The 194,960-nt window shown below is 37.5% G+C and carries 175 protein-coding genes, 2 tRNA genes and 1 pseudogene; 86 read left to right on the top strand and 92 right to left on the bottom strand.

Features of this window, described 5'->3' with window-relative positions:
- From AC3WV0_RS10920 to AC3WV0_RS10850, 15 genes are all read right to left on the bottom strand, one after another.
- Window positions 1-190: DNA-binding domain-containing protein (locus AC3WV0_RS10920; protein ID WP_488846109.1), on the bottom strand; the 190-nt coding region annotated here is incomplete at its 3' end.
- Window positions 191-321: 131 nt separating this feature from the next.
- Window positions 322-2,658, bottom strand: coding sequence for a beta strand repeat-containing protein (locus tag AC3WV0_RS10915; protein WP_488846108.1), 2,337 nt, complete (start codon window positions 2,656-2,658; stop codon window positions 322-324).
- Window positions 2,659-3,243: 585 nt separating this feature from the next.
- A complete protein-coding gene (locus tag AC3WV0_RS10910; protein WP_488846107.1) occupies window positions 3,244-3,798 on the bottom strand; it encodes a hypothetical protein in 555 nt (184 codons plus the stop codon).
- A gap of 378 nt (window positions 3,799-4,176) precedes the next feature.
- Window positions 4,177-6,432 carry a T9SS type B sorting domain-containing protein gene (locus AC3WV0_RS10905; RefSeq protein WP_488846106.1) on the bottom strand — a complete coding sequence of 752 codons (2,256 nt, stop codon included), beginning with the start codon at window positions 6,430-6,432 and terminating at the stop codon, window positions 4,177-4,179.
- A gap of 129 nt (window positions 6,433-6,561) precedes the next feature.
- Window positions 6,562-8,814: a T9SS type B sorting domain-containing protein gene (locus AC3WV0_RS10900; RefSeq protein WP_488846105.1), complete on the bottom strand. Its 2,253-nt coding sequence runs from the start codon at window positions 8,812-8,814 to the stop codon at window positions 6,562-6,564.
- A gap of 162 nt (window positions 8,815-8,976) precedes the next feature.
- A complete protein-coding gene (rnhA, locus tag AC3WV0_RS10895; protein WP_488846104.1) occupies window positions 8,977-9,453 on the bottom strand; it encodes a ribonuclease HI in 477 nt (158 codons plus the stop codon).
- Between the two features lie 70 nt (window positions 9,454-9,523).
- The gene (gene dnaB / locus AC3WV0_RS10890) at window positions 9,524-11,116 is read right to left on the bottom strand and encodes a replicative DNA helicase (RefSeq protein ID WP_089999967.1); all 1,593 of its coding nucleotides are present in this window, start codon (window positions 11,114-11,116) and stop codon (window positions 9,524-9,526) included.
- A 167-nt stretch (window positions 11,117-11,283) separates the two neighbouring features.
- On the bottom strand, window positions 11,284-13,629 hold the full coding sequence (locus tag AC3WV0_RS10885; protein WP_488846103.1) for a T9SS type B sorting domain-containing protein: 2,346 nt from the start codon (window positions 13,627-13,629) through the stop codon (window positions 11,284-11,286).
- A 75-nt stretch (window positions 13,630-13,704) separates the two neighbouring features.
- On the bottom strand, window positions 13,705-15,801 hold the full coding sequence (locus AC3WV0_RS10880; protein WP_488846102.1) for a T9SS type B sorting domain-containing protein: 2,097 nt from the start codon (window positions 15,799-15,801) through the stop codon (window positions 13,705-13,707).
- Between the two features lie 28 nt (window positions 15,802-15,829).
- Window positions 15,830-16,438 (bottom strand): hypothetical protein, encoded by a 609-nt coding sequence (locus AC3WV0_RS10875; protein WP_488846101.1) that lies wholly within the window; start codon window positions 16,436-16,438, stop codon window positions 15,830-15,832.
- An 89-nt stretch (window positions 16,439-16,527) separates the two neighbouring features.
- A complete protein-coding gene (locus tag AC3WV0_RS10870) occupies window positions 16,528-17,763 on the bottom strand; it encodes an MFS transporter (protein WP_488846100.1) in 1,236 nt (411 codons plus the stop codon).
- Between the two features lie 93 nt (window positions 17,764-17,856).
- The gene (locus AC3WV0_RS10865; RefSeq protein ID WP_488846099.1) at window positions 17,857-18,219 is read right to left on the bottom strand and encodes a hypothetical protein; all 363 of its coding nucleotides are present in this window, start codon (window positions 18,217-18,219) and stop codon (window positions 17,857-17,859) included.
- A gap of 69 nt (window positions 18,220-18,288) precedes the next feature.
- Window positions 18,289-19,788 (bottom strand): GH3 auxin-responsive promoter family protein, encoded by a 1,500-nt coding sequence (locus AC3WV0_RS10860; RefSeq protein ID WP_488846098.1) that lies wholly within the window; start codon window positions 19,786-19,788, stop codon window positions 18,289-18,291.
- Window positions 19,789-19,979: 191 nt separating this feature from the next.
- Window positions 19,980-20,180: a hypothetical protein gene (locus AC3WV0_RS10855; protein WP_488846097.1), complete on the bottom strand. Its 201-nt coding sequence runs from the start codon at window positions 20,178-20,180 to the stop codon at window positions 19,980-19,982.
- Between the two features lie 183 nt (window positions 20,181-20,363).
- Window positions 20,364-20,756: a hypothetical protein gene (locus AC3WV0_RS10850; protein WP_488846096.1), complete on the bottom strand. Its 393-nt coding sequence runs from the start codon at window positions 20,754-20,756 to the stop codon at window positions 20,364-20,366.
- A gap of 241 nt (window positions 20,757-20,997) precedes the next feature.
- Here AC3WV0_RS10850 and mfd point away from each other — a divergent pair, with 241 nt between their 5' ends.
- From mfd to pth, 7 genes are all read left to right on the top strand, one after another.
- On the top strand, window positions 20,998-24,360 hold the full coding sequence (mfd, locus tag AC3WV0_RS10845; RefSeq protein ID WP_488846095.1) for a transcription-repair coupling factor: 3,363 nt from the start codon (window positions 20,998-21,000) through the stop codon (window positions 24,358-24,360).
- Window positions 24,361-24,475: 115 nt separating this feature from the next.
- The gene (locus AC3WV0_RS10840; protein ID WP_488846094.1) at window positions 24,476-25,291 is read left to right on the top strand and encodes a hypothetical protein; all 816 of its coding nucleotides are present in this window, start codon (window positions 24,476-24,478) and stop codon (window positions 25,289-25,291) included.
- Window positions 25,292-25,310: 19 nt separating this feature from the next.
- Window positions 25,311-26,126, top strand: a complete 816-nt coding sequence (locus AC3WV0_RS10835) for a hypothetical protein (RefSeq protein ID WP_488846093.1) — start codon at window positions 25,311-25,313, stop codon at window positions 26,124-26,126.
- A gap of 3 nt (window positions 26,127-26,129) precedes the next feature.
- Window positions 26,130-26,900 carry a hypothetical protein gene (locus AC3WV0_RS10830; RefSeq protein WP_488846092.1) on the top strand — a complete coding sequence of 257 codons (771 nt, stop codon included), beginning with the start codon at window positions 26,130-26,132 and terminating at the stop codon, window positions 26,898-26,900.
- 76 nt (window positions 26,901-26,976) lie between these two features.
- A complete protein-coding gene (locus tag AC3WV0_RS10825) occupies window positions 26,977-27,831 on the top strand; it encodes a hypothetical protein (RefSeq protein ID WP_488846091.1) in 855 nt (284 codons plus the stop codon).
- A gap of 102 nt (window positions 27,832-27,933) precedes the next feature.
- A complete protein-coding gene (locus AC3WV0_RS10820) occupies window positions 27,934-28,866 on the top strand; it encodes a hypothetical protein (protein ID WP_488846090.1) in 933 nt (310 codons plus the stop codon).
- An 87-nt stretch (window positions 28,867-28,953) separates the two neighbouring features.
- Window positions 28,954-29,517 carry an aminoacyl-tRNA hydrolase gene (gene pth / locus AC3WV0_RS10815; RefSeq protein ID WP_488846089.1) on the top strand — a complete coding sequence of 188 codons (564 nt, stop codon included), beginning with the start codon at window positions 28,954-28,956 and terminating at the stop codon, window positions 29,515-29,517.
- Window positions 29,518-29,549: 32 nt separating this feature from the next.
- Here the strand turns inward: pth and AC3WV0_RS10810 are convergent, their stop codons facing one another.
- A complete protein-coding gene (locus tag AC3WV0_RS10810; RefSeq protein WP_488846088.1) occupies window positions 29,550-29,987 on the bottom strand; it encodes a hypothetical protein in 438 nt (145 codons plus the stop codon).
- Between the two features lie 359 nt (window positions 29,988-30,346).
- Here AC3WV0_RS10810 and AC3WV0_RS10805 point away from each other — a divergent pair, with 359 nt between their 5' ends.
- From AC3WV0_RS10805 to AC3WV0_RS10760, 10 genes are all read left to right on the top strand, one after another.
- A complete protein-coding gene (locus AC3WV0_RS10805; protein ID WP_488846087.1) occupies window positions 30,347-30,982 on the top strand; it encodes a hypothetical protein in 636 nt (211 codons plus the stop codon).
- A 328-nt stretch (window positions 30,983-31,310) separates the two neighbouring features.
- A complete protein-coding gene (locus AC3WV0_RS10800) occupies window positions 31,311-32,561 on the top strand; it encodes a hypothetical protein (protein WP_488846086.1) in 1,251 nt (416 codons plus the stop codon).
- 25 nt (window positions 32,562-32,586) lie between these two features.
- The gene (locus AC3WV0_RS10795) at window positions 32,587-33,321 is read left to right on the top strand and encodes a DNA-binding domain-containing protein (protein WP_488846085.1); all 735 of its coding nucleotides are present in this window, start codon (window positions 32,587-32,589) and stop codon (window positions 33,319-33,321) included.
- 928 nt (window positions 33,322-34,249) lie between these two features.
- On the top strand, window positions 34,250-34,876 hold the full coding sequence (locus AC3WV0_RS10790) for an NAD(P)H-dependent oxidoreductase (protein WP_488846084.1): 627 nt from the start codon (window positions 34,250-34,252) through the stop codon (window positions 34,874-34,876).
- Window positions 34,877-34,906: 30 nt separating this feature from the next.
- Complete coding sequence (nadB, locus tag AC3WV0_RS10785; RefSeq protein ID WP_488846083.1) at window positions 34,907-36,478, top strand: L-aspartate oxidase; 1,572 nt, start codon at window positions 34,907-34,909, stop codon at window positions 36,476-36,478.
- Window positions 36,479-36,490: 12 nt separating this feature from the next.
- Entirely contained in the window at window positions 36,491-37,351 is an 861-nt protein-coding gene (gene nadC / locus AC3WV0_RS10780) for a carboxylating nicotinate-nucleotide diphosphorylase (protein WP_488846082.1), read from the top strand.
- Between the two features lie 210 nt (window positions 37,352-37,561).
- Entirely contained in the window at window positions 37,562-40,321 is a 2,760-nt protein-coding gene (locus AC3WV0_RS10775) for a TonB-dependent receptor (protein ID WP_488846081.1), read from the top strand.
- Window positions 40,322-40,419: 98 nt separating this feature from the next.
- On the top strand, window positions 40,420-40,857 hold the full coding sequence (locus tag AC3WV0_RS10770; protein WP_488846080.1) for a hypothetical protein: 438 nt from the start codon (window positions 40,420-40,422) through the stop codon (window positions 40,855-40,857).
- A gap of 33 nt (window positions 40,858-40,890) precedes the next feature.
- On the top strand, window positions 40,891-41,883 hold the full coding sequence (locus AC3WV0_RS10765) for an aspartate-semialdehyde dehydrogenase (RefSeq protein ID WP_488846079.1): 993 nt from the start codon (window positions 40,891-40,893) through the stop codon (window positions 41,881-41,883).
- A 54-nt stretch (window positions 41,884-41,937) separates the two neighbouring features.
- A complete protein-coding gene (locus AC3WV0_RS10760) occupies window positions 41,938-42,939 on the top strand; it encodes a cation diffusion facilitator family transporter (protein WP_488846078.1) in 1,002 nt (333 codons plus the stop codon).
- Window positions 42,940-42,967: 28 nt separating this feature from the next.
- Here AC3WV0_RS10760 and AC3WV0_RS10755 read toward each other — a convergent pair whose 3' ends face one another.
- The 3 genes from AC3WV0_RS10755 to xrtF all read right to left on the bottom strand — a co-directional run bounded on the left by AC3WV0_RS10755 (window position 42,968) and on the right by xrtF (window position 44,490).
- Complete coding sequence (locus AC3WV0_RS10755) at window positions 42,968-43,330, bottom strand: hypothetical protein (protein ID WP_488846077.1); 363 nt, start codon at window positions 43,328-43,330, stop codon at window positions 42,968-42,970.
- Window positions 43,331-43,535: 205 nt separating this feature from the next.
- Entirely contained in the window at window positions 43,536-43,973 is a 438-nt protein-coding gene (locus tag AC3WV0_RS10750; RefSeq protein ID WP_488846076.1) for an exosortase F system-associated membrane protein, read from the bottom strand.
- Complete coding sequence (gene xrtF / locus AC3WV0_RS10745; protein ID WP_488846075.1) at window positions 43,960-44,490, bottom strand: exosortase family protein XrtF; 531 nt, start codon at window positions 44,488-44,490, stop codon at window positions 43,960-43,962. The genes AC3WV0_RS10750 and xrtF overlap by 14 nt, the downstream gene beginning before the upstream one ends.
- Window positions 44,491-44,538: 48 nt before the next feature.
- On the opposite strand from xrtF, the gene AC3WV0_RS10740 reads away from it, so the two are divergent.
- The 6 genes from AC3WV0_RS10740 to AC3WV0_RS10715 all read left to right on the top strand — a co-directional run bounded on the left by AC3WV0_RS10740 (window position 44,539) and on the right by AC3WV0_RS10715 (window position 48,594).
- Window positions 44,539-45,558 carry an aminoglycoside phosphotransferase family protein gene (locus AC3WV0_RS10740; protein ID WP_488846074.1) on the top strand — a complete coding sequence of 340 codons (1,020 nt, stop codon included), beginning with the start codon at window positions 44,539-44,541 and terminating at the stop codon, window positions 45,556-45,558.
- A 35-nt stretch (window positions 45,559-45,593) separates the two neighbouring features.
- Window positions 45,594-45,998, top strand: a complete 405-nt coding sequence (locus AC3WV0_RS10735) for a GxxExxY protein (protein ID WP_312901472.1) — start codon at window positions 45,594-45,596, stop codon at window positions 45,996-45,998.
- Window positions 45,999-46,078: 80 nt separating this feature from the next.
- Complete coding sequence (locus tag AC3WV0_RS10730; RefSeq protein WP_488846073.1) at window positions 46,079-46,498, top strand: RapZ C-terminal domain-containing protein; 420 nt, start codon at window positions 46,079-46,081, stop codon at window positions 46,496-46,498.
- A 94-nt stretch (window positions 46,499-46,592) separates the two neighbouring features.
- Complete coding sequence (locus AC3WV0_RS10725; RefSeq protein ID WP_488846072.1) at window positions 46,593-47,306, top strand: nucleotidyltransferase family protein; 714 nt, start codon at window positions 46,593-46,595, stop codon at window positions 47,304-47,306.
- A 6-nt stretch (window positions 47,307-47,312) separates the two neighbouring features.
- The gene (locus tag AC3WV0_RS10720; protein WP_488846071.1) at window positions 47,313-48,065 is read left to right on the top strand and encodes an LOG family protein; all 753 of its coding nucleotides are present in this window, start codon (window positions 47,313-47,315) and stop codon (window positions 48,063-48,065) included.
- Between the two features lie 58 nt (window positions 48,066-48,123).
- Window positions 48,124-48,594 carry a DUF6702 family protein gene (locus AC3WV0_RS10715; RefSeq protein ID WP_488846070.1) on the top strand — a complete coding sequence of 157 codons (471 nt, stop codon included), beginning with the start codon at window positions 48,124-48,126 and terminating at the stop codon, window positions 48,592-48,594.
- Window positions 48,595-48,705: 111 nt separating this feature from the next.
- Here AC3WV0_RS10715 and AC3WV0_RS10710 read toward each other — a convergent pair whose 3' ends face one another.
- Together AC3WV0_RS10710 and AC3WV0_RS10705 are read right to left on the bottom strand one after the other, a co-directional pair.
- Window positions 48,706-50,124 carry a M949_1556 family lipoprotein gene (locus AC3WV0_RS10710; protein ID WP_488846069.1) on the bottom strand — a complete coding sequence of 473 codons (1,419 nt, stop codon included), beginning with the start codon at window positions 50,122-50,124 and terminating at the stop codon, window positions 48,706-48,708.
- A 25-nt stretch (window positions 50,125-50,149) separates the two neighbouring features.
- Window positions 50,150-53,035, bottom strand: coding sequence for a carboxypeptidase regulatory-like domain-containing protein (locus tag AC3WV0_RS10705; RefSeq protein ID WP_488846068.1), 2,886 nt, complete (start codon window positions 53,033-53,035; stop codon window positions 50,150-50,152).
- Window positions 53,036-53,281: 246 nt separating this feature from the next.
- Between AC3WV0_RS10705 and AC3WV0_RS10700 the strand changes: the two genes are divergently transcribed.
- Window positions 53,282-54,472: an endonuclease/exonuclease/phosphatase family protein gene (locus AC3WV0_RS10700; protein ID WP_488846067.1), complete on the top strand. Its 1,191-nt coding sequence runs from the start codon at window positions 53,282-53,284 to the stop codon at window positions 54,470-54,472.
- 45 nt (window positions 54,473-54,517) lie between these two features.
- Entirely contained in the window at window positions 54,518-54,940 is a 423-nt protein-coding gene (locus tag AC3WV0_RS10695) for a DUF6146 family protein (protein ID WP_488846066.1), read from the top strand.
- 52 nt (window positions 54,941-54,992) lie between these two features.
- Here the strand turns inward: AC3WV0_RS10695 and AC3WV0_RS10690 are convergent, their stop codons facing one another.
- Together AC3WV0_RS10690 and rho are read right to left on the bottom strand one after the other, a co-directional pair.
- Window positions 54,993-55,589, bottom strand: coding sequence for a superoxide dismutase (locus tag AC3WV0_RS10690; protein ID WP_488846065.1), 597 nt, complete (start codon window positions 55,587-55,589; stop codon window positions 54,993-54,995).
- Window positions 55,590-55,813: 224 nt separating this feature from the next.
- Entirely contained in the window at window positions 55,814-57,625 is a 1,812-nt protein-coding gene (gene rho, locus AC3WV0_RS10685) for a transcription termination factor Rho (protein ID WP_488846064.1), read from the bottom strand.
- 145 nt (window positions 57,626-57,770) lie between these two features.
- Between rho and AC3WV0_RS10680 the strand changes: the two genes are divergently transcribed.
- The 3 genes from AC3WV0_RS10680 (at window position 57,771) to AC3WV0_RS10670 (ending at window position 61,222) form a co-directional block, all read left to right on the top strand.
- Window positions 57,771-58,160, top strand: a complete 390-nt coding sequence (locus AC3WV0_RS10680) for a DUF4293 family protein (protein WP_488846063.1) — start codon at window positions 57,771-57,773, stop codon at window positions 58,158-58,160.
- A gap of 141 nt (window positions 58,161-58,301) precedes the next feature.
- Window positions 58,302-59,222, top strand: a complete 921-nt coding sequence (locus tag AC3WV0_RS10675; RefSeq protein WP_488846062.1) for a M28 family peptidase — start codon at window positions 58,302-58,304, stop codon at window positions 59,220-59,222.
- A 161-nt stretch (window positions 59,223-59,383) separates the two neighbouring features.
- The gene (locus AC3WV0_RS10670; protein WP_488846061.1) at window positions 59,384-61,222 is read left to right on the top strand and encodes an ABC transporter ATP-binding protein; all 1,839 of its coding nucleotides are present in this window, start codon (window positions 59,384-59,386) and stop codon (window positions 61,220-61,222) included.
- Window positions 61,223-61,298: 76 nt separating this feature from the next.
- On the opposite strand, the gene AC3WV0_RS10665 is transcribed toward AC3WV0_RS10670, so the two are convergent.
- From AC3WV0_RS10665 to rsfS, 7 genes are all read right to left on the bottom strand, one after another.
- On the bottom strand, window positions 61,299-62,033 hold the full coding sequence (locus AC3WV0_RS10665) for a GLPGLI family protein (protein WP_488846060.1): 735 nt from the start codon (window positions 62,031-62,033) through the stop codon (window positions 61,299-61,301).
- A 452-nt stretch (window positions 62,034-62,485) separates the two neighbouring features.
- Window positions 62,486-63,814, bottom strand: a complete 1,329-nt coding sequence (locus AC3WV0_RS10660; RefSeq protein ID WP_488846059.1) for a peptide-N-glycosidase F-related protein — start codon at window positions 63,812-63,814, stop codon at window positions 62,486-62,488.
- A 184-nt stretch (window positions 63,815-63,998) separates the two neighbouring features.
- Complete coding sequence (locus AC3WV0_RS10655; protein WP_090000004.1) at window positions 63,999-64,652, bottom strand: phosphatidylserine decarboxylase family protein; 654 nt, start codon at window positions 64,650-64,652, stop codon at window positions 63,999-64,001.
- Window positions 64,653-64,656: 4 nt separating this feature from the next.
- Window positions 64,657-65,529, bottom strand: coding sequence for a phosphatidate cytidylyltransferase (locus AC3WV0_RS10650; protein WP_488846058.1), 873 nt, complete (start codon window positions 65,527-65,529; stop codon window positions 64,657-64,659).
- Window positions 65,530-65,554: 25 nt separating this feature from the next.
- Entirely contained in the window at window positions 65,555-66,136 is a 582-nt protein-coding gene (locus AC3WV0_RS10645; RefSeq protein WP_177175271.1) for an LUD domain-containing protein, read from the bottom strand.
- 137 nt (window positions 66,137-66,273) lie between these two features.
- The gene (gene ftsH, locus AC3WV0_RS10640; RefSeq protein ID WP_488846057.1) at window positions 66,274-68,286 is read right to left on the bottom strand and encodes an ATP-dependent zinc metalloprotease FtsH; all 2,013 of its coding nucleotides are present in this window, start codon (window positions 68,284-68,286) and stop codon (window positions 66,274-66,276) included.
- A gap of 15 nt (window positions 68,287-68,301) precedes the next feature.
- Window positions 68,302-68,670 carry a ribosome silencing factor gene (rsfS, locus tag AC3WV0_RS10635; protein ID WP_488846056.1) on the bottom strand — a complete coding sequence of 123 codons (369 nt, stop codon included), beginning with the start codon at window positions 68,668-68,670 and terminating at the stop codon, window positions 68,302-68,304.
- 86 nt (window positions 68,671-68,756) lie between these two features.
- On the opposite strand from rsfS, the gene AC3WV0_RS10630 reads away from it, so the two are divergent.
- Complete coding sequence (locus tag AC3WV0_RS10630; RefSeq protein ID WP_488846055.1) at window positions 68,757-69,473, top strand: biotin--[acetyl-CoA-carboxylase] ligase; 717 nt, start codon at window positions 68,757-68,759, stop codon at window positions 69,471-69,473.
- Here AC3WV0_RS10630 and AC3WV0_RS10625 read toward each other — a convergent pair.
- From AC3WV0_RS10625 to AC3WV0_RS10610, 4 genes are all read right to left on the bottom strand, one after another.
- Window positions 69,467-70,576 carry an LptF/LptG family permease gene (locus tag AC3WV0_RS10625; protein WP_488846113.1) on the bottom strand — a complete coding sequence of 370 codons (1,110 nt, stop codon included), beginning with the start codon at window positions 70,574-70,576 and terminating at the stop codon, window positions 69,467-69,469. The two genes, AC3WV0_RS10630 and AC3WV0_RS10625, sit on opposite strands and share 7 nt — an antisense overlap.
- Window positions 70,577-70,716: 140 nt before the next feature.
- Entirely contained in the window at window positions 70,717-71,850 is a 1,134-nt protein-coding gene (gene tgt / locus AC3WV0_RS10620; protein ID WP_488846054.1) for a tRNA guanosine(34) transglycosylase Tgt, read from the bottom strand.
- Between the two features lie 6 nt (window positions 71,851-71,856).
- Window positions 71,857-72,234, bottom strand: a complete 378-nt coding sequence (locus AC3WV0_RS10615) for a DUF4296 domain-containing protein (RefSeq protein WP_488846053.1) — start codon at window positions 72,232-72,234, stop codon at window positions 71,857-71,859.
- Window positions 72,231-72,947, bottom strand: coding sequence for a polyprenol monophosphomannose synthase (locus AC3WV0_RS10610; RefSeq protein ID WP_488846052.1), 717 nt, complete (start codon window positions 72,945-72,947; stop codon window positions 72,231-72,233). Before AC3WV0_RS10610 ends, AC3WV0_RS10615 begins: the two co-directional genes overlap by 4 nt.
- Window positions 72,948-73,023: 76 nt before the next feature.
- Between AC3WV0_RS10610 and AC3WV0_RS10605 the strand changes: the two genes are divergently transcribed.
- From AC3WV0_RS10605 to AC3WV0_RS10590, 4 genes are all read left to right on the top strand, one after another.
- Window positions 73,024-73,692, top strand: a complete 669-nt coding sequence (locus AC3WV0_RS10605; protein WP_488846051.1) for a DUF4271 domain-containing protein — start codon at window positions 73,024-73,026, stop codon at window positions 73,690-73,692.
- Window positions 73,693-73,704: 12 nt separating this feature from the next.
- Window positions 73,705-74,445 carry a uroporphyrinogen-III synthase gene (locus AC3WV0_RS10600; RefSeq protein WP_090000012.1) on the top strand — a complete coding sequence of 247 codons (741 nt, stop codon included), beginning with the start codon at window positions 73,705-73,707 and terminating at the stop codon, window positions 74,443-74,445.
- 88 nt (window positions 74,446-74,533) lie between these two features.
- Window positions 74,534-76,576 (top strand): S9 family peptidase, encoded by a 2,043-nt coding sequence (locus AC3WV0_RS10595; protein WP_488846050.1) that lies wholly within the window; start codon window positions 74,534-74,536, stop codon window positions 76,574-76,576.
- A gap of 59 nt (window positions 76,577-76,635) precedes the next feature.
- The gene (locus AC3WV0_RS10590) at window positions 76,636-76,977 is read left to right on the top strand and encodes a hypothetical protein (RefSeq protein ID WP_488846049.1); all 342 of its coding nucleotides are present in this window, start codon (window positions 76,636-76,638) and stop codon (window positions 76,975-76,977) included.
- A gap of 154 nt (window positions 76,978-77,131) precedes the next feature.
- On the opposite strand, the gene AC3WV0_RS10585 is transcribed toward AC3WV0_RS10590, so the two are convergent.
- Window positions 77,132-77,617 carry an SRPBCC family protein gene (locus AC3WV0_RS10585; protein WP_488846048.1) on the bottom strand — a complete coding sequence of 162 codons (486 nt, stop codon included), beginning with the start codon at window positions 77,615-77,617 and terminating at the stop codon, window positions 77,132-77,134.
- Window positions 77,618-77,810: 193 nt separating this feature from the next.
- Here AC3WV0_RS10585 and AC3WV0_RS10580 point away from each other — a divergent pair, with 193 nt between their 5' ends.
- From AC3WV0_RS10580 to fabF, 11 genes are all read left to right on the top strand, one after another.
- Entirely contained in the window at window positions 77,811-79,358 is a 1,548-nt protein-coding gene (locus AC3WV0_RS10580; protein ID WP_488846047.1) for a sensor histidine kinase, read from the top strand.
- Window positions 79,359-79,449: 91 nt separating this feature from the next.
- Entirely contained in the window at window positions 79,450-80,136 is a 687-nt protein-coding gene (locus AC3WV0_RS10575; protein ID WP_027380477.1) for a response regulator transcription factor, read from the top strand.
- A gap of 69 nt (window positions 80,137-80,205) precedes the next feature.
- Window positions 80,206-80,844, top strand: a complete 639-nt coding sequence (locus tag AC3WV0_RS10570) for a hypothetical protein (protein WP_488846046.1) — start codon at window positions 80,206-80,208, stop codon at window positions 80,842-80,844.
- 99 nt (window positions 80,845-80,943) lie between these two features.
- The gene (locus AC3WV0_RS10565) at window positions 80,944-81,231 is read left to right on the top strand and encodes a hypothetical protein (protein WP_488846045.1); all 288 of its coding nucleotides are present in this window, start codon (window positions 80,944-80,946) and stop codon (window positions 81,229-81,231) included.
- Between the two features lie 111 nt (window positions 81,232-81,342).
- Window positions 81,343-84,015 carry a TonB-dependent receptor domain-containing protein gene (locus AC3WV0_RS10560; RefSeq protein WP_488846044.1) on the top strand — a complete coding sequence of 891 codons (2,673 nt, stop codon included), beginning with the start codon at window positions 81,343-81,345 and terminating at the stop codon, window positions 84,013-84,015.
- Window positions 84,016-84,151: 136 nt separating this feature from the next.
- Window positions 84,152-84,649, top strand: coding sequence for a hypothetical protein (locus tag AC3WV0_RS10555; RefSeq protein WP_488846043.1), 498 nt, complete (start codon window positions 84,152-84,154; stop codon window positions 84,647-84,649).
- Window positions 84,582-85,067: a helix-turn-helix domain-containing protein gene (locus AC3WV0_RS10550; protein WP_488846042.1), complete on the top strand. Its 486-nt coding sequence runs from the start codon at window positions 84,582-84,584 to the stop codon at window positions 85,065-85,067. Before AC3WV0_RS10555 ends, AC3WV0_RS10550 begins: the two co-directional genes overlap by 68 nt.
- 42 nt (window positions 85,068-85,109) lie before the next feature.
- Window positions 85,110-85,529, top strand: coding sequence for an OsmC family protein (locus tag AC3WV0_RS10545; RefSeq protein WP_488846041.1), 420 nt, complete (start codon window positions 85,110-85,112; stop codon window positions 85,527-85,529).
- A gap of 200 nt (window positions 85,530-85,729) precedes the next feature.
- Complete coding sequence (locus AC3WV0_RS10540) at window positions 85,730-86,335, top strand: TetR/AcrR family transcriptional regulator (RefSeq protein WP_488846040.1); 606 nt, start codon at window positions 85,730-85,732, stop codon at window positions 86,333-86,335.
- A 10-nt stretch (window positions 86,336-86,345) separates the two neighbouring features.
- Window positions 86,346-87,614 carry an acetyl-CoA C-acetyltransferase gene (locus AC3WV0_RS10535; RefSeq protein WP_488846039.1) on the top strand — a complete coding sequence of 423 codons (1,269 nt, stop codon included), beginning with the start codon at window positions 86,346-86,348 and terminating at the stop codon, window positions 87,612-87,614.
- A 113-nt stretch (window positions 87,615-87,727) separates the two neighbouring features.
- Window positions 87,728-88,969, top strand: a complete 1,242-nt coding sequence (fabF, locus tag AC3WV0_RS10530; protein ID WP_488846038.1) for a beta-ketoacyl-ACP synthase II — start codon at window positions 87,728-87,730, stop codon at window positions 88,967-88,969.
- Between the two features lie 225 nt (window positions 88,970-89,194).
- Here fabF and AC3WV0_RS10525 read toward each other — a convergent pair whose 3' ends face one another.
- The 3 genes from AC3WV0_RS10525 to msrB form a co-directional block, all read right to left on the bottom strand.
- Entirely contained in the window at window positions 89,195-89,569 is a 375-nt protein-coding gene (locus AC3WV0_RS10525) for a cupin domain-containing protein (RefSeq protein WP_488846037.1), read from the bottom strand.
- Entirely contained in the window at window positions 89,570-90,334 is a 765-nt protein-coding gene (locus tag AC3WV0_RS10520; RefSeq protein WP_488846036.1) for a murein L,D-transpeptidase catalytic domain family protein, read from the bottom strand.
- 131 nt (window positions 90,335-90,465) lie between these two features.
- Window positions 90,466-90,906, bottom strand: coding sequence for a peptide-methionine (R)-S-oxide reductase MsrB (msrB, locus tag AC3WV0_RS10515; RefSeq protein WP_488846035.1), 441 nt, complete (start codon window positions 90,904-90,906; stop codon window positions 90,466-90,468).
- A gap of 79 nt (window positions 90,907-90,985) precedes the next feature.
- On the opposite strand from msrB, the gene AC3WV0_RS10510 reads away from it, so the two are divergent.
- Complete coding sequence (locus AC3WV0_RS10510) at window positions 90,986-92,230, top strand: DUF445 domain-containing protein (protein ID WP_488846034.1); 1,245 nt, start codon at window positions 90,986-90,988, stop codon at window positions 92,228-92,230.
- Window positions 92,231-92,285: 55 nt separating this feature from the next.
- On the opposite strand, the gene AC3WV0_RS10505 is transcribed toward AC3WV0_RS10510, so the two are convergent.
- From AC3WV0_RS10505 to AC3WV0_RS10495, 3 genes are all read right to left on the bottom strand, one after another.
- Window positions 92,286-93,323 carry a quinone-dependent dihydroorotate dehydrogenase gene (locus tag AC3WV0_RS10505; protein WP_488846033.1) on the bottom strand — a complete coding sequence of 346 codons (1,038 nt, stop codon included), beginning with the start codon at window positions 93,321-93,323 and terminating at the stop codon, window positions 92,286-92,288.
- A 240-nt stretch (window positions 93,324-93,563) separates the two neighbouring features.
- Window positions 93,564-94,259, bottom strand: a complete 696-nt coding sequence (locus AC3WV0_RS10500) for a pseudouridine synthase (protein ID WP_488846032.1) — start codon at window positions 94,257-94,259, stop codon at window positions 93,564-93,566.
- A gap of 24 nt (window positions 94,260-94,283) precedes the next feature.
- Entirely contained in the window at window positions 94,284-95,339 is a 1,056-nt protein-coding gene (locus AC3WV0_RS10495; RefSeq protein WP_488846031.1) for an alpha/beta hydrolase, read from the bottom strand.
- A 155-nt stretch (window positions 95,340-95,494) separates the two neighbouring features.
- Between AC3WV0_RS10495 and AC3WV0_RS10490 the strand changes: the two genes are divergently transcribed.
- The 3 genes from AC3WV0_RS10490 (at window position 95,495) to AC3WV0_RS10480 (ending at window position 99,087) form a co-directional block, all read left to right on the top strand.
- A complete protein-coding gene (locus AC3WV0_RS10490; protein ID WP_488846030.1) occupies window positions 95,495-96,007 on the top strand; it encodes a hypothetical protein in 513 nt (170 codons plus the stop codon).
- Window positions 96,008-96,292: 285 nt separating this feature from the next.
- A complete protein-coding gene (locus AC3WV0_RS10485; RefSeq protein WP_488846029.1) occupies window positions 96,293-97,834 on the top strand; it encodes a glycine--tRNA ligase in 1,542 nt (513 codons plus the stop codon).
- Window positions 97,835-97,935: 101 nt separating this feature from the next.
- The gene (locus tag AC3WV0_RS10480) at window positions 97,936-99,087 is read left to right on the top strand and encodes a serine hydrolase domain-containing protein (protein ID WP_488846028.1); all 1,152 of its coding nucleotides are present in this window, start codon (window positions 97,936-97,938) and stop codon (window positions 99,085-99,087) included.
- Here the strand turns inward: AC3WV0_RS10480 and AC3WV0_RS10475 are convergent.
- A complete protein-coding gene (locus AC3WV0_RS10475; RefSeq protein ID WP_488846027.1) occupies window positions 99,074-100,345 on the bottom strand; it encodes a Y-family DNA polymerase in 1,272 nt (423 codons plus the stop codon). The genes AC3WV0_RS10480 and AC3WV0_RS10475 overlap by 14 nt on opposite strands.
- A gap of 182 nt (window positions 100,346-100,527) precedes the next feature.
- Between AC3WV0_RS10475 and AC3WV0_RS10470 the strand changes: the two genes are divergently transcribed.
- From AC3WV0_RS10470 to AC3WV0_RS10430, 9 genes are all read left to right on the top strand, one after another.
- Window positions 100,528-101,028 carry a M15 family metallopeptidase gene (locus tag AC3WV0_RS10470; RefSeq protein ID WP_312900520.1) on the top strand — a complete coding sequence of 167 codons (501 nt, stop codon included), beginning with the start codon at window positions 100,528-100,530 and terminating at the stop codon, window positions 101,026-101,028.
- Window positions 101,029-101,215: 187 nt separating this feature from the next.
- Window positions 101,216-102,253, top strand: a complete 1,038-nt coding sequence (locus AC3WV0_RS10465) for a patatin-like phospholipase family protein (protein WP_488846026.1) — start codon at window positions 101,216-101,218, stop codon at window positions 102,251-102,253.
- Window positions 102,254-102,598: 345 nt separating this feature from the next.
- Window positions 102,599-103,192 carry a DUF2589 domain-containing protein gene (locus AC3WV0_RS10460; protein ID WP_488846025.1) on the top strand — a complete coding sequence of 198 codons (594 nt, stop codon included), beginning with the start codon at window positions 102,599-102,601 and terminating at the stop codon, window positions 103,190-103,192.
- Window positions 103,193-103,257: 65 nt separating this feature from the next.
- Window positions 103,258-103,941 (top strand): hypothetical protein, encoded by a 684-nt coding sequence (locus AC3WV0_RS10455; RefSeq protein WP_488846024.1) that lies wholly within the window; start codon window positions 103,258-103,260, stop codon window positions 103,939-103,941.
- Complete coding sequence (locus AC3WV0_RS10450) at window positions 103,941-104,495, top strand: hypothetical protein (protein ID WP_488846023.1); 555 nt, start codon at window positions 103,941-103,943, stop codon at window positions 104,493-104,495. The genes AC3WV0_RS10455 and AC3WV0_RS10450 overlap by 1 nt, the downstream gene beginning before the upstream one ends.
- A 154-nt stretch (window positions 104,496-104,649) precedes the next feature.
- Window positions 104,650-104,817 (top strand): hypothetical protein, encoded by a 168-nt coding sequence (locus AC3WV0_RS10445; RefSeq protein WP_488846022.1) that lies wholly within the window; start codon window positions 104,650-104,652, stop codon window positions 104,815-104,817.
- 131 nt (window positions 104,818-104,948) lie between these two features.
- On the top strand, window positions 104,949-105,869 hold the full coding sequence (locus AC3WV0_RS10440; protein WP_488846021.1) for a helix-turn-helix transcriptional regulator: 921 nt from the start codon (window positions 104,949-104,951) through the stop codon (window positions 105,867-105,869).
- Window positions 105,870-106,118: 249 nt separating this feature from the next.
- A complete protein-coding gene (locus AC3WV0_RS10435) occupies window positions 106,119-106,544 on the top strand; it encodes an energy transducer TonB (protein WP_488846020.1) in 426 nt (141 codons plus the stop codon).
- A gap of 47 nt (window positions 106,545-106,591) precedes the next feature.
- Window positions 106,592-107,023: a nucleoside deaminase gene (locus AC3WV0_RS10430; protein WP_312900525.1), complete on the top strand. Its 432-nt coding sequence runs from the start codon at window positions 106,592-106,594 to the stop codon at window positions 107,021-107,023.
- Window positions 107,024-107,115: 92 nt separating this feature from the next.
- Here the strand turns inward: AC3WV0_RS10430 and AC3WV0_RS10425 are convergent, their stop codons facing one another.
- The 4 genes from AC3WV0_RS10425 to AC3WV0_RS10410 all read right to left on the bottom strand — a co-directional run bounded on the left by AC3WV0_RS10425 (window position 107,116) and on the right by AC3WV0_RS10410 (window position 112,283).
- Window positions 107,116-107,874, bottom strand: a complete 759-nt coding sequence (locus tag AC3WV0_RS10425) for a type III pantothenate kinase (RefSeq protein ID WP_488846019.1) — start codon at window positions 107,872-107,874, stop codon at window positions 107,116-107,118.
- Window positions 107,875-108,002: 128 nt separating this feature from the next.
- Window positions 108,003-109,844, bottom strand: coding sequence for a M1 family metallopeptidase (locus AC3WV0_RS10420; RefSeq protein ID WP_488846018.1), 1,842 nt, complete (start codon window positions 109,842-109,844; stop codon window positions 108,003-108,005).
- Between the two features lie 164 nt (window positions 109,845-110,008).
- Window positions 110,009-110,473 (bottom strand): DUF1572 domain-containing protein, encoded by a 465-nt coding sequence (locus AC3WV0_RS10415; RefSeq protein ID WP_488846017.1) that lies wholly within the window; start codon window positions 110,471-110,473, stop codon window positions 110,009-110,011.
- Window positions 110,474-110,594: 121 nt separating this feature from the next.
- Window positions 110,595-112,283: a DUF6909 family protein gene (locus AC3WV0_RS10410; RefSeq protein ID WP_488846016.1), complete on the bottom strand. Its 1,689-nt coding sequence runs from the start codon at window positions 112,281-112,283 to the stop codon at window positions 110,595-110,597.
- A 278-nt stretch (window positions 112,284-112,561) separates the two neighbouring features.
- Between AC3WV0_RS10410 and AC3WV0_RS10405 the strand changes: the two genes are divergently transcribed.
- Window positions 112,562-114,757 (top strand): glutamine synthetase III family protein, encoded by a 2,196-nt coding sequence (locus AC3WV0_RS10405; RefSeq protein WP_488846015.1) that lies wholly within the window; start codon window positions 112,562-112,564, stop codon window positions 114,755-114,757.
- A gap of 410 nt (window positions 114,758-115,167) precedes the next feature.
- Entirely contained in the window at window positions 115,168-115,884 is a 717-nt protein-coding gene (locus AC3WV0_RS10400; protein WP_488846014.1) for a C40 family peptidase, read from the top strand.
- A 1,599-nt stretch (window positions 115,885-117,483) separates the two neighbouring features.
- Here AC3WV0_RS10400 and AC3WV0_RS10395 read toward each other — a convergent pair.
- The 9 genes from AC3WV0_RS10395 to AC3WV0_RS10355 all read right to left on the bottom strand — a co-directional run bounded on the left by AC3WV0_RS10395 (window position 117,484) and on the right by AC3WV0_RS10355 (window position 128,555).
- On the bottom strand, window positions 117,484-118,221 hold the full coding sequence (locus tag AC3WV0_RS10395) for a DNA-binding domain-containing protein (RefSeq protein ID WP_488846013.1): 738 nt from the start codon (window positions 118,219-118,221) through the stop codon (window positions 117,484-117,486).
- 41 nt (window positions 118,222-118,262) lie between these two features.
- On the bottom strand, window positions 118,263-120,440 hold the full coding sequence (locus AC3WV0_RS10390; RefSeq protein WP_488846012.1) for a beta strand repeat-containing protein: 2,178 nt from the start codon (window positions 120,438-120,440) through the stop codon (window positions 118,263-118,265).
- Between the two features lie 835 nt (window positions 120,441-121,275).
- Window positions 121,276-121,809 (bottom strand): hypothetical protein, encoded by a 534-nt coding sequence (locus AC3WV0_RS10385; RefSeq protein WP_488846011.1) that lies wholly within the window; start codon window positions 121,807-121,809, stop codon window positions 121,276-121,278.
- A gap of 390 nt (window positions 121,810-122,199) precedes the next feature.
- On the bottom strand, window positions 122,200-122,775 hold the full coding sequence (locus AC3WV0_RS10380) for a pentapeptide repeat-containing protein (protein WP_488846010.1): 576 nt from the start codon (window positions 122,773-122,775) through the stop codon (window positions 122,200-122,202).
- Between the two features lie 110 nt (window positions 122,776-122,885).
- Window positions 122,886-124,115 carry a rod shape-determining protein RodA gene (rodA, locus tag AC3WV0_RS10375; protein ID WP_488846009.1) on the bottom strand — a complete coding sequence of 410 codons (1,230 nt, stop codon included), beginning with the start codon at window positions 124,113-124,115 and terminating at the stop codon, window positions 122,886-122,888.
- Entirely contained in the window at window positions 124,112-126,151 is a 2,040-nt protein-coding gene (locus AC3WV0_RS10370) for a peptidoglycan D,D-transpeptidase FtsI family protein (RefSeq protein WP_488846008.1), read from the bottom strand. Before AC3WV0_RS10370 ends, rodA begins: the two co-directional genes overlap by 4 nt.
- Window positions 126,148-126,654 carry a rod shape-determining protein MreD gene (locus tag AC3WV0_RS10365; RefSeq protein WP_090000063.1) on the bottom strand — a complete coding sequence of 169 codons (507 nt, stop codon included), beginning with the start codon at window positions 126,652-126,654 and terminating at the stop codon, window positions 126,148-126,150. The genes AC3WV0_RS10370 and AC3WV0_RS10365 overlap by 4 nt, the downstream gene beginning before the upstream one ends.
- Window positions 126,647-127,501 carry a rod shape-determining protein MreC gene (mreC, locus tag AC3WV0_RS10360; protein WP_488846007.1) on the bottom strand — a complete coding sequence of 285 codons (855 nt, stop codon included), beginning with the start codon at window positions 127,499-127,501 and terminating at the stop codon, window positions 126,647-126,649. Before mreC ends, AC3WV0_RS10365 begins: the two co-directional genes overlap by 8 nt.
- A gap of 28 nt (window positions 127,502-127,529) precedes the next feature.
- A complete protein-coding gene (locus AC3WV0_RS10355) occupies window positions 127,530-128,555 on the bottom strand; it encodes a rod shape-determining protein (RefSeq protein ID WP_027381028.1) in 1,026 nt (341 codons plus the stop codon).
- Window positions 128,556-128,924: 369 nt separating this feature from the next.
- Between AC3WV0_RS10355 and hemA the strand changes: the two genes are divergently transcribed.
- From hemA to AC3WV0_RS10330, 5 genes are all read left to right on the top strand, one after another.
- Window positions 128,925-130,199 carry a glutamyl-tRNA reductase gene (gene hemA / locus AC3WV0_RS10350; RefSeq protein WP_090000065.1) on the top strand — a complete coding sequence of 425 codons (1,275 nt, stop codon included), beginning with the start codon at window positions 128,925-128,927 and terminating at the stop codon, window positions 130,197-130,199.
- Window positions 130,186-131,094, top strand: a complete 909-nt coding sequence (hemC, locus tag AC3WV0_RS10345) for a hydroxymethylbilane synthase (RefSeq protein WP_488846006.1) — start codon at window positions 130,186-130,188, stop codon at window positions 131,092-131,094. The genes hemA and hemC overlap by 14 nt, the downstream gene beginning before the upstream one ends.
- 36 nt (window positions 131,095-131,130) lie before the next feature.
- Entirely contained in the window at window positions 131,131-131,814 is a 684-nt protein-coding gene (locus AC3WV0_RS10340; protein ID WP_488846005.1) for a uroporphyrinogen-III synthase, read from the top strand.
- Window positions 131,815-131,852: 38 nt separating this feature from the next.
- Complete coding sequence (hemE, locus tag AC3WV0_RS10335; protein ID WP_488846004.1) at window positions 131,853-132,884, top strand: uroporphyrinogen decarboxylase; 1,032 nt, start codon at window positions 131,853-131,855, stop codon at window positions 132,882-132,884.
- A gap of 400 nt (window positions 132,885-133,284) precedes the next feature.
- Entirely contained in the window at window positions 133,285-133,491 is a 207-nt protein-coding gene (locus AC3WV0_RS10330) for a hypothetical protein (protein WP_488846003.1), read from the top strand.
- A 113-nt stretch (window positions 133,492-133,604) separates the two neighbouring features.
- Here the strand turns inward: AC3WV0_RS10330 and AC3WV0_RS10325 are convergent, their stop codons facing one another.
- From AC3WV0_RS10325 to AC3WV0_RS10290, 8 genes are all read right to left on the bottom strand, one after another.
- Window positions 133,605-134,348 carry an ABC transporter ATP-binding protein gene (locus AC3WV0_RS10325; RefSeq protein ID WP_090000070.1) on the bottom strand — a complete coding sequence of 248 codons (744 nt, stop codon included), beginning with the start codon at window positions 134,346-134,348 and terminating at the stop codon, window positions 133,605-133,607.
- Window position 134,349: 1 nt separating this feature from the next.
- Window positions 134,350-135,816, bottom strand: a complete 1,467-nt coding sequence (locus AC3WV0_RS10320) for a DUF5687 family protein (RefSeq protein ID WP_488846002.1) — start codon at window positions 135,814-135,816, stop codon at window positions 134,350-134,352.
- Between the two features lie 239 nt (window positions 135,817-136,055).
- Window positions 136,056-137,705: a DNA repair protein RecN gene (locus tag AC3WV0_RS10315; protein WP_488846001.1), complete on the bottom strand. Its 1,650-nt coding sequence runs from the start codon at window positions 137,703-137,705 to the stop codon at window positions 136,056-136,058.
- Between the two features lie 64 nt (window positions 137,706-137,769).
- The gene (gene porD, locus AC3WV0_RS10310; RefSeq protein ID WP_488846000.1) at window positions 137,770-138,678 is read right to left on the bottom strand and encodes a type IX secretion system protein PorD; all 909 of its coding nucleotides are present in this window, start codon (window positions 138,676-138,678) and stop codon (window positions 137,770-137,772) included.
- A 36-nt stretch (window positions 138,679-138,714) separates the two neighbouring features.
- Window positions 138,715-139,917: a bifunctional phosphopantothenoylcysteine decarboxylase/phosphopantothenate--cysteine ligase CoaBC gene (gene coaBC, locus AC3WV0_RS10305; protein WP_488845999.1), complete on the bottom strand. Its 1,203-nt coding sequence runs from the start codon at window positions 139,915-139,917 to the stop codon at window positions 138,715-138,717.
- 120 nt (window positions 139,918-140,037) lie between these two features.
- Window positions 140,038-140,361, bottom strand: coding sequence for a DNA-directed RNA polymerase subunit omega (locus AC3WV0_RS10300; RefSeq protein ID WP_029298198.1), 324 nt, complete (start codon window positions 140,359-140,361; stop codon window positions 140,038-140,040).
- Window positions 140,362-140,402: 41 nt separating this feature from the next.
- Window positions 140,403-141,398 carry an outer membrane protein assembly factor BamD gene (locus AC3WV0_RS10295; RefSeq protein ID WP_488845998.1) on the bottom strand — a complete coding sequence of 332 codons (996 nt, stop codon included), beginning with the start codon at window positions 141,396-141,398 and terminating at the stop codon, window positions 140,403-140,405.
- A 103-nt stretch (window positions 141,399-141,501) separates the two neighbouring features.
- Window positions 141,502-142,131: a TetR/AcrR family transcriptional regulator gene (locus AC3WV0_RS10290; RefSeq protein ID WP_248389542.1), complete on the bottom strand. Its 630-nt coding sequence runs from the start codon at window positions 142,129-142,131 to the stop codon at window positions 141,502-141,504.
- Window positions 142,132-142,228: 97 nt separating this feature from the next.
- Here AC3WV0_RS10290 and AC3WV0_RS10285 point away from each other — a divergent pair, with 97 nt between their 5' ends.
- Genes AC3WV0_RS10285 through rnpA form a run of 3 tightly spaced genes read left to right on the top strand, consistent with a single transcriptional unit; the run spans window position 142,229 to window position 143,972 of the window.
- Window positions 142,229-142,855 (top strand): TatD family hydrolase, encoded by a 627-nt coding sequence (locus AC3WV0_RS10285; protein WP_488845997.1) that lies wholly within the window; start codon window positions 142,229-142,231, stop codon window positions 142,853-142,855.
- The gene (locus tag AC3WV0_RS10280; RefSeq protein WP_488845996.1) at window positions 142,848-143,573 is read left to right on the top strand and encodes a tRNA threonylcarbamoyladenosine dehydratase; all 726 of its coding nucleotides are present in this window, start codon (window positions 142,848-142,850) and stop codon (window positions 143,571-143,573) included. Before AC3WV0_RS10285 ends, AC3WV0_RS10280 begins: the two co-directional genes overlap by 8 nt.
- A gap of 24 nt (window positions 143,574-143,597) precedes the next feature.
- Entirely contained in the window at window positions 143,598-143,972 is a 375-nt protein-coding gene (rnpA, locus tag AC3WV0_RS10275; RefSeq protein ID WP_488845995.1) for a ribonuclease P protein component, read from the top strand.
- 64 nt (window positions 143,973-144,036) lie between these two features.
- Here rnpA and AC3WV0_RS10270 read toward each other — a convergent pair whose 3' ends face one another.
- From AC3WV0_RS10270 to AC3WV0_RS10215, 12 genes are all read right to left on the bottom strand, one after another.
- The gene (locus AC3WV0_RS10270; RefSeq protein ID WP_488845994.1) at window positions 144,037-144,228 is read right to left on the bottom strand and encodes a hypothetical protein; all 192 of its coding nucleotides are present in this window, start codon (window positions 144,226-144,228) and stop codon (window positions 144,037-144,039) included.
- Between the two features lie 5 nt (window positions 144,229-144,233).
- Entirely contained in the window at window positions 144,234-146,318 is a 2,085-nt protein-coding gene (locus tag AC3WV0_RS10265; RefSeq protein ID WP_488845993.1) for a DUF8458 domain-containing protein, read from the bottom strand.
- A gap of 1 nt (window position 146,319) precedes the next feature.
- Window positions 146,320-146,865, bottom strand: a complete 546-nt coding sequence (locus AC3WV0_RS10260) for an LptE family protein (RefSeq protein ID WP_488845992.1) — start codon at window positions 146,863-146,865, stop codon at window positions 146,320-146,322.
- Window positions 146,855-147,547, bottom strand: coding sequence for a DUF2189 domain-containing protein (locus AC3WV0_RS10255; RefSeq protein WP_488845991.1), 693 nt, complete (start codon window positions 147,545-147,547; stop codon window positions 146,855-146,857). Before AC3WV0_RS10255 ends, AC3WV0_RS10260 begins: the two co-directional genes overlap by 11 nt.
- 12 nt (window positions 147,548-147,559) lie before the next feature.
- Window positions 147,560-148,855: a sigma-54 interaction domain-containing protein gene (locus AC3WV0_RS10250; RefSeq protein WP_488845990.1), complete on the bottom strand. Its 1,296-nt coding sequence runs from the start codon at window positions 148,853-148,855 to the stop codon at window positions 147,560-147,562.
- Between the two features lie 83 nt (window positions 148,856-148,938).
- A complete protein-coding gene (locus AC3WV0_RS10245; RefSeq protein WP_488845989.1) occupies window positions 148,939-149,367 on the bottom strand; it encodes a hypothetical protein in 429 nt (142 codons plus the stop codon).
- Window positions 149,351-150,361 carry a PDDEXK nuclease domain-containing protein gene (locus tag AC3WV0_RS10240; protein ID WP_488845988.1) on the bottom strand — a complete coding sequence of 337 codons (1,011 nt, stop codon included), beginning with the start codon at window positions 150,359-150,361 and terminating at the stop codon, window positions 149,351-149,353. Before AC3WV0_RS10240 ends, AC3WV0_RS10245 begins: the two co-directional genes overlap by 17 nt.
- A gap of 3 nt (window positions 150,362-150,364) precedes the next feature.
- The gene (gene miaB / locus AC3WV0_RS10235; RefSeq protein WP_488846112.1) at window positions 150,365-151,804 is read right to left on the bottom strand and encodes a tRNA (N6-isopentenyl adenosine(37)-C2)-methylthiotransferase MiaB; all 1,440 of its coding nucleotides are present in this window, start codon (window positions 151,802-151,804) and stop codon (window positions 150,365-150,367) included.
- Window positions 151,805-152,035: 231 nt separating this feature from the next.
- Entirely contained in the window at window positions 152,036-153,769 is a 1,734-nt protein-coding gene (locus AC3WV0_RS10230; RefSeq protein WP_488845987.1) for a thiamine pyrophosphate-dependent enzyme, read from the bottom strand.
- A gap of 171 nt (window positions 153,770-153,940) precedes the next feature.
- Window positions 153,941-155,140: a diaminopimelate decarboxylase gene (gene lysA, locus AC3WV0_RS10225; RefSeq protein WP_488845986.1), complete on the bottom strand. Its 1,200-nt coding sequence runs from the start codon at window positions 155,138-155,140 to the stop codon at window positions 153,941-153,943.
- 342 nt (window positions 155,141-155,482) lie between these two features.
- On the bottom strand, window positions 155,483-156,706 hold the full coding sequence (locus AC3WV0_RS10220; RefSeq protein ID WP_488845985.1) for a 3'-5' exonuclease: 1,224 nt from the start codon (window positions 156,704-156,706) through the stop codon (window positions 155,483-155,485).
- 196 nt (window positions 156,707-156,902) lie between these two features.
- Window positions 156,903-158,429: a helicase HerA-like domain-containing protein gene (locus AC3WV0_RS10215; RefSeq protein ID WP_488845984.1), complete on the bottom strand. Its 1,527-nt coding sequence runs from the start codon at window positions 158,427-158,429 to the stop codon at window positions 156,903-156,905.
- 269 nt (window positions 158,430-158,698) lie between these two features.
- Between AC3WV0_RS10215 and AC3WV0_RS10210 the strand changes: the two genes are divergently transcribed.
- Both AC3WV0_RS10210 and AC3WV0_RS10205 read left to right on the top strand, forming a co-directional pair.
- Window positions 158,699-160,108: an MBL fold metallo-hydrolase gene (locus AC3WV0_RS10210; protein WP_488845983.1), complete on the top strand. Its 1,410-nt coding sequence runs from the start codon at window positions 158,699-158,701 to the stop codon at window positions 160,106-160,108.
- Window positions 160,109-160,117: 9 nt separating this feature from the next.
- On the top strand, window positions 160,118-160,417 hold the full coding sequence (locus AC3WV0_RS10205; RefSeq protein WP_488845982.1) for a thioredoxin family protein: 300 nt from the start codon (window positions 160,118-160,120) through the stop codon (window positions 160,415-160,417).
- A 253-nt stretch (window positions 160,418-160,670) separates the two neighbouring features.
- On the opposite strand, the gene AC3WV0_RS10200 is transcribed toward AC3WV0_RS10205, so the two are convergent.
- Complete coding sequence (locus AC3WV0_RS10200; RefSeq protein WP_488846111.1) at window positions 160,671-161,423, bottom strand: nitrilase-related carbon-nitrogen hydrolase; 753 nt, start codon at window positions 161,421-161,423, stop codon at window positions 160,671-160,673.
- Window positions 161,424-161,525: 102 nt separating this feature from the next.
- Here AC3WV0_RS10200 and AC3WV0_RS10195 point away from each other — a divergent pair, with 102 nt between their 5' ends.
- The 3 genes from AC3WV0_RS10195 to AC3WV0_RS10185 all read left to right on the top strand — a co-directional run bounded on the left by AC3WV0_RS10195 (window position 161,526) and on the right by AC3WV0_RS10185 (window position 163,571).
- Entirely contained in the window at window positions 161,526-161,966 is a 441-nt protein-coding gene (locus AC3WV0_RS10195; RefSeq protein WP_488845981.1) for a DUF6646 family protein, read from the top strand.
- 104 nt (window positions 161,967-162,070) lie between these two features.
- Entirely contained in the window at window positions 162,071-163,420 is a 1,350-nt protein-coding gene (rseP, locus tag AC3WV0_RS10190; RefSeq protein WP_488845980.1) for an RIP metalloprotease RseP, read from the top strand.
- A 77-nt stretch (window positions 163,421-163,497) separates the two neighbouring features.
- Window positions 163,498-163,571: transfer RNA gene (locus tag AC3WV0_RS10185), tRNA-Asn, on the top strand.
- 31 nt (window positions 163,572-163,602) lie between these two features.
- Here the strand turns inward: AC3WV0_RS10185 and AC3WV0_RS10180 are convergent.
- Complete coding sequence (locus AC3WV0_RS10180; protein ID WP_488845979.1) at window positions 163,603-164,073, bottom strand: hypothetical protein; 471 nt, start codon at window positions 164,071-164,073, stop codon at window positions 163,603-163,605.
- Between the two features lie 202 nt (window positions 164,074-164,275).
- On the opposite strand from AC3WV0_RS10180, the gene AC3WV0_RS10175 reads away from it, so the two are divergent.
- Together AC3WV0_RS10175 and AC3WV0_RS10170 are read left to right on the top strand one after the other, a co-directional pair.
- Window positions 164,276-164,349, top strand: a tRNA-Asn gene (locus AC3WV0_RS10175).
- Window positions 164,350-165,781: 1,432 nt separating this feature from the next.
- Window positions 165,782-168,310 carry a DUF5686 family protein gene (locus tag AC3WV0_RS10170; protein ID WP_488845978.1) on the top strand — a complete coding sequence of 843 codons (2,529 nt, stop codon included), beginning with the start codon at window positions 165,782-165,784 and terminating at the stop codon, window positions 168,308-168,310.
- Window positions 168,311-168,349: 39 nt separating this feature from the next.
- On the opposite strand, the gene AC3WV0_RS10165 is transcribed toward AC3WV0_RS10170, so the two are convergent.
- The 3 genes and pseudogenes from AC3WV0_RS10165 to rplU all read right to left on the bottom strand — a co-directional run.
- Window positions 168,350-168,535: a bacteriocin-like protein gene (locus tag AC3WV0_RS10165; protein WP_488845977.1), complete on the bottom strand. Its 186-nt coding sequence runs from the start codon at window positions 168,533-168,535 to the stop codon at window positions 168,350-168,352.
- A gap of 127 nt (window positions 168,536-168,662) precedes the next feature.
- Window positions 168,663-168,920 carry a 50S ribosomal protein L27 gene (gene rpmA / locus AC3WV0_RS10160; RefSeq protein WP_089857756.1) on the bottom strand — a complete coding sequence of 86 codons (258 nt, stop codon included), beginning with the start codon at window positions 168,918-168,920 and terminating at the stop codon, window positions 168,663-168,665.
- 55 nt (window positions 168,921-168,975) lie between these two features.
- A pseudogene (rplU, locus tag AC3WV0_RS10155) lies at window positions 168,976-169,338 on the bottom strand (50S ribosomal protein L21); the annotation flags it as partial.
- Between the two features lie 181 nt (window positions 169,339-169,519).
- Between rplU and AC3WV0_RS10150 the strand changes: the two are divergent.
- On the top strand, window positions 169,520-170,407 hold the full coding sequence (locus tag AC3WV0_RS10150) for a metalloprotease (protein WP_488845976.1): 888 nt from the start codon (window positions 169,520-169,522) through the stop codon (window positions 170,405-170,407).
- Between the two features lie 108 nt (window positions 170,408-170,515).
- Window positions 170,516-171,607: an acyltransferase family protein gene (locus tag AC3WV0_RS10145; RefSeq protein ID WP_488845975.1), complete on the top strand. Its 1,092-nt coding sequence runs from the start codon at window positions 170,516-170,518 to the stop codon at window positions 171,605-171,607.
- Between the two features lie 19 nt (window positions 171,608-171,626).
- Here AC3WV0_RS10145 and AC3WV0_RS10140 read toward each other — a convergent pair whose 3' ends face one another.
- Window positions 171,627-171,860 carry a hypothetical protein gene (locus AC3WV0_RS10140; protein ID WP_488845974.1) on the bottom strand — a complete coding sequence of 78 codons (234 nt, stop codon included), beginning with the start codon at window positions 171,858-171,860 and terminating at the stop codon, window positions 171,627-171,629.
- A 157-nt stretch (window positions 171,861-172,017) separates the two neighbouring features.
- Here AC3WV0_RS10140 and AC3WV0_RS10135 point away from each other — a divergent pair, with 157 nt between their 5' ends.
- The 3 genes from AC3WV0_RS10135 (at window position 172,018) to tnaA (ending at window position 174,689) form a co-directional block, all read left to right on the top strand.
- The gene (locus tag AC3WV0_RS10135) at window positions 172,018-172,599 is read left to right on the top strand and encodes a MiaE family protein (RefSeq protein WP_488845973.1); all 582 of its coding nucleotides are present in this window, start codon (window positions 172,018-172,020) and stop codon (window positions 172,597-172,599) included.
- Between the two features lie 14 nt (window positions 172,600-172,613).
- Entirely contained in the window at window positions 172,614-173,231 is a 618-nt protein-coding gene (locus tag AC3WV0_RS10130; protein ID WP_488845972.1) for a DUF502 domain-containing protein, read from the top strand.
- Window positions 173,232-173,315: 84 nt separating this feature from the next.
- Complete coding sequence (gene tnaA, locus AC3WV0_RS10125; protein ID WP_488845971.1) at window positions 173,316-174,689, top strand: tryptophanase TnaA; 1,374 nt, start codon at window positions 173,316-173,318, stop codon at window positions 174,687-174,689.
- A gap of 66 nt (window positions 174,690-174,755) precedes the next feature.
- Here tnaA and AC3WV0_RS10120 read toward each other — a convergent pair whose 3' ends face one another.
- The gene (locus AC3WV0_RS10120) at window positions 174,756-175,976 is read right to left on the bottom strand and encodes a PQQ-dependent sugar dehydrogenase (protein WP_488845970.1); all 1,221 of its coding nucleotides are present in this window, start codon (window positions 175,974-175,976) and stop codon (window positions 174,756-174,758) included.
- 109 nt (window positions 175,977-176,085) lie between these two features.
- Between AC3WV0_RS10120 and AC3WV0_RS10115 the strand changes: the two genes are divergently transcribed.
- The 3 genes from AC3WV0_RS10115 (at window position 176,086) to uvrB (ending at window position 180,007) form a co-directional block, all read left to right on the top strand.
- Entirely contained in the window at window positions 176,086-176,460 is a 375-nt protein-coding gene (locus AC3WV0_RS10115; RefSeq protein ID WP_090000103.1) for a BlaI/MecI/CopY family transcriptional regulator, read from the top strand.
- Complete coding sequence (locus AC3WV0_RS10110; protein ID WP_488845969.1) at window positions 176,457-177,875, top strand: M56 family metallopeptidase; 1,419 nt, start codon at window positions 176,457-176,459, stop codon at window positions 177,873-177,875. The genes AC3WV0_RS10115 and AC3WV0_RS10110 overlap by 4 nt, the downstream gene beginning before the upstream one ends.
- Window positions 177,876-178,015: 140 nt before the next feature.
- Window positions 178,016-180,007: an excinuclease ABC subunit UvrB gene (gene uvrB / locus AC3WV0_RS10105; protein WP_488845968.1), complete on the top strand. Its 1,992-nt coding sequence runs from the start codon at window positions 178,016-178,018 to the stop codon at window positions 180,005-180,007.
- A 35-nt stretch (window positions 180,008-180,042) separates the two neighbouring features.
- Here uvrB and AC3WV0_RS10100 read toward each other — a convergent pair whose 3' ends face one another.
- The 4 genes from AC3WV0_RS10100 to AC3WV0_RS10085 all read right to left on the bottom strand — a co-directional run bounded on the left by AC3WV0_RS10100 (window position 180,043) and on the right by AC3WV0_RS10085 (window position 182,927).
- Entirely contained in the window at window positions 180,043-180,297 is a 255-nt protein-coding gene (locus tag AC3WV0_RS10100) for a DUF3820 family protein (RefSeq protein WP_488846110.1), read from the bottom strand.
- A 13-nt stretch (window positions 180,298-180,310) separates the two neighbouring features.
- A complete protein-coding gene (locus tag AC3WV0_RS10095; protein WP_488845967.1) occupies window positions 180,311-181,396 on the bottom strand; it encodes an AI-2E family transporter in 1,086 nt (361 codons plus the stop codon).
- Window positions 181,396-182,127: a beta-carotene 15,15'-monooxygenase gene (locus tag AC3WV0_RS10090; RefSeq protein ID WP_488845966.1), complete on the bottom strand. Its 732-nt coding sequence runs from the start codon at window positions 182,125-182,127 to the stop codon at window positions 181,396-181,398. The genes AC3WV0_RS10095 and AC3WV0_RS10090 overlap by 1 nt, the downstream gene beginning before the upstream one ends.
- A 77-nt stretch (window positions 182,128-182,204) precedes the next feature.
- Window positions 182,205-182,927, bottom strand: a complete 723-nt coding sequence (locus AC3WV0_RS10085) for a hypothetical protein (RefSeq protein ID WP_488845965.1) — start codon at window positions 182,925-182,927, stop codon at window positions 182,205-182,207.
- Window positions 182,928-182,973: 46 nt separating this feature from the next.
- Here AC3WV0_RS10085 and AC3WV0_RS10080 point away from each other — a divergent pair, with 46 nt between their 5' ends.
- Window positions 182,974-183,951, top strand: coding sequence for an aminodeoxychorismate synthase component I (locus AC3WV0_RS10080; RefSeq protein WP_488845964.1), 978 nt, complete (start codon window positions 182,974-182,976; stop codon window positions 183,949-183,951).
- A complete protein-coding gene (locus AC3WV0_RS10075; protein WP_312900591.1) occupies window positions 183,935-184,561 on the top strand; it encodes an aminotransferase class IV in 627 nt (208 codons plus the stop codon). Before AC3WV0_RS10080 ends, AC3WV0_RS10075 begins: the two co-directional genes overlap by 17 nt.
- On the opposite strand, the gene menD is transcribed toward AC3WV0_RS10075, so the two are convergent.
- Window positions 184,558-186,234, bottom strand: a complete 1,677-nt coding sequence (menD, locus tag AC3WV0_RS10070; RefSeq protein WP_488845963.1) for a 2-succinyl-5-enolpyruvyl-6-hydroxy-3-cyclohexene-1-carboxylic-acid synthase — start codon at window positions 186,232-186,234, stop codon at window positions 184,558-184,560. The genes AC3WV0_RS10075 and menD overlap by 4 nt on opposite strands.
- A gap of 86 nt (window positions 186,235-186,320) precedes the next feature.
- On the opposite strand from menD, the gene AC3WV0_RS10065 reads away from it, so the two are divergent.
- Window positions 186,321-187,271, top strand: coding sequence for an isopenicillin N synthase family dioxygenase (locus AC3WV0_RS10065; protein WP_488845962.1), 951 nt, complete (start codon window positions 186,321-186,323; stop codon window positions 187,269-187,271).
- Between the two features lie 34 nt (window positions 187,272-187,305).
- Here the strand turns inward: AC3WV0_RS10065 and AC3WV0_RS10060 are convergent, their stop codons facing one another.
- Entirely contained in the window at window positions 187,306-188,202 is an 897-nt protein-coding gene (locus AC3WV0_RS10060) for a hypothetical protein (protein ID WP_488845961.1), read from the bottom strand.
- 107 nt (window positions 188,203-188,309) lie between these two features.
- Here AC3WV0_RS10060 and AC3WV0_RS10055 point away from each other — a divergent pair, with 107 nt between their 5' ends.
- Window positions 188,310-188,471, top strand: a complete 162-nt coding sequence (locus AC3WV0_RS10055) for a bacteriocin-like protein (RefSeq protein ID WP_177175275.1) — start codon at window positions 188,310-188,312, stop codon at window positions 188,469-188,471.
- Between the two features lie 256 nt (window positions 188,472-188,727).
- On the opposite strand, the gene AC3WV0_RS10050 is transcribed toward AC3WV0_RS10055, so the two are convergent.
- From AC3WV0_RS10050 to AC3WV0_RS10035, 4 genes are all read right to left on the bottom strand, one after another.
- Window positions 188,728-190,248: a GH3 auxin-responsive promoter family protein gene (locus AC3WV0_RS10050; RefSeq protein ID WP_488845960.1), complete on the bottom strand. Its 1,521-nt coding sequence runs from the start codon at window positions 190,246-190,248 to the stop codon at window positions 188,728-188,730.
- Window positions 190,249-190,539: 291 nt separating this feature from the next.
- A complete protein-coding gene (locus AC3WV0_RS10045) occupies window positions 190,540-190,950 on the bottom strand; it encodes a BrxA/BrxB family bacilliredoxin (RefSeq protein WP_090000116.1) in 411 nt (136 codons plus the stop codon).
- Between the two features lie 1,332 nt (window positions 190,951-192,282).
- Window positions 192,283-193,017 carry a DNA-binding domain-containing protein gene (locus AC3WV0_RS10040; RefSeq protein WP_488845959.1) on the bottom strand — a complete coding sequence of 245 codons (735 nt, stop codon included), beginning with the start codon at window positions 193,015-193,017 and terminating at the stop codon, window positions 192,283-192,285.
- A 99-nt stretch (window positions 193,018-193,116) separates the two neighbouring features.
- A partial coding sequence (locus tag AC3WV0_RS10035) for a tail fiber protein (protein WP_488845958.1) occupies window positions 193,117-194,960 on the bottom strand: 1,844 nt, incomplete at its 5' end.

The following is a 194,960-nucleotide window of genomic DNA, read 5'->3' as shown; positions in this document are numbered from 1 at the left end:
AAAGCTCGGTCGCATGCTCCATTGCCGAAGCAGAAACATCTGCGCCACCACGACTGGCAGCGGCTTCACAAATCTGTTTTACAGAAAGGGAACGTTCGCTTGCCGTACGGGCAATGAAATCATTGGGGTTGTCTTTGGTTAAAGTGTTATCGTAGAGATACGCTTTGATTTTGTGTAGGATGTTTGCCATCGTTTTTAAATTATTTGATTATTAAATTTGTTATTATAAACCCCAACAGGTCGAAACCCTGTTAGGGTTAGGATTAATTAATGTAGTTGTTGTCGGATTGCTGACGCGAGCGTCAGTGCGGTAATTGTTAATTATTCAAATCTAAATATGCTAATCTTAGTTAGTCCTCCATATGCAATATTTGGGGCAAAGCCGAAATCTGCTGAGATAGTATCACCTACATTACAATCTTCAATAGCAAAAACAACTGCAGATGCTCCAGAAGATTTAGTTGCATCTATAGCAGCTACAACACCATTATTTTTCCATATTCTAAGAAACCAAGCTGCTCCAGAATTAAAATTAGTTCCGTTCACACTAGCATTAAGAAAGATTTGATGAATTCCAGCTTTTTGTACAGTATATGTTATACTTCCAGGGGAGAAAGCATTTTCTGGATCGTAAGTTTCCGAATCCCACGGTATCTTGTTCGCTAATCCTGCTGTCCCTGTAAAATCGCTTGATCTTTTCGCTGATAAAATTAATTTCGGAGTGACTGGTGTTGTTATATTTGTAGTAACTAATTTTTCCCATACGGTACCTGTAAAGTAATAATATCCTGAAGAAGAAACATTAACAGTTTGTCCTGATGGAGCAGGATCAGCCGTAGTGACATATATTAATGCGCCTGTTTGAGATGCTGTATAGGTTTTTGCGCGCAATTGCTGACCGGTTATTCTAGGTGCCATAACTCCATCCAACTTAGATGTACTAGTAGGATCACCGCTAACATCCAAAGTTATGGCTGGAACATTTGTTCCAATTCCCACTCTATTATTTACTGCATCTACATTTAACGTACTACCGTCCACCGTAAAATGGCTAGTTCCATTAGTTGCAGTAGAAGTAAAAGCTAAATTATTCGTGCCCAGGTCTACTGAAGTATTGCCTCCGGATAATGCTCCGCTTCCTTTGTAGATGCCTCCAACTCCTGTATTTAAATCTGCATTGGCAACAGTTCCGTCAGCGATTTTAGCAGAAGTTACGGCGTTTGCTGCTATAGTGGTGGTATTGCTGTTGGCAGAGGCTGTTACATCTCCTGATAGAGCAGTTCTCTCAAAACTGGTTCCGTTTAGGTTAATAGTGGCAGAACCGGTATAAGTTGTATTGGTATCAATATCTGCAGCGGGCTCCCAGGCACTTGTGGTGGTATTGTATTTCAATACCTGACCGTTGGTAGGCGCTGTGGAAGAAACTGCCTTGTTCTGTATTTTAGCCACCGTCGGCAACGCTGCTGTTCCTGTTAAATCTCCTGACAGTTGTATAATCCCTTTTGTCATTGTCGTAGCATCATTCGCTGAAAAAGAAGTGCCTGTCAGGGTGAGTCCGGTTCCGGCAGTATAGGTAGTATTGGTATCCGTAGGTGTCACCCATGTTCCGTCTCCTCTTAAGAAAGTTGTCGCAGTAGCTCCTGCAGGGAGCTTGGCAACGGTTACCGCATTATTGGCAAGGTGTGTAGTGGTAACTTTGCCTGTGCCTATAGAAGTTATTCCTGCATTGGAAATGGCGACATCTCCTGTCGGACTTACGGCTGTAGCCACATTTGAAGCATTTCCCACCAGGATGTTTCCGTTGTTCAGGGTAGTACTTATTCCATTGGCAGTAGGGGCCCAGGCTGTTCCGTTCCAACCCAGTACCTGTCCTGATGTGGCGGACATCTGGTTAAGCTTTGAAGCTGTTACCGCACCATCTGCTATTTTAGCAGAAGTTACTGCATTGCTTGCAATGGTAGGGGCAGCAACAGGTCCTGCCAAATCTCCTGCCAGTTGTATAATCCCTTTTGTCGTTGCCGTAGCATCATTTGCTGAGAAGGAAGTTCCTGTCAGGGTGAGTCCGGTTCCGGCGGTATAGGTAGTATTTGTGTCAGTTGGTGTCACCCAGGTTCCATCTCCTCTTAAGAAAGTTGTAGCGGTAGCTCCTGCAGGAAGTTTGGCAACGGTTACCGCATTATTGGCAATTTTCGATGTTGTTACGGCGTTAGCTGCTATGGTGGTGGCTCCGGTATTGGAAATGGCGACATCTCCTGTCGGACTTACGGCTGTAGCCACGTTAGAGGCACTTCCTACATAGATGTTTCCGCTGGCAAGTGAAGTGCTAACCGTATTTCCTGTAGAGATTTTCTGCCAATTCGTTCCATCGAAATAATAATAGCCTGCAGTGGTAATATTGGCTGTTGGCCCGGTAGGGTTAGTGTCGGCTGAAGAGGCATAAACAATAAGTCCTTTCTGTGCTGATCCGTAGACTCCTGCTGCTGTGGCGGTATGGATATCACTACCTGCTAATTGCGGAATGATTAATCCTTCCGGTTTGGTTCCGCTTGTTTTGGCGGTAATGTCGAGGGTTGCTTTTGGGGAAGTATTATTAATCCCCACCTGAGCGAATGCGGTCATGCTGAACAGCACGGCGGCGGTTGTAAATAAATGTTTCATTGTTTTGTATTTATATTGTTGTTCTATTTTTAATTGTGAACACGAAGTACACTAAGGTTTCTTATCTATGATATGCTTTTAAGTTTCACAAAGGCGTTCTACTTAAAAGAGTCCGCTAAGCTGATTCTTTAAGACTAATGAACTGGGCTTCGACAGGCTTAGCCTGACATTGTCTATCACATTGTTTTGAACACAAAGTGCACTAAGGTTTCTTATCTATGATATGCTTTTTGAGTTTCACAAAGGCGTTCTACTTAAAAGAGTCCGCTGAGTCTATCGTCACTTCGAGTAGATTTTGAAAAAATCGTATCGAGAAGTTTATGAGTTGGAGAATCAATTTCATTCTCGATACATTTTTTCTTCACTTTGTTACGAAAAAACACTCGAATTGACGAAACACAAATGGTACTGATAGTTGAACACTAATTCCACAATTGTTGTGTGAAAATGTTTGCTTAGATCCCTACGGGATGACAAACGGAGCGGGAAGTGTCCTGTGCATTAGAGTTCCTGTGTTATTTTGTAAATCATTCGTGTGTAGATATTTGTGCTCATTTGTGCTTAAATCATTCGTGTCATTTGTGTTTAATAAAAAAGTAAGTATGGAGGAGGACGGCTGAAGTGATTGGTGGTAATTTTTAAGAGGTTGAAATGGTTAATAACATGATATAGAAGTTTCTTTTCGGAGACAATTACTTGTGGTAAAGCCCAAAAGTCAGAGCCGGTCATTTTATGATGTTGTTTTACCGGAGAAGGATTTATTAAAACAGCTGTTGATAAAGGGTTACCTGAGTTTGCAATATACTGGGAACTCTTCGGAACTGTGAAGCAAGGCTGGCTTGATGGATTGATATGATTACTGATGGATGATTTTAATTTAAAGAAAGCTTTACGTTGACTTGTATTAACCTGTTTTACAATCTTATTTTTTTCCAACGGAGATATTGCAGATGAGATGTCAACCGGTGATTCAACATAGAGATAAGAATCTTCGGAGATAAAAAGTATTGAGTCGGAATAAGAAAAAGGAGTCTGGGAACTGATGAAAACAACAATGAAAAATACCTGCAAACACAGCATCCTTACGCTAAAACGCAGGAAATGAGGGAGCTGGGAAAGGGTCATCATTTGTTGTTTCATTGTGTATAAAAAGGTAGTCAGACTTAGACTACTTATAGTAGCAATGATTTAAGAATCAATGCGGTTTTCTTTTTTTAAGGTGAAAATGGGGGCGCTTTATTTCCTTTCAAAACGGCCGATTTTTGAGGATGATTGGAGCCTTGAATGAATTAACCAATTAAAAAACAACAGATTATTATTTGGAAGTAATGATAATTTGTTTACATTTGTCACAGAAAAAGTAGTCTAAGTCTGACTACTTTTTTATAAGTTTTCTTTGGGGCTTGCCTAAATCTCAACATCAGTTATTATCTCAACATTCACTAAGACTGTATCCTTTTAAGCATAAAAAAAGCGACTGTGTTGATACAGCCGCTCTTTAAAGATATAAATTAATTTTTAATCTCTGTTTTTCACCAATACCCATCCTGAGTATTTTACAGGGGTATTCTTTTTGTCATTTTCATTCCAGGAAATGGAGTACCAGTAGCTTCCTGTAGAAACTTTTCTTCCTGCCATGGTTCCGTCCCATCTGTAACGGTTTGTTTTATCGGCTTTGTGAATCATTGCTCCATAACGGTCAAACACATTGAAAACAAGATTTTGTTTTCCGGCAAGCGCCGAATAATCTACCGCATCATTTATTCCATCGCCGTTCGGAGTGATCACGTTAATAATATTTGGTACTACAATACTGATATCGATAGGGTTACAGTCATAGGCATCTTTTACGAAAATCTGACTGTCACCTCTTGGCATATTCTTAAATTCATTAGACTCCTGCCAGTTGATCCCGTCGGTAGAATATTGGTATGGAGCTGTTCCGCCATTTACATATACAGTAACCGTTGTATTTGAAATATCAACACTGGTTATCACAGGCTGCTCTGAAGCATACACTTTTACGGTCTGGGTAACTACACAGTCTCCTGTTTTTAATTTTACCCAATATAAACCTACTCCAGCCGTTATTGTTCTGGAAGTTGCGCCGGTGCTCCATTCGTACGCAGTAAATCCGGGGCCTGCATCAAGAATTGTAGTGTCTTCCATACAGATGATCTTGTCATCCAGTGTGGTGGAGAAAACCTGAGGGATAACAACGAGATTCACTTTAGCAATCGCATAACATCCGTTTGCGTTGGTGACTTTTATATAAATGACTCCGTTTGGAGAGATGTAAGAATTAAAGGTTAAAATTTCGTTGACTCCGTTTTGGGCATCTGCTAAAGAAGGGTAATATTTTTTGGTCGTGCCACTTTGTGTGGTAACAGGCGCAGTGGTAAGATTAAACAGTCCTGTTGAAGGATTGCTTTCAATAGCACAAGCTCTTAAAGTCGCTTCCTGAACTTCTACCACTGGAAATAAAGCCAGTGTGATCTGAGCAACATCCGTACATCCCTGTGGGGTGGTCACCTGAGCGTAAATGGTAGCTGCGGGTGAAAGATAAGCCGAAGGATTGGTAATAGGATTGATATGATTATTGAGATCATACATCGTATTGTAGAATATGGAAGTACTTCCGGGAACTGATGACAATGCGGCTGAAGTAAGATCAAATACAGCACCTCCCGCATTATTGTTGTTACATCCCGTCAGCGTTACATCATTTGCCGCAAATGGGCTGGGCGTTAGAACGATCTTTCCGTCACCATTGTCGCATAAAGTGGAAGAAGGGTCTTTCACAACAACGGTAATTGTGGTTGTTCCTGTAGCATACTGATAATTGGAAGGGTTGGAGATTGGTGTTCCTCCGGGCCCAAAATAAGAAAAAGTATAGTTTGCAGGATTGGTTACAAATTGGTTCTGAAAAGAAGTTAAATCCACTGTTCCGTTACCTGTTGCAGGATTTACGCAGACAAAAGGATTAATGGTATTCGTTAAGATCGGAACCTTATCGATATAGATTTTTGCATTTTTAATGGAATGCCTTGCGCTTGCCCCTCCGGTAGCCGCAGAAAAACCAAAATATCCGGTCGTCATTCCTATTGCCCCTCCGGAAGGTGCAAAAGACTGATCTACGATCTGTACGCCGTCTATTTTTATTTTAATAAGCCAGCTGGTGGGATTAGCCGGGTCTGTTTCCCCATTTACTTCCACGTGCTTGTAAGTGGCTCCTACAAATGGCTGGGTAGGATTGAGATCCTGGGAATGAAATGTGCTTCCCGCTGTATTATTGTATTCGATATTATTGTTCAGCCCGTTATTCGTTCCGTATAAGACATGAATTTTACTCATCTGTCCTTCCGTTGAATTGTTGAAAATATCAAACCCGACCATCAGTCCGCTGGCATTAGCCGGAATTCCCAGTCCTCCACCCGATACGAAGCCTGTTGGCGGATTGGCAAGATACCAGAAAGTGAAGCCGTCACCTCTTCCATATTGCGCTGTTCCGTTTCCGTCGATTCTGAAATCAAATTCCACTTTCCATTTGTCACAGTATTTTAAGTTGATAGGATCCTGAAGTTTTATGGCACCATATTGATTCCCCACATCCTGGGTGAGCTGTATGAAATCTGTATTTACAGCCGCACTGGAAACGAGATCCCACCCCGTAGTAACAACAGGGTTTCCGGCAAGCTGATAGGTTTGCGCAGAAAGCCTGCAGGAGAAAAAGAAGAGAATCAGGAAAAGATAATAAAAACCTTTGTTTTTCATGAAGTGGTTAGTTGTTTAATTAATAAGTTTAACTTGGTCATTTATGTTTTTAGTTGATATCTATATCATATTCTGATAAGGTTTAAAAAAAGATCACGCCGGTGTACGGGTGATCTTTTTTAAAGTCAATTATTCTCTGTTTTTTACCAATACCCATCCATTGTAGGTTGTCTGTGTATTGTTTTTATCGTTTTCGTTCCAGGTGATGGTATACCAGTAGGTTCCGGTGATTACTTTTTTGCCTCCGGTGGTTCCGTCCCATTTGTAGTTTCTCAGTTTATCCGCTTCATATAGTTTGTTTCCGTATCTGTCGTAGATCGTGAAGACAAGATTTTTCTTATATGCCAATGCGGAATAATCAATCACATCATTTACATTATCCCCATTTGGAGTAATGGCATTAATAAGATTAGGAACGGTGATCTGTACATGAATTGGCGTACAGTCGTAAGCATCTTTTACATAAACGACTGCTTCGCCCCTCGCAAGGCCTTTGAATACATTGGAATCCTGCCAGTTCACTCCGTCAAGAGAATACTGATACGGAGCTTTTCCTCCTTTTACATTTACTGTAATCGTATTATTGGTAATGTCGATATTGGCAATAACAGGCTGAGGAGCAGGATTTACTCTTACCATCTGCATGGTAGTACATCTTCCTGACTTCAGTTGAACCCAATACAAACCAGGGGTTACATACTGAATAGTCTGGGTGTTTTCTCCCGTACTCCACAGGTAAGTATCAAATCCGGCACCTGCATCAAGAGTTGTCTTGTCATCAATACAGATGGTTTTGTCCATCAGTACGGAAGAATAGATTGGAGGTAAAACTTTAAGTATTATTTTAACGATAATATAACATCCTGCAAGATTGGTAATTCTTACATAAACCGTTGATGATGTCGAAATATAATTGTTGGCTGGTACAATTTCGTTGGTTCCGGCAAGTGCGTCAGCCTCAGTTTTGTAATACTTTTTAGTAACGCCAGACGCTGAAGTTACATTGACCTGTGTCAGGTCAAAAGAAGCGGTTGTAGGAGCACTTGCTATAAAGCATGATTCTATCGTCGCATCATTCGACACAATTGGTGGAAAGAATGCCAGGGTGATCGGTGCAGAACCCACACACCCCAACGGGGTAGTCACTTTTACATATACAACTCCCGGAGCAGATACATAATTTGCAAAATTTGTGATTTCATTGACACCATTATTCAGGTTTTCCAGCGTTTTATAATATTTCTTTGTTGATCCGGCGGGTTCATTAACGTTAGCCTGGCTCAGATTGAAGGTTGCCGTTCCTGCGTTATTATTGTTACATGCCGTAAGCGTGGCGGGAGTGGCCGTAAATGGTGATAAATTGAGCTGTATTTTACCATCCGGGTTGTCACAGAGTAATCCTGAATTATCTTTAATCAGTACCGATACCGTGGTATTGGCGCTGAACTGGAAATTATTAGGATTTGAAATCGGTGTTCCTGATACACTGTATGAAAACGTGTAGTTCGCAGGATTGGTTACAAACTGGCTTTGATAATTCGTTAAGTTTACTGTTCCCTGTCCGGTAGAAGGATTTGGGCAAAAAGTATCTGTTATGGTAGCCTGATTAATCGCAACTTTATCAATATAAACCTTTACATTTTTAATAGAATGTCTTGATCGGTTTCCTCCGGTGGAAGCAGAAAATCCGAAATAACCTACCGTCATTGCCGCTGCTGTTCCCGATGGTGCAAAAGACTGGTTACAGATCAGGTTTCCATCTATGGTAATTTTTACAATCCAGTTGACCGGGGCAGCAGGATCTACCTGCGCAGTTACCTCGACATGCTTATACGTTGTTCCCTGGAAAGGAAGCGTGGTATTCATATCCGGTGAATGGAAAGAACTTCCGGCAACATTGAAAAATTCGACATTGTTGTTATCCGTTGTATTGGCAACCTGCCCATAAGCTACGTGAACTCTACTCATTACAGCGGTCGTTGTATTGTTATACGTATCAAATCCTACAATGAATCCCACGGCATTCTGCGATACCCCAAGGCCGGAGCCGAGTACACTGGCCACCGGCGGATTGGCAAGATACCAGAAAGCGATACCGTCTCCGTTTGCGGTCTGGTTAGAATCCATTCTGAAATCGAATTCCACTCTCCATTTATCGCAATATTTAAGGTTGATGGGATCATTCAGACGTATAGATCCGGATTGATTATTGGTATCCGGGGTCAGCTGTACAAAATCTGTATTCACAACGGTGGGTGCAACCATCGTCCAGCCTGTGGTATTTACAGGGGTTCCTGTAAGTTGGTAGGTTTGGGCGAAAAAATGTTGCGGAAAGCACAGCAGTAAATTCAGAAATAAAAGAAGGTAGATTTTTTTACTCATTTATTAGACACTTAAATTAGACGTGTCAAAGATATTAAATCCTAATCAATAAATATATATTTAATATTAATTTTACTGAAATTGATAGTGATTTTGTAATAAATGATAAGTTAAAACATGAAATACTGAAAAGTTATCAGCAATGTTTAGTTTGAATATAAATTAAAATAAAGAATTATTCTCCTGGTTTTCAAAATAGAAATCGATCTCCAAATTAGCTGAAGCTGCGGCAGTTACGGCGAGTTTATCGCAAAGTTCGTTTTCGAAATGGCCTGCATGTCCTTTGATCCAGTGCATCTTTGGTCTGTGCAAATTATACAGTACCACAAATCTTTGCCAAAGGTCAGGGTTTTTCACATTTTTCCAGCCTCTTTTGATCCATCCTGCCAGCCAGTTCTGATTAATGGCATCTGCAACATATTTGCTGTCGGTGTATATATGAATATCATTTTCCGGAGATTTCAGCTTTTCCAGAGCAGTAATTACTGCAAGAAGCTCCATCCGGTTGTTGGTTGTTTTCCTGAAACCTTTCGAAAATGTTTTCTGGTAATTTTTTTCGGGTACCCGCATGAGAATTCCATATCCGCCTTTTCCGGGATTTCCGCTGCATGCTCCGTCGGTGTATATTTCTATTCTCATTAAGGTTGAGGTTAAGATTAAGGCTAAGGCTAAGGTTTAGATTAATATCCTAAATCTTAGTCTTTATTTTTTAAAATGGAAAATCGTCGTCGTCATCAAAATCATTCATCGAAGATCCTGATACCTGGGAATTATTTGGCAGGTCAAATGCTGCGCCCGGCTGAATGGTTGTTTTGATTTTATCAAAGCCACTTGGTTCTCCGGATCCGAAATTTGAAGGATATCCGCCTCCCATTCCTCCGTCAAAAGCTGCTTCGATATCGCCGAATTTGGCAAAATGTTTTAAGAATGATAGTCTTACGTCAGCCGTTGCCCCGTTTCTGTGCTTGGCAATGATAAGCTCGGCCTGGTTTTCGGTTGAGGTTTCCTGGCCTTCTTCGTCATTATCCCAAACGGTAATTTTATAGTATTCCGGACGGAAGATGAATGATACGATATCCGCATCCTGCTCAATCGCTCCGGATTCCCTAAGATCGGAAAGCTGAGGCCTTTTTCCCGGACGGGTTTCCACACTACGCGAAAGCTGGGAAAGGGCAATCACAGGAACATTAAGTTCTTTTGCAATGGCTTTCAGGGAACGTGAGATCATGGAAATCTCCTGTTCACGGTTTCCGGTTCCTTTTCCACCGCCACCGGCGGTCATCAGCTGAAGGTAGTCGACCATGATAAGTCTCACTCCGTGTTGCATTACCAGTCGTCTGCACTTTGCACGGAAGTCGAATATGGAAAGGGAAGGTGTTTCATCAATATATAAAGGGGCGTTTTCCAGTTCTGAAACGTTGGAGAATAGTCTTTGCCATTCTTCATCGTCCAGGGTTCCTTTTCTTAATTTTTCAGAGGAAATTCTTGTTTCAGAGGCGATCATCCTTGTGATCAACTGTACGGAAGCCATCTCAAGAGAGAACAGTGCCATGGGAATTTTGTGTCCTACCGCAATATTTCTTGCCATTGAAAGAAGAAATGCTGTTTTTCCCATCGCCGGACGTGCCGCAATAATGATAAGGTCGGAATTCTGCCATCCACCGGTTTCTTTATCCACATCACGGAATCCTGAAGGAACTCCGGAAAGACCTTCTTTATCTTTGAGTGATTTAATGGTATCGATCGCTTGTTTCACTAATGAGTTAGCGGTATCAAATCCTTTTTTAATTGTTCCGTTGGTAATCTCGAAGAATGACTGTTCGGCTTTATCTAAAAGTTCAAAAACATCGGTAGCTTCTTTATAGGCTGCATCGATAACATTTGCCGAAACATTAATTAAGCTTCTTAAGATATATTTTTCCAGAATAACACGAACGTGATATTCGATATGTGCCGATGAACTTACTCCCATCGTAAGATCAATAATATAGCTGTCTCCTCCTGCCAGATTCAATTTACCATCCTTCTTTAGATCCTGAATAATGGTCATTAAATCCACAGGCTGATTGCCTTCGTAAAGCTTTAAAATGGTAGAAAAAATTACCTGATGTCTCGGATCATAAAAAACTTCCGGTGTCAGTAAGTCAATAGAATGGTCAAGACCTTTTTTGTCGATCAAAAAAGTTCCGATAACCAGTCTTTCGAAATCCAGTGCATTTGGTGGCATTTTACCATCTGCAATAGAGAGTTCTTTTGCAAAGTTTCCGTTCGTCAATGAAGATAGTGTTTCTTTCTGCGCCATAGTTCTGCAAAGATAGTTTTTTTGATAAGCAATTAAAAAATAGTATTCAACAATTTATAAACACAGTGGTATGTCAATATACTAATGATGCAGTTTTGTGTTGATGTGAATAAAAAAAATCACCCCTGATAAGAGGTGATTTAAGTATTTGAAAATTAAATTAATAATTAATCTATATTTTTTACCAATACCCAGCCGCTGTATTTGGTTTCGGTATTGTTTTTATCGTTTTCAGTCCATGTGATCGTATACCAATAAGTTCCGGTCATGATTTTCTTTCCGTTGGAAGTACCGTCCCATGTATAATTTCTGATTTTGTCTGCACGGTACATCATGTTTCCATATCTGTCGTACACTGTGAATACCACATTTTTCTTGTAAGACAACGCAGAATAATCGATATAATCGTTTTTGTTGTCTCCGTTCGGCGTAATGGCATTAATAAGGTTAGGAACCGTTACCTGAACGCTGATCGGATTACAGTCATAAGAGTCCTTTACGTATATTTTGTTCTCTCCTCTCGGAAGTCCTGTAAATACGTTTGAATCCTGCCAGTTGATTCCGTCAAGTGAGTATTGGTAAGGTCCTTTACCTCCATTAACGGTTATTGTAAATGAATCATTATTGATGTCAATATTGGTAATTACCGGCTGCACTGAAGCATTTACTTTTACCTGCTGTAATGTCCAGCATTTTCCGGTTTTTAGTTTCACCCAATAAGCACCTGCTCCAACATTGGAAATAGACTGAGTCGTCGCTCCTGTGCTCCATTCGTAGGCATCAAAGCCTGGTCCTGCGTCTAAAGTTGTCTTATCTTCTATACAGATAATTTTATCTTTAAGAACGCTGGACTGTACCGGAGGTAACACTTTCAGGTTGATTTTTGCAATCGCAAAACAGTTTGTACTATTAGTTACTTTAACATAAGCAACACCGGTTACTGAAATATAGGTATTTGCGGTTAATATTTCATTTGTTCCTGCCAGTGCATCTGCTTCAGTCTTATAGTAGTTCTTGGTAACTCCTGTCTGAGATGTTACGTTGGCTGTGGTCAAATCAAATGAAGCAGCAGTAACATTGTTGTCGATATAACATTCTTCCATGGATGCGTCATTAACAACCACTACAGGATTAAACTGCAGGGTAATCTGATTGTACCCCGTACAGCCCTGTGGATTTCTTACTCTTACGTATACGGATTTCGGCGCTACAGAAGTGTAAGCAGAAGGGTTCGTAATCTCGTTTGTTCCTGCATTCATATCTGCAAGGGTAGGGAAGTATTTTTTAGTAACATTCGTTGATATTGGATAAACATTTGCTGCTGTCAAATCAAAAAGTCCCGTTCCTGCATTGTTGTTATTACAAGCTTTAATAGTAATTGGAACGACAGGAAGTGCAGGTAAAAACTGTAATGTAATTTCCGAAGTTCCTACACATCCTTCTGAAGTAGTAACCTTTACAAATACTGTCTTCGGTGCGGCAGATGAATATGATGAAGGGTTCATAATTTCATTTGTTCCCGCATTCAGATCAGCCATAGTAGGATAATACTTCTTTGTAATATTGGTTCCGGTGAATACGTTTGCGGAATTTAAATCAAAATAACCAATTCCCGTATTGTCATAATTACAAGAAGAAATCGTCGCATTCTGTACAACAATATTACCCGATCTGAATTTAAACCTTCCGACCTGGAAGCAGCCATTCAGCGCATTATTCGGATTGGTAGGATCCGTATATTTCAATCGGTAATAATAGATGCTCGTACCATCTACCATTATAGGAGTTGTGATAGGTGCTGTTCCTGTAATCGCATCATTACTTGTTAAATGGTATGTTACCGTAAAGTTTGGATTGTTATTGATGATTCCTGTAGATAATATACTGAAATCAAACATGGTAGGCAAAGAACACTTTAAAATTTCATTCGGGTTAGCCGGGTTTGCAGCCGGTGTTCCTGGAGTAATGAACGGATTCGGTGTTAAAGCAGGATCATTGAACACTGAAGTTAAAGAAGCCGTTCCACCCCATGTCAATGCAAATCCATAAGGATTGCTGGGAATAAAGTTATCAATAAGCAAATAATAGGTTTGTCCCGCAATGACATCTAATGGAGTTTCCCACTGAGCCCCTGTTATTGTTGAGCTCAGTCCCGTAGGTCCGCTGGTTCCGGAAAAGTTACATTTAATTGCATTGCCAAAGTCCCATGTGGTACAGTCAATATCTGGTCCGTAAACAGCAAAGTCATAATCGTAATGCGTAACACCGGGAACAGTATTTGGAGTAATTGTAAATTCGATAGTTCCTGTCGTTGCCGCTGTAAATTTATACCATACGGAAAAATGTTCATTGTCTAGACAGCTGGCGGAAGTGGCTTCCTGAATGATACCCGAGGTGGCGGGATTGTAAGAAATATCTGAGTTTCCGCAAACCGGAATTGCCGAAATACAATCCGACTGCGAAAAGATCATTTGTGAGAAAAATAAAACAGTCAGTAGTAGTAGTTTCTTCATTAGAAATGATTTATTATTTATTGTTATGTGAAAAAAACCGCCTGAGAAAGCGGTTTTATTTCACTAGTAATTAATTTAATCTCTGTTTTTTACCATTACCCATCCTGAGAATTTGAATGGCGTATTTTTTTTGTCATTTTCGTTCCAAGTAACAGAGTACCAATATGTACCCGTGGGTACTTTTTTACCACCTGTAGTTCCGTCCCATTTGTATCCGCTGAACTTATCTGCCTGCCCAACTTTTACACCATATCTGTCGTAGATACTCAGTACTAAGTTTTGCTTGCCTGCCAAAGCGGAATAGTCGATCACATCATTTACACCGTCTCCATTAGGAGTAATGACATTTATCAAATTAGGAACAACTACAGTTATTACAATAGGATCACAGTCATACCCGTCTTTTACATATACGGTATTATCACCTCTCGGTACATTTTTGAATTCATTTGAATCCTGCCAGTTGATCCCATCAAGAGAATATTTGTAAGGAGCAGCTCCTCCAATTACATTTACCGTAATCGTATTATTTGTAATGTCAACATTTGAAATAACAGGCTGCTCGGAAGGATAAACTTTTACGGTTTGTCTGGTAATACAATTTCCTGTCTTTAGTTCTACCCAATAGGTACCTACTGTAACATTGTTAATGGATTGTGTTGTAGCACCGGTGCTCCATTTATATCCATTAAATCCTGGGCCTGCATCCAATGTGGTGGTGTCTTCCATACATATTATTTTATCTTCCAGCACATTTGAATATACAGGAGGAAGGACAACCAGATTTACTTTAGCAACAGTATAACATTGGTTTGAATTGATCACTTTTACATATACGACGCCGGTAGGGGCAATATACGTCTGGAAGTTTGAAATTATATTGGTACCATTTACTGCATCAGTAACTGAAGGATAGTATTCTTTCGTTATACCCGTCATACTTGTCACTGGTGCTGTCGTAAGATTAAACATTGCTGTAGAAGGATTTCCTTCAATGAAACATGATCTTAGTGTAGCATCATTAACCGTTACAATCGGATGGAAATTCAGTGTAATCTGAACAATTTTCGTACATCCGTATGAATTGGTTGCTTTTACAAATGCATATCCTGCAGCAGATGTGTAAGCATATGGCTCCATAATTTGATTAGTCCCATTATTAGCATCATTTAATGAAGGATAATATTGTAACGTAAGACCTGTTGTATTACCAATAGCAGCCGAAGTCAGATCGTATAGTGCTGTCCCGGAATTGTTGTTGCTACAGGATGTTAACGTTGCGGGATTAAGCGGGAAAGATCGGTCAGTAAATTTGATCGTTCCGTATTCTCTACATTGGTTCAGGAAGCTTGTAGGGCTTACAGGGTCTACATAAGCAATGGCATAAGTATAGGTTGTCGCTGTATTAACAGCAGTCGGCGTTGTGATTGCATTGATATCATCAAAAGCATCTGTTCCGCTCTTATAATATTTCACGATAAAGTTGGGGTTACCATTTAATATCTGAGAACTCAATGTGGAGAAGTCAAAAGTGACAGGATTACCGCAGATGTCAATCTTACCATCATGATTAGGACCGGGCTCTAAAAAAGGAAAAGGCTGATGTATCTGCGCTGAACCGTTGTCAAATGGAGTAAGCAGCGTTGCAGTACCCCCAAAAGTCAATGAAAACGGAGCAACTGTCGGTGAGAAGTTATTTAAAAGTAAATGGTATACTTGTCCCGGAAGTACATCAATATATTTTACAAAACCGTCACCACCTACATCTTCAGAGGTTTCTGTTGATGTCATATTTAAACCTGTAAGTACACCTGAAACAGTATTCGCATAAGAACATCTTAATGGTGGAACATTTAGGTTTGCACAATTGTGGTTAGGGCCATATAGAGCAAAATCATAATCAGTTGTTGTAGATGCAGGTGTAATAACAAAAGTTAGCGTTCCGGCAGTTTGTACACTAAAAGTCAGCCAGATAGAATTGCTTTCTCCATACAGGCAGGATCCTGTTGAATGTTCAGACTCATCATATATACCGGTCCCTCCTGGTGTAAGCGAGATATTGGCATTACTACATATCGGAAGAGCGTAAATACAATCCTGCGGACCGGCAGGCGCCTGTCCGAAGACTGTGCCCGCAACAAAAAGTAAAAAAAGAAGTAAATAATTTTTCATTTGATTAGTTTAAAATTAAAAATCCTTATTACTTATTTCCGGGAATTAGCTGTACACCCCAGTTTACTGAAGTTTTACCCGCTGATTTCTGAAATGTATTCAATGCCTTTTCGTAAAACAGTTTTGCATTTACCTGATCATTTGACCTTTCTGCAAGTTTGGCTTTTAAAATTGCTAGTCTAGGATTGTCTGGCTCAGTTGCTTCCGCTTTTGTAATCGCCTGATGAATAATTTCCAAATCTTTCTTTTCGTCGTGAGTATTTTTTACCTGAAGCTTTTGGAGACTAATAAGTCCCAGCAATAAATTTACTTCATTACTATCTTGCTGAGTATGTGCTCCGTCAGCATATTTTTTTGCTAAACTGTTTAGCCCAGAAACATCCAGGGAAGGTTTTTTTTTGAGTTGCAGCTCCGCTTTCATATAGACAGCCACTGCCGCATAATAATATGCTTCCCATTTTTCTGTCGGTTTTGTAGAGGTAAACTTGGAAAATTTCTGAAAAGCGTTTTCATAATCACTTTCTGTCTTAGCAGAGTTTACCTGCGAAACAGTTTGTTTGAAGTCTTTTTCACTGAAGGTTTGCGCTTGTAAGCAAAAGCCTACTACACAAAAACAAATAAGTAGAGTTTTTTTCATGTAAGGGATTTTTATATTACAAATATAAAAAATTATTGATTTTAAACTAAAGTTTTTGAAATTAATTTAATAAATTAGTATTTATGCTCTTAATATTTCATTTTTCTCAATTTTGGATTTGTCGTTCCTACTAGCAGTGCTACAAGCACAGTCATAGTTCCTCCGAACACTACAGAGCGCACTACACCGAGTAATTTTGCCGATAATCCGCTCTCAAATTGTCCCATTTCGTTACTCGACATAATGAATATAGAGTTCACACTCAATACTCTGCCTCTGATATTATCGGGGGTTTTCAACTGAACGATTGTTCCTCTGATAACTACCGAAATCCCATCCAGCATTCCACTCATCATTAAAAACATGAAAGAGAGCCAATACAAACGGGATAATCCGAAGCCAATAATACAAAGACCAAATCCTGTAACTACTGCCAATAAAATTTTACCCTGATTTTTCCTAAGCGGAATAATCGACAGAATGGTAATAATACACATTGATCCTATATCTGAAGCTGCATTCAGAAGCCCGAAACCTTCTGCTCCCACTTTGAGGATATCGGTGGCGTACACCGGAATCATCGCAACAGCACCTCCGAAAAGAACCGCAAACATATCAAGACAAAGAGCTCCCAGGATTTCTTTTGTCTTAAAGATGTAAGAAATTCCTTCCCGCATACTATCTATAACGTTAATATTCTCTTTTTTGTATTCGGAATGCTGTTTATTTAATTGAAAAAAGAATAAAGATGCTAAAAAGATTAATAAAATAATTACAACCAATGTCCATTTTACCCCGAAATATCCTATCAGAAATCCGCCCGTCGCATGACCGCAAACTGAAGAAATGAGAAATGTAGCCTGGTTTAAAGTGACTGCATTAGGGAGGTTTTCTTTTTTTACAATTTTAGGAATCATGGAAGGTACGATCGGGCCGATAAATGCTCTGGCGATTCCTGTGAAAAAAATCACACCATAGATAAAATAAGTGATCTGATGTCCCGTAAAATGCATTTCAACATTAAAGAAGGCAGGAATCAGTAATAATCCTATTAAAAATATATAAGTATAATTGCAAATCAACAGTAATCTTTTCTTTTCATTCATGTCGATCACGTGACCTGCATACAGTGCACAACTCACCGCCGGAATCACTTCCGAAAGTCCTATTAAACCAATTGAAAAGGGATCTTTTGTAAGCTGATACACCCACCATCCTAATAAAGTAGCAAGCATTCTGAAAGCAAGAACTATAAAAAATCTTCCCGTAAGAAGGTTTCTGAACTCGACATTTTGTAGTGTCTGTAACGGGGTAAACGAAATCATCTCACAAAAATAGCCTCAAATATTAATTCAAGGCTATACATATGCTGTTTTTTTAAATGAAATATTGTATGACAATCAAAAGATAAAATCTATTTAGTCAGCTCTCGATGCGCTGATAACCAAAGCAGCAACTCCCGCAGCTCCGATTACTGTGGCTCCAATTACTGTTTTAGCTTTTCTGCTGTCTCTCACGGCAGCTACATTAGATTTAGGAATAGTGACAACTGTACTGTCTTTTTTGCCGGCAGTTCCGATGATATTATCTCCTTCTACATTACGGAATAATATTTTTTGATTTTTGGAACCATCTCTCATCATTACAGTATATGTTCTTCCTGCTTCAAGATTAGAATAATCATTTTTCGCAGTATCCATACTGTATTTTGTGGTTGCACAGGATGAAATTACAAATAACGACGTCAATAAAGATGATTTTAAAAGTACAGATGCTTTCATTATTATTTTTTAGTTTTCCAAATTTATAATTTTTTTCGAATATACGTTTCCGGAATTGAAAAAAAGTGCTTAAAGTTTGTAATTTTCCAATAATTCTGCAATTTTTCTGTCATTGGCGAGTCTTGGGGTTTTATTTTGTCCACCAAGTTTTCCCTGTGATTTTGCATATTCATGAAAGGCATTTTTCTTCAAATTAGTGATATGGAGTTTTTGCAGAATATTTCCTGAAATCAGGTCGTCATAATACGTATTACGGTTTCTCAGCTGTAGGTCGAGTTCGTTTTTAAACAAATCTAAATCTTCAGGTTCTTTCTTAAATTCTATAAACCACTCGTGGTAAGGAAGTCCTTCTTTAGGATTTACATTTGGGGCGAGATGAAACTCCGTGATCTGGGCCGGATATTTTTCCAGGGTTGCTTTTATGGCTTCTTCCACTTCATATGCAATCACGTGTTCTCCAAAAGCAGAAGTGTAATGTTTGGTTCTTCCACTTACTAAAATTCTGTGCGGATTTTTATCAATAAATCTTACAACATCACCGATGGAATATGCCCAAAGTCCTGAATTGGTTGTTAAAATCAAAGCATAATCTTTATTAAGCTCAATATCTTTTAAGGTTAATCTTCTTGCATCAGGCTTGCCATATTCTTCCAGCGGAACAAATTCATAGAATATTCCATGATCGGTTAAAAGTAATAATCCTTCTTTGGTATAATCATCCTGAAAAGCAAAAAAACCTTCAGAAGCAGGGAATGTCTGTACAATATCTACTTTTCCTCCGAGAAGTTCTTCCATTTTATCGCGGTAAGGCTCATAATTTACACCACCGGTCACGATCAGCTGAAGATTCGGGAATATCTGTTTGATTTTTTTATGATGTTTTTCAACAAGCTTTTCAAAATACATAATCAGCCATGGCGGAATTCCGGAAATAAGAGTCATGTTTTCTTTTTCCGTTTCTTCTACGATTTTATCGACTTTAGCTTCCCAGTCTTCCATTACGTTGGTTTCCCAACTTGGCAGCCTGTTTTTCTGCAGGTATTTTGGAATATGATGAGCGACAATTCCTGAGAGACGGCCTGTTTTTATTCCGAAAACTTCTTCAAGTTCGGGACTTCCCTGTAAGAAAATCATTTTACCATTTACAAAATCAGCATTGTTATTTTTAGCAATGTAATGAAAAAGAGCACTTTGAGCACCCTTTACCTGAAAAGGCATTCCTTCTTTTGATATAGGAATATATTTAGAGCCGGAGGTTGTTCCTGAAGTTTTTGCAAAATATTCGGGGACGTCTGTCCAGAGAATATTGGCCTGTCCTTTTTTTACTCTTTCAATATAAGGTTTGAGATCTTCATAATCTGAAATCTGTACTTTCTCCTGAAAATCAGCTATAGATTTAATATTTTCAAAATCATGCTCTCTCCCAAAAAGTGTTTTTTTTGCGGTCTCCGTAAGAGAAAGTAGCAATTTCTCCTGATTTTCCTCAGCATTTTTTTTGAATTCTTCAGCATCGCGTACATGTTTTTTTGCCCAGAGCAATGCGATATTTTTCTTTAGGAAGTTTAACATTCTTCAAATTTATAAATAACTGAAGAAATTTTAATATCTAAATAAGTAATAATCCAATAAAAAAAACCGATGAATGAGTAGTCATCGGTTCTTCGAAATTTGATTATGAAAATAACAACTATTGTTGAGTCTACTTGTTCTGTTTGTACCTTTTATCCGGTGTGCCGTCTTTTTTGAGTTTTTTGTTTTCCTTATATCTTTTTGTCAGGCGTTCCGTCTTTCTTCATTTTCGCAGACGAAGGCGCTGTTTCGGCTTTGGTGGCCGTTGTAGTTTTTACCGTTTTTGTTCCTTTTACCGTTTGCTGGGATGCAGATTTAACCGGCATGGTCGTTTGAGCTGTTGCAAAGCCAAGTCCCAAAATGATTGACAATGCAGATAATAAATTTTTCATAGTAAATTGTTTTTTTGCTGTTTGTTGAATCAAAGTTAGTCAAAATTCTAACCTGAAAACTCAATTTCAGAAACTTAACTAAAGTTTATCACAGCTTAAAAAAACATTAAACATCATAATAACAAAAAACCTGCTTTCCTTGTTGAAGAAAAGCAGGCCCTAACATAATGTATGAAAAGTTGGTTATCGCGTACAGTTAGCAGTCCACGATTTTCCATCCTTTAGATATAATATTTTTAGTTCATTATTGTCAATTCTGATGTATGACGTAGCGGTAGATCCTACCATTACCAAAGTGTTATCACCCTGCTGATTGAATTCGACTCCGTTAAGATCAGGAATTCCGTTAGAAAATGCGAAGTTATATTTTGTTCCGCTTGCGATTTTTGTTACAAATACACTTCCATTATCTGAATTGATGTTGGTGTCTCCGTCAGTATATCCTACAGTTCCTTTGTAAGTTCCGGCGAAAAAGTCGTTGTTTGCCGGATCGTCATCATCGCTGCATGAGGTAATTGCCGTGACTGCAAAAAACATGAGCATGAATAGTCCTAAAATTCTAATTGCTTTTTTCATAATAATATTTCTTTAATTTTTGGTAGTGTAGATTTTTCAAACAATGTGCCATTTGAAAAAGTGAATTATATTTTAACTTTTTATTTTGGATTTTAATAAAAATTAAGAATTACGGGCTTTTTTTTAAATATCATTATATATGGTAATGTCGTTTAAAAGATTAATAAGTCTTATCTTTGTATAGATCAAACGGTTTCGGAAACTCCCGAAATCGCTTTTGTCGTTTATACAGAATTTATATATGCAGTTAAAAACCATCAGCGAAAAATTTCTGCCGGAGTTACTTCAGAAAGAATTCGGAAAAGAAATTTTCAATCAACTGGAAAAAAATCAACATATATCCGTAAAGGGAAGTGCCGGATCAGCTATTTCGATCTTTGTGGCAGAGCTTTTCCTTAGCCGAAACAAACATGTGCTTTATATCATTGACGATAAAGAAGATGCATTATATGCCAATACAGAAATGGAAGATCTTCTCGGAAAGGACAAAGTGCTGTATTTTCCCGCAACTCATATGGAACCCTACCAGGTAGAAAAAACGCAGAATGCAAACCTTGTCCTGAGAACCGAAGCTATTAATAAAATTACCTCCGGAAAATCTCCCAAAGTAATTGTTGCCTATGCAGGCGCTTTATCAGAGAAAGTTCTGAAAAAAGAAGACTTCAAAGCCATTTCGCATCATATCAAAGTTGGAGATCAGCTAGATTTTGATTTTGTGGATGAATTGCTGAACCACTATAATTTTCAGCAGACGGATTTCGTTTCGGAACCTGGTGAATTCTCTGTAAGAGGAGGAATTGTAGATGTTTTTTCTTTTTCCAATGAAAAGCCCTACCGTATCACTTTCTTTGGAAACGAAATAGAAAGCATTAAAACTTTTGATATTGAAACCCAGCTTTCCGTAGATAAGGTGAAAGAATTTCAGCTGGTTTCCAATATGAATTTTACGGTGACCGGAAGCCGTGTCTCATTACTTCAGCTTTTGCCTAAAGAAAGTATCGTAGTTTCTAAAAACGGAATTATCGGTATGCAGAAGCTGAAAACCTTTTACGAAAAAGCGTTGGAAAAATATGAAACGTTAAGCAAAGATATCGCTCACAGAACACCCCAGGAGCTTTTCATTTCTGATCAGGAATTTTTATTTGATTATAAAAAGTTTAATACTGTGGATTTCGGAAGTGTTTCTATTGATGGACTTATCGAATTGGAAGAAATAAAAATAGACCAGATTCCTCAACCGTCCTTTCATAAGAATTTCGAATTATTGATTGAAGATCTTGAAGAAAAACAAAACGACGGCTTCGATACCTGGATTTCTTTTTCCGGGGAAAAGCAGAAAGAAAGACTGGAATCTATTTTTGAAGAGCTGGAACATGAGCTTCCTTTTAAAAGTTTTAAATCAGAGATTCATGAGGGATTTGTAGATCATGATCATAAAATCCTTGTATACACCGATCACCAGATCTTCGACCGTTATCAGCGGTATAAATCCAAAAATACATTTGCCAAATCAGAACAGCTTACCCTGAAAGATTTGATGTCTCTCAAAATAGGTGATTACATTGCTCATATCGATCACGGCATCGGAAAATTTATGGGATTGGTAAAAGTTAATAATGATGGGAAAATTCAGGAATGTTTTAAGCTTACCTATAAAAATGGCGACCTGTTGTATGTAAGTATTCATTCGCTTCACAAAATCTCGAAATACAATGGTCCTGAAGGTCGCGAAGTGGTTTTAAGCAAACTCGGATCCCCAACCTGGAAATCTTTAAAGCAAAAAACAAAGGCAAAAGTAAAGCAGATTGCTTTTGACCTCATTAAACTTTACGCCCAGAGAAAAACAGCCAAAGGATTTGCCTATAGCCCGGATTCTTACCTACAGAATGAGCTGGAAGCAAGCTTTCTCTATGAAGATACTCCGGATCAGGAAAAGGCAACCATAGATGTAAAAAAAGATATGGAAGCAGATACCGTAATGGACAGGCTGGTTTGCGGGGATGTAGGTTTCGGTAAAACTGAAGTTGCTATTCGTGCCGCATTCAAAGCAGCGACAGACGGTAAGCAGGTGGCTGTGCTTGTTCCTACAACGATTCTGGCTTTCCAGCATTACAGAAGCTTTAAAGAAAGACTGAAAGATTTTCCGGTAAATGTAGCGTACATCAACCGTTTCAGAACGGCAAAACAAAAATCTGAGACCATGGAAGCGCTTAAAAACGGGAAAGTAGATATTGTGATCGGAACACATCAGCTGGCAGGTTCAAGCGTCAAGTTTAAGGATTTAGGATTGCTGATCATAGATGAAGAGCACAAATTCGGTGTTTCCGTAAAAGATAAATTAAAAACGCTTAAAAGTAATGTCGATACCTTGACTCTTACGGCAACTCCGATTCCGCGAACACTGCAGTTTTCTTTAATGGCGGCGAGGGATTTATCCGTTATTAAAACACCACCTCCGAACAGACAGCCTGTCGATACACAGTTGGTTGGATTTAATGAAGAAATTATTCGTGATGCAGTTTCGTATGAGCTTCAGCGTGACGGACAGGTATATTTTATAAACAACAGAATTGAGAATCTCAAGGAAATTGCAGGTCTGATTCAGCGATTGGTTCCAGACGCGAAAGTTATTACAGGCCACGGACAAATGGAAGGAAAAGAGCTTGAAAAAAATGTCCTGGATTTTATGGAGGGAAAATATGATGTACTTGTTTCCACGACCATTGTAGAAAGTGGGGTGGATGTTCCGAATGCCAATACTATTTTTATTAATGATGCGCAACGTTTCGGGATGGCAGATCTCCATCAGATGAGAGGAAGAGTTGGGCGTAGCAACAGAAAAGCATTTTGTTACCTCATTACACCACCTTACGACATGATGACTTCTGATGCCAGAAAACGACTGGAGGCCATCGAACAGTTTTCTGATTTAGGGAGTGGTTTCCAGATTGCCATGAAGGATCTGGAGATTCGTGGAGCGGGAGATTTGCTGGGTGCCGAACAGAGCGGATTTATTAATGAAATGGGATTTGAAACCTATCAGAAATTAATGCAGGAAGCCCTTGAAGAGCTCAAAGACGATCAGGAATTTGAGAATCTTTTTGAAAATGAAGAAGAGAGAAACAAGCTCTTTAAAACAACAAAAGACATCAATATTGATACAGATCTTGAGCTGATGCTGCCGGATTTCTACATCTCTAACACGGAAGAAAGATTATTGTTATACCAAAAACTCGCCGAAATAGACAATGAAAAAGATTTGGAGAAATTTGAATCTGAATTGATAGACCGTTTCGGGAAACTTCCTGAAGAAGCGGTAAATTTATTAAAAAGTGTAAGTCTGAAATGGCTTGCTGCAGAGATCGGCTTTGAGAAAATAGTGATGAAAAACGGTGTATTCTTAGGATATTTTCCGGGGAATCCTCAGGATAAATTCTATCAGACCAATAAGTTCAGGCATATTATAAATTATCTTACTCAAAATCCTGCCCAGGCTCAGCTGAAAGAAAAAACAGGCAAGGATGGAAATCAGCTGATGATGAGAAAAGATAGAGTGAATAATGTTGATGAGGTAAATTCTCTTTTAAAATCAATGCTTAAATAACTTAAGGGAAAAATAATTCTAATTTTTTGATTTCTTTATCTGATATAATCTTTTATTTCAGGCAAAAATTGTGTTTTTTATATTGTGATTTTTTTTACATTTGCAATCACTTATTATGGAAAAAAATATTTATAGTTTATTTACAATAGGCTTTTTTTTAATAAAAATAAGCGCACAGGTTGGTATAAAAACAACTTCTCCGAATGCCACTTTAGATATAAACGGAGCGACAACACTAAGAAAAGAACTTAGAGTGGGCGGTACTTCTACACAAGTTGGAAATCCCGGACTAAACGGGCAGGTGTTGGTTTCGCAGGGAGAAGGCTTGCCACCTGTATGGAAATCTTTGAATGTACCCTTGGTGGAAGCAGGACAATACAAACTCATCAATACATATTTGTCATCTGATCGTAATGGAATAACAAGTCTCTCGGCGGGGATTGCAGCGGATAATGTCTACAAGAGCAATGTCGGAGATGATATCACTGATCTTACTAAAGGAAAATGGGTGAAAATAAATGCTTTTGAAACTAACTTTGATGTTAAAAATGGGAATAACAGAATTACTTACCAGTTTCAGACAGGTGTGGAGATGAAAGCGCCATCTGCCACGACTTCTCAGAGCGTTACTTTTACCTGTGGAGTTTTCAGAAACGGAAAACTTGTAGCTGTTCGTCCGGACAAAATATTGTCAAATAACAATAATCTAAAGAACGGGATGCAGGATTATATTTTTACGCTTAATTACACCGAGCAGAATGTGCCGGTAGGGAATCATAAAGTAGAGGTTGCCTGCCGTAAAATCAACTCAACAGATATCAATACAGCATTTACAATAGGACGTAATATAGCAAACACCAATACAAACTCCAACGCATTTACTTTAGAATCTGAATTTAAAATGGATATCATTGAATTCATTACCTATTAACTGATAAATCTAGTGCCGAATGAAAAAATTAATTTTAATTATAGCAATCATGTCAGGTTTTCTGATCCCTGCACAAATAGGAATAAAGACAGAATCACCCAAAGCTATTCTTGATGTAAATGGTGATATGAACCTCAGAGGAAAATTATCCGTATTAAACGTTACCAATAATACAATCCTGGAGGCAACCAATGACCAGATACTTGTTTCCCAGGGTGAGGGATATCCTCCTATCTGGAAAAGCCTGCGAATTCCTGACTATGAAAAAAATAAATTTTTTCTTATATATAACAACTCATTTTCAGATAGAAACGGGGTGAAGTTTGCTTTTTCTGAAGAATCTAGTAACGGATCTACGATATCTACTTCACTTATACAAAATACAAATATCAGTACTTTGAATTTATTTAAAAAAATCTCGTCATTGTCACAAACATTTGAAGTCTATAGCGAGCAGAGTAAGACATATTTTCAATTTGAGACGGTAGTTCATGCAGATTTTCTTGGTAATCAAAGTACTACTGACCAATCAATAGATTATGGCTGCGGAATTTTTGTCGACGATAAACTGGCAAATATGAGACTTGGAAATATAAAAGCCAGTTCAGCAAATTATCCTTTTCTTACACATAACCAGATCGGAATGATAGGGAATCTTTCTAAGGGTAATCATTCTATAAGCGTAGCATGCGCAAGGCTAAAATCTTACAATACGGAGGCCACATTAGGAATCGGTATTAATGTCGCTTCAAATATAGACAGCTTTATTACGCAATCATCTCTCAGAATAGATGTTTATGAGGTTCCACAGGTATTTAATACAATTATAAATTAAATTATGCAAAAAATATTCATTATACTCTTATTTGTATTTTCTGCTTACGCTAATGCTCAGGTCGGAATTAAAATTGCAAATCCTGTAGGTGCCTTGGATATTAACGGCGATCTTAATGTCAGAAGTTCGCTGAGAACAGGAGGTACAAATACGATAATGGGAAATGCCGGTGTAGCCGGAACAATTTTTCATAACAATGCTGATCTTCCTGTAAATGACTGGAAAGAAATAAAAATTGCCGATGGACAAGGAAGTATGTCTATGTTTTTTATTAATACAAGATCAGATCAAAATGGAGCGGTGTTCGAGGGCGCAAGTGGATCTACAAATCCATATGCTGAAAACTTAACACTCGATACAAATGTGTGGACTGTATTAGAAGGCACCCAAGACACATTTTCAGTGAGCAATAATATGAATAAAATAGTGTTTACCTTTCAGACTGTTGCACAGAAAACGGGAAATGGTAGCGCTTCGATCAGCTTTGCATGCGGAATTTTTGTTGATGATAAATTAGATAATGATAAATTTAAATTAAAAGCTGTAAGAACGGATGTTGTACTGGGTACAGACGGATCTTATAAAATCTTTAATCTTAATGCAACACTCATTAATATTCCGCCAAACAATAATTATTCGGTAAAGGCAGCTTGTACTAAAAGGAATTTAAACTCGGGAAAATTAGGAATAGGAATTCCTGTTAATGATGATTTTCTTAATAAAACGATGGCTCAATCTATCCTTACTACCTCCGTACTACAGTCTTATCAATGATTACCGGTTACATTAAAAATTTAATTTCCTGATCAAAGAAAATCAATATATTTGAGACGTTTAAAATTAATAACTTATGATCAGAAAATTTCTTTTTTCATCTCTTGCTGTTTTGGCGCTAAGTTTTACCATTTCCTGCGACAATACAACGGAGGATCCGCCAAATCAGAATAATGGCAATTCCGGAGGAGGAACCACCATTACAGGACCAAGAATCTTAAGCAAGATCACAAGCGGAAATGTAGCGATGGAAGAATATATTACCAATGCCGGAATTCTTTCTCAGGCATACATCAGAGATGTGGGAAGTACCAATACCATTACGGCTACTGTAACGTATTCCGCCGATAAAATTACAAAAATCAAGTATCAGGATAATGTTAATCCGCACGTTATAGATAATGTCTACAACCTTTCTTACACTGCTGGCAAATTATCAGGATTCACCATGGATCAAACGATAATGACGATCACCAATCACAGTGATTTCACAGTTTATTACGATGCAAACGGCCGGTTATACAGAATTGTTGAAAAGAAAAAAATGGGCAACAGCACGGATTATACACACTATGTTGAAAGCAAATTTACATTCTCAGCGGGTAATGTAGCAAGACTGGATTATACCACAATGCTGATGGACGGAGCCAATCCTGATCCTTCAACTTCAATCCTTATGTCCTATGCATACGACAATTATGACTCTAAAATAAATCCATACAATACGCTGCCGAAAGAGTATTTTATGGTTACAGGTACCCTCTTCCCGATTAATTCTAATTCGATCTCCTTTAATAATGTAGGGAAAATCACTCTGCAGAATCCGTCTGGTCCGCCGATAAGTGTACCGAAAGGATACCTGTATGATTCTCAAAATTATCCGGTTTCGGATCAGGGGCAGGTGGTTAAATATATATACAAAGCGTTATAAGTATAATTTATGTTTAATAGTTTTGCCTGAAAATGAATTAAAATATGATTTTTATTCAAAAAAAAATTATATTTGTGGAAAAATAAATAATCCCACTTTGGAATGAGACGACTTTTTTATTTTCTTTTGCTTTTAGTGAGTGTTTCTGCAGTTCATTCGTGCAAAGACCTATTAGATGAAGACGGAAATCCACTGCTTGACATCAATGAAAACAGCGGACTAAACGGCCCACGTGCACTTTACAGAGAAATTACAGACTCTGATACACTGGCAACCTATTACTATAATGGCCTGCAAATGGCAAAAGTGACTAGTAGAAAAGCTTCTGTTACAGATGTGCAGTACAGTGGTAATAAAATCAGCAGAGTTACCTTCAAAGGTTTTCTGGATTCCAATAACGATGAGATACTGGATGTGGACAGTACTTCATACGAGCAGCAATTCACATACGGTGCTACAGGCAGGTTAGAATCAATCTCTGAAAACCGCTCGGTATATAATAGAACTCCGGGTACTCCACCTACAACTCCACCGGGACCATGGATGCTCCTTCGAAAGTCTAAAACACTTTACAAATTAACGTATAGCTCCACAACAGCGAAGCTTGCCAAGATTGTAATGGAAACCGGAGATGAAGCGCCCGGAGTACAGTTTGCGTATACCAATTTTTCTGAAACCACTTATGAATACGCAGGCGACAATGTATCGAAAGTTGTAAGAGGCTATGGGCCGATGTCGGGAGGTACACACGGAACTGTAAATACAAAGTATCAGTATGAGTTTTCAAACTATGATGCTCAGATCAATCCGTATACATTACTGCCAATAGAATACAAGATTTCCAGACTTCTGTCAACTGAACAAAATGATTTGGATAGCTGGATATTATCGCCGAATAGTCCTACAAGAAAGTCATTCACTGATCTCATGGAACCGGTGCCGTCACCAATCGTAAGCTCTACAAATTACAATTACGATGCTCAGGGTTACATGAAAAAAGGATTTAAGTCAAATTATATTTACAAGCCTTTGTAAAGAATAATCTTTAAAATAATATCAAACTCAATCTAAGCACAGATTGAGTTTTTTATTTTAATACCTTAATTTTGCAAAAAATTTCTCATGAAATATTTAATAGTTGGCCTGGGAAACAAAGGCTCCGAATACGAAAATACACGTCATAATATAGGATTTAAAGTAGCAGATAAAATTGCCGAAACGTTAGAAGCTCCATTCCAAACTACCAATTTTGGCTGGATGGCCGACGGGAAATACAAAGGAAGAAGAGTTTTGATACTTAAGCCGGATACTTATATGAACCTTTCAGGAAATGCTGTAAGATACTGGATGCAGAAAGAAAATATCCCGCTGGAAAATGTTCTGATCGTTACAGATGACCTTGCCCTCCCTTTCGGAACGCTGAGGATGAAGGCTAAAGGATCTGATGCCGGCCACAACGGGCTGAAAAATATCAATGAGGTTCTTCAGACGCAGAATTATGCACGTCTTCGGTTCGGAATTTCAGCAGATTTTTCTGAAGGCAGACAGGTAGATTATGTGCTCGGAACATGGAATGAGGAGGAAAATGCCGCACTGCCCGAAAGAATAGAAAAATTCGCAAAAGCTTCTCTTTCATTTGTATTTGCAGGAATTAATAATACGATGTCTGCATTTAATGGTAAATAATCATATAAGGCAAACAGCAGATTGGTGGCAGATTATCGCCTGTAAACACTGATATTTGTTATGATTCTTTTTTCGAGAAAGTTTTTTTCATTGACCGTAAAATGATAGTTATGTTCCTGCTCAAAAAATTCCAAAGGAGTCGTAGTAGAATCATCAGCCTTCCATTTTATCATCATGATAACTTCATTCCCAGCGTTGATATCTTTATCAGAAAATGAAAATATAGTGCTGGGAAGAGGATTCTCTCTATCTTCTTTGAATTCAGACTTTGCTTTTTTAGGAGCCATCTGAACCATATCTTTTAACAGAAGAGAAAAGGCTTTTCCTATATATTTCTCTTTATTGGTTTCAAACTTTTTGGCGTAGGCCAGGGTGTCGCTGATCGTTTTCTTACCGGAAGTTTCCTGAGCATTGATGACTCCGGAAAATAATAAAAAAAGGACAGAAAGGATATGAATCTTTATCTTCATAACGAACGGGTGATATTTAATATTCAAAAGTAAGTATTTTAAATCACCCAGTGTCTAACTTCTATTTAAATGATGTAAACAGCCTATATACATTCAAAAAATATAAAATCTAATGAAAAAAGTAGTCTCGACCGGACTACTTTTTCTGTGACAAATGTAAACAAATTATCATTACTTCCAAATAATAATCTGTTGTTTTTTAAACTGTTAATCAATTAAAAACTATCATTTCCTTTAAAAACGGGCCGTTTCAGAGCTAAAAACCCGCTCCCGTTTTTATCCTAAAAAAACAGAACCGTATTGATTCCTAAATCATTGGTATTAAAAGTAGTCCGGTCGAGACTACCTTTTTTTACACAATGAAAAAACAAATGATGCCTCTTACACAGTTCCCTCTATTCCTGCGTTTTAGCGTAAGAATGGTGTTTTGCACGATGTTTTTCATGGTCATTTTTATCAGCTCTCAGACTTCTTTTTCTTACTCCGATTCAACACTTTTTATTTCTGAAGATTCTTATCTGTATGTTGAATCACCGGTTAACATCTCGGCTGTAACATCTTTATCAGGAAAAAGTCAGACACCATCGAAACAGTTTAGCACAAACAAACGTAAAGTTTTCTTCAAGCTAAAATCATCGCCTATCAGTAAAAACAATCTCAACAAATCAAATCAAGCCAGCTTTACAATTCCAAAGAACTCGCATTATATTGTAAACACGAACAATCCTCTGGTAACAGCTGTTTTAGGAAATTCTTCTCCGGTAAAGCAACATCACAAAATGGCAGGCTCTGACTTTTGGACTTTACCACAAGTAACTGCCTCAGAAAAGAAACTTCTATATCATGTTATTAACCATTTCAACCTCTTAAAAATTACCACCAATCACTTCAGCCGTCCTCCTCCCGTCCTTGCTTTTTTATTAAACACAAATGACACGAATTATTTAAACACAAATGGCACAAATATCTTTGCACGAATAGCACAAATGCTTTAATCCAACAGGACACTTCCCACTCCGTTTGTCATCCCGTAGGGATCTCAGCAAAGATTTTCACACAACAATTGTGAAATTAGTGTTCATCCATTAGTGCCATTTGTGTTAAGAACGACTTATCTAACATAACTATTAAACACAATGAGCACAAATACCTATGCACAAAAACACAAATGCTTTAATGCAACAGGACACTTCCCACTCCGTTTGTCATCCCGTAGGGATCTCAGCAAAGATTTTTCACACAACATTGTGAAATTAGTGTTCAATCCATCAGTGCCATTCGTGTTAAAACAAAAAATATAAACAACAACCTAAATACAAAACAATGAAACATTTATTTACAACCGTCGCCGTGCTATTCAGCATGACCGCATTCGCTCAGGTGGGGATTAATAACATTTCCCCAAAAGCAACCCTCGATATTACCGCCAAAACAACAGATGGCAGCAAGCCGGAAGGGTTAATAGCTCCGAGACTAACCGGTGATCAAATCCAATCAGGAACGTATGGATCAGGCCAGACAGGAGCTATTATTTATGCTACTGCAGGAGCCACCGCTCCCAATGCAGTGACAGCTAATATTACCGCACCAGGATATTACTATTTCGATGGCAGTGCTTGGCAGAAAATGACCGGTGCATCTGCAGGAGACACCACCAATGATGCCTGGATCAATGACACCACCAACGGTCTGGTAAAGTTGGGAACCAAAGCAGATGGTACAGCAAGACCAGCAGGAACCGATTTTGTCGCCAAAGACAATGGACAGATGGGAATAGGAACAAGCAGCCCGGATGCTAGTGCAGCTCTGGACGTTACTTCCACCAATAAAGGTTTTCTTCCTCCAAGAGTAGCCTTGAACAGCAAAACAGATGTTAGTACCATTAGTTCTCCGACTGCGGGATTATTAGTGTACAATACAGGAGCAGGAGCTCTTAAAAGTGCCGGAATGTATTATTGGGATGGATCTCAATGGACAAGTCTAAAAGGAGATGGTGGAACTTCTTCGGCCACTGATCTCAACGTTGGAGAAACGAGAACAGCAGTGATTACAGTGCCAACATCTTCATTTGCTGGAAACTCAACAATAAGTGTTTACCGTACTTGGATGAATGGAAGGGCAATTAACAATACTCAGAATGTTAATTATAAACTTTTGTCAGATGCAGCCGGAAGTACCAATGGATTTGTCAATTTTGGACCAAATGGTGCTTTAAGAATGGATTTCTCTTCTGGAGGCTATGCCGGATGTTGCCCAGCTCCTAAATTCGTAAATACTTCTTCTTCACCTGTATTTTATAGTCTAAATGCTTTATCAACTTATGATGCAAATTTAGCTTATGGAACGGGCATGTGGCTTGCTCCTGGAGCGGTATGTATGCAAATTGATGGAAATGATGGATTTGGAACCGGGACAAATAGCGGAAGTGAATATGTCAATGCTAACATCCTTATTCACGATACCACAGATGGTAGTGTCCGATTCTATATCGGAACATGGTCATTGATGTCAGCCAATGATGGTTTGGGACACAATAATATGTATGGTTTATTTACCATTACCCGATACAAGTAACAATACAGTTTAATAATCAATAACAATGTCCAACATCCTACACAAAATCAAAGCGTATCTTTACGATAACACTTTAACCAAAGACAATCCCAATGATTTCATTGCCCGTACGGCAAGCGAGCGATCTCTTTCTGTAAAGCAGATCTGTGAAGCCGCTGCCAGCCGTGGCGGCGCAGATATTTCTGCCTCTTCAATGGAGCATGCAACCGAGCTCTTCCTTAAGGAAATGGCGTATCAGTTGTGCGATGGCTTTTCGGTAAACACCGGCTACTTTACTGCAAGCACCACCATTCGTGGGGTATTCGACAGCCCGTCGGAGACCTTTAGCAAAGACAAGCACAGCATTATCTTCCAGTTCAACCAGGGAGAAAAGCTGCGGGCGGAGATTCCTAATATTGAAGTCGAAATCCTGGGTGTAGCAGAAGCTTCTGCGGTCATCTTACAGGTAACGGATGTGAAGAGCGGCTCAGTTAATGATCTGCTTACTCCAGGCAGAAACCTGAAGATCGTGGGCAGTAAGATCAAAGTCGCCGGCGAAGATTCTTCAGTAGGGATCTATTTCGTAGACACCGCAACACAGGGCAGAACCAAAGTAGAGCAAAGTGATATCGTCACCAACAATCCTTCCGAGGTTATGGTGGTGATTCCTGCATTGGCAGCAGGAACGTATCATCTGGAAGTGGTAACGCAATACAGCAGCGGGGCTTTATTAAAAGATCCAAGAACGGCTACTCTTGATAAAATACTGACGGTGGCATAAGCTTACAGCACTTGTTTTTCAAGAGACGATCATGTCGCCCGATGAGAGATGCTCTCATCGGGTGTGATAAGAGGGTTATCTCGGGCGAGATAAGGTGTTCTCATCGGTCGATGAGAACACCTCTCGAAAACCTAAAACCTTTAACAGGGTACTTTTTTTTAGTATAATGGTACTCCGGTTTAGGGAATTTCCCGGCCGGAGTTTTTTTGTGGGAGAGGTGGCTTCGGCTCCGCTCAGCCACCGTTGGGTAGGAGGGTTTGAGAGTTATAGAGTGTGAGTATTTTATCATTCCAGCTTGTCATCCCGTAGGGATCTAAGCACGAATCTTGCATGCTAACTTTAAAAGCTATGCCGAGATTCCTACGGAAATCACAGATTCGACGTAGTCAATGACAAAAGTGTGTGGGTGAGTGTTGGAGAGTTTTAGAGTAGGAGCGTTCCCTTCGGTTAGGATATATAGACTTCTACGGAGCGACAAAAGTAGTCGATTGGCGGCGCCTGAGCGGAGTCGAAGGCCAGCGTTACACTGAAGGGCTGGTGGCTTCGAGAACCTCAGCCGCCATTGAACGGATGTCATCATTTCCATCGTCATGGTAACTACAAAGTTCAACTTTAGAAAACAGTAAGGAAAATTCCACTCCTCCGGAGGAGTGGCAAAAATTCAAAGAATTTTTGACGGGGTGGTTTAAAGATTCCGAGATTGGTGGCTGAACGCAGCCGAAACCACCTTTTGTTTTCAAATTATCTATATATAACTGACTAATTCAATTATTCATTACTTATATATTGAAAAGATGATCTTTTAATTCAAAGAGATTTTTGCATTTGGGGTCATCAAAATTAACTTTTTGCATATAAAAGAATGTTTTAATACAAAAAGGATGTTTTTAGGCTCAGTTAATTCACACTCAATTCTTAAATTTGTCATATGAATTATTTGGAAGCTTTAAGCAGAAGATATTCTGTGAAAAAATTTAATGCCGAAATTATACCCCGGGAAACATTGCAGAACATTCTGGAATCCGGAAAATTGTCGGCAAGCTCTCTGGGTCTTCAGCCTTACAAAATCATTGTTGTGGAAAGTAAGGAAATGAAAGAAAAACTGATTCCGGCATTTTATAATCCGTCGCAGATTTCCACCTGCTCACACCTGATCGTTATTATTTCAAAGAAAATCTTAGACGAAAGCTATGTAAACGGATACTTCCGCCATATTTCAGAAGTGAGAGAAACCCCTCTTGAAAAACTTGATCTTTTCAAAAACAGCATCAATCAGCATATTAACCAAAAAACTCAGGATGAAATGTTCAACTGGGCAGAAAAGCAGTCTTATATAGTCTTGGCCAACCTCATGTATGCGGCAGCTATTGAAAGTGTAGACACCTGCCCGATGGAAGGCTTCCGCCAGGATCTTATCGAGGAAATTTTAGATATAGATCCCGAAGCTGAAAAGGTAACTGTGACCCTCGCTTTAGGCTACCGCTCGGAAGAAGATCATTTCCAGCATATGAAAAAAGTAAGAAAACCAAACGAAAAATTGTTTAAATTTATTTAATTATTTAGACGATTGTCTTAAACTAAGGATATGATAAAAGCGGATGTATTAGTAATCGGTTCCGGGATTTCGGGACTTTCTTATGCCATTAAAGTTTCTGAGCAGCTACCTGATGCCAAAATAATTATCGTAACAAAATCTGACGAAGATGAAAGCAATACCAAATACGCCCAAGGCGGTCTTGCAGTGGTTACGGATTCTAAAAATGATAATTTCGACAAACATATTGAAGATACAATGCGTGCCGGTGACGGCGAAAACAAACGCGATGTCGTAAAAATGGTTGTTACTGAAGCTCCTGCAAGATTTAACGAAATCGTGGAATGGGGTGCCAACTTCGACATGAAAAACGGAGAATTTGCTTTAGGAAGAGAAGGTGGGCACACAGAAAACCGGATTGTACATCACAAGGATATCACAGGTTTTGAGATCGAAAGAGCACTGTTGGAAACAGCCAATAAAAGTGAAAATATTGAAATCCTTGATCATCATTATGTCATCGACATTATCACCCAGCACCACGTTCCGGGAAAAGAGCTGAATGAAGGAGACATCCACTGTTACGGAGCTTATATTTTGGATGAAAAGTCTAAAAAAATAAAAAAGATCACTTCAAAAATAACCCTGGTAGCTACAGGTGGTGCCGGACATGTTTACAAAAACACCACCAATCCTACGATTGCAACCGGTGACGGAATCGCTTTTGTGGCAAGAGCAAAAGGAAAGGTCTCGAATATGCAGTACTACCAGTTCCACCCTACCGCTTTATACAGTAAGATTGACGGAATGCTGTTCCTGATCTCCGAAGCAGTACGTGGAGACGGTGCAAAGTTAAGAACCAAAAGAGGTGAAAAATTCATGCAAAAATATGATGAGCGTGAAGAACTGGCCTCCAGAGATATCGTCGCAAGAGCCATTGACGCCGAAATGAAAATTACCGGTGATGAATATGTAGGCCTGGACTGCCGCAAAATGAATCATGAAAAATTCCTTGAACATTTCCCGAATATTTATAAAAAATGTAAAGATGAAGGAATTGATCCTTTCACACAGCTGATTCCCGTGGTACCGGCCTGCCATTATCTGATGGGCGGTATTGAAGTTGATAAAGACGGGCAGTCTTCCATCAGAAACCTGTTTGCCGTAGGAGAATGTACCAATTCAGGACTTCATGGCGCCAACAGACTCGCTTCAAATTCATTGCTTGAAGGCTTGGTTTTCGGTCATAATGCCGCAATGAAAACCGTTGAACTTTTAAATGAAAACAATTTTAATTTCGACGATTTAAAAGCCGTTCCGGAATGGAATGAAGAAGGAATGAAAATAATGGATGAAATGGTAATTGTTTCCTATCTCAGAAAGCAGCTTCAGGAAATGATGAGCGACCTTGTAGGAATCGTAAGAAGCAACCGCCGTCTGAATATGGCTCTTCAGAAACACCAGGAAATCGCCGCCGCCGTGGATGAAATTTACCACTACTCTATTCTTTCACCACAACTTTCAGAACTGAGAAATTTAACAACCGTTGCTCACCTCATCATTATCCAATCGATGGAAATGAAGGAGAATAAGGGAGCATTTTATAATAAAGATTTAGCCTAAGCCTCACAAAATATGAAAAGACCCGCATACGTCACAGATAAAGCTTTAAAACAATTCATCAAAAATGCGTTGGAAGAAGATATCCAGGATGGAGATCACTCTACCCTTTCCACCATTCCAAAAGACCTTGAACAAAAAGCAAAACTTCTTGTAAAGCAAGACTGCATCATTGCAGGCGTTGAATTGGCAAAAATTATCTTTAAAACATTTGACAAAAACCTTAAGGTTGAAACATTTGTTAAAGATGGAGATGCTGTGAAAATCGGTGATATTGCGTTCATCGTAACAGGAAACGCAAGGTCTATATTATCAACCGAAAGACTTGTTCTGAACTGTATGCAGAGAATGAGCGGGATCGCAACCCTTACTCACGACTGGGATTCGCGACTGATAGGAACCAAGACCAAACTTTTAGATACCAGAAAAACAACTCCTAATTTCAGGATTTGTGAAAAGTGGGCGGTAGCTATTGGCGGAGGAACCAATCACCGGTATGGACTTTATGATATGATCATGCTAAAAGATAATCATATTGACTACAATGGAAGCATTACCAATGCTGTAAAAATGGCGAAGGATTATATTAAAAAGCATAAAAAGAAACTGAAGATCGAGGTGGAAACCAGAAATCTTGAAGAAGTACAGGAAGCCATCAACGCAAAAGTCGACAGAATCATGCTCGATAATATGGATGTTGCAACAATGAAGGAAGCTGTAAAGATGGTTAATGGCTCATGCGAAACAGAAGCTTCCGGCGGAATTACCCGTGATCAGCTTAAAGAAATCGCTTCCACAGGCGTTACTTATATCTCGGCCGGGGCCTTGACCCACTCCGCAGAAAATATGGATCTCAGCCTTAAGGCTATTAAATAACGTTGAATTTTTAATAAAAACAAGGGCTTTTTGTTAAAAATTCAATAATGTGATTTTTTTCATATGAAATGTCGATTATTATTCAACGCATTGTAAATCAGAAATATAATACTTATTAAGATCGAGTAAAAATTAACATACAGTTAATATTAGTTAAATTTTATTTTACCAATTTTGCAGAAAATTTAAATCTAACTATTACTAACGATTATGAAATTAATCAACAAATCGATGCTAACTGCGATAATTACGCTATCTACAGCTAGTGTCTATTACGCTCAACAAGTTCAGGACACTGTAAATGATACAAGGTCCAAAGATATTGAACAGGTTGTACTTACAGGTGTTGCTGATATCGCGAAAGAGAGAAAAACTCCTGTAGCAGTTTCAACAATCAAGGAAGCTCAGATCGTACAAAGATTAGGAAATCAGGAATTTCCGGAGATCTTATCGACAACTCCATCTGTTTATGCTACAAAAGGAGGAGGCGGTTTTGGAGATGGCCGCTTGAACGTTAGAGGTTTTGACACTAACAATACGGCTGTAATGATTAATGGAGTACCCGTTAACGATATGGAAGGAGGTACTGTTTATTGGTCTAACTGGGCAGGGCTTTCTGATGTAACTTCTGCCATGCAAATACAAAGAGGTTTAGGAGCTTCAAAATTAGCAATTGCTTCTGTTGGAGGTACAATTAATATTATTACAAGAGCTGCGGATAAAAAGAGAGAGGGTAATGTAACTCTAGGCCTTGGTAATGATGGTTATCTTAAAACTTTATTTTCTTATAATACAGGAAAGTCCGCAAAAGGCTGGTCAACTTCATTTTTAATGTCAAGAACAGCTGGAGCAATGTACATAGATGGATCTGATTTTGAAGCGTACAACTATTATTTTGCTTTAGGTTATCAACCAAATAAAAAACACGATTTCCAATTTACCTTTACAGGGGCTCCACAATGGCATAATCAAACTTTCAATAACACCATCAAAACAGATTTAGATATGGGCGATGGTAGATTAGACGGAGTTTTATCTGATAAACCAAATAGAAGATACAATTCAAACTGGGGATATTTAAATGGTAGGCAATATTCACAATCCGTAAACTATTATAGTAAGCCAGTTGCATCCATCAACTGGGATTGGAATATTTCTGAGAAGTCAAAATTATCTACTGTAGGATATGCTTCTTGGGGTAGAGGTGGTGGAACCGGAATTTTAGGTTCTATTAATGGTAGAGCGGCAAATGGTACAACCCAATCTAAAGGAATAAATGATATTGCTTTTAAAGACCAAAACGGACAAATTCGTTGGGATGACATTTTTGCTTACAACCAAGGAACTAATGGTAATAATCTTACCTGGATCACAAATGGTGTAAATTATGTCGCAACAAATGCTACACCTTTCATAGGAACAAGTTCAAACGGTATTACCAGAAGAGCTAGTGTAAATTCTCATGATTGGTATGGAATCTTATCTAATTTCCAACATAAAGTTAATGAGAATTGGAATTTTTCAGTAGGTATTGACGCTAGATATTATTATGGATATCACCCGGGTCTTGTTACTGATTTCTTAGGAAACAGAGAATACCGCGAAGCAGGAAACTACAATCAATACCCATATTACACGGTGACACAATCATATGCTGCAGAACCTTCAGCAAACCCTTTTGCAGCTGCTGTAAAAGACAAATCACAGATTGTATACAGAAATTATGACGGTAAAGTTCTTTGGGGTGGTGTTTTCGGACAGTTAGAATATACGAATGATAAAATTTCCGCTTTCGTGCAGGGTTCAGCATCTGAGCAGAGCAACCAAAGAATTGATAAATGGGTTTGGGATGGAGTATCTGCTGTTCCTACTGGTATATCTACTACACAGCAAGGACAAGTGGTAAACCAAAAGACAGAGCAAAAATTCAGATTCGGATATAACGCAAAAGCTGGTGTGAATTATAATATCAACGAACAACACAATGTTTTCGTAAATGTTGGTATCTACTCTAAACAGCCAAATCAAAATGCTATTTTCCCTTATAATTTGCCAACAAAAACATTTGGTTCTTTGTATCAACAGATTGAAAACAAAGATCTAAGAAACGAGAAAGTTTCTTCTGCTGAAGTTGGTTATGGATTCAAAAGCGGAAAACTAAGAGCAAATGTAAATGCATACTATACAGATTGGAAAGACAGATTCGTTCGTGTTACAGGTATTACCTTCCCTAATGCTGACGGAACTACCGCCACAAATGGTACTGCAAGTTTGACAGGTGTACGAGAAGTTCACATGGGTGTTGAATTAGAAACGTTCTACAAACCTTTAAACTGGTTAGAGTTCAACGGAATGTTCTCTTTAGGAAACTGGAAATACAAAAACAACCCAACAGGAAGGATAGCTGACGTAAATGGTGATCCAGTTACAACAAACGGAAAAGATGAAGTTGTTCTCGCTTTGGATGGATTAAAAGTTGGGGATGCTGCACAAACAACTGCTGCAATAGGAGCGACAGTTAAGCCTGTTAAAAATCTTGATATTTTTGGAACATGGAGATATTATGATAATTTGTACGGAACATTTAGTATTAATAATAGCTATATCATTAACGATGGAATTATACCTGCTGCGAGAGCAGAAAAAGGATCTTTAAAAGCACCTTCTTATAATCTGACTGATGTTGGAGCTTCTTATACATTTAATTTGAAAAATGGTAGCAGACTAATAGTTACAGCGAATATTTATAACTTATTCGACACTACTTACATTTCAGATTTGAGATCATCAGTTAAGAAAACATTCTCAGATTTCAAGACGACACCAACTACGACTGACGCACAGGCACAAGCTGCATTAGACGCTTACAATGCAAACCCTACAAACTTCTATAAAGGCTTAGATGTTGGCAACAATGTTTATTTCGGATTCGGAAGAACTTGGGCTGCATCACTTTCTTACAGATTCTAAGATCTAACTAATAAAACATTAGATTTTATAAATATCAATCCCGGCTTTTCGCCGGGATTTTTGTTATCTTTGTCACTAGAAACAAGAAAAAATAGACTATGGACTTTTACAACATTTTGCTTAATGCTCACAAAGGATTCGGATATCTGGAAATACTTTTAGTGACCTTATTTGTTATCGCACTTTTAGCAACCATGTTTGGCTACAGCGGAAAAGTGAATAATTTTCTTAAAAAAACAACACTTTTCACAATGATCTTTTTCCATGTTCAGTTCCTGGCTGGGCTTGCATTATTGTTTGTATCGCCAGGGGTAAAGGCCGCTTTATCCGCAGGAACCTTAATGAGTGATTCTTATGCAAGATTCCAGTATGTAGAACATCCGTTTTCTATGCTGATCGCGGCTATTCTAATGACCGTTGTAAACAAAAAAGTAAAAACCAACCCTACCCTATCTCTGGGAGTGGTGATCATGGGACTGATTGCCGTAGGTTTATTTGCATTCGCGTTCCCGTGGGCCAGAGTCTTCGGGGCATAAATATATTAACATAAACAATTTTTAATTAAATCAATGAAAGTAGCTTTAGTAGGTTCAACAGGAATGGTTGGCCAAGTTATGCTTAAAGTTCTCGAGGAGAGAAACTTCCCTGTCACAGAATTAATCCCGGTAGCATCCGAAAAATCTGTTGGTAAGAAGGTGAAGTATAAACAGGAGGAATTTACGATTGTAAGCATGAAAGACGCTATAGCTGCCAAACCTGATATCGCCATCTTCTCTGCCGGAGGTGCCACTTCACTGGAATTCGCTCCTCTTTTTGCAGAAGCGGGAACTACCGTGATCGACAATTCTTCTGCATGGAGAATGGATCCTGATAAGAAGCTGGTCGTTCCGGAAATCAATGCCGATGTATTGACTAAAGAAGATAAGATCATTGCCAACCCGAACTGTTCTACCATTCAGCTTGTGATGGTTTTAGGGCCTTTAAATAAGAAATATGATCTGAAAAGAGTAATTGTTTCTACCTATCAGTCGGTTACAGGTACCGGAAAAGCTGCTGTAGATCAGCTGAATTCTGAGATCAGCGGTGATGAAACCATTGCCAAAGTATATCCTTATCAGATCTTTAAAAACGCACTTCCTCACTGTGATGTTTTTGCAGATGATGATTATACCAAAGAAGAAATTAAACTGATGAAAGAACCTAAGAAAATTTTAGGTGACGAGACATTTAATCTTACGGCAACCGCAGTAAGAGTACCGGTTCAGGGAGGTCATTCGGAAAGTGTAAACATTGAGTTTGAAAAAGAGTTCGATCTGGATGAAGTAAGAAAAATCTTATCTGAAACTCCCGGAGTCGTTGTAGTAGACAACGTTAAAAACAATGAATATCCAATGCCGCTGTACTCGGAAGGTAAAGATGAGGTCTTCGTTGGGAGGATAAGACGGGATCTTTCACAACCCAAGACCCTGAATCTATGGATTGTGGCAGACAATCTTCGGAAAGGAGCCGCAACCAACGCAGTACAGATCGCAGAATATCTTGCAGCCAACAACTTAGTGTAAACTAACAAAACATAAAAGAGTCTCAGAATTGAGATTCTTTTTTTTATCAAACCTATGAACGTTCAGAAAAATAATAATAAAGATAAATTAGCATTCCAGAAGCTTATTGCCGCATTCGGGGTTATTCTTTTTATCGGAAAGATCATTGCGTGGAAGCTGACCAGCTCAGATGCCGTATTTTCTGATGCCATGGAAAGTATTGTCAATGTGATCAGTGCTTTTATGGGATTATATTCTCTCTATTTAGCGGCGAAACCTAAAGATGAGGACCATCCTTACGGACACGGAAAAGTAGAGTTCGTCACTTCCGGAATTGAAGGTGCGCTGATTGGTATTGCCGGCATCATGATCATTTATGAAGGTATCAACAGCCTTATTACGGGCAAAATACTACAGAAACTTGACTGGGGAATTGCCATCATTGCAGCCACAGCCGTTATTAATTATCTTTTAGGATATATCTCCATTAAAAAAGGAAAACACGAAAACTCACATGTACTGATTTCATCCGGCAAGCATCTTCAGTCGGATACCATTACGACATTAGGTGTTGTTATCAGTTTAGTGGTGGTTTATTTCACCAAAATTTACTGGCTGGATTCTGTTGTGGCGCTTTTCTTCGGATTTTATATCATCATTATCGGATACAAGATCATCCGAAAATCCCTGAGCGGTATCATGGATGAGCAGGACCCTGATCTTTTAAATCACATTATTAAAGTACTGGAAAACAACCGCCGTACGGAATGGATTGATGTACACAATATGAAAATCCAGCAATTCGGAGCGAATTTACATATCGATGCCCATATTACTCTGCCCTGGTATTACAGCCTCCGCGATGCCCATAATGAAATGGAAAAAATGATTATTCTTCTTGCTAAAAATACCAAAAGAAGTATTGAATTCAACTTTCATATGGATGACTGCAAACCCATCTCCTGCCCTATCTGCCAGATCGCAGACTGCCCCGTACGTGAAAGGGATTTTGTAAAAAGAGTAACCTGGACACCGGAAAATGTAACCTGTGTGGATAAACATACCGCTGAAGAATAAAGCATTTAATTACACTCTGTTAACGGCTTTATTGTTTAATTCCTAAGGCAATTTTATAAATGTTGATTTCTTTCTGAAGGTCGGCAATCAGCTTTGTTTTTTCATCCAGCTCTGCTATCACTTTAGAATCGGGATTAAGAATTAATTCGGGAGGATAATAATTAGTAAGTTCTGTAAGAAAATCATATTCCATAGCAATTCCGAGATTCCAGAGGATTCCGAACTGGAGGGAAGGTTGCTTGAAATAATTGGCGAGAGAAGAAGGGCTGATCGTCATTCGTCTTGCCACCTCAGCCTGGCTGAGCTTTTTATCCCGCATCACCTTTTTTACCAATTGCCCTATATGAGGATGTGGATGATTGCTTTTCCGAAGATATGTTCTATTGATCATAATATTTATTTTTCTTAATGGTTAGGGTCATAAATAGGTCGATTGACGTTGCGGACACCTCGCTATACGTCTTAGATATATCCATTGACGTTTAATATAGATAGAGACACGTCTTAAATATATCTGTCTACGTCTTATAGTAATACGTATACGTTTAAGATGTATAATTACCTATGTTAAACGTATACGGATGGGTCTTAAACGTCTAAATATCTTTCTCAGACGTATACCGACGGTAATAAAACATCGGTATAATAAGTAAAAGAATCAGTGGCTGTATCACAAACCGTCTCATATAAAACGAAAAGAGATATCCTATCTCAAATTGTGCATATATACAATATAAATAAACCGGAAATACAACCGCAAAGACGATACCTATCAGCATTACACCTTGAAAAGTCCATACCTTATTTTTAAACCAAAAAAAGATGATCATCGCTGAAAAGAAAAGGTTTAATCCGAATCTGAAAATATAGCTTAGAATCATTTTTCCCCATTCAAAGTGCGGAAAAGCAATATTCTTATTCGCTTCATGGAAATATTCGAGAAAAGGATCGTAAAAAATCCTGTCCTCAAATGCCCGCACTGCAATAAGTCCTGCAATTCCCACTAAAACAAAGAACCAATTAAGTATTTTCATATTGTAACGCAAAAAATTTAATCCATATCAACCAAAGAAGCACAACGGTACCATAAATAACAGCCGGAAATATGTAATCATGGGCCATCTTGCCGTACTGACTGTAATCGGTCATTACCAGATTAAGTCCTACAATTCTCAAAACATTCATAAGATACAATATCAGAAGACCGGTCATTACAAAAAAGAAGGTTTTTTTACCCTTATAAAAAGCAAAAACAAAAGATACAAAAAGAGTCATGACGGATATCGCGTTGCAGCCTTCCACCATTCTTGTCGCGTATATACCTTTCACTTTAAAATATACCTGTTCTCCTTTGATATCGTCGAAAAGCTGGGTAGGATATCCCAAATAGTTCTGAATATCCCTCACCTGCTCAGCAATGAAATGAGAAAACGGATCTAACCCTAGCTGTGCGAAACTGTTCAAATAAAATTGGTACACTAAAAGCAACACCACATAAACTGTGATGAAGCGTAATAAAATATTCAATACCGGTTTGAAATCCTTTAACATAATGCAAAGATAAAAATTAGACTGTAATTTACTATATTTGTTTCGAATATGAATTTTGAAAACGCGAAACAGTTTTTTGAAAATACTACAGGAAAGAAATCTTCTGAGTTTATCACGTTAGCTCAAAGCGGTTCTGCGAGAGTGAATTTTCTGGCAGTCACCGAAGACAACAAATACATCGTTACCTGTAACGAAAATATAAGGGAAAATGAAGTTTTTTTATACTACTCTCAAATTTTCTCAGAACTCCATCTAAATACTCCCTCCATTTCTGAAATTTCAAAGGACAGAAAAATGTATATCCAGGAATTTCTGGGAGAACAAACACTTTCCGACATTATCGAAAAAGAAGGACTTTCGGAGAATGTAAAAAATTTGGTCAGACAGACTCTAGAAAAACTTTACCAGCTACAGTCTCTCACTCAGAATAAAATTGATTATGCAAAAGCATTTGAATACGAACGGTATGATGAGCTTCCGGTAATTCACGATCTGTATTATTTTAAAAATTTCATCGCTGATGTTCTTGAGTTGGAATATCATAAATCTTCTTTACTGAAAGAATTTAAAAAAATAGCTGCACTGATTGAGAGTTTAGACCTTAAAGGTTTAATGATCCGTGATTTTCAGGCAAGAAATATTATGGTGAACGAATACAATAAAGTTTCATTCATTGATTACCAGTCTGCTATGGAAGGTCCTTTCATGTATGATGTGATCTCTTTTTTGTTTCAGGCTAAAGCTAATTTCCCTGAAGATTTTAAAAATGAAATGCTCGATTACTATATCAATCAGTTTGATGATAATGAGAAAAAGCTTCAACTAAAAGACTCGGTGAAACCGTTGCAGCTGATGAGATTCCTTCAGGTACTGGGTGCTTACGGTTTCAGAGGTTTGATACAGAGAAAACAACATTTTATAATAAGTCTCGAAAAAGGAATTAAAAACATTACTGCATTTGCTGAAACATGGGACGATATGAGAGATTACCCGGAACTGAAGAGAGTAATTAAACAGTTGAATCTGGATCGTACAAAATTGAAAATTGAAGGAATTTTGAACCATTAAGATTTTGTTTAAGAAGTTAAGTTTAATTAAGCTTTATGACGAAAAAAGAAGTTACACAACTATCTTATGAGATAACAGGTTTTGCTATAAAAGTTCATAAAACTCTTGGGCCGGGCTTACTTGAAAGCATCTATGAAGAATGTCTGAAAATTGAACTTATAAAAAATGGATATAATGTAAAGCAACAACTTTATACTACAATCAATTATGAAGGCATTGATATAGAAACTAAATTAGTTGTTGATTTGCTTGTAAACGATATTGTTATTGTAGAATTAAAAGCCATTGAAGAAGTTCTTCCTATTCATGAAGCTCAATTATTGACATACATGAAGGTATTGAAAAAACCGCAAGGATTATTGATTAACTTCTTTACTGATAATATTACAAAATCTTTAAAACCTTTTATTAATGAGTATTTTAAAGAACTGCCAAACTGAATTTGATTTATCAAATCTTAATTAAACTTAACTTCTTAATAGACCTTAATGGTTTAAATAAAAAAATAAATTTAAAAAAAATGCTACACATCGACATACACAGTTTTTCATACAAAAAAGGAGGAATTCCTAAAGACACAACAGGCAACGGCGGCGGCTTTACATTCGACTGCCGTGGGATTCTTAATCCCGGAAGAATTGAAGAATATAAGATCCAGACCGGAAATGACATCGGTGTTCAGGAATATCTGGAAACAAAAACCGATATGCCTAAATTTTTAGAACTTATCAAAAACCTTATTTCTATTAACATCGACAATTATCTGGAAAGGGGCTTTGAGAATCTTCAGATCAACTTCGGTTGTACAGGAGGGCAACACCGATCTGTATATTCCGCCATAAAAATAGCACATTTCATCGAAGAGAAATACGGTAATAAAGTGGAGATCAGCCTTCATCACGATGAACAGCACCAACTTAATATAAGTAATAAGCAATAGGTAATAAGTAATATTTTAACTTCGTTACATTATTATTACTTATAATTTACATAATCATGATTACTTATTACCAATTACTCATTACCCATAAAATATGAAGGCTTTAATTTTTGCGGCGGGAAAAGGAACCCGGCTGAAACCATTTACTGATCATCATCCGAAAGCTCTGGCGAAGGTAAATGATATTCCGATACTGGAAAGAAATATTAAATATTTAAAAAATTTCGGAATCAATGACTTTGTCATCAACATTCATCATTTTGGAAATCAAATAGTTGATTTTTTAAAGCACAATGACAATTTTGGATGTAAAATAGAAATATCAGACGAATCGGATGAACTGCTGGAAACGGGTGGCGGCTTAATTTTTGCTAGAAAATTTCTCGATCATGGTGAAGATTTTCTGATCATGAACGCCGATATTCTTACAGATATGAACATCACTGATTTTGTAGAATACCATAAAAAGATAAAAGATTTTGCTACATTAGCTGTTTCGGACAGGGAAAGTTCGAGAAAACTGCTTTTCAACGATGAGATGATTTTAAGGGGTTGGCTTAATGTGCAGACCGGTGAGCAGAGACTCGCTGAATTTAATAAAGGCTTCAAAGCGCTGGCTTTTAGCGGAATTCACTGCATCAATCCTCTTATCTTTGAAAAAATTAAAAGAACAGGCAAGTTTTCAGTTATGGAAGAATACCTTGATCTGATGCAGACTGAGCAGATTCATGGATTTGTGCATGAAAGCATTCTTATTGATGTAGGAAAACCGCAATCCATAACAGAAGCCGAGAAATATTTTAAATAATTTATAATGGGAATTGAAGGAACCAGAGACGAAAGTTTGGTAAATCCTGAACTTGATATTAATGAAACAAAGCTCCAGAATAGTCTGCGCCAGAAGACTTGGGACGAAACCATCACCAAAGACAGCTGGATGGTTTTCAAAGTAATGGCGGAATTTGTGGATGGTTATGAAAAATTGGCTAAGATAGGTCCGTGTGTTTCTATTTTCGGATCTGCAAGGCTGAAACCTCAGAGCAAATATTATAAAATGGCGGTGGAAATTGCGGAGAAAATTACCAAAATCGGCTTTGGAATCATTACCGGAGGTGGCCCCGGAATTATGGAAGCAGGAAATAAGGGAGCCTTCAATACCAAGGGAAAATCTATAGGTCTTAATATTGATCTTCCTTTTGAACAGCATTTCAATCCTTACATTAATAAATCATATTCCATGAATTTTGACTATTTCTTTGTAAGGAAGGTCATGTTTGTGAAATATTCTCAGGGGTTTGTTGTGATGCCGGGTGGCTTTGGAACGCTGGATGAATTTACAGAGGCATTAACTTTAATTCAGACCAATAAAATAGGAAGATTTCCTATTGTGTTAGTAGGAACTGAATTCTGGAGTGGCTTGCTGGATTGGTTTAAAGCAACCTTGATTAAAGAAAAAATGATTCATGAAGAAGATCTCGATCTTTACCGTGTGGTAGATACCGCTGATGAAGCAGTGGCGCATATCAAGGCATTTTATGATAAGTATTCTGTAAATGTGAACTTTTAATTGGCATATTATTTGTCACCTTTAATAAACAATCATGATTGTAACTATATTATCTAAGATGAAAAATTATTTTTATATATCAGGAATATTAGCACTTTGTGTGTTAATGAGTTTCATGTATGTAGACTTTTTCTCTTCAATGACAAAAGTGGACTATATCGAGGGAAGCAAAACATTGAAGTTCACCACAAAAATGAATACCAATCATATTTCCGACGCTATTAAAATAAACCCTAATACGGCAGCATTTGAGGCAGAAGTAAAAAAATATGTAAATAATAATTTTGATGTGTATGTCAATGGCTCTCCGAAAACGGTAACTTTTACGGGAAGTCAGGTAAGCGGAGAAACAGTATGGGTATATTTTGAGACGGGCGGCGTTTCAGATATCAGTACCTTAAGAATTAAAAATACCATCCTTCTAAGTGCTTTTCCGAAACAGATTAACCTTGTTAATATCGCATATAAAGGAAAACAAAGGACGATGAATTTCCAACGGGGAAAAGAGGTGAATGAGGTTTCTTTTTAAAATTAAACAAATAATATCAACCACTGCTGATGCGGTGGTTTTTTATTTTTAATGTAAACTAAAAGCTGCCTTTTTTCAGACAGCTTTAAATATTAAATATTGCAACAACGATTATTGAACCGTGATATCATCTAACTGAACGGTTGTAGTAATTCCTGAACTGTTCCCCTGATATTTAAATACAATAAACCCATTTCCTGTAAGGTTAGCAGGAAGGCTGAATGTACCCGCCGAAACGAAAGTTCCATAACCACTTGCAGGCGCGGTAGGAAATGTAAAATTTGATGTGATCTCATTCAATGCAGCAGTAGAGATATCTGAACCTGGAGTATAATTTGTTGTCGTATAAACTTTAAGGGCTGCTCCGTTGTAATATCCTACATTTACTCTGAATGAAAGAGAATTAGCAACTGTAAAATCTACAGGAACCATAAAAAAAGTATCATAGGCAGTATTTGCTGTTCCGCCGTTAGCCGAAAGCTGAATGTATTTATTGCTGCTAAAAGATCTTACTTCCCAATATCTGGATCCTGTATATGCATAATTTAAATATTTAGGAAATATATTGAAATACGGAGAAGAAGTATTGGCCGGATAACTTTCAAAATTTTCTGTAAATGATCCTGAATAGGTAAGAGAAGTTCCTCCTAAAACACCTTCTGCAAAACGTGATCTGGTAAAATTAATATCACTGATCCCTCTGATTATATTTTGGTAAGGAGTTGCTCCGGTTCCATATTTGCTCACAACGAAAGTAATATCTCCGCTTTTATCAGGAATAACGTAAGAAGTTGGTTTGAAGAAACCATCTGTTCTTAAAATACCCGTGTTTCCGGCAGCATCAACCAAAGTTCTGTTTGTATCGACAAAAGCTCCGGATGCATCTTTATTCATTAAAGGTAAACCTATTTCATTTTTTACAAACTGAACATTTTTAACAGTTGCCAATGTATTTACGTACTTCGGATCTTTGATCTGAGCCAGTGTCAGTTCCTGGGGAACTATGTTTGCAATATCAAGGCCTGCCCCATTACAAACACCTGAAATATATCTGCTGATAATAGATTCAGGAATTCTTCCGATTGCATAATCAGGATCTTTAACTCCCAAAGTGATTACATCACTTGATTTCCCGATTACCATCCCGTTTGCCCGGATTCTGATGTGTGATCCGACAGGAAAATCAGCATAGTTCAGGGATTTATTGATCCCCACAACCAATCCTACGGTTGGGTTCTCTGGCTTATCCTGAAAAACGAGTGTTTTATAAAAGTTTCCATTCCCGTCAGAAGAAACAACATATCCGTCAAAAATTACTTCAGGATGTGTGGCATCCTGAGCAGGAACCGTGTATACACCGGAAGCCGGCGATAGTGCCACAAACTCAGCCATCGTCATGGTAGGAGCATTAAATTTATTATTACATACAATTTCCGGTGCATCCCATTTATCGTCATGAATGCAGGAAAGCTGGACAGCTCCTAATACGGCTATTCCCAAACTGATTTTTAAGAAATTTTTTATATTCATTTTTTTATGTTTCTGTGATTAATTTTTAGAATCTAAACTGAAGATTTAGGAAATAAGATCGTCCTTGTGTATACCAGTATTTTGGAGCGAAATTAGGATATCTGCTATTGTAGTCATTTTCGAAATCTACATTACCATTTGCACTTCTTATTTGTTCAAAACCACCGGTAATATATTTTCTGTTATCCAGGATATTATTCACTGAACCGGAGATCATAATATAATATTTGCCTGCAATCCAGGATTTTCCAATGTTTGCATTTACGAAGAATGATGAAGGAAGCTTTACCTGCTGCATGTATCGCTCTATTTTCGGATCATCAAGATTAATAAAAGGTGTGCTACTGTTATTGTTTTGAATGAATTCATCAGTTCTGAGAATCGCAGAGGGATCGAGATTATTATCATCAAGATAATTCCAGTTAGCTCCAAACCACCAATATTTAGGGGAGCTATATCTGAATCCTGCAGAGAAAGCTTTCTGGGCAGTTCCTCCAACTTTGAAATCTTTTATGTAGGCAGTTCCTAAGTTTGCATATGGAGCCGCCATTACATCTGAAGAAATATATACATCCGGATTGTTTGTATATTTAAATTCTCCCCAGCTTGCAACACCCTGTAATGAAAGAGTGGGTAATACTTTTATGTCAACCCCCAATTCTGCTCCCATGCTTCCCTTATTTACATTAGACATGGTCTGCGTAACAAATGCGCTGGCTGTTTTATCCTCTGTTCCTGTATCTGCTTCGGAAACATTAATCACTAAGCCGTCTGCAAAGAACCGCTGAACACTGGTGTCATTTTGTGTATTTACAAGATATCCTGTAGCTCTTAATTTCAGGAAAGGCGTTGAGATCACATAACTTAAATCATTTGCGATGACAACAGAACTTTTAATATTTGGGACAGTATAATTGTTTACTCTTGGGTTGATAAAGATATCTTCTAAGAAAGGCGCCTGAGAAAAATAAGCTCCATTGTAGACAAAAAAGTTTCTCCCATTAAGCCTGTAAATAGCCTGTCCTTTTATACCATAATTCCAATAATCATAATCCTGACTTTTTCCGAAAGAATTGTTCTGGTAAAGATAATTTTTAAAAAGACCTTCTCTGTTTGATGCAGAATAACCTAAAAGACCACTAACGAATATATCAAATTGTCCGGATGATAATTTTACTCCGGGATTTACCTTTACATCCTGTCTTTTAAGGATATAATCGTAGTTGATCTTATCGCCTACATGTTTCGCCAATTGCGTATCATTCATATCATAAAATCCGGAAGATCCTGCTTTATTGGAATCCGCATATGGATCGATATTCAATGCAAAATCGGCCCCCAAAAGATCATTAACCTCTCTATAATATTCTGATTTGAAATTCTGATAAGAAACGTTTAATAAAAATTTTGTCTTATCGTTCAAATTATAAGTGTAATGCATTGCTGCATTTAAAATTTTATCATCACTTACATCATTGACTAAAAAATATTTAGCTCTTCTTCCCGTAAGACCGTATCTTGTTGACATTTCTGCCTGATCAACAACATCATTTGCCTGATTTGCTGCGTATAATGCGTTCCAGTTGATCTGAGTAAAGTCCTGATTATTATTGAGCCAATTATCATTCGCCGCCTGATATGCTTCGAATAATTTTTCGTAGTTAACAGCAGGTGTGTTATTATGATACTGACTATAGATAATACTGTTCAGATAATAACTAGGCAATTTTTTGTAGTAAGTCGGTGAAGGATTTTGTGCATTCTGCCAGTCTAATCTCGAACTTTTATCTTTTCCGAACTGGTAAGAGATTGTAGTCCACAAATTTGATTTACTGTTGATTTTCAGGAAATCCTGCAACTGAAAAATAGGCTGAAAACCTTTTTTTACCCGTTCACTTCTCTTTTCTCCATCCTGCCATCCCCAATAAGAATTGTAGTGTACGCCTCTGTAATCGTAAACTTCCTGAGTACTTGGACTTGATGTTGATCTTCTGTAAGGTGATGCAAAAGCATTAAAAGTAATGGTATGACTGTCATTGATTTTCTTTTCAATACCTAAATAAGTTCCATACGCATCATAAAAAGTTCCTTCCTGAATCCCTTCTTCCGCCCATCTTTTAGCACCCATAACCGTAAATGCCCAGCCTTTTCTGCTCATCCCCGAAGTATATCTCAGAGCTATTCTTTGGCGATAGTTCCTGTTGGTAACAGAATACGTAACCTGAAAGCCTTTTCTATACTCGCTGGCTTTCGTATTTTTATAAATGACCCCATTAGCACCACCAAAAGCATATTCAGAGGGAGAATGGTTGGCAGAAATTTCCGGATATCTAACAATTTCATTAAGCCCTCCCCAATTGGAAAAATCAACATTGCCATTATCTGATTTTACCATCGAAGCTCCGTTCAATATATTTTCAGAAGTCCTTCCGTCGATTCCTCTTGGCCGGAACCAGTAAAATCCCAAATCAAACGCAGAAATTCTGTTGAAAACATCCTGCGAAGACTGGAGTAAGCCCACAGTAGAAATCTGATTGTTGTTTTCATCATCATCTCCGCCCGTGTCGATAATTGCTAAACCCTGATCTGCAGCTGTAAGTGTAGAATAGAGGGTAATCACTCCAAGATCCTTCCGTTTCTCACTGTCTATCACATCAAACTCCATTATTTTTGTTTCGTAATTTGGTTTTGTGATTACAATTTGGTAGTGCCCTGGCATCAGATCAACAAACTGGAAGTATCCAATTTTGTCTGCTGTTACATCATTTTCATTCTCTTTAAGGTCTACCTCTGCCATTTCGACAGGTTTCCCATTATCATCCTTAACATACGCAAATACAGTACTCTGCGCAAAATAATATGAAGCTGGAAGTAGAGTAAATAAAGAGACTAATGATAATTTTTTCATCATGAGTAATTTATTTAAATATTTTTTCTTCTTAGTTTTCGGGCTTAAAAGTTTAGGGCCACAAATTTAAATAAATTTTACACTTTATCATAAAAATAGTCATATTTTTTATTAATATTGCAATAAATTAAATTATATACATAATTTAAAATCAAATTAAACACAATTAATTTAAGGATTAATTAAAATATCAATATTATAAATAATTAAATTTTAAGATTAAATGTTTATTAATGATAATTTAAAATAATGAAGAAATTTTTGAGTTTATTGGCCGTCATTTTTTCGGTCATGACATTCTCTCAACAGCACGGAACACTGAGAAAAGTTGCAACAGTAGGATTTTTGAATGTTGAAAATCTTTGGGACACAATTCGTTCAGCAGATTATATTGATGGAACAAAAGACATTAAAAATCCTGCATTTCACAGAAGTATTCCTTTAGATTCTATTAAATTTTTAGAAGCAGAAAAATATGATGGCATATGGAGTGACGGAGCATTAATCGGCAAAAAAGCAATAAGATACCAAAACGGATCTGATGATTTTACTCCGAAAAGTGCAAAAAACTACAATACGAAAGTTTATAAAACAAAGCTCGCCAACGAAGCAAAAGTCATTTCAGAAATGGGCGCTCAGTACACAAAAACGGCTCCGGCAGTAGTAGGACTCATTGAAGTTGAAAACAGGCAGGTAATCGAAGATCTCATTAAAGAACCTGCATTAAAGAAATATGACTACGGTATTATTCATTATAATTCTTACGATTACCGGGGAATTGATGTTGCGCTTATTTACCAGAAGAGAAGATTTACGCCCACCAACTCATTAAAAAAAGAACTTAAAATTTTCGGCGACAATGGAAAAAGGGAGTATACCAGAGATATTTTGGTAGTTACCGGTTTCCTTGATAATGAAAAAGTAGCATTTTTCATGAATCACTGGCCGTCCAGGAGAGGTGGTGAAGCGGTTTCACTTCCTAAAAGAAATGCTGCTGCAGCCTTATTGAAACAGCAAATGGACAGTGTACGAGCAGCAGATCCTGACACAAAGTTATTCGCAATGGGTGATTTTAACGACGATCCGGTAAGTTCAAGCTTAAAAAATTACCTTAAAGCCCAGCCAAATCCGAAGGAATTAAGCGAAACAACGCCTTATCTTAATTTAATGTATCCTTTGTACAAAAAGGGCGTAGCATCTTTGGCCTATCAGGATGCACCCAATTTATTTGATCAGATTATTGTTTCTAAAAACCTGATATCCGATCAGGTAACAAAAGAATATTCAGTATACAAAGCAGAAATTTTCGCTCCAGCTTATCTCATAAGCAAAGAAGGAAATTACAGAGGTTATCCCTTCAGATCCTGGAACGGCGATCAGTTTACAGGAGGATATAGTGACCACTTTCCGGCATTTGTAGTTCTTCAGAAAGAGCCATAAATTTAAGGCACTCATTTTGAGTATTTTTTGTATAACTTTATGTCTATGAAAAATTTAGTTGTAATATGTATCCTTTCTCTTCTATCATTTAACTGTTCGGCCCAGACTGATCATAAAAATGACAAAGAGAAATCAGAGATGAAGCCTTCGAAAAACGAAGATGGTGAATGGGATCTTACCGTAATTGATACACAATTCGATTATTTCCTGAATGCTGTTGCAAAGCCAATCAACCAGTATTCTGAATCTTATTTAAAGAGCAGAAATACTTTATTGGTTTCCGAATGGAATTCCTACTATACATCAGGAAGATACAGAAACATTATCGAATCTTCCATCGATTATGATCCCAAAGAAAAATACGGGTTAAAATTTGAATATAAACTGTATCAGGTTTTCGCCTATATAAACTGGAAATACGGTTTGAGAATGAATGGATTATCAGGAAGCGACACAACGCGATATTAAAAAAGGCTCAGAACAATTCTGAACCTTTTTCATTTTTATGAATAGTTTTAAATTATTTGTTGAATAATTCCTCAACTTTATCCCAGTTCACCACATCGAAAAATGCAGCTACATAGTCGGGTCTTCTGTTCTGGTAGTTCAGGTAATAAGCATGTTCCCAAACGTCAAGTCCTAGAACCGGGGTTCCTTTTACGTCTGCAACAGGCATTAAAGGATTATCCTGATTCGGTGTTGACGTTACGACAACAGAACCGTCACCATTTTTTACTAACCAAGCCCATCCTGAACCGAATCTTGTTTTTGCAGCATCAGAAAAATCAGTTTTGAATTTTTCGAAACCGCCGTACGCTTCAATAGCAGCTTTTACTTTTCCTACAGGCTCTTTGCTTCCTCCTGGGGTAAGGATTTCCCAGAATAAGGTATGATTAAAATGCCCTCCTCCGTTGTTTCTTACAGCTGGCTTATCAGTTCCTGTCTGGCATATTTCTTCAATACTTTTTCCTTCAAGATCAGTTCCTTTAATAGCATTGTTTAAGTTGTCGATATATGCCTGATGATGTTTTGTATGGTGGATTTCCATTGTTTTTGCATCAATAGTAGGCTCTAATGCATCGTACGCATATCCTAGTTTTGGTAATTCAAATGACATAATTTTATTTTTAATGTTATTAACCCAAATTTAACCATAAATAAGCCGATATTCAAAAAACAGGTATTACTTTAATAAATCTTTAACATTGATATATTGATTTAGAATGAATTAAATTTTAGCCCAGTAAACTTGAAGTATGAAGCTGAAAGTCCTAGCATACATAAAAACAAAAGCACGAACCGAGCGATCCGTGCTTTCTATTTAACAAAATAAATTAATTATTATTTATTCATCGACATCAGGAATTCTTCATTATTCAAAGTTCCTTTGATGTTTTTATCAACAAATTCCATTGCTTCAATAGGATTCATCTCAGAAAGATATTTTCTTAAAATCCACATTCTCTGTGAAGTAACCTCATCAAGAAGTAAATCATCTCTACGCGTGCTTGACGCAACAAGATCAATGGCTGGATAAATTCTTCTGTTGGCAATTTTCCTGTCAAGCTGAAGTTCCATATTTCCTGTTCCTTTGAATTCTTCAAAGATTACTTCATCCATTTTAGATCCTGTATCAATAAGCGCTGTTGCAATGATCGTTAAAGAACCGCCTCCTTCAATTTTTCTGGCTGCCCCAAAAAATCTTTTAGGCTTGTGAAGAGCATTAGCATCCACCCCTCCGGAAAGTACTTTTCCTGATGCCGGTGTTACCGTATTATAAGCTCTTGCTAATCTTGTGATAGAATCTAACAAAATTACAACATCATGCCCGCACTCTACCATTCTCTGAGCTTTTGCCAGCACTAGGTTGGCCACCTTTACGTGTTTCTCTGCCGCTTCATCAAAGGTCGATGCGATAACTTCCGCATTTACACTCCTTTCCATGTCGGTAACTTCTTCAGGACGCTCGTCGATCAGTAGTACCATCATATAAACTTCAGGATGATTGGCAGCAATAGAGTTCGCAATATCCTTCAGCAACATGGTTTTACCTGTTTTCGGCTGGGCAACGATCATCGCTCTCTGTCCTTTCCCGATCGGTGCGAATAAATCGACTACTCTTGTGGAGATTGTGGAACCTTTTCCTGCCAGATTAAATTTTTCTTGTGGGAAAAGCGGAGTTAAATATTCAAAGGCTACACGGTCTTTGATAAACGCCAGATCACGTCCGTTGACTTCAGTTGGTCTTAATAAAGAAAAATATTTTTCACCTTCTTTAGGTAATCTTACGATTCCTTTTACGGTATCCCCAGTCTTCAGACCGAAATTTCTGATCTGAGCCGTAGAAACATACACATCATCCGGCGAAGAAATATAACTGAAATCTGATGAGCGTAAAAAACCGTAATTATCCGGTAAAATCTCGAGAACACCTTCAATGCTAACCATTCCGTCGAAACTGAATTCTTTTTTCTGTTCCTGATAATCATCATTTTTCTCAGAATGCTGCTGTTGCTGCTTATTCTGATTCTGGTTTTGATTCTGGTGATTGTTTTTATTTTGGTTTCCGTTATTATGCGGATTGTTGTGTTGTCCTTTCTGAGGTCTGGCCTGATGATTTTGAGGGATATTTGGCCTTTCTTCTGCCGGAGCAGGTTCTTGAGATTCTGTGTTTTTTTGGGTTTCGGGTTTTTCCGGTTCAGTTTCTACCGTAGCAGTATTGGTTGCGGTGACCCTTTTCCTTTTTTTCTTTGCCGCAGATGTCGGATTTTCTTCTGCTGCGGCAGCCGGCTCGGCTTTTATTTCCTCCTGTTGAGGCTCTTCAGAAGGTTTTTCTTCTGTTTCTATCTTTTCTTCAGCCTTTGGTTGTTCTGCTTTTGCCTCCGCTTTGGGCTTAGCTGTCGTTTTCTTGGGAGCAGCTTTTCTGGCAGGTGCTTTTGCGGGTTTTTCCGCGGCTTTTTCTTCAGCAGTTATACTGCTTTCTGTGGTGTTGAAATATTCTTTCGCCACTTTTGGATTTGAAGCCTGAAAGTCAAGAATTGCAAAGATTTTGTCATTTTCAGTGCTGTTTCTTGCAACTTTAACGCCCAAATCCTTTAAGATTTTAGTCAGCTCCGTTACGGATTTTGACCTTAACGTTTCAATGTTAAACATATTTAATGTAAAAAATGTAATTAATTGTGAGTAAGAAAAGTAAGTCCGGTGACTTTTGTTTTCAAGTACATTTGTATAATGCAAATCTACACTTATTTTTGAATTGTGCAAAATTTATGTTATTTTTGCAGGGAATTTAATTGTAATGATACAAAGAATACAGACGATATGGACATTTCTGGCAGTTTTAGCTGCTGTATTTCTGTTCATTACAGGACAGGATGTTATCATTTCAGAAGGTATCCCTGTACTGGATATTGCTTGTGTGATCTTAGTTTTGACAGGATTATTGAGTGTATTCAGTTATAAAAACAGAAAAAGACAAATTTTGCTGAATAACATCAGCATCATTATAAACGTTTTGTTGGTTGGTGTATTGACGTACTGGTTACTAAAATTATCCGGAGGAATTCAATTTCCTGAGAAGGGTATTGAGCCAATATTTCCGTTGATTGCGATTATATGTTTGTTTATATCAAATATATACATCAAAAAAGATGAGAGGCTCGTAAAATCTGTAGACAGACTTCGATAACCTTACAACGATTTTTTGAGTGAGAACAGCTTCTTTTGGAGCTGTTTTTTATTTTAGTAAATTTTGATTAAAATCAATTTATACAATAGAATGCAACATTTCTGTTTAAACTACGACAGATTATCAATAAATAGTATTCCTATGAAAAAACTTACCTACCTTGCCTTTTCGCTGTTCTCAATTCTTACTTTCGCACAGGAAGTTTCAAAAGAAAGAATTCAGACCGTGCTTTCAACACTGGCATCAGATGAAATGAAAGGACGCGAAATCGGAACCGCAGAAAATGAAAATGCTGCCAATTACATCGCAAAGCTTTTTAAAGAAAACAATTTAGAATATTGTACAGGAAATTCTTATCTCGTTCCTTTTGAATACAAAGGAAAAACAGCATACAACGTTTGTGGTATCAAAAAAGGAAAAACCGATAAATTTTTAGGATTCTCAGGACATTTTGATCACATCGGAACCAGCAACAATCCGAAAGACAACATCTATAACGGCGCAGACGATGACGCAAGCGGAATTACAACACTTGTAGGAATTGCAGATTATTTTAAAAATAAAAAACCTGAATTTTCGATGGTATTCATGGCGTTCAACGGTGAAGAAAAAGGAATGCTCGGATCAAGAGCTATTTCTACTGATAAAAGTCTGGATAAAATTTACAATAATATGACAGCACTTTTCAACTTCGAGATGGTAGCTACAGAATCTGCTTTTGGGAAAAATGCTCTTTTTATGACGGGTGATCAGTTTTCAGATCTTGATGAGCTGTTCAACAAGAATGCAGCAAACGGATTAAAAATCAATCCCGATCCCTATGCGGCTCAACAACTGTTTTACCGCTCTGATAATGTAAGCTTTGTAAAAAAGAAAATCATTGCCCACTCTTTTTCAACTGTTGATATGACAAAAGCAACGCATTATCACAATGAAAGCGATGATGTAAAAATTGTAGATTTTGACAACCTCACGCAAATCGTTAATAATTTCGGAAAAACACTTGAGAAGCTATCTCCTTCCAATTTTAATCCGCAATACAACGATACTGTTAAGTTTTAATCAGATACGACCACCGGGAAACTGGTGGTTTTTTATTTTCCGGAAGCTAAACTTTGTAACAAAAGCTCAGAAAATGAAACATATTAGATAAAGTATAAGGCTATTAAAAAACGTCTTATCATTTAAATTATGTAATTTTGCTATCCAATTTTTTTCATTGAATGAATCAATATATTAAAATACTCAAGTTCGCAAGACCTCATCAAAAATACATCTACGGAAGTTTATTCTTCAACCTGATGTATTCTGTATTTCAGATTGCTTCCTTAGGGACCATTCTGCCGGTTTTGGGAATGCTTTTCGGAACGATTGAAGCTAAAAAATACAGCACGCCACCGGTATATTCAGGAGAAATCCTGGATTTTTTCTCTTATGCAAAAGAATACGCCAATTATTATGTCCAAAGCCTGGTAACAGAATATGGTGCCCTTACCGTTTTGGCGTGGCTATGTGTAATAACAGCTTTTATGTTTCTGTTAAGGAACCTTTTCAGATATCTCGGATCTTTTTTGCTGATCAATTACCGTGTGGGTGTTACCAAAGACCTTCGTGGAGCGATGTACAGAAAAATACTTTCTCTGCCTGTAGCATTTTTTACAGAAAGCAGAAAAGGAGATCTCATGTCGCGTATGTCTAATGATGTAGGCGAAGTTGAAGGAAACATCCTGGGAAGCCTGGTGGAACTTATCAATGCGCCTTTCATGCTGATCAGTACGTTGATAACATTGTTTTTCTTAAGTACGGAAATGACGCTTTTCTCGCTTCTGGTGTTACCAGTAATGGGAACGATGATTGCCCTGATCGGGAAAAGCCTTAAAAAAGATTCTCATAAAGCTCAGAACGAAATGGGAAATATTTTCTCCGTTGTAGACGAAACTCTGAAATCCACGAAAGTGATCAAGATATTCAGTGCTGAAAAAATAATGGACAACCGCTTTATGCAGTCGATGCAACGATGGATCAACAGCTCCATAAGCCTGGGAAGAAAAAAAGAACTGGCTTCCCCGATGAGCGAATTCTTAGGCTCCGTGACCTTCTTAATCATTGCCTGGTACGGAGGAAAACAAATTATTGTAGACCAGAGTATCTCTCCTGCTGATTTCCTTGTGTTTTTAGGAATTTTCTTCCAGATTTTACCTCCTGTAAAGAGTTTATCTCAATCCATTTCAAATGTTCAGAAAGGAGAAGCATCTTTGGAAAGAGTACTGGAAATCCTGGACGCCGATGTGAAAATTGACGAAGTTCCGAATCCGGTAAGTATTTCAACCCTTGACAACTCAATAGAATTTAATAATATCGGCTTTTATTACGATAAAGACCATACGATTCTTAAGAACTTCTCACTGAGCATTCCAAAAGGAAAGACAGTGGCCCTTGTGGGACAAAGTGGAAGTGGAAAAACAACCATAGCCAACCTTTTAGCAAGATTTTATGATGTTTCCGAAGGTGAAATCCTGATCGACGGACAAAATATTAAAAATTTAAACCTAAAAGAATACCGCAAACTATTGGGAATGGTTACCCAGGAATCCGTTTTATTCAACGATACGGTGTATAATAACATTTTGATGGGTAAACCTGATGCAACGCGTGAAGAAGTAATTGCAGCCGCAAAAATAGCGAACGCCGATTCATTTATTTCACAGCTTCCGGAAGGGTATGATTCCAATATCGGAGATGATGGTGGAAAACTGTCAGGAGGACAGAAGCAAAGAGTTTCTATTGCAAGAGCGGTCTTGAAAAACCCTCCGATCATGATTTTGGATGAAGCAACATCTGCATTGGATACCGAATCTGAAAGATTTGTGCAGGATGCCCTTGAAAAAATGATGGAAAACAGAACTTCCCTGGTTATCGCTCACCGTCTTTCTACCATTCAAAAGGCCGACTGGATCGTTGTGATGGAAAAAGGAAATATCATGGAACAGGGAACGCATCACGAACTTATTGCCAAAAGAGGTGTTTACCATAAGCTTGTTGAGCTTCAGAATTTTGATTAAATTTTAATTTATTAAATAAACCATCAAGAGTATTTCTATAAAGAAGTACTCTTTTTTATGATGTTTTAAACTTTAGTTAATCATATTTCAACGCCTTGTCCAATTCAATAACATTATTGTTGTCCCTGATATTTTTCTGCATGCTTTCTGTCATTTTCTTCATGCTTATTTCTATCTTTTCACCCTTTTCATTTGCATTTACATATCCAATATTGCGTGATTTCACTTCTGCATAAGGATCTTTATAAAAATCAGATTCAAGTTTTCTCAATATTTCCCATGTGATTTCTTTTTTGGGTTTAAGAGGAGAAACATGAACTGATTTATTTTCAACTTTTACTAATGAAAAATTGAAATCAGAACGATCATCAGAAATTTTAATGATTAAACCGGGTAATCCATGAAAAATGTAAGGCCCATCCTGCAATGGAATTTCCTGTGTAAACCAAGCTGTCCAAATTCTTCCTCCATACAATAGCTCAGCTTTTTGACAATTAAAATTACCTATTTTTAATTTATCACTGCTGACTTTCCAATTAAGATCAGCTATCGGAACTGAATAAATATCACTAAAAATAGGTGTCGATATAATTTTGTATACTTTATTTTCTGTTAATGTTTTTTGAGTATGATACTGATGATTATAATTCATTTTAAATCCTAAGCCAAAACCAGTTTTTTGAATCAGCGAATCGGAACTTCTTTCATGCTGTGACCGAAAAATAGATTCTTTACCATATATGTCTAGATAGAAAAGCTCGTCCTTATAATATTGCCTGCTGGTACCTGGTTTATATTTCAACTCATACATGAAGGACGTGCTTTGTGAAAATATGGTAGAGAATGCAAAGAGCAAGTAAAAAATTAAACCTATGTTTTTCATCCTTTAATATAAACGTGAGATATTATCAATATTGGCCCGCATAAAATTAATTATATTTTTTTACAAACATTTAAGCAAACACTTGTCGCAACTCCGTCATTATTATACAAGTGTGTGAAAGCTCAAAACTTTGACTAAACTTTAATTTATTAAATAACTTTTCTTTACAAAAAGCTGTCTTTTTTGACTGCATTAAAAACGTCTCGATGTTTCATTAAAAACGTTTCGACATTTTACCAAAAACGTTTCGACGTTTTACCAAAAAGGTTTCGACGTTTTAGACAAAAGGTCCCGACGTTTTCCTGAAGACGTCGGGACATTTTATCAACAATCTTAAAATAAGAGGAATATAATCAATTATACACCTCTTTATCAGTTCTTTATTTCTTTATTATTTTATGTTTAAACTGAATTCCACCTTCAAGGATAATATCCAGCATGTATACTCCAGCCGGATAGGCTGAAAGATCAACTTTAAAGTCTCTCACTTCATTCAATTTTCTTCCTTCTGCAGAGTACACTGTAATACTTCTTGTCTTTTTATCTGAACGGATATTTACAAAGTCTGCCGTTGGATTCGGAAAAACAGATACATCCACCGTTGAAACATCTTTCACAGACAGTTGCTGGCTGGTGCTCTGCATGTACATTGAAAGAACGATTCTTCCGTCCTGTCCGTAAAACACGGCACTCGGTACCTCATATTTAATTGTATGATTTCCTGCCGATAAAGAAGCAGCTGTAAAGCTTCTGATAGGTACAGCATCACCCGGACACCAGTTGTTCCAGGAAGCCCACCATGATGTAGAATGAACAGATGTTCCGTAGATACCATTTCCCTGGGTGTTATAAACCCTAAAAGGCTCACAAGAAATTCCTCCCGGTGTGAAAGTCAGCACCTGATTATTATCCAGTGATACAAAATTCTGTCTTCTCACATATTCTTCTCCGTTGGTATTCGCTCCATGAGGAGTGGAAACAATGAAAAATTTAGCGTCAGTTGCGCTTTGTGTAAGATTAAAATTAACCAGCCTTACCGTTTGCCCCGCCTGATCTGTATTGTTGTAATTATTTAATTCATTAGAATCTAAAAGCGGAAGAAGGTTATTATAAGTTGTGTTGACCGAAGAGTCATTATAAGTAACAAAGTCAAGTGTTCCGGCGAATACATCATTTCTTCCTGCACATCCGCTAACCTGTGTATTTGCTGCATACGGCACCCCGAAAACATCCAGCTCTATCCAGATATCATACGCTGCGCGAATAGCAGTATTGCTGAAAACAGAATAAAGATTATCTACCTGGTAGCTATAAGGAACTTCTGTAGGAGATATATTTTTATTCATGAAGGGGGTGATATATCTTCCGATTTCTATTCTTTTTACACCGGTGTCATTTAATGTATAGGATGCCTGCCCCTTCGGAACCAATGCCAGGTGAACACCTCCAATCCTGTCGTAATTATCGCAGAGCGCCCCGATCGTTACATTCATCTGGATCTTATTCTGAAACGAATTCAGTTCGGTATCGTTCAGCTTTCTGGTATATCTGTAATTTGCTAATCTGATCGTGTTGGCAGGAACCGGCTCGGAAACATTGGCTGCATACCCGTCATAGAAAACTATTTGAGAAAATACATTCAGTGTTGTTTGGGCTGCGGTTTTGCAAAACCCTGTGAAGATCATTAAATAAAGTAAAGATTTTTTCATGAAGATTAAAGTTAATTCATCAAAAATACAACTTTAACCACCACTACATACCACAAAGTATCTAATAAGTATCAAAATAATGACAATAATATCAATATTGATACAGATTTCTCAATAACTTTTGAGTGTAAATAAAAAAAAGCCGTTCTTTTAAGAAACGGCCTCGCTATATTTTAATAACATTTTAGTCTTTCATTTTCGCGATCACATCAAGTCCTCCTTTTGTAATATCGCCGATCTTACAGATAATTTCTGTATCAAGAGGAAGAAAAACGTCCATTCTTGAACCGAATTTAATAAATCCGAATTCATGTCCAGCTTTCGCTTCATCTCCTTCATTACAATAGAAGACAATTCTTCTGGCGACATATCCCGCAATCTGACGGAAAACAACTTTATGATTTGTTAAACTTTCCACAGCAACGGTAGTCCTTTCGTTCTCGGTAGAAGATTTCTCATGCCATGCGACAAGATATTTTCCGGGATGATATTTTTTGTAAATAACTTTTCCGGATACCGGATATCTGCAGATATGAACATTCAACGGTGACATGAAGATAGAAACCTGAATCGCTTTACCTTTGATAAATTCATCTTCTTCCACTTCTTTGATCATCACCACTTTTCCGTCAACCGGAGCAATTACATTCTCCCTGTGCTCAAGAATATCACGATTTGGCACCCGGAAGAACCAAAATACAAGACTGTAAACGACCAGCAAAGGCAGAATGATCACCAGTGACCACATTTCAAGAAAATAAATGGCCAATGCACTTAGAATGATGAATAATAAGGATGCAACGGTGATTGTTCCTTTCGATTCTCTGTGTAATTTCATGAGATTAAATAAATTTTTCTAAAATAAAGTACAAATATACGACAGGAACGCAGATTAAAAAACTGTCAAGCCGATCTAATACTCCGCCATGCCCCGGAATGATGTTTCCGCTGTCTTTGACACCGAAATTTCTTTTCAGCTGACTTTCCACCAAATCTCCTACAGGAGCAAAAGCGGCAACCAGAAATCCTACGACCATCCAGTTTCCACGAAGATCCGGCTGATATCGTTCAATAAAATATGATAGAACCAAGGTAAGCACGACACCTCCTATATAGCCTTCCCATGTCTTTTTAGGCGAAATTTTAGGTGCCATTTTATGTTTTCCGAAAAACTTTCCGGTAAGGTAAGCAAACGTATCACTGCTCCAGATCAGAATGAAAAGAAAAAGTACCTCTAGGGAAAATCTGTCATCAAATCTTGAAAACTTCGGTAATCCTAAGGCAAAACTGAATGGAAGTGCTACATAAATAACGGTAAAAATCAGTTTTCCACTATCATAATACAACTCGTTCGGATATTTGAACAGGGTGACTACAGCAATAACTATTAAAAGTAAGGCAAGAATCTCACTGATCCTAAAATCGAAAAAGAAATCAAAGTGGAAGTATCTTTTAGAGAAAATATAAAAAATAAAAATAATCAGCGGGAGAACGATCCATCTTTCGTATCCGTTTCCAAACTTCATGATCTTAAAACATTCCCAAGAACCTACTCCGAGAAGAAGGGTGATTAACCCATAATATAAGTACTCCTGCTTTACAAGATCGGGCACTATACTGTTGATCAATTTCGCTCCCAACGGCGTTGTACATAGAATGATAACTGCTACGTAAACAATTCCCGATAGAGTTCTTTGAATGAGATTTTTGTCCAAGATTTTAAAGTTTATAAGTTGACGCTTAGTCTTCAAGCAACAGTAGAAACAGTTTGGTGTTGCTATTGGAAGATGGGTCCAGTTTCGACTGAGCTCCACTGATGGAAGTAAGATTTTTTATATTTCCGTTTCTTTTGATTTTCCCCATGGCATCATTCAGGTTATTTACAATCTGTGAAACATTTGCCATAACGATGATCTTATTCGGTAATCTTGACGAATGATAGTGAAGGATATTATTATGGGAAAGCATAATTCTTCCGTCGTAAGCAATAAGATATTCACAAGTGATAAAACTTGCATCATTATCACTCTGCAGTTCTGATGTATAAGGTGTTTTTACGACATTTAAAAAATTCTGAAGATCTTTGTCCCAGCAGAAAACATTGCTGATACCTTCTATTTTGATGATCTGATTTAAGGTCTGTAAAGCCTCAGCCTCATCTGCACAGTAATTGAAAAATCCTCCTGAATGAGTAAACAATTGGGCAAATTTGTAGTCAAGATCCGCATTTTTAAGCGAATCCCCTAGCTTTTCCAGACTTGGTTTTTCTTCTTCTTCAGGCTGGTTGGTAAGTTTGCTAACAATCCTCTTGAATAAACTCAATTTAATTTATTTTTTTTAGTCACTTTATACAAAAATATAAAATTAATCATTTGGAATTCCAAAAACATGCCGATAAATATGAAAAAACCTGACAATTCAAAGACTGTCAGGTTTTCTTTATCTCATTTTAAAGATATTTAGAGTTGCGTAGGACTTTCAGGTGCCTGAATTTCACTTTCTTCCTCTTTATCTTTAACGATAATCTCTTCATTTGGCTCCTTTGCCGTCGGAATTGTATTGGTAACAGGTTTTTCTGTTAATTCAGGATCCCATGCTCTTTTTCCGAAAACTTCTTCCAGGTCTTCCCTGAAAATAACCTCTTTCTCCAAAAGCTTATTGGCAAGGGCATCCAGCTTATCTTTATTGTCCGTTAAAATCTGAACAGCCCTATCATATTGAGTTTCAATAATTCCTTTGATCTCAATATCAATTTTCTTGGCTGTTTCTTCAGAATATGGTTTTCCGAAGCTGTATTCTGACTGGCCTGAACTGTCGTAGTAAGAAATATTACCGATATTCGGGCTTAATCCATATATCGTAACCATCGCCTGAGCTCTTTTCGTTACACTTTCAAGATCAGATAGCGCTCCAGTTGAAATATTATTGAAGATTACCTGCTCTGCGGCTCTACCTCCCAATGTGGCGCACATTTCGTCAAGCATTTGTTCAGTAGTTGTCAGCTGTCTTTCTTCCGGAAGATACCAGGCTGCTCCTAAAGAACGTCCTCTCGGAACGATTGTCACTTTCAACAGGGGTGATGCATGTTCTACCAACCAGGAGATTGTTGCATGTCCTGCTTCATGATAAGCCACTCTTTTCTTTTCAGAAGGTTTGATGGCTTTATTTTTCTTTTCAAGACCACCTATGATACGATCTACCGCATCAAGGAAATCCTGTTTTGTTACAGATGCATGATTGTTACGTGCTGCGATTAAAGCGGCTTCATTACAAACATTGGCGATATCTGCCCCACTGAAGCCAGGAGTTTGTTTTGCTAAAAACTCACGGTCTACATTTTCATCGAGCTTGATTTTCTGTAAATGCACATCAAAAATCTGTCTTCTTTCATGTAATTCCGGAAGATCTACATAGATTGAACGGTCAAAACGCCCGGCTCTCATTAATGCTTTATCCAAAATATCAGCTCTGTTGGTTGCTGCCATAACGATAACATTGGTGTCGGTGCCAAAGCCATCCATTTCTGTAAGAAGCTGGTTGAGTGTATTTTCTCTTTCGTCATTTCCTCCTGAGAAATTATTTTTCCCTCTTGCACGTCCGATAGCATCAATTTCGTCGATAAAGATAATGGCAGGGGATTTAGCTTTAGCCTGGGCAAAAAGGTCTCTTACCCTCGAAGCACCAACTCCTACAAACATTTCTACGAAATCTGAACCGGATAATGAGAAGAAAGGAACCTTAGCTTCACCTGCTACCGCTTTAGCCAATAAGGTTTTACCTGTTCCCGGAGGCCCTACCAAAAGAACCCCTTTAGGAATTTTACCTCCCAGTTTTGTATATTTTTCTGAGTTTTTAAGGAAATCAACAACTTCCTGAACCTCTTCTTTTGCACCCTCCAATCCTGCAACATCTTTGAATGTTACCTGAATTCTTTCTTTTTCATCAAAAAGCTTGGCTTTGGATTTTCCAATGGAGAAAATTTGTCCTCCGGGACCTCCGCCGCTTCCCATTTTTCTGAAAAGAAGGAAATAAAACAATCCTAAAATCGTGATCCAGATCAGAGCCTGAATAAGAATACTCATTAAAGGGCTTTCACCTTCAGCATAATCTTTAGAGGTCGTAATCTGCGGATTTTGTTGTTTTAAAGCATCAAATTTTTCCAGGAATAATCTCAGGTCACCGTACTTAAGCGTATAGTCTGCTTTCGGAGCCATCGATAAAGATGAAAATGGGTTTGCTTTATCGTCTTTTTTTACGGTAGCTGTCTTCGCAGCCTGTGTTAGAAACACGTCAGCCTTCTGGGCTTGTTTATCTATCAAAACTCGCTGGATTTTTCCTGCCTGCATTTCTTTAAAGAAACCATCCTCATCAATAGATTTTGCACTGTTATCTCCTAAAAAATTAGGAACAAAGAATAACAAAAGAGCTATGATCGCAATCGGAAAAAACCAGTTAAATCCTTTATTGTTCATTTATACTTTTTAAAATTAAAATTCATTTTCAATTCTGGTGATGACGGCGTCACCCCAGAGTTCTTCTATATCGTAGTACTCCCGTACCTGTTTCTGGAAAATGTGTACAACTACTGAAACGTAATCTACCAACACCCACATTGCGTTCTCTGTTCCTTCTACGTGCCAAGGTCTTTCTTTTAATTCGTTTCTTACCTTCTTCTCGACACTTCCTGCTAATGCAGCAACCTGTGTATTGGAGTTTCCGCTGCATATCACAAAGGTTTCAGCGACAGAGTTTTCGATGTTTGAAAGATCGAAGATCATGATATCTTCACCTTTTACATTCTGAATTGCCTCAACGATTTTATCTAATAATTCTTGTTTTTCTGCTGTTTTATTCATTAAAAAATACTATAATCTGCAAATTTATTGTTTTTCTTTCACTTTAGCCTTACTTTTAGCCCCCGAAAGTCTTAAAGTTTTCTTAAATGAGTCAACTATTCTACCTGAAAGAATGTTCTTCTACTAATGACGAAATTTCAAAGTTTTTACTTTATGAAAATTCTGATTTTGTTGCTTTACATACATTTAATCAAACCAGAGGCAGGGGTCAGTATGGAAATACATGGTTATCAGCTGCTGAAAAAAATTTAGCTTATACACTAGCTGTAAAGACGGAAAATTTTTCACTGTCCGATTTCATGTTCAATTATTATACCGCAATTACAATCAGTGATTTCCTTGCCAATTTGACTGAAAATACCGTGAAAATAAAGTGGCCGAATGATATTATCCTTAAAAATAAAAAAATCGCCGGAATTCTGATAGAAAAGAAAAAAATTAACCAAAATAATTATTTTATCATTGGAACAGGCATTAATATTCTGCAGGAGAAATTTGATGAAATATCAAATGCGGGATCTCTTTTAACCCAGACTGGAAGGTGCTTTGAGCTTACCAGATTTACAATAGCTTTTCATGATTTTTTGGTTGAAAAATTGAAGAAAATTCCTTCAGAAAATAAAATTCTGAATTGTTTTAACGATAATTTATTCCGAAAAGATCAGATTTCTGTTTTTGAATTGAATGGAACACGCCAAAATGGCATTATAAAAAATGCTGACAAAAACGGAGAGATCTGGATCGACCTCGAAAATGACGGCTTAAAGTCTTTTTACCACAAAGAAATAAAACTCCTTTACTGATTGGCTCTTTTTAGATATAAGAATAAAGCCAGCGGTGAGAAAACAATATTTGGAAACCACATGGCCAATGCCGGCGACATGCTTTTGTTTTCAGACACCACTTTTAACGCTTCAAAGGAGAATACGAATACGAATGCCAATGAGATTCCCAAAGCAAGATTAATCCCCAATCCTCCTCTTTTTTTCTGTGACGAAAGAGAAAGTGCCAGAAAGGTAAGAATTACAATGGAAACAGGCATAGAGGTCCTCTGATAAAGCTCATTTAAGTGAGCGTTAAGATTACTGTTACCCTTTTCAGTTTCTCTTCTGATGAATTTTATAAGTTCTGGTGTTGTTTTGTTCTGCCCTAACAATTCATTCGGGAAAAGCTCTTCCGGATCATGGCCGTAACTTTTCTTCAGATCAAAACCGTTTGCCAATTTTTCCGTATCATCTTTATTGATGGTCTTTTCAGTGTAGGAATTAAGCACAAAAAGCTTTTTATCCTTATCCCAGAAAACATCAGAGGCTTTAAGCTCGTAGGTCATTTTCCTGTTTTTATCAAACTTCTGATAAATAAATCCGGAACCTCTTTTTTCGCGCTTGTTCCATGAGTTAATAAAAATATATTCTGTTTTGCTCAGCTGTGCAGAAACAGGAGCTGTTCCCAATACCTTTTCCTTATTGGCGGCATTATAAGTGTAAGCTTCCAGCTGATTTTTCTGAATATTGGCCCATGGCAGGATAAAATGGTTAATTCCTAAGGATATTATAGCAATGAAAAGGGAAGTGAGCAAATAAGGCCTGGCAAAGCGGTGAAAACTCGCCCCACTACTGATAATCGCCACGATTTCCGTATTATTTGCCATTCTGGAAGTGAAATAAATCACTGAAATGAAAACCAGAATGGAAAGGAATGTCATTACGAGATTAACGATCCAGAAAGGATAGAAATGTACCAGAAAGTAGGTGACATTCAGTTTCGGATCTATTGCGGTTGCATTTTCAATTCTTGGAATCTTCTGCTGAACGTCGATCACCAAAACCACTATAGACAATAGTATCAGCATGAAACTGAACGTTCCAAGGTATTTTCTAATAATATATCTGTCTATAATTTTCAGCATTATCCTAATTTTTAATGCGTTTTATATTTAATTGAAAATGATTACCCATTTTCTGTTAATTGTTTTAAATTCAATAGGATTTCATCCTATCCTTTTTTAGGTCGTCCCTTCGGGACTTCCAAACTCTGTATTTAATCTTACAATCTCTGACGAAGAACCGGAACTACAGAATTCTTCCACTGATAGAAATCTCCTGCTAAAATACGTTCTCTTGCCACTTTCACCAAATCTAAATAAAATGCTAAGTTATGAATCGAAGCAATTTGTTTCGCCAAATATTCTTTAGAAACAAATAAATGTCTTACATAAGCTTTTGAATATTCTCTGTCTACGAAACTTGTTCCAAACTCATCAAGTGGAGAAAAGTCTTTTTTCCACTTTTCATTTTTCATGTTCATTACTCCTTTCCAGGTGAAGAGCATGGCATTTCTGGCGTTTCGTGTAGGCATTACACAATCCATCATATCAATTCCCAGCCCGATAGATTCCAGGATATTCCACGGAGTTCCTACGCCCATTAGATACCTTGGTTTTTCTTTTGGTAAAATATCCGTTACCTCATCGGTAATTCTGTACATTTCCTCTTCAGGTTCTCCTACAGAAAGGCCTCCGATGGCATTTCCTTCTGCGCCGGCTTCTGCGATAACTTCTGCTGAAATTTTCCTTAAATCCGAAAAAGTAGATCCCTGTACAATTGGGAAAAGCCTTTGTTTATAACCGTATAATTCAGGATTATTTTCTGTCCATTCGATACATCTTTTCAGCCAGCGGTGCGTAAGTTCCATCGATGTTTTTGCCTGATTGTATTCGCAGGGATACGCCACACACTCATCAAAAGCCATAAAAATATCAGCTCCGATCTGTCGTTGGATTTCCATGGATTTTTCCGGAGAAAACATGTGGTAACTTCCGTCGATATGGGATTTGAATCGGGCACCTTCTTCCGACATTTTCCTGCTGCTGGCCAATGAAAATACCTGAAAGCCTCCTGAATCCGTCAAAATAGGAAGATCCCAGTTCATAAATTTATGCAAACCTCCTGCTTCCTGCATTACTTCCATTCCCGGACGAAGGTATAGGTGATAGGTATTACCCAAAATAATCTGGGCTTTTATATCTTCTTTTAATTCTCTTTGGTGAACTGTTTTTACACTTGCAACAGTTCCTACAGGCATAAAAATAGGAGTCTGAATTTTACCGTGATCTGTGGTAAGCTCTCCTGCTCTTGCCTTTCCCTCCGAGGTTTTTTCTATATTAAAAAATTTTTGCATCTTAAATTATCTCGATAAAACGGGAGCATTCTGAAGATTCTCTGTTTTATCTTTTTTATCCTTTACATATTTCTCCGCTTTCGGATCTTTTTTTAATAATATTTCCTGTGCATCTTCAGTGATAGCGCTCATTTTCTCTTTTACAATGTAATATTTAAAGCTATCAATATAATCTGCTGATTTTACGTTATGCGTTTTAAGAACATATCTTGTTCCGGCCTCCAGATTTGAATTCGGATACATGATAGTCGCCTGATCATTGATCGCCAGGTCAGCCATGATTTCAGCCATTTTATCTTCCGAAATCAGATTTTTAGGTTTATCAATATAATCTCCGCAAGAAAAAAGGCTCATGAAAACGAAAATGAAGATCAGTTTTTTCATAATTTATTGATGATGGATTTCCATTTTAAATTTAAAACTCCAAAAACCGCTTCATGAATGATCCCGCCATTCATTTTGCTTTCTCCCAGGATTCTGTTGGTAAAAATAATTGGAACTTCCACAATTCTGAATCCTTTCTTAAAGGCTCTGAATTTCATTTCAATCTGAAATCCGTATCCTTTTAATTTCACATTATCCAAGCCAATTTCTTCAAGCACTTTTCTCGAAAAGCAGACAAAACCTGCTGTTGTATCATGAATCGGGAGTCCTAACACAAATCTTACATATTTCGAAGCGAAATAAGAAAGCAGCACTCTACCCATCGGCCAATTGACTACATTTACTCCTTTTGAATACCGTGAACCGATGGCCATATCAGCATTCAGGCAGGCTTCAAAAAGTTTTGGCAGATCGTTTGGGTTGTGTGAAAAATCGGCATCCATTTCAAAAATATAATCGTATTTATTTTCGATTGCCCATTTGAATCCATGGATATAGGCTTTTCCCAGACCGTCTTTGACTCTCCTTACAGACAAATGCAGGAAATGCGGATATTTTTTCTGAAGATCCTTTACCAATTCTGCTGTTCCGTCCGGAGATGAGTCGTCCACAACCAGAATATGAAAGTCATCTTCCAATGCAAAAACTGCGGAAATAATATTTTCAATATTTTCCTTTTCGTTATATGTGGGAATGATGACGAGTTTTTTCATTTCAGTTTGCAAAGATAGTTTATTTAACCTTTTTATTTTATACAAAATAATCTATAATTTTGCAAAAAATACTCGTTTGCCGTTATCACAACATTTTACAAATCAAGTAAGAGTACCTGAGAATAATGACTGGGTGGTCTTTATATTGCTTGGCTGCATCTTTTTATATCTTTTCATGATGAATATCGTTGAAAGGGAAGCGAATCTGAGAGATTTTCTGATCCAGAAATATTATGATGCCAGCAATAATCTTCCAAGTTGGGTCATTACCTCCTGTGTAACTGCACTTACCTTATCTGTTCTGATTTCGCAGTATATTCCTACAGTACCAAAGTTTGTGGCAGACCTGCAGGTTTTTGGATATCAGCTGAACAAATTCGGTTTTTGCCTGATTGCCGTGATCCTTTTTTACCTTATAAGAACCAGTTTGGGATTTTTATTTTTCCAAAGTATCGGCGACGGAAAAAAGTGGACAACTTTTTATTTTACTGCTACAAAATTTTACTTTATCCTGTCTTTTCTGTTAATAATTTTATGTGTCATCCACTATTATTTCCCGGTCGACAGAAATAAAATGTTTTTGTATTATCTGTTCTTTTTCTCTTTTGTGTTCATTTTCAAGCTTTTTTTCTATTTATTTCACAAGAACAACATCTTACCTGAAAAATGGTATTATAAATTTTTGTATATTTGCACCCTCCAAATTGCACCTCTTTTGTTGCTTTGGAAAGTATTATTTTTTTAATAACTGTCAGTGATGAGAATAAAGTCTATATTGGTTTCTCAACCAGCGCCAAGTGAGTCATCTCCGTACCTGGATATTGCAAAGAAGGAAAAGATAAAAATAGATTTCCGCCCTTTTATCCATGTTGAAGGAGTTGACAATAAAGAACTGAGAACACAGAAGATCGATCTTACGCAATATACCGGAATTATTTTCACGAGTAAGAATGCGATTGATCATTACTTCAGATTAGCCGAAGAGCTGCGTTTTGCGGTTCCTGACACGATGAGATACATCTGCCAGTCGGAAGCGATCGCCAATTATCTTCAGAAACATATTGTTTACAGAAAAAGAAAGATCAGCTTCGGGGAAAAGAACTTCTCTGACCTTCTTCCTTTATTCAAAAAATTCCCGACAGAAAAATATCTGTTGCCTTCATCAGACGTTTTAAGCCCGGATATTGTGAAAACAATGGAGGCTTCTAATGTAGACTGGAAAAGAGCGATTATGTACAGAACGGTATGCAGCGATCTTACAGATATTAATGTGAAAGATTATGACATGCTGATATTCTTCAGTCCGCAGGGAATAAAATCTTTACAGCAGAATTTCCCAGACTTTAAACAGGAAGAGACAAAAATTGGTGTTTTCGGAACGACTACGCTGGCAGCCGCGGAAGAAGCCGGATTAAAGGTAGATCTTATGGCACCTACAAAGGAAACTCCATCTATGACAATGGCACTTGAAAAGTATATTAAAGCACTTCATAAGTAAGCTTTAACGATAAAATATAAAGCGACCGTCTTTTCATAAAGGAAAGATGGTTTTTTTTTAACTAAATTTGAACAAGAATTAATATTGAATGGAAGCTCCAAAGGCAAAAAAAATAGAAAAAATACTTGAAACACACGGTGATAAAAGAATTGACAATTATTTCTGGCTCAACGAAAGGGAAAATCCGGAGGTTATAAAATATCTTGAAGAAGAAAACGCTTACGCAGATTTCATCATGAAAGATACGGAACAGCTGCAGGAAGAACTTTTTGAAGAAATGAAAGCCCGTTATAAAAAGGACGACGCATCATTGCCGTATTTCTTCAACGGATACTGGTACATCGTACGATATGAAGAAGGAAAAGAATATCCTATTTTCTGCAGAAAGCATCAAACCTTAGAGAATGAAGAAGAAATCATTCTTGATGTTAATATTCTGGCGGAAGGACAGGATTATTTTGAAGTCGGAAGCGTTGCGGTAGCTCCGAACAATGAACTTGCTTCTTTTTCTACTGATAACGTGAGCCGAAGAATTTACAGCATCAATTTTAAAAATGTAAAAACCGGAGAAATTCTTCCTGATAAAATAGAAAATACTACCGGAAAAGCAGTCTGGGCAAATGATAATGAACATGTTTTTTATATCAGAAAAGATGAAAGTTTAAGAGCTTTTCAGGTATTCAGACATAAGCTTGGAACTGATCCTTCGGAAGATGTTTTAATTTTCCATGAAAAGGATGATACTTTTGATGTGAATGTTTTCAAAACAAAATCTTTAGAATATATTTTCATTGCAAGCTCCAGCACGATTTCGGATGAGCACCGGTTTATTCCTTCTGACAATGTTTTTGCAGACTGGACGATCATTCAGCCAAGAATAGACGACCTGGAATATTCTGTAGAACACTATGAAGACGAATTTTATATCATCACTAATGCTGACGATGCATTTAATTTTAAAATCGTAAAAACAAAGATCAGCAATTGTGGCATGGAAAACTGGGTTGATGTTATTCCTCACCGCCCGGAAGTTCTCCTCGAAGGTTTCGAGATTTTTAAAAACTATCTTGTTCTGGAAGAAAGAGAACAAGGGCTATTGCAGATTAAGATCATTGATGAAAAAACGCAGGAATCACATTATCTGCCTTTTTCAGATCCAACATATACGGCCTATATCGGCGTGAATCTTGAATTTGACACAGAAGTATTACGCTATGGCTATACTTCCTTGACGCAACCAAGTTCAACATATGAATATAATATGAAGGAAAAAACCACCAAACTTCTTAAGCAACAGGAAGTTTTGGGTGGAAAATTCTTTGCAGAAAATTATATTTCCGAAAGAATCTGGGCCAATTCGAGAGATGGAGAAACCAAAGTTCCCATTTCTTTAGTTTATCATAAAGACACAAAAAAATCTGCAGACACCCCATTGCTTTTGTACGGATACGGAAGTTATGGACATACCGTGGATGCAAGCTTTTCAAATGTAAGATTATCGATTCTTGACAGGGGCTTTATTTATGCTATTGCCCACATCAGGGGTGGTGAATATTTAGGAAGAGAATGGTACGAAGACGGGAAAATGCTGTTTAAGAAAAATACATTCTTCGATTTTATTGATGCCGGAAAGTTTTTGATTAAAGAAAACTATACTTCATCAAAACATTTGTACGCGATGGGCGGAAGCGCAGGTGGATTGCTGGTAGGCGCCGTGATGAATTATGAGCCGAATTTATTTAATGGTATTGTAGCACAGGTTCCTTTTGTAGACGTCGTGACAACGATGCTGGATGAGACTATTCCTTTAACTACAGGAGAATACGACGAATGGGGAAATCCGAATGATAAAGAATATTACCATTACATGAAAGAATATTCACCGTATGACAATGTAGAAGAAAAGAATTATCCCAATGTACTGATTACAACAGGATTACACGACTCCCAGGTTCAGTATTGGGAACCTGCAAAATGGACGGCAAAGTTGAGAGAATTGAAAACCGATGATAATATCCTTATTTTCAAAACAGATATGAGCGCGGGCCATGGCGGAGCAAGCGGAAGATTTGAATCGCTTAAAGAAGATGCGCTGGAATATGCGTTTCTTCTGATGATCGATAAAAGATAAATGATTATTCATAAGACACTGATCTTATTGAAGAAAACGATAAAAAAGAATTATAATTTATGAATGAAGCAGAATACTGGCAGAAAATAAAACAATTTTTCATTGAAAATTTTGACACTGAAAGAGATGCACCGATTGAAACATATCTGTTTTTAATTGGTCTTCAGGAGCTGGGAAGCGGTCAGCAAAAATATACGAAAGACGACAAGGTTAATTTGATTCATATCGCCGTTTGCAGATTACTGGAACCTTTTGGATACTATAAATTTTCGCATTACGATGACGACGGATATCCGCATTTTGAAAAACTGGAAGATCTTCCTGAGCTTAAGCCGAATGAACAGCAACTTTTAATGAAAAAAGCTATTATTCAATATTTCCAGGAAGAGGAATTAATTTGAATATAAAATTAAGTTTGAGTATAAAATAAAAATGGAAGGTAAGTTTACTTTCCATTTTTTATGTGATTCGTCTAAAACCAATTGATCTACCTTTATTGAAGACGGGTTAGAACCTGCCTTATTAATAAACTATTATGCTCATATTTAGAAAAAATTAATTCAGAATTTCTTCCAATTGATTTAATCCCGTTTTAAAACCTTCCTCAAAACCCATTTCTAACAACTGATTCATGGCGGGTTCAGATGCAAAATGGATATTTACAGTAACTTTTGTACCTTCTTCAACTCCCGTAAAGCCAAAAAGCCACTGAGCTTCAGGAAAATCAGGATTGCTATTTCCTTTGTCATCACAGAAAGTATCTGTGCCGTCGAAACTTCGATGTTCCATGATTTCACCATACTTCACCTTGGCATAATGTCTTTCTCCTTCTGGGCTTACCATTGAATACAGCCATACTCCTCCGCTCTTAAATTCCTGGGATACCGTTTCGCATTTCCATGGTTTTGGTGCCCACCACTGATCCAGCAATTCGGATTTTGTAAAATAGTCCCATAGTTTGGAAACATCGGCGTTGTAAATTTTCATCACATATACGCTGGCTGCATCCAAATCTTTATTAAAAATGATATCAGATTTCATATTAATTGTTGTTTACCCAAATTTACTTTTTTTATTTTACATCATGATAATCTTATGCCAAGCATTTTATAATTTATAAATAAATGTTAAAAAGCGGATTTTTAAGAAAAATTATACAATTTTTTGGCGCGTTTTTTGTTTATGAAGTCATAAAATATTTAATTTTAACATTCTATTTTTTAAAAAAGAAAATATGAATAATAAATTCATCCCAATAATATCGGTGTTTATGACGATCTCACTGATTGTATTCGTCACACTACAATTTTATTGGCTGAAACGATATTATGGTGCATTGGATCAGGATTTCTCTTCGAAAGTATATTCGGCGCTGGAAAATACTTCAAAGATTATTGGTGAGGCTGAAGTAGACAAATACCTCAACGTTGAGAATAAAGATTTCAGAAATACCATTCTTGCCAACGGCAGTCAACCTTCTTTAACCACCATCCAGCAGGTAGAAGATTCCGGGACGCAGCGGCAAATTGTTTATTCGAAAAGTATTATCGAGAAAAATCAGCTTCCGATTTCTCCAAAAGGAGATTCGCTGAACCTTACTACTTTATATTCCGATGAAGCTGCCTACAAAATAAAACGAGACACCACCAACCGGGAGCTGCTTACGTCGGAAATCAATAAAGACATTGAAAATGGCGATTATGCGATGAAGGAGTTCGTTAAAGTCAATGGAAACAATCTTCCCATTACCCGCAGGGTCGATGAAAAAGTCCTGGATTCTGTGATCACCAAAGAACTGAGAATAAGAGGAATATCAGCAACTTTCGGCTATGGAATTACTGATAAAAACAACAAGCTTACGAGTGTTGTTAATCAATTGTACAAAGAAAAAAAGGACAACAATACCTACAGCTATCCTCTTTTTACGGATTCAAAAGAAAGGACGTTATATACGCTGGCGTTGGTTTTTCCTAAAAAAGAATATTCCCTGGCGATGAATAACTGGCCGATGCTCTTGGGAACATTTCTTTCCCTGCTCACCATTCTCGGAATTTATATCATTTCCATCAATTATATGATGAGGCAGAAAAAGCTTGCTGAAGTGAAAACCGACTTTATCAACAATATGTCTCATGAGTTTAAAACTCCACTGGCAACGATTTCCGTTGCTACAGATTCTTTGGCAAATGATAAGATCGCGACAAATCCTGATAAGGTAAAATATTATTCAGAGCTGATAAAACAGGAAAACCTGAGAATGAAAAAGCAGGTAGAAAATGTGCTGAACATGTCGAAGCTGGAGCGAAATGAAGTAAAATTATTTTTAAAGGAGGCAAATGTCAGAGAGCTCATTAAAAAAACAACAGAATCCTTTAATCTGATTGTGCAGCAAAGAAACGGATCTCTCACCCAGGAATTCAATGCTACTGAATATAATTTTAAGATCGATGAATTTCATATTTCCAACATGCTGGTAAATCTTTTGGATAACGCCAACAAGTATTCACCGGAAGCACCTGAAATCACGATTAAAACAAGAAACGAAGGACATTGGTATGTTATTGAAGTCTCTGATAAGGGAATGGGAATGGAAACCCAGAATAAAACGAAAATTTTCGAAAAATTCTTCAGGGAAGAAACCGGGAATATTCATAATGTAAAAGGGCAGGGATTAGGACTTTCTTATGTGAAAAAAATTGTAGAGCTTCATAAAGGTCAGATTATAGTGGACTCCCATAAAGGAAAAGGAAGTACATTTACGATCAAACTGCCAATGAACTGAATGAAAATCAAACCAAATAACAAAATATAGGAAGAAAAGAGTGATATATTCATTCTTATTATTAAAATTTTAATTCTAAATTATTAAAATTATGAGCAACAGAATATTATTAGTAGAAGACGATCAGAGTTTCGGGGCGGTATTAAAAGATTATTTAACGATAAATAATTTTGAGGTTACTCTTGCCACTGATGGAGAGCAGGGATTAAAAGAATTTACAGAAAACGAATTCGATATCTGTATTTTTGATGTGATGATGCCAAAGAAAGACGGATTTTCATTAGCTGAAGACGTAAAAAAAATTGATAAAAACACACCCATTATTTTCCTGACAGCCAGAAATATGAGGGAAGACATTCTGAAAGGTTATCAGCTGGGCGCGGATGATTATATTACAAAACCTTTTGATACGGAGCTTCTTTTATACAAAATAAAAGCCATTCTCCAGAGAAGTTCTACCCTGGAAAATGAAGAGCAGGAACAGTTTAAAATCAGCAATATTTTCTTTGACTCTATGTTGAGACAACTGAGAGTCGGTGACAATGAATATAAACTTTCCCCTAAAGAAAACGAGCTGCTGAAGCTTCTTTGCATCCACAGAAACGACTTTATGCCGAGAGATCTTGCCTTGAGAAAAATCTGGAAAAAAGAAAACTACTTCACCGCAAGAAGTATGGACGTATATATCGCAAAGCTTCGTAAATTACTTAAAGATGATGAAGGCCTGGAGATTATCAATGTTCACGGCGAAGGATTCAGACTTTTAGTTAAAAATTAAATATAAATTATCCTTATCAACTATAAAATTAGCAAAGCAATTCAAAATGTTTTGCTAATTTTGTTTTATATGAAGAATACAATTTTTGGCTTAATCGCTATTTCCATACTGACGATTTCATGTAAAAAAGATGAAAGAGCAACCTATTTAAAAGAAGAAGCGAGCGTTCAGTCACCGTCACTTGCGGTAAATCAAACCCCGAAACCGTCGCTTTTGGATCAGGCAGGAATTCAGACAGCACAGAATACGCCGACTGCAACAGTTACTCCTCCGGGAATGAACCCGCCTCACGGCCAACCGGGACATCGATGTGATATCCCTGTAGGTCAGCCTTTGAGCAGCAAGCCTGCTCCTGTGTCACAAAATTCAGCTCCAGCACAGAACAATACCCAGACGATACAGATCGATCCCAACGCTTTACAGCCCGGGAAATTCACTGTAGACAATAATGGAAAATCAAAGAATATCAAAACACCTAAGGGGATGAACCCTCCACACGGAGAGCCAGGCCACCGATGTGATATTCCGGTAGGACAGCCACTGAACAGCAAACCTGCTCCTACAGCACAGCCAACACAAGTTATTGCCCAAAACACGCCGGCCCCGAATCCAACACCAGCGCCGACAGGTCCTAAACCCGCCTTAAATCCGGCCCATGGTGAACCTTGGCATAATTGCGGTGTAAAAGTTGGCGAACCTTTACCATAATTTTTGTATTTTTGCAAAGTGAAACTTATTCAGATCATAACAATTATTTTTTGCCTAGGAATTTTTCTCATTCCTAAAGATAATTTTTATGCTCAAAATATGCAGGAAACATGTTGTAAGGAAAGCTCCGGAAGTGATTGCTGCAAAAAACAGCACAAAGAACATTCGAAAGAAAATCACAACAAAAAGCAAAAAACTTCTTCGTGTAATGACAACTGCTGTTCGTATTGCGCCACCTGCTACAGTTTTATAGAAATTCCTTTTTCCAGAAGCCTAAAACTGGACATTTCTTTTTACAAAGCCAATAAAAATTTATATTTCCAATATTCCGACCCATATCTTCCGGGACGGCTGAAGGAGATCTGGCAACCGCCGAAAATAGGTTAATTAATTAAAAATAAATGTAACAATGTTCCAGTTATCAATCTGCCAATGATTGTTAAATTATCACATTGTTAAATCGTTACCTTAATTGAATTAATCTAAATTTTAAACAAAATGAAATTATATATTTCCAGGATTATTCTTGGTATATTCTTATTATTTACATCATTTGTATTTGCACAGAATCTTTCTCAAAATCATTTTAAAGTAAAAGGAAACTGTGATTTGTGTAAAGATCGAATCGAAACTACTGCGAAAAAATCCGGCGCCAAAAAAGCAAGCTATTCTGTTGATTCGCAGACCTTAACATTAGAGACTGATGACACTGTTTCTACAGACGATATTTTAAAAGAAATCGCAAAAGCAGGGCACGACAATGAGAAATTTAAAGCTTCAAAAGCTGATTACAATGCCCTTCCAGCCTGCTGTCATTATGAAAGAGATCAATTTGCCGCAAATGAAGATCATCATATCCATTCAAAAAAAGAGAATGAATTTTATGTGAAAGGAAACTGTGAATCCTGTAAAGCAAGAATTGAAAAAGCCGCAAAAGACGCCGGAGCCGATCTTGCAGAATGGGATGCAGAAAAACAGACTGTTATTTTAAATTTTGATCCGAAAAAAACCTCAGCTGATAAAATTCTGAAGAAAATCGCCGATGTAGGTCACGACAATGAAAAGTACAAATCCAGCGACAGTACTTATAAAAATCTTCCTTCCTGCTGTCTTTACGATAGAGAAATCCCGTTTGGCGAAGCAAATCCGAAAGTTCATTTAGAAGAAAATGGCAAGCAGGATCATCAGGCGCATGAAACTTCCCACACTGAAAACAACAATGAAAAAGCCATCGAAGGCGTTATAGTAACAGGCGGAAAGACATCTACTTCACTGAGTAAAAAAGAAGCGAGACTAATTTTTAACATCGATAAGAAAGAATTGCTGAAAGCTGCCTGCTGTAATTTATCCGAAAGCTTTGAAACCAATGCCACGGTGGATGTTTCTTTCAGCAATGCGGTGACGGGAACGAAACAGTTGAAAATGTTAGGTTTAGATCAGAAATACACCAGCCTGACAAAAGAACTTCTGCCTGAAGTAAGGGGGCTGGCATCTGCTTACGGATTAAGTTTTATTCCCGGAAGATGGATCGAAAGTATTCAGCTTACCAAAGGCGGAAGCACGGTGACGAACGGTTACGAAAGCATTACAGGACAAATTAATACTGAATTATTAAAAAATTCAGAAAAGCCCGAAACTTCCCTGAACCTTTTTGCAGATTTCAACGGAAGAACGGAAGCCAACATCACCAGTGTTTCTAAAATCGATGATAAATGGTCGCAGACGTTTCTTCTTCATGGCAACGGAACTTTTGGGAATACAGATATGAATAACGACAGCTTTCTGGACAGGCCAAAAGGTACACAGCTCAATGCAGCTTATCTGCTCAATTATAATGACCTTGAAAAATCAGGTTTCGGATCTCATTTCGGAATCAATTTTATCAAGGATGAAAGAACAGCGGGTCAGATTGGATTTGATAAAAAAATTCCGCAGAATCAGCAGTCGTTGTATGGTGTCGGGATTGATATTTCACGATTTCAGGTTTGGAATAAGACAGGATATGTTTTTAAAGGAAAACCTTATCAAAGTCTGGGCTGGATGAATCAGTATACTTTTCATCAGCAGGATAGTTTTTTTGGTCTTAGAAATTATTCCGGAAAGCAGCAGACGTATTATTCAAATTTAATTTTTGAAAGTATTTTAGGTAATACCAATCATAAGTACAAAGCAGGAGCAAGTTTCATGTATGATGGTTACGATGAAACGTATTTAACGGGAAATTTTAAAAGAAATGAAATCGTTCCTGGAGCCTTTGCAGAATATACTTTGACAGGCTTAAAATATACTTTGGTAGCAGGTGCAAGGATTGATTTTCACAATCTGGCAGGAACTCAGTTCACGCCAAGATTAAATTTCAAATACGATATCACTCCGCAGACTATTCTAAGACTTTCAGCCGGAAGAGGTTTCAGAACAGCGAATGTTTTTGCGGAAAGTCAGCAGTATTTTGCTTCCAACAGGAATATCCAGATTCTTGAAAACGGAGGGAATATTTACGGATTAAGACCGGAAATCGCATGGAATTATGGGGCAAGCCTGCAACAGGAATTTAAACTCTTTGGGAGAAAATCAACCATTGTAGCCGACTTTTTCAGAACAGATTTTCAGGATCAGGTGATGGTAGATCTGGACCGTTCGCCTCAGCAACTGACTTTTTATAATCTGGAAGGAAAATCATTTGCCAATTCTTTTCAGACGCAGTGGGATTTTATACCTTTTAAAAATTTTGACATAAGACTTGCTTACAAATATTATGATGTGCAGGCTGATTATCTGAGCGGAAGAAGAGAAGTTCCCTTCATGGCCAAACACAGAGGTTTCGTAAATGTAGCTTATTCTACAAACAAAAATAATAACGGTGGTTTCTGGAGTTTTGATACGACTTTGAATCTGGTAGGAAAACAAAGACTTCCGGACACTTCATCAAATCCTAAGGAATTTCAATTGTCTTCATATTCGCCATCTTATGCTGTTTTAAATGCACAGATTTCGAGAAATTTCAACAAAAAAATCAGAGCCTATCTGGGTGGTGAGAATTTAACTTCTTATTATCAGAAAAACGCAATTGTTGACGTAAAAAACCCTTTCGGGAATTATTTTGATGGAGGAATGATCTATGCTCCGATTATGAAGGCTAATTTTTATGTTGGACTGGATGTGACTTTTTAAGTTTTAGGTTTGAGAACTGTAGAGTTTGAGTGATTTCAAATTATTTCATTCTCAAATTTCATAATACTACAAGCATGGTTTTAACAATAATGATTAAAGCCATGCTTTTTTGTATCTTTATCATAAAGTAAAATTCATGTCACAAACACTTATTTTTGAAGATCACTACAAGAAGCTCGGTATAGAAAATGTTTCCGAAAATCCTCTTGAAGCCTTCAGCGGAAATAAGTTTCGTTATGATATTAAAGTTTTATATATTCCACCCGGTTCTGAGATTTCTGTAGACTTTAATCATTTTAAAACGGCAAAACCAAGTCTTTTTTTCCTGACGAACCAGCATATAAAAATTTCTAAAACTAAAGAAGATGCAACTTTACTGTACTATAACCGTGATTTTTACTGCATTCAGATTCATGATAAAGAAGTAGCCTGTGACGGTCTTCTTTTTCATAATGTTTTTGAGATTCCTTTTGTAGAGCTTGATGACGAAGAAAATTTAATCATTAAAAATTTGTTTAAAAATATTCAGGAAGAGCTGCAAGGAAAAAGATTCTTCTGCAGAAGAAATGATCAGGACATACGTAAAGCAGATCATTATCCGCGCTACAAGAAAATGGAAAAAACAAAATCTTGATAATGACAACCTGAAAATTCCAAGTAACGAAATTGATATCTTCCGGGACTTCAGCAGATATCTGGAAATTCATTTCAGAGAAAAACACAATGTTTCAGAATATGCAGATCTTCTCCATATAGCTCCTAAAACTTTAACACATAAATTTAAAAATTTACATCTTGAATCTCCCAATCAATTGATCATCAACAGAATTCTACTTGAAGCGAAAAGGCTTCTGATTTACACGGATAAACCGGTCAAAGAAATTGCTTATGATCTGGGATATGATGATCCGGCCTATTTCAATCGTCTTTTTACCAACAAAACCGGAAGTACACCAACGAACTTTAAAAAAAAATTACATATCGGGAAAAAAGTACAACATTTAGTTCGTTTTATGTATTTATTTGGAATACTATCTGATATATCTTTGTAACATCAAAACAAACAATATTAACAACAAAAAAATTAAAGTATTATGAGACGTAACGCAACAGCCGTTTGGAACGGTACCATCAAAGAAGGGAAAGGACATTTAACAACACAAAGCACAACATTAAACCAAACGCAATATTCATTCAACAGCCGATTTGAGGACGGCGTTGGAACAAACCCTGAAGAATTACTGGCAGCAGCGCACGCAGGATGTTTTACCATGAAATTAAGTGCTGAACTCTCTCAGGCAGGATTTACTCCTGAAGAGTTGACGACAAAATCAGTTATCACTTTAGACCCTAACGTCGGAAAAATTACAAAATCCGAATTAACGTTAACAGCAAAAGTTCCGGGAATTTCAGAAGAAGAATTTCAGAAATATGCAAAAATTGCAGAAGAAGGATGCCCGGTAAGTGCTGCATTCAATTTTGAAATTACTTTAAATGCTACTTTGGAGAGCTAAATTATAAAGTATAAATCATCAATGGGGACGGGCTTTAGCCCGTTTTTTCATTTAAAACAATCAAATGGCTTTAGCCAAACTTAATTTAAACCGCCTTTCAGCTTAAATAAAGTTAAATACTTTGAGCTAATAGATTAAATCCATAAATATAAAATATACCGATTGGTATTTTATGTATATTTGCATCATAAAACTGAAAAATGTCTAAAGCAGAAAAGACAAAGCAATTCATTATTGAGAAAACAGCATCTTTGTTTAATACCAAGGGGTATATTTCTACGACATTATCAGACATCACGGAAGTTACCGGATTAACGAAAGGCAGTATCTATGGAAATTTTGAAAACAAGGATGAAGTTGCGCTTGAAGTCTATAAATACAATGCAAAATTATTAAAGCAAAGTATGTCACGTTCTTTCAGTGAAGAATTTCCTTCTTCAATTGACAAGCTACGGGCGTTCGTTACATTTTACAGGAAAAACTGGCAGCCGGTATTTCTTAATGGAGGCTGTCCTTTGATGAACGCGGCAACCGAAGCTGATGATACAATGCCTAACCTTAAGAATCAGGTGGTAAAATCTTTTGAAGAATGGATAATCAAAATTTCAGACGTTATTACACAAGGACAAAAAACCGGAGAGATGAATGAAAATATTGATGCCGGAGAATACGCCTCACTATTCGTCATGCTGATTGAGGGAGGTATTTTACTATCAAAAACCACCGGAGAAGGAAAATTTCTCAATCAGGCATTAGACAGAATTCTTAGTATTATCGATAAAGAACTGAACAAACACCCATCATAAACTTCAGCCTATGGAAACAAAAAAAGTGGCTATCGTAGGATACAACAGGATCCCTTTTGCCAGAATGAATACAGCATACGCAGATAAAGGAAATCAGGATTTGTTGCTTCCTGCTTTGAATGGTTTGATCGACCGTTACAACCTTAAAGGAAAACTCCTTGGAGAAGTTGCGGGAGGTGCAACAATCAAGCATATTTCTGAAAGCAACCTCATCAGAGAAACTGTTATGAATACGAATCTCGATCCTGCAACTCCGGCTTGTGACCTGCAGCAGGCTTGTGACACGGGAATTGAAGCGGCAATTTACATCGGAAATAAAATAGCCTTAGGGCAGATTGAAAGTGGAATTGCCTGCGGTGTTGAAGCAATGAGCAATATTCCTTTTGAGTCTTCTCCAAGATTAAGAACAGCTTTATTAAAAGCCAATAAAGAAAAATCTGTCTTTGGAAAAATCAAACAACTGTTAACTCCGAAATTAAAAGACTGGATGCCGATTCCATACAAAGGGCAGGAACCTAAAACAGGTCTGGTGATGGGTGGTCATACAGAAATTACTGCAAAATATTACGGAATTTCTCGTGAAGAACAGGACGAACTTGCTTTTAAAAGTCATCAGAATATGGCAAAAGCGTACGACGAAGGATTTTTTGACGACTTGATCTCTCCGGCTTACGGCTTGGATAAAGATAATAATCTTCGTCGTGACACGAGTTTAGAAAAATTAGCTACTTTAAAACCTGCTTTTGACAAACAAAACGGAACACTGACAGCAGGGAATTCAACACCATTTACCGATGGAGCTTCTGCCGTTTTATTAGCGAGCGAAGAATGGGCAAAAGCGAATAATTTACCGATTTCAGCCTATATCACTTTCTCTGAAATTGCAGGAATTGAATACGTGGAAAATAAACAAAACTTACTTCTTGCTCCTGTTTTTGCCGCAGAAAGAATGTTGAAAAAAGCAGGAATGAGCCTTGAGGACTTCGATTTTTATGAAATTCATGAAGCGTTTGCCGCACAGGTTTTAGCTACATTAAAAATCTGGGAAAATGATGATCTGGCTAAAAAATTCGGATTAGAAAAAGCATTGGGAAAAATAGACAGAGATAAATTAAATGTAAAAGGCGGAAGTCTTGCCGTAGCACATCCTTTTGCTGCCACTGGTGGAAGAATTATTGCAACATTAGCCAAGCTTTTAGACGAAAAAGGAAGCGGAAAAGGATTTATTTCCATCTGCGCTGCACGTGGACAGGGAATTACCATGATTTTAGAAAAATAAATACACAACACTAAACATCAGTAATTGTTAATTCAAATTACAATCGTCTCAACTATACCTTAAAAAATGATTTGAGGCAATACAAATAAACTTTAAAAGATAAATCAGTACCTATGAAGAGAGTGGTCATTACAGGTCTCGGTGCAGTAACACCTTTGGGAAACACTGTCGGAGAATTCTGGAAAAACAGCATCAACGGAATAAGCGGAGCCAACAAAATCACCCATTTTGATACAGAAAAATTCAAAGTACATTTTGCCTGTGAAGTAAAAAACTTTGATCCTAAAGCTCATTTATCCCACAACGAAATTAAAAGAAGTGATCTTTTTTCACAATATGCCATGTATTCCACAGCTGAGGCTCTGAAAGATTCAGGGCTCGAACTTGAAAATATGGATCCTTTCGACACCGGAGTTATCTGGGGAACCGGACAGGGAGGAATGTGGACTTTCGAAAGTGAAGTAATGGAATTCACGAAAGGTGACGGCACGCCAAGGTTTAATCCATTTTTTGTTCCTAAGTTTATCGCCAATATGGCTTCGGGAATGATCTCTATGAAATTTGGGCTTCAGGGAATCAACTATACTACGATTTCTGCATGCGCCACCGGAAATACTGCCTTAATGGATGCATTCAATTATATCAGGCTCGGGAAAGCAAAAGTTATTGTAAGTGGAGGCTCCGAGGCAGCCATTACGCCGGCATCGGTAGGAGGCTTCTCAAGTATGAAAGCTATGTCTACCAGAAATGATGACTTTGCCACAGCAAGCAGACCGTATGATGCAGACAGAGATGGTTTTGTGATGGGAGAAGGAGCTGGAGCGTTGATTTTGGAAGAGTACGAACACGCCAAAGCAAGAGGAGCAAAAATCTATGCAGAGCTCGTCGGGGCTGCAATGACGGCAGATGCCTACCATATGACAGCGCCTCATCCTGATGGAGTTGGTGCTATTAGAGCCATGCAGCTGGCATTAAATGAAGCGCAAATTAATACAGACGACATAGACTATATCAACCCTCATGCAACCTCAACACCTATGGGAGACCTGGTGGAACTGAATGGTATTAATAAATTATTTAAAGGAAGCAAAAATCTGGATATCAGCGCAACAAAATCCATGACAGGACATTTGCTGGGTGCGGCCGGAGCTGCGGAAGCAATTCTTTCTATTAAAGCTATTGAAACGGGAATTATTCCGCCAACGATTAATCTTCATACAATAGATGAGAATATTCCGAAAGATCTTAATATTGTCTTTGGAGAAGCTAAAGAGAAGGATATCAATTACGCTTTGAGTAATGCTTTTGGCTTTGGAGGACACAATGCAACATTGATTTTCAAGAAGTTTTCTTAAATACCAATCAGCTTTTTAAATCTTATTCCTTGTGTTTTAAACGCAGGATTTTTATTTGAAGTTTTTTGTAAGTTAGCCCGCAATTAAAATAGGATAATCGCAAGAATCAGCAGCAATCTTGAGGAAGCGAAAAATAAGATGTTAGAATATCTACAGTAATAAATGAAAAAGCAGTCATTTTTTTGACTGCTTTTTTATAAATAATTAAAATTTTTCTAATCAGGATCAATCAGGAATAAATCCACTTTCATCATTATCATCAACCGGAATATAAAGCCTTTCCCATTTTTTACCTTCTTCCAATTCCCAGCTGTGCCCTTTTCCTTCTACATCTTCGGCTAAAAGAATAATCCCGGGTTCGATAATAAATGTTGAACCATCGCTTACCTTAAACCTGATTTTGCCTTTTAACGTTACTACAAATTGCTTTCTGGGTGCCGGATGCTCTGCTTTTTCCCATTCTTCAGTTTTATTGCTGATCCAGAAAGAAGTCGTTTTTATCGGCTTTAGAACAGGAATTCTCCCCGTTTCAAAAGCACTGCTTCCGTCAGGATTATTGATGAGTCTTATTGCTGCAATAAATTCTGAAGTTTCATTCATTTAAGCTGATGTTTTTAGCCATTCTGATTTAGAAAGATAATTCTGATCGGGATAATAAATAAAAAGAAGATTTCTTCCTTTGATCGTATTAATGATCGGCTGCGTAAGATCTCTAGGCACAGCCGGGCATCCCCAGCTTCTTCCGATTCTTTTGTGCATTGCTGCAAATTCATCACTTACGTAGTCTGCACCGTGCATAACGATTGCTCTTTTGTAGGCGGCATCATTAAAACCTTTATCCATTCCCAGTAATCTCAGGGAAAATCCATTGTCCCCGTTGTACGTTGCATCCGTAATATAAAAACCTAAGCTGCTCTGAAGTGAGCTTTCGGTATTTGAAAAATTCGTTGCAAACTCTTCTCCGGTATTTTTTCCGTGGGCGACCAGTGAATTGAACAGTACTTTTCTCTCATTCATATCAATTACCCAAAGTCTTTTCGTATTTGAGGACATAGAAAAATCGCATACCGTAAGTAAATGCGAATCCTGATTAAGCAAACCAGCTTTCTTCAAATTCTCAAAACCAGTTAAGGCTTTGAAGAAAACTTCTTCGTTAAGTTCATGTCCTTGTTCAAATGCGATAGATCTGTATAACTCTTCTGATGAGGATACTGTTTTCTCCGTGGTGCTTTCCGATTTTGTGCCGGCTACTTTTTCAATCTTTTTTGTCCTGATTTCATTCTTTGCAATATCCTTTTCAGGCGAAAGATAGAATGAAGTAGTTACCATGTAAACAATACTTAATAAGCTATAAAATCCTTTCATTCAATATATATGTTAAATCCAATTGAGTCAGCAAATGTATAAAAACATAGATATCTGAAAGAATAACTCCACAAGTTTAACTCAAATTTAAGAAACTTTAACTTACTGATTTCGTGCTTGAAAACAACTTATTATTGCTCATCAGGAACAAACTCCAGGCTTACGGAATTCATACAATACCGTAAGCCGGTAGGTTTCGGACCGTCATCAAAAACATGCCCAAGATGAGAATCGCATCTTTTACAAAGTACTTCTACCCTGTCCATACCATAAGCCAAATCTCTTTTATAATAAACACCTTCCTTATCGGCCTCAAAAAAGCTCGGCCATCCGCAGCTGCTTGAAAATTTTGAGGTCGAGCGGAATAAATGGTTTCCGCATACGGCACAGAAGTATTCTCCCATTTCATCGAATTCATTGTATTTTCCGGTAAAAGCTCTTTCGGTAGCAGCTTCTCTCGCGACTGCATACAGATCCGGAGAAAGTATATTCTTCCACTCGTCATTAGAAACATTCAACGGTGTGCGGTCTGTTCGTGAGTAGTATGGATTGTTTTTTGCTTCGTTTTCCATAGAATTATTTTAAATATTTTGTGACTTTATGTTTACAATAACTCATAAGTTCACAATCAAATGTACTAAATTTGAGCATATGAATGATGAGGCAAAGAGAAAACAGCTTAGAAAATATAAAGCATTTGCCACCGGGCTTTTCCTCCTGATGGCAGTAATCTTCATCGGTACCACGCTATTACAAAAAAATGTCGACTCTCATTGGGTTGGCTATGTACGCGCCTTTTCAGAAGCGGCCATGGTGGGAGCTTTAGCAGACTGGTTTGCGGTTACGGCTCTTTTCCGGCATCCGTTGGGCTTACCCATTCCTCACACCAATCTCATTGAAAACAGCAAACAAAGGCTGGGTGATAATCTGGGCAGCTTTGTGGTGAGCAACTTCCTTTCCCCTCAAAATATCAGACCTTATATGCAGAAGCTGAAAATTTCAGGATTCGTAGGAGAATGGCTCGGAAAGGAGAAAAACCAGGAAATTCTGATTAAAAACCTTTCAGATATTGTTCTGGATATTTTAAATAAGCTTGACGATTCTTCAGTGAGTCAGTTTATCACGAAGAAAGTTCAGGAAATGACTGATGATATTAAACTTAATAAAATTGTAGGAAACGGGATCAGTTATATTATTGAGAAAAATAATCATCAGAGAATAGTAACCAATCTTTCATCACAAATCAAAAACTATATTCTGGAGAATGATGAAATGATTAAAGAAAGGGTAAAGAAAGGCAGCTATACATTTATTCCTGCTTTTGTCGACAATAAAATCGCCGATAAGATTGCCACCGGTCTGTCAGATTTTTTCAGAGAAATTGAAGAAGATCCGCAACATGAAATCAGAGCGTTGATTACAAAAAAAATCCATGAATTTTCTGTTGATTTAAAAGAAGATCCGAAATGGGATGAAGAATTTAAAAATATCAAAAATGATCTTTTAAAAGGTGAAAAACTCGAAGAATATTCGAATGACATCTGGATTTCCATTAAAAATACGTTGAAAAATGAACTTCAGGAAGAGCAGTCTACATTAAAAATGTATCTTTCCAAAAACCTGAATGAATTTTCAGAAAATTTGAAAACCGATGAAAACCTCCAACAAAAGATCGACAACTGGGTACGGGTAACGGCTTATAAATATATTCTGAAAAACACTCACCAATTCGGAAACCTCATCAGCTCAACGGTAGGAAACTGGCAAGGAAAAGAGCTCAGTGAAAAGCTTGAACTTGAAGTCGGGAAAGATCTTCAATTTATACGGGTAAACGGAACTTTAGTCGGGGGATTGGTAGGATTAATTATTTATACAATTGCCCATTTTTTTCTTTAAAATTGGAAAAAAGAGAGCTCTACTGAACTCTCCTTTTATTGTTTCTTAAATATTTTTATCTCGAAATTCTGCTTGCTCTGGTCAGTATTTCTTTATTAATATCATTAATCAGTTCAGGTCCTTCATAGATAAAACCGGTGTACAACTGAACCAGACTTGCTCCGGCATCCAATTTTTCAAGAGCATCTTTAGCGGAATGAATTCCACCAACTCCGATGATCGGGAAAGCACGGTTACTTTTATCAGAAAGGTATTTGATCATTTTTGTACTTCGCTCTCTAATAGGTTTTCCGCTAAGACCGCCATTTCCGATCTGCGCCAATACTTCAGGAGAAGTCTTCAGCCCTTCCCTGTTGACAGAAGTATTTGAAACAATCAGTCCGTCAATTTTTGTTTCTGCAATCAGCTCTACAATTTCATCAAGCTGATTGTTGTTTAGATCCGGAGCTATTTTCAGCAAAACCGGCTTCTGTACAGCCTTCGATTGATTGATTTTTTTAACTTCTGTGATTAATTCTCTAAGATATTCCACATCTTCCAATTTGGCGTGGCTTCCTACATTCGGGCAACTTACATTCAGTACGAAATAATCAACGTAAGGATGAAGGCCTTCAAAACATTCCAGATAATCCTGAGTGTAATTTTCCGGGGCTGTCTGGGTATTTTTGCCGATGTTTCCGCCGATGATGATTTTCCCTTTATTGCCTTTTAATTTCTCAATTGCTGCTTCAAGACCGTCATTATTAAAACCCATTCTGTTGATGATTCCGCCATCTTCGATGAGACGGAAAAGCCTTTTCTTAGGATTTCCGGCCTGGGCTTTTGGGGTAACCGTTCCAATTTCTACAAATCCGAAACCTAAGTCTCCCAATTCATTAAATAAAACCGCATTTTTATCAAACCCGGCCGCCAGGCCTACAGGATTTTTAAACTTCAATCCGAAAACTTCTCTTTCCAGACGCTTATCTTCAATCGGTTTTGGGAAAAATAATTTGGTAAGAAATCCAAAATTCTTCAACATAGAAAATGTAAAGTGATGAACTTCCTCGGGATCAAATTTAAAAAGTATGGGGCGAATGAGCGATTTGTACATTGAAAAAAAGTTTTACAAAAATACTCATTTTAAAATTAATGTTTGATTAACCTGTGATATTTTATGGAAAAAGGTATTATATATGTTATCTATAAAGCTAAAAAATTGCAAAATCAGCGAGATATTTTTAACTCAAAGTATTATTATTTAAATGTTAATTATTTAAGTAAGCAAAGTATTAATCAACAAGTTGATTTGAAGAAGTCAAGTTCTTAAACTTTGCGAAGCAAATTTATTTCATTAAGAATAAGAACTCAAATCCAGTTTCAAAATATCTCCTACCCTTTTGAACTCATCATCTATAGTGGCATTTACAGTAATTCTTTCGTTAGAAACCGGATGATTGAAAATCAATTGATGGGCATGAAGCGTCATTTTGTTGATATTAAAAGTTTGCAGCCACAGCTTATTTTGTTTATTGCAACCATGTTTACGACATCCTAAAATTGGATGCAAAATATGTTTAAAATGCTTTCTCAACTGATGAAATCGCCCTGTTTCAGGAATTGCTTCTACTAAACAATATCTCGAAGTCTGATGTTTTAAAAAAGGCAAGTCGATTTCCGAAGTCTGTAAGCGACGATAGTAAGTAATGGCACTTTGCTTAACTTCATTTTCGTTAATTAAATCATAATCGATGGTTTCTTCTTCTTTTGCCCAGCCACGAAGAATGGCGATGTATTTCTTTTCGACTTCTCTTGTTGCAAACTGCTCACTCATTGCTTTCAACGTTTCTCTGTCTAAAGTAAACAGCAGAACACCCGAAGTTTTCCGGTCTAATCGATGTACCGGAAAAACTTTTTGCCCGATCTGCTTTTTTAATTCCTGGATCGCATACGTGTCGGCCTCTCCTGAGTAAAAAGATTTATGAACCAGCAATCCGCTGGGTTTGTTGATGGCAATAAGATGTTCGTCGCGATAAAGAATTTCTAGCATGTGGCAAAAGTAGAGGTTTTTGGCTTATTCCTCAAACTTTAAATTTACGTTGAAAAATGGCAACAACTGATTTTCTATTCGTCCGTTTTCTTTGCTGACCTCACTTCCATGCGTTCCGATATATTCTTCAGCTTCATGTTTTATTTTCAGCATTTCTAATGTTTTGCTAAAATTCAGGCAGCTTGGCGGAATGTGCTTCAATTCATCATTTCTTCCCCAGTCAAATTTTATAGCCTTTAATTTTTTAAGATTTTCGTAATGTGAAAAAGGCAATTCTGAAGTTGAGTTTTTCTTTAGTTCTTCAACAACAGAAGGGTTTACTTTTAATCTATCACCATCAAACGAAAACGGCAGATCAGCAAAAAACGGAGGCTTATTTTCATTTCCGTTGTATGCTCTCGCAATGGCAAAAATAATGTTTGCTCTTGCATTTTCAGGTTTTGATAAATCTTTAACTTCATTTATCTGCTTTATACTTTTGTACAAATCGATCTCAGAAAGCGCAAAATATTGTGCATCTAAAATTCCGGGAGAAAGCGCATAAACCGAAGAAAAAACCTCAGGATGAAGAATAGCATTTCGTAAAGCACCATTGCCTCCCATAGAATGACCTGCAATGCCACGGCTGTCTTTATTTGTGATGGTTCTGTAGTTTTTATCAATAAAGTTCACCAGCTCAACCGACGTAAAATCTGACCAATTTCCCGAAGATTTTGAATTGGCATAAAAACTACCTTTAAAAACTGTGCTTTCATCCGGCATCACCATAATGAAGGGCCTTATTTTTTTTGAATTAATGCCCCTGTCAATAATATGATTAATCTTGTCACTGTTGACCAACAGGCTGTCACTCCAGAAAAAGCCATGTAAAAAATAAATAACAGGATACCGTTGGGAAGATTTTTCATAATCCGGCGGAAGATAAACGGAAACTCTGCGTTTCGAATTTTCTCCGGCCTTATTCTGTAAGGTTTTGGCCGTAATATATGTCGTAACAACCTTCCCTTCCGGAATGTTCTGCGCCCGGAAACTTTGGGCCAGTAAGACAAAAATTAAAATTATAAATCCTCCTTTTTTCATTATAAAAACTTTAGCTGAGACAAATTACGGTAAATTGTCTCAAAAAAAGACAATAATATATTGAAATGATTCGAGCAGTTTAATAGTGAATAAAATTTAACATTTTAAATTCTTTTTTGAAAGAGAGAATTTTTATTTTCGCGCAAAATTTAACTATGAAAAAACTGCTAATTACAATTCTTCTAAGTATTTTTCCTTTGATCTCGTTTGCTCAGAACTCAGATTCAATTAAATTAGGAAAATCCAACCGTGAGTTTTTTATTAAAGGTGACCAGAAATTTAAATTTTCTGAATATAGAAAAGTTTTCACCAACCCCGAAGCCCTCAGCTATATGAAGAAGGCCAATACCAACAGTACGGTATCACAGATTTTCGGTGCCGTGGGTGGCGGATTAATAGGATTTGGACTTGTAAAAGAGATAACCCGGAATAAAACAGTCTACTATAATGGTGTAGCCATCAAAGAGAAACAAAAAGGTGGCTGGGCACTGATCGGAGCCGGCCTGGGCGCCATCGGTATAGGAATTCCATTTGCACTGAGTGCACAGAAAAACCTGAAAAAAGCTGTAGACACTCAAAATCAGAATCCGGAAAGCACTGAAACAAAAGCCACTTCATACAGGCTCGATATCAGAGGAAACAGCATTGGTCTTACATATAGTTTTTAAAAAATAGACAAAAGCTGATTTATTGAATGTGATCTGATAGTCTGCTTTTTTTAATCAATAGGATTTTATACAACTTTTTATCCATAGCCCTGATTGAGCGGCATGTCTGAGCTCTTTTTTATGATATCGGCGCGGCGGCTCCGCCGCCGCGCCGATATCATAGAAAAAGCGAGTAGCGAAAGCAGGTTCCCGGCTCCTAATTTTCTGCATTCTAAAAACTTCCTGCTTCCTTCTTCTAACTTCCCGCTTTTTCACTATTTTTGCAAATTCAGACGTTAAAAAATTATGGCAAAGCAAGAAGATGTTTTCAAGAAAGTGATTTCTCACGCTAAAGAATATGGTTTTATTTTCCCTTCGAGTGAGATCTACGATGGTTTATCCGCTGTTTATGATTATGGACAGAACGGTGCCGAACTCAAAAATAATATCAAGCAATACTGGTGGAAAGCGATGGTACAGCTTAACGAAAATATTGTGGGTATTGATTCGGCGATTCTTATGCATCCTACGACATGGAAAGCATCGGGCCACGTAGACGCTTTCAACGATCCATTGATTGACAATAAAGATTCTAAAAAACGTTTCAGAGCAGACGTTTTAGTGGAAGATTACTGCGCTAAAATTGAAGATAAAGAAAATAAGGAAATCGAAAAGGCAGCCAAGAGATTTGGGGAATCCTTTGATAAAGATCAATTTGTTGCGACAAATCCAAAAGTTTTGGAATACAGAGCCAAAAGAGAAGCTATTCTTTCGAGACTGGCAAAATCTCTGGAAAATGAAGACCTTGCGGATGTAAAAGCATTAATTGAAGAACTAGAAATTGCTGACCCCGACACCGGTTCCAAAAACTGGACGGAAGTACGACAATTCAACTTAATGTTCGGAACCAAACTCGGCGCTTCTGCTGATTCTGCGATGGATTTGTATTTAAGACCAGAAACCGCACAGGGGATTTTTGTTAACTTTTTAAACGTACAGAAAACATCCCGTCACAGACTTCCTTTTGGTATTGCACAGATTGGAAAAGCATTCAGAAATGAGATCGTAGCGAGACAATTCATCTTCAGAATGCGTGAATTTGAGCAGATGGAAATGCAGTTTTTTGTTGCTCCGGGAACAGAACTTGAGTTCTACGAACAATGGAAACAAAAGCGTCTGAACTGGCACTTAGCTTTAGGTTTAGGTGATGAAAACTACAGATTTCATGATCATGAAAAGCTGGCGCACTATGCGAATGCAGCGGCTGATATTGAATTTAATTTCCCATTCGGCTTTAAAGAATTGGAGGGAATTCACTCAAGAACAGATTTCGATTTAAAAGCACACGAAAAATTCTCAGGAAGAAAACTTCAGTTCTTTGATCCTGAAAGAAACGAAAACTATGTGCCTTATGTGGTGGAAACTTCGGTAGGTTTAGACCGATTATTCCTTGCCTTATTCTCTCACTGTTTAAAGGACGAAACCCTGGAAGACGGTTCAGAAAGAACGGTTTTATCGTTACCTCCAGCTTTAGCGCCAATTAAAGCAGCTATTCTTCCGTTAATGAAGAAAGACGGTTTAGCAGAATATGCAGAGAAAATCTTCAATGATCTTAAATATGATTTTAATTTATTCTACGAAGAAAAAGATGCGATCGGAAAACGCTATAGAAGACAGGATGCGATCGGGACACCTTATTGCATTACCATCGATCATGATTCATTAACAGATCATACGGTGACCATAAGAGACAGAGATACGATGCAACAGGAAAGAGTTCCTGTTTCAGAGTTGAGAAGAATTATTGATGAAAAAACAAACTTCAGAAATTTACTTTCTAAAATATAAAACGAAAGCCTTGAGAAATCAGGGCTTTATTTTTTGTTAAAAAATGTCATTCTGATTCTTGTTGTCAAATTTATTTTAAATTTGTTTCAAGATCAATCTTTATGACAGTCCTTATTTACTTTGTGATATTCGCTGTAATCGTCGCTGTGCTTTTTTATATTCTCGGTTACAGCTATATTTTCAACGGAATTTCAAAAACCTATCTGAAGGGAAAAATGAGTGCGCATATTGATGATGGAAAATTTTTCTCCTATAATGTAATTGCTGCCGGAAATCCCATTCCGTGGGAGGAAGATACTGAATACAACAAAGCAGAATTACCGAAAAATTTAGTTGACGATTTAAAACATTCCAACACCGCTTCTTTTCTTGTTATCCGTAATGGAAAGATCCTTCACGAACAATATTGGAATGGCTATAACGAATTCTCAAAAACCAATTCTTTTTCCATGGCAAAAGCTGTTACGGTAATGCTGTTAGGAAAAGCTATTGAAGAAGGAAAAATCAAAAGTATCGATGATAAGTTTTCGGGTTATTTTGACGAGTTTAAAAATAAAGAATTTGCAGAAAATTTAACCTTGAAAAATCTCGCACAGATGGAGTCCGGACTCAACTGGGAAGAAAATTATAAAAATCCATTTCTGCCAAACGCAAAAGCATACTATGGGAGAAGTCTTATAAAAGCTACCTTTTCAAGAAAATTCAAGCAACATCCCGGAGAAAGATTTGAATATCAAAGTGGTTCTACGCAACTCTTAGGTTTTGCTGTGAGAAAAGCAGTCAACCAATCGCTTTCAGATTATTTATCAGAAAATTTCTGGATCCCACTCGGGATGGAGCAGGACGCAGAATGGAGCACCGACGAAAGCGGAATGGAAAAAACGTATTGCTGCATCCATTCCACTACGCGTGATTTCGCAAAGCTGGGACAATTATTCTTAAACAATGGAAAGGTAAACGGCGAACAGATTTTAAATCTTGATTTTATTAACCAGATGCGAACGCCGACAGAAAAATCTGAAGAGATTTACGGAATGGGATTCTGGATTAATAATGATAATCCGATTAAACATTACTATTTTTTAGGCTTGCAGGGACAATACATCATCATGCTTCCGGAACATAATATGGTCATCGTAAGAACCGGAAGTTATAACAATCTCCCTAAAAATGACAGAGGAAGGCCGGATCAGGTGAAATTTCTGGTAAATGAAACGGTGAAACTTTTCAGCAGTCGCTCTAATGAAATCTGAAATTGGCTTCCGTGAACGTATTATTTTTAAGAAAAGCTTCGTATTCCGGTGAAAGCTGTTTTCTTCCGTAGGTATTTTCTCCGCTCATACTCCCGAGGCGAACTTTATCTTTCCCGAATTTTTTATTCATTGCGTCCATCGCCTTCATTACCGGAAGATGCTGATTTTGTGCATCTTCTTCAAATAAATTGATCAATCTCTGATCTTCAGGGACAAAATCATTAACGATCACTCCGGCTTTTTTATAATGAAATCCTTCTTTAAAAATTTCTTCAAACAGCTCATTGACGACTCTTCCTATCAGAATTGAAGAATTGGTGGGATTCGGAAGAACCTGCGTAACTGCCTTTTTATATTCCGGCAGATCTTTACGGAATCGGTTGGTCTGCACGAAAACCGTTATCATCTTGCAACATGTATTCTGCTTCCTCAGACGTTCAGAACAATACATACCGAAGGTTTCCACTCTCTCGCGAACATGTTCTTTGTCGGTAAGCATTTCCATGAAGCTTCTGGTCACCGCAATAGACTTTTTGGGCGACGGAGCATCGAGTTCCAGCTGGCGGATACCTTTCAGCTCATTAATCATTCTTACCCCATGAATTCCCATTACTTTACGAACCCACATTTCCGGTTTCTGCAACAGATCCCAGGCTTTATGAACACCGTTATCGTGCATTTTTACGGCAAGCCGGCGGCCGATTCCCCAGACATCTCCAATATCCAGCCATTTTAAAGCTTTTTCGATTTTTTCAGGGGTATCCATTATAAACACGCCGTCAAAATTATCAGGATATTTTTTTACAATTCTATTAGCTACTTTACATAATGTTTTCGTAGGTGCAATTCCGATGCTGACAGGAATATGAGCCTCCTGCCTGATTCTGTTTTTAATTTCAATACAATAATCATGAATATTGATGTACTTAAACCCTGTAAAATCCAGGAACAGCTCATCAATACTGTAGACTTCATGGTCCAGCACGTATGATTTTGCAATTTCAATAACCTGCTGACTCTTAAAATTATACAATTCAAATTTTGCGGAGAAACTTTTAACATCATGCTCCTTGAACAGCTCTTTGTATTTAAAAGCCGGTGCAGCCATAGGAATGCCCAGGTCCTTGGCTTCTTTGCTCCGTGACACAACACATCCGTCGTTGTTGGAAAGTACCACAACGGGTTTGTCTTCAAGCGAAGGATCCAAAGTTCTTTCACAGGAAACAAAGAAATTATTGCAATCTACTAAAGCATACATAATTAAAAACGGGACAGTTCAATGCACAAAATTATAACTTTTATAATACAATATTATGCTAAATTGAAATTTTAACATTAAATTTAATTAATTGATATACAGTTATTTATTTTATTTAAATACGTCAAGTTTTGTCGCCTATGCGCTATAATTTTGTTTTCCAAAACTTTAAAATTATTGATATGGATAAAGTAACATTACAGAGAATTGAAAAACTTCATCCCCTGGTAAGGGAAGAGGTAAAACAGATTATTAAAGACTGCGACGAAGCCTTAACCGGAAGAGCAAAAGTAAGAATTACGCAAGGCCTGAGAAGCTTTGAAGAACAGGAAAAACTGTACGCTATCGGAAGAATTACTTCCGGAAAAAAAGTGACCAATGCTAAAGCCGGACAAAGCATCCACAATTACGGACTGGCCGTTGACATCTGCCTGATCATCGATGGCAAAGCAGCCAGCTGGGACACCGTAAAAGACTGGGACAATGATCAGGTTGCCGACTGGTATGAATGTGTGAAAATTTTTGCCAAATACGGATGGAACTGGGGTGGCAACTGGAAAACCTTTAAAGACCTTCCTCACTTTGAGAAAAAATCTGTTCCTGCTCAAAAAGGGACAATTACAACAAGCTGGAGAACACTCATCAAAATGAAAAGAGATAAAGATGATTATGTGGTATTTTAAATCTCCATTGTTTGAAAAATTATTTTATTACGACAAGTTCTGTCGCTTTCCCGCCCTACTTTTGCTTTAGAGAAACACCAAAACAATCTCTATAAAAAATTAAAACCAATAGATATTTCTTCCGGAATCTATTGGTTTTAGTTGTCTAATATTGTCAGGGATTTCTCCAAAAAAAAAGTAAAATCAAATGAAAAAGACAACCATTCTTTCTTTGGACGGGGGCGGAATCAGGGGTATCATCACCTGCATTATTCTGCGCTACATAGAAGAGCAGCTGCAGATTCATGATAAGCCGGGTGCTAAACTTGGTGATTATTTTGATTTTGTTGCAGGAAGCAGTACAGGAGGTCTGATTGCGTCTATCATTCTATGTCCCGACGAACACCGGAAAGCAAAATATTCCATCCAGAAAGGGCTGGAACTATATGCTGAAAAAGGTGGCGACATATTTCAGGTTTCTTTTTGGGAAAGACTGATTAATCCTTTCGGGTTGATTAATGAAAAAATATCCCAGGAAGCCCTTGAAAAAAATCTGAATGACTTTTTTGGAAATTTAGAATTAAAAGAACTGATAAAACCTTGTTTAATAACAAGCTATGATATCGAAAACCGAAGAGCCAAATTATTCAACTCATGGAAAGCGAGTCTCATTACAGACAATTTTTATGTAAAAGATGTATGCAGGGCAACTTCAGCTGCACCGACCTACTTTTCACCAGTTCAGATCAAATCAATGTACGGACAGATATTCAGCCTGATTGACGGCGGAATGTTTGCCAATAATCCGTCACTTTGTGCCTATGCGGAAGCGAGAAAAATTCCTTTTGCGGAAGTGTTGAAAAATCATCAGAAAGCCAATCATCCTGTGGTGAATGATATGATTATGATTTCCATCGGAACAGGCATTGAAGCAAGATCCTACTCTTTTAAAAAGCTTGAAAAGGCCGGAAAAATAAGCTGGGTAAATCCAATTATCGATATTTTAATGTCGGCAAATGCAGAAACGGTAGATTATCAGCTTTGTCAGATGTTTCAGACTTTGGGACAGAGAAATCAGAAAAATTATTATCGTCTCAATCCATCATTGAAAAATGCTTCTCCGGCAATGGATAATGTAAGAAGATCAAATATTGAAAATCTTATACAGGCCGGGCTTTGCTACATTGATGACAATCGAGAGCTACTTAACCAAATCGTACAGAAGCTGATAAAAAACACAATATAAGCTTTACCGCTTATAATAAGTATAAATAAGCTAAAAAACTTATATTTTAATTTTAATAAAATTATTTTTTATACGTCAAGTTTTGTCGCAGCTGCGAATTATTTTTGAATTAAGATTAAAAACAATAACCAAAAGAACTAAATACCATGAAAAATATTCTACAGCGCTGTAGTTTTAATTTAGAAAATTCAATAGCCGGATTTCCCGTGCTATAATACCTCAGACATATTCAATTTTTAGATTCGGCTTCCAGAGCTGAACAGGATATGTATTACCCAATAATATCAGTTTGCTAGCACTACTATATAATCAATTTATTAACCATTTAAAAACCATTTAAACATTATGGCAAATTTAGTACAAGAACTAAACAGTTTAGATTTTAGCGTTTACATTGGCGGTCCGTTACAGGCTGCTGTAAAAGCACAGCATGACGCATCCATTTCACAGGTTAATTTCATCAAGGAAGTAGGTTTCATTCCCGGAGCCAACGGACAACCTGACCAGTTGAAGTATGTAGATTTTAATTACAAAAAATCAATTCCAAATCCGGATTATGATTCAACGGCAACAAGTGGGGCGGCAAGTAATCCGTTCATTGATTCAGAAGTTAATCTGAGAGTTCCTTTCCTTGCTACTCTTACTATGCCGGCTTTAAGAATTGATGAGCTTACCATTGATTTTAATGCTAAATTAAATTCCGTGGAAACTCAGGCTGTTTCCAGCGAATTCAGCGGTTCTGCCAGCTTAAGCGCAAAATTCTGGAAAGTAAAGTTTAATGCATCTGCATCGTACAAGAAAACTACATCAAGCACTTCAACAACCGAAAGAACATACACGCTAGGTGTTCATGTAAGAGCGGTAAATGACGAATTGCCTGCAGGACTTGCAAGAGTTCTGGACATGCTGGAAGACAGTATTTCGGCTGTCAACAATTAATCTTTTTGGATGGCTGCATAAGCAGTCATCCTTTTCTACCATTCTATAACTAAAAAAAACTTATCATGCCAAAATTAAATGAATACCTGGGAGGAATTGTTTCAGAAATTGCTTCTTCCCGAAAAATGGCCGATCTGCTGACCGTACAAATTGCAAAAGAATATGCTCAGGATGATCTGCTGAAAAACTTCTCAATTCCAAGAATGAAAATAGGAACTGTAGACCTTACCATTCCATTTGCCCAGGGAGGTGTTTTGCCCATTCTTAAGCTGAGAGATTTCGCTTATGATGAGATTACAAAAGTGATGAAAACCGGCTACAATACTGCTGATACTTCAAGTGATCAAAAACTCAAGACTTTCCTGATCGACATGGAAGTATATTATGATGATACTATTGATCAGATAAAGCATGAAAATACACCGACTCTTACTGCAGAACAGGAAAAAAAATTCGATATCATCCCTGAATATATTACGGAGTTTTGTTTAGGTCTGCCGAATTTCAAATGGGATCAGGTAAAATCTGAGGTACTACAGAAAAGCCTTAGAGATCGTACGATTTTTGAGGCCAGAAAAATTATTGAAAAAGTGGAAGAAAATGAAATCATCGTAGAAGCAAGCAAGCTCATGAGCATCGATCCCAAATACCTGATCTATGCAAAAATGAGTGTAAGCGAATCCGGAATGGAATGGTCTCGATACGAAGACATTAACGGAAATATTGTTGAAACTTTAATTCCTGAATAATGAGAAAATCACAATTTATTTTGGTCAGTCAGCTCAAAGAAAAGCTGCTGGAGTTTCCGGGGATCGTTACTTCTCTGGAAAAGAAAGACCCTTACTTCATTGACAAAATCATGCTTTGGTTAAAAGCTTCGGAGAATATCTTTTCGACATACAATATCAGTGAAGTAGCTGAACTAGCTGGTTTCAGAAGTAAAATTATTGCGGCAAAAATGGTAGAAGGGAGAGGGACAAACATTAAAAGAAATCAGTTGAAAGCGGCAGCCGGAATATTGTATGATGTTCAGAATACCGTCCTCAGCGTATTGATACCTTATGAGAAAAAGATGAATGAATGCCGCGAAATCGTAAAGCAACTGCTGATACTCACCGCTCAAACCCAAACGCAGACTTACAATCCGAATCTTCCTTTTGAAGATTTCATCAAGAAAATATGGTTATTCATTTTATCTGATAATGATCTGAAAATCGGCGCGGTAAAGCTCAAATCATTGCTTTCTGAAATGGATATCTTCATGCTCATGGGCGATGAGCTAGAATTAAGCGACTTTGCCTAAATAACTCAGTTTTTGAGTTATTTTTTTGTCAAGTTCTGTCGCTATCCGATTATATCTTCGAATCAGAAACTAATAACCATGAAAACATCAAATAAAAGTACTCAACATTTAATCTGATTATTAAATTATAAACTAAAACCTAATAAAACATAACATGGAAAAACCAAATCACAGTTCAGAGACTGTTTTTGATGAGGATCTTTACACCATCGATTGGACCGATATTGAAAACACAGAAATAGACTACGAAAATTGCCTGAATGATATTGAAAATTTCTTCCGAGAAGATTTTAAAAATGATATTCTTGAGGAGGGTGTGTGAAGTATGACGCATTATCTTGCCAAAAGTTTAAAAGAATTAAGAAATCAAAGCTTTAAAACTTATCCACAAAAATAAAACACGACACCTTTTGTCGCATTAAGCACATATATTTGTGGCAGAAACTTTTAATAATGAAAAAAGACTTTTACCTGACAAGATATGCCTTAATCATCAAAAGACTGGAAAGCTCCCCAGCGACTTATTCACAGCTGGAGGATTACCTGCTTAATTCTTTTGAATTTCAGGATGCAGAAATCAAAAGCTATTCGATCCGTACTTTGCAGAGAGATATTCGTGAGATTTCTGATCTTTTTAATCTGTCCATCCACAACAAAAAAAAGGGTGATAATCGGTATTATATTGAGAGTCGCCCAATTATGGAAGTCGACGAATATAACCAGAAATTACTCGAATCTTTTCAGGTAAGCAATGCCCTCAATCTTCACCCGGACTTTTCAGATTTTATTTTTTTTGAAAGCCGTAAGCCGACCGGAGTTGAACATTTTTATGATCTCTTCTTTGCCATTCGAAATAAAAGAATCATTTCGTTTGAACATTATAATTACAAAAATAAGCTGATGACTTCCCGAAAAGTTCATCCTTTAGCATTGAAGGAATCAAAAGACAGATGGTACCTCATTGCGATTGACACCAAAGATAAAATGCTGAAATCTTTTGGGCTGGACAGGATCAATTATCTCGATGTAAGCGATAAACAGTTCAGGGAAAAATATAAATATAATTTCAGGGAACACTTTAAAAATGCTTTCGGCGTTATGAATCTCACCGCTCAGAATCCCCAAAGAATCGTGCTGAAATGTAGCAGACATCAGGGAGAATATATTAAAAGCTTTCCTCTTCACCAGTCACAAAAAGAAATAAAAGAAACACCTGAAGAAATATTTTTCGAGTTTTTTCTTCATCCCACCTATGATTTTATGCAGGAAGTTTTATCTTATGGAAAGGAAGTACAGGTTTTGGAACCTAAAGTTTTAGTTGATGAAATCCGTAAGCACCTTCAGGAATCATTAAACAGCTATTTAAAAGGCTAACCATCTAAAGGATTTTTTGAGTACATTTACATTAAATATATCAACGTGAAAGTCCTGTTTTCATATCTTTTTTGTTTAATTTTCTCCTTTTGCTTCTCACAGCAAACGGAAGATTTCAGATTTGTTAAACAATATTATAACCAGCACCGATCTATGCTGGGCAACGAGTTCAAGAAAAAATTTGATGCCGAAGCAGATAACTTTAACAAAGCTTCGATAAAAAATGATTATTTGCTGTTTATGCAAAAAATGGACAGTATAGAAAATGTAGCACTGACCGCTGTTTTACTAAAAACAAAAAATCTGGAAGATCTGTCCAGACTCAATATAATAAAGAAAAATACTGACGATAAAACTGCTGTTACCTCATCTCCAGCCATCGATAAAGCGGCAGATTATCCCGGAGGAATTAATGAACTCAGAAAAGAAGTTGCCGTCCTTTTTTATCTCGGGGGTGTATATTCTGAAGTTAAAACCATTAAAGCCGATGTAGCTTTTATCGTCGAAAGGGATGGTACAATCACAAATGTTGAGGCAAAGGGAAATAATTTCACTTTTAACCGGCAGGCCGAAATCGCACTATATTCTGTCTCACAGAAATTTTCTCCGGCTATCGTCAATGGCAGCCCGGTACGATATCGTTTCCGCTTACCTTTAACCATGAATATTGAATAATTTTAATATTAGGTTCCGAATTCCTCTTAATTTAAATTTTGACTAAAATGTTTACCGACGAATATTATATGAAAATGGCGCTTAGCGAAGCCGAACTTGCTCTTGAGAAGGATGAAGTGCCGATTGGCTGTGTCGTCGTATCCAATAATCGTATTATTGCAAGGGCCCATAATCTTACCGAAACATTAAATGATGTTACCGCCCATGCAGAAATGCAGGCAATCACTTCTGCAGCCAATTTTCTTGGTGGAAAGTATTTAAAAGACTGCACCCTTTATGTAACGCTGGAACCCTGTGTGATGTGTTCCGGAGCACTGTCCTGGGCACAGATTTCAAAGGTCGTAATCGGAGCAAGAGATGAACAGCGTGGCTTCATCAACAAACATCTTTCGCTGCATCCTAAAACAGAGATCGTAACAGGAATTATGGAAAATGAGTGTTCTTCCATCGTTAAAGAATTTTTTAAGTCAAAGAGATAATTAAAAGGCTAAGGTTGAGGTTGAGATTGAGGTTCAGACAATTTGCATCTGAATCGAGCAAACAAATACTCAGTCTTAACCTTAACCTCGCTCTACAAATCTTTTCCTAAAAAGTAAAGCCCCTTTAGCGTATGAAGCCTGTCCATTACATGAATCTTGTCCGTTAATGGTTTGTATACATGTGAAACACCGCCGGTAGCCACTACAAAACAATTGTCTTCCACCTCGTCATTAATTCTGTCGATAAAACCTTCTACCATTCCGAGAAAGCCATAAACCATTCCGCTTTGCATGCAGGTTACGGTATCCAGTCCAAGAACTGTTTTCGGTTTTACCAGTTCAATTTCCGGAAGCTGGGCCGTCTGGCTGATCAGGGAATTCAGGGCCGTCACAATTCCCGGAGCGATAATTACGCCTAATGTTTCACCGTTTTCTGCGACACAGCTCGCCGTAAGAGCTGTTCCGAAGTCTAAAACAATCTTTTTCCTATCCGGATACATATTATGGGCTGCCACAAGATTGGCATAAATATCCGTTCCCATTTGCTTGGATTTTGCCTGAACTCCGGATGATGTGTTTCTGTCGACAATTACAGGATTTAGATCATGAATCTTTCGGATCGCAGCACTCATAACTTTTGTAAGCTGAGGCACCACCGACCCGATAATCACTTTCCCAATTTCTTTTGGCTCTATTTTATAGGTCTGATAAAGCATCATCATCTGAACATATAGCTCATCTGTCGTTCTGTAAGGCTTTGTATTTATCACCCAGGAAATATCACAGTTGTCATCATTAAAAAGACCGAATCTGATATTGCTGTTTCCTACATTGATTACGATTGAATTCATTTATTTACGGTAAAATGGAATCTTATTATTTAAGGCCTTAAATTTAATGATTTTAATGTAAGCGGAAAATGAATCCATCAAAAATCCCCAAAGAGCAATTCTTTAGGGATTATTATTTAATGATTAAATTATTTCACTTCAACAACATTATCTTCCAGATTTATATCCGCCAGTCTCTGGCTCAGGTCAATTACTAACGCTGCTAACTGAGATTTGCTGTAAGGCACGGTGATGGTATACTCTTTCTGAGTCCATGGCCAATAAGGCATTGTTTTGAACTCACCGTAGATATCTTTTTCTTTCCAGGTATGGGTCATATTCATCGGGATCTGATAATTAACAAGCTTATTATCTTTTGTGATCACACTAAAATCTATAGGCATAGGGACCTGACCGTTATTTACCAATGTAATGGTCGTTGATTGTTCACCGTAATTTACATCCTTTATTCCATAATCAATTGTCTTTGTCGTGTTGATCCAGTAATGATGAAACCATTTCAGATCCATCCCGGAAACTTTCTGGGCAATATGGAGAAAATCTCTGTCGGAAGGATGTTTCAATGCCCATTGATCATAATACTGTTTCAGTGTTTCAGTAAGGTTTTGCTCGCCCATAATGTATCCTAATTCCACCAGATACAATTCTCCTTTTACATAGGAAGCATAAGTATAAGATGTCCCGTTGTCGTGGTGATCACCCAACCAGACCGCCGGCTCCTCAATTCCTTTTTTAATGAATTTTCTATAACCATCAACTGACTTTACAAACGGATTAGGAAATTCTTTTACCGGCGGAAACAGTTGGTTCATGACATATGCTTCCGCATAGCTCGTAAATCCTTCATCCATCCATGGGCGCATAGGTTCGTTGGTAGCAAGCATCTGCTGATACCACGAATGCGCACCTTCGTGGGCCATTAAACCCATTAATCCTTCTATATTTTTAGCTTCTCCAAGAATCATGGTACACATTCCATATTCCATTCCGCCATCACCGCCCTGAATAAATGCGTAGGTAGGATAAACATATTTCCCGAAGTGAGCATTCATCAGCTGATAATATTTTGTGAGATATGGTTGTGCCTCTTCCCACACTTTTGTTTTGTCGTTGTTTTGATATACCAGGAAAACTTTTGGCCCTTGGGGAACGTCGAAGCTTTTTACAATATAATCTTTATCGGCTGCCCAGGCAAAATCGAGAATATTTTTTGCCGTCCATTTCCATGTAGCTTTATTTTTATTGGATTTAATTTTGGCATTTACATCATAACCTTTCACCTCTGAAGGATTTTCCAGAATTCCACCCGCTCCGATCACATAGTCTTTGTTAATTTTAATGGTCACATCAAAATCAGAAAATGGTGCGTGAAACTCTCTTCCGATATAATCGAAAGTCGCCCATCCGTCATAGTCATATTCTGCGATTTTTGGATACCATTGGGTCATGGTCATATCCACCCCTTCCTTATTATTTCTTCCGCTTCTTCTGATCTGTTGAGGAATGACAGCGTCCCATTCAAGGGTAAATGTCGTAGATGAATTTGGTTTAATTGGCTCGGCCAGATACACTTTCATTACGGTTTCCTGCACTTCAAACTTCAGGTTTTTACCATTTTGCTTGATCCAGTGAATATTCTGTGCGCCTTCCTGATCTTTTGGAATGGAAGCCAGCCTTGAAATCCCATCTTTCTGCAATCTTGAATCACCGTTTTTTCCTTGTCCGGCAACTCTTTGATCCATCATAGAATTGGGTTTAAAAGCATTCCAGTACAAATGAAAATATACTACATTCAGCTCGTCCGGTGAATTATTTTTGTAGTCTAAAGTCTGTTTGCCTTCGTAAGTGAATTTTTCAGCATTTACATCAATATCCATTTTATACTTCGCACTTTGCTGATAATAAGGCCCCTGCTGAGCCTGAAACTGAGAAATGATAAACGCAAACAGGATTACAACCGATTTTTTCATTTAAAATTTTTATTTTTCTAAAGGTATGTATTTTAAGTAAAAAACCTCAACAAGTGGTATGATGAGGTTTATGTACTGTAGATTTAGATTAAATTTATGCTAAAGGTTAAATTTCCTACAAGGAATTTGTTAACTATTCAATAGAAAATAGCTGTGCTATTGTATTAACTCAAAAGCTTTTTAATCAAAGTAATCTGTCCCAAATGGTAATAACAATGTTCAATCATTCCGTCAATATTTCTTAGATAAGTTCCATATTTTTCGTCTACAAAAGATTCGTTCATTTTTGCATCGGGCATCTGCTCTAGTAAGCTTGCAAATTTTTCGGCATCACTGAAAAGTTTATTTACAAGTGTTTCCCATTGTTCCTGAGACTCAACCGGAGGGAGATCAAAGCTGTATTTATCCCTTATTTCCAAATCACCGCCTTCAAAAACATTAATCAGTCCGGCAATGTAATAATCAATATGAAAAGTAAGCATGGCAATGGTATTCAAAGAACCTACCTTTTTTGTGGCCTGTTCCCAGCTTACATCTGACAGCTGATCTTTAAAATTTGTGTTGGCAATCCATAAACCATCCAGCAACACTTCTCTGAATCTGTTGGCTAATTGTAAAGTTGTACTCATTTGTTTATTTTTTTTTAAAGATAATTATTTTTGCTCTATCAATTAATCTATGAAGCTCTTTAAAAATAAAATCCTCCAAGATTTTCGGATCTTGAAGGATTAAAGCTGAATATAATTCTAATTATTTTTTAACAGAAATTTCTTTCTTTCCGCTTTGTAGTATCTTTTCCAGGATCCTAAGGGTAATCAGATAAGTAGGTTTTACTCCTGTAAGCCCCAAGCCTCCTGAAGAAAGCGTACTTCCCGTTTCCAATGGATTATCAGATGCATAATAAGCATACATGACAAACAGATCCGGCGTGATATGATGCCTGATCTTTGAAGCCACCTGAATTGCTTTCTGGTAGTGGGCTCCTTCCATTTCAAGTCCGATCGCTTTCCAGGAAGTATTCATAAAATAAGAAAGAATATCTCTGTTTTGAAGCGAAGTTCCCAAAACGGTAATCATCGGTCCTTCAAAAGCCTGCAATTCGTCGTCTTTAAAATCTTCCAGTTTTAAGGCATTTTCAAAAGGGTAATTATCTGCTGTCCCTTCAAAGATATGAGAGGTTGGGATCATGATATCGCCTTTTCCACCGGCTAAGATTCCTGCTTTACCCATAATGGAAACAGATTTCACTTTCATCATATATACTTCTCCTTTATGCTCGAAAGGTCTTAGTAATTCATCCATTACCTCAAAAGCCTGTTCGCCGAATGCATAATCAAAAACCATGATCACATCATCACCTCCAAATTTAATATCCTGGAAAGGTGTATTTTTAAGATCCGTTTTGCTGAGGTCAATGATCTGAACATCAATATTGCTTCCGCTTTTATCATTAATATAGATCATCCCCTGTTCCAAAGCATATTTAGAAACTTTGTCGCGAAGTTCTTTTTTATCAGAAATTTCTCCGTACAGCTTGTAATCTACCTTATGATCTTTTTTCTTCAGGGCTTCATTGGCATAAAGCATATTTTTAACAGAATGCATATTGGCCGAAATAATATGAAGCGGGCGCATATGAAGATCATTTTCGTACAATACTTCTTTCACCTTATGAGCCCATTTTTCGCCGAAATAGTGATGCCCTACCCTTTCTCTGAGTATCGAACTGAAATGAATCTCGCGTTCTCTGGTTTGCTTTGCATCTTCCAGGCTTACTTTCGCCAGATTATAAATAATTTTAAACAAACGGTCCGGATTACTGTCGTCCCCGAATGTATTATATGCATTTAAAGTTTCATCAAAAGTTCTTCCTATTAAAGAAGAAAGATGGATAAGCGCTACTTCTTTTTCCTTTCTGCTGAATTTCTTTTCACCTTTCACCACCTCTTCAATAATTTTGAAAGCTCGCGTAGGCTTCCAGTTTTCATCCTGAATGAAGGCTAAATTTCTCACTTTATCCGCTTCTATAAATAAGAATGTTAAATGCGTAAGAATGTCATAAATTTCAGAACGTCCCAGAAGAACTTCAATATTCATCTGGTGTTCATCAATTCTGTAACAGTTTCTTCTTCTCTTTTTGGGAACAATCGGTTCGAAACTTCCTTTATCAAACCCTTCATCCGATGTAAGATGAATAAAGGCACATTCTTCAATTCCTTCGGGAAGCCTGTCGAGCACATACATCAGCCCGTTGAGCTCAAGCTTGCTTGGAATGTTCATGCTTCCATAAATCTCCGGATTGATGGTTTTCAACAAACTTCTGATCGTCTCCCCCGAAACACCGGCAGGTTTAAAAAAACCTCTGTAAAAGAGGTGTCTCATAGAAATATACAATCTTTCAATTGCTTCCGTTGTTTCTCTTGCTCTAGAATTTGTCATAAAATAAATTTCACACAAATATACAAAATCTCCGCCTAATGTATTTTAAGTGTCTTTTAATAAATGATTTAACATAATATTTTAATATCTTTATCCATAGATATTATTTAAATCTTTTTTTGATTTAATTTTTACTCCGAAAAACATTTTACCCCTTCAAAAATCTAAATACCTGTTTATTTTTTTGTTAAATTTTAATTCACCCCTGAAATTTTAAGGGTGAAAATATTTTCGATTCATTTTTTTTCGTAAATTTGCACCGTAAAATCAAACCTAATATGTCAACTTTAAGATTCAAAGCGTTAGAAACTTTACCATTTAAGGACTTTAGAAGAGATAATTCTGTAGAAGTTCCTGTAAAACTATCCGAATTATTTTGCCAAAATGTTTTCTCAGAAGAAACAATGAGAGAATATTTAACAAAAGAAGCATTTAATTCTATTCTGGATGCAGTAAAAAAAGGAACTAAAATCCAGAGACACATTGCCGATCAGGTAGCTGTAGCTATGAAAGACTGGGCAATGAGCAAAGGAGTAACTCACTATACACACTGGTTCCAGCCTTTAACAGGAAGTACTGCTGAAAAGCACGACTCATTCTTCACGCCAATTGAAGGCGGAAGAGCGATCGAAAGATTCAGCGGAAATTTATTGATCCAGCAGGAGCCGGATGCATCTTCTTTCCCGAATGGTGGTATCAGAAACACTTTCGAAGCGAGAGGTTATACAGCTTGGGATCCTACATCTCCGGCATTTATCATGGGAACAACTTTATGTATTCCTTCAATTTTCATCTCTTACACAGGAGAGACTTTAGATTATAAAGCACCTCTTTTAAGAGCTCTTAATGCTGTAGATGAAGCTGCAACTAATGTAATGCAGTATTTTGACAAGAACGTAACCAAAGTAACACCTACTTTAGGTTGGGAGCAGGAATATTTCCTTATCGATTCTGCTCTCTATCAGTCCCGTCCGGATTTGGTACTAACAGGAAAAACCTTATTAGGTCATTCTCCTGCTAAAGGCCAACAGTTGGACGATCATTATTTCGGTTCGATTCCTACAAGGGTGATGAACTTCATGAAGGAGCTTGAAATCGAATGTATGAAACTGGGAATTCCCGTAACGACAAGACACAACGAGGTAGCACCGAACCAATTCGAGCTTGCGCCAATGTTTGAGGAAGTAAACGTTGCAGTAGACCACAATTCTTTATTGATGGACGTAATGGCAAGAATTGCCCACAGACATCATTTCCATATTCTTTTACACGAAAAACCATTTGCAGGCGTAAACGGCAGTGGAAAGCACAACAACTGGTCTTTGGCAACAGATACAGGAGAGAACCTTTTAAGCCCGGGAAAAAATCCTAAGAAAAACTTACAGTTCTTAACTTTCTTCGTAAACACAATCAAAGCGGTTCATGAATATGCTGACCTTTTAAGAGCAAGTATCGCCTCTGCCAGCAATGACCACAGATTAGGTGCCAATGAAGCTCCGCCAGCTATCATTTCCGTATTCATCGGAAGTCAGCTGTTCAGAGTATTGGAAGAGCTTGAAAAAGTAACGGAAGGAAAACTTTCTCCGGATGAAAAAACAGATCTTAAACTAAATGTAGTTGGAAAAATCCCTGAAATTTTGTTGGACAACACCGACAGAAACAGAACTTCTCCATTTGCATTTACAGGAAATAAATTCGAAATCAGAGCGGTTGGATCTTCTGCAAACTGTGCAGAATCTATGACCGTAATGAATACCATCGCAGCAAAACAGCTTCGTGATTTCAAAAAAGAAGTTGATGCATTGATTGAAAAAGGTCTTAAGAAAGACGAAGCCATCTTCAACGTATTGAGAGAATACATCAAGCAATGTAAAAATATCATGTTTGAAGGCGACGGATATTCTGACGACTGGGCAATAGAAGCTGAAAAGAGAGGTTTAAATAATTTAAAAACCACTCCTGAAGCCCTTAAGCAGGAAATGGATGAGAAGTTTTTATCGCTTTACGAAGAAATGGGAATTTTCACCCACAGAGAAGTTGAAGCAAGAAACGAAATCAAATTAGAAAAATATTCAACCGTTATTGATATTGAAGCAAGAGTATTAAGTGATATTGCAAGAAACCACATTATCCCTTCTGCTTTAAATTATCAGAACAGGCTGATTGAAAACGTAAAAGGTCTTAAAGATATCTTTGGAGAAAATGAGTTCAAATCTTTGGCAAAAGAACAAATGAGCTTAATTTCCGATATCTCCGAAAATGTATCGAAGATTAAGTTAGGTGTTGAAGATCTTATTGCAGCAAGAGAAGAAGCAAAAGCCGTTTCTGAAAGCCAAAAACAGGCAGAAGATTACTGCAACAAAGTAAAACCGTTATTCGATGTTATCAGAGAAGCGTCTGACGCTCTTGAGATGATGGTAGATGACGAACTTTGGCCAATGACAAAATATAGAGAAATGTTATTTACAAAGTAACATCTGTAAAGTTCCATATTAGTTAAACTCTCCGGCGCAGTTCGTTCCGGAGAGTTTTTTTATGATTAAAGCAACCATTAACAACCGTACCAGTTTGATGGAAATGTTTAATTTCAAGATAATATGAATTTAAAACACCACCCTTAAAATTAGAGTTATTCTACAAGATACCACACTAAGTAAGTGATATTTAAAATGGTTTTGTTAAAGAATCTTAATAAAAAAAACCGCATACTAACCTGAAACAGGCTGTTGCGGTTTATTTTTCTTTAACATACTTAAATAATATGTTAAATTGTGTTAAAAAGAGAACTCAACAATAACCATATCAGAGTCCTTTTATAAGGAATACATATTTTTGTAATGCTTTTGAAAAATACTATTCCTTTTAACACGGTAATCAAATATATATGAAGAAAAGAGTTTTGTTTTATCTAGTTGCTTTAGTTTCTACAGTATCGTTACAATCGTGTGTTACAAACTACGTAGTTTCAAAACCAGCAACTTACGCTAAAGAATACAAAACAGATGCCAAACTAGCATCTATTGATACTCACAAAATGGAACAGGATAAGCAGCAACTTATCAATTCCTTTTTAGCAGAAAAAGCAGCAAGTCTTGCGAATGCTAAAAATTCTATTAAAAATTCTGAGATTGCAAAGGCAATCATGCACAATAAAACCATCGACAACATTTTAACGGAAGCTCAGACTTATCTTGGAACTCCTTACCGATACGGAGGAATGACAAGAAACGGGATCGACTGTTCAGCTTTTGTTCTTTCGGTTTTTGGAGCTGCGGCAGGTCTTAGTTTACCAAGAGTAGCCGCTTCTCAGTCTCAGGAAGGTGAAACGGTAGAGAAAGAAAACCTTCAGAAAGGAGATCTTATTTTCTTTTCTCACGGAAGAAGAATTTCTCACGTAGGTATCGTAGAAAGTGTAGATGAAAACGGTGAAGTAAAATTCATTCATGCTGCGACTTCAAAAGGAGTAATGATCTCTTCACTTAATGACTCTTATTGGGGACCTAAGTACAGATTCGGAAAAAGAATCATTAATGAAAACGGAGAAGCAATCAACAATCTTGCTACCACAACAACTCCCGCATCAAACGGAACAAGTTTTTAATTTTAAATAATTGATTTAAATAATGAAACCATCATATCCTGATGGTTTTTTTATTTTTAGCTTCAAGAGTTGCTTCCTACCAGCAATATGCAGACTGTAACTTCTCTTCCTGATTAAGATATCAACACACTACCACTCAAACTTTCTCTAATTATAAGCTATTATACTTATTAACGCAAGGATCGCAAGAGGTAATTTGCTGTATTCATATTTTTCCGTTCGCAAAGGTGCTAACGCTCAGCAAATGATAGCAACACAAATCCCTGAAGATAACACTACCACACTCCCTTGTCATTCTGAACACAGTGAAACGGAGTGAAGAATCTCTAATAATAAGCTGTTATACTTATTAACGCAAGGATTGAGAGAGATAATTTGCTGTATTCATATTTTTCCATTCGCAAAGGCGCTAACGCTCAGCAAATGATAGCAACACAAATCCCTGAAGATAACACTACCACACTCCCTTGTCATTCTGAAACACAGTGAAACGGAGTGAAGAATCTCTAATAATAAGCTGTTATACTTATTAACGCAAGGATCGCAAGAGGTAATTTGCTGTATTCATATTTTTCCGTTCGCAAAGGTGCTAACGCTCAGCAAATGATAGCGGCACAAGATCCCTGAAGATAACACTACCACACTCCCTTGTCATTCTGAACACTGAGAAACGGAGTGAAGAATCTCTAATAATAAGCTTTATACTTATTAACGTAAGGATCGCAAGAGGTAATTTGCTGTATGTTTATTTTTCCGTTCGCAAAGGTACTTCGACAGGCTCAGCATAAACTATAACGCTCAGCAAATGATAGCCGTGTTAAAGTCATACGTGTCGTTTGATGAACACTAAGTACGCGAAGATTCTTTTTGGTAGGATGCGCATAAGTTTCACAAAGCCGTTTCACTTATAAGAGCTCGCTGAGCTTTTGGAGTTTGAGTGTCGGAGTGTTTTAGAATTCGAGCATAGGAGTGTCTTGGTGGCTGAGCGGAGTCGAAGCCACCATCCTTATAGTGTACGCACTCTTCGAGAATCTCAGGCCCCGCCATTTGACTACTTTTTGTCGTTCCACAGGAATATCCACACACCATAGACGCTAGAACACTCACACCCTCACACTCTTCAGCCCTTACACTACCACATACTTTTGTCATTCCGGTAGGAATCTAGGCATAGCGGGTAACGTCAGCTTTAATTTTAACGCTATGTCCGCAAGAGATTTATATAGTATGCATATTCTTTTGAGCGCAAAGGCGTTAGCACTCAGCAAATGATAGCGAATCTTAATAAACTCTCATAACCACCCCTCAAACTCTCAAACCCTCCCACGCAACGGTGGCTGAGCGGAGCCGAAGCCACCTTTCCTTAAAGCCACAAAAAAACTCCGGCCGGGAAAGATTTCCCAAGCCGGAGTAACACACTGATGAAAATACCCATCTTTACGATGGAATGATGGTTTGTAAGCCTTATTACAGTACTACATTACCTACGTACTGAGGACACGCCATCCCTCGAGCGAGGGAAACACTGTCCTCCGAGCGAAGGAACCAAGTTCCTTCGGACGAGGGACAAGGTAGTCTGCGTACGACACCATTGATTTCCTATTCAACGGTTAATAATTTATCTAAAAGCGCTACTCTTGGTTCCTTAAGAAAAGTACTGTTCTTAGTAAACTGCGTTACCACTTCCAGATGATACGTTCCTGCAGCCAATGCAGGAATTACCACAATAAGCTCCGAAGGATTATTAGTGACGATATCACTTTGCTCTACTTTAGTCCTGCCCTGTGTCGCAACATCTACAAAATAGATCCCTACCGAAGCATCATCGCCAGCCAGCTTAATCTTACTGCCGACAATCTTCAGGTTTCTTCCCGGTGTAAGAAGGTCATTCACTGAACCGCTTTTCACATCGGTTACCTGCAAGATTATTGCGGAAGCTTCTGCTACGCCCAGAATATTGACTTCAATATTCGGAATCTCTGCCCGTAGCTTTTCTCCCTGGTTGAACTGGAAAATAATGCTGTGCTTGTCTTTGTTAAAAGTCTCCGAAGGACTGTCAAATACACCACGGATGGTGGTATTGGCCGTAAAATACCCGGTGTTCACTGAAAACCCATCACACAGCTGATACGCCATTTCTTTGAGGAAAAGCTCGGTAGCATGCTCCATAGAGGAAGCAGAGATATCGGCACCTCCTCGGGACACTGCTGCCTGGCAGATCTGTCGTACATTGAGGCTTCGCTCGCTTGCCGTACGTGCCGTAAAATCATTAGGATTGTCTTTGGTTAAAACGTTATCGTAGAGATACGCTTTGATTCGGTGAAGAATTGTTGCCATTGTTGTATATTTTTAAATAATTGTTTTTTTACCTTCGAAGTTTAATAAGAATTAACTATAAGATTTACAAACTCATTATAAGATATAGATAATGTAAACTCATGAAAACGGTTTCTTTGCGGAGAAGAAAAAGATCCATCCAAAATAATTGTTACGCCTACTAATGTAGTTGGGGTATCAACATTCTGCCATGTATTGTAATTTGCGCTTGTAAATGTAAGAGAGGAACCGAGCGCTGAACTTCCTCCTCCTGAAGAAGCGTAACCAATCCTAACATACCTATAAGTAATACTCGTTCCTGGATTTTTCGTCAATCTCATCGCTAAAGTGTATGTTGTTCCAGATTGAGAAATTCTGAACTCGATAAAGTCATCAATAACTATGGTTTTAGTAATATCAGCAGAACCTAAATATCTAAGTTTATTAGATGTCTCACCAAAACTATCATTATACACCTGTACAATAGCCCAAGAAGGCAATGCCGGAGTTCCATTGTTGACATATATTCCAGGAGATACGTTAAAAGGTGCAGTTCCTGCTGTTGCTGTATTATATACCATTAGTCCTGTCGCTGGGAAAGTTATTGTAGCCGAATCTGTAGAACTGGTTAAGGCTACTCTTGGAGGAAGAAAACCTTTATTAGTAGAAGCAACTTCTAATGCGGCACTGGTATCTGGGCTACTTGTTCCTATTCCGATCTGTCCATTATCCTTGGCTACGAAATCTGTTCCTGCGGCTCTGGCTGTGCCATCTGCTTTTGTTCCCAATTTTACCAAACCATTAGTCGTATCATTGATCCACGCATCGTTGGTGGTATCACTGTTCGTAGGTCCCCAAACGCTCCCATTCCAGCCCAGAACTTGTCCTGAGGTGGCGGACATCTGATTGAGTTTTACCGCCGTCACCGCACCATCTGCAATTCCTGCGGTTGCTACTGTCCCGAAACCTAAAGAAGTTCCGCTTCTTCTTAATACATAGCCGTCTGTTCCTGCGGCAATATCAGTAGGCGATGCAGCAGCATTGGTTGCGTTTCCTTTTACCGTTAGAGCGGCTGCGCTGGCCAAGTCTGCATTACTTACCGCTCCTGCGGCTATTTGGGTTGATGTTATGGCATCAGTTGCGATTTTGGCTGTGGTCACCGCGCCATCCGTAATCCCCGCTGTATCAACTGTTCCAAATCCTAAAGCCGTTCCGCTTCTTCTCAATACGTAGCCATCCGTTCCTGCGGCAATATCGGTAGGCGATGCAGCGGCATTCGTTGCGTTTCCTTTTACCGTTAGACCGGCTGCGCTGGCCAAGTCTGCATTACTTACGGCTCCGGTGGCTATTTTGGCTGTGGTCACCGCACCATCTGTAATTCCTGCTGTATCCACTGTTCCAAATCCTAAAGCCGTTCCGCTTCTTCTCAATACATAGCCGTCTGTTCCTGCAGCAATATCGGTAGGCGATGCAGCAGCATTCGTTGCGTTTCCTTTTACCGTTAGAGCGGCTGCGCTGGCCAAGTCTGCATTACTTACGGCTCCGGTGGCTATTTGGGTTGATGTTATGGCATCAGTTGCTATTTTGTTTGTGGTCACGGCTCCATCTGCAATCCCTGCGGTTGCTATCGTTCCAAACCCTAAAGAAGTTCCGCTTCTTCTCAATACATAGCCGTCTGTTCCTGCGGCAATATCGGTAGGTGATGCAGCTGCATTCGTTGCGTTTCCTTTTACCGTTAGAGCGGCTGCACTGGCCAAATGACCGTTGGTTACTTTTCCTGCACCTATGGAAGTGGCTCCGGTATTAGAAATGGCTACATCTCCTGTTGGCATTACGGCTGTGGCTACATTCGATGAATTTCCGATATAGATGTTTCCATTGGTAAGAGAGGTATTTAATGTATTGCCGGTTGCGATCTTCTGCCATGCACTGCCGTCAAAATAGTAATATCCCGGAGCGGTAATGCTGGCCGTTGCCCCTGCGGGAGCAGAATCGGCGGTGGATGCATACACGATAAGTCCCTTTTGTGCCGTTCCGTATACAGGAGTTGGTGTTGCCGTGGTGGCTGCACGGATCTTATCTCCTGTTAACTGAGGGATAATTAATCCTTCGGGTTTGCTGCCGTCTGTTGTTTTGGCGGTAATGTCGAGGGTTGCTTTTGGGGAGGTATTATTAATCCCCACTTGTGCAAATGCGGTCATACTGAACAGCAGTGCGGTGATTGTAAATAAATGTTTCATTGTGTTGTATTTAAATTGTTGTTATATTTTTAAAGACTAATTGGTCTGGGCTTCGACAGGCTCAGCCTGACATTGTGAAGTGAACACGAAGTGCACAGAGATTTTTTATTTATGATTTGCTTTTAAGTTTCGCAAAGCCGTTTCACTTATAAGAGCTTGCAAAGTCGCTTTTAAACATGAATGATCTGGGCTTTGACAGGCTCAGCCTGACATTGTGAAGTGAACACGAAGTGCACAGAGATTTTTTATTTATGATTTGCTTTAAGTTTCACAAAGCCGTTTCACTTATAAGAGCTTGCAAAGTCGTTTTTAAACATGATCCGGGCTCCGACAGGCTCAGCCTGACATTGTAAACACGAAGTGCACTAAGATTTTCTTATTTATGATCTGTTTTTAGTTTCACAAAGGCGTTGCACTTATCAGAGTTCGCAGAATTGATCGTCACTTCGATTTTGAAGAAATCGTATCGAGAAGTATTAGTTTGAGAATAGATTTCATTCTCGATACATTTTTTCTTCACGTTGTTACGAAAAAACACTCGAATTGACGAGTCAAACGTCAAAAATTAGCTCACTAAGCCAGTTTTAAACACTAATCGCACTAATGGATGGAATACTAATTTCGCAAATGTTTTGTCTAATCCTTTGCTTAGATCGCTACGGGATGACAAACGACGTGGAAAGTGTCCTTTTGCAAATGTTGTGTAATATTCTTTGCTGGGATCCTTTCAGGATGACAAACGGAGTGGGAAGTATTCTGCCATTAAAGCATTTGTGTAGATATTTGTGCTTATCTGTGTTTAAATAATCCTGTCATTTGTAATAAAATATTCGTGTTATCCGTGTCCAAGTTTAGGTGGAGGACGACCGAAATAATTGATGTTAATATGTTTTAGCTGAAAAGAATAAAAAGTGATATGAATATGTTTTTCTTTATCCCTTCTTGCGCTCAATAAAATAAAAGAAGATAGTATTGTTTTCTGCTGAAGCTTCACCGGAGGAGAAGGTTCGATACCTGCCATTGAAGAAGGATTGAAAAGGAGTCCAAGGCTATGTTTGCTTGTCGGACTACTTTTATAGCAAGTATTCTCCGCTGGAATACTTATTGACTTTTGATCGAAACTTCTTGAAAAAGATCTTTTGATAATAGCTTTGGACGGCTTTTTAAAAGATTCTTTTTTAAAGGTTTGACCGGAAATATATATTGGAGATTCTGAATACAAATATGCGCCTTCAGATATGAAAATAATAGAATCTGGTGGAGAAAAAGGCGTCTGAGAATTGATGAAAATGGCAATGAAAAACAGCTGACAACACAGCATCCTTACGCTAAAGCGTAGGAACAGAGGGAGCTTGAAAAGGGTCATCATTTGTGGTATCATTGTGTCCAAAAAGGTAGTCTGGGTTGGACTACTTTCAGAACCAATGATCTAGGAATCAGGATTGTTTTATTTTTTCTGGGTAAAAATGAGGGCAGTTTCTTTTCCTCCGAATCGGCCGATTTTTAAAGGGAATTAGTGTTTTTGAGTTGATTAACATATTAAAAAACAACTGATTATTATTTGGAAGTAATAATAATTTGTTTACATTTGTCACAGAAAAAGTAGTCCAACCCAGACTACTTTTCGTCATTCCGCACGATGTTTAAATCACCATTTTTTACACCCTAAAACGCTTACATTTTTCAACTCTGCAACCTTTTTTGGGCTGTTATCCTGTGCTGACAGACGGATTCAGATTACCTAAAGAGGCTCTCACAACTAGCTGTTTCTGTCAATTTCAATATCGAATTTATATAAGAGTCCATAAATTTCAGAAAGTAAAAATCTGGCCTTTTTAAGCTTGTTTTGGGAAGGATCTATCGCATAATTCACCGAAGTTCTGAAATCTGCTTTTTCAAGGTTGGTATTGTCGAAAACCGCACCGGATAAATCGCATGCATTAAATACAGCATTTGATAAATTACACTCGGAGAAATCAACTTCATGCAGAATGCAGTTCTTAAAAACCGTTTTCTTAACCGCTGTTTTATAAAATACAGAATTATTCAGTAAACATCCTTCAAAGCGGAACGCCATTCCGAATTCGTTACATTCACTGAACTGAAGCCCAAACATTTTACATTCTTTAAAAAGAACTTCACGAAATGCTGTGGATGAAAGTTTGGCCATGCTTAGATTACAACTGTTAAATTCACAGTCATTAAAGCTGAAACCTGATAAATCAGCATACTCAAAATTGCAGTTCTGAAATATGCAATTCTCATATTCGCCTTTTTGAATCTTAGAAATAACTGCATTTTCAAAAGTTTGATCCAGAATGTATGCTTCTTTCATAATATTAATGGTTAAAGGAAGAGATAAGCTCACGCTGATTTTGGAGATTGCGCAGATTTTTAACGCAAATAAACAATCTGTACTAACTAAGAAAAAGTTCAATTTATTGCTTATACCAGACTGTTCTTATCCGAATAATTTAATTTAAAGAAAATAAAGGTCATGATCGAAAAGGCTAGCAAAGAACTTCCACCATAACTAAAGTAAGGCAACGGAATCCCAACGGTCGGAAAGAGCCCCATCACCATTCCTAAATTGATCGTAAAGTGCATAAGAAGAATCGAAGCAAAACAATAACCGAAAACGCGGTTAAACCCCGATTTTTGCTGTTCCGCAAGGTAGTATATCCTTCCGATGTAAATCATGTAGCATAAAATCAGTATAATACTGCCAGCAAATCCCCATTCTTCTCCTACGGTACAGAAAATGTAATCCGTTTCCTGCTCCGGCACAAATTTCCCCTGGGTAACAGACCCTTCCCTATATCCTTTGCCCCAAAGTCCACCGGAACCGATGGCTGTTTTTGAGTATAGCAAGTTATATCCTGATGTATCTCTGAAAGCTTTTTCTCCTTTATATAAAACTTCAATTCTTTCTCTTTGATGCTTAGGCAGTTTTTCTAAAATATAAGGAGATCCGAAGGCCAGTCCGCAAAGCAATACGACAGAGCCTACAATTCCTGAAATCGAAATAACGTTCCAGGACATTTTATAGTAATTCATGGCGATCCAGGCTCCTACGATTACTACAATTGTAACAGCAACCCAGATCGGATTAACCGCCAGCGAAATCAGGAACACACCGGCAAAAAGAAATCCTATTCCGAATAATAATCCACTAAGCCCTTCTCTGTATAATGCAATAAAAAACGCAATGAATACCAACATAGAACCAACATCCGGAATTGCAAGAACAACCACTGCAGGAATACCAACAATCGCCAGCGTTGTGAGCAAGGACTTTCTGTTTTTCAGATTAAATTCAGGCCCTGAAACGTAATTGGCAAGCATCAGAGCTGTACCTATTTTGGCAAACTCCACAGGCTGCATGGTAAAACTTCCGAATTTATACCAGTTTTTCTGTCCGAGAATCTCTTTACCAAATGGAAAAAGGCCAATCAGCAACAGTACACCGCCGATGTATATTATTCCGGACATATTCTCAAAAAACTTACTCCTGCCAACAAAAATAACGAGACCTACAAATACTGAAATACAAAAGAAAATCAATTGTTTCTCTCCTAATTTCTGATCTACACTATAAATATTTGCAATGGCAAAAGCACAAAGCAGGAAATATAAGCCCAGACCTAATTTATCTATTCCTTCTGCCCATTTCATTGCTTAACCGGTTTTGTTTTATTGAGATTCTTTTTTTCCTCTTCTGCCTTTTTCTGCATCTTAGCCTTTTGCTCTTTTACCAGTTTTAAGCTGTCCAGAATTCTTTTTTGCTTTATCGAATCCTCGCTTGGTTTATATAAACCTTTACGCTTAAGATCGGCAATCCATTGTCTTTTGTATTCAGGCATGAAACTGGAGGTCACCATCTTCTTATAAAGATGTTCACGTTTAATGTCTCCTGTGATATATTTTTCAGCAATAATTGTCGCTGCCGGACCCGCCCATGTTGCACCAAATCCCGCGTGTTCCATCACTGCGGCGACAACAATCTTAGGCTTATCTGCAGGAGCAATCAATACAAAAATCGAATTATCTTTTCCCTGAGGTACTTGTGCCGTACCTGTTTTGGCAAGCTGTGTAAAATCACTTGACTTTAACCCGCGTGCTGTACCATTCAATACAACCGCTTCCATACCTTTGAGCACCGGATCAAAATGTTTTTTATCAACTAATGTCTGATGTTTCTTTTTAAATCTCGGATCAGGGTTAGGTTTTCCGTCAATCGCTTTCACAATATGAGGGGTATAGTACCAGCCTTTATTAGCAATCGCCGACACATAATTAGCAAGCTGCAGTGGCGTCACCAGAACATCTCCCTGTCCCATCCCGTTGTAGATGGCACCGGTAGACATTTCGTCCCAGTTTTTAAAATCTGTTCTTTTGGAACCACTGGCTTTCATGATCGCCTTAAACCTATTTTCATAAAAATCACCCGAAGGAATTCTTCCCCTGGCGCCTACCGCAAAATCATTATTTAAAAATTCACCTACTCCAAAACTGCTCATGATTTTTTTCCACTCATCAACTCCTCTGGAAGGATTTCCCGGATATTTTTTAATGATGGCAATAAAAGCATACGTGAAAAAACAGTTACTTGAGACCTGAATTGAAGGGATCAGAGGATCTGCCCCTCCATGACCTTTAATTCTTTTTCCTTTATAATAAAATCCGCCACCGCACGGAAAGATCGTATTTTCATCCATCACCCCCATCTGCATGGCTGCAAGTGCCGTTAATAATTTAAATGTTGAACCCGGCGGATAAGCTGCCTGCAGTGATCTGTCAAACGTTGGTTTATTTTCGTAAATGGTATCTTTTGAAAGCGCATACAGATTCCTGGATTTATTCGGGCCTGTAAAAAGGTTAGGATCGATATCCGGACCTGTTGCTGCAACAAGAACCTCACCGTTATTAGGATCAATGGCTACAATCGCACCGTGTTTGTTGACCAGCATTTCCTCTGCAATTCGCTGAAGATCATAATCAATGGTAAGGGTAATATCTTTTCCGGTAACCACATCTTTGTCTAACGAACCGTTTTTATAAGGGCCTACATTCCGCAATTTAATATCTTTCTGAATGTATTTCATTCCTTTTATTCCGCGGAGCTCTTTTTCATAAGCTTTCTCAATTCCTGTTTTACCGATGAAATCTCCGGGCAGATAATAAGTAGAATCCTTTTTAATTTCCCTCTCATTAACTTCACTGGTATATCCCAAAAGATTTCCCGAGGTTGAAACTTCATATTGACGCTGAGGTCTCGAAACAATGCTGAATGCGGGATATTTAAATATAATTTCCTGAACCCTGGCAATATCTTCCCTGCTTAGGTTCTTCATAAAAGTCATCGGAGTCAGCTTAGAATAGTATTTCTCTTTTTTGATATTGTCAATCGTCCTGATAAAATCATTTTTTGAAATTTTCATCAGATTACAGAAAGCCAGTGTGTCGAAATCCGGCCGCATCAGTGCCTGAGTGAAAGATATTTCATAAGCAGGCTGGTTTCCTACCATAATTTTACCATTCCTGTCGAAAATAACACCACGCTGTGGAATGACGTATTCTATTTTAATGGAAGTATTGGCTGCATTGAGCGCATATCTGTCGGTAAAAAGCTGTAAATAAGCAAGTCTCGCTACAAAAATTGCGGCGATTACGATAAGTACGGAAAAAATTTTTAAATAACGTGTGTTCAAACTTTTTGTTTGATTTTAAATATTAATGCGTAAATAACTATAAATATAAACGAAATTATACTCGTTACCAACACATTAAATAATATTTCAAAAAATCTGCTCAGCTTAAAAAATTCTATATATTGTACCAAAAGCTGATGTAAAAAGATACTTGTAAATAAAAACAGCAAAAACTGCGCCCACTGAAGGGACTGAAAAGAAAAAAAGTCCGTAGAAGTATCTGTAGAAGTCCTGAAAATTAAGGTTCTGAAATAGGCTATAAGCGTTGTTGCAAATGCATTGATTCCCCAAGAATAGAGGAACGCGTCAACCGACAGGCCAATCAGAAAACTTAAAGCTAAAAACTGAAATTTATTCCTGAAGAAAGGATAAAACATAACAAACACAGGATACAATACCGGCGTATATTTCCCGAAAATAGTAATCCTGTTCAATACAAAAATTTGTAATGCAACCAGAAAAATCATGATTAATATGTCCGTAAATAAAGTCCTGCTAATCATCTTCCTTTTTTATTACAGATTGCATCGTATCCTGAATTTTTTGTACTTCTGCCTTTTTAAGGTTCTTAACGACATATACTTTGCTTAAAGCACCCATTTTCTCGCTCAGCTCGACTGAAATATCCCAAAAGCCTGTCTTATTATCAACAGAATATCCCGCAATGGTACCAATCATTACGCCTTTAGGAAAAATGGCAGACTTCCCATCGGTGACCACTGTGTCTCCGATTTTCAAAGCCACATATTTCGGAATATCGGCCAGGTGCATCACCCGTGAATTATCGCCATTCCAGGTAAGCGTTCCGAAATATCCTGAATTTTTAAGCGCAGCGTTGATACGGATTTTATTCACACTCAATACTGACTGTACCAAAGCATAGCTGTCTGTAGAATTGATCACAATTCCCGCAATTCCTTTGGGAGCCATTACCCCCATCTGCGGAAACACCCCATCTTTTCTTCCTCTGTTGATGGTAAAGTAATTATTTCTACGATTGATACTGTTGAAAACAATTTCGCCATCTACGAAGGTATAGATCTGTCCGCCTCCCAATGTATCATGCACTTTTCTGAACTGAGGATTTTTTGCGCCCTGCTTTCCGTAAAGCTCTACCATTAAAGCCTTATTCTGAGCTACCAGATCTTCATTGATCTGCTTCAGCTTAAGATAAGAAACCCCTTCATCAATATATCCCGACACCCACGAATTGAGCGCTGCAGACTGTCCTGCGATCCAGGATTTCTGCATAGCATTTTTAGAGAATATCAGAATCAGAGCAATAATTTGCAGAAATATAAAGAAGACAAAAAGTGCATTCTTCGAAAATAATCTCAGCAAAAATCCCATTCAGATATGTGTCGTAAAAAAGTTAGAATTATTTTATTAAGAAATTGAATTTATCCATATTCTTAAGGGCGATACCCGTTCCACGAACGACAGCTCTTAACGGATCTTCTGCAACGAATACAGGAAGACCTGTTTTTTTATGCAATCTGTCCGCCAAACCTCTCAATAAAGCGCCACCACCGGCAAGATAAATACCGGTTTTATAGATATCAGCGGCCAATTCCGGAGGAGTAAGGGAAAGCGTTTCCATTACAGCATCTTCAATTCTGATGATCGATTTGTCTAAAGCCCTTGCAATCTCTTTATATCCTACCATGATTTCTTTCGGCTTTCCTGTGATAAGGTCTCTACCCTGCACCGGAATATCTTCAATATCAACATCAAGATCCTCAACAGCAGAACCAACTTCAATTTTGATCCTCTCTGCGGTTCTTTCACCAATATAAAGATTGTGATGTGTTCTTAAGTAATAAGCAATATCATTGGTAAATACATCACCTGCAATTTTCACAGATTTGTCACATACGATACCTCCTAAAGCAACAACGGCAATTTCCGTAGTACCACCACCTATGTCGATGATCATATTCCCTTCAGGTTTTTGCACGTCAATTCCTACCCCGATAGCCGCAGCCATTGGTTCATAAATCAGACGAACTTCTTTTGCATTTACTTTCTGTGCCGAGTCTCTTACCGCTCTTTTTTCAACTTCTGTAATTCCGGAAGGAATACAGATCACGATTCTCAAAGCCGGCTGAATGAATTTACCTTTAATTCCGGGAATTTTTTTGATAAACTCTTTAATCATATGTTCAGAAGCATGGAAATCCGCAATTACCCCATCTTTCAATGGACGAATCGTTTTGATATCCTCGTGAGTTTTACCCTGCATATGTTTCGCCTGTTCACCAACAGCAATCGGTCTTCCTGTTGAACGTTCAATAGCAACAATCGAAGGCTGATCTATAACAATTTTATTATTATGGATGATAAGGGTGTTGGCGGTACCCAAGTCTATCGCAATCTCTTGCGTAAACATATCGAATAAACTCATACTTTTACTTCTGATTTTTTAAAGAGTTACAAAGATATAAATTTAAGACGTCTAAAGAAATTTCACAAGCAGATAATTTGGTTAAAATTTTATTAAAATTTATAATCACTTATTAACTTTTACTTTAAGTATTTACAGACTTTGATTTAAACCAGATTTAAGATAACATCGGATTAAAAGAGAATGACGGAAATATGACAATAAGTATTGCAGCCAATTTTTCAAAATTTAGACTTTATTGCAATCCTTCTTATCTTTAACGATCATTATTTCACTATTTAGAATAATCCCAAAATAGTTTTTTACGATAATTATCATATATATTTTCAGAAAGTCATTTATCAAAATTTACGTAAATTTGCCCCGCTTATGTTACAGTATTCAAACATACATCAGACGTCCAATTTTGCGGTACTTTCCATTAGTTATGAAAAGGCTGATGTAGAAACGAGGGGAAAATTTGCATTTTTTGATGAAAACATTAAAAACTTTGTCACCCGGATTCACAATGAAGATTTAGGGGATGCCTTTGTTGTCTCCACCTGTAACAGAACCGAGATCTACACCACCTCTCCGAATTACCTTTTGGTTGCCGAAGAATACTGCAAAACGATCGGCGTAAATCTTATGGATTTCCTTCAGTTTGCCAATATCCTTACAAAAGAGGAAGCGTTAATTCACCTTTTCAGAGTAGCTGCAGGACTGGAAAGCCAGATTATCGGAGATTTTGAGATCATTGGTCAGATTAAAAAAGCATACAGCAGATTCAGAAAAGAAAGACAGAACTCCAATCCTTACCTGGAAAGAGCTATTAATGCAGCTATTCAGATTTCCAAGAGAATTAAAAACGAAACAGGAATTTCTAACGGAGCAGCTTCAGTTTCTTATGCCGCGGTTCATTATATTTTAAATAATCAGAAAAGACTTACCGAAAAGAATATTCTTCTTTTAGGTGTAGGTGAAATAGGACAAAACACGGTTGAAAATCTTGTAAAACACGTATATCAGCCTAAAATTAAAATCGCCAACAGAACTCAGGAAACGGCAGAAAAGATCTCAGAGAAATATCGTATCCCTCATATTGACTATACAGAATTTGATCAGGAACTGAAACAAACAGACATTCTGATTGTCGCTACCGGTGCGAGACATCCTATCGTTAACAAATCTCATTTTCCGAACGGGAAAGAAACTTTGGTAATCGATCTTTCTATTCCAAACAATGTTGATAAAGATGTTACAGAGAATAAAAATGTAACGTTAATTGATGTAGACGAACTTTCTAAGCAGATCCAGGAAACCATTCAGCAGAGAGAGAAAGAAATCCCAAAAGCTGAACAGATCATCAAAGAATTGATGAAAGACTTCCTTGAGTGGGAAAAAAAGAGAAAGCTGGCTCCCAATATTCATCATTTCAAAGCGGTTTTAAAGAATATGGAACGCAATGAAATGCATAATTTTTACAAAAAAAATAAATATATAAACATCACGGATATGGAACTTTCTGACAAAATGATTCAGAAAATCACCAACCGTTTTGCAAAATATATCATCGATAATCCGTTAAAAGCCGAAGAAATTAGTAAATTAATGCACGAAATATTAGTTGAACAACCAAACAACGAATTTAATGAAAAGCATTAGAATCGGAACCAGAAATTCCGCACTGGCACTTTGGCAGGCTCGAGAAGTTGCCCGGCACCTTCAGAACAGCAATTATTTAACGGAAATTGTTCCCATCGTATCATCCGGAGACAAAAATCTCCATCAGCCGCTCTATTCCTTAGGAATCACAGGCGTTTTTACCAGAGATCTGGATATCGCATTATTAAATGACGAGATCGACATCGCTGTACATTCCCTGAAAGACGTGCCAACCAATCTTCCGGAAAACCTTGAGATTGTCGCCTATCTGGAAAGGGATTATCCTCAGGATGTTTTAATCCGAAAAGAATCTGCAAGAGATAAAGAATTCCACGAACTGAAACTTGCCACAAGCAGTTTAAGAAGAAGAGCTTTCTGGCTGAAAAACTTTCCTAATGCCGAGTTTTCAGACATTCGCGGAAATATTCAGACGAGATTGAAGAAATTGGAAGAAGGTGACTTTGACGCCACTATTTTATCTTTAGCCGGAATCAAAAGAATGAAAATGGACATCGATTACGAGATGATTCCTTTCATGATTCCCGCACCATCTCAGGGCGTGATTGCCGTGGCAGGCCATTCTGATAAAAAGGAAATCAATGAAATTCTGGGCATGATCAGTCATAAGCCTACTCAAATCTGTGTAGAAATGGAAAGAAACTTCCTGAATACACTGGAAGGAGGCTGTACCGCACCGATCGGAGCTTTTGCAGAAATTTTTGAAGACCAGATCCGTTTTAAAGCAGCACTTTGCTCGTTAGACGGCAAAAGCTGTATAGCCACTGATGAAAATTTCATCTATAACGAAGAAGAAAACTTCGGAAAGAAGTTTGCTAACGTTGTTTTAGAAAACGGAGGAAAGGAATTAATGGCTGAAATTAAAAATCAGATTTAAACTTCTATAAGCCAGCTTCAAGCTTAAGCTTTAAATATGAAAATCTTATTTACCAAAAATATAGACCGTAATATGATATCCAGAGAATTAGGAGATGATATTGCGGTCGACTGTATTGAGGTAATTAAAACAACTCCAGCGCATGTGAAACCTTTTGATTTAAAGAACAAATCTCTGATTTTCACCAGCGCAAACGGAGTAGATTCATTCTTTAAAAATGGCTTTATGCCTAATGAAGATTTTACCGCAAAAAATTACAACAAGATCTACTGTGTCGGCGAAAAAACAAAAAAAGAACTAAGAAAGCATGGTTTCGGAACTTTCAAAGTGTTGAAAAATGCTGATACTCTTTCTAAATTTATTGCTGCAAAATGCCAGCACGAAAACTTCCTTCATTTCTGTGGAAATCTGGCAATAAGCGTCCTTGACAAAGACCTTCCGCTGCAAAATATTAAATACAAAAAAATTATCATTTATAAAACGGAAGAACTCAGCCCCATGATAAATGAAAAATATCATGCTGCCGTTTTTTTTAGTCCGAGCGGAGTTCGTAGTTTTGCAAAACAGAATTCACTTGAAGGAATGAAACTGATTTCCATTGGAGAAACGACTTCCCGTGAACTCAGAAAACATACTTTAGAAAAAGTTTTAACCTCGGAAGGAAACAATCTTTTATCCATTCTTAAACTGATTCGAAAAGAAATTTTAAACAAAGACTGATATATAATTACATTGGCAACAATGCTGTTTAATAGATTATGATTAAAAACGACCTATATTTAAAAGCGCTTCGCGGAGAAACCGTAGAAAGACCTCCGGTATGGATGATGAGACAGGCCGGAAGATATTTGCCGGAATTCATTGCCTTACGTGACAAATACGATTTCTTCACAAGATGTCAGACTCCCGAGCTGGCTTCTGATATCACTGTGCAGCCTATCAGAAGATTTCCTCTGGATGCGGCCATCCTGTTTTCAGATATTCTTGTTGTTCCGCAGGCGATGGGAATTGATTTCAAAATGAAAGAATCCGTGGGCCCATGGCTGGACAACCCGATCAGAACGATGGAACAGGTTCAGCAAGTTGTGGTTCCGGATGTGAATGATACATTAGGGTACGTTTTTGATGCTATTGAACTTACGTTACAAAAATTAGACAATGAAATTCCACTGATCGGTTTTGCTGGTTCTCCATGGACGATCCTTTGCTACTGCGTGGAAGGAAAAGGTAGTAAAGCTTTTGATATTGCCAAATCTTTCTGTTTCCAACAGCCGGAAGCGGCACATCTTCTTCTGCAGAAGATTACGGATACGACAATTGCTTATTTAAAAAGAAAAGTTGAAAAAGGCGTTTCTGCTGTTCAGGTTTTTGATTCTTGGGGAGGAATGCTTTCTCCTGCAGATTATCAGGAATTCTCATGGAAATATATTAACCAGATTGTTGAAGCATTAAGTCCGCTAACCCATGTTGTGGTTTTCGGGAAAGGATGCTGGTTTGCGCTGGAAGATATGGCACAGTCTCCGGTTTCAGCATTAGGTGTAGACTGGACGATTACTCCGGAATTTGCGCGAACACTGACAAATCATACCATGACTCTTCAGGGAAATTTTGATCCTGCAAGACTACATTCAACGCCTGAAACAATCAAGAAAATGGTGACTGAAATGATCAACCGTTTCGGGAAAGACCGATATATTGCCAATCTGGGTCACGGAATTTTACCGAATATCCCGGTAGAAAATGCAGAAGCATTCATCAGAGCGGTGGTAGATTGGAAACCGATCATTTAAACTTTATAAAATTTCACAAGTTAAAAAATATTATCCCTTTCAATTCCGGAAGGGATTTTAATTTTAAAATATTAATACATTTGATATAAAACTGTTTGAACTTTTTATATAACCAAAAGTCACAAAAGATGAACTCAATTTTATCTCAAGTTGATGACTGTAAATGAAAAAAGGGCACAATAGCCTTCAAAAATCTTCGATTTTTATTCTTTTGAGAGCTTTGATTGTTCTAATCATTGCGTTAAGGTTATCTTTTGTGACTTATGCGGTTAATTGTGCAATTCGTTTAAACAAGTTTATAGAAAAAATATATTTAATGTATAAATTAATAAGCATAAAGTATATAAAATCAAACTTAATGCATAGAAAACCAACCTTAATGTATAGAAAATTAACCTTAATGCATAAAAGACTAATCTTAAAGTATATTAAAGCATACTTAAAGTATAGTAAAATGAGCTTAAGATATACAAAAGCATATCTTAAGTTTATTTTTAATGCAAAAATCATTGATTTTTCCTCTATAAAAACGGTTCTTGTATACAGAATATCTGAAAACAGGGTAAATCAATTCAAAACGACAGCTGAACTGCTTTCAAAATATTAATGGAATATCAAGTAGTATGGTCAGAATTTTCCAAAGAATTATAAAAAATCAAAAGAGAAAAATAAAACACCCTTCAATGCTTGAAAGGGTGTTTTTTACTTTATAATGAAGTTTTAATTTGAATTATCACTTACAGTAACTGTTTCCGCAGGCTTTGAAATCTGATCTGCGAAATACTGTTCCAATTCTCTCAATGTCTCAGGATTGGTTTGGATATCTTTTACGAGTTGTCCTTTATTTACTACAACAATCCGGTTGCATACTTCTGTTGTATGAGAAAGGTCGTGGCTGGAAATCAGGAATGTCACACCGTCCTGTTTTGAAAGTTCTTTAATAAGATTTTTCAGCTTAATCTGTGTTGAAGGATCCAGATTGGCAAAAGGCTCATCCAGGATAATAATCTCCGGATTACCTAAAATAGCTCCTACGATTCCTACTTTTTTCTGATTTCCTTTTGAAAGGTCGCGTACATATTTACCGGAGTTTAAAATCTCTCCATTAAAAAGATCGTAGAACTGTTTTAGAAATTCGTCTACAGAAGCTTTATTCTGTCCTCTCAATTCACCGATGAAGTAGAAATACTCCTCGGGAGTCAGGTAACCAATAAGGAAAGAGTCATCTACAAAAGCGGAAACTTTATTTTTCCATGCTTCAGATTCGTTGACTTTAATTCCGTCGATGCTTACAAATCCTGTTGTTGCCTGAATGAGATCAAGCATCAGACTGAATAATGTTGTTTTTCCTGCTCCGTTATTCCCTACAAGTCCGAAGGTTTCGCCATTAGGAATTTCAAGATGCTCTATATTTAAAACGGTTGCTTTACCGTATGTTTTTGATAAATTCTGTATTGTAATCATATTAGTCTTTGTTTTTGAATGCTTCCAGTGTACTGTATTTTTCTACCTTATAATGTTTAACAATAATATCGAAGATTTTTTCTCTCAATAAAAACCCGAGCAGTCCTAAAATAGCCACACTCGAAACGCCTGCTTCAATTCCGAAAGAAAATTTTACGATCGCAAATACGACCATCGGCAAAAACATTTTAGGAATGAGGAGGAGAAGAGATTTCAGATTGAAACTATTTTTTTGTCCAAACCTTTTTTCTTTAGAGTTAAGATCGATCTGCATTTTGTTGAAAGCCCCGGACCAAAGGGTAAATTGTGAATTGACCCCGATATTATAAATTCCTGCCGCGAAAAACGTAAGGTACATTTCCCAACCGAAATAGGCATAGCAGATTGCCAGGATCATTGAAACTCCGGTCACAATATTCATCAGCCACCATTTTGCTTTTAAATATTCTTTATAAGGGACATTCAGCGTCATCATCAGCGGATAATAAGAACTGTCGAATGCCGGAACCCTTTGTCCAAACAAAAACTGGAATCCTCCTGTCACAAAAAGTCCCATAAACATCATCATGGCGGGTGTTTTATAAATAGGCGAAGTAAACATCAGCATTCCATAGAAAAGAAATAAAAGACTTCCCCAAAGAATTCCTTTCGTGACTTTATTTCTCTTCAGCATTTTGATATCGTTATTGATAAACGTTCCGATCGCACCGTATTTGTTAAGGAAAGCAATATTTTCAGTCTTTCCAACCGTTTTCTTTGCTTCAAGCCCTTCGTCAAGATAAAATACTTTTCGGATGTGATTAAAGCAGATTTTCCATAAAGCAATAAACAGTATTGCGGGAACAACAGCAAAGTAAGGCCTGTTATAAAAATTATAAAACACCTTTTCGGAATATTCCAATGTAGGAATAATGTTGTAATAAGTAAGTACGGCAACCACTACAATTACTGAGCCTACGCCGATAGCAACCGTTTCCTTGTCATTAAAAAGAATATTGATGAAATTATTCAGATAAAACAATAAAGAAACTCCGATAAACCAACCTATAATACCGGCTGCATCATATCCGTTAAATATCGCAATAATGGAAAAAGTAATGAAAAACAGGGAATTCAGCCAGCTGAACGCAGATAAAAACGTCTTTACAAACATATAGTTCACCAGCGTTTTCTTACGAATATTCAGCGTAAGAAAAGGCTTGATATTCTGAGTCGGCATTTCCTGCCAGATGTACTTTATAATGAGATCAATGGCCCAGCCCGCAATTAAAAACCGGGAAACGATCTTAATTGGGTCCTGATGTATTTCTTCCTGAATATAGAAAAAGGCACCAAATGCTCCCCCCACCAGACATGCCATAAAATAGAGAATCCCAATAAGCCTGAGAATCTTCATCGCCAGATTGATTCCTAAAGAACTGCCACGAAAAAAACTCTTGATTTCTAACCTTAGAAATTTTAAAAACATAGTTATCTTTTTTACATTAGTTCATGTAAAGATACAATTGTTACAATTTTTAACCTTAATCAATATGTATTTTTACAATAATCAGAAACTATTCTATTTTTAATCAACCGCCTTCTCCAGAAATTTTAGTTTGAATATAAAATTCTCACAGAATAGTAAACAAGTTGGATATAACTGATTTAAAGCAAAAAAGACCTCCGAAACATCGGAAGTCTTCATTATATTTCTTATTCCTAAAATTATCCGATCAGTTCTTTAGCCTGTGCTAAAGCTGCTTCCGTGATTTTACTTCCTGAAAGTAATTGGGCAATTTCATTCAGCTTTTCCTCCTCGTTAAGGGGAACAATAGTAGATTGAGTCCTTCCGGCAACATCTTGTTTTACGACCTTATAGTTGTTATTTCCTTTCGCGGCTACCTGAGCAAGATGTGAAATAACGATCAGCTGCATATCGGCAGACATTTCACGCATCAGATTCCCGATCTCTTCAGCCACTTTCCCGGAAACTCCTGTATCAATTTCGTCCAAAATAAGGGTCGGCAACTCATCACTTTCAGCGATAATTTTCTTTACCACCAGCATCACCCTGGATCTTTCACCTCCTGAAATAGCAGTCTGGATCGGCTTTAAAGGAAATCCTGAATTGGCCTGAAATAACAACTGAATATTTTCTTTTCCAAATTGGTTAAATTCCGCAGTATTTTGCAGCTCAATATCAACTCTGGCTTTTTCAAGCCCAAGCTTTTTGAGCATTTCTTCCGCTTTTTTAATGAATAGGGGAATACTTTTTTTCCTGTTTTTCGAAAGTTTTTCTGCGAGGTTCTGCAGTATCTTTTCTTTTTTTGTAATATTTTCCGAAATCTCGGCAATCTGGGATTCCAGTTCTGAAGCACCTTGCTGCTCGCCAGCAAGTTTATCTCTGATTTCTTTTAATTCTGTGAGATCACCGGCACCATGCTTAAGAAACAAAGCATTGATCCTATTATTCAATTCGGTGAGCAAAAGAAGATTTTCCGGGTTTACTTCTATGCTTTCGGCTTCGTCTTCAAGCTCGGAAATAATATCTTTTAATTCTACAAAAGAGGTTTCCAGCCTTTCATCAAGTTCGGCAAAACTGCCGGATACTTCTGCTATTTTTGAGAGTTTATTTTTAGCTTCATTGAAGAAAGACAAAATTCCCACTTCTTCCTGATGAAATCTTGACAATACCTGAGCCAGATTATCGGAAATCATTTCTGCATTCTCCTGTATAGAAAGCTGGTTCTGAAGCTCGTCATAATCGACATCATCCAGATGAAGCTCTTCAAGCTCATTGAGGAGAAATGCTTTATAGTCACTTTCCTTATTTGATTCTGAAAGCTGTGTCTGAAGTTTTTTAAGCTGTATTTTCTGACTCTGAAAATCTGAAAATTCATCATGATAGTCTTCCGCCAGCTGTTTGTTTTCCGAAAACCCGTCGATAATTTTAAACTGATATTCAGAAGTGAAAAGATTGGAAGTCTCAAATTGGGAATGAATGTCAATTAACCGGGAAGACAATTCTTTTAAAATATCCAACGTAACCGGAACATCATTAATAAACGCCCTTGATTTTCCGGAAGGTAAAATTTCTCTCCGGATGATTGTCTGATGTTCATAATCAAGATCGTTTTCAATAAAGAATTTTTTAAACTGATTGTTTAAAGAAAACTCGGTTTCAACGATGCTTTTTTCTTCCGTTTTTGAGATCGACTTTACGTCGGCTCTTTCGCCAAGAATCAACCGCAAAGCACCGAGAATAATAGATTTTCCGGCACCGGTTTCCCCGGTGATCACCTGCAGACCATTGTGCAATGATACTTCAAGGGTATCAATAAGGGCAAAATTTTTAATATAAATTCTCGAAAGCATTGATAATAGCGATTATTTAGCTATTGCAAATATAGAACTTTAGATTTCAGGATTCAAGTGAAGATTACTGTTTCCACTTGTTCCATCGTGACTCTGTACTTTTAGGAGAAATAATGGTCATGACGTTTTTCAGATCTCCCAACACAATGCCTCCGTTATTTCCGGAATTGAATATATTGAAAATTTCATCGGCTTTTGTATCCATAAAAAGATTAAAGAAATAAGCCTGCTGAAAGGAGTTTTCGTACTGTTTCAACTGCATTAAAGCATCAAATATCACTTTCTTCGCGGCAGTCTGGTCTTGGTTAAAAAGATTATCCAGCCCTGCTCTGTGATAAGAATAAATGGTTGCACGCAGCTGGCTCCAGTTCGGACTCAAAATTTCCTTGATTAAAATAGAGCGGCTTCTTGGCTCATTGATCTGCTTCCATCCGTCATATGTATTCTGAGATTCTCCGTTTTGTGCGATCTGCTGTGCTTTCTGAAACCATTGCGTTCCCGCCATCGACTGAAAGCTATCGGCATCAATACCAAGAATTACATACACATAAAAACTGATGACATCAATCAAATTCTTTCCTGAAAACTGTCTTTCGTTAAAAATCAGGTTCTCATTTTCCACATAATCAAAAGAAAATCTCTGATCCTGAAGGTTGATAAGCGGAGACTCATACGTAGTATTAAAAACCGGACGCACCGCCTGTACAACGATGCTTCCCCTGAATCGGTTTCCGTCTCTTTCGCTGATAACAATCGCAAAATTTGATTTTATTTTTTCAAAATTCTGAAGTCTTTTTCCCGTCCAGCTTGTGTTATTGATAAAGTCTCTTAAACTTTTCTCCAATGCCTTGTATGCAGACTGATTACTTCCGCCCAACTGCTGTGAATTTACCTGAACGGTAGCCAGCAGCTCCTGGGAAAAACTAAGATTAAACAAAAACAGCAGTAAAAATATGCTTATTATTTTTTTCATTTTCTAGTAAAGATTGAGAACGGAAATTTATTAAAATTATTTTAAAAGTTGAGTCTCAACGAAATCCAAAATATCTTTTGCGACCTCATCTTTTGATTTAAGCTCAAATTCTTTCTTTTCCGTTGGGGTAAATATTTTTATTTTATTGGTTTCGTTTTTGAATCCTGCCCCTTCGTCGCAAAGAGAATTCAGAACGATCATATCCAGATTTTTCTTTTCAAGTTTTGCTTTTGCATTTTCTTCTTCATTCTGGGTTTCCAATGCGAAACCAACCAAAAACTGATGTGTTTTCTTCTCGCCCATCGTTTTAAGAATATCAGGATTTTTCACCAATTCAATTGTTAAATGATCATCATTCTTTTTAATTTTTTCTTTAGCCACTTCTTTCGGAGCATAATCTGCGACAGCAGCACTGGCAATTCCGATATCAGCTTTATCATAGAACTCAAAAACCTTTTCCAGCATTTCTTTTGCCGAAGTTACTTTATAAAGTTCAATATTTTTACTATTTGTTTTTTCAGAACTCGGCCCTGAAATTAAAATAACTTTCGCTCCTCTTTTTGAAGCTTCTTCCGCCAGAGAAAATCCCATTTTCCCGGAAGAATGATTTCCGATAAACCGTACAGGGTCAATGGCTTCATATGTTGGTCCGGCTGTAATTAAAACCGTTTTTCCTTCAAGTGTTTTTTTAGTATCTGAATCAAAAAAATCTTCAACAGCTTTAGCTATTGTTTCAGGCTCAGACATTCTTCCTTGCCCGATCAGTCCGCTTGCCAGTTCTCCGTTTTCTGCAGGAATAATGACATGTCCAAAACTTTCCGCCATCTCAATATTTCTTTTGGTGGATGGATGCGCATACATATCCAGATCCATCGCAGGAGCGATAAAAACAGGGCATTTCGCAGACATATAGGTTGCAATCACCAGGTTATCACACATTCCGTGAACCATTTTGGATAATGTATTTGCCGTGCACGGCGCAAAAAGCATTATGTCTGCCCATAAAGCCAGTTCTACGTGACTGTTCCAGGTTCCGTTGTCTCCATAAAAATCTGTGTATACCGGTTTTTTAGACAATGTAGAAATACTAAGTTTAGTCACAAACTGTTCTGCATCAGGAGTCATAATTACCTGTACTTCAGCTCCCTTTTTAATAAAATCTCTGATGAGAAAGTGGATTTTGTAGGCTGCAATTCCTCCGGAAACCGCAATGAGAATTTTTTTGCCGGAAAGACTCATTCAATTTTAATTTTAAGAATACTAAATTACTTATTTTTTCTCACAAACCTGTTCAAACAACAAAGGTCATAAAGAAAAGATTTCCTTTATGACCTTTATATATAAAAAACACATTGATTTTTATTTTCTCTCTTCAGTTTTTCTGAAGTAAACATCTCCGTTCAGCCATTCTTCAATTGCGATAGAAGTTGGCTTCGGAAGTTTTTCATAATGCTTTGAGATTTCGATCTGCTCTCTGTTTTCGAAAACTTCTTCTAATGTGGAATTGTGAACTGCAAACTCATCAAGCTTATTGTGAAGTTCCGTACGGATTTCAGCATTGATCTGCTCTGCTCTTTTTCCCATGATAACAATCGCTTCGTAGATTGAGCCTACTTTGTCTTCAATCTTATCCTTATCGTAAGTAATGGTATTTACTTCTGCTTTTGTATCTTTTACACTCATTTTGAGAATATTATTTTTATTTAAGTTCGCAAATTTACGAATTATCTTTGAATTTTGAAAGTGGCCGCCGGCGGAGGTGTATTAATCGCTGCACTATCTCTACGGATCTGGGTTGCTTTTTTCTCTGCATCTACCTGATCTTTCATTTGCTGCTCTGTTTTTGCCTTTTCCGCATTCTGGGCTTCCAGCTTCTTCTGTCTTTCTGTAAGAGCGGCAATTTTTGCTTCGGTCTGCTTTTTAACAACTACAAAATCTTTCTTTTCCTTTTCCAGCTTTTGTCTGATATCTACTGCTGTTTTGGCAAGATCGGTATTCGGCATTTCTTTTTCAACCTGCCTTGTAAAGGCTAATGCGCTTTCAATACGTTCATCTTTAAGATCATAAACCGATTTATTAGCAAGCTCATAGCGTGATTTTAAGATATAATCATAAATCTGAGGACGAAGTTTCGTACTTGGAAAATCTTCCAAAACGTTTTCAAAAGCTACGTTTGCAGCCTTGTATTCACCCATTTTGTAATACTGTTTTGCGTTTTCATAAGCTTTGAATTCCAGCTTATAAGATAGCTCATCAATCAGGGTGTTGATATTTTTGGCTCTTTCAGAATTCGGGTAATTATTTAAAAACTCCTGAAGCTGTGCGATCGCCGACTGTGTTGTAGACTGATCCAGGTTATAATCCATAGATCCTTCATAGTAACATAAGGCCGCCATATAAGCTGCTTCTTCTGCTCTCGGATCTTTAGGAAAATTCACCGAAAAATTTTTGAATTGATTCCCTGCCAGCCTGAAGTTTTTATCATAATAGTTCGCATACGCTGTATTAAAGGCAACATTGGGAAAATCATCCGTTCCGGCTACCAAATTGGTAAGTCTGTCATAAAGCGCCAACGCATTTTTCCATTTCTTTTTGGCAAAATTTTCATTAGCGGTTTTTAAGATGAGGTTTTTATCCGCACTTTTCATTGCTTTTTCCTGCTTGCTCACGCATGATGCGACTACAGCTACAGCAAAAAGACCTAAAATATATTTTTTCATATAAAAAATTCAACAGTTTTCGGATTATACAGCCGATATACTAATTTGCAAAAATATAACTTTTTTGTCAATAGATTTTTTTTTATGATTATTTAACGTAATTTTAGTCTGCTGCGTATCCCAAAATTGCAAAAACACTCATTAATAGATTCATTCTTACTTTCTTTTCGGCTTCTTTAGAATAGGTTTCCTCGCTTTTGTTAGGAACATACAACTCGTAAAAATTTCTGTTTCGAATAACAAATAAAGTAGAACCAATAATAGTTGTTAAAATATCTTCCGGTTTGGGAGTAAAAGTAAAAACTCCAGAAGTGACACCTTTTTTGATAACTTCGTCCAGCTTTTTAACGAATAACTGGTAGAAATCCATTAATTCGTCTTTAAGATTTTCGGTATGACGAAGTTCCTGCGTAACAAAACCGTGAAAATAATTATATTTAAATAACTGAGCTACAATATATTTAATAATTTCTTTCATCTGCATTTCCGGCTTTCCTTCCTTAATGGTATCTGCAAATTCTGAAAAATTTTCCCTTGTCTTCAATACCCGGTACTGGTAAAGATAAGACATCATTTTTTCTTTGGAACCAAAGTAATAGGAGATCATCGCAACGTTGATATTAGCTTTAGAACAAATATCTCTCACCGATGTACCCTCATAACCTTTCTTGGCAATCAGCTCTTCTGCAATGTCTAAAATGTGTATCTGTTTTTCAGTAAATTTTTTCTTCATGTAGTGCACTTTTAGTAAAGTTAAGAAATTTTTAACAGATTTATAAACGTTCGTTTAAGAATTTTACATTAAATCTAAATTAATAGTATTTTTGAATATGGATTTTTTTGATTTTCATCATCATAAGAAAAATGTTTCCTTTGGAATCTATAATCTCGACTGGCAGGGCATTCCGGCAGAAGCTCCTTATTCCATAGGAATTCACCCAAAAGACATTGACTCCTCTGCGATCGAAAAACAATTTCAATGGCTGGAATCTAACATTACTGAGAAATGCGTGGCAATCGGAGAATGCGGTCTGGATTCATTTGTAGATGTTCAACAGGAAATTCAGGAGGAAGTATTTTTAAGACAGATAAAATTCGCCAATGAAGTTAAAAAGCCCATCATTATTCATTGCGTAAGAAAATTTTATGAAGTAATTTCTTTCAAAAAACATGCAGAACAGCCGATGATCATTCATGGATTTAATAAAAAAGAAAGCATTGCAAGAGATCTGCTTAAAAATAATTTTTACCTGAGTTTTGGAAAAGCGGTTTTGTATAATTTATCTTTGCAAAATACTTTGAAAATTACTCCTTTAGATAAGATCTTTTTAGAGACCGACAATGATGATTTCGATATCAGAGAACTGTATTTAAAAGTTTCGGAACTGAAAGGAATTTCTTTAGAAAGTTTAAACATACAGATTTTAGAAAATTTAGAGACAATAAAAAATGGATAAATACTGGTTGGAAAGAACGGAGCTTCTGATCAAGGAAGAAGGCCTCGGGAAGCTTGGTAAAGCAAATGTTCTTGTAGTAGGTTTAGGAGGTGTAGGATCTTTTGCTGCAGAATTCCTTGCAAGAGCCGGAGTCGGGAATATGACAATCGTAGACGGCGATACGGTGGATATTACCAACATCAACAGACAATTACCCGCTTTACATTCAACCGTAGGAAAGCATAAGGTGGAAGTGGTAGCGGAAAGACTTTTGGATATTAATCCTGAATTAAATTTAACCAAAATCAATGAGTTTCTGAATCCTGAAAGAATGGACCAGATCCTTGATGAAGGGAAATTTGACTATATTCTTGACTGTATTGACAGTGTAACTCCAAAACTGACCTTATTAATTGCCGCCCGAAGAAGAAAAATAAAAGTGGTAAGCTCTATGGGAGCGGGAGGGAAAACAGATCCCAGCATGGTGATGGTAAGAGATGTCAGCAAAACCCACAATTGCTTCCTGGCGAAACAGGTCCGAAAAAGACTTAAAAAAGAAAAGATTAATAAAGGAATCCGATGCGTTTTTTCTAATGAAATACAGAAGGAGGAAAGCCTTAAAATGACTGACGGAAGTAATTTTAAAAAATCATTTTACGGAACAATCAGCTTTATTCCTGCTATTTTCGGGTTGTATGCGGCGGCGGAAGTTATTAATTATTTAGTGAAAAAAGATTAAAATTCTCTTATATTTACGTCGTAAATGACAAACTTCAAATATCCCAAAGCCGAAAAACTCAAGAAAAATACTGAAATTTCTTTACTTTTTGAAAAAGGTAAATGGAGAACAAATGGGAATCTGAGAATCATTATCCTTAAAGACAAACCCGCAACCCCTGTTGAAAGCACAAAATTTGCAGTTTCGGTTTCAAAGAAATATTTCAAAAAAGCCATCCATAGAAACCGCATAAAAAGGCTTTTGCGGGAATGCTACCGTTTGAATAAAAACTTCTTTAGGGAAGCTTTCGGAGATAAAACAATGGCGATGCTTTTTTGGGCATCTTCTGAAATGCCGGAAAAGTTTCAGGATGTTGAAGAGCAGTTTATCAAACTATGCCAAGGCCAGAAAAAGTCATAATCAGTATTCTTAAGGAGTACACATTATAAAAAATAAAAACAGGCGGAAAAATTTCCGCCCGTTTTTATTTTATTTTCTTAGTATAATTTCCCAGAACAATTCCTAAAGGTCCTATTACCGGAAATACCAGCAATATCAGATAAGGCAACAATCCTGATTTGTTTTTGAATAAGATCGCTATTGCGGAAAAATATAATACTACTATTGCCATCAACAGGAATATAATCTGGAAAGGGGTAATTGACAGTACATTCATGGTGATTATCCTTTGGTCCTGAAATCCTTTATTTCCTGAATTCTTCCTTCATAATATTCTTTCTTCTCAGGCGTTTTTTTAATTAAAATTTCGAATGCTTTGATCGCTTTGGTGTAAAGTTTTTGCTCAAAGTATAAATTGGCCAGTGTTTCCGTCATCAAATGTGAAATATCATCACCTTTTTCCTTTACCACAAAATTGCTTTCCTCTTTCAGCTGACTGATTTTCGGGTTGGTTTCAATAAAAGTTTCGATCACCTTATTTTTGATTTCGGCTTTCTCTTTTTGAACTCCTTCTGATCGGTCGATCTTCAGCCAACTCTGCCAAGTGTTGATAAACCCGGGAATATTGCTATCAAGCGTAGTTGATTTCTGCTCTTCAACAACATTCTCTGATTCAGAATCCGTTTTTTCTTCTTGGTGATGAATTTCCTGCTGTTTCTCGGGCTGAGCGATTGTCCACCCGGAACCAAAGAATGAAACATTCATTACCGGCGCTTCTTCCTTGTTCTCGTCCTGTGCTTCCTGCTGTTTTTCTTCAGTATGATTATTTTCGGACGGTTCTATAATTTCAGTAGCTTGTTTCGCCGGTTCAGAAATTTGTTCCGGTTCGGATACAGCTTCTTCTTTTGGTTCATCTTTAATTTCCTCTGCGATCGTTTCCTTTAATGGAATATCTGCCTCAGGACTTTTAATTTCTTCTGATTTATTCAGTAAAGAGTCAGGAAGGTTGGATTCAAATGACATGGGCTTCCATGCAGAATGTACTTCAGCTTTTTCTTCGATATTCTCCTTATTTTCTGCCGGCTCTTCTTTTAATTCTTCAGAAGTTTCAGCCTGTACATCAGTTTCGGCATTGACTTCTCCAGCTTCTTCTTCAACTTCTGGCTGAGGTTTAACTTCAAAACTTTGAGTTTCCGCAAAGCTGATATCATGTCCTGTGTTTTCCGGTTCCTCCCGCTTTTCAGTTTTTTCAGAAGCCGCTTTTTCTTTCATCTTTCTTTCGACCTCTTCGATCAGTCTGCGCATTTCGTCCTCATGCTTGCTGACATTAGGTTGAGAAATTTCAGCTATTCTTTCTTCAGCTTTATTTGCCTCAATTTTAACTTCAGGAAGAAATGATTCCATACCGTGGAAGCTTAATTCTGCTTCATTATTAACTGATTCCTCTTCTTTTGATGAAATTTCATCTTCATGAATGATTTTTTCATGCGTAAAATCCGCAGTTTCTTCAGCTTTCTCTAAAGAGGAATTTTCATCTTCCTGGACTTTTTCCTGCTCTTCATCTGATGATATCAGAACATCAGGAAGGAAAGTTTCTGTTTCGTGAAAGCTTAATTCTGACGAATCTGACACCTCTTCTTTTTCCGCTTCCTGAGTGATTTTTTCTTCTTCGATAATTGTTTCAGAAATGAAATTTTCGGCGTTTTCGGCTTCTTTTTGCTCCGGAACTTCTTTATCGTAGATTTGAGACTGTTCTTTTTTCTCTGCTTTGTATGTGATGATAGAACCAGATTCTAATGTTGATTCGAGGTCAATGGTTTCCACATCGTCATTTTCAAGAAAATCTTCTTCGCCTTCAAATAAAATTCTGTTCCGCTCTCCATTTACAAAAACCTCTTTCGCTTCAAGTTTCGGAACAGGAGCTACACCAAAGCTTTCCTGATCGCTGATAAGCTGCGTTTGCTTTTCAACAATTTCAGGCTCTGCATCAACAATTGGAACATCAACCGGAGTTTCTTCTCTTTTTAGCGGGAATGCCGAAGCTTTAGACCTCAGTAAAAGCTGAAGCGGATTTTCGGCCGGTATTATTTTTTCCTTTACAGCCTCAGAAGGACTTTCAACTTGCGTTTTTTGCTGAATTTTTCCATTGATAAGCTGATACAGAATCTTTTTATCTGTGGTATAAGCCGCGGTAGTGGAAAGCACTTTCTGATAATTATCTTTATCATACAAATGCACCCCGTACAAATATAATGCTCTGATATTTTGAATATAGGGAAAAGAATTAATTTCCTCTTCCAGAAGATGGAGATCCTCTGACTGAATGCTTTTTGGGGTCTTTAATAATTCTAAAACTCTATGATTCATCTTACCAATTCGCTACAATATCGTTAAATATCTTATTAATAATCCTGTCTGTCGCAATTTTTACCTGAGAGCTCTCGATATCAGACTGTGACAAATTACTGTTGAAAACCGCTTCATCAGAGTAGGTTCTGTCGAAACTTAATTCAGGATGAAGCTTATTCTCATAATGCACTTTCACCGTGATGGTAAGTTTATTCTGAGATTCCTGCACCGTTCCCCCTGTAGCAGGCACTGTAGTAGAACTGATCGTCGTAGGTGTAATGGAATAATCCGTAATTTCACCTTCTACCAGAATATCTGGATTTTCTTTAGTTCCTTTTAAAGTTGTTCTCTGGAGAAACCGGTTCTGAATATCCGTAGAAAACTGCTGCGACAAGGTAGGGTTTACCAAAGGAGCATTATTCGGGAATTCATTGATCTGGATCGTTTTTTCATCCTTGAGAGATGAGCCCGAGAAACTGTAGCAGGAATTGAGAATTCCCAGACACAGAAGTAAAAGCCACAATTTTGGCTGTTTAATTTTATTTTTTTTAATTTTAAAAATCATCTTTAATTCCAATTTCCTGAATTTCGTCATAAGTAACCTGCTTTAAACCGTCTTCTAAAGCGAAATATTGTGCCGTATATACAAAAGGCATGGTAAAAATCAATCCGATCACACATGCAAGAACCCCAAGATAACCCAGAATACCGATGACCAGAGCAAATAAAAACATGGATAAAAGATTACCTTTACCCATTGTGACAGATATATTCCATGCTGTTTTCACATCTGTAATTCCTCCCAACGATATTAAAGCAACCATATAAAAAGCTTTAAGTGCAACTATAATGACTACAATATATAAGAAAATCATATAGAGTACATACAATATTCCCATCACTGGTGAAGGGTCGCCATTGCCGGACATAATCGGAATGAATATAAACATCGGGATGTATAATATTACAAATCCTGCCAGAAAAATCAACTGCATGATAAAATACGGCAAAAAATTATCAAAATTGAAAATATCACCCGCGCTTACCTGCTTTCCGGCCCTCATATCCCTGCAATATCTGTAGAAATTGCCTATAGCCAACAAACCGCAGAAAGGAATGATAGACATTATTATACACAGTAAAAAAGCCACTAAAATATCTCCGAAATTTCCCTTCAGAAATTCATAGCCATTACTTATGTAATCTCCCATTTTAAAATTGACCGGTTTTGGATTGATTTTCATCATGATTAATTAATTTTATTCTTCTAAATTATATTGTTTTATTTTTCTGTATAATGTTCTTTGTGAAATTCCCAGTTCATCGGCCGCTTTATTCCTTCTTCCTTTATGCTTCTCCAAAGCTTTGATAATCAAATCCTTTTCATTATTCTGCAAAGATAAAGATTCCGGTCTGTGCTCTTCAATTTCAATATCCTCGATATCTTCATAGCTATTTTCAGGCTCTGAAATAATTGTCGGATTCTGAATCGCAGAATTATTATTGTTGCTGTTATTTTCAAAATACAGCAATGAATTTGGCGCTACATTCTGTTGACTTTCAGGAGTATAAATTCTGTTAATCAAATTTTTCTCATGGCTGCTCAGATCCGAAGTTCCGCGGTTTTTTATCAATTCCGAAGTTAAGGATTTTAAATCATTAATATCGCTTCTCATGTCAAATAGAATTTTGTACATGATTTCTCTTTCACTTCCGAAATCACTTTGTTTTTGGGAATTAGGTGTATTGACAACCATCGGAAGATGAGACTCCATTGGGATGTATTCTGCCAGTTTTTCAACGGTGACATGTCTGTTTCTTTCTACAACGGTCATTTGCTCCACAAGATTTCTCAGCTGACGCACATTTCCTGGAAAACTATAATTTTCGATATAATGTACCGCACCCGGCTCAAGCTTGAGTTCCGGCATTCTGTATTTTTCGGCAAAATCGATAGCAAACTTCCTGAATAACAAATGAATATCACCTTTCCTTTCTCTCAAGGGAGGCATGTCAATCTGTACGGTATTTAAACGATAGTAAAGATCTTCCCGGAATCTACCGTCCTGAATAGCCTTCATCATATTCACATTGGTAGCCGCAACAATTCTTACATTTGTTTTCTGAACCTGCGAAGAACCAACTTTCATAAATTCGCCGCTTTCCAGCACTCTTAATAGGCGAACCTGCGTTTGTAAAGGTAATTCACCGACCTCATCAAGGAAAATTGTTCCACCGTCAGCGACTTCAAAATATCCTTTTCTGGTAGCGGTAGCACCGGTAAAGGCTCCTTTTTCGTGCCCGAATAATTCGGAATCAATAGTCCCTTCCGGGATAGCTCCGCAGTTGACGACGATGTAAGGCTGATGTTTTCTTTTAGACTCTGAATGGATAATTTTAGGAATAAACTCTTTCCCTACACCACTTTCCCCAATGACAAGAACAGAAATATCTGTCGGTGCAACCTGAATAGCTTTTTCCAATGCACGGTTTAACGCCGGAAAGTTTCCGATAATACCGAAACGGTTTTTTATATTTTGTAACTCGTTACTCATAAATTAGATTATTTTTTGATCTACAGTTTTATGTTTTTACTGTAAATGATTAATGTTTAAATGATTTGAATTCTGAAATTAAATCAACTTAAATGTAAATAATCTTTATTTCTGACTTTCGAAACTTTAGCTTTAAAATATAAAATTCCAGCAAAGAGATTTGCTTTACTGTTTTTTTCGTAATTGTAAAGAAGCAGGGAGTGTTTTTGATGATTATCAACAAAATCTCCTCCGAATTTGCTTTTGAAACAAATGTTTTCATGCTCAGGAAATCCGCTTCCAATCAGGTCAATGGCATTTTCTTTATGGCCCATTGCAAAGTTCCGGACCGACCTTTTATTGATACAAAATCCTCCGGAAAATTCATGTTTCTGATTTAAAATCTGATGGTAAAGCCTGTATAATTGCTTACAATCATCATTTTCCACAGAACCATTACTGATCTGCGCGGAAATGTTACTGCAGATTATTACCAACAATACACTTAGGCAATATTTATGAAGTTTTTCCATTGTCTGAGTTTAAAATGTTAATAAAATCTTGTTTACTTGGTAACACCGTAAAATATTTACTCGCAAAAATTTGTTCGTTATCTTCAGGCAAAGTGTACTGAACCAATGCTTCACTTTTGTCCTGACAAAGAACAATTCCTATGGTTTTGTTTTCTCCTTCAAGACGCTTTTCTCTATCGAAGTAATTCACATACATCTGCATCTGTCCGATATCCTGATGTTTCAGCTCGCCAATTTTTAAATCAATTAGCACAAAGCATTTCAGGATCCTGTTATAAAATACCAGATCTATATAAAAATGCTTCTCTTCAAAAGTAATTCTTTGTTGTCTACCGACAAAGGTAAAACCATTTCCCAATTCTAAAAGAAAATGTTCTAATTTGTCAATTAATTGAGATTCCAGATCTCCTTCGGAATAGGTTGCTTTTTCGGATAAACCTAAGAATTCAAGCACATAAGGATCTTTGATAAGATCTTTTGGTTTTTCTATGATCTGACCTTTTTCTGCAAGCTGAAGAATTTCTTCTTTATTTTTACTTAAAGACAGTCTCGTATATAAAGCAGAATCATATTGTCTTTGCAGTTCGCGTAAGCTCCAGTTATTTTTATAGCTTTCTATTTCGTAGAATTTTCTTTCATTACTATCTTTGATTCTCATTAATTTAAGATAATGTGACCATGAAAGATTGAATTTCGCAGACAGTGTCTGCGGAATTGAATAAGACAAGTAAAACTGTCTCATCTGCTCTAAATTCCTTTGTGAAAACCCTTTACCGAATTTTTCAGTAAGATGTAAAGATAAATCTTTAAGAACAGCCTTGCCGTACTCTGCACGGTTTTCTCCGTTCTGCTCATCTTCTACAATCATTCTTCCGATTTCGTAATAAGTAAGAACAATGGTTTGATTAACGGCAACAACAACTTTATTCCTGGCATTTTCAAGCAATGCAGAAATATTTTGTACAAGCTGTTTATTCGTTAAATCCACGGTCATAATTTATTTTGAAACAGTTTCCCCTAAAAGTGTGCCTTGGGTATTATCAAAAACAAAAACGTCCACAATGTCACCAATTTTCTGTCCTTCCAGTTTATCAAAGACACAAACGGCATTCTGGGAATTTCTTCCTTTCCATTGGTTTTCGTTCTTCTTGGAAATTCCTTCTATTAAAATCTGATGAACTCTTCCAACGTAAGATTTCATTCTTTTTCTGGACAATTCTCCCTGCAAAGCAATCACCTCAGCCAGACGTCTTTGCTTAACATCAGCCGGAATGTTGTCTTCCATTTTCTTATGAGCCGGAGTTCCCGGTCTTTCCGAGTAAGCAAACATATAGCCGTAGTCATACTCTACTTCTCTCATCAGGCTTAATGTATCCTGGTGATCTTCTTCAGTTTCATTGCAGAAACCAACAATCATATCCTGGGAAAATGCTACTTCAGGAACAATTTCTTTTGCTTTTTTAATTAAATCTAAATATTCTTCGCGGGTATGTTGTCTGTTCATGGCTTCCAGCATATTATTGCTTCCGCTCTGAACCGGTAAATGAACATACTTGCAGATATTATCATGTTTTGCCATCATCCTGAATACATCCAGACTCATATCCTGAGGATTGGAAGTCGAAAATCTGATTCGCATCTGAGGCACTGCTTTAGCTACTAAATCAAGAAGTTGCGCAAAATTAACGGCCGTTGCTTTCTGCATTTCGGATGCTTTGGCAAAATCTTTCTTAGGACCACCTCCGTACCACAAATACGAGTCTACATTCTGTCCCAAAAGTGTTATTTCTTTATATCCACTTTCCCAAAGGCTTTTACATTCATCCAAAATTGAATGCGGATCGCGGCTTCTTTCTCTTCCTCTTGTAAAAGGAACCACACAGAAAGTACACATATTGTCGCAACCTCTGGTAATGGTAACAAATGCCGTAACACCGTTTCCACCCAGACGAACAGGATTGATATCCGCATATGTTTCCTCTTTGGATAGAATAACGTTGATCGCATCTCTACCGTCTTCAGTTTCTTTTAAAAGATTGGGTAAATCCCTGTAAGCATCGGGGCCAACAACAAGGTCAACCAATTGTTCTTCTTCCAGGAATTTTGTTTTCAGCCTTTCGGCCATACAGCCCAAAACACCAACGGTCATATTAGGCTTTTCTTTTTTAAGATTTTTGAATTGGGAAAGGCGCATCCTTACGGTCTGTTCGGCCTTTTCACGAATGGAGCATGTATTGAGAAGAATCAAATCAGCTTCTTCTGCTTTAAGCGTGGTATTATATCCCTGCTCATTAAGAATAGATGCAACAATCTCAGAGTCAGAGAAATTCATCTGACATCCATAGCTCTCAAGAAATAATTTCTTTGAGTTTCCGTCTTTTTCAGCAATTGCAAATGCTTCTCCCTGTTTTGTTTCGTCTATATATTTTTCCTGCACGATAATCTGTTTAAAGTTCAAATATGTAAAGTTTAAAGTTTTCCGACCATAAACTTTAAACTTGAATTAATTTGCAAAGATACAAAATATTGTGACAGAATGTCAGGACAGTAATTTAATTAAACAAAGCATTTTAATAAAAATGGGAGATCCAAAATGTAGAACTCCCAAGTATAATAATTAGTTTTCAAAAAAATCAAAAACTTTAGTGCATTTAACTATGATTAAAAATTATAAGAGATCTTTAATATGCTTGAAATTACTTTTCACCGTATCCAGCGCTTCTTCCATTTTCCCGCCAAGCATCAACTGAGTCATTGACTTAGTCATTCCTAGTACCTGATCAAATTCAATCTTCGGAGGCAATGCCAAAGCATTAGGATTGGTAAAAATATTCAGCAGGTAAGGACCGTTATAATCAAGACATTCTTTAATAGCAGACTCTACTTCTTCAGGTTTATGAACGTTTTTACCGGGATATCCCATCGCGTGGGCAACCATTGCAAAATCCGGATTTACCATATCTGTTTCGTTATCCGGCATACCACCAACTTCCATTTCGAGTTTTACCATTCCCAAAGAACGGTTGTTAAAAACAATGAGCTTAACAGGAAGCTTATACTGAAATATGGTAGCCATATCTCCCAATAGCATGGAAAGACCTCCGTCACCGCACATGGCGATCACCTGTCTTCCCGGGTAAGCCAAAGAAGCTCCGATGGCCATTGGCATTGCATTAGCCATAGACCCATGATTAAAGGAACCCAACATTTTTCTTGCTCCTGTCCCCGTAATATATCTTGCGCCCCACACGCAGCACATTCCCGTATCTACCGTAAAAACAGCATCTTTTGCGGCTAATTTATCTAAAGTATGGGTAACAAATTCCGGCTGAATGCCATTTTCCGTTCCGGGATCTTTTACGTAGGTTAATTGATTTTCTTTAACCTTTTCATAGAATTCCAGTTGCTGTTTCAGAAAATTTGTATCTGTCTTTTCTTTTAATAAAGGTAATAAAGCTTTGATCGTTTCTTTGACATGTCCTGCAAGCCCCAATTCAAGCTTAGCTCTTCGCCCCAGCCTTTCAGGACTTTCATCAATCTGAACAATCTTATTTTTTACGGGCATAAATTTCTCATACGGAAAATCTGTTCCCAGCATAATTAAAAGATCCGCCTCATGCATCGCGTGATACGCAGAAGGAAGCCCCAAAAGACCAGTAAGACCCACTTCATTAGGATTATTCGGCTGAATAGCCATTTTTCCACGGAATGAATATCCTACAGGAGCCTTTAAATATTTAGACAACTCTACTACTTCCGCATTGGCATTTTCCGCGCCGATTCCGCAATAGATTGTTACTTTTTTGCTTTCATTGATTAACCCTGCCAATTGCCCCAACTCTTCATCAGAAGGGCGAATAATAGGATTGGTTTTGAAAATTTTATTGGAAGTCACTGCCTCTTCTGCATCCAGTTCTGAAACGTCCCCCGGAAGACCGATTACGGCAACTCCTTTTTTAGAAATCGCATGCTGAATGGCCGTCTGAACGGCACGTTGCACCTGTTCCGGTCTGGTTATCATCTGATTATAGTAACTGCAATCGTCAAAAAGTTTGATGGTATTTGTTTCCTGAAAGTAATCCATTCCCATTTCCTCGCTCGGAATAGTAGAAGCAATGACCAACATCGGAACATGAGAACGGTGCGCTTCATACACACCATTGATGAGGTGTACGTGACCTGGGCCACAACTTCCGGCACATACCGCAAAACCATCCAGCTCAGCCTCCGCGGCGGCGGCATAAGCTCCTGCTTCTTCATGTCTTACGTGAATCCATTCAATACTGCTTTTTTTAACGGCAATATTCAGGTGATTAAGACTGTCGCCGGTAACTGCGTAGATTCTTTTCACATTCGCATTTTCGAGCATTTCTACTATTTGCTCTGCTATGTTTTTAGCCATAATTAATATTTTTTTGGTGTTTATTTTTTGTGAATGAACTGGAATGGATCAACAGTTTATCTCTGTAAAGATTATGCCACTAACAAATGTAAGAATTATCGGAATCCGAAGTAAGGGGTTTTTATAAAATTTAAAATAAAAACTCCACAATTTCTGTGGAGCCAATATCTATTAAATTATTTCAATCTGATTTCTCAGAAGATCTTCAAATTCATCTCTTTTTCTGATCAGGTGTGCTTTTCCGTCTAAAAACAAAACTTCCGCCGGTTTGAGCCTTGAATTAAAATTAGAACTCATCTCAAAACCGTAAGCGCCTGCATTATGGAATGCCAAAATATCTCCTTCTCTTACTTCATTCAATTTTCTGTCCCAGGCAAAAGTATCAGTTTCACAAATATTTCCGACTACGGTATAAATTCTCTCTGCACCTTTAGGATTGGATAAATTTTCAATAACGTGATAAGAATCGTAAAACATCGGACGGATCAGGTGATTGAATCCTGAATTTACTCCTACAAAAACCGTTGCTGTCGTATGCTTGATCACATTAGCCTTAACTAATAAATACCCGCTTTTCCCGACAAGGAATTTCCCTGGTTCAAACCACAATTCGAACTTCTTTCCTGTGGATTTTGAAAACTCGGAGATTACTTTTTCTACTTTTTTCCCTAAGGTTTTTACATCCGTTTCCTCTTCGGTATCCTGATAAGGAATTTTAAATCCACTTCCCATGTCAAGGTATTTTAAATTGGGGAAATGTTCGGACAATTCCAGCATGATATCCAAAGCCTGAAGGAATACATCCGGATCTTTGATTTCACTTCCGGTGTGCATATGCAGCCCTTCAACATTAAGGTTGGTAGATTTCATCACCCTTTCGATATGGCGAACCTGATGAATGGAGATCCCGAATTTGCTATCGATATGCCCCGTAGAAATTTTATAGTTACCGCCCGCAAAAATATGCGGATTGATTCTTACTAAAATAGGATACGTGTTTCCGTATTTATTCCCAAACTGCTCAAGAATGGAAATATTATCAATATTAATGTGCACGCCGAAGGTCATGGCCTCTTCAATTTCTGCAAGATCCACACAATTTGGCGTGAATAATATCTTTTCCTTCGGAAATCCTGCTTTAAGTCCCAGCTTTACTTCATTAATCGACACGCAATCCAAAGAAGCACCCAGGTTCTTGACATACTTGAGGATGTTGATGTTTGTCAACGCCTTCGCAGCATAGAAGAACTTTGTGTGTTTAAGAAAAGAAGATGTAAGTTTTTCATATTGAGTCTTAATGGATTCAGCATCGTAAACATACACCGGCGTACCAAACTCATTGGCAATCTTCAGTAATTCTTTTGAATTCATAATTAATTAAGTAAACTTCTTTTATATTATTAAGAGGATACAAAGGTAATAAGAAATTCTTTATCATTTAAAATCAAATACATAGAACATTATTCTTTTATTTTTAATTTTAAAGAATAAAAAACTTTTAAACAGGCCAACAAAAGTTTATTTCACTTACTTACCAGACGATATTGATATTAAAAAGACTAAAATTATAATCATTAAAAATACAATAATACAAAATGGGTGGTCCATCCTAGATCAAATTTTTTGAGAGGAACAACCTCTTATCCCTTTTGTTATAATAGAAAGTCCAATTTCCAAAAATGATTTTTCCTTAAATAAGTTGTGATAAAAAAACTATTTAGGCAGCGGTAAGGTTTCAAAATCTCCGCGAATAATTGCCAGCTGCAGTTCATTCACCAAATCACCGGATTGATACTGAAGGTCAATTTTCAATTTTGATATTTTACTCATGGTCTGGATCTGGGTAAATAGCTCATAAAATCCATAAGAAATCACTTTGCCATTTTCAATAATGAGAAAAAGCTTTTCTCCCAGTTTTCTGCCTTGTCCTAACCACAATTCGTTTCGCTTTCTGAATTCAATTTTCCTTTTAAAAAACTCAATATCAGAATAGTCATCTATTTTCCTGATAAACTGAACCGCTTTTGAGCCTTGTGTAAATGACCTGAATTTAAGGATAGGCTTTTCGGTTTTATTTAGTCTATTTTTCTCGACAAGATAATTATTGTTCCTGTAATAAAGGCCGAAAGGAAGGATTTCTCTTTTTTTAATTCCTTTTGAATTCTGGATCAGCTTTGCAATAATATCGGTCCCGGTAAGCTCATAATTGATCTGCTCGACAGCCTGTTGAATGGCTTCCCATTTTTTAGATTTGGAATTGAATACTTTTTTCGAAAATTTATTAACATCCTGAACATGATCCGAAAAAATAATTTTTCCTTCCTCATTCTGGAAATAAACAAATCCTTTTTCATTCGGGAGATCCTGCGTAAGTTCCTTGATCTTATTGATATAGGTTTTAGCATTAGACTCTTCGTGTTGCTTTTGGATGATCTCGTTTTCAGTATCTTTTGAAACTAAAAGTTTAAATAACTCTAATGTCGCCTGTGCATCACCGTCTGCCCTGTGATGATTGGTAAGGGGAATTCCTAGAGATTTCACCAGTTTCCCGAGTGAGTAGCTTACCTCATCAGGAATCAGCTTTTTAGCAAGCGGAATGGTATCTAATGTATTGATTTTAAAATCATAACCCAGTCTTTGAAAAGACTGACGAAGCATTCTGTAATCAAAATCGATATTATGTCCTACTAAAGTGGTATTGGCCGTGATTTCCACAATTCTGCGTGCGATCTCATGGAATTTCGGAGCCGTTTTTACCATGTTGGGAGTAATACCGGTAAGCTTCTGTACAAAAGGCGTGATATCACTTTCAGGATTTACAAGAGAAATAAACTGGTCCGTAATTTTCTGCCCGTCGTACCTGTAAACAGCAATATCTATAATGCATTCTTTTCTGTAACCTGCACCATTGCTTTCTATATCAATAATTGAATACATTAAATTTTTACAACTTTCTTTAGATTAATCTACTAATATCACGTACGGACTGTACTTTAATGTTAAAATTTATAACATGATCTATGCCATAACATGTGTAATTTTTGCCTCTGACAATCCTGCTAAATTAGGAAAAATTATATCAATCTTAACAAATTCAGTTTGAATCTGTCTATAATATCTTATGCTAATCGAATCATCTCCTTCTGCCACCCAAGCCCAGCATGCCGAGTATTGCTTTTGCACCTTCCCGCATCAATGTGCTTGTAAACGTTCGTCCCGCTTTGCTCTGCAGAACTTTTTCAAACATTCCGGGTTCTTCTTTTACAGGTTTCGTTTTCTGATTTGAAGGCGCTTCGCTGGCAGCCTGCTCCATTCTTCTTACTAAAATTTCATATGCTGATTCGTTGTCAACAACTTTCTCGTATTTAGCCACTAAAGCAGATTTGCCGGTCAACTCGGAAATCTCTGCGTCGTTGAGAACATCCATTCTTGATTCCGGGGAAATCAGAAATGTATGTACCAAAGGGGTAGGAATTCCCTTTTCGTCAAGAGCGGTTACAAAAGCCTCTCCGATTCCAAGATTCTGAATTAATGTTGGAGCGTCATAAAATGCTGTTGTAGGATAATTCTCCACCGCTTTAGAAATTTCTTTTTTATCTTTTGCCGTAAAGCCTCTCAGTGCATGCTGAATTTTTAATCCCAACTGAGAAAGAACAGCTTCAGGAACATCTCCCGGAATTTGAGTAATAAAGTAGATTCCCACTCCTTTTGAGCGGATAAGCTTCACCATTGTTTCGATTTGGGAAACCAATGCTTTGGAAGATTCATCAAAAATCAAATGTGCCTCATCAATAAAGAGAACCAGTTTCGGTTTGCCACTGTCTCCTTCTTCAGGAAAAGTCATGTAAATTTCCGCAAAAAGAGAAAGCATAAACGTAGAAAACAACTGCGGCTTGCTTTGAATATCGGCTACTCTTAAAATATTGACAACTCCTTTTCCATCTCTTGTCTGCAGCAAATCATGAACATCAAAACTTAACTCTCCGAAAAATTTTGCCGCTCCCTGCTGTTCCAAAGCAACAATTGACCTCAGAATTGCCCCTAATGAAGAAGAGGCTATCGATCCGTAATCCGCAGAAAGTTCAGCTTTGCCCTGAGGATTTTCCGTAACGTACTGAAGAACTTTTTTGAGATCATTTAAATCAATTAAAGGCAATCCTTTGTCATCACAGTATTTGAAAACAATAGCCATAATGCTCTGCTGCATATCATTCAGCTGTAAAATTTTACTTAATAAAACAGGTCCGAATTCCGTAACCGTGGCCCTTAATTTCACTCCTCGTTCTCCTGAAATCGTCATTAGCTCTACAGGAAAAGGTTGTGGATTATAAGGCAGCTGCGTCTTTGCATATCGTTCCCGGATAGCAGGATTTTCTTGCCCTGCTTCTGCAATTCCCGAGAAATCTCCTTTGATATCAAGCACCAGAGATGGAATTCCTGCGTGGGAAAGCTGCTCAGCAAATACCTGTAGGGTCTTGGTTTTTCCCGTTCCTGTAGCTCCGGCAATGAGCCCGTGACGATTTATGGTTTTTAAAGGAATTGTAACATTTACTTCCGGAACAACTTCCCCATCCAGCATCCCTTTTCCCAGAATAATATGTTCTCCTTTTGGAGTATATTTTGCATTCAGTTCATTAATAAATTGTGCCTTATCTGCCATTTGATTTTTTACATAAATATAAAATTTTTAGAAACATGAGAGCCTCACTTTTATCCTGATTAATTTAAATTCCAGATATTAACATTTATAGCTAACTTAGTACCTCAATTTTCTAATCTATATCAAAGTGTATTTGAAAGGCTGGGATAAAAAAAAGACAGACTTTATAGATTTATTCTATTGTTATCGATTTTTTAATTTAGCATTTATTAAAAAAATAAACACGATTTTTGTACATCTTAAACATTAAAAAAGTCACGAACCACCTAATGAAAGTCGAACAAATATATACAGGATGTCTTGCTCAGGGCGCATACTATATCGTATCTGAAAATGAAGCAGCAATTATTGATCCTTTAAGAGAGGTTAAACCTTATCTCGACCGTCTGGAAAAAGACAACGTAACATTAAAATATATTTTTGAAACGCATTTCCATGCAGATTTTGTTTCGGGACACCTGGATCTGAGTAAGAAAACAGGAGCACCAATCGTTTATGGCCCTACAGCACAACCTGAATTTGACGCCATTATCGCAGAAGACAATCAGATTTTTGAGTTAGGAAAAGTGAAAATAAAAGCTCTTCATACGCCCGGTCATACGATGGAAAGCACAACTTATCTTCTTATCGACGAAAACGGTGTGGAAACAGCTATTTTCACCGGTGACACCTTATTTTTAGGAGATGTTGGAAGACCTGACCTTGCGCAAAAAGCTACTAATCTGACCCAGGAAGATCTTGCAGGAATTTTATATGACAGCCTGCAGAATAAAATTATTCCGCTTGACGACAGCATTACTGTTTATCCGGCACATGGAGCCGGCTCTGCGTGCGGAAAAAATATGCAGAAAGAAACAGTGGATATTTTAGGAAACCAGAAAAAAACAAATTATGCGCTCAATCAGCCGGATAAGGAATCGTTTGTAAAAGAAGTTCTTGACGGACTGACCGCGCCACCTAAATATTTCGGGATGAATGTAGCCATGAACAAAGGTGGCTACGAAAGTCTTGATGCCGTTATGGATAAAGGCCTGACAGCAATTGCTGTTGAGGATTTTGAAAATTATGCGGAAGAAACCGGCGCCTTAATTTTAGACACAAGAAGTCCTGCAGAATTCCACAAAGGATTTATTCCGAATTCTGTAAACATCGGATTGAAAGGCGATTTTGCGCCGTGGGTAGGTGCATTAATCGTCGATGTAAAACATCCTTTATTATTGGTTGTTGAAGAAGGTACGGAAGAAGAAGCGATTACCAGATTAAGCAGAGTCGGGTTTGATAATGTGGTAGGATATCTGAAAGGAGGATTTGCAGCCTGGAAAAACAGCGGTAAAGAAACCGACGAAGTAAAAAGAATATCCCCTGCAGAATTCGCAGAACAGTTTACAGAAAAATCTAAAGTAATCGATGTGCGTAAGATTTCCGAATATTCTGCAGAACATATTGACAATGCTTACAACAGGCCTTTAGATATAATCAGCGATTGGGTAAATACCATTGATGATTCTGAGCACTTTTTCCTGCATTGCGCAGGCGGATACAGAAGCATGATCGCCGCAAGCATTCTTAATTCTCACGGAATCAGAAATTTCACTGAGATTGAAGGAGGCTTTAACGGCATTAAAAAAACAGAAAAGATTCCTACTTCGGATTTTGTCTGCCAGTCAAAAACTATCTAAATATAAGCTATGTCACAAAAATTCCAGGAAATTATAGACTCTGAAAGACCTGTATTGATCGACTTTTTTGCAACATGGTGCCAGCCTTGCAAAGTACAGTCTTCGGTCCTCAATACCGTAAAAGAAAATGTAGGTGAAGGCGCAAGAATCATCAAAGTAGATGTCGACCAATATCCGGCATTAGCGTCACAGTATGGCGTGCGGGGCGTTCCAACATTAGCAATATTCAAAAAAGGAGAAATGTTGTGGAAAGAAAGCGGCGTACACGATGTTAATACACTGACGCAGCTTTTACAACAATATGCTTAATGAAGTAAGGTTAAGGTTAAGATCAAGGTTGAGAAATCTCAGAGCCTGTTTAAATTTTATTAAACCTCACAAATCATCATTCATTTTTTTGACACAAAGATTTTATTTGAAGACTTAATCATTTAGGTGAGCTTCGCGAAGCAAATTTCATTTGCGTTTGCTTTCTAAAATAATATGTAAAGTTGAATTAAAACTTTGCGTTATAAAATTTTAAACAGCCTCCTAGTCTGAACCTTAGCCTTAACCTCATTCCCTATAACTCAATTGAAAAAGAATCCCGGTCATTTAAAAACTGAAAGTGATTTCTGAAATCTTTCAACTCTTCTAAATTTAATTCCGCACTAACAATATTTCCTTGTTTTTCTGAAATCTCTTTTCCATCGGCAAAAAAGCAATGGGAACTTTCCTTGTAGAAAAGATTATTTCCATCCGTTCCGATTCTGTTGAGTCCGAAAACAAAGGATAAATTCTCAATCGCCCGCGCCTTCAGAAGATGCTCCCATGCTTCAACCCTTTTCTCGGGCCAGTTGGCCACATATAAAATAGCATCATAATCATCGTTATTTCTGGCAAATACCGGAAACCGGAGATCATAACATACCTGCAGCAAAATCCGGAATTCTTTATAATGTACAATCACTCTTTCTTTTCCCGGCGTGTACACTTTATCCTCACCGGAAAATGAAAATAAATGTCGTTTATCGTAGAAATCAACTTTTGTATCGGGATGAACAAAATACATTCTGTTATAAAATTTTCCATTTTCTTCTACCGGAGCACTTCCGCAGAACACTGCGTCTTTTTCTTTTGCCAATTTTTTTAAAAATTCCAATGATTCCTGGTTTTTATCTGAAACTTCTGCCGCGTCCATACAAAAACCTGTCGAAAACATTTCGGGCAGAAGAAAGATGTCTGCCTGCTGATTTTGTAATTCTTTTTCAATTTGTTGAAAATTCTGCTCTTTGTTTTTCCAGCTGATATCTAAATTAAGTCCTGTGATTTTCATAAACTTTGTTAAAAACTTCATTAAAAATACGATTTTCAGATGATTTCAGTTCTATCTTTGTTGCAGATAATTTTTTTAAATAATAACATAAAAGAATACATTATGAAGAAATTGGTTTTTATGCTGATGCTGATTTTTGCAGGAGCAACAGCCAGCGCACAAGCCTGGACCGGAAAAGGTGACCAGAAAATCAATGCCGGTTTGAGCGCCTGGGGATACGGAACCGGAATTACAGGAACTTATGATTATGGACTGAATAGACTGATTTCAGTAGGGGCCGGACTGAATGCCTATTTCAGCAATTATAAAGACAATGACGATGACAACCGCGTTTTTGTTTTCGGAAGATTGAATTTTCACTTAAAAGACGCATTACAGCTTCCTGAAAAACTTGACATCTATCCTGGCGTTGACGTAGGGGTTGTCGGGAAAGATTTCGGTCTTGGCGCTCACATCGGTGCAAGATACTTTTTCTCAGAAAGAATCGGAGTTTTTGCGGAAGTCGGCAACAATGGCAGTCTCGGAGTTTCTATTAATTTGTAATAAATCATCACATTATATGACAAAGCTTCTCGTTTCGGGAGGCTTTTTTATTTGGCATAGTTTTGAGAATTCTTACCTTTGCAAATTAACATACAAAAGCATTAATGGAAATAGCAATCAAACTGTTTCAATTTATATTGAGCATTTCTATCCTGGTCATTCTTCACGAACTCGGGCATTTCTTACCCGCAAAATGGTTCAAAACCAAAGTTGAAAAATTCTACCTGTTCTTCGATCCATGGTTTTCTTTAGTAAAGAAAAAAATTGGTGAAACCGAATACGGAATCGGGTGGCTTCCTTTCGGAGGTTATGTGAAAATTGCCGGAATGGTAGACGAAAGCATGGATACGGAGCAGTTGAAACAGCCTGCACAGCCCTGGGAATTCAGGGCAAAACCAGCATGGCAGAGACTGATCATCATGTTGGGAGGAGTTACGGTAAACTTCTTCTTAGCTTGGTTAATTTATTCTTGTCTTTCTTTTTTCAATGGAGAAACCTACGCAGACCTTAATAAGTTTTCGAGCGGTATTGGCGTAACGGAAGCCGGTAAAAAAATGGGATTCCAAAATGGAGATAAAATTGTAAACATCGACGGAAAACCAGCGGAAAGATTAGAAAACGCATCTATCAATATCCTTTTAGGAGACAACGTAACGGTACTTAGAAATGGCAAGGAAATTACTTTCCCTATCAATAAAGACGGAGTGGCAGATGTACTAAAGCAAAAAGAAGCAAAACTGTATATCACACCACGATTCCCGATGATTATTGACTCTTTGGCAAGCCCTGCCGCAAAAGCATCCGGTTTGGTTAAAGGTGATAAAGTAATTGCTGTTAATGGCAAGCAAACGCCTTTCTTCGATGAAGTAAGTTCTGCTTTATTGGAAAACAAAGGAAAAACCGTTGCTATTGATGTGATAAGAAACGGGAAGCCAGAAACAGTTTCTGCGTCAGTTGACAAAAATGGGAAATTAGGTGTTGCCGTTGATCAAAAAGCATTGGCGAATGTCGTGACCGATAAAAAATATTCTTTTGGAGAATCTATCCCAAGAGGTTTTGAAAGATCTATTGAAGCGCTTACGATGCAGGTGAAGCAGTTTAAGATCATGTTTAATTCTAAAATTCAGGGATATAAAAATGTAGGCGGACCGATCGCAATCGTTAAAAACATGCCTGTCGATAAAGATGCGAATGGTGACATTTCCATCAACTGGACGGCTTTCTGGAGCTTTACAGCGATGTTCTCCGTATGGCTTGCTTTCCTGAATTTAATTCCTATCCCGGGATTAGATGGTGGCCATGTGATTTTCACATTATATGAGATGATTGTTGGAAAACCGGTTCCTCAGAAGGTTCTTGAAAATGCCCAGATGATTGGTGTAATCTTCCTTTTAGGCCTTATGATATTGATTTTCGGAAGTGATATTTTCAAGATTTTTGCAGGAAAACTGTAATATTTAAAAATTTTAAAAAAATATTTGCAGGGTATAAATATTCGTCCTATATTTGCACCACTTAAAACAAAGGACATTCCTCCTTAGCTCAGTTGGTTAGAGCATCTGACTGTTAATCAGAGGGTCGCTGGTTCGAGCCCAGCAGGAGGAGCAAAAAGACTTACAGAAATGTGGGTCTTTTTTTATTTCAATAAATTATACAGGAAAACTAAAGTAACAACTGATGTTGTAGTTATAGCTATTAATACATATAAATTTGTTTTATTGATGTTTTTCCGATATCTCTCCTCATTAAAATTTTCCAATATATAAGCTTCCATTCTACTCTTTTCCATAATCATATATTCAATAAATATAAAAACACCTAAATTGACTATTGGAAAAATAATCATCCACATTGGAACATCATCTTTAAGTTTACCTATTGCAAAAAAACCAGCGATTAGAATGTTATTAAAATTGAAAAGCTTATCATTAATCCTATCAAAATATTTAAAAATATCTCGAACACCATCATAAGATTTCTTTTCTAAAGAAGCCATTGTTTTATCAATATCTAAAAACGTTTCTTCAAGTTCTATTCTTGATTGTTCAATTTCCTTTAATAATCTTTCTGTTTCTTCATCAAGATTTTCATTTGTCTCTTCTTTCATAAAATTTAACTTTATTCAAATTTAATTTTTTTAAATAAATCATAAAACCATTCTATTTTTACTATTTAATAAAGATACTGAAAAACAATAAAATAAATCTTAAGCCCCCACTAGTAAAGGGAAAATTTAAATATTTTCAAACCAAAAATTTGTTTGGTATTGAAAATGATATTATATTTGCACCACTAAAACAATAGGAAATTCCTCCTTAGCTCAGTTGGTTAGAGCATCTGACTGTTAATCAGAGGGTCGCTGGTTCGAGCCCAGCAGGAGGAGCAGAAAGACTTACAGAAATGTAGGTCTTTTTTATTTTTATTACTATAAGAGTTTTTACAATGGATTGTAACTACTAAAACTTATCGGATCATTACTTAATAATTTTTGATATTTAAAAATAAGATTTTTAGCAACAGGAAAGCCATACTATAATTAAAAATGTTAATAGTTTTATTAATAGAAAATAAGCTATCGTAAAAAAAATATTTTTTTTACATGAAAAATTCTTATAATATTACAGAATAGTGTATTTTTGAAAAAGAAAACCACCTCTGGGGGAGGTGGAAATTTCTAAAAAAAATGTTTTAATAGCTCTATTATCGAAATTAGATTACGTAATAGAAGGCTATAAAACAAGATTTTTTTGTCAATTTTTTCCTTTCGTCGCTTTCTTTGTGACATAATTAAGGATTAATTGTTAAGTGCTTGAGGCTTAAACATTTTCGTAACAATGTTTAAGTCTTTAGCTTTTATATTAAACAAAGGTAAAAAATGAGAATTATATTCGGAATAGCAAAATACTAAATGGTTAAAAAACATTTCTAAAGTTTTCCACATTTATCCCTGCACATACAATTATAATTAACTATAGCATTGCACCAAAAACATTGTGAACAAGCTATTTGATGACTTCAAAATATTATTTTTGGAAATAGTTATCCTACTATTTAGTTTTTATTGCTATCAAATCTACTACACCAAGAAGACTTTAACAAAAAATTAAAATCATTCATATAATATCTTATTTTAAACTACTACTTTGATTAAGAGAATCTATACAAGATAAATGATTGAACTAAATATCATAGCTTCTTATAATTAGGTTTTTAAATCGGTTTCTACACGTTTTTACATACTTACTTAGCAAACTGCAAAAAAAAATATTCAGTTGTATGTTTGTAATCTAACAATCAAATTTGTTAGTTTAAAATATGGAATTTTTTATTATGGGTAAAATCTACCCAGCAAGAGTTAGAAGGATTAAGGGAAAATTGAAAGTTTTTTTTGAAACCGATGATGTTTATTACAAACACAATGGATTTGATTTACCTAATTTTTGCTGTAAAAGAATGAAATGTAGATGGAAAAGCCTTCGGACATGGAAGGAAGATTTAGTTAATCAAAGACTTAAAAGCGTAGTCATATTTCCTAAATAAAGACCACTAAAGGCAATTGCTGTACTGAACATAACATTTACAGCAGGAGGAGCAGAAAGACTTACAGAAATGTAGGTCTTTTTTTATATATGATAGAAACTACTTTCGACTGCTTTACAAGTTTACAAAATAATCATACCACACCTTCCGGCGACAGCGTTATTTCACTACATTTGCAGTTTTGTATTCAGATATTTAAAAATTTAGATATTATTGAATCCTTTTACAATAAATCTGCATACTTTTTGTTTATGCAATAGCTTGAAGAACAACAAATGTTAATTAACAACTCGCGATATTATCCTCTTTTTATTTTTGTCCTCTTATCACATTTTGTATGCGCTCAAAACGCTGCATCCGGAAAAATTGTAGACGCCAAAACAAATAAAGAACTCACCGGTGTCGATATCTTTATCAATGAAAGTAATAAGCCTGCACTGACAACAACTTCTGGTAACTTTGCCGTTCAGTCTGACAGTATTATTTACAAATTAAAATTTTTAAGGAAAAACTATTCTTTAGAAAACGTAAATGTAACTCCTGAAAATGCAACGAATATTTTTGTAAAGCTTTCCCAGGAAAAGGTGAGCAACATTCAGGAAGTTGTCATCCATAACGAAAAGCCCAAATACAAAAACAAAAAAGAAAACCCGGCTTATGCGATCATGCAGAAAGTCTGGGCAAGAAAAAGAAATAACGGACTGGATAAATTCGACACCTATACTTACAAGGAATACGAAAAAATACAGTTTGACGCCAATAATCTGGACAGCGCTTTCATGAAGAAGAAAATCTTCAATAAGCTGGAATTCATCTTTGATTATAAAGACTCTACTGCAAGCGGTAAAATCGGGCTTCCTGTGTTTCTTAATGAAGCCGTTTACGAAAATTATGGTGAAAATAGACCTTCCAAAAGAACGAAAAGACTTTTAGTAGCACAAAAGACATCAGGTTTTCAGGATAATCAGATTGTAACGCTTACCGCTAAAAATCTATACCGCGATATCAATATTTACGACAATACCTTAAATTATTTTGACATCGGGTTTCCGAGCCCTGTAGGGGAAACAGGTTTCAGCACGTATGATTATAATTTGGTGGATACCATATCCATTCGGGGAGAAAATGCTTTTAAAATAAGATATCAGCCTAAAAGAACGGAAGTTCTGGCATTTCAGGGATATCTTTATATTGATACAGACAGTTATGCGGTTCTGGGAGCGACTTTAAAATCGACCCAGAAAATCAATGTTAATTTCATCAATGGAATTTCTACAGAACTGGAATATGATAATCCTGATGAGAATACTTTTTTACCCAGAAAATTCGTCACAGAAATTGAAATGACGCCGTTTTCGAAAAAGAAAACCGCAAAAAGTATTGTTGCCAAAAGATCAGTTGATTATTCTGAATATCAATTTAATAAACCTTTAGAAGACAAAATTTTCAAAAGGAAAGAGGAAGAATATTCCGATAGTTTCACAGACAAAGATGATGCTTACTGGCTTAAAGCCAGACCAGATTCTTTATCGAAAACCGAGCAGGGAATTTATGACATGTTGGATAAGCTTCAGCAAACCCCGAAATTCAACAGAATCGTAAAGTTGTATGAAACGTTGGGTTCCGGTTATTATAACGTAAAAAAACTAGGCATCGACATAGGCCCTATTTTCTCTGTTTATGGTAAAAACGAAGTGGAAGGAGACAGAATAAGGCTGGGTGCCAGAACTTATTTCACACGAAATGATCCTTGGAGAGTACAGTTTTACACAGCTTATGGCTTTAAAGATCAGCAGGTAAAATATGGCGCTGAAGCAAGATTTATGTTTAACAGGGTAAACCGTTTTACCGTAGGAGCCGGAACCAGAAGAGACATTTTGCAACTTGGTGTCCAACTAACGAATGACGATGGCATTATGGCCAGAACATTTGCTTCATCCACAATTTTTGCGAGAGGCGAAAATGCATCTTTAAGCTCGGTTAATCAAACCAATGTTTTCACTTCAATAGAACCTTGGAAAAACTTTCAGATCAGGCTTGACGGCACCATGCAAAGCATCAAATCCGCAAATCCTGACGGTTTCAGTCTGATGTATTATAAAGATGGTGCACTTAGAAAAACGACGAACGATTCACACTTTACGTTAAGCTTAGTTGCAAGACCCGGCGCAAAGTTCTCACAAACCGGAATCGACCGCTATGAGCATGGAACATTAGCTCCAACAATTGTTTTAAAATATACCCGAGGTGTTGAAGGATTATTCGGATCGGATTTTAATTATAACAAACTCCAGTTCCTTTTCTATAAACCGGTTTTAATCGGAAGTTGGGGAAAAACGCTGGTCAGCTTTGAGGCAGGGAAAAACTTTGACACTGTTCCTTTGGCGTTACAGAATGTTATTCCGGGAAACCAGTCGTACAGCCTTGCCCAAAATACTTTTGCCCAGCTAAACTATTATGAATTCGTTGCCGATACTTATACAACGCTTCATCTTGAACATCATTTTAATGGTAAAATACTTTCTTTTATCCCATTAATCAAGAAATTAAAATTAAGAGAAATTGCCTTTATCCGAGGGGCTTACGGAACTTTAAGCAATGCATCGAAAGCAATTAATGTCGAAGGATTTAAATATTCTGCGCCAAGTGATCATATTTATTATGAATATGGATTCGGAATCGAAAATATCGGTTTTGGAAATCTAAGAATTTTCAGGGTCGACTTCAACTGGCGTGGTAATTACCTTGATCGCCCCAACATTTCGACATTCGGCGTAAAAGCAGGATTCCAGGTTGGGTTCTAAAAAAATAAAATCTCCTTCGTAAAGGAGATTTTTTATTGTTTAAGATTCTGAAGGATAATTTTTACACCCGTTGCAATGCGCTACAATGTAAACGATTTTGCACGGCGGTCTCTGTCCTTCCGGAATGCTACAATACACATCACACGGTAAGCATCCCTGATCAGGAGCGGCTCCACCCATTACGTTTTTTAGCTCCTGTCTGTTGACTTTCTTTAAATTTTTCATATCAGTTAAATTTTGTTTGATTTGATGTTAAATATAAGAAATATATTCATTTCTGATTATGATTTGATTAAAACAAAAAAAACCTCAGCAAAATTGCCGAGGTTTGTAATTTTATGAAACGCTTAAATTATGCGTTTGCTTCTACAGATACGAAAGATCTATTATTTGCTTTCTTAGTGAAAACTACTTTACCGTCTACTAGAGCAAACAAAGTGTGATCTTTACCGATTCCCACGTTTGCACCTGGGTGGTGTTGAGTACCTCTTTGTCTAACAATGATGTTACCAGCAATAGCCTCTTGACCACCGAAAATCTTCACACCTAATCTTTTAGAGTGAGATTCTCTACCGTTTTTGGAACTACCAACTCCTTTCTTATGTGCCATTTTATTTTAAGGTTTTTTGGTTTAACAATTATTCTGCACTTTCAGCAGCTTCAGCATCTGCTTTTTTTGTTGTTTTCTTAGCAGGTTTTTCTGCTTTTTTAGCTCCTTCAAATCCTGTAATACCAGTAATCTGAATCTGAGTTAATGATTGTCTGTGACCATTTTTTACTTTGTAACCTTTTCTTCTTTTCTTTTTGAAAACGATTACTTTATCAGCTTTTACGTGGTCTAGGATCTCTGCTTCTACAGTGATTCCGCTTACAGCTGGGGCGCCTACAGTGATTGCTCCGTTTACAGTAAGAAGTACTTTATCAAAAGATACTTTACCTCCTTTGTCTCCTGACAAACGGTTTACAAACAACTTCTGGTCTTGCTCAACTTTGTATTGAAGCCCTGCTATTTCTACAATTGCAAACATTGTTTATAAAATTTTTAGTTATTTCGAGGTGCAAATATAAGAATTATTTTCTAATCTTCTCAAATTCAACCAAATCTTTTTTTAATTAAAAATTTAACTATGTTTCGAATAATTTATCACAATAAAGTGATAATAATTACCGTTAAAAGTAATAACTTCGTTTACACCAAAAATATTTTATATGAAAAGAAACTTTAATTTCCGCATCATCGCGGGAGCATTTGCTGCTCTACTCTTATCAGCATGTAATGACGATTCAATGGAAACTCCCGTAGCCACTGAACAACAGACGCAAAGCCAGAAAATCGATCAGCCCAACGACCTTGAAAAAGTTTGCTATTATGTCGATCAGTACTGGAGTTCTTCATCTGTTCTGCTGACATCTTTACAGAATTCTACGGATACTAATTTTATGAATTCACAGATGACAAAAATTGCAAGCATGTGGGGAAGAAGTAACCCAACGCTTCGATTTGTCAATGATCCGTCGAATTACAATTCTACGTATAATGCGATTTCATATTCAACCGGGAAAATTTATTATGGATATGCTATTTATTACGATGCCAAGTCAAAGGGTGGAGATATCGTCAACGCAATGATCCTGGCTCACGAATACGGTCATCAGCTGCAATATATTTTCGGACTTCCTTCCGTGAGTGAATCTACAGCAAGACCCAATGAGCTTGAAGCAGACGGATTTGCAGGATATTATCTGAGAAGGCCAAACGGTTACAACCAGACCAGTTTCAGTCAGATTGCCGCAGCCTACGAATTTGCACAAAGCATCGGAGATTATCAGACAACAAGTCCCGGACATCACGGAACACCGCCACAAAGAAGATCTGCTGTTCGTTTAGGCTTCCTGCTGGGACAATATGATCTTACCGCATCAGCTTTTGATTATAATTTCTTCTATTATTATCAGGGTGTTTTAAACGGAACTTATAAAACAGCAAAAAACGCTCAGTATCCTGAACTTGATGCGTACATGAGCCAATATCTTGATGAACTTAAGAAAATTCAGACCGGAGAAATTTCAGCAGAAGAATTCAAAGATTTAAAATAACATTCATTTTCGATATATCTTTCGTAGAGGCAGGATAATTCCTGTCTCTTTTTTCTTTAAAAAATATTCATAAAGTTTATTTACTTTTGATGCATTATCTATATATAAATGAAAAGAGATCTTTACATTGATTTTGCAAAAGGACTTGCCACATTATCCATTATATTTATCCATACAGCATTCTGGTCCGGACAATTTTATATTCCGGCAGAAGTGAGGGTATTCTCTCTGGTGTTTGATGTTGCTCTATTTTATGCTTTAAGTGGAATCACTTCAGGCTCCAATATTGAAAAAACGTTTTACAGATTACTGAAGCTGCAGATCACGTATATGATTTTTGTGACCTTTCTGTTTTTTATGGATTATTTCTTTAAAATTTTCGGACTGAATTTTTTCTCTCTGGAATGGCTAAAGAATTTCTACTCAACATTCGGATCAAAATATACAATTAACAGTATTTCAACAATCCCTCAATGGGAAAATCTAGGCAACTGGTATCTTCACCAATATACCAATGCAGATACTTTTCCTGTAGTCATGGGAAGTTTCTGGTATATGAAAGTGTATTTTATTCTGACGGTTTTCGGAGTATTAATTTTACGATTTTTCCCTAAACATATCAACTGGTTTATTGCTCTATGTGTTGCTTTAACACTACTGTTTAATATTTTTCCTGAAATATATCCTGACGGACAGGTAGGTTATGTTGCATTTTATCTGGCTGTCTTTCTGATTGGAAATAGAATGAAAGGAAAAAAAATACCCGGTAAAATTATTCCGGTTCTGTATGCTTTAGTGGCAGCAGCGTTGGTATGGATGTTTTGGTACTATGGAAATGAGATATTTTATAAGATCAACAGAAATAAATTCCCTCCTAAAATTCCGTACATTATCTGGGCGATGTTTTCTCTGGTAACGTTGTTCGTATTTTATAACCGATTAAAAATTTCGGCAGAAAGCTTTGTAACGTATATTGGTAAAAACGCCATATTTTTTTATTTCGCTCAGGGAATAAGTTCTTCACTGGTTTATTTTCTGGTGGTTCCTTTGAAAGAACAAATGTCCTGGTGGATCCTAATGATCTTAATTTATATTATTAATGTTTTTCTGGCATTTGGAATTTCAGCGATCCTGAAGAAAGTAGACAGTATTGGATGGAATATTTTGGAAATATTGCGAAAAAAAACTGCTATTAAATAGCAGTTTTTTTATTGTTTTATTAGTCTCTTCTTCCGCTTCTCGCGATCAATGCTATAATAATAATGAGAACAATAGCCCCGCCAATAATATACACAGGATTGGCATACCATTCTGTAGTGGTGGTTGTATTGTTTTCTGTAGTAACTACCCCGCCGGCAGTATCTTGTGCAAACGAAAAAATAGACATGAATACCGAAAATACAAATGCAAGTAAAGCACTCATTTTACTTTTAATAGCTGTAACTGTTTCCATAATGTTTATATTTTTAATTGGTTTTAAAACAATAACAAAAAAAGTACCATCAAGTTTACATAATTCATAAAAAAGATGAATTTAAATGAAAATCTTCAAACAAAATAAAACTTCTGTCATATCACAAAATATTTTAATTTTACACAAAATTTAAAACATGTTTAAGTTGAAACTTCCTACCGATCCCAGGTGGGCAAATATTGCAGAAGGAAACATTGAAGAAATTTTAACGGATCATGCATGGTGCGAGCAGAAAGCAGCAACCAATGCTATCGGGCTAATCACAATGCTTCCCGAATATCCTGAAATCGTAACCGAACTTCTCGCCATCGCGCAGGAAGAGCTGGAACATTTCAGACAGGTGCATGAGATTATCAAACAGAGAGGATACACCTTTGGGCGTACCCGAAAGGATGATTATGTAAACGAACTGGTAAATTTTATCCAGAAAGGAGGCAACAGAGATGACCTTATTGTTGATAAAATGCTTTTTGCCGCTATGATCGAAGCAAGAAGCTGCGAACGGTTCAAAGTGCTTACAGAGAATATAAAAGATGAAGAACTTAAAACATTCTATAGAGAATTAATGATTTCTGAAGCCAATCATTATACAACATTTATCGGCTTTGCAAGACAGTTGGGCGATGAGCAGAAAGTAAATGCAAGATGGGAAGAATGGCTGGAATATGAGGCTAAAGTCATCCAGTCTTACGGCAAAGGAGAAACCATCCACGGATAAAACTATATTTTAAGTTGAAAAAGCTGACGTTTGAAAATATTGCCAATTTTTTCCTGAAAAACTTCTTTCAGGGACTTGTCATTATCGGCCCTATCGGATTGACAATTTTTGTCATTTGGTATATAGTGACTTCTATTGACAATATTATTCCATCATTAGCTAAGGAGATCCCAGGGCTGGTTTTTATTTCAACCATATTATTTACAGCACTTCTAGGATATTTAGGGAACAAATTTGTTGTGGGCCGGTTCTTCTTCGACGCGATGGACCGTCTTCTTGAAAAAACTCCCGGCGTAAAGCACATTTATACCCCAACAAAAGATGTCATGTCTTCATTTGTGGGAGATAAGAAAAAATTTAACGATCCTGTATGGGTAAAAACCAACGAAAATCCTGAGATCTGGAGAATCGGTTTTCTCACTCAGAAGGAAATGGCTGATGTCGAAAAGCAGAATTATGTTGCGGTTTACCTGCCACATTCTTACGCCATTTCGGGATGGGTAATTGTTACGGAAGAAAAAAACATCAAACCTGTAGTGGGAATGACAGCAGCTTCTGCAATGAAATTTGCGGTGAGTGGCGGCGTTGCAGGATTCCACTCGGATGACAATATATTTAAAGCTCCTGAATAGTCAGCTCTTAAATATCTTTTGATGAATTTGAATTTATTTCAAATAAAAAATTTTCTTTACAAAAACAATCTAATAAATACTATCATGAATTTACCGTACGCGGAGCCTTTCCGCATCAAAATGATTGAGGAAATCCGTCAGTCAACAAGAGAAGAAAGAGAACAATGGCTTAAAGAAGCAAACTATAATTTATTTAATCTAAAATCTTCACAGGTTTTCATCGACCTTCTTACCGATTCCGGAACAGGAGCGATGTCCGACAGACAATGGGGCGCCTTAATGATGGGTGATGAAAGCTATGCCGGATCGCGGTCTTTTGAGCAACTTCACCAGACCGTACAGAATATTACAGGCTTTAAATATCTTTTACCAACACACCAGGGAAGAGCTGCAGAAAATGTACTTTTTTCTGTTCTGGTAAAAGAAGGAGATGTAATTCCCGGAAACTCTCATTTTGATACCACAAAAGGACACATTGAATTCAGAAAAGCCCACGCCATCGACTGTACAATAGATGAAGCTTTTGATATTAATGATCTTCATCCTTTTAAAGGAAATATTAACCTTGGAAAGCTTGAGGAAGTTTATAAAAGCCACCCAGGAAAAATCCCTTTCTGCCTTATTACCATTACGTGCAATTCTTCCGGTGGACAACCTGTATCCCTGGAAAACATGAAAGCGGTAAAAGAACTTTCTGACAAATATGGTGTGCCTGTATTCTTTGATTCAGCGAGATTTGCAGAAAATGCCTATTTCATCAAAAAAAGAGAAGCCGGACAGGAAAACAGAACGATCAAGGAAATCTGTAAAGAAATTTTCTCCTACGGAGATGGGATGACCATGAGTTCTAAAAAAGACGGACTGGTAAACATCGGAGGTTTTATCGCTTTAAATAATGAAGAAGTTTTTAGAAAAGCTTCCAATTTTACCATTATTTACGAGGGATTCATCACTTATGGCGGGATGGCCGGAAGAGACATGGCAGCTTTAGCGGTAGGTCTCGACGAAGCGACAGAATTTGCTTATTTAGAAAGCAGAATTTCACAGGTGGAATATCTTGGAAATAAATTAATAGAATATGGAATTCCGGTTCAGAAGCCAATCGGCGGACATGCTGTTTTCATTGATTCCCTGAATTTCCTTCCAAAAGTTGACCGCTCGGAATATCCGGCACAAACCTTAGGACTTGAGATTTACAAGGAAGCTGGCATCAGAACAGTAGAAATCGGAACCTTACTGGCAGACCGGGATCCTGAAACAAGAGAAAACCGTTATCCAAAACTGGAACTTGTGCGTCTTGCAATACCAAGAAGAACTTACACCAACAACCATATGGATTATATTGCCGCTGCTATCAAAAACGTGTATGAAAGACGTGATGAAATTGCAAAAGGATATAAAATTACCTGGGAACCTGATCTTTTGAGACACTTCACCGTTCAATTGGAAGAAGCTTAAAAATAAAGCGGTTCGGGCTCAAAACGAAGTTTTGAGCCCGAACCTTTATATAAAAGACTACGTAAATTATTTTTTAGAAATTCTATACAGCTTCCCGCTGTCTGTTATCGCGTACAAATTACCATCACTTCCGTTCAAAACATCACGAAAACGCTCTTTTTCATCAGTAAGAAGCCTTTCTTCGCCAACCACTTTATTATCTTTCATGACAATCCGATTGATATGTTCACCGCTAAGGCAGCCTATCATCAGATTTCCTTTCCACTCATCGATATTTCCGGTGTAGAAGGTCACGCCGCTCGGTGAGATTACAGGATCCCAATAATAAACAGGCTGCTCTGTCCCTGCTTTTTGGGTAGTTCCGTTATTTATTTTTTCGCCGGAATATTCAATTCCGTAGGTTACATCTCCCCAGCCATAGTTCTTACCGGCTTTTATTAAATTAATTTCGTCTCCGCCTCTTGGTCCCATCTCTACATCCCAAAGATTTCCATTGGGATCGATCGCCATTCCCTGAGGGTTTCGGATTCCATAGGCATAAATTTCAGGCTTAAATCCTGCTTTTCCTATAAACGGATTTCCCGGTGCGGGTTTACCATCTTTTGTAATTTTTAAAATTTTACCTAAATAATTATCTGTTCTCTGGGCATACACTCTCGTCTGCTTGTCAGATCTTTCGCCGGTGCTAACAAATAAATTTCCGTCTTTGTCGAAAGCTAGTCTGCTTCCGTAGTGTTTATCGCCATTATAGGTAGGAGTTGCCCGGAAAATAACCTGTACGTCCGAAATATTTTTTAAATCCTGAGATAGCTTTCCTTTTCCAACAGCAGTATGATTTCCCTTTTCATAAGGTTCGGAAAAGCTGAAATAAATAATATTATTCGTTGCGAAATCCGGATCCAAGGCCACATCAAGCATTCCACCCTGCCCTTTGTCATCGACTTTGGGAAAACCTTCAATTTTTGAGATCTGCTTTCCGTCTTTGGAAACCACATTCATATACCCTTTTTTATCGGTAATTAAAAATCTTCCGTCCGGCAAATTAATGATTCCCCATGGCTTTCCAAGATCTTTACTTAGAATTTCAACCTTATAAGGAGTTGTAGTTTTTACGGCTTTGATTCTGGTCTGTCCGGCAAAAGCAGGTTTGTATTCCGGTGAGTTAGGAGCCTTTGTTTCTACGCTTCCGTCACTTCCAATCTGCTGTGCATTAACCTTACTTTCTTTACAAGACGAAAAAATTAAAAATAAAGTTACTGCTGAAATGTAAAATTTATTGATTTTCATACCATTATATTAAGTGATTCCGCTAAAGAATGGAAAAATAATGCCATAAAAATTTGGTAGTTTAAATTTTTATTCTACATTTGTAGAAAGAAATATCAAACCGTAGAATATGAAAGAAATAAAATTGACAGATACTGAAAAAGACCTTATGGAAATACTTTGGGAAAAAGAAAGGGCTTTTATGAAAGATATTTTGGAATCACTTCCTGATCCAAAACCGGCAACAACGACTGTTGCCACGCTGCTCAAGAGAATGCAGAACAAAGATTTCGTTGGCTATACACTTTATGGAAATTCCCGCGAATACTTTCCGAAGATCGCTAAGGGTGAATATTTCAAGGAAGAAATGTCTTCTATGATTGACCGTTTTTTCAATAGCTCTGTGACGCAGTTCGCTTCGTTTTTTACTTCAAATGCAAAACTTTCACAAAAAGAGCTGAAAGAACTCCGGGAAATAATTGATAAACAAATTGAGGAAAAATGATTTACATTTTAAAAATAATACTGTGTTCTTCATTGCTTGTCACGCTCTATTTTGTATTTCTGCAGAAGGAAAAAATGTACCGGTTTAACAGATTTTATTTACTTTTTTCACTAATTTTCTCATACGTTGTACCTTTTATTTCAGTTACATCAGAAAATCCGAAACCAGTTAACAGACTACAGACAACACTTGAAGTAACCACGCAAGTTTTAGACCTTACTCCCAAACAAGAGAGTTTTAACTGGACAAATCTTCTTTGGATCCCCTATGGAATAATAACTGTGACCCTGTTAATAAAGACCATTTATTCCATTTCAAAAATAAAAAATATAAAAGGCAAAAAAATAGAGTATGAAAATCAAAAAGTAATTCTGACTGATGAAAACATTCCTCCTTTCAGTTTCTGGAAAACGATTTACATCGGGAAAAATTATCTGGCAAACAACCAAATTGATCCACGGATTTTCATTCACGAAAAAAGCCATATCGACCAGAAACACAGCCTTGATCTTTTATTTATTGAAGTTTTAAAAATTTTTACATGGTTTAATCCTTCTCTTTATCTCTACAAAAAAGCCATCGTCACCAATCATGAATTTCTGGCAGATGAATCTGTATTAAAGAAAAATTTTAATGTAAAAGATTATCAGCACCTTATTCTTGATGAAATTATTTCATCTAAAAACTATAACCTTATCCATACATTCAATTTTAACAACACCAAAAAACGATTTATTATGATGAACACGAAAAAGTCTAAACTGACAAACCTCAAAAAAGTAGCCATCGCGCCTGTTCTGCTTCTTGCATTCGGACTATTTGTGCAGAAAACATATGCAAATCCTATTGAAAAAATCATTGAGGAAACGCAGAATAAAAGTTCAGAATCCCTGAAACACTCTTCTTCTGAAGATACTGGAAGGGTATTTGACGATTCTGAAAGTAAAGTTTTAAATCAACAAATTGAAACACAAGGAACACAAATTGAAAATACAAACACCAGAAAAACCGTTCAGGATACAATTCGCCCAAAAGAAGGTAAAAATACAAATCTAAAAGAGGAAACAGCAGCAAGGAACACAGAAACAGTAACATCTAAAGACGATGTGACATTACTTCCACAGTATCCCGGAGGATTTAATGCATTGAGAACTAAGATTTCAAAGCTATTTGACGCATCAAAAATGAATGCTGACAAATCTAAGAAATTCAATAGAACTGAACTTACCTATACCGTTGATGAAACAGGAAATGTTATCGATGTAGACGCCACCGGAAATGATGAAATTTTCAATACTGAAGCAATTTCGGCATTAAAAAAAGCCAATGAAAATGTTGTCTGGACACCTGCAGAAAAGGACGGAAAACCTGTTCGTTATCGAATGAAGATCCCATTGATTATGACTTTTCAGTAATCATTAAACACTCATTGCGAGTGTTTTTTATTTCAAATATTTTAGAATTTTTCTATACGTACAATTTCTTTTGAGGTATCTAATACTTTTCAGTGTCAAATATTTCTTTCGTACTTTTGTAGGTAAGATCACAATTTTCTATGCAATTCAAACTTCAATCAGAATATAAACCCACCGGCGATCAGCCACAAGCTATTGAAAAGCTTACCGAAGGTATTAAAATCGGTGAAAAATACCAGACCCTTCTGGGAGTTACCGGTTCCGGTAAAACCTTTACAGTAGCCAATGTTGTACAAAATGTACAGAAACCAACTCTGGTTCTGGCCCATAATAAAACCCTGGCAGCACAGCTGTTCATGGAATTCAAGGAATTTTTTCCTGAAAATGCAGTTGAGTATTTCGTGAGTTATTACGACTATTATCAGCCGGAAGCGTATATCGCAACGACCGGAACTTATATTGAAAAGGATCTCAGCATTAATGAAGAAGTTGAGAAGCTAAGACTTTCAGCCACAGCAAGTTTGCTTTCAGGAAGACGAGATGTCCTGATTGTCGCCTCTGTATCCTGCATTTACGGTATCGGTAATCCAACAGAATTCCACAAATCCCTGATATCTATCGCTATTGGAGAAAAAGTAACCCGCACAGCATTATTACACGCATTGGTTAATGCTTTATATTCCAGAACCTTAAATGAATTCCAGAGAGGAACATTCAGGGTAAAAGGAGATGTGATTGACGTATTTCCAGCGTATGCCGATAACGCTGTGAGAATACAGTTTTTCGGAGATGAAATTGAAAAAATTCAAAGCTTTGATCCCGTTTCCGGAAATGTAACTTCGAATTTTGAGCAAATTCAGATCTATCCGGCCAATCTTTTTGTAACCTCAAAGGAGACTTTAAATGGCGCCATCCGGAATATTCAGGATGACCTGGTAAAACAGGTAGATTTTTTTAATGCTATTGAAAAACCGCTGGAAGCTAAAAGACTCCAGGAAAGAACAGAGCTGGATCTTGAAATGATCAAAGAACTGGGATATTGTTCCGGAATTGAGAACTATTCAAGATACCTTGACGGCAGGCTGCCGGGCACAAGACCTTTCTGTCTTCTTGACTATTTTCCAAAGGATTATTTAATGGTTATTGATGAAAGCCACGTTACCGTTCCACAGGTTCACGCAATGTACGGAGGAGACCGGAGCAGAAAAGAATCTCTGGTAGAATACGGTTTCAGGCTTCCTGCCGCGATGGACAACAGACCTTTGAAATTTGAGGAATTTGAAGCCATTCAGAACCAGGTTATTTATGTTTCGGCGACACCCGCAGATTATGAACTGGAAAAAACAGGAGGCGCCTATATAGAACAGATTATACGTCCGACCGGTCTTTTGGATCCAATTATCGAGATAAGACCGACCATCAATCAGATTGATGATTTAATGGAGGAAATTCAAAAAAGAGCTGATCTTGATGAAAGGGTTCTGGTTACAACCCTGACTAAGAAAATGGCTGAAGAATTGACGAAATATTTCACAAAATTCGGAATCAGGACCAGATATATCCACTCTGATGTTGAAACCCTTGAGCGTATTCAGATCATGCAGGATCTAAGAGTCGGGCTTTTTGATGTTTTGATCGGAGTTAATTTATTGAGAGAAGGATTGGATTTACCGGAAGTTTCCCTTGTAGCCATTCTGGATGCCGACAAAGAAGGAATGTTACGAAGCCGTCGATCCATGATTCAGACTGTAGGACGTGCCGCCCGAAACCTTAATGGTAGAGCCATTATGTACGCTGATAAAATTACAAAATCAATGCAGGCCACATTGGATGAAACGGAGTATCGTAGGGCAAAACAAATGCAGTATAACGAAGAACATGGTAAAGTGCCTGTTGCCTTGAATAAGAAAATTTCTGAAAGCTTAGTCGGAAGAACAAAAGATTTCCCGGACGAAAAATATACCCAGAAGGAAATTCTTCAGAAAGTTGCAGAAGCGAAAGCCAGCTACACAAGCGAAGATATCGAAAAGGTAATCGCACAAAAGCAAAAAGAAATGGAATCTGCAGCGAAAAACCTGGATTTCATTAAAGCAGCGAAATTGAGAGATGAAATTGAAGCGCTAAAAGCATAAGAACTTCGGTGGCACCTTTGGTGCCGCCGAAGTTCTTAAAACCTGTATGTTTTGTTTTTATACTTCTCATAATTCACTCTTCCTCCGCGAATCGGAATCAGTAGATCCATCAAGCCATTTAATTTTATTTCATAAATGGTGGACAGCTGCATTCCCAATTTTCCTTTGGGCATCCCTTTGCGGTGAAACCATTCAAGATAGCTAATTGGCAGATCGGCCAAAACCGTTCCTTCATATTTCCCGAAAGGCATTTTAACCTCGCAGATTTCTTTTAATATTTCTGGGTTTATTCCGTATTCCATTTTATACTAATAAATCTATTTTTTCTTCAAGTTCATCATCCTTGTTCGGCAGCTTCAGATCTGGTGTATCGTCTTCAGAAAATTCGTTTCTGTAAACCTGAATCAGCAACAGTGTAAGAGAAATAAGAATAGGCCCGAAAACCAACCCCATAAATCCGAATAGATTCATTCCCATAATTATCCCGAAAACAGTATTCAAGGGATGGATATCTTCCAGCTTTTTTAGAAGGGTAAAACGCAATACATTATCCGTCAATCCCACGATAACGAGACAATAAGCTGCCAGCCCCAAGCCGGTCCCGGTGTCTCCTTCAGCAATCATATAAATGCAAATCGGAACGTAAATTATAGCCGCTCCTACAACGGGAATCATGGATGCCGCCGCAGTTAAAGCAAAAAGCAAAACCGGACTCGGTGCTCCGAAAATAAAATATCCTATCAGCGCGACAATTCCCTGCCCGAGAGCTACTACAGGAATTCCGATGGCATTTGCCATGATGAGCTTTCTCATTTTTTCGCCGATTAACGATACATTTGATCTTTTCAAAGGTGCCGAGGATGACAATATCCTTTCAAAAAACCTTGGCTTTTCGAGCATAAAATAAAGGATAAAATACATCGACAAGACAACCGTTAATGTATTGAATGTACCGCTCAATGCTTTGGTAGAAAACTGGCCCACATTATTCTTAAGCTTATCCATATTTTCTTTGCTTAAGATATCAAATCCTATCTTAGAATAAATATAGGTATGAATTTTTTCGAGAAATACATTAAACTTATCCATATAAGCCTGTGCATTTCCTAATTTTTCAATTAATAAGTCGCCGATAAAGTAAATCGGAAGGATAAGAATAACCAGACTTGCAAACATTAAAGCCAATGAAGAAGCCCAGGGTTTCCACTTTTTTTCTTCCTGCAGATAAAAATTATACTTTCTGCAGACAACATAAATGGTAATGGCTCCTAAAACAGAAGGAATGAAAAGGGCGAGATTGAAACAGATCAATCCTGCCAGTACCAGAATAATCGCAATCAGCGAAACCTGTTTTATTTTTACACTGCTTATTTGCTCTTGTTTATTCATTATTTATTCAGCATTATTTGTCTTGGTTTTCCAAGGTAAGCGCAGTATGCAGAATACATTACTGCCATGATAAACGGAGCCGTCAAAATAACTCCGATAAAGCAAAGGACAACGCCTGCCATAGAAATCAAAAACCCAAGAATTGTAATACCAAGAAAAGTGCCGTAATTTTCTTTAACAATAGAAAAAGATTTTCCGATCGCATCTGTAGCAGAAGCATTTTCAAACAATAAGATCGGATAGCCCAGCATTAAAAACGGATAAACGAAAACAATAGGAAATACGCAAAGCGAAAGTGCTACTGTTGAAATAATTCCTGATAATAACGCATAAATCAGAATATTAACAAAGTTCTGTCTGTAGCCAATGAAAAGATCCGAAAACTCAATCGGATTTTTCGTGTTGTATTTATTGATCATGTAGATCAGACCTACATAAAGAGGTGCAAGCAATAATACCAAAAGCCCGGAAAATGTGAGATACAAAGGAAAACCCGGAGCATTCCAGTAGTTGAAATCATAATTACCGCTTTCTCTCATTTCTTCCATCATTGATGCAGAATTGAACCCCGTAATAGTCTGTATCACAAAACCTAAAAGCAGATAAACAATCATTGCGATAATGGCATAAAGGAAAACGCCTTTATACATTTCGAAGGCATGCGAAATAATCGATCCTGTATTTCTTTCCGGAACAGAGCCTTGCTGTTCAAATTCACTGAATTCTGACATGGTGTTTATATTTTAATGTTGTTTCTACCAAATTTAATTTATTTTGACAGAAAACGCATTAAAAACTCAGTCAAAAATTAATTTTTCTCTGAAAAGATAACTTTATACAATGAATAAATCATTGCATTCCAGAACGGAAAGGTAAAAAGTCCTCCTATAAAAAACAGTGCAAAACCGATATATTTAAACAAAACAGCAACCATGATGCATACCAGAATTTCCAGGAAATACATTCTGAGTGCTTTAAAATTTAAAGACAATGATTCCAAAATACTTTTATTCATAAAGAACATCATAGGAGCGACAAACATCGTAATGGAAACCCAAACCACACCCAGAATAATCGTCTGAATACTGTATGCAAAAATGAAATACCAGAAAATGTAATACCCGATGTATCTGAAAAAATTCAATCCGTTGTACCCCACAAAAAGATCTCCCAGCTCAATTTTTTCACCAAGATCCATCTTCCTGTAAATCTGATAAAAGCCAAGATTTAGCGGATACAGAAAAATATTCGTCCCCATCATCCACAGCGAAAAGTTCTGAAAATTTTCCGTCGAAAGAAGTTTCTGAAGTTCTGCCGTATATACCTGAACGCCTTCTTTAGCATATTTTGCGGTTTCCAGATAGCCGGTCAGGACTCCGTATTTTGCATCGCAGAAAAACAATACGGTCATCATAATTCCGAAATATATAATGGAAAACATCAGCTGAAAAACCAATGTTTTATTCCAGTAGAAAAATGCCTGCTTCAGTATAAAATCCAATCCCGGTTTCTGTGGATATTTGTTTTCCATAAAAAAATTTTGTGCAAAAGTAAACATCAATAATTACTTTTGCGGAATGTTTTCAGTGAATCATCAAAAATTTATGGAAATGGATGAACTTTCACTTCAGAAAGTCCGTTACTTTTTCATTGTAGATTTCCTTGCGCAGCATGTTGAAATATTTAAAGAAAATGAAATTGAAAAATCAGGTTTATTAATTGATTTTCAAAACTATTCAAATGTAAAAAAGCATCACGCATTATCTAAAAATGTGGAATGGAAATCATTCCCCGAAACCTTGGAAAGCTTTAAAAAAGGCTTTGACAAAGTTCAGAAAAATATTCACATTGGAAATTCATATCTGGTAAACTATACCAGTAAGACAAAAATAGAAACCAATCTGACATTAGAAGAAATTTTTTATCATTCTACCGCAAAATATAAGGTGTATTATAAAGATTTTTTTGTATTTTTTTCTCCTGAAACTTTTGTGAAAATCATTGATGGTAGAATATTTACGTATCCCATGAAAGGAACAATCGATGCTTCTCTGGAAAATGCGGCGGAAATTCTCAGGAATGATAAAAAAGAAAAAGCGGAACATTACACAGTGGTTGATCTGCTAAGGAACGACCTCAGCATGGTGGCAGATGATGTGAAAGTTGATAAATTTCAGTATATTGACTTCATTAAAACCAAGCAAAAAGATCTGTACGCCATGAGCTCTGAGATTTCGGGAAACATTAAGCCTGAATTCGACGGTAAGCTGGGCAGCATTATGGAAAAAATCCTTCCTGCCGGATCCATCTTAGGCGCTCCGAAACCAAAAACACTCGACATTATTCTGGACGCAGAAGGCTATGAAAGAGGCTATTATACAGGAGTTTGCGGCTGGTTTGATGGTGAAAACCTCGACAGCTGCGTGATGATACGATTTATTGAAAAAGAAGGCAATGAACTTTATTTCAAAAGCGGTGGTGGCATAACCCACATGAGCAGATTAGAAGACGAATATCAGGAAATGAAAAACAAAATCTATGTCCCAATTCATTGAAAGTATTAAGGTAGAAGATCAGGAGATTTTTTTATTAGATCTCCATCAAAAACGTGTAGATGCAACATTTGCCCATTTCGGAAAAGAAGGAAGCATTGATCTTGCCAAAATTTATGAGCATCTTGAACATGATGAAGATGGGCTTTTTAAACTAAGAATTGTATACAGCCTGGACAAAAAAATCCGGACTCAGATGATTCCTTATGCTATTCCTGAAATAGAGAACTTTCAGTTGGTGGAAAACAACAGTTTCGACTATTCTTTTAAGTTTGAAGACCGTAAAGAACTGGAAAAAATGAAAATGAGATCTAAAGCTGAAGAAATCATTATCGTTAAAAATAACCATATCACAGATACATCTTACTCAAACCTGCTTTTTCTGAAGGGAAAAGACTGGTTTACTCCAACTTCCTATCTTCTTAACGGCGTGCAAAGACAAAACCTCTTAAGAAAAAAAGAAATAAAGGAAACCGAGATTACCCTGCAAAACATCAAAGAATTTTCTCATTTTCAGATCATTAATGCGTTAAATGACTTTGATGAGAACTTCATTTATCCCATTGACAGAATTATCAATTTACCAGGAAATGAAGAATATGCAGATCTTTAATTTTCTTTAAGGTAATTAAAATAGGCTTTCTGTATATCCGCATTATTCCTGCCATACGTGTTGACTTCCAATATTTTAGGCTGAGCATCGGGTTTGAAGAAATTCTCAAGCACCCGGTCTAAGGTTGCTTCCTCGTCTACTTTCGTATAAGAAAAGCCGAAATGTTTAGCCAGAAACTCTGCATTTTTATGGTGTTTCGTGGCAATAAATTCGTCCAGCGTATTAGGGTTGGCATTTCCAGGTCCTGGAATAATCTTAAAAATATTTCCTTCCCCGTTATTAAAGATCATAATTCTTACAAATGGCGGAATATATTGATTCCAAAGACCGTTAATATCATAAAAGAAGCTGAGATCTCCTGTAATCAGTAAAGTAGGGTCAGCATTTTTTATCGCAAAACCCATAGCCGTTGAAGTGGAGCCGTCAATTCCGCTCGTCCCTCTGTTACAGTAGATTTTTCTTTTTCCGTAATCAAACAGCTGGGCATACCGTATCGCAGAACTGTTGCTGAAATGCACATTATAGTTCTCCGGAATCATCTGTGACGTTTTATTGAAAAAATAAAAATCGGAAAACTCCACCGTACTTAAGAATTTATCATGCCTTGCATCTTTTTTATCCCTCAGCACATCCCAGAGATTAAAGTACGGACTTGGCTCAAGATTAATGAATTTCAGCAATTTAGAAAAGAAAACTTCTGGTTTTACTTCCACTTTTTCCGTCAACGCAAAATACGTGTCCGGCTGCCACACCTCATCCAGGTGCCAGTGCTGTTTTGGGCGCGCTTTTCTGAGAAACTGCTTAACTTTTTTAGAAACCACATTCTGTCCTACGGTAATCAGAAGATCGGGAGCATACAGTTGAAAATCCTCTTCCGTAAAATTGAAAACATAGCGGTCAATATGCCTGAAGAACTTATCATGATGAAGATTGGAATTCGCTTCACTTAAAACCACTACAGAATGATTTTTCACCAGTTGAGTCAGCTGATTCTCAAGCTCCGGGCTATAATCTCTTGTTCCCACAAGAATCATGATTCGCTGTGAGGTATTCCAGTCTGCCACCAGGTTAGATGGAATTTCGTATTCTTTTTGCTTTAATGTTTTTTCTATGGTAGGGAAAGTCGGAAGCTCAGAAACCAGCTCATATAAAGGCTCTTCAAGAGGAATATTGATATGAACAGGGCCTTGCTTTTCGATACATAACTCAATCGCTTTCTTGATCGTATCAAAGTTAAGGTCTTCCGCATTTTCTTTACTGTCTTCCAGCAATTGGAAATCTCCGTAAGAATGCTGATGAAAAAGATTATTCTGTCTGATGGTCTGTCCATCGAAAATATCCACATAATCCATTGGTCTGTCAGCCGTTAACACCAAAAGCGGAATGTTGGAATAAAAAGCTTCTGTGATGGCAGGATAATAATTAGCCGCCGCCGAACCGCTGGTACACGTTATTGCCACAGGCTTCTTTTCGCTCATCGCCATCCCCATTCCTACAAAAGCCGCGCTTCTTTCATCAACAATACTGAAACAGTTGAAGCTGTCTGTTTCCGAAAAATGAATCGCCAGAGGGGCGTTTCTGGATCCCGGTGAAATGATAATATCTGAAATTCCGTATTGCTGAAGAAGGTGTGCGAGTATCTGAATACTTCTTTTGGAAGAATATTTTTTCATAAAGCAAATTTAGCGGATAAATGCTTAACACGAAAAAGAATTTAATTTAAAAATCTGTAATTTAGCCGTTCGTTAAATTTCTAAAAATGGACAAAATACCTAGTGTAGACCTGCGTGATTTCCTTTCGGGTGACCCGGAACGCAAACAGAAATTTGTAAATGAAATCGGAAAAGCTTATGAAGAAATTGGTTTTGTTGCCTTAAAAGGCCACTTTCTTGATGACAAATTAGTAGATGAATTGTATGGAGAGGTAAAGAACTTTTTTGAATTGCCAACGGAAACGAAACAGAAGTACGAAATTCCGGGGATTGGCGGACAAAGAGGCTATGTAGGATTCGGTAAGGAAACTGCTAAAGGCTTTAAAAAAGGAGACTTGAAAGAATTCTGGCATTTCGGACAATATGTGTCTGATGACTCCAAATACAAAGACGAGTATCCTGATAATGTAATCGTTGAAGAACTTCCGAAATTCAACGAAGTGGGTAAGGAAGCTTACCAGATGTTGGAAAAAACAGGACAGTATGTTCTGAGAGCTTTAGCCCTGTATCTTGGTCTGGATGAATTTTATTTTGATGATAAAATTGCGGAAGGAAATTCGATCTTAAGACCGATCCACTATCCTCCGATCACGGAAGAGCCGAATGATGCCGTAAGAGCAGCAGCTCACGGAGACATTAATCTCATCACCCTTCTGATGGGATCTCAGGGAAAAGGACTTCAGGTTAAGAATCATAATGGTGAATGGATCGATGCGATTGCAGAACCGGACGAACTGATGATCAATGTAGGAGATATGCTTTCGAGACATACCAACAACAAGCTGAAATCTACCATACACCGTGTGGTAAATCCGCCAAGAGAACTGTGGGGAACTTCAAGATATTCTATCCCGTTCTTTATGCACCCGGTGAGCTCAATGTCATTGAATGCTCTCGAAAACTGTGTGGATGAAGATCATCCAAAATTGTATGAAGACACTACCGCAGGAGAATTTCTCCACGAAAGACTCATCGAATTGGGACTGATCAAAAAATAATATTGAAAACCGGGTATGTAGCCCGGTTTTGCTTTTAAAGGGCAGCATGAAATTTTTCTGTTAGAATCTTCCTGTATTTTTCAGCTCTTACGGTATCTTTTTTGTGAATCCAAAAATCATAAGAACCTCTGAAGTAATATTCCTGGCATTTTGCCGGCAAATACTGGTTGATTTCATCCTCATCGGTATGCTCCACAATTTCATATGACGGAAGTTTTAGGTTGAGCAATTTCCGATGTAAGGAATATCTGCGTAGAATATCATAATCTGACCATGAATTACATGAGAAGTTCGCTATATCTTTTTTAAAATACTTTCCAAAATAATAAAGCATCAGTTCTTTCTCGGTATTATCCATTTTGCTGCTCCCGAAACTCATAAAAACGGTAAAAAACCACCGGTCTTTAGCCATCCTCTCGATCTCTTTATAACGAATATCTTCTCTTCCGTATGGCGAATGATTTAGCCTTTCAGCCTTTTTGAGTGCATCTCCTAAATACATCTCTGAAGTACGTATAAATCCTTTAGCATCGTTGTTTTGATAATACTTCTGGTACTCAGATATTTTTAATGTTAAATCATTAGACAACTTATAATTGACATAGCTATGAAGTTCACTTTTATCTCCCGTAAACGTTACAGAATCCTGCTTAAAATGTATGCCTAAAGATTGCTGAGGGCTTAAAAACAAGTAAATATTTCTCTTTGTTTTCTTATCATTATTATAAAAGAGAGAAATGTACTTCAATTCATCTTTTGCGGTGATTGTTTTCTTCTGATTAATTCCTACATCAGCTTTTTTATTGGTGTATTCTATTTGTATAGGAAAGCGGCTGTCATTTGTCACCGTTATTTGCTGGGCCTTTCCCATGCAGGAAAGCAGAAGCAGCAAAAGCAGTATTGGGCTGTTTAATCTTTCATTTGACATCATGAGGTAAACGTAAGTAAAATATTTAAATATTTAATATACCACTTTGTATTGATATATTATTTTTTTGTTTAACTTTACATTACTATCAAATTTTTAACTAAAACAATATGAAAAACCTAAAAAAACTAAGCAAAGGCCAGTTAAAAAACATCAAAGGAGAAGGTATTACACTTCCGGAGCCTGAATATTGCATGTATGCATGCGGAAATGTGATCATCTGCGCAACGTGCAGTAAAGATTTCAAATGCCCGGAGGTTGATACGATGTAAGAACACATTTTATCTAATCTATATGAAAGCCGTTCCTTATTGGGAGCGGCTTTTATTTTTAAGATAGCAGGAAACAGGAAGCGAAATTTGGTCAGGCTGCCACAAAGAATATGTTTAGGCTAAAGCCAAATATGTTTGATTATTATAAATGGGCTAAAGCCCATTCCTATTGATTTTTTGATGTCTTTGTTGACTTCAAAAAGAAGAGTGAATCCAATAAAAATCTGCTTAATCAGCGGGAGTATCTTCCAAAAGCCTAGTTTCTACTGTTAAGTTCCAGCAAAGGGTCAATATATTCTCTGTCGTTGCTCAGTCGGGGGACTTTATTCTGTCCTCCCAATTTGCCTTTCGATTCGAGCCAGCAGTAGAAAAGATTGGGTCTGGCAATATGCACGATCGGTCTCTTAAGCGTCATATTATTATAACGTTTTGCCTCATAATCTGAGTTGATCGACTTCAGGTGATTATCAAAAACATCAATGAAAAGTTCAAGATCATTGGGCATCTGGCAGAATTCGAAAATCCATTCATGGGCGCCGCCCTCGTTTTCCTTCATGAAAACAGGCGCTCCCGTAAAGTCGGAGACAGCGGCTTGCGTTTCTTCGCAGGCTTTTGCCAGAGCAGATTCTACATTGGTGATCATGAGCTCTTCTCCAAAAGCATTGATATAGTGTTTCGTTCTCCCCGTAATTTTTATTCTGAAAGGATTGGTAGAGGTAAATACCACCGTATCTCCGATGAGGTATCTCCACAAACCGCCGTTTGTTGTAATGACCATGGCATAGTTCTTTCCGGTTTCCACATCTTCCAGGCTCACGACTTTCGGATTGGAAAGATGAAACTGATCCATCGGAATAAATTCATAAAAGATTCCGTAATCCAGCATCAGCAGCATTTCGTCGCTGTTGGAACGGTCCTGAATGCCAAAAAAACCTTCTGAAGCATTATAAATTTCGTAATAGTTGATCTCTTTTCCGATGATCTGCTTGTACTGCTCTCTGTAGGGCTTAAAGCTGATTCCGCCATGAAAGAAAACCTCCAGGTTTGGCCACAGTTCCGAAATATTTTTTATATCCGTTTCTCGGATCACCCGTTGTAGCAGTACCATCATCCAGCTCGGAACTCCCAGAATGCTTCCTACGTCTTCGTTTTTCACTTCTGAAGTGATGGCCTTCAGCTTGCTTTCCCATTCTCCCATCAGGGAAACTTTTTTGCTTGGCGTGGTGGTGATTTCTACCCAGAATGGCAGATTATCGATGAGGATCGCTGAGAGATCACCAAACTTGGTGTTAAAATCTGCGTACAGCTCTGAACTTCCTCCGAGGCGCAGGTTTTTGTAATTGAAAAGCTGATTTTCAGGGTGGTTGTTGGCATAGATGGATACCATATCTTTTCCTGCCTTCATGTGGCAGTATTCCAGGCTTTCTGCAGAAATGGGAATGAATTTGCTTTTGGCATTGGTCGTGCCTGAAGATTTGGCGAAATGTTTAATATGTCCGGGCCATGTAATATCTTTCTGGCCCTGTCTGGCTTTTTCGATATAAGGCTCAATCTCTTCATAAGTTACCACAGGAACCTTATTTTTAAAGTCCTGGTAGCTGGAAATAGAATTGAATCCGTACTTTTTACCGTACTCCGTATCCTCTGCATGAAACAGTTGGGAAAATAAGATCCCGTTTTGTGTTTCGATAGGATGATCCATAAAATTCTGAATCTGGTCTATCCGCTGACGGATAAACCAATTGACCACCGTATTGAAAAGTGCTTTCGTTGCCATTCCAACAAATATAATAATAATTGCATTTTCAGGGAATTTTTTATTATGATAAATTATAGATAAAGTTCAAATATCACATTCCCTGTAACGAGGTCCTGGGTTTTTATTGAATGACTTGCATCATAGCCCTGATTGAAACGAAAATCCCGGAGTGGAGCGGCGCAGCCGCGTAATGAGGAATTGCAGTGGAAAGCAGGTTCCCGGCTCCTGAAAAAGATAATCCGAGTTTAATGTCATAAAAAACAAAACCGCTACGGACTGTAACGGTTTTTATGTAAGATATTGATTTTCTTAGCAGTATTCATCATAAGCTGCCTGAAGGTTTGCCGCAATGGCACCTGCAGGATTTCCTTCAATATGATGTCTTTCCAGCATGTGTACCAGCTCACCATCTTTGAAAAGCGCTACGCAAGGAGAGCTTGGCGGGAACGGCGCAAGGTGTTTTCTGGCTTCCACTACGGCTTCTGTGTCGAATCCTGCGAAAACAGTCGTCAGGTGATCCGGCTTTTTATCTCCTGTTAATGAGTAAACGACACCCGGTCTTGCTGCTCCGGCAGCACATCCGCATACGGAATTGATTACTAAAAGAGTAGTTCCTGACTGCTTTAATGCCTCTTCAACTTGTGTTGGAGTGGTCAGGTCTTCGAAACCTTTATCTGTAAGTTCAGCCTTCATCGGCATTACTAAATCTGTTGGATACATATTTTTTGTTTTTATTAAGCTACAAATTTAAGCAATTCTTTAGTTTTCTTCAATATATAAAAACTATCGGTGCTTTTGGTAAATGAAATGAGTGCTACTGCGGGCCTTCGACTCCGCTCAGGCTCCGCCAGTCGATCGCTTCTAAATTCCCCTCTCCGGAGGGGTGGAATTTTCCCTACTGTTTTCTAACGTTGAACTTTGTAGTTACCATGACGACGGAAATGATGACATCCGTTCAATGGCGGCTGAGGTTCTCGAAGCCACCAGTCCTTCCAGTGTAACGCGGGCCTTCGAGAACCTCAGGCGCCGCCAATCGACAACTTTTCGTCGCTCCGTAGAATTCCATGTACCCTAACCGAAGGGAACGCTCATACTCTAAAACTCTCCAACCCTCACACAACTGCCACACACTTTTGTCATTGACTACGTCGAATCTGTGATTTCCGTAGGAATCTCGGCATAGCTTTTATAAAGTTAGCATGGAAAATTCGTGCTTAGATCCCTACGGGATGACAAGCTGGAATGATAAAACACTCACACTCCACAACTCTCACCCCCCCTCACTCAAAGTTGGCTGAGCGGAGCCGAACCCAGTGCGCTTTTGTGTTCAAAAAAACAATGCAATATTAAATATTAGATTTTGCTATCATTTGCTGAGCGAAGCGCCTTTGCGAACGGAAAATATACGGAATCATTTCAATAAACCTTGCGTTCTCTGCGTTGAAATTCATTTTATGAGATAGTGACTTCGGCTCCGCTCAGGCTCCGCCAGTCGATCGCTTCTAAACTCTCCTCTCCGGAGGAGTGGAATTTTCCCTACTGTTTTCTAACGTTGAACTTGTAGTTACTATGACGATGGAAATGATGACATCTGTTCAATGGTGGCTGAGGTTCTCGAAGCCACCAGTCCTTCAAGTATATGCGGGCCTTCTATAACCTCAGGCGCCGCCAGCCGACTACTTTTTGTCGTTCCACAAGAACAGCCATACAGCTATACTCTAAAGACACGCAATCCACTCTAAAACACTACAACCCCAATGGTGGCTGAGCGGAGCCGAAGCCACCTCTCCCACAAAAAAACTCCGGCCGGGAAAGATTTCCCAACCGGAGTAACACACTGATGAAAATACCCATCTTTATGATGGAATGATGGTTTGTTCTTGCGCTGATGAGCCTTACTCTAGTACAATATAACCTATGTACTGTCAACATACCCTTGACCGTACGGTCAACACACCCACACTCGGGCGGTCAACACACCCTTGACCGAGCGGTCAACGCACCCTTGATCGGGCGGTCAACACGGTGTTGACTGTAGCGCTTCCTTTTCTCTTACACCACAGTCAGTACTTTATCAAGGGTAGCCGTTCGAACTTCTTTCAAAAGAGCGCCTTGCGTGAACTGCGTCACCACTTCCAGATTATAGGTTCCCGCTGCCAATGCCGGAATCACCACCATAACTTCCGAAGGATTGTTGGTGACAATATCACTTTGCTCTACTTTGGTTCTTCCCTGTGTTGCAGTGTCTACAAAATAGATCCCTACCGAAGCATCATCTCCGGCGACTTTGATCTTGCTGCCTACAATTTTCAGGTTTCTGCCTGGAGTCAAAAGATCATTCACCGAACCGCTCTTAACATCCATTACCTGTAAGATGACCGCAGAAGCTTCTGCTACCCCTAAGATATTAACCTCAATATTAGGAATCTCTGCCCGCAGCTTTTCTCCCTGGTTGAACTGGAAGATAATGCTGTGTTTGTCCTTGTTAAACGTCTCAGACGGACTGTCGAAAACCCCACGGATGGCGGTGCTTGCGGTAAAATACCCGGTATTGACTGAAAAGCCGTCACAAAGCTGATACGCCATTTCTTTAAGGAACAGCTCTGTCGCATGTTCCATTGCCGAAGCGGAAACATCTGCACCACCACGGCTGGCGGCGGCTTCACAAATCTGCTTTACAGAAAGGGAACGCTCGCTTGCCGTACGGGCAATGAAGTCATTAGGATTGTCTTTGGTTAAAACGTTATCGTACAGATACGCTTTGATTTTGTGTAGGATGTTTGCCATTGTTGTTATTTTAAATTATTGTTATTAAATCTTCACAGGTTTCTGAAGCCTGCGAGGATTATGAGTATCAAGTAATGGATTGAAGATCCCTGAACTTAATTAGAATTTTATAATAGGCATAAGGGCAATATTACGTGGACGAGTTTCACCATCACCTCCTCCGTCAATAGTTACAGTATGGCTATGGTTATCATTAGGAATTACCCGAGGGGTGTTCACAATGTCTGGCTCACTTCCAGAATTGGCTGCATCTGCATTAGCAGGTGTATTACCTTCTCCTGAAACTGATCTTCTAAGAAGACCATAACTACCAGCATTAACAGTATTTGTGCTACTAGCACCGTTTCCTACGCCATGGTTATGAGTATAGGAAGAAGTGGTTCCTGTAAAATTTGTATTAGGAAGTTTTGTACTGTTGGTTTGTGTACTTCCCAATGTGCGGGACGCATCTGCTCCTCTTCCATGGTCCCAACCTCTTACAAATTCTCCTCTCAGATCGGGAAGATTAAAAGTGGTAGAACCATCTCCTGCCCCATAAGTTGTTCCAATAGCTGCAAATAAAGTGGCATACGTTGTACGGCTTACTGCTGCTCCGTTACATTCGAGATATCCCGTAGGGACTGTACTGGCAGCAGTATAACTTACTGTACCGGCAGGTGCACTTACGTTTACGGTTTGTGGCGTTTGTAATAAAATCCACTGTGTCCCATCATTAGTATATAAACCAGGTACTACATTATTGGGTGCGGTTCCGGCTGTAGCCGTATTGTACACCAGCATTCCTGCAACGTGCGCACTTAGTGGGCTTGCACTGTTTGTTGCTGTAAGAGCCAGAGAAGGTAGTTTTACACCTTTGGTAGTACTGCTGATATCAAGTGCAGCATTAGTGTTTGGAGCAGCTGTTCCTATTCCAACTGCATTATTCGCAGCATCTACAGAAAGGGTTGTACCATCCACAGAAAATCCATTCGTCGCTGTAGAAGTAAAGGCCAAAGTATTACCGCCTTGTGTGACTGTAGTGTTCCCGGACAATGCTCCGCTTCCTTTGTAGATGCCTCCTACCCCTGCTGCAAGATCTCCATTAGCTACACTTCCAGACATAATCTTTTGCCATGCAGAGCCATCAAAAAAGTAGTAACCTACTGCAGTAACGTTGGCCGTCTGTCCTGCGGGCGTTCCGGAGACTGAGTTCACATAAACAATCGCACCGGTTTGATTCGTACCATACGTGTATCCCTGGAGTGCCGTCAAAGAAAGCCTTGGAGCGATAATCCCTTCTGGACTACTCCCATTGCTTGCGGCTTTAACATCCAGTGTTGCATTAGGAACATTAATTCCGATCCCCACATTTCTAGTAGGTCCATCAATAGAAAGTGTTGCATTGCCGGTAGAAATATCTCCTCCAAACCTAAAGCTGTTATCATTGCCTATAGTCATTGCCCTATAATTGCCGATTCTGTTAGTAATAGTTAATGAAGATTTTCCAGGGATACCATTTTGTGCTCCTGCATTTTCACTTGCCAATGCCCAGTCTGAAGCAGAGTTTGTCATTCTCAGATGATCGCCACCTGCTCCACCTGCTCCGGAAATATGTATTCTAGCCTGAGGAGCAGCTGTTCCTATACCTATTCTGTCATTTGCAGCATCTACAGAAAGTGTAGTTCCATCCACAGAAAACCCATTGGTAGCAGTAGAATTAAAGGCGAGTGTATTGGCACCCTGTGTCACGATGGTATTACCTGATAAAGAACCGCTTCCTTTGTAGATACCTCCTACTCCTGCTGCAAGATCTACATTGGCTACACTTCCGGTCATGACTTTCTGCCAATTCGTCCCATCAAAATAATAATATCCCGCAGCGGTAATATTGGCTGTTGGCCCGGTAGGGTTAGAGTCGGCTGAAGAGGCATAAACAATAAGCCCTTTTTGTGCTGCTCCATAGA

This window comes from Chryseobacterium sp. 27AL (genome assembly GCF_057815395.1).
The sequence above is the reverse complement of the archived record's forward strand: the minus strand, read 5'-3'. Positions and strand labels throughout refer to the sequence as shown.

Coding starts and splice junctions, on each gene's coding strand:
- AC3WV0_RS10915 (WP_488846108.1), bottom strand. CDS start 2,658: ATGAAACATTTATTTACAACCGCCGCCGTGCTGTTCAGCATGACCGCA.
- AC3WV0_RS10910 (WP_488846107.1), bottom strand. CDS start 3,798: ATGAAACAACAAATGATGACCCTTTCCCAGCTCCCTCATTTCCTGCGT.
- AC3WV0_RS10905 (WP_488846106.1), bottom strand. CDS start 6,432: ATGAAAAACAAAGGTTTTTATTATCTTTTCCTGATTCTCTTCTTTTTC.
- AC3WV0_RS10900 (WP_488846105.1), bottom strand. CDS start 8,814: ATGAGTAAAAAAATCTACCTTCTTTTATTTCTGAATTTACTGCTGTGC.
- rnhA (WP_488846104.1), bottom strand. CDS start 9,453: ATGAGAATAGAAATATACACCGACGGAGCATGCAGCGGAAATCCCGGA.
- dnaB (WP_089999967.1), bottom strand. CDS start 11,116: ATGGCGCAGAAAGAAACACTATCTTCATTGACGAACGGAAACTTTGCA.
- AC3WV0_RS10885 (WP_488846103.1), bottom strand. CDS start 13,629: ATGAAGAAACTACTACTACTGACTGTTTTATTTTTCTCACAAATGATC.
- AC3WV0_RS10880 (WP_488846102.1), bottom strand. CDS start 15,801: ATGAAAAATTATTTACTTCTTTTTTTACTTTTTGTTGCGGGCACAGTC.
- AC3WV0_RS10875 (WP_488846101.1), bottom strand. CDS start 16,438: ATGAAAAAAACTCTACTTATTTGTTTTTGTGTAGTAGGCTTTTGCTTA.
- AC3WV0_RS10870 (WP_488846100.1), bottom strand. CDS start 17,763: ATGATTTCGTTTACCCCGTTACAGACACTACAAAATGTCGAGTTCAGA.
- AC3WV0_RS10865 (WP_488846099.1), bottom strand. CDS start 18,219: ATGAAAGCATCTGTACTTTTAAAATCATCTTTATTGACGTCGTTATTT.
- AC3WV0_RS10860 (WP_488846098.1), bottom strand. CDS start 19,788: ATGTTAAACTTCCTAAAGAAAAATATCGCATTGCTCTGGGCAAAAAAA.
- AC3WV0_RS10855 (WP_488846097.1), bottom strand. CDS start 20,180: ATGAAAAATTTATTATCTGCATTGTCAATCATTTTGGGACTTGGCTTT.
- AC3WV0_RS10850 (WP_488846096.1), bottom strand. CDS start 20,756: ATGAAAAAAGCAATTAGAATTTTAGGACTATTCATGCTCATGTTTTTT.
- mfd (WP_488846095.1), top strand. CDS start 20,998: ATGCAGTTAAAAACCATCAGCGAAAAATTTCTGCCGGAGTTACTTCAG.
- AC3WV0_RS10840 (WP_488846094.1), top strand. CDS start 24,476: ATGGAAAAAAATATTTATAGTTTATTTACAATAGGCTTTTTTTTAATA.
- AC3WV0_RS10835 (WP_488846093.1), top strand. CDS start 25,311: ATGAAAAAATTAATTTTAATTATAGCAATCATGTCAGGTTTTCTGATC.
- AC3WV0_RS10830 (WP_488846092.1), top strand. CDS start 26,130: ATGCAAAAAATATTCATTATACTCTTATTTGTATTTTCTGCTTACGCT.
- AC3WV0_RS10825 (WP_488846091.1), top strand. CDS start 26,977: ATGATCAGAAAATTTCTTTTTTCATCTCTTGCTGTTTTGGCGCTAAGT.
- AC3WV0_RS10820 (WP_488846090.1), top strand. CDS start 27,934: ATGAGACGACTTTTTTATTTTCTTTTGCTTTTAGTGAGTGTTTCTGCA.
- pth (WP_488846089.1), top strand. CDS start 28,954: ATGAAATATTTAATAGTTGGCCTGGGAAACAAAGGCTCCGAATACGAA.
- AC3WV0_RS10810 (WP_488846088.1), bottom strand. CDS start 29,987: ATGAAGATAAAGATTCATATCCTTTCTGTCCTTTTTTTATTATTTTCC.
- AC3WV0_RS10805 (WP_488846087.1), top strand. CDS start 30,347: ATGAAAAAACAAATGATGCCTCTTACACAGTTCCCTCTATTCCTGCGT.
- AC3WV0_RS10800 (WP_488846086.1), top strand. CDS start 31,311: ATGAAACATTTATTTACAACCGTCGCCGTGCTATTCAGCATGACCGCA.
- AC3WV0_RS10795 (WP_488846085.1), top strand. CDS start 32,587: ATGTCCAACATCCTACACAAAATCAAAGCGTATCTTTACGATAACACT.
- AC3WV0_RS10790 (WP_488846084.1), top strand. CDS start 34,250: ATGAATTATTTGGAAGCTTTAAGCAGAAGATATTCTGTGAAAAAATTT.
- nadB (WP_488846083.1), top strand. CDS start 34,907: ATGATAAAAGCGGATGTATTAGTAATCGGTTCCGGGATTTCGGGACTT.
- nadC (WP_488846082.1), top strand. CDS start 36,491: ATGAAAAGACCCGCATACGTCACAGATAAAGCTTTAAAACAATTCATC.
- AC3WV0_RS10775 (WP_488846081.1), top strand. CDS start 37,562: ATGAAATTAATCAACAAATCGATGCTAACTGCGATAATTACGCTATCT.
- AC3WV0_RS10770 (WP_488846080.1), top strand. CDS start 40,420: ATGGACTTTTACAACATTTTGCTTAATGCTCACAAAGGATTCGGATAT.
- AC3WV0_RS10765 (WP_488846079.1), top strand. CDS start 40,891: ATGAAAGTAGCTTTAGTAGGTTCAACAGGAATGGTTGGCCAAGTTATG.
- AC3WV0_RS10760 (WP_488846078.1), top strand. CDS start 41,938: ATGAACGTTCAGAAAAATAATAATAAAGATAAATTAGCATTCCAGAAG.
- AC3WV0_RS10755 (WP_488846077.1), bottom strand. CDS start 43,330: ATGATCAATAGAACATATCTTCGGAAAAGCAATCATCCACATCCTCAT.
- AC3WV0_RS10750 (WP_488846076.1), bottom strand. CDS start 43,973: ATGAAAATACTTAATTGGTTCTTTGTTTTAGTGGGAATTGCAGGACTT.
- xrtF (WP_488846075.1), bottom strand. CDS start 44,490: ATGTTAAAGGATTTCAAACCGGTATTGAATATTTTATTACGCTTCATC.
- AC3WV0_RS10740 (WP_488846074.1), top strand. CDS start 44,539: ATGAATTTTGAAAACGCGAAACAGTTTTTTGAAAATACTACAGGAAAG.
- AC3WV0_RS10735 (WP_312901472.1), top strand. CDS start 45,594: ATGACGAAAAAAGAAGTTACACAACTATCTTATGAGATAACAGGTTTT.
- AC3WV0_RS10730 (WP_488846073.1), top strand. CDS start 46,079: ATGCTACACATCGACATACACAGTTTTTCATACAAAAAAGGAGGAATT.
- AC3WV0_RS10725 (WP_488846072.1), top strand. CDS start 46,593: ATGAAGGCTTTAATTTTTGCGGCGGGAAAAGGAACCCGGCTGAAACCA.
- AC3WV0_RS10720 (WP_488846071.1), top strand. CDS start 47,313: ATGGGAATTGAAGGAACCAGAGACGAAAGTTTGGTAAATCCTGAACTT.
- AC3WV0_RS10715 (WP_488846070.1), top strand. CDS start 48,124: ATGAAAAATTATTTTTATATATCAGGAATATTAGCACTTTGTGTGTTA.
- AC3WV0_RS10710 (WP_488846069.1), bottom strand. CDS start 50,124: ATGAATATAAAAAATTTCTTAAAAATCAGTTTGGGAATAGCCGTATTA.
- AC3WV0_RS10705 (WP_488846068.1), bottom strand. CDS start 53,035: ATGATGAAAAAATTATCATTAGTCTCTTTATTTACTCTACTTCCAGCT.
- AC3WV0_RS10700 (WP_488846067.1), top strand. CDS start 53,282: ATGAAGAAATTTTTGAGTTTATTGGCCGTCATTTTTTCGGTCATGACA.
- AC3WV0_RS10695 (WP_488846066.1), top strand. CDS start 54,518: ATGAAAAATTTAGTTGTAATATGTATCCTTTCTCTTCTATCATTTAAC.
- AC3WV0_RS10690 (WP_488846065.1), bottom strand. CDS start 55,589: ATGTCATTTGAATTACCAAAACTAGGATATGCGTACGATGCATTAGAG.
- rho (WP_488846064.1), bottom strand. CDS start 57,625: ATGTTTAACATTGAAACGTTAAGGTCAAAATCCGTAACGGAGCTGACT.
- AC3WV0_RS10680 (WP_488846063.1), top strand. CDS start 57,771: ATGATACAAAGAATACAGACGATATGGACATTTCTGGCAGTTTTAGCT.
- AC3WV0_RS10675 (WP_488846062.1), top strand. CDS start 58,302: ATGAAAAAACTTACCTACCTTGCCTTTTCGCTGTTCTCAATTCTTACT.
- AC3WV0_RS10670 (WP_488846061.1), top strand. CDS start 59,384: ATGAATCAATATATTAAAATACTCAAGTTCGCAAGACCTCATCAAAAA.
- AC3WV0_RS10665 (WP_488846060.1), bottom strand. CDS start 62,033: ATGTATGAGTTGAAATATAAACCAGGTACCAGCAGGCAATATTATAAG.
- AC3WV0_RS10660 (WP_488846059.1), bottom strand. CDS start 63,814: ATGAAAAAATCTTTACTTTATTTAATGATCTTCACAGGGTTTTGCAAA.
- AC3WV0_RS10655 (WP_090000004.1), bottom strand. CDS start 64,652: ATGAAATTACACAGAGAATCGAAAGGAACAATCACCGTTGCATCCTTA.
- ftsH (WP_488846057.1), bottom strand. CDS start 68,286: ATGAACAATAAAGGATTTAACTGGTTTTTTCCGATTGCGATCATAGCT.
- rsfS (WP_488846056.1), bottom strand. CDS start 68,670: ATGAATAAAACAGCAGAAAAACAAGAATTATTAGATAAAATCGTTGAG.
- AC3WV0_RS10630 (WP_488846055.1), top strand. CDS start 68,757: ATGAGTCAACTATTCTACCTGAAAGAATGTTCTTCTACTAATGACGAA.
- tgt (WP_488846054.1), bottom strand. CDS start 71,850: ATGCAAAAATTTTTTAATATAGAAAAAACCTCGGAGGGAAAGGCAAGA.
- AC3WV0_RS10615 (WP_488846053.1), bottom strand. CDS start 72,234: ATGAAAAAACTGATCTTCATTTTCGTTTTCATGAGCCTTTTTTCTTGC.
- AC3WV0_RS10610 (WP_488846052.1), bottom strand. CDS start 72,947: ATGAAAAAACTCGTCATCATTCCCACATATAACGAAAAGGAAAATATT.
- AC3WV0_RS10600 (WP_090000012.1), top strand. CDS start 73,705: ATGAGAATAAAGTCTATATTGGTTTCTCAACCAGCGCCAAGTGAGTCA.
- AC3WV0_RS10595 (WP_488846050.1), top strand. CDS start 74,534: ATGGAAGCTCCAAAGGCAAAAAAAATAGAAAAAATACTTGAAACACAC.
- AC3WV0_RS10590 (WP_488846049.1), top strand. CDS start 76,636: ATGAATGAAGCAGAATACTGGCAGAAAATAAAACAATTTTTCATTGAA.
- AC3WV0_RS10585 (WP_488846048.1), bottom strand. CDS start 77,617: ATGAAATCTGATATCATTTTTAATAAAGATTTGGATGCAGCCAGCGTA.
- AC3WV0_RS10580 (WP_488846047.1), top strand. CDS start 77,811: ATGAATAATAAATTCATCCCAATAATATCGGTGTTTATGACGATCTCA.
- AC3WV0_RS10575 (WP_027380477.1), top strand. CDS start 79,450: ATGAGCAACAGAATATTATTAGTAGAAGACGATCAGAGTTTCGGGGCG.
- AC3WV0_RS10570 (WP_488846046.1), top strand. CDS start 80,206: ATGAAGAATACAATTTTTGGCTTAATCGCTATTTCCATACTGACGATT.
- AC3WV0_RS10565 (WP_488846045.1), top strand. CDS start 80,944: ATGCAGGAAACATGTTGTAAGGAAAGCTCCGGAAGTGATTGCTGCAAA.
- AC3WV0_RS10560 (WP_488846044.1), top strand. CDS start 81,343: ATGAAATTATATATTTCCAGGATTATTCTTGGTATATTCTTATTATTT.
- AC3WV0_RS10555 (WP_488846043.1), top strand. CDS start 84,152: ATGTCACAAACACTTATTTTTGAAGATCACTACAAGAAGCTCGGTATA.
- AC3WV0_RS10550 (WP_488846042.1), top strand. CDS start 84,582: ATGATCAGGACATACGTAAAGCAGATCATTATCCGCGCTACAAGAAAA.
- AC3WV0_RS10545 (WP_488846041.1), top strand. CDS start 85,110: ATGAGACGTAACGCAACAGCCGTTTGGAACGGTACCATCAAAGAAGGG.
- AC3WV0_RS10540 (WP_488846040.1), top strand. CDS start 85,730: ATGTCTAAAGCAGAAAAGACAAAGCAATTCATTATTGAGAAAACAGCA.
- AC3WV0_RS10535 (WP_488846039.1), top strand. CDS start 86,346: ATGGAAACAAAAAAAGTGGCTATCGTAGGATACAACAGGATCCCTTTT.
- fabF (WP_488846038.1), top strand. CDS start 87,728: ATGAAGAGAGTGGTCATTACAGGTCTCGGTGCAGTAACACCTTTGGGA.
- AC3WV0_RS10525 (WP_488846037.1), bottom strand. CDS start 89,569: ATGAATGAAACTTCAGAATTTATTGCAGCAATAAGACTCATCAATAAT.
- AC3WV0_RS10520 (WP_488846036.1), bottom strand. CDS start 90,334: ATGAAAGGATTTTATAGCTTATTAAGTATTGTTTACATGGTAACTACT.
- msrB (WP_488846035.1), bottom strand. CDS start 90,906: ATGGAAAACGAAGCAAAAAACAATCCATACTACTCACGAACAGACCGC.
- AC3WV0_RS10510 (WP_488846034.1), top strand. CDS start 90,986: ATGAATGATGAGGCAAAGAGAAAACAGCTTAGAAAATATAAAGCATTT.
- AC3WV0_RS10505 (WP_488846033.1), bottom strand. CDS start 93,323: ATGTACAAATCGCTCATTCGCCCCATACTTTTTAAATTTGATCCCGAG.
- AC3WV0_RS10500 (WP_488846032.1), bottom strand. CDS start 94,259: ATGCTAGAAATTCTTTATCGCGACGAACATCTTATTGCCATCAACAAA.
- AC3WV0_RS10495 (WP_488846031.1), bottom strand. CDS start 95,339: ATGAAAAAAGGAGGATTTATAATTTTAATTTTTGTCTTACTGGCCCAA.
- AC3WV0_RS10490 (WP_488846030.1), top strand. CDS start 95,495: ATGAAAAAACTGCTAATTACAATTCTTCTAAGTATTTTTCCTTTGATC.
- AC3WV0_RS10485 (WP_488846029.1), top strand. CDS start 96,293: ATGGCAAAGCAAGAAGATGTTTTCAAGAAAGTGATTTCTCACGCTAAA.
- AC3WV0_RS10480 (WP_488846028.1), top strand. CDS start 97,936: ATGACAGTCCTTATTTACTTTGTGATATTCGCTGTAATCGTCGCTGTG.
- AC3WV0_RS10475 (WP_488846027.1), bottom strand. CDS start 100,345: ATGTATGCTTTAGTAGATTGCAATAATTTCTTTGTTTCCTGTGAAAGA.
- AC3WV0_RS10470 (WP_312900520.1), top strand. CDS start 100,528: ATGGATAAAGTAACATTACAGAGAATTGAAAAACTTCATCCCCTGGTA.
- AC3WV0_RS10465 (WP_488846026.1), top strand. CDS start 101,216: ATGAAAAAGACAACCATTCTTTCTTTGGACGGGGGCGGAATCAGGGGT.
- AC3WV0_RS10460 (WP_488846025.1), top strand. CDS start 102,599: ATGGCAAATTTAGTACAAGAACTAAACAGTTTAGATTTTAGCGTTTAC.
- AC3WV0_RS10455 (WP_488846024.1), top strand. CDS start 103,258: ATGCCAAAATTAAATGAATACCTGGGAGGAATTGTTTCAGAAATTGCT.
- AC3WV0_RS10450 (WP_488846023.1), top strand. CDS start 103,941: ATGAGAAAATCACAATTTATTTTGGTCAGTCAGCTCAAAGAAAAGCTG.
- AC3WV0_RS10445 (WP_488846022.1), top strand. CDS start 104,650: ATGGAAAAACCAAATCACAGTTCAGAGACTGTTTTTGATGAGGATCTT.
- AC3WV0_RS10440 (WP_488846021.1), top strand. CDS start 104,949: ATGAAAAAAGACTTTTACCTGACAAGATATGCCTTAATCATCAAAAGA.
- AC3WV0_RS10435 (WP_488846020.1), top strand. CDS start 106,119: ATGGACAGTATAGAAAATGTAGCACTGACCGCTGTTTTACTAAAAACA.
- AC3WV0_RS10430 (WP_312900525.1), top strand. CDS start 106,592: ATGTTTACCGACGAATATTATATGAAAATGGCGCTTAGCGAAGCCGAA.
- AC3WV0_RS10425 (WP_488846019.1), bottom strand. CDS start 107,874: ATGAATTCAATCGTAATCAATGTAGGAAACAGCAATATCAGATTCGGT.
- AC3WV0_RS10420 (WP_488846018.1), bottom strand. CDS start 109,844: ATGAAAAAATCGGTTGTAATCCTGTTTGCGTTTATCATTTCTCAGTTT.
- AC3WV0_RS10415 (WP_488846017.1), bottom strand. CDS start 110,473: ATGAGTACAACTTTACAATTAGCCAACAGATTCAGAGAAGTGTTGCTG.
- AC3WV0_RS10410 (WP_488846016.1), bottom strand. CDS start 112,283: ATGACAAATTCTAGAGCAAGAGAAACAACGGAAGCAATTGAAAGATTG.
- AC3WV0_RS10405 (WP_488846015.1), top strand. CDS start 112,562: ATGTCAACTTTAAGATTCAAAGCGTTAGAAACTTTACCATTTAAGGAC.
- AC3WV0_RS10400 (WP_488846014.1), top strand. CDS start 115,168: ATGAAGAAAAGAGTTTTGTTTTATCTAGTTGCTTTAGTTTCTACAGTA.
- AC3WV0_RS10395 (WP_488846013.1), bottom strand. CDS start 118,221: ATGGCAACAATTCTTCACCGAATCAAAGCGTATCTCTACGATAACGTT.
- AC3WV0_RS10390 (WP_488846012.1), bottom strand. CDS start 120,440: ATGAAACATTTATTTACAATCACCGCACTGCTGTTCAGTATGACCGCA.
- AC3WV0_RS10385 (WP_488846011.1), bottom strand. CDS start 121,809: ATGATGACCCTTTTCAAGCTCCCTCTGTTCCTACGCTTTAGCGTAAGG.
- AC3WV0_RS10380 (WP_488846010.1), bottom strand. CDS start 122,775: ATGAAAGAAGCATACATTCTGGATCAAACTTTTGAAAATGCAGTTATT.
- rodA (WP_488846009.1), bottom strand. CDS start 124,115: ATGAAATGGGCAGAAGGAATAGATAAATTAGGTCTGGGCTTATATTTC.
- AC3WV0_RS10365 (WP_090000063.1), bottom strand. CDS start 126,654: ATGATTAGCAGGACTTTATTTACGGACATATTAATCATGATTTTTCTG.
- mreC (WP_488846007.1), bottom strand. CDS start 127,501: ATGGGATTTTTGCTGAGATTATTTTCGAAGAATGCACTTTTTGTCTTC.
- AC3WV0_RS10355 (WP_027381028.1), bottom strand. CDS start 128,555: ATGAGTTTATTCGATATGTTTACGCAAGAGATTGCGATAGACTTGGGT.
- hemA (WP_090000065.1), top strand. CDS start 128,925: ATGTTACAGTATTCAAACATACATCAGACGTCCAATTTTGCGGTACTT.
- hemC (WP_488846006.1), top strand. CDS start 130,186: ATGAAAAGCATTAGAATCGGAACCAGAAATTCCGCACTGGCACTTTGG.
- AC3WV0_RS10340 (WP_488846005.1), top strand. CDS start 131,131: ATGAAAATCTTATTTACCAAAAATATAGACCGTAATATGATATCCAGA.
- hemE (WP_488846004.1), top strand. CDS start 131,853: ATGATTAAAAACGACCTATATTTAAAAGCGCTTCGCGGAGAAACCGTA.
- AC3WV0_RS10330 (WP_488846003.1), top strand. CDS start 133,285: ATGCATAAAAGACTAATCTTAAAGTATATTAAAGCATACTTAAAGTAT.
- AC3WV0_RS10325 (WP_090000070.1), bottom strand. CDS start 134,348: ATGATTACAATACAGAATTTATCAAAAACATACGGTAAAGCAACCGTT.
- AC3WV0_RS10320 (WP_488846002.1), bottom strand. CDS start 135,816: ATGTTTTTAAAATTTCTAAGGTTAGAAATCAAGAGTTTTTTTCGTGGC.
- AC3WV0_RS10315 (WP_488846001.1), bottom strand. CDS start 137,705: ATGCTTTCGAGAATTTATATTAAAAATTTTGCCCTTATTGATACCCTT.
- porD (WP_488846000.1), bottom strand. CDS start 138,678: ATGAAAAAAATAATAAGCATATTTTTACTGCTGTTTTTGTTTAATCTT.
- coaBC (WP_488845999.1), bottom strand. CDS start 139,917: ATGAGTCTTTCCGGCAAAAAAATTCTCATTGCGGTTTCCGGAGGAATT.
- AC3WV0_RS10300 (WP_029298198.1), bottom strand. CDS start 140,361: ATGAGTGTAAAAGATACAAAAGCAGAAGTAAATACCATTACTTACGAT.
- AC3WV0_RS10295 (WP_488845998.1), bottom strand. CDS start 141,398: ATGAAAAAATATATTTTAGGTCTTTTTGCTGTAGCTGTAGTCGCATCA.
- AC3WV0_RS10290 (WP_248389542.1), bottom strand. CDS start 142,131: ATGAAGAAAAAATTTACTGAAAAACAGATACACATTTTAGACATTGCA.
- AC3WV0_RS10285 (WP_488845997.1), top strand. CDS start 142,229: ATGGATTTTTTTGATTTTCATCATCATAAGAAAAATGTTTCCTTTGGA.
- AC3WV0_RS10280 (WP_488845996.1), top strand. CDS start 142,848: ATGGATAAATACTGGTTGGAAAGAACGGAGCTTCTGATCAAGGAAGAA.
- rnpA (WP_488845995.1), top strand. CDS start 143,598: ATGACAAACTTCAAATATCCCAAAGCCGAAAAACTCAAGAAAAATACT.
- AC3WV0_RS10270 (WP_488845994.1), bottom strand. CDS start 144,228: ATGAATGTACTGTCAATTACCCCTTTCCAGATTATATTCCTGTTGATG.
- AC3WV0_RS10265 (WP_488845993.1), bottom strand. CDS start 146,318: ATGAATCATAGAGTTTTAGAATTATTAAAGACCCCAAAAAGCATTCAG.
- AC3WV0_RS10260 (WP_488845992.1), bottom strand. CDS start 146,865: ATGATTTTTAAAATTAAAAAAAATAAAATTAAACAGCCAAAATTGTGG.
- AC3WV0_RS10255 (WP_488845991.1), bottom strand. CDS start 147,547: ATGATGAAAATCAATCCAAAACCGGTCAATTTTAAAATGGGAGATTAC.
- AC3WV0_RS10250 (WP_488845990.1), bottom strand. CDS start 148,855: ATGAGTAACGAGTTACAAAATATAAAAAACCGTTTCGGTATTATCGGA.
- AC3WV0_RS10245 (WP_488845989.1), bottom strand. CDS start 149,367: ATGGAAAAACTTCATAAATATTGCCTAAGTGTATTGTTGGTAATAATC.
- AC3WV0_RS10240 (WP_488845988.1), bottom strand. CDS start 150,361: ATGACCGTGGATTTAACGAATAAACAGCTTGTACAAAATATTTCTGCA.
- AC3WV0_RS10230 (WP_488845987.1), bottom strand. CDS start 153,769: ATGGCTAAAAACATAGCAGAGCAAATAGTAGAAATGCTCGAAAATGCG.
- lysA (WP_488845986.1), bottom strand. CDS start 155,140: ATGAATTCAAAAGAATTACTGAAGATTGCCAATGAGTTTGGTACGCCG.
- AC3WV0_RS10220 (WP_488845985.1), bottom strand. CDS start 156,706: ATGTATTCAATTATTGATATAGAAAGCAATGGTGCAGGTTACAGAAAA.
- AC3WV0_RS10215 (WP_488845984.1), bottom strand. CDS start 158,429: ATGGCAGATAAGGCACAATTTATTAATGAACTGAATGCAAAATATACT.
- AC3WV0_RS10210 (WP_488845983.1), top strand. CDS start 158,699: ATGAAAGTCGAACAAATATATACAGGATGTCTTGCTCAGGGCGCATAC.
- AC3WV0_RS10205 (WP_488845982.1), top strand. CDS start 160,118: ATGTCACAAAAATTCCAGGAAATTATAGACTCTGAAAGACCTGTATTG.
- AC3WV0_RS10200 (WP_488846111.1), bottom strand. CDS start 161,423: ATGAAAATCACAGGACTTAATTTAGATATCAGCTGGAAAAACAAAGAG.
- AC3WV0_RS10195 (WP_488845981.1), top strand. CDS start 161,526: ATGAAGAAATTGGTTTTTATGCTGATGCTGATTTTTGCAGGAGCAACA.
- rseP (WP_488845980.1), top strand. CDS start 162,071: ATGGAAATAGCAATCAAACTGTTTCAATTTATATTGAGCATTTCTATC.
- AC3WV0_RS10180 (WP_488845979.1), bottom strand. CDS start 164,073: ATGAAAGAAGAGACAAATGAAAATCTTGATGAAGAAACAGAAAGATTA.
- AC3WV0_RS10170 (WP_488845978.1), top strand. CDS start 165,782: ATGTTAATTAACAACTCGCGATATTATCCTCTTTTTATTTTTGTCCTC.
- AC3WV0_RS10165 (WP_488845977.1), bottom strand. CDS start 168,535: ATGAAAAATTTAAAGAAAGTCAACAGACAGGAGCTAAAAAACGTAATG.
- rpmA (WP_089857756.1), bottom strand. CDS start 168,920: ATGGCACATAAGAAAGGAGTTGGTAGTTCCAAAAACGGTAGAGAATCT.
- AC3WV0_RS10150 (WP_488845976.1), top strand. CDS start 169,520: ATGAAAAGAAACTTTAATTTCCGCATCATCGCGGGAGCATTTGCTGCT.
- AC3WV0_RS10145 (WP_488845975.1), top strand. CDS start 170,516: ATGAAAAGAGATCTTTACATTGATTTTGCAAAAGGACTTGCCACATTA.
- AC3WV0_RS10140 (WP_488845974.1), bottom strand. CDS start 171,860: ATGGAAACAGTTACAGCTATTAAAAGTAAAATGAGTGCTTTACTTGCA.
- AC3WV0_RS10135 (WP_488845973.1), top strand. CDS start 172,018: ATGTTTAAGTTGAAACTTCCTACCGATCCCAGGTGGGCAAATATTGCA.
- tnaA (WP_488845971.1), top strand. CDS start 173,316: ATGAATTTACCGTACGCGGAGCCTTTCCGCATCAAAATGATTGAGGAA.
- AC3WV0_RS10120 (WP_488845970.1), bottom strand. CDS start 175,976: ATGAAAATCAATAAATTTTACATTTCAGCAGTAACTTTATTTTTAATT.
- AC3WV0_RS10115 (WP_090000103.1), top strand. CDS start 176,086: ATGAAAGAAATAAAATTGACAGATACTGAAAAAGACCTTATGGAAATA.
- AC3WV0_RS10110 (WP_488845969.1), top strand. CDS start 176,457: ATGATTTACATTTTAAAAATAATACTGTGTTCTTCATTGCTTGTCACG.
- uvrB (WP_488845968.1), top strand. CDS start 178,016: ATGCAATTCAAACTTCAATCAGAATATAAACCCACCGGCGATCAGCCA.
- AC3WV0_RS10095 (WP_488845967.1), bottom strand. CDS start 181,396: ATGAATAAACAAGAGCAAATAAGCAGTGTAAAAATAAAACAGGTTTCG.
- AC3WV0_RS10090 (WP_488845966.1), bottom strand. CDS start 182,127: ATGTCAGAATTCAGTGAATTTGAACAGCAAGGCTCTGTTCCGGAAAGA.
- AC3WV0_RS10085 (WP_488845965.1), bottom strand. CDS start 182,927: ATGGAAAACAAATATCCACAGAAACCGGGATTGGATTTTATACTGAAG.
- AC3WV0_RS10080 (WP_488845964.1), top strand. CDS start 182,974: ATGTTTTCAGTGAATCATCAAAAATTTATGGAAATGGATGAACTTTCA.
- AC3WV0_RS10075 (WP_312900591.1), top strand. CDS start 183,935: ATGTCCCAATTCATTGAAAGTATTAAGGTAGAAGATCAGGAGATTTTT.
- menD (WP_488845963.1), bottom strand. CDS start 186,234: ATGAAAAAATATTCTTCCAAAAGAAGTATTCAGATACTCGCACACCTT.
- AC3WV0_RS10065 (WP_488845962.1), top strand. CDS start 186,321: ATGGACAAAATACCTAGTGTAGACCTGCGTGATTTCCTTTCGGGTGAC.
- AC3WV0_RS10060 (WP_488845961.1), bottom strand. CDS start 188,202: ATGATGTCAAATGAAAGATTAAACAGCCCAATACTGCTTTTGCTGCTT.
- AC3WV0_RS10055 (WP_177175275.1), top strand. CDS start 188,310: ATGAAAAACCTAAAAAAACTAAGCAAAGGCCAGTTAAAAAACATCAAA.
- AC3WV0_RS10050 (WP_488845960.1), bottom strand. CDS start 190,248: ATGGCAACGAAAGCACTTTTCAATACGGTGGTCAATTGGTTTATCCGT.
- AC3WV0_RS10045 (WP_090000116.1), bottom strand. CDS start 190,950: ATGTATCCAACAGATTTAGTAATGCCGATGAAGGCTGAACTTACAGAT.
- AC3WV0_RS10040 (WP_488845959.1), bottom strand. CDS start 193,017: ATGGCAAACATCCTACACAAAATCAAAGCGTATCTGTACGATAACGTT.